General features: G+C 66.8%; 207 protein-coding genes, 4 tRNA genes and 5 pseudogenes (2 of these 216 cut by a window edge). 89 read left to right on the top strand and 127 right to left on the bottom strand.

The annotated features are described in order from the left end of the window. From thiB to ACTTAG_RS14950, 5 genes are all read left to right on the top strand, one after another. Positions 1 to 151: the 3' portion of a thiamine ABC transporter substrate binding subunit gene (thiB, locus tag ACTTAG_RS14930; protein WP_444463003.1), read on the top strand. Its footprint begins 839 nt before the window's first position; 151 of the gene's 990 nt are visible here — the last part of the coding sequence; its start codon lies beyond the left edge, outside the window; the stop codon is at positions 149 to 151. Continuing rightward, positions 127 to 1,671, top strand: a complete 1,545-nt coding sequence (locus tag ACTTAG_RS14935; protein WP_444463004.1) for a thiamine/thiamine pyrophosphate ABC transporter permease ThiP — start codon at positions 127 to 129, stop codon at positions 1,669 to 1,671. The genes thiB and ACTTAG_RS14935 overlap by 25 nt, the downstream gene beginning before the upstream one ends. Next, the gene (locus tag ACTTAG_RS14940) at positions 1,655 to 2,350 is read left to right on the top strand and encodes a thiamine ABC transporter ATP-binding protein (RefSeq protein ID WP_444463005.1); all 696 of its coding nucleotides are present in this window, start codon (positions 1,655 to 1,657) and stop codon (positions 2,348 to 2,350) included. Before ACTTAG_RS14935 ends, ACTTAG_RS14940 begins: the two co-directional genes overlap by 17 nt. Positions 2,351 to 2,456: 106 nt before the next feature. After that, complete coding sequence (locus tag ACTTAG_RS14945) at positions 2,457 to 2,798, top strand: hypothetical protein (protein ID WP_444463006.1); 342 nt, start codon at positions 2,457 to 2,459, stop codon at positions 2,796 to 2,798. A 4-nt stretch (positions 2,799 to 2,802) separates the two neighbouring features. Next, entirely contained in the window at positions 2,803 to 3,126 is a 324-nt protein-coding gene (locus ACTTAG_RS14950) for an I78 family peptidase inhibitor (protein ID WP_444463007.1), read from the top strand. Positions 3,127 to 3,164: 38 nt separating this feature from the next. Here the strand turns inward: ACTTAG_RS14950 and ACTTAG_RS14955 are convergent, their stop codons facing one another. After that, positions 3,165 to 3,620 carry a c-type cytochrome gene (locus ACTTAG_RS14955; RefSeq protein WP_444463008.1) on the bottom strand — a complete coding sequence of 152 codons (456 nt, stop codon included), beginning with the start codon at positions 3,618 to 3,620 and terminating at the stop codon, positions 3,165 to 3,167. A 340-nt stretch (positions 3,621 to 3,960) separates the two neighbouring features. Between ACTTAG_RS14955 and ACTTAG_RS14960 the strand changes: the two genes are divergently transcribed. Next, positions 3,961 to 4,308 (top strand): DUF2794 domain-containing protein, encoded by a 348-nt coding sequence (locus tag ACTTAG_RS14960; RefSeq protein ID WP_444463009.1) that lies wholly within the window; start codon positions 3,961 to 3,963, stop codon positions 4,306 to 4,308. 21 nt (positions 4,309 to 4,329) lie between these two features. On the opposite strand, the gene ACTTAG_RS14965 is transcribed toward ACTTAG_RS14960, so the two are convergent. The 3 genes from ACTTAG_RS14965 to ACTTAG_RS14975 all read right to left on the bottom strand — a co-directional run bounded on the left by ACTTAG_RS14965 (position 4,330) and on the right by ACTTAG_RS14975 (position 7,009). Continuing rightward, a complete protein-coding gene (locus ACTTAG_RS14965; protein ID WP_444463010.1) occupies positions 4,330 to 5,157 on the bottom strand; it encodes a C40 family peptidase in 828 nt (275 codons plus the stop codon). Next, positions 5,154 to 6,557, bottom strand: a complete 1,404-nt coding sequence (locus ACTTAG_RS14970) for a leucyl aminopeptidase family protein (RefSeq protein WP_444463011.1) — start codon at positions 6,555 to 6,557, stop codon at positions 5,154 to 5,156. The genes ACTTAG_RS14965 and ACTTAG_RS14970 overlap by 4 nt, the downstream gene beginning before the upstream one ends. Positions 6,558 to 6,628: 71 nt before the next feature. After that, positions 6,629 to 7,009, bottom strand: coding sequence for a hypothetical protein (locus ACTTAG_RS14975; RefSeq protein WP_444463012.1), 381 nt, complete (start codon positions 7,007 to 7,009; stop codon positions 6,629 to 6,631). Positions 7,010 to 7,158: 149 nt separating this feature from the next. Between ACTTAG_RS14975 and ACTTAG_RS14980 the strand changes: the two genes are divergently transcribed. Further along, the gene (locus tag ACTTAG_RS14980) at positions 7,159 to 7,809 is read left to right on the top strand and encodes a carbonic anhydrase (RefSeq protein WP_444463013.1); all 651 of its coding nucleotides are present in this window, start codon (positions 7,159 to 7,161) and stop codon (positions 7,807 to 7,809) included. Positions 7,810 to 7,863: 54 nt separating this feature from the next. Continuing rightward, the gene (locus ACTTAG_RS14985; RefSeq protein ID WP_444463014.1) at positions 7,864 to 8,310 is read left to right on the top strand and encodes a hypothetical protein; all 447 of its coding nucleotides are present in this window, start codon (positions 7,864 to 7,866) and stop codon (positions 8,308 to 8,310) included. 99 nt (positions 8,311 to 8,409) lie between these two features. Here the strand turns inward: ACTTAG_RS14985 and ACTTAG_RS14990 are convergent, their stop codons facing one another. The 10 genes from ACTTAG_RS14990 to ACTTAG_RS15035 all read right to left on the bottom strand — a co-directional run bounded on the left by ACTTAG_RS14990 (position 8,410) and on the right by ACTTAG_RS15035 (position 19,036). Next, the gene (locus tag ACTTAG_RS14990; protein ID WP_444463015.1) at positions 8,410 to 8,649 is read right to left on the bottom strand and encodes a hypothetical protein; all 240 of its coding nucleotides are present in this window, start codon (positions 8,647 to 8,649) and stop codon (positions 8,410 to 8,412) included. Between the two features lie 10 nt (positions 8,650 to 8,659). Beyond that, positions 8,660 to 10,258 (bottom strand): DUF4139 domain-containing protein, encoded by a 1,599-nt coding sequence (locus ACTTAG_RS14995; protein WP_444463016.1) that lies wholly within the window; start codon positions 10,256 to 10,258, stop codon positions 8,660 to 8,662. A 103-nt stretch (positions 10,259 to 10,361) separates the two neighbouring features. Beyond that, positions 10,362 to 11,384, bottom strand: coding sequence for an aspartate-semialdehyde dehydrogenase (locus tag ACTTAG_RS15000; RefSeq protein WP_444463017.1), 1,023 nt, complete (start codon positions 11,382 to 11,384; stop codon positions 10,362 to 10,364). A 105-nt stretch (positions 11,385 to 11,489) separates the two neighbouring features. After that, positions 11,490 to 12,668, bottom strand: coding sequence for an MFS transporter (locus tag ACTTAG_RS15005; protein ID WP_444463018.1), 1,179 nt, complete (start codon positions 12,666 to 12,668; stop codon positions 11,490 to 11,492). Positions 12,669 to 12,779: 111 nt separating this feature from the next. Beyond that, positions 12,780 to 13,265 carry an Hsp20 family protein gene (locus ACTTAG_RS15010; RefSeq protein WP_444463019.1) on the bottom strand — a complete coding sequence of 162 codons (486 nt, stop codon included), beginning with the start codon at positions 13,263 to 13,265 and terminating at the stop codon, positions 12,780 to 12,782. A 136-nt stretch (positions 13,266 to 13,401) separates the two neighbouring features. After that, on the bottom strand, positions 13,402 to 14,181 hold the full coding sequence (locus ACTTAG_RS15015) for a trypsin-like serine peptidase (RefSeq protein WP_444463020.1): 780 nt from the start codon (positions 14,179 to 14,181) through the stop codon (positions 13,402 to 13,404). A 49-nt stretch (positions 14,182 to 14,230) separates the two neighbouring features. Next, a complete protein-coding gene (gene glcF, locus ACTTAG_RS15020; RefSeq protein WP_444463021.1) occupies positions 14,231 to 15,514 on the bottom strand; it encodes a glycolate oxidase subunit GlcF in 1,284 nt (427 codons plus the stop codon). After that, positions 15,514 to 16,587: an FAD-binding protein gene (locus tag ACTTAG_RS15025; protein ID WP_444463022.1), complete on the bottom strand. Its 1,074-nt coding sequence runs from the start codon at positions 16,585 to 16,587 to the stop codon at positions 15,514 to 15,516. Before ACTTAG_RS15025 ends, glcF begins: the two co-directional genes overlap by 1 nt. A gap of 57 nt (positions 16,588 to 16,644) precedes the next feature. After that, entirely contained in the window at positions 16,645 to 18,075 is a 1,431-nt protein-coding gene (locus ACTTAG_RS15030; protein ID WP_444463023.1) for an FAD-linked oxidase C-terminal domain-containing protein, read from the bottom strand. A 148-nt stretch (positions 18,076 to 18,223) separates the two neighbouring features. Next, entirely contained in the window at positions 18,224 to 19,036 is an 813-nt protein-coding gene (locus ACTTAG_RS15035) for an SseB family protein (RefSeq protein ID WP_444463024.1), read from the bottom strand. 334 nt (positions 19,037 to 19,370) lie between these two features. Between ACTTAG_RS15035 and ACTTAG_RS15040 the strand changes: the two genes are divergently transcribed. From ACTTAG_RS15040 to kdsA, 3 genes are read left to right on the top strand one after another with little or no spacing between them, the layout of a single operon-like run. Beyond that, complete coding sequence (locus ACTTAG_RS15040) at positions 19,371 to 20,024, top strand: ABC transporter ATP-binding protein (RefSeq protein ID WP_444463025.1); 654 nt, start codon at positions 19,371 to 19,373, stop codon at positions 20,022 to 20,024. Further along, positions 20,008 to 21,873: a capsule biosynthesis protein gene (locus ACTTAG_RS15045; RefSeq protein WP_444463026.1), complete on the top strand. Its 1,866-nt coding sequence runs from the start codon at positions 20,008 to 20,010 to the stop codon at positions 21,871 to 21,873. Before ACTTAG_RS15040 ends, ACTTAG_RS15045 begins: the two co-directional genes overlap by 17 nt. Positions 21,874 to 21,887: 14 nt before the next feature. Beyond that, positions 21,888 to 22,721, top strand: coding sequence for a 3-deoxy-8-phosphooctulonate synthase (gene kdsA, locus ACTTAG_RS15050; RefSeq protein ID WP_444463027.1), 834 nt, complete (start codon positions 21,888 to 21,890; stop codon positions 22,719 to 22,721). A gap of 39 nt (positions 22,722 to 22,760) precedes the next feature. Here the strand turns inward: kdsA and ACTTAG_RS15055 are convergent, their stop codons facing one another. From ACTTAG_RS15055 to ACTTAG_RS15075, 5 genes are all read right to left on the bottom strand, one after another. Further along, positions 22,761 to 24,011 carry a PAS domain-containing protein gene (locus tag ACTTAG_RS15055; protein ID WP_444463028.1) on the bottom strand — a complete coding sequence of 417 codons (1,251 nt, stop codon included), beginning with the start codon at positions 24,009 to 24,011 and terminating at the stop codon, positions 22,761 to 22,763. A gap of 95 nt (positions 24,012 to 24,106) precedes the next feature. Continuing rightward, positions 24,107 to 24,766, bottom strand: coding sequence for a biliverdin-producing heme oxygenase (locus ACTTAG_RS15060; protein WP_444463029.1), 660 nt, complete (start codon positions 24,764 to 24,766; stop codon positions 24,107 to 24,109). After that, positions 24,759 to 27,194 carry a sensor domain-containing phosphodiesterase gene (locus ACTTAG_RS15065; RefSeq protein WP_444465261.1) on the bottom strand — a complete coding sequence of 812 codons (2,436 nt, stop codon included), beginning with the start codon at positions 27,192 to 27,194 and terminating at the stop codon, positions 24,759 to 24,761. The genes ACTTAG_RS15060 and ACTTAG_RS15065 overlap by 8 nt, the downstream gene beginning before the upstream one ends. Beyond that, entirely contained in the window at positions 27,139 to 27,651 is a 513-nt protein-coding gene (locus ACTTAG_RS15070) for a hypothetical protein (RefSeq protein WP_444463030.1), read from the bottom strand. Before ACTTAG_RS15070 ends, ACTTAG_RS15065 begins: the two co-directional genes overlap by 56 nt. 12 nt (positions 27,652 to 27,663) lie before the next feature. Further along, positions 27,664 to 30,537: a putative bifunctional diguanylate cyclase/phosphodiesterase gene (locus ACTTAG_RS15075; RefSeq protein WP_444463031.1), complete on the bottom strand. Its 2,874-nt coding sequence runs from the start codon at positions 30,535 to 30,537 to the stop codon at positions 27,664 to 27,666. Positions 30,538 to 30,763: 226 nt separating this feature from the next. Between ACTTAG_RS15075 and ACTTAG_RS15080 the strand changes: the two genes are divergently transcribed. Next, complete coding sequence (locus ACTTAG_RS15080; protein WP_444463032.1) at positions 30,764 to 37,606, top strand: hypothetical protein; 6,843 nt, start codon at positions 30,764 to 30,766, stop codon at positions 37,604 to 37,606. On the opposite strand, the gene ACTTAG_RS15085 is transcribed toward ACTTAG_RS15080, so the two are convergent. The 7 genes from ACTTAG_RS15085 to ACTTAG_RS15115 are packed head-to-tail and all read right to left on the bottom strand — an operon-like array spanning position 37,603 to position 43,405. Next, positions 37,603 to 38,340 (bottom strand): GNAT family N-acetyltransferase, encoded by a 738-nt coding sequence (locus ACTTAG_RS15085; RefSeq protein WP_444463033.1) that lies wholly within the window; start codon positions 38,338 to 38,340, stop codon positions 37,603 to 37,605. The genes ACTTAG_RS15080 and ACTTAG_RS15085 overlap by 4 nt on opposite strands. Further along, positions 38,337 to 39,464, bottom strand: a complete 1,128-nt coding sequence (gene menC, locus ACTTAG_RS15090) for an o-succinylbenzoate synthase (RefSeq protein ID WP_444463034.1) — start codon at positions 39,462 to 39,464, stop codon at positions 38,337 to 38,339. The genes ACTTAG_RS15085 and menC overlap by 4 nt, the downstream gene beginning before the upstream one ends. Next, positions 39,461 to 40,240, bottom strand: coding sequence for an ABC transporter ATP-binding protein (locus tag ACTTAG_RS15095; RefSeq protein WP_444463035.1), 780 nt, complete (start codon positions 40,238 to 40,240; stop codon positions 39,461 to 39,463). Before ACTTAG_RS15095 ends, menC begins: the two co-directional genes overlap by 4 nt. 3 nt (positions 40,241 to 40,243) lie before the next feature. Next, complete coding sequence (locus ACTTAG_RS15100) at positions 40,244 to 40,942, bottom strand: ABC transporter permease (protein ID WP_444463036.1); 699 nt, start codon at positions 40,940 to 40,942, stop codon at positions 40,244 to 40,246. A gap of 1 nt (position 40,943) precedes the next feature. Beyond that, positions 40,944 to 41,654, bottom strand: coding sequence for an ABC transporter permease (locus tag ACTTAG_RS15105; protein ID WP_444463037.1), 711 nt, complete (start codon positions 41,652 to 41,654; stop codon positions 40,944 to 40,946). A 24-nt stretch (positions 41,655 to 41,678) separates the two neighbouring features. Continuing rightward, positions 41,679 to 42,455 carry an ABC transporter substrate-binding protein gene (locus tag ACTTAG_RS15110; RefSeq protein WP_444463038.1) on the bottom strand — a complete coding sequence of 259 codons (777 nt, stop codon included), beginning with the start codon at positions 42,453 to 42,455 and terminating at the stop codon, positions 41,679 to 41,681. Positions 42,456 to 42,478: 23 nt separating this feature from the next. Then, positions 42,479 to 43,405 carry a MurR/RpiR family transcriptional regulator gene (locus ACTTAG_RS15115; RefSeq protein ID WP_444463039.1) on the bottom strand — a complete coding sequence of 309 codons (927 nt, stop codon included), beginning with the start codon at positions 43,403 to 43,405 and terminating at the stop codon, positions 42,479 to 42,481. Between the two features lie 346 nt (positions 43,406 to 43,751). On the opposite strand from ACTTAG_RS15115, the gene ACTTAG_RS15120 reads away from it, so the two are divergent. After that, positions 43,752 to 44,996, top strand: coding sequence for a molybdopterin molybdotransferase MoeA (locus tag ACTTAG_RS15120; protein ID WP_444463040.1), 1,245 nt, complete (start codon positions 43,752 to 43,754; stop codon positions 44,994 to 44,996). A 2-nt stretch (positions 44,997 to 44,998) separates the two neighbouring features. On the opposite strand, the gene ACTTAG_RS15125 is transcribed toward ACTTAG_RS15120, so the two are convergent. The 8 genes from ACTTAG_RS15125 to ACTTAG_RS15160 form a co-directional block, all read right to left on the bottom strand. Beyond that, positions 44,999 to 46,873: a CHASE4 domain-containing protein gene (locus ACTTAG_RS15125; RefSeq protein ID WP_444463041.1), complete on the bottom strand. Its 1,875-nt coding sequence runs from the start codon at positions 46,871 to 46,873 to the stop codon at positions 44,999 to 45,001. Positions 46,874 to 46,879: 6 nt separating this feature from the next. Continuing rightward, the gene (locus ACTTAG_RS15130) at positions 46,880 to 48,718 is read right to left on the bottom strand and encodes a putative bifunctional diguanylate cyclase/phosphodiesterase (protein WP_444463042.1); all 1,839 of its coding nucleotides are present in this window, start codon (positions 48,716 to 48,718) and stop codon (positions 46,880 to 46,882) included. 76 nt (positions 48,719 to 48,794) lie between these two features. Next, positions 48,795 to 49,913 (bottom strand): ABC transporter permease, encoded by a 1,119-nt coding sequence (locus ACTTAG_RS15135; protein WP_444463043.1) that lies wholly within the window; start codon positions 49,911 to 49,913, stop codon positions 48,795 to 48,797. Continuing rightward, positions 49,914 to 52,622, bottom strand: a complete 2,709-nt coding sequence (gene rbbA, locus ACTTAG_RS15140; protein ID WP_444463044.1) for a ribosome-associated ATPase/putative transporter RbbA — start codon at positions 52,620 to 52,622, stop codon at positions 49,914 to 49,916. A 4-nt stretch (positions 52,623 to 52,626) separates the two neighbouring features. Beyond that, positions 52,627 to 53,631: an HlyD family secretion protein gene (locus ACTTAG_RS15145; RefSeq protein ID WP_444463045.1), complete on the bottom strand. Its 1,005-nt coding sequence runs from the start codon at positions 53,629 to 53,631 to the stop codon at positions 52,627 to 52,629. 154 nt (positions 53,632 to 53,785) lie between these two features. Continuing rightward, entirely contained in the window at positions 53,786 to 56,911 is a 3,126-nt protein-coding gene (locus ACTTAG_RS15150; protein ID WP_444463046.1) for an efflux RND transporter permease subunit, read from the bottom strand. Between the two features lies 1 nt (position 56,912). Next, positions 56,913 to 58,013 carry an efflux RND transporter periplasmic adaptor subunit gene (locus ACTTAG_RS15155; RefSeq protein WP_444463047.1) on the bottom strand — a complete coding sequence of 367 codons (1,101 nt, stop codon included), beginning with the start codon at positions 58,011 to 58,013 and terminating at the stop codon, positions 56,913 to 56,915. Positions 58,014 to 58,039: 26 nt separating this feature from the next. Next, positions 58,040 to 59,392 (bottom strand): efflux transporter outer membrane subunit, encoded by a 1,353-nt coding sequence (locus tag ACTTAG_RS15160; RefSeq protein WP_444463048.1) that lies wholly within the window; start codon positions 59,390 to 59,392, stop codon positions 58,040 to 58,042. Between the two features lie 182 nt (positions 59,393 to 59,574). Here ACTTAG_RS15160 and ACTTAG_RS15165 point away from each other — a divergent pair, with 182 nt between their 5' ends. From ACTTAG_RS15165 to ACTTAG_RS15190, 6 genes are all read left to right on the top strand, one after another. Further along, a complete protein-coding gene (locus ACTTAG_RS15165; protein ID WP_444463049.1) occupies positions 59,575 to 60,204 on the top strand; it encodes a TetR family transcriptional regulator in 630 nt (209 codons plus the stop codon). A 72-nt stretch (positions 60,205 to 60,276) separates the two neighbouring features. Then, positions 60,277 to 60,639: a hypothetical protein gene (locus ACTTAG_RS15170; protein WP_444463050.1), complete on the top strand. Its 363-nt coding sequence runs from the start codon at positions 60,277 to 60,279 to the stop codon at positions 60,637 to 60,639. A 151-nt stretch (positions 60,640 to 60,790) separates the two neighbouring features. Then, a complete protein-coding gene (locus tag ACTTAG_RS15175; protein ID WP_444463051.1) occupies positions 60,791 to 61,897 on the top strand; it encodes an ABC transporter substrate-binding protein in 1,107 nt (368 codons plus the stop codon). Further along, the gene (locus ACTTAG_RS15180) at positions 61,894 to 62,946 is read left to right on the top strand and encodes a FecCD family ABC transporter permease (RefSeq protein ID WP_444463052.1); all 1,053 of its coding nucleotides are present in this window, start codon (positions 61,894 to 61,896) and stop codon (positions 62,944 to 62,946) included. Before ACTTAG_RS15175 ends, ACTTAG_RS15180 begins: the two co-directional genes overlap by 4 nt. 13 nt (positions 62,947 to 62,959) lie before the next feature. Further along, positions 62,960 to 63,706 carry an ABC transporter ATP-binding protein gene (locus ACTTAG_RS15185; RefSeq protein ID WP_444463053.1) on the top strand — a complete coding sequence of 249 codons (747 nt, stop codon included), beginning with the start codon at positions 62,960 to 62,962 and terminating at the stop codon, positions 63,704 to 63,706. A gap of 78 nt (positions 63,707 to 63,784) precedes the next feature. Beyond that, positions 63,785 to 64,231, top strand: coding sequence for a YaiI/YqxD family protein (locus ACTTAG_RS15190; protein ID WP_444463054.1), 447 nt, complete (start codon positions 63,785 to 63,787; stop codon positions 64,229 to 64,231). A gap of 3 nt (positions 64,232 to 64,234) precedes the next feature. Here ACTTAG_RS15190 and ACTTAG_RS15195 read toward each other — a convergent pair whose 3' ends face one another. The 10 genes from ACTTAG_RS15195 to ACTTAG_RS15240 form a co-directional block, all read right to left on the bottom strand. Beyond that, positions 64,235 to 64,411, bottom strand: coding sequence for a hypothetical protein (locus ACTTAG_RS15195; RefSeq protein ID WP_444463055.1), 177 nt, complete (start codon positions 64,409 to 64,411; stop codon positions 64,235 to 64,237). A 69-nt stretch (positions 64,412 to 64,480) separates the two neighbouring features. Then, positions 64,481 to 64,687: a hypothetical protein gene (locus tag ACTTAG_RS15200; RefSeq protein WP_444463056.1), complete on the bottom strand. Its 207-nt coding sequence runs from the start codon at positions 64,685 to 64,687 to the stop codon at positions 64,481 to 64,483. Between the two features lie 58 nt (positions 64,688 to 64,745). Beyond that, a complete protein-coding gene (locus ACTTAG_RS15205; RefSeq protein ID WP_444463057.1) occupies positions 64,746 to 64,946 on the bottom strand; it encodes a hypothetical protein in 201 nt (66 codons plus the stop codon). A gap of 35 nt (positions 64,947 to 64,981) precedes the next feature. Beyond that, positions 64,982 to 65,188, bottom strand: coding sequence for a cold-shock protein (locus ACTTAG_RS15210; RefSeq protein WP_013066351.1), 207 nt, complete (start codon positions 65,186 to 65,188; stop codon positions 64,982 to 64,984). A 179-nt stretch (positions 65,189 to 65,367) separates the two neighbouring features. Then, positions 65,368 to 65,742 carry a monovalent cation/H(+) antiporter subunit G gene (gene mnhG / locus ACTTAG_RS15215; protein WP_444463058.1) on the bottom strand — a complete coding sequence of 125 codons (375 nt, stop codon included), beginning with the start codon at positions 65,740 to 65,742 and terminating at the stop codon, positions 65,368 to 65,370. Further along, positions 65,739 to 66,017 carry a K+/H+ antiporter subunit F gene (locus ACTTAG_RS15220; protein WP_444463059.1) on the bottom strand — a complete coding sequence of 93 codons (279 nt, stop codon included), beginning with the start codon at positions 66,015 to 66,017 and terminating at the stop codon, positions 65,739 to 65,741. Before ACTTAG_RS15220 ends, mnhG begins: the two co-directional genes overlap by 4 nt. Beyond that, a complete protein-coding gene (locus tag ACTTAG_RS15225) occupies positions 66,014 to 66,502 on the bottom strand; it encodes a Na+/H+ antiporter subunit E (protein WP_444463060.1) in 489 nt (162 codons plus the stop codon). Before ACTTAG_RS15225 ends, ACTTAG_RS15220 begins: the two co-directional genes overlap by 4 nt. Next, positions 66,499 to 68,085, bottom strand: coding sequence for a monovalent cation/H+ antiporter subunit D (locus ACTTAG_RS15230; RefSeq protein ID WP_444463061.1), 1,587 nt, complete (start codon positions 68,083 to 68,085; stop codon positions 66,499 to 66,501). Before ACTTAG_RS15230 ends, ACTTAG_RS15225 begins: the two co-directional genes overlap by 4 nt. Continuing rightward, entirely contained in the window at positions 68,082 to 68,426 is a 345-nt protein-coding gene (locus tag ACTTAG_RS15235) for a Na+/H+ antiporter subunit C (protein ID WP_444463062.1), read from the bottom strand. Before ACTTAG_RS15235 ends, ACTTAG_RS15230 begins: the two co-directional genes overlap by 4 nt. After that, on the bottom strand, positions 68,426 to 71,314 hold the full coding sequence (locus tag ACTTAG_RS15240; RefSeq protein ID WP_444463063.1) for a monovalent cation/H+ antiporter subunit A: 2,889 nt from the start codon (positions 71,312 to 71,314) through the stop codon (positions 68,426 to 68,428). The genes ACTTAG_RS15235 and ACTTAG_RS15240 overlap by 1 nt, the downstream gene beginning before the upstream one ends. Positions 71,315 to 72,025: 711 nt before the next feature. Here ACTTAG_RS15240 and ACTTAG_RS15245 point away from each other — a divergent pair. The 14 genes from ACTTAG_RS15245 to ACTTAG_RS15310 all read left to right on the top strand — a co-directional run bounded on the left by ACTTAG_RS15245 (position 72,026) and on the right by ACTTAG_RS15310 (position 87,963). Then, positions 72,026 to 72,943, top strand: coding sequence for a dihydrodipicolinate synthase family protein (locus ACTTAG_RS15245; RefSeq protein WP_444463064.1), 918 nt, complete (start codon positions 72,026 to 72,028; stop codon positions 72,941 to 72,943). A 2-nt stretch (positions 72,944 to 72,945) separates the two neighbouring features. After that, positions 72,946 to 74,454: an aldehyde dehydrogenase gene (locus ACTTAG_RS15250; RefSeq protein ID WP_444463065.1), complete on the top strand. Its 1,509-nt coding sequence runs from the start codon at positions 72,946 to 72,948 to the stop codon at positions 74,452 to 74,454. Positions 74,455 to 74,462: 8 nt separating this feature from the next. Then, the gene (locus tag ACTTAG_RS15255) at positions 74,463 to 75,809 is read left to right on the top strand and encodes an NAD(P)/FAD-dependent oxidoreductase (protein ID WP_444463066.1); all 1,347 of its coding nucleotides are present in this window, start codon (positions 74,463 to 74,465) and stop codon (positions 75,807 to 75,809) included. A 17-nt stretch (positions 75,810 to 75,826) separates the two neighbouring features. Further along, the gene (locus tag ACTTAG_RS15260) at positions 75,827 to 76,765 is read left to right on the top strand and encodes a LysR substrate-binding domain-containing protein (protein WP_444463067.1); all 939 of its coding nucleotides are present in this window, start codon (positions 75,827 to 75,829) and stop codon (positions 76,763 to 76,765) included. A 224-nt stretch (positions 76,766 to 76,989) separates the two neighbouring features. After that, complete coding sequence (locus ACTTAG_RS15265; RefSeq protein WP_444463068.1) at positions 76,990 to 77,841, top strand: glycine betaine ABC transporter substrate-binding protein; 852 nt, start codon at positions 76,990 to 76,992, stop codon at positions 77,839 to 77,841. A 62-nt stretch (positions 77,842 to 77,903) separates the two neighbouring features. After that, positions 77,904 to 78,977, top strand: coding sequence for a quaternary amine ABC transporter ATP-binding protein (locus ACTTAG_RS15270; protein WP_444463069.1), 1,074 nt, complete (start codon positions 77,904 to 77,906; stop codon positions 78,975 to 78,977). A 1-nt stretch (position 78,978) separates the two neighbouring features. Beyond that, on the top strand, positions 78,979 to 79,836 hold the full coding sequence (locus ACTTAG_RS15275; RefSeq protein WP_444463070.1) for an ABC transporter permease: 858 nt from the start codon (positions 78,979 to 78,981) through the stop codon (positions 79,834 to 79,836). Continuing rightward, positions 79,833 to 80,654, top strand: a complete 822-nt coding sequence (locus ACTTAG_RS15280) for an ABC transporter permease (protein WP_444463071.1) — start codon at positions 79,833 to 79,835, stop codon at positions 80,652 to 80,654. Before ACTTAG_RS15275 ends, ACTTAG_RS15280 begins: the two co-directional genes overlap by 4 nt. A 15-nt stretch (positions 80,655 to 80,669) precedes the next feature. Then, entirely contained in the window at positions 80,670 to 81,716 is a 1,047-nt protein-coding gene (locus ACTTAG_RS15285) for a GlxA family transcriptional regulator (protein WP_444463072.1), read from the top strand. Positions 81,717 to 81,949: 233 nt separating this feature from the next. Beyond that, entirely contained in the window at positions 81,950 to 82,960 is a 1,011-nt protein-coding gene (locus ACTTAG_RS15290) for a TAXI family TRAP transporter solute-binding subunit (RefSeq protein WP_444463073.1), read from the top strand. Between the two features lie 83 nt (positions 82,961 to 83,043). Beyond that, positions 83,044 to 85,104: a TRAP transporter permease gene (locus tag ACTTAG_RS15295; RefSeq protein ID WP_444463074.1), complete on the top strand. Its 2,061-nt coding sequence runs from the start codon at positions 83,044 to 83,046 to the stop codon at positions 85,102 to 85,104. A 220-nt stretch (positions 85,105 to 85,324) separates the two neighbouring features. After that, positions 85,325 to 86,329, top strand: coding sequence for an ABC transporter substrate-binding protein (locus tag ACTTAG_RS15300; RefSeq protein ID WP_444463075.1), 1,005 nt, complete (start codon positions 85,325 to 85,327; stop codon positions 86,327 to 86,329). 81 nt (positions 86,330 to 86,410) lie between these two features. Beyond that, on the top strand, positions 86,411 to 87,199 hold the full coding sequence (locus ACTTAG_RS15305; protein WP_444463076.1) for an ABC transporter ATP-binding protein: 789 nt from the start codon (positions 86,411 to 86,413) through the stop codon (positions 87,197 to 87,199). After that, on the top strand, positions 87,199 to 87,963 hold the full coding sequence (locus ACTTAG_RS15310) for an ABC transporter permease (protein ID WP_444463077.1): 765 nt from the start codon (positions 87,199 to 87,201) through the stop codon (positions 87,961 to 87,963). The genes ACTTAG_RS15305 and ACTTAG_RS15310 overlap by 1 nt, the downstream gene beginning before the upstream one ends. 795 nt (positions 87,964 to 88,758) lie before the next feature. On the opposite strand, the gene ACTTAG_RS15315 is transcribed toward ACTTAG_RS15310, so the two are convergent. Next, positions 88,759 to 88,935 carry a hypothetical protein gene (locus tag ACTTAG_RS15315; protein WP_444465290.1) on the bottom strand — a complete coding sequence of 59 codons (177 nt, stop codon included), beginning with the start codon at positions 88,933 to 88,935 and terminating at the stop codon, positions 88,759 to 88,761. On the opposite strand from ACTTAG_RS15315, the gene ACTTAG_RS15320 reads away from it, so the two are divergent. Beyond that, on the top strand, positions 88,924 to 89,379 hold the full coding sequence (locus ACTTAG_RS15320) for an ATP-grasp domain-containing protein (RefSeq protein ID WP_444463078.1): 456 nt from the start codon (positions 88,924 to 88,926) through the stop codon (positions 89,377 to 89,379). The two genes, ACTTAG_RS15315 and ACTTAG_RS15320, sit on opposite strands and share 12 nt — an antisense overlap. Positions 89,380 to 89,485: 106 nt before the next feature. Further along, positions 89,486 to 89,944, top strand: coding sequence for a hypothetical protein (locus ACTTAG_RS15325; protein ID WP_444463079.1), 459 nt, complete (start codon positions 89,486 to 89,488; stop codon positions 89,942 to 89,944). Positions 89,945 to 90,024: 80 nt separating this feature from the next. Here the strand turns inward: ACTTAG_RS15325 and ACTTAG_RS15330 are convergent, their stop codons facing one another. Together ACTTAG_RS15330 and ACTTAG_RS15335 are read right to left on the bottom strand one after the other, a co-directional pair. Then, a complete protein-coding gene (locus ACTTAG_RS15330) occupies positions 90,025 to 90,651 on the bottom strand; it encodes an RNA ligase family protein (protein ID WP_444463080.1) in 627 nt (208 codons plus the stop codon). Between the two features lie 109 nt (positions 90,652 to 90,760). Continuing rightward, positions 90,761 to 91,132: a hypothetical protein gene (locus tag ACTTAG_RS15335; protein ID WP_444463081.1), complete on the bottom strand. Its 372-nt coding sequence runs from the start codon at positions 91,130 to 91,132 to the stop codon at positions 90,761 to 90,763. Between the two features lie 148 nt (positions 91,133 to 91,280). Between ACTTAG_RS15335 and ACTTAG_RS15340 the strand changes: the two genes are divergently transcribed. Continuing rightward, positions 91,281 to 91,490, top strand: coding sequence for a hypothetical protein (locus ACTTAG_RS15340; protein ID WP_444463082.1), 210 nt, complete (start codon positions 91,281 to 91,283; stop codon positions 91,488 to 91,490). Positions 91,491 to 91,501: 11 nt separating this feature from the next. On the opposite strand, the gene ACTTAG_RS15345 is transcribed toward ACTTAG_RS15340, so the two are convergent. From ACTTAG_RS15345 to ACTTAG_RS15405, 13 genes and pseudogenes are all read right to left on the bottom strand, one after another. Next, a complete protein-coding gene (locus ACTTAG_RS15345) occupies positions 91,502 to 91,885 on the bottom strand; it encodes a DUF6481 family protein (RefSeq protein ID WP_444463083.1) in 384 nt (127 codons plus the stop codon). Between the two features lie 50 nt (positions 91,886 to 91,935). Then, a complete protein-coding gene (locus ACTTAG_RS15350) occupies positions 91,936 to 92,148 on the bottom strand; it encodes a hypothetical protein (RefSeq protein ID WP_444463084.1) in 213 nt (70 codons plus the stop codon). Between the two features lie 129 nt (positions 92,149 to 92,277). Then, positions 92,278 to 92,517, bottom strand: coding sequence for a DUF982 domain-containing protein (locus tag ACTTAG_RS15355; RefSeq protein ID WP_444463085.1), 240 nt, complete (start codon positions 92,515 to 92,517; stop codon positions 92,278 to 92,280). 166 nt (positions 92,518 to 92,683) lie between these two features. Beyond that, on the bottom strand, positions 92,684 to 92,890 hold the full coding sequence (locus ACTTAG_RS15360) for a cold-shock protein (protein ID WP_444463086.1): 207 nt from the start codon (positions 92,888 to 92,890) through the stop codon (positions 92,684 to 92,686). A 309-nt stretch (positions 92,891 to 93,199) separates the two neighbouring features. After that, positions 93,200 to 93,523 (bottom strand): annotated as a pseudogene (locus ACTTAG_RS15365) (transposase); the annotation flags it as partial. Positions 93,524 to 93,695: 172 nt separating this feature from the next. Continuing rightward, a complete protein-coding gene (locus tag ACTTAG_RS15370) occupies positions 93,696 to 94,532 on the bottom strand; it encodes a DUF3883 domain-containing protein (protein WP_444463087.1) in 837 nt (278 codons plus the stop codon). Between the two features lie 34 nt (positions 94,533 to 94,566). Further along, the gene (locus ACTTAG_RS15375) at positions 94,567 to 94,692 is read right to left on the bottom strand and encodes a hypothetical protein (RefSeq protein ID WP_444463088.1); all 126 of its coding nucleotides are present in this window, start codon (positions 94,690 to 94,692) and stop codon (positions 94,567 to 94,569) included. A gap of 238 nt (positions 94,693 to 94,930) precedes the next feature. Further along, positions 94,931 to 95,020 (bottom strand) — tRNA-Ser (locus ACTTAG_RS15380). Positions 95,021 to 95,082: 62 nt separating this feature from the next. Continuing rightward, positions 95,083 to 97,563 (bottom strand): DUF3772 domain-containing protein, encoded by a 2,481-nt coding sequence (locus ACTTAG_RS15385; protein ID WP_444463089.1) that lies wholly within the window; start codon positions 97,561 to 97,563, stop codon positions 95,083 to 95,085. Next, positions 97,560 to 98,588, bottom strand: a complete 1,029-nt coding sequence (locus ACTTAG_RS15390; protein WP_444463090.1) for a cysteine synthase A — start codon at positions 98,586 to 98,588, stop codon at positions 97,560 to 97,562. Before ACTTAG_RS15390 ends, ACTTAG_RS15385 begins: the two co-directional genes overlap by 4 nt. Before the next feature lie 64 nt (positions 98,589 to 98,652). Then, positions 98,653 to 99,789, bottom strand: a complete 1,137-nt coding sequence (locus ACTTAG_RS15395) for an NUDIX domain-containing protein (RefSeq protein ID WP_444463091.1) — start codon at positions 99,787 to 99,789, stop codon at positions 98,653 to 98,655. 32 nt (positions 99,790 to 99,821) lie between these two features. After that, positions 99,822 to 100,298 carry a TrgA family protein gene (locus ACTTAG_RS15400; RefSeq protein WP_444463092.1) on the bottom strand — a complete coding sequence of 159 codons (477 nt, stop codon included), beginning with the start codon at positions 100,296 to 100,298 and terminating at the stop codon, positions 99,822 to 99,824. Between the two features lie 75 nt (positions 100,299 to 100,373). Further along, the gene (locus ACTTAG_RS15405; RefSeq protein WP_444463093.1) at positions 100,374 to 101,828 is read right to left on the bottom strand and encodes a cryptochrome/photolyase family protein; all 1,455 of its coding nucleotides are present in this window, start codon (positions 101,826 to 101,828) and stop codon (positions 100,374 to 100,376) included. Positions 101,829 to 101,962: 134 nt separating this feature from the next. Between ACTTAG_RS15405 and ACTTAG_RS15410 the strand changes: the two genes are divergently transcribed. The 4 genes from ACTTAG_RS15410 to ACTTAG_RS15425 all read left to right on the top strand — a co-directional run bounded on the left by ACTTAG_RS15410 (position 101,963) and on the right by ACTTAG_RS15425 (position 106,117). Then, positions 101,963 to 103,015, top strand: a complete 1,053-nt coding sequence (locus tag ACTTAG_RS15410; protein ID WP_444463094.1) for an extracellular solute-binding protein — start codon at positions 101,963 to 101,965, stop codon at positions 103,013 to 103,015. A 107-nt stretch (positions 103,016 to 103,122) separates the two neighbouring features. Beyond that, entirely contained in the window at positions 103,123 to 104,151 is a 1,029-nt protein-coding gene (locus tag ACTTAG_RS15415; RefSeq protein WP_444463095.1) for an N-acetylneuraminate synthase family protein, read from the top strand. Further along, positions 104,148 to 104,924, top strand: a complete 777-nt coding sequence (locus ACTTAG_RS15420; protein WP_444463096.1) for a glycosyltransferase family 25 protein — start codon at positions 104,148 to 104,150, stop codon at positions 104,922 to 104,924. The genes ACTTAG_RS15415 and ACTTAG_RS15420 overlap by 4 nt, the downstream gene beginning before the upstream one ends. A gap of 41 nt (positions 104,925 to 104,965) precedes the next feature. Then, positions 104,966 to 106,117: a rhamnan synthesis F family protein gene (locus tag ACTTAG_RS15425; protein WP_444463097.1), complete on the top strand. Its 1,152-nt coding sequence runs from the start codon at positions 104,966 to 104,968 to the stop codon at positions 106,115 to 106,117. 4 nt (positions 106,118 to 106,121) lie between these two features. On the opposite strand, the gene ACTTAG_RS15430 is transcribed toward ACTTAG_RS15425, so the two are convergent. Continuing rightward, positions 106,122 to 106,880, bottom strand: coding sequence for a hypothetical protein (locus ACTTAG_RS15430; protein WP_444463098.1), 759 nt, complete (start codon positions 106,878 to 106,880; stop codon positions 106,122 to 106,124). A 102-nt stretch (positions 106,881 to 106,982) separates the two neighbouring features. Here ACTTAG_RS15430 and neuC point away from each other — a divergent pair, with 102 nt between their 5' ends. After that, entirely contained in the window at positions 106,983 to 108,104 is a 1,122-nt protein-coding gene (gene neuC / locus ACTTAG_RS15435) for a UDP-N-acetylglucosamine 2-epimerase (protein ID WP_444463099.1), read from the top strand. A 2-nt stretch (positions 108,105 to 108,106) separates the two neighbouring features. Here neuC and ACTTAG_RS15440 read toward each other — a convergent pair whose 3' ends face one another. From ACTTAG_RS15440 to ACTTAG_RS15490, 11 genes are all read right to left on the bottom strand, one after another. Further along, positions 108,107 to 109,054 carry a Gfo/Idh/MocA family protein gene (locus tag ACTTAG_RS15440; protein ID WP_444463100.1) on the bottom strand — a complete coding sequence of 316 codons (948 nt, stop codon included), beginning with the start codon at positions 109,052 to 109,054 and terminating at the stop codon, positions 108,107 to 108,109. Continuing rightward, on the bottom strand, positions 109,048 to 109,839 hold the full coding sequence (locus ACTTAG_RS15445) for an SDR family NAD(P)-dependent oxidoreductase (protein WP_444463101.1): 792 nt from the start codon (positions 109,837 to 109,839) through the stop codon (positions 109,048 to 109,050). The genes ACTTAG_RS15440 and ACTTAG_RS15445 overlap by 7 nt, the downstream gene beginning before the upstream one ends. 1 nt (position 109,840) lies before the next feature. After that, the gene (locus ACTTAG_RS15450; protein ID WP_444463102.1) at positions 109,841 to 110,545 is read right to left on the bottom strand and encodes an acylneuraminate cytidylyltransferase family protein; all 705 of its coding nucleotides are present in this window, start codon (positions 110,543 to 110,545) and stop codon (positions 109,841 to 109,843) included. Next, the gene (locus ACTTAG_RS15455) at positions 110,542 to 111,441 is read right to left on the bottom strand and encodes a hypothetical protein (RefSeq protein WP_444463103.1); all 900 of its coding nucleotides are present in this window, start codon (positions 111,439 to 111,441) and stop codon (positions 110,542 to 110,544) included. The genes ACTTAG_RS15450 and ACTTAG_RS15455 overlap by 4 nt, the downstream gene beginning before the upstream one ends. A 74-nt stretch (positions 111,442 to 111,515) precedes the next feature. Continuing rightward, positions 111,516 to 111,866: an H-type lectin domain-containing protein gene (locus ACTTAG_RS15460; RefSeq protein ID WP_444463104.1), complete on the bottom strand. Its 351-nt coding sequence runs from the start codon at positions 111,864 to 111,866 to the stop codon at positions 111,516 to 111,518. Between the two features lie 126 nt (positions 111,867 to 111,992). After that, entirely contained in the window at positions 111,993 to 112,391 is a 399-nt protein-coding gene (locus ACTTAG_RS15465; protein ID WP_444463105.1) for a F0F1 ATP synthase subunit epsilon, read from the bottom strand. 9 nt (positions 112,392 to 112,400) lie between these two features. Continuing rightward, the gene (atpD, locus tag ACTTAG_RS15470) at positions 112,401 to 113,819 is read right to left on the bottom strand and encodes a F0F1 ATP synthase subunit beta (protein WP_444463106.1); all 1,419 of its coding nucleotides are present in this window, start codon (positions 113,817 to 113,819) and stop codon (positions 112,401 to 112,403) included. A 20-nt stretch (positions 113,820 to 113,839) separates the two neighbouring features. After that, positions 113,840 to 114,712, bottom strand: a complete 873-nt coding sequence (locus ACTTAG_RS15475) for a F0F1 ATP synthase subunit gamma (RefSeq protein WP_444463107.1) — start codon at positions 114,710 to 114,712, stop codon at positions 113,840 to 113,842. 20 nt (positions 114,713 to 114,732) lie between these two features. Continuing rightward, positions 114,733 to 116,262, bottom strand: coding sequence for a F0F1 ATP synthase subunit alpha (gene atpA, locus ACTTAG_RS15480; RefSeq protein ID WP_444463108.1), 1,530 nt, complete (start codon positions 116,260 to 116,262; stop codon positions 114,733 to 114,735). Continuing rightward, a complete protein-coding gene (locus ACTTAG_RS15485) occupies positions 116,263 to 116,823 on the bottom strand; it encodes a F0F1 ATP synthase subunit delta (protein WP_444465262.1) in 561 nt (186 codons plus the stop codon). A 322-nt stretch (positions 116,824 to 117,145) separates the two neighbouring features. Continuing rightward, positions 117,146 to 117,904, bottom strand: coding sequence for a methyltransferase domain-containing protein (locus tag ACTTAG_RS15490; protein ID WP_444463109.1), 759 nt, complete (start codon positions 117,902 to 117,904; stop codon positions 117,146 to 117,148). Positions 117,905 to 117,964: 60 nt separating this feature from the next. On the opposite strand from ACTTAG_RS15490, the gene gloB reads away from it, so the two are divergent. The 4 genes from gloB (at position 117,965) to rpsD (ending at position 123,221) form a co-directional block, all read left to right on the top strand. Next, positions 117,965 to 118,735: a hydroxyacylglutathione hydrolase gene (gene gloB / locus ACTTAG_RS15495; protein WP_444463110.1), complete on the top strand. Its 771-nt coding sequence runs from the start codon at positions 117,965 to 117,967 to the stop codon at positions 118,733 to 118,735. 175 nt (positions 118,736 to 118,910) lie between these two features. Further along, positions 118,911 to 121,232 carry an ATP-dependent Clp protease ATP-binding subunit ClpA gene (gene clpA, locus ACTTAG_RS15500; protein WP_444463111.1) on the top strand — a complete coding sequence of 774 codons (2,322 nt, stop codon included), beginning with the start codon at positions 118,911 to 118,913 and terminating at the stop codon, positions 121,230 to 121,232. Between the two features lie 176 nt (positions 121,233 to 121,408). Then, entirely contained in the window at positions 121,409 to 122,413 is a 1,005-nt protein-coding gene (locus tag ACTTAG_RS15505; RefSeq protein ID WP_444463112.1) for a M23 family metallopeptidase, read from the top strand. Positions 122,414 to 122,600: 187 nt separating this feature from the next. Beyond that, the gene (gene rpsD, locus ACTTAG_RS15510; RefSeq protein WP_444463113.1) at positions 122,601 to 123,221 is read left to right on the top strand and encodes a 30S ribosomal protein S4; all 621 of its coding nucleotides are present in this window, start codon (positions 122,601 to 122,603) and stop codon (positions 123,219 to 123,221) included. Between the two features lie 90 nt (positions 123,222 to 123,311). On the opposite strand, the gene ACTTAG_RS15515 is transcribed toward rpsD, so the two are convergent. Beyond that, complete coding sequence (locus ACTTAG_RS15515; protein ID WP_444463114.1) at positions 123,312 to 123,707, bottom strand: hypothetical protein; 396 nt, start codon at positions 123,705 to 123,707, stop codon at positions 123,312 to 123,314. A 230-nt stretch (positions 123,708 to 123,937) separates the two neighbouring features. On the opposite strand from ACTTAG_RS15515, the gene hisC reads away from it, so the two are divergent. The 3 genes from hisC (at position 123,938) to ACTTAG_RS15530 (ending at position 127,072) form a co-directional block, all read left to right on the top strand. Then, positions 123,938 to 125,029 carry a histidinol-phosphate transaminase gene (gene hisC, locus ACTTAG_RS15520; protein ID WP_444463115.1) on the top strand — a complete coding sequence of 364 codons (1,092 nt, stop codon included), beginning with the start codon at positions 123,938 to 123,940 and terminating at the stop codon, positions 125,027 to 125,029. Then, positions 125,026 to 125,955 (top strand): prephenate/arogenate dehydrogenase family protein, encoded by a 930-nt coding sequence (locus ACTTAG_RS15525; protein WP_444463116.1) that lies wholly within the window; start codon positions 125,026 to 125,028, stop codon positions 125,953 to 125,955. The genes hisC and ACTTAG_RS15525 overlap by 4 nt, the downstream gene beginning before the upstream one ends. Before the next feature lie 610 nt (positions 125,956 to 126,565). After that, the gene (locus ACTTAG_RS15530; protein WP_444463117.1) at positions 126,566 to 127,072 is read left to right on the top strand and encodes an extensin-like domain-containing protein; all 507 of its coding nucleotides are present in this window, start codon (positions 126,566 to 126,568) and stop codon (positions 127,070 to 127,072) included. Here ACTTAG_RS15530 and ACTTAG_RS15535 read toward each other — a convergent pair. Beyond that, positions 127,060 to 128,049 carry a DUF2125 domain-containing protein gene (locus ACTTAG_RS15535; RefSeq protein ID WP_444463118.1) on the bottom strand — a complete coding sequence of 330 codons (990 nt, stop codon included), beginning with the start codon at positions 128,047 to 128,049 and terminating at the stop codon, positions 127,060 to 127,062. The genes ACTTAG_RS15530 and ACTTAG_RS15535 overlap by 13 nt on opposite strands. A gap of 60 nt (positions 128,050 to 128,109) precedes the next feature. Between ACTTAG_RS15535 and ACTTAG_RS15540 the strand changes: the two genes are divergently transcribed. Genes ACTTAG_RS15540 through ACTTAG_RS15550 form a run of 3 tightly spaced genes read left to right on the top strand, consistent with a single transcriptional unit; the run spans position 128,110 to position 131,174 of the window. Beyond that, positions 128,110 to 128,643: a gamma-glutamylcyclotransferase gene (locus tag ACTTAG_RS15540; RefSeq protein WP_444463119.1), complete on the top strand. Its 534-nt coding sequence runs from the start codon at positions 128,110 to 128,112 to the stop codon at positions 128,641 to 128,643. Between the two features lie 58 nt (positions 128,644 to 128,701). Next, entirely contained in the window at positions 128,702 to 129,907 is a 1,206-nt protein-coding gene (locus ACTTAG_RS15545) for a biopolymer transporter ExbB (protein ID WP_444463120.1), read from the top strand. A gap of 1 nt (position 129,908) precedes the next feature. After that, on the top strand, positions 129,909 to 131,174 hold the full coding sequence (locus ACTTAG_RS15550) for a peptidoglycan -binding protein (RefSeq protein ID WP_444463121.1): 1,266 nt from the start codon (positions 129,909 to 129,911) through the stop codon (positions 131,172 to 131,174). Positions 131,175 to 131,181: 7 nt separating this feature from the next. Here ACTTAG_RS15550 and ACTTAG_RS15555 read toward each other — a convergent pair whose 3' ends face one another. The 3 genes from ACTTAG_RS15555 to ybaK form a co-directional block, all read right to left on the bottom strand. After that, positions 131,182 to 132,255: a Hint domain-containing protein gene (locus ACTTAG_RS15555; RefSeq protein WP_444463122.1), complete on the bottom strand. Its 1,074-nt coding sequence runs from the start codon at positions 132,253 to 132,255 to the stop codon at positions 131,182 to 131,184. Positions 132,256 to 132,387: 132 nt separating this feature from the next. Continuing rightward, a complete protein-coding gene (locus tag ACTTAG_RS15560) occupies positions 132,388 to 133,308 on the bottom strand; it encodes a lipid A-modifier LpxR family protein (RefSeq protein WP_444463123.1) in 921 nt (306 codons plus the stop codon). 111 nt (positions 133,309 to 133,419) lie between these two features. Beyond that, on the bottom strand, positions 133,420 to 133,899 hold the full coding sequence (ybaK, locus tag ACTTAG_RS15565; RefSeq protein WP_444463124.1) for a Cys-tRNA(Pro) deacylase: 480 nt from the start codon (positions 133,897 to 133,899) through the stop codon (positions 133,420 to 133,422). Between the two features lie 150 nt (positions 133,900 to 134,049). Between ybaK and ACTTAG_RS15570 the strand changes: the two genes are divergently transcribed. The 3 genes from ACTTAG_RS15570 to ilvD all read left to right on the top strand — a co-directional run bounded on the left by ACTTAG_RS15570 (position 134,050) and on the right by ilvD (position 138,179). Further along, positions 134,050 to 134,817 carry a 3-hydroxyacyl-CoA dehydrogenase gene (locus ACTTAG_RS15570; RefSeq protein WP_444463125.1) on the top strand — a complete coding sequence of 256 codons (768 nt, stop codon included), beginning with the start codon at positions 134,050 to 134,052 and terminating at the stop codon, positions 134,815 to 134,817. Between the two features lie 11 nt (positions 134,818 to 134,828). After that, positions 134,829 to 136,007 (top strand): acetyl-CoA C-acyltransferase, encoded by a 1,179-nt coding sequence (locus ACTTAG_RS15575; protein ID WP_444463126.1) that lies wholly within the window; start codon positions 134,829 to 134,831, stop codon positions 136,005 to 136,007. Between the two features lie 336 nt (positions 136,008 to 136,343). Beyond that, positions 136,344 to 138,179 carry a dihydroxy-acid dehydratase gene (ilvD, locus tag ACTTAG_RS15580; RefSeq protein WP_444463127.1) on the top strand — a complete coding sequence of 612 codons (1,836 nt, stop codon included), beginning with the start codon at positions 136,344 to 136,346 and terminating at the stop codon, positions 138,177 to 138,179. Between the two features lie 57 nt (positions 138,180 to 138,236). Here ilvD and ACTTAG_RS15585 read toward each other — a convergent pair whose 3' ends face one another. The 3 genes from ACTTAG_RS15585 to ACTTAG_RS15595 all read right to left on the bottom strand — a co-directional run bounded on the left by ACTTAG_RS15585 (position 138,237) and on the right by ACTTAG_RS15595 (position 140,813). After that, on the bottom strand, positions 138,237 to 139,520 hold the full coding sequence (locus ACTTAG_RS15585) for a hemolysin family protein (RefSeq protein ID WP_444463128.1): 1,284 nt from the start codon (positions 139,518 to 139,520) through the stop codon (positions 138,237 to 138,239). 5 nt (positions 139,521 to 139,525) lie between these two features. Then, positions 139,526 to 140,200, bottom strand: a complete 675-nt coding sequence (locus tag ACTTAG_RS15590; RefSeq protein WP_444463129.1) for an exopolysaccharide biosynthesis protein — start codon at positions 140,198 to 140,200, stop codon at positions 139,526 to 139,528. Positions 140,201 to 140,369: 169 nt separating this feature from the next. Continuing rightward, complete coding sequence (locus ACTTAG_RS15595; protein WP_444463130.1) at positions 140,370 to 140,813, bottom strand: GNAT family N-acetyltransferase; 444 nt, start codon at positions 140,811 to 140,813, stop codon at positions 140,370 to 140,372. A 113-nt stretch (positions 140,814 to 140,926) separates the two neighbouring features. Here ACTTAG_RS15595 and ACTTAG_RS15600 point away from each other — a divergent pair, with 113 nt between their 5' ends. Together ACTTAG_RS15600 and ACTTAG_RS15605 are read left to right on the top strand one after the other, a co-directional pair. Next, on the top strand, positions 140,927 to 141,115 hold the full coding sequence (locus ACTTAG_RS15600) for a DUF4169 family protein (protein WP_444463131.1): 189 nt from the start codon (positions 140,927 to 140,929) through the stop codon (positions 141,113 to 141,115). Further along, on the top strand, positions 141,112 to 141,330 hold the full coding sequence (locus tag ACTTAG_RS15605; protein ID WP_444463132.1) for a ribbon-helix-helix domain-containing protein: 219 nt from the start codon (positions 141,112 to 141,114) through the stop codon (positions 141,328 to 141,330). The genes ACTTAG_RS15600 and ACTTAG_RS15605 overlap by 4 nt, the downstream gene beginning before the upstream one ends. Here ACTTAG_RS15605 and ACTTAG_RS15610 read toward each other — a convergent pair. The 3 genes from ACTTAG_RS15610 to ACTTAG_RS15620 form a co-directional block, all read right to left on the bottom strand. Next, positions 141,315 to 142,145 carry a lysophospholipid acyltransferase family protein gene (locus ACTTAG_RS15610; protein ID WP_444463133.1) on the bottom strand — a complete coding sequence of 277 codons (831 nt, stop codon included), beginning with the start codon at positions 142,143 to 142,145 and terminating at the stop codon, positions 141,315 to 141,317. The two genes, ACTTAG_RS15605 and ACTTAG_RS15610, sit on opposite strands and share 16 nt — an antisense overlap. Beyond that, positions 142,142 to 142,921 carry a GNAT family N-acetyltransferase gene (locus tag ACTTAG_RS15615; RefSeq protein WP_444463134.1) on the bottom strand — a complete coding sequence of 260 codons (780 nt, stop codon included), beginning with the start codon at positions 142,919 to 142,921 and terminating at the stop codon, positions 142,142 to 142,144. The genes ACTTAG_RS15610 and ACTTAG_RS15615 overlap by 4 nt, the downstream gene beginning before the upstream one ends. Before the next feature lie 139 nt (positions 142,922 to 143,060). Next, positions 143,061 to 143,240: a DUF3553 domain-containing protein gene (locus tag ACTTAG_RS15620; RefSeq protein ID WP_444463135.1), complete on the bottom strand. Its 180-nt coding sequence runs from the start codon at positions 143,238 to 143,240 to the stop codon at positions 143,061 to 143,063. Between the two features lie 40 nt (positions 143,241 to 143,280). Between ACTTAG_RS15620 and ACTTAG_RS15625 the strand changes: the two genes are divergently transcribed. Further along, a complete protein-coding gene (locus ACTTAG_RS15625; protein ID WP_444463136.1) occupies positions 143,281 to 143,913 on the top strand; it encodes a histidine phosphotransferase family protein in 633 nt (210 codons plus the stop codon). 15 nt (positions 143,914 to 143,928) lie between these two features. Here the strand turns inward: ACTTAG_RS15625 and ACTTAG_RS15630 are convergent, their stop codons facing one another. The 6 genes from ACTTAG_RS15630 to lsrF form a co-directional block, all read right to left on the bottom strand. Further along, complete coding sequence (locus tag ACTTAG_RS15630) at positions 143,929 to 145,194, bottom strand: glutamate-5-semialdehyde dehydrogenase (protein ID WP_444463137.1); 1,266 nt, start codon at positions 145,192 to 145,194, stop codon at positions 143,929 to 143,931. Between the two features lie 64 nt (positions 145,195 to 145,258). Further along, positions 145,259 to 145,335, bottom strand: a tRNA-Asp gene (locus ACTTAG_RS15635). A gap of 183 nt (positions 145,336 to 145,518) precedes the next feature. Next, positions 145,519 to 145,595: transfer RNA gene (locus ACTTAG_RS15640), tRNA-Asp, on the bottom strand. An 84-nt stretch (positions 145,596 to 145,679) separates the two neighbouring features. Next, a complete protein-coding gene (locus ACTTAG_RS15645; protein ID WP_444463138.1) occupies positions 145,680 to 146,672 on the bottom strand; it encodes a sugar-binding transcriptional regulator in 993 nt (330 codons plus the stop codon). Next, positions 146,669 to 149,125 carry a putative bifunctional diguanylate cyclase/phosphodiesterase gene (locus tag ACTTAG_RS15650; RefSeq protein ID WP_444463139.1) on the bottom strand — a complete coding sequence of 819 codons (2,457 nt, stop codon included), beginning with the start codon at positions 149,123 to 149,125 and terminating at the stop codon, positions 146,669 to 146,671. The genes ACTTAG_RS15645 and ACTTAG_RS15650 overlap by 4 nt, the downstream gene beginning before the upstream one ends. A gap of 303 nt (positions 149,126 to 149,428) precedes the next feature. After that, positions 149,429 to 150,304 (bottom strand): 3-hydroxy-5-phosphonooxypentane-2,4-dione thiolase, encoded by an 876-nt coding sequence (gene lsrF, locus ACTTAG_RS15655; RefSeq protein WP_444463140.1) that lies wholly within the window; start codon positions 150,302 to 150,304, stop codon positions 149,429 to 149,431. 235 nt (positions 150,305 to 150,539) lie between these two features. Between lsrF and ACTTAG_RS15660 the strand changes: the two genes are divergently transcribed. From ACTTAG_RS15660 to draG, 4 genes are all read left to right on the top strand, one after another. Continuing rightward, on the top strand, positions 150,540 to 152,831 hold the full coding sequence (locus ACTTAG_RS15660) for a methyl-accepting chemotaxis protein (protein ID WP_444463141.1): 2,292 nt from the start codon (positions 150,540 to 150,542) through the stop codon (positions 152,829 to 152,831). Between the two features lie 185 nt (positions 152,832 to 153,016). After that, the gene (locus tag ACTTAG_RS15665; protein ID WP_444463142.1) at positions 153,017 to 154,789 is read left to right on the top strand and encodes a cation:proton antiporter domain-containing protein; all 1,773 of its coding nucleotides are present in this window, start codon (positions 153,017 to 153,019) and stop codon (positions 154,787 to 154,789) included. A gap of 80 nt (positions 154,790 to 154,869) precedes the next feature. Continuing rightward, positions 154,870 to 155,694 (top strand): NAD(+)--dinitrogen-reductase ADP-D-ribosyltransferase, encoded by an 825-nt coding sequence (locus tag ACTTAG_RS15670; protein ID WP_444463143.1) that lies wholly within the window; start codon positions 154,870 to 154,872, stop codon positions 155,692 to 155,694. 9 nt (positions 155,695 to 155,703) lie between these two features. Then, positions 155,704 to 156,588 carry an ADP-ribosyl-[dinitrogen reductase] hydrolase gene (draG, locus tag ACTTAG_RS15675; protein WP_444463144.1) on the top strand — a complete coding sequence of 295 codons (885 nt, stop codon included), beginning with the start codon at positions 155,704 to 155,706 and terminating at the stop codon, positions 156,586 to 156,588. On the opposite strand, the gene ACTTAG_RS15680 is transcribed toward draG, so the two are convergent. From ACTTAG_RS15680 to ACTTAG_RS15695, 4 genes are all read right to left on the bottom strand, one after another. Next, positions 156,543 to 157,799 (bottom strand): cyclin-dependent kinase inhibitor 3 family protein, encoded by a 1,257-nt coding sequence (locus ACTTAG_RS15680; RefSeq protein WP_444463145.1) that lies wholly within the window; start codon positions 157,797 to 157,799, stop codon positions 156,543 to 156,545. The two genes, draG and ACTTAG_RS15680, sit on opposite strands and share 46 nt — an antisense overlap. A gap of 98 nt (positions 157,800 to 157,897) precedes the next feature. Then, positions 157,898 to 159,220 (bottom strand): TRAP transporter large permease, encoded by a 1,323-nt coding sequence (locus ACTTAG_RS15685; protein ID WP_444463146.1) that lies wholly within the window; start codon positions 159,218 to 159,220, stop codon positions 157,898 to 157,900. Position 159,221: 1 nt separating this feature from the next. Beyond that, positions 159,222 to 159,905, bottom strand: a complete 684-nt coding sequence (locus ACTTAG_RS15690; protein ID WP_444463147.1) for a TRAP transporter small permease — start codon at positions 159,903 to 159,905, stop codon at positions 159,222 to 159,224. Between the two features lie 61 nt (positions 159,906 to 159,966). Next, positions 159,967 to 160,968, bottom strand: coding sequence for a TRAP transporter substrate-binding protein (locus ACTTAG_RS15695; RefSeq protein ID WP_444463148.1), 1,002 nt, complete (start codon positions 160,966 to 160,968; stop codon positions 159,967 to 159,969). A gap of 202 nt (positions 160,969 to 161,170) precedes the next feature. On the opposite strand from ACTTAG_RS15695, the gene ACTTAG_RS15700 reads away from it, so the two are divergent. Genes ACTTAG_RS15700 through ACTTAG_RS15715 form a run of 4 tightly spaced genes read left to right on the top strand, consistent with a single transcriptional unit; the run spans position 161,171 to position 165,770 of the window. Further along, complete coding sequence (locus tag ACTTAG_RS15700) at positions 161,171 to 163,081, top strand: sensor histidine kinase (protein WP_444463149.1); 1,911 nt, start codon at positions 161,171 to 161,173, stop codon at positions 163,079 to 163,081. After that, positions 163,078 to 163,671, top strand: a complete 594-nt coding sequence (locus ACTTAG_RS15705; protein WP_444463150.1) for a response regulator transcription factor — start codon at positions 163,078 to 163,080, stop codon at positions 163,669 to 163,671. Before ACTTAG_RS15700 ends, ACTTAG_RS15705 begins: the two co-directional genes overlap by 4 nt. Positions 163,672 to 163,707: 36 nt before the next feature. Further along, the gene (locus ACTTAG_RS15710) at positions 163,708 to 164,937 is read left to right on the top strand and encodes a putative DNA modification/repair radical SAM protein (protein WP_444463151.1); all 1,230 of its coding nucleotides are present in this window, start codon (positions 163,708 to 163,710) and stop codon (positions 164,935 to 164,937) included. Further along, entirely contained in the window at positions 164,937 to 165,770 is an 834-nt protein-coding gene (locus ACTTAG_RS15715; RefSeq protein ID WP_444463152.1) for a TIGR03915 family putative DNA repair protein, read from the top strand. Before ACTTAG_RS15710 ends, ACTTAG_RS15715 begins: the two co-directional genes overlap by 1 nt. Here the strand turns inward: ACTTAG_RS15715 and ACTTAG_RS15720 are convergent. From ACTTAG_RS15720 to ACTTAG_RS15730, 3 genes are read right to left on the bottom strand one after another with little or no spacing between them, the layout of a single operon-like run. After that, on the bottom strand, positions 165,767 to 166,744 hold the full coding sequence (locus ACTTAG_RS15720) for an Lnb N-terminal periplasmic domain-containing protein (RefSeq protein WP_444463153.1): 978 nt from the start codon (positions 166,742 to 166,744) through the stop codon (positions 165,767 to 165,769). The genes ACTTAG_RS15715 and ACTTAG_RS15720 overlap by 4 nt on opposite strands. Positions 166,745 to 166,786: 42 nt before the next feature. After that, positions 166,787 to 167,068, bottom strand: a complete 282-nt coding sequence (locus tag ACTTAG_RS15725; protein WP_444463154.1) for a YiaA/YiaB family inner membrane protein — start codon at positions 167,066 to 167,068, stop codon at positions 166,787 to 166,789. Between the two features lie 42 nt (positions 167,069 to 167,110). Further along, positions 167,111 to 167,788: a PspA/IM30 family protein gene (locus tag ACTTAG_RS15730; RefSeq protein WP_444463155.1), complete on the bottom strand. Its 678-nt coding sequence runs from the start codon at positions 167,786 to 167,788 to the stop codon at positions 167,111 to 167,113. A gap of 107 nt (positions 167,789 to 167,895) precedes the next feature. On the opposite strand from ACTTAG_RS15730, the gene ACTTAG_RS15735 reads away from it, so the two are divergent. Next, positions 167,896 to 168,504 carry a TetR/AcrR family transcriptional regulator gene (locus ACTTAG_RS15735; RefSeq protein WP_444463156.1) on the top strand — a complete coding sequence of 203 codons (609 nt, stop codon included), beginning with the start codon at positions 167,896 to 167,898 and terminating at the stop codon, positions 168,502 to 168,504. Here the strand turns inward: ACTTAG_RS15735 and ACTTAG_RS15740 are convergent. The 9 genes from ACTTAG_RS15740 to thyX form a co-directional block, all read right to left on the bottom strand. Then, entirely contained in the window at positions 168,494 to 168,709 is a 216-nt protein-coding gene (locus tag ACTTAG_RS15740) for a formate dehydrogenase subunit delta (protein ID WP_444463157.1), read from the bottom strand. The genes ACTTAG_RS15735 and ACTTAG_RS15740 overlap by 11 nt on opposite strands. After that, entirely contained in the window at positions 168,706 to 169,494 is a 789-nt protein-coding gene (locus ACTTAG_RS15745; protein WP_444463158.1) for a formate dehydrogenase accessory sulfurtransferase FdhD, read from the bottom strand. Before ACTTAG_RS15745 ends, ACTTAG_RS15740 begins: the two co-directional genes overlap by 4 nt. Continuing rightward, positions 169,491 to 172,367: a formate dehydrogenase subunit alpha gene (gene fdhF / locus ACTTAG_RS15750; RefSeq protein WP_444463159.1), complete on the bottom strand. Its 2,877-nt coding sequence runs from the start codon at positions 172,365 to 172,367 to the stop codon at positions 169,491 to 169,493. The genes ACTTAG_RS15745 and fdhF overlap by 4 nt, the downstream gene beginning before the upstream one ends. Then, positions 172,364 to 173,866: an NADH-ubiquinone oxidoreductase-F iron-sulfur binding region domain-containing protein gene (locus ACTTAG_RS15755; protein WP_444463160.1), complete on the bottom strand. Its 1,503-nt coding sequence runs from the start codon at positions 173,864 to 173,866 to the stop codon at positions 172,364 to 172,366. The genes fdhF and ACTTAG_RS15755 overlap by 4 nt, the downstream gene beginning before the upstream one ends. After that, the gene (locus ACTTAG_RS15760) at positions 173,863 to 174,315 is read right to left on the bottom strand and encodes a formate dehydrogenase subunit gamma (protein ID WP_444463161.1); all 453 of its coding nucleotides are present in this window, start codon (positions 174,313 to 174,315) and stop codon (positions 173,863 to 173,865) included. Before ACTTAG_RS15760 ends, ACTTAG_RS15755 begins: the two co-directional genes overlap by 4 nt. 83 nt (positions 174,316 to 174,398) lie before the next feature. Continuing rightward, positions 174,399 to 174,845 (bottom strand): molybdenum cofactor biosynthesis protein MoaE, encoded by a 447-nt coding sequence (locus ACTTAG_RS15765; protein WP_444463162.1) that lies wholly within the window; start codon positions 174,843 to 174,845, stop codon positions 174,399 to 174,401. Between the two features lies 1 nt (position 174,846). After that, a complete protein-coding gene (moaD, locus tag ACTTAG_RS15770) occupies positions 174,847 to 175,095 on the bottom strand; it encodes a molybdopterin converting factor subunit 1 (RefSeq protein ID WP_444463163.1) in 249 nt (82 codons plus the stop codon). A gap of 369 nt (positions 175,096 to 175,464) precedes the next feature. Further along, a complete protein-coding gene (locus ACTTAG_RS15775; RefSeq protein ID WP_444463164.1) occupies positions 175,465 to 176,082 on the bottom strand; it encodes a DUF3800 domain-containing protein in 618 nt (205 codons plus the stop codon). 53 nt (positions 176,083 to 176,135) lie between these two features. Further along, on the bottom strand, positions 176,136 to 177,050 hold the full coding sequence (gene thyX, locus ACTTAG_RS15780) for an FAD-dependent thymidylate synthase (RefSeq protein WP_444463165.1): 915 nt from the start codon (positions 177,048 to 177,050) through the stop codon (positions 176,136 to 176,138). Between the two features lie 205 nt (positions 177,051 to 177,255). Here thyX and ACTTAG_RS15785 point away from each other — a divergent pair, with 205 nt between their 5' ends. The 4 genes from ACTTAG_RS15785 (at position 177,256) to ACTTAG_RS15800 (ending at position 181,573) form a co-directional block, all read left to right on the top strand. Next, positions 177,256 to 178,188, top strand: a complete 933-nt coding sequence (locus ACTTAG_RS15785) for a thymidylate synthase (RefSeq protein ID WP_444463166.1) — start codon at positions 177,256 to 177,258, stop codon at positions 178,186 to 178,188. Next, positions 178,175 to 179,611: a hypothetical protein gene (locus tag ACTTAG_RS15790; RefSeq protein WP_444463167.1), complete on the top strand. Its 1,437-nt coding sequence runs from the start codon at positions 178,175 to 178,177 to the stop codon at positions 179,609 to 179,611. The genes ACTTAG_RS15785 and ACTTAG_RS15790 overlap by 14 nt, the downstream gene beginning before the upstream one ends. A gap of 57 nt (positions 179,612 to 179,668) precedes the next feature. After that, positions 179,669 to 180,097: a VOC family protein gene (locus tag ACTTAG_RS15795; RefSeq protein WP_444463168.1), complete on the top strand. Its 429-nt coding sequence runs from the start codon at positions 179,669 to 179,671 to the stop codon at positions 180,095 to 180,097. A gap of 99 nt (positions 180,098 to 180,196) precedes the next feature. Next, a complete protein-coding gene (locus tag ACTTAG_RS15800) occupies positions 180,197 to 181,573 on the top strand; it encodes a hypothetical protein (protein WP_444463169.1) in 1,377 nt (458 codons plus the stop codon). A 6-nt stretch (positions 181,574 to 181,579) separates the two neighbouring features. Here the strand turns inward: ACTTAG_RS15800 and ychF are convergent, their stop codons facing one another. Further along, positions 181,580 to 182,677: a redox-regulated ATPase YchF gene (gene ychF / locus ACTTAG_RS15805; RefSeq protein WP_444463170.1), complete on the bottom strand. Its 1,098-nt coding sequence runs from the start codon at positions 182,675 to 182,677 to the stop codon at positions 181,580 to 181,582. 127 nt (positions 182,678 to 182,804) lie between these two features. Between ychF and trpA the strand changes: the two are divergent. Both trpA and ACTTAG_RS15815 read left to right on the top strand, forming a co-directional pair. Then, positions 182,805 to 183,598: pseudogene (trpA, locus tag ACTTAG_RS15810) on the top strand (tryptophan synthase subunit alpha). 177 nt (positions 183,599 to 183,775) lie between these two features. Continuing rightward, positions 183,776 to 184,939: an alpha-hydroxy acid oxidase gene (locus tag ACTTAG_RS15815; RefSeq protein ID WP_444463171.1), complete on the top strand. Its 1,164-nt coding sequence runs from the start codon at positions 183,776 to 183,778 to the stop codon at positions 184,937 to 184,939. 30 nt (positions 184,940 to 184,969) lie between these two features. Here the strand turns inward: ACTTAG_RS15815 and ACTTAG_RS15820 are convergent, their stop codons facing one another. Further along, a complete protein-coding gene (locus ACTTAG_RS15820; protein WP_444463172.1) occupies positions 184,970 to 186,121 on the bottom strand; it encodes an MFS transporter in 1,152 nt (383 codons plus the stop codon). Positions 186,122 to 186,350: 229 nt separating this feature from the next. Between ACTTAG_RS15820 and ACTTAG_RS15825 the strand changes: the two genes are divergently transcribed. Next, positions 186,351 to 186,950, top strand: coding sequence for a 50S ribosomal protein L25/general stress protein Ctc (locus tag ACTTAG_RS15825; RefSeq protein WP_013068747.1), 600 nt, complete (start codon positions 186,351 to 186,353; stop codon positions 186,948 to 186,950). Between the two features lie 175 nt (positions 186,951 to 187,125). Continuing rightward, entirely contained in the window at positions 187,126 to 187,815 is a 690-nt protein-coding gene (gene pth, locus ACTTAG_RS15830; RefSeq protein ID WP_444463173.1) for an aminoacyl-tRNA hydrolase, read from the top strand. Between the two features lie 15 nt (positions 187,816 to 187,830). Here pth and ACTTAG_RS15835 read toward each other — a convergent pair whose 3' ends face one another. The 3 genes from ACTTAG_RS15835 to dnaG all read right to left on the bottom strand — a co-directional run bounded on the left by ACTTAG_RS15835 (position 187,831) and on the right by dnaG (position 192,929). Further along, on the bottom strand, positions 187,831 to 188,676 hold the full coding sequence (locus ACTTAG_RS15835) for a Hint domain-containing protein (protein WP_444463174.1): 846 nt from the start codon (positions 188,674 to 188,676) through the stop codon (positions 187,831 to 187,833). Between the two features lie 169 nt (positions 188,677 to 188,845). Continuing rightward, positions 188,846 to 190,870: an RNA polymerase sigma factor RpoD gene (gene rpoD, locus ACTTAG_RS15840; RefSeq protein ID WP_444463175.1), complete on the bottom strand. Its 2,025-nt coding sequence runs from the start codon at positions 190,868 to 190,870 to the stop codon at positions 188,846 to 188,848. Between the two features lie 124 nt (positions 190,871 to 190,994). Then, entirely contained in the window at positions 190,995 to 192,929 is a 1,935-nt protein-coding gene (gene dnaG / locus ACTTAG_RS15845) for a DNA primase (RefSeq protein ID WP_444463176.1), read from the bottom strand. 298 nt (positions 192,930 to 193,227) lie between these two features. Between dnaG and ACTTAG_RS15850 the strand changes: the two genes are divergently transcribed. The 3 genes from ACTTAG_RS15850 (at position 193,228) to ACTTAG_RS15860 (ending at position 196,445) form a co-directional block, all read left to right on the top strand. Next, a complete protein-coding gene (locus ACTTAG_RS15850; protein ID WP_444463177.1) occupies positions 193,228 to 195,174 on the top strand; it encodes a TadE/TadG family type IV pilus assembly protein in 1,947 nt (648 codons plus the stop codon). A gap of 8 nt (positions 195,175 to 195,182) precedes the next feature. Further along, positions 195,183 to 195,737, top strand: a complete 555-nt coding sequence (locus ACTTAG_RS15855; protein WP_444463178.1) for a TadE/TadG family type IV pilus assembly protein — start codon at positions 195,183 to 195,185, stop codon at positions 195,735 to 195,737. Positions 195,738 to 195,812: 75 nt separating this feature from the next. Further along, positions 195,813 to 196,445, top strand: coding sequence for a hypothetical protein (locus ACTTAG_RS15860; protein ID WP_444463179.1), 633 nt, complete (start codon positions 195,813 to 195,815; stop codon positions 196,443 to 196,445). 16 nt (positions 196,446 to 196,461) lie between these two features. On the opposite strand, the gene ACTTAG_RS15865 is transcribed toward ACTTAG_RS15860, so the two are convergent. Beyond that, a complete protein-coding gene (locus ACTTAG_RS15865) occupies positions 196,462 to 197,049 on the bottom strand; it encodes a TetR family transcriptional regulator (protein WP_444463180.1) in 588 nt (195 codons plus the stop codon). A gap of 96 nt (positions 197,050 to 197,145) precedes the next feature. On the opposite strand from ACTTAG_RS15865, the gene ACTTAG_RS15870 reads away from it, so the two are divergent. From ACTTAG_RS15870 to ACTTAG_RS15890, 5 genes and pseudogenes are all read left to right on the top strand, one after another. Beyond that, on the top strand, positions 197,146 to 197,343 hold the full coding sequence (locus ACTTAG_RS15870; protein ID WP_444463181.1) for a hypothetical protein: 198 nt from the start codon (positions 197,146 to 197,148) through the stop codon (positions 197,341 to 197,343). Positions 197,344 to 197,417: 74 nt separating this feature from the next. After that, the gene (locus ACTTAG_RS15875) at positions 197,418 to 198,716 is read left to right on the top strand and encodes a homoserine dehydrogenase (protein WP_444463182.1); all 1,299 of its coding nucleotides are present in this window, start codon (positions 197,418 to 197,420) and stop codon (positions 198,714 to 198,716) included. Between the two features lie 162 nt (positions 198,717 to 198,878). Continuing rightward, positions 198,879 to 199,844, top strand: a complete 966-nt coding sequence (glpX, locus tag ACTTAG_RS15880; RefSeq protein WP_444463183.1) for a class II fructose-bisphosphatase — start codon at positions 198,879 to 198,881, stop codon at positions 199,842 to 199,844. Positions 199,845 to 200,028: 184 nt separating this feature from the next. Beyond that, positions 200,029 to 201,772: pseudogene (gene recJ / locus ACTTAG_RS15885) on the top strand (single-stranded-DNA-specific exonuclease RecJ). A 159-nt stretch (positions 201,773 to 201,931) separates the two neighbouring features. Further along, positions 201,932 to 202,006, top strand: a tRNA-Glu gene (locus ACTTAG_RS15890). A gap of 56 nt (positions 202,007 to 202,062) precedes the next feature. Here ACTTAG_RS15890 and ACTTAG_RS15895 read toward each other — a convergent pair. Genes ACTTAG_RS15895 through ACTTAG_RS15905 form a run of 3 tightly spaced genes read right to left on the bottom strand, consistent with a single transcriptional unit; the run spans position 202,063 to position 203,544 of the window. Beyond that, complete coding sequence (locus tag ACTTAG_RS15895; protein WP_444463184.1) at positions 202,063 to 203,124, bottom strand: tyrosine-type recombinase/integrase; 1,062 nt, start codon at positions 203,122 to 203,124, stop codon at positions 202,063 to 202,065. Between the two features lies 1 nt (position 203,125). Then, positions 203,126 to 203,404: a hypothetical protein gene (locus ACTTAG_RS15900; RefSeq protein ID WP_444463185.1), complete on the bottom strand. Its 279-nt coding sequence runs from the start codon at positions 203,402 to 203,404 to the stop codon at positions 203,126 to 203,128. Further along, positions 203,404 to 203,544, bottom strand: a complete 141-nt coding sequence (locus ACTTAG_RS15905) for a FitA-like ribbon-helix-helix domain-containing protein (RefSeq protein WP_444463186.1) — start codon at positions 203,542 to 203,544, stop codon at positions 203,404 to 203,406. Before ACTTAG_RS15905 ends, ACTTAG_RS15900 begins: the two co-directional genes overlap by 1 nt. A 92-nt stretch (positions 203,545 to 203,636) precedes the next feature. Here ACTTAG_RS15905 and ACTTAG_RS15910 point away from each other — a divergent pair, with 92 nt between their 5' ends. Continuing rightward, positions 203,637 to 203,957 carry an Arc family DNA-binding protein gene (locus ACTTAG_RS15910; protein ID WP_444463187.1) on the top strand — a complete coding sequence of 107 codons (321 nt, stop codon included), beginning with the start codon at positions 203,637 to 203,639 and terminating at the stop codon, positions 203,955 to 203,957. A gap of 78 nt (positions 203,958 to 204,035) precedes the next feature. Here the strand turns inward: ACTTAG_RS15910 and ACTTAG_RS15915 are convergent, their stop codons facing one another. Next, positions 204,036 to 204,488, bottom strand: a complete 453-nt coding sequence (locus ACTTAG_RS15915; protein ID WP_444463188.1) for a hypothetical protein — start codon at positions 204,486 to 204,488, stop codon at positions 204,036 to 204,038. An 88-nt stretch (positions 204,489 to 204,576) separates the two neighbouring features. On the opposite strand from ACTTAG_RS15915, the gene ACTTAG_RS15920 reads away from it, so the two are divergent. Next, complete coding sequence (locus tag ACTTAG_RS15920) at positions 204,577 to 204,942, top strand: helix-turn-helix domain-containing protein (RefSeq protein WP_444463189.1); 366 nt, start codon at positions 204,577 to 204,579, stop codon at positions 204,940 to 204,942. Here ACTTAG_RS15920 and ACTTAG_RS15925 read toward each other — a convergent pair. Beyond that, the gene (locus tag ACTTAG_RS15925; RefSeq protein ID WP_444463190.1) at positions 204,939 to 205,142 is read right to left on the bottom strand and encodes a hypothetical protein; all 204 of its coding nucleotides are present in this window, start codon (positions 205,140 to 205,142) and stop codon (positions 204,939 to 204,941) included. The two genes, ACTTAG_RS15920 and ACTTAG_RS15925, sit on opposite strands and share 4 nt — an antisense overlap. Positions 205,143 to 205,178: 36 nt before the next feature. Here ACTTAG_RS15925 and ACTTAG_RS15930 point away from each other — a divergent pair, with 36 nt between their 5' ends. From ACTTAG_RS15930 to ACTTAG_RS15940, 3 genes are read left to right on the top strand one after another with little or no spacing between them, the layout of a single operon-like run. Continuing rightward, the gene (locus ACTTAG_RS15930; RefSeq protein WP_444463191.1) at positions 205,179 to 205,757 is read left to right on the top strand and encodes a hypothetical protein; all 579 of its coding nucleotides are present in this window, start codon (positions 205,179 to 205,181) and stop codon (positions 205,755 to 205,757) included. After that, a complete protein-coding gene (locus ACTTAG_RS15935) occupies positions 205,754 to 207,343 on the top strand; it encodes an Eco57I restriction-modification methylase domain-containing protein (protein WP_444463192.1) in 1,590 nt (529 codons plus the stop codon). The genes ACTTAG_RS15930 and ACTTAG_RS15935 overlap by 4 nt, the downstream gene beginning before the upstream one ends. Further along, a complete protein-coding gene (locus tag ACTTAG_RS15940; protein ID WP_444463193.1) occupies positions 207,343 to 209,880 on the top strand; it encodes a GIY-YIG nuclease family protein in 2,538 nt (845 codons plus the stop codon). Before ACTTAG_RS15935 ends, ACTTAG_RS15940 begins: the two co-directional genes overlap by 1 nt. Positions 209,881 to 209,935: 55 nt before the next feature. Here the strand turns inward: ACTTAG_RS15940 and ACTTAG_RS15945 are convergent, their stop codons facing one another. The 11 genes and pseudogenes from ACTTAG_RS15945 to ACTTAG_RS15995 form a co-directional block, all read right to left on the bottom strand. Continuing rightward, entirely contained in the window at positions 209,936 to 210,121 is a 186-nt protein-coding gene (locus tag ACTTAG_RS15945; RefSeq protein ID WP_444463194.1) for a hypothetical protein, read from the bottom strand. A 51-nt stretch (positions 210,122 to 210,172) separates the two neighbouring features. Further along, positions 210,173 to 211,718, bottom strand: a pseudogene (gene tnpC, locus ACTTAG_RS15950) (IS66 family transposase). A 132-nt stretch (positions 211,719 to 211,850) separates the two neighbouring features. After that, positions 211,851 to 213,517, bottom strand: a pseudogene (tnpC, locus tag ACTTAG_RS15955) (IS66 family transposase). A gap of 64 nt (positions 213,518 to 213,581) precedes the next feature. Next, the gene (gene tnpB / locus ACTTAG_RS15960; RefSeq protein WP_444462228.1) at positions 213,582 to 213,935 is read right to left on the bottom strand and encodes an IS66 family insertion sequence element accessory protein TnpB; all 354 of its coding nucleotides are present in this window, start codon (positions 213,933 to 213,935) and stop codon (positions 213,582 to 213,584) included. Further along, entirely contained in the window at positions 213,932 to 214,339 is a 408-nt protein-coding gene (gene tnpA, locus ACTTAG_RS15965; RefSeq protein WP_444462229.1) for an IS66-like element accessory protein TnpA, read from the bottom strand. The genes tnpB (ACTTAG_RS15960) and tnpA (ACTTAG_RS15965) overlap by 4 nt, the downstream gene beginning before the upstream one ends. A gap of 228 nt (positions 214,340 to 214,567) precedes the next feature. Next, positions 214,568 to 214,921 carry an IS66 family insertion sequence element accessory protein TnpB gene (gene tnpB, locus ACTTAG_RS15970; protein WP_444462574.1) on the bottom strand — a complete coding sequence of 118 codons (354 nt, stop codon included), beginning with the start codon at positions 214,919 to 214,921 and terminating at the stop codon, positions 214,568 to 214,570. Then, positions 214,918 to 215,379, bottom strand: a complete 462-nt coding sequence (gene tnpA / locus ACTTAG_RS15975) for an IS66-like element accessory protein TnpA (protein ID WP_444463195.1) — start codon at positions 215,377 to 215,379, stop codon at positions 214,918 to 214,920. Before tnpA (ACTTAG_RS15975) ends, tnpB (ACTTAG_RS15970) begins: the two co-directional genes overlap by 4 nt. A 6-nt stretch (positions 215,380 to 215,385) precedes the next feature. Beyond that, complete coding sequence (locus ACTTAG_RS15980) at positions 215,386 to 216,144, bottom strand: site-specific integrase (RefSeq protein WP_444463196.1); 759 nt, start codon at positions 216,142 to 216,144, stop codon at positions 215,386 to 215,388. 64 nt (positions 216,145 to 216,208) lie between these two features. Beyond that, on the bottom strand, positions 216,209 to 217,189 hold the full coding sequence (locus tag ACTTAG_RS15985) for a hypothetical protein (RefSeq protein WP_444463197.1): 981 nt from the start codon (positions 217,187 to 217,189) through the stop codon (positions 216,209 to 216,211). A 382-nt stretch (positions 217,190 to 217,571) separates the two neighbouring features. Next, entirely contained in the window at positions 217,572 to 218,519 is a 948-nt protein-coding gene (locus ACTTAG_RS15990; RefSeq protein WP_444463198.1) for a hypothetical protein, read from the bottom strand. Positions 218,520 to 218,813: 294 nt separating this feature from the next. Next, the gene (locus ACTTAG_RS15995; protein ID WP_444463199.1) at positions 218,814 to 219,713 is read right to left on the bottom strand and encodes a hypothetical protein; all 900 of its coding nucleotides are present in this window, start codon (positions 219,711 to 219,713) and stop codon (positions 218,814 to 218,816) included. Between the two features lie 475 nt (positions 219,714 to 220,188). On the opposite strand from ACTTAG_RS15995, the gene efeU reads away from it, so the two are divergent. Both efeU and ACTTAG_RS16005 read left to right on the top strand, forming a co-directional pair. Beyond that, positions 220,189 to 221,019, top strand: coding sequence for an iron uptake transporter permease EfeU (gene efeU, locus ACTTAG_RS16000; protein ID WP_444463200.1), 831 nt, complete (start codon positions 220,189 to 220,191; stop codon positions 221,017 to 221,019). 4 nt (positions 221,020 to 221,023) lie between these two features. Continuing rightward, positions 221,024 to 221,650, top strand: the 5' portion of a protein-coding gene (locus ACTTAG_RS16005) for a cupredoxin domain-containing protein (RefSeq protein ID WP_444463201.1). It continues 501 nt past the right edge of the window; 627 of the gene's 1,128 nt are visible here — the first part of the coding sequence; it begins with the start codon at positions 221,024 to 221,026; the stop codon falls past the right edge of the window.

The following is a 221,650-nucleotide window of genomic DNA, read 5'->3' on the forward strand; positions in this document are numbered from 1 at the left end:
GTCCTATCCGGTGATCGAGAAACCCGGCTTCCTGCCCGAGGGGTTCGCCACCCTGCCCCGCCCCGCCAAGACCTTCTTTTACACCGAAACCGAGGCCGAGGCCCTGCGCGGCCCGGCGCTGGAAGAATGGCGCGCGAATTTCGGCAAATGATCCCGGCGGCATCGGCGGCGGTCCTTGTGGCCGCGCTGGTGCTGGCCCCCCTCGGCGCGGTGATGATCCGCGCCGGGGGGCTTTCGGCGCTGAGCGCCGCCGATCTTGCGGCCCTGCGCTTCACGCTCTGGCAGGCGTCGCTCTCGGCCCTCTTCTCCTGCCTGCTGGCGATCCCCTTGGCCCGGGCGCTGCACCGGCGCCGCTTTCCGGGCCGCAGCCTGTTCATCGCCGCCCTTGGGGCGCCGTTCCTGTTGCCCACCCTTGTCGCGGTGATGGGCCTGCTGGCGATCTTCGGGCGCCGCGGGCTGCTCAATGGCGCGCTTGACGCCCTTGGCCTGCCCGAGGTCTCGATCTACGGCCCTTGGGGGGTGGTGATCGGGCATCTGTTCCTGAACCTGCCGCTGGCCACGCGGATGGTGCTGCAGGGCTGGCAGGCGATCCCGGCCGAGCGGGTCCGCCTTGCCCTCTCCCTTGGCCTTGGCCCGGCCGAAATCGTCCGGCATCTGGAGCTGCGGATGCTGCGCGCCGTCCTGCCCGGGGCGTTTCTGGCGATTTTCCTTGTCTGCCTGTCCTCCTTTGCCGTCGCGCTGACGCTGGGCGGTGGTCCCCGCGCCTCGACGCTCGAAGTGGCGATCTATCAGGCCTTCCGCTTTGACGCCGATCCGGGCCGGGCGGCGGCGCTCTCGATGCTGCAGGTGGCGCTGGCGCTCACCGCCCTTGCCATCGCATCGCGGCTGACCCTGCCGCCCGGCTTCGGCGCGGGGCTCGATCGGGCGCTGTCGGTGCCGCTGGCGCCAAGGCTGCGGCATCGGATCGGGGATGCGCTGATCCTGACCGGTGCCGCGGGCTTTCTGCTCGGCCCGCTGGCCGCCATCGCCCTGCGCGGCCTGCCCGCGCTGGCCGATCTGCCCGGACAGGTCTGGCAGGCGGCCTTCACCTCGGTCTGGCTGGCGCTTGGCGCCGCCGCTTTGACGATGGCGCTCGCCCTGCCGCTCGCGCTTACCGCGCCGCGCCGCCCTTGGGCCGAGCCCGCGGCGATGCTGCCGATGGCGGCTTCCTCCCTTGTCCTTGGCACCGGGCTGTTCCTGATCGCCCAGCCCTTCGTCGCGCCGACCGCCCTTGCCCTGCCGGTGACGCTTTTGACCAATGCCGCGCTGAGCCTGCCCTTCGCCGTCCGCCTGCTTTTGCCCGAGGTCCGCGCGCTGCAGGCCGATTACGACCGGCTGGCCGAAAGCCTGAACCTGCGCGGCCTTGCCCGGCTGCGGTTTCTGACCCTGCCGCGACTGGCCCGGCCGACGGGCTTTGCCGCGGGCATCGCGGCGGCCTTTTCCATGGGCGATCTGGGCGCCATCGCGCTGTTTTCCGATGGCCGCAGCCAGACCCTGCCGCTCGCCGTCTATCAGTTGATGGGCAGTTACCGGATGGATCAGGCCGCGGGCGCGGCTTGCCTTTTGATGGCGCTGACCTTTGTGCTTTATGCCAGCCTTGACCGGATCGGAGCCCATGCTGACCCTCGATAAGATCCTGATCCTTCAGGATGATTTCCGCCTGAGCGCCGATTTCACCATCCCCGAAGGGGAGCGGGTGGCGCTTCTGGGCCCCTCGGGCGCGGGGAAATCGACGCTGCTGTCGGTGCTGGCAGGCTTCCTTGCGCCCAGTTCCGGGCGGATCTTGTGGCGCGGCGATGACATCACGAAGCTTGCGCCGGGGGACCGGCCGCTGTCGATCCTGTTTCAGGACCAGAACCTGTTTCCGCATCTGAGCGTGACGCAAAACCTTGGCCTTGGCCTGTCGCCAAAGCTGCGGCTCTCCCGCGCCGATCACGCGCGGATCGCGGCGGCGCTCGACCGGGTGGGGCTTTCGGGTCTTGGCGATCGGCGGCCCGCGACGCTTTCGGGCGGGCAGCAAAGCCGGGTGGCGCTGGCGCGCTGTCTGTTGCGGGCGCGCCCGATCCTCGCGCTCGACGAGCCCTTTGCGGCGCTGGGTCCCGCGCTCAAATCCGACATGCTGGCGCTGGTGGCCGAGATCGCGGGCGAGCAGCGCGCCACCGTGCTGATGGTCAGCCACGATCCCGCCGATGCCCGTGCGCTTTGCCCGCAAACCGTGCTTGTGGCCGAGGGCGTCGCGCATCCCCCCGCCCCAACCGCGGCGCTTCTGGCCGCTCCGCCGCCCGCCCTTGCCGCCTATCTGGGCAGATGACGCAAAAACCCGTCAGATCACCGCAACCCGGGTTCTCAAGCGGCTTTTGCACCTGTATAGGAAGGGCGAAAGTTGCGGCCGCGCCGCCTTTGCCGGATGGACGATCATGATGACGAAATATGCCCTTCTTGCCCTTGCCGCGCTGACCCTGACCGCCTGCGGTCCCACGCCACAGGAGGAAGTCCCCGCCGAAGCCGTGCCGGTGCCGCATCTGACGCAGCCGGTGTTCCAGACCGGCGTGCTGGAAAACCGCTCGCCCGACACCTGCCACGCGGCGCAATATGCCTCGGCGCTGGGGCAGCCCGCCGCGATCATCCCGACGCTGGGCATCACCCGTCCGGTCAACGTGATCGAATGGCGGGGCATCGAGCCGCAGGAATACAATTCGCTGCGTGTCGTGTTCCGCCTTGATCCCAAGGGCAACATCTTCAACATCGACTGCGGCTGAGCCGGTGCGGACCGCCCCCCTTGCCCGACTTGCCGCCGGACTGGCGCTGATCGGCCTGACCTCGGGCTGTTTTCTGGTGGTGCCGGTGCCCCTTGGCCAGACCAAACTTCCGCCCGCAGCCCCGCAAGAGGCCACGCCCGACAGCTGCGGGGCGGCCGGTCTGCGGGGGCTTGTCGGCCAGCCGGAAAGCGCGCTTGCGGCGCTGCGACTGCCGCAGGCGACGCGGGTCATCCACCCGGGCCAGCCGGTGACGATGGATTACAGCGCCGCGCGGCTGAACATCCTGATCGACGGCAAGGGCCGGGTCGCCAGCCTGCATTGCGGCTGAGACCGAAGACCCAAAGGGGGCCGCGGCCCCCTTTCGCCTCACATCTTGAAGCGGCCGTGACAATCCTTGCAAGCCGCCAGCACCGGCGCCAGCGTCTCGGCCAGCGCCCCCGGCTCCGATCCGTCCAGCGCCGCCGCGGTCTTGACCAGCCGCGCGGCCTTTTGCCGGAATTCGGACGGCGCGGACCAGATCTCGGGCAGCGCCTGCGAGGCCGGATCGTCGGCCGCGGCGCGGAAAGCGGGGGCCACTTTGGCGGCCCCCTCCTGCAGCGCCACGATCGCCGCCGCGGTCCGTTCCGCCGCGAAGGGCTGCGCCCCCGAAGCGGTTTCGGACAAAAGTTTCGTCTGCGCCTTGAAGCCCTGCATCAGCTCGACCCGGGCCCTGACCTCCGGGTTGCTGATCGGCTCGGCGGCATAGACGATGCCCCCGACCAGAGCCAAGGCGACGGTGAGGCCAAGATGAATGGCCACATACAGTCGTCGTTTCAGTTGCATGAAGTTCTCCCTCTTCATGCGTCCACATGAGAGCGGGAGGGGGCACAAGGCAAGCGGCAAGACGATCACGAAAACGAAAGCCCCGCCCGTTGCGGGGCGGGGGGATCACTGGCGGAAGCCGCCCCGGCGGGCGAACTGGGTGGGGGCTGTTGACCGCCCTCCGGGGCTTCAGCGATTTCCGCCGTCGTTGACCTTGCGGGCCAATCGCGGCGCAATCGCGCTGGTCAGCAGGTATTTTCCGGGCCTTTTCGCGACAAATTCCGGGCAGGGTGAAGGGCGTGAAAGCCCAGTCAAACAAGGACGGATTGATTTTTTCCGGCGGCAATGTCACGCTTTCGACATGACGCTTCAGCCGCCCACGCCCTTTCCCGGTCCCGCCCCCGCGCCCGCGCAGGTCACCTTCGACCGGCGGGAACTTGGCGCCATTCTGGCGGTCTACGGACGCATGGTGGCGCTGGCCGAGGCACGGGATTACGCGCTCAGTTTCGGGCGCGAGGCGGCGGTCTTTGCGATCTTACGCCGCACCATGGAAAGCCCGCTCTACCGCCTGGAAAAGCGGCCGGCGCTGCGCAACCGGCAGGGGATCTATGCGCTGATCGGCGCCGAGGGGCAGGTTCTGAAACGCGGCCACGATCTGGCGCCACTGTTGCGGGTGATCGAACGCAAGCTGATCCGCGCGGTGAAGTAGGCGGCGAATCACCCGTAGCGGTCAGAGCGGACGCTTGCGGCCGAAGTAGCGGCCGCCCTCGGCGCTGGCGATGCGGGCCAGACAGGCACCGATCGGTTCGCGGCTGACCTGCATCGCATGGCCGTTGGCATGCAAAAGCGTGCTGTCATCCAGCGCGATCGCCACATGCCCGGCCCAGAAGAACAGATCCCCGCGTTCGGTCGGCGCGTCTTCGGGCAGGAAAGCGCCAAAGGCGGCGCGCTGCTGGTCGCTGTCGGCGGGACAGGCGCGGCCCGCAAGCGCGAAGGCCAGCTGCACAAGACCCGAACAGTCGATCCCCGCGCCGGAATTGCCGCCCCAAAGATAGGGCGTGCCGATCAGCCGTTCGGCCACCGCGACCGGATCGGGCTCGGGCTCGGTCAGCGGCCGCAGGTGGCTGGCGGGGATGAAGCCATCGGGCGTGCGGGCCAAAGCGCCGACGACCTCCAGCACCGCGACACGGGCACCAAGGCTGAGCGCGCCGATCTCGCCGCGCTTGATCGAGGCTTCGCAATACAGATGCGTGCCGCGGCTGGCGACGACATGGGTCGCGGGGACGGGCGCGGCCAGCGCAGTTTCCGGCACCCAGCCGCAGGCGCCATCCTGCACCGCCTGCGCAAAGGCAAAGCCGTCGCGCCGGTCGATCACCGTGACCTCGGCGCCATGCAGCCATTGCCGCTCGCGCGGGCCACCGGGGTCAAGCGCCAGATCCACCAGCATCGCGCCGATCCGCGCCGGTGCGCCCGCGGTGAAGGCGGGGGCGTCGATCTGACCGCGCAGGGTTTCATGCGCGACACGGCCCGAAAACGGCATCAGACGGCGGTCACTCACAGCCCCAGCACCTCGGAAAGCGCGCCCAGAACGGCCCGGCCGCCCTGCCCCAGCCCGCCCTTGGTCCGGCCCGGCGCGGCGGTGGGTTGCCAGGCGTAAAGGTCGAAATGCACGAAACGCTCGGTCTCGGTGACGAAGCGGCGCAGGAAGAGCGCGGCGGTGATCGAGCCCGCCATGCCACCCGCGGGCGCATTGTCGAGATCGGCGATCCCGGGCTCGATCTGCCCCTCATAGGGCGCCCAGAACGGCATTCGCCAAAGCGGATCGCCATTGCGGCTGCCAGAAGCGGTCAGCGCCGCGGCAAGATCGTCGTCATCGGTGTAAAAGGGCGGCAGATCGGCGCCCAGCGCCACCCGCGCCGCGCCGGTCAGCGTCGCCATGCACAGGATCAGATCGGGCGCTTCCTCGTCGGCCGCGGCCAAGGCATCGGCAAGGATCAGACGGCCCTCGGCATCGGTGTTGTTGATCTCGACCGTCAGCCCCTTGCGGCTGGTATAGATGTCGCCCGGCCGCATCGCATTGCCCGCCACCGCATTTTCCACCGCCGGAATGAGCAGCCGCAGCTTCAGCGGCAGTTTCAGCGCCATGATCATATGCGCCAGTGCAAGCTGGTTCGCGGCCCCGCCCATGTCCTTTTTCATCAAGGCCATCAAGGCGCCGGTCTTCAGATCCAGCCCGCCGGTGTCGAAACAGACGCCCTTGCCGACCAGCGCCAGATCGGGGCCCGTCTCGCCCCAGCGCAGCTCGATCAGCCGCGGCGCGCGCGGGCTGGCGCGACCGACGGCATGGATCAGCGGATAGCCCTGCGCCAGCAGATCGTCCCCCGTGACCACCGCAACCTCGGCCCCGTGCAGCGCGGCAATCTGCCGAACGGCGGCTTCCAGCTCGTCGGGGCCCAGATCATTGGCGGGGGTGTTGACCAGATCGCGGGCCAAAGCCTCGGCCTCGGCCATGATCTCAAGCCGCGCCGCATCCAGCCCCGTAGGCGCCACCAGCCGCGCCGCGGGCACGGATTGCGCGCCATAGCGGTCGTAGCGATAGCCTTCCAGCAGCCAGCCCAAGGCTTCGGTCTTTTGCACCTCTGCGGGCAGCGGGCTGGCCAGCGCCCAGGCCCCGGCCGGCAGTTTCGCGCAAGCGGCCGCCAGCTGGAACCGCGCCCGCGCCCGTGTCCGCGCCTCGCCATAGCCGAACAGCGCCGTGGCAATCGCCCCGGTCTCGTCGGGCAGCAGGCACAGGCTGCCCAGCGCCCCGGTAAACCCCTGCGCCGCCGCAAAGGCGCGCTGCGCCGGGGTCAGCGTCGCGGGCAGATCGGCCCCCGTCTCGACCAGATGCAGCGGCCGCGCCGCGGCATCGGGCGCGGCAAAGCGCATCTCGGGACGGAAACGGAAAAGATCGGACATGCTCGGGCCTCCTGCGACTGTCGCGCCAGCCTAGCGCCGCGATCAGCGCCCGCAAGCCCCGTTCGCCGGGCTCAGAGCTGCATGTCCTGATAATCCCAGACCGCGGTCAGCGAGCGTTCCGCCAGCCGCACCAGCCGCGCCAGAACCGCCGCCTGCCCGACGCGATCATCGCGCGCGACACAGGCCCGCAGATCCTGCGCCACCCGCGACACCGGGTCCATGCCCACCTGCCGCGCCAGCCGCGCAATCTCGGCCGCGCCGCGGTCAAGCAGTTCCGCCCGCTGTTCCCGCGCCGCCAGCTGCACCGCGACCAGATGCACGGCCAGATCCTCCATCGCGGCGGCAATCAGCCGTTCTGCCGCGAATTGCCCCAACTCGGCATACAGAACCACCAACCGGTCCGGATCAAGCCGCACCGGCTCGTCCATCCGCAAGTTCTCGATTGCGCTCACCCCAGCCTCCGTCTTCGTCTTTCCCAGCCCCCACGGCCTTCGCCACCATGACCTGCAAGTTTCAAGAAAAGGTTGAGGCGCGGCGAAAAAGCCCTCGCATTCAAGCGGCTTGATCCCTATCTGAGGGGAAACTTGCGACGGGGATGACAATGAAAGAGCACGTGCGGCCCTTGCCCTCCTATCTTGCCAACCGCTACCATGGCTGGCGCGCCACCACCTACACGGAAAACCGCCCTTGGTATCGCCGTCTGGCCGATGCGGGTCAGCATCCGCGGGCGATGGTGATTTCCTGCTGCGACAGCCGCGTGCATGTCACCTCGATCTTCGGCGCGGACGAGGGCGAATTCTTCATCCACCGCAACATCGCCAATCTGGTGCCGCCCTATAACCCGGACGGCGATCACCACGGCACCTCGGCCGCGATCGAATATGCGGTGCGCAATCTGAAGGTGGCGCATGTGATCGTGCTGGGCCATTCGCAATGCGGCGGCGTGGCGGGCTGTCATGCGATGTGTTCGGGTCATGCGCCGGAGCTGGACGAGAAGACCTCGTTCGTCGGCACCTGGCTGGATCTGCTGCGCCCCGGTTTCGAACGGGTCAAGGAGACGCCCGAGGCGGAGCGGATCACCGCGCTGGAACGCGAGGCCGTGGTGATCAGCCTGGAAAACCTGCTCACCTTCCCCTTCGTGCGCGCCGCGGTCGAGGCGGGCGACATGAGCCTGCACGGGCTTTGGAACGACATCGGCGAGGGGATGCTCTGGCAGTTCAATCCGGACAGCAAGATTTTCGAGCCGATCTGAATCAACCTTAATTCGATTTACCTCGTCTTAAGGTCGATCGGCGAATCTTGCTGCATGACCCAGCATCGACTCGTCACCCTTCGCCTTCCCACGGACCTCATCGCCAGGATCGAGGCCGCCGCCCGCCTGCAGGAGGAAACCCCTGCGGAGCTGATCCGCCGCTCGCTGACCGAAGCTTTGCGCGAAGCGCCGAGCGTGGTCGAGAAAGGCGAGATGGCGGTGATCACCGGCGCCTTCGACAAGGCGCAGGGCTGGCTGGACCTGCAAGCCCGCCTGCGCAAGGCCGGTTTCGTGCTGCGGCTTGAAGACGAACGGCTGGGGCTGCACGAATGGCCCTCGGACCGGTTCGTGCTGTGGATCGAGGAGATCGGCCATTCGCTGGCCGAACTCATGTTGCAATACCGCGCCCCCTTCCCCGGCGCGCTGTCCCGAAGGGCGGGTCTGACCCCGCGCGAGGGCGGCATGACCGTGCAGGGGCGACACTCGGGGCGGGCCGCCTGAAGGCGACCCCGCCGCACCGCCAGAACGGCGGCGTGATCCGGCCCCCTCGCATGCGGGGCCAAACCCTGACCGGCGGCAGAACGCCCCCGGTCAGGATTTTTATGTGCCCGTCTGATCTGGCGCGTTCTGATCTGGCGCGTTCTGATCTGGCGCGTTCTGGCCCGCAGACCGGGGCGGGGCCTGCTTCCGTCTTCGGTCGATCCGCCAGAACACCAGCCCCACCGCCGCGCCCCAAAGCGCGGCCAGCAGCGCCACCTCCGGATTTGAGGGCGCGCTGTCGGTCCATTGCAACGCGGCATAGACCCCGGTGCCGATCAGCAGCGCCTTCAGGATCTCCATCCGCCTGGGCTTACTGCAACACCTGATCGGCGGGCCAGCGCATCTTCGTGTCGAGCCGGATCGCCTGCGTCGCCCCCGCTGCCAGATCGAACTCCCAGGCCAGAACGCCGCGCTTGTCGTCGTAATCGACCGTCGTTGCGGGCGGGGTCGCAGCATGGGTGATCTGCAGATCTTCCTGGTCCGCATAGGGCACGCGGTCGATCACCCGCAGCGCCCAGGGCTTGCCGGTCAGGTTCTCCACTGTGATCTCGGCGGTCTCGGTGCGTTCGTTCGATTTCGTGATCAGCCCCCGGTCGCCCTCGTTCGCCTGCGGGATCACCCGCTTCAGCCGCAGCCCGTCAATCGCGCCAAAGCCCAGCCGCAAGCTGTCGCCCGCCGCCACCAGCGGCAGATCAACCGCCCCCACCACCGCGCCATCGAGCCAGAGCACCGCCGGGCCGGGCAGGATCGGCTCGGCCCCCGCGGTCTTGCCCTCGATGACCCGATAGGCGGTCTCGTCGAGCATCGGCACCGCCTCGGCCAGCACGGTGACCGGCGTCTCGACCCGGTCAAGCTTCAGGCGCAGATCTTCCACCCCGTCGCGGATATCGACCGCCGAAGGATAGGTGTAGGTCACGGTCTCGCCCTGCAGCTCCATCGTCATCCGGCTGGCGACGGGGGCCGCCTCCATCACCGGGGCGGCCGCATAGGCGTCCATCGCTTTCGGCGCCGCCATCCCCACCATCGGCGGCGCGGGCGGGCCGATGCGGCGCAGATCCGGCCAGATCTCGGACGGGTCGGTCCGCTCGGCGGGTCGCGCGGTGGACAGAACCAGCTTTACGCCGCGCCAATCCTCGCCCGAGGCCTGATGCACGGACACAAACCGGTCCAGCGCCAGCTTGCCCGCGGCGCTGTCCAGCCGGGCGTCGTAACTCGGCGCCCAACCCGCCGCCTCGACAAAGGTCGTAACCGTGACCACCCCCGCCCCGGAGACCGCCAACAAAAGGGAATCGCTCTCTTTTTCCGGGTTTTCCAGCGCGGCCAGCGCCTGCGTCGCGCGCTCCACCGCCTCTTGCGCCGGTTTCAGCTTCGCTTCCTCGGCCCGCACCTCGGCACGGGCGGCGATGCGCGCCTGTTCGGCGGCCAGCACCCCCTCGGCCACGGTCTGCGCCAGGGCCATGACCTTGTCGGGCGGGGTGTTGGTGGTGTCGAGCCCGCGCAGGAATTCGGCCTGCGCCTGCGCGGCGGTGACTTGGGCCTTCAGCGCCGCAACCTCGTCCCGCCGTTCAGCCAGGATCGCCGTTGCCGCCTCCAGATCGGCGCGGGCCTTCATCACCTCGGGCGAGGCCTCCCACAGCCTGGCCGGTTCCCGCTCCGCCATCAGCGTCACCGCGCCGATCTCCACCCCGTCGCCCGTCACCCGCAGGCTGGCCGGATCGGTGCCGTCGGGCAGGTTCGGCACCAGCACCTCGGTCACGCCCGCGGGCACGGTGATGGTGCGGGTCACCTGTGCGCCTTCGGGGAAAAGCACGACATTGGAAAGGCTTGCGGGGATCTCAGCGGGCGCGGCGAACAGCGCCGCAGGGGCGCAGGCAAGGCAAAGGCTGGCAAGAAGACGCAGACGGGGCATGGTTTCCTCCCGGGAAAAACTGCCCTCAGCGTCCCTTGGGTTGCCCACAAAAGCAAGAGGGCGCCCCGGGGGACGCCCTCACGTTTCAGGCAATGCGCCGTGATCAGCCTTTTTTCAGGCAGCGTTGGCCCAGCACTTCGGCGATCTGCACCGCGTTCAGCGCCGCGCCCTTGCGCAGGTTGTCCGAGACGCACCACAGGTTCAGCCCGTTCTCGATCGTGCTGTCTTGCCGGATGCGCGAGATGTAGGTGGCATATTCGCCGACGCATTCGACCGGCGTGATGTAGCCGCCCGCTTCGCGCTTGTCGACGACCAGCACGCCCGGGGCTTCGCGCAGGATCTCGGTCGCTTCTTCCCAGTCGAGGAATTCCTCGAACTCGATGTTCACGGCTTCCGAATGGCCGACAAAAACCGGCACGCGCACGCAGGTCGCCGTGACCTTGATCTTGGGATCCAGGATCTTCTTCGTCTCGGCCACCATCTTCCATTCTTCCTTGGTCTCGCCGGAATCCAGGAAAACGTCGATATGCGGGATCACGTTGAAGGCGATCTGCTTCGGATAAACCTTGGGCGCCACTTCCTGGCCGGGGACATACATGCCCTTGGTCTGGTTCCACAGCTCGTCCATGGCTTCCTTGCCGGTGCCCGACACGGATTGATAGGTCGAGACCACGACGCGCTTGATTTTCGCGCGGTCGTGCAGGGGCTTCAATGCCACCACCATCTGCGCGGTCGAGCAGTTCGGGTTCGCGATGATCATTTTGTTGGTGTAGCGCACGACATCATCGGCGTTCACCTCGGGCACGATCAGCGGAATGTCCGGGTCGTAGCGGTAGAGCGAGGAGTTGTCGATCACCACGCAGCCCTGCGAGGCGGCCTTGGGCGCATACACCTTGGTCGCGTCCGAGCCGATGGCGAACAGCGCGATGTCCCAGCCGGTGAAGTCGAACGTGTCCAGATCCTGGGTCTTCAAAGTTCGGTCGCCAAAGCTGACTTCGGTGCCAAGCGATTTGCGCGACGCCAGCGCCGCGATTTCGTCCACCGGAAACTCGCGCTCGGCGAGAATGTTCAGCATTTCCTTGCCAACGTTGCCCGTGGCACCGACGACGACGACCTTGTAGCCCATCCGGACCTCCTTCTCGAAAGAACGACCCCCGCTAGCGGAAACGGGGGGGTTTGGAAAGGGGTTCGGGAAGTTTTCGGGAAAGTGGTGCCGAAACACCCGCCCGGGTCACGCCGGGCGGGCGCGCGAGAACAGATAGACCGCCAGACCCGCCACCACCGGGACAAGGAAGAAGATGAAAAGCGCCCGGTAAGCCGCCACCGGATCGCCCGCGCTGGAGGCCGCGGCAAAGACCGGACGCGACAGGAAGAGCCCGATCCCCGCCCCGGCGATCGAGAACAGGTTCAAAAGCGTCACCCCCCGGCCCACCAGATGCGGCGGCAGGAAGGTCCGCCCATGCGCCATCAGAACCGGGAAGGAGGCGCCAAAGAACCCGACCGCGGCCAGAAGCGCCGTCACCTGCCACAGCCCCGCATCGGGCGCGAAGGCGAGCGCGGCAAGCGCGAGACACAGCACCGCATTGCCCGCAATCGCCACGCGCTTGTGACTGCCAAGGATGCGGTCGGCCGGGCCATAGGCGAAATTGCCCAGCACCATCGCCACCCCCATCGCCAGCGTCACCGTGCCGATCAGCGCCGCATCGGCGCCATGCAGCGCGCTGAGCCACGGCCCGGCCCAAAGGCCCCGGATCGCCGCAGCCGCGGTGTAATTCGCAAAGATCAAGGGCAGGATCAGCCAGAAACCGGGCAGGCGCAAGATATCGAAAACATTGCCTTTTTGGCCCTTTTGCACGATGCGCTCGGGGTCGCGGGTGAAGATCAGGATCGCCAGCGCCACGACCAGCGTCACCCCGGTCAGCCCCCAAAGCGTGCCCCGCCAGCCAAAGGCCGCAATCGCCGCGGCCAAGGGCGCCGCCCCCGCCAGATTGCCCAGACTGCCAACCCCGATCACCGCGGCGGCCAAAGTGCCGAAGATCGCGGGGGAAAAACTGCGCGCAAAGATGTAGTAAGATCCCATCAGCACGGGCGAGCAGCCGATGCCGATCAGCACCATCGCCAGATGGATGCCCCAGGGCCCGGTGGCCAGCGCGAAACTGGCCGCGCCCCCGCCCCCGCCCAAGGCCAGCAGCCAGCCCACCGTGCGGCGCGGGCCGATCCGGTCGAGCGCCTCGCCCACCGGGATCTGCATCAGCGCGAAGGCCAGATACCAAAGGCCAAGCGACACGGCCAGATCCTCGGCCGTGGCGCCCAGTTCCGTCTTCAGAACCGGCGTCAGCACCGCAAGGCAGGCACGATAGAACTGGCTGAGCACATAGCCCGCCACAAGAAACGCAATCGACAGTCGCATGATCCCTCCCCGGAACCGGGCCAAGCTGCCTTGCGCGGCGCGGCGATGCAAGAGGGCGCAACAGAAAAGGGGCGGCCGGAGCCGCCCCAGTCCTGGGAGGAAAGGTCTGGATCAGGCGTTCAGCGCCTCGGCGGCGGGGATGCTGTCGACCTGTTTCGCGGTCACCTGGCCCGGCGCGGCAATCTCGATCCGGCGGGGTTTCAGCGCCTCGGGCACTTCGCGCACCAGATCGACGTTCAGCATGCCATCGGCATGCAGCGCGCCGGTGACCTTCATGTGATCGGCCAGCGCAAAGCGGCGTTCAAAGGCGCGGGTGGCGATGCCGCGATGCAGCCAGGTGCGGCCGGTATCGGCCTCTTCGGCCTTGCGCCCCGTCACGATCAGCGCGCCCTCGCGCAGCTCGACCGTCAATTCATCCGAGGCGAAGCCCGCCACCGCAATGGTGATGCGATAGGCGTTTTCGTCGGTCTTTTCGATGTTGTAGGGCGGATAGGTCGGCTGGGCGACATCGGTGGCCAGAACCCGGTCCATCAGGTCGGCGACGCGGTCAAAGCCGATGGTGGCGCGATAAAGCGGCGAAAAATCAAAGGCACGCATGGTGTCATCCTCTCTTGAGCGATGTCGGTCTGCCCGCCCCGAACGGGGCCGGGCCTTCGGGGCCGGGGCCCGTCATGGCACCCCGGTGCGATCAAGGTGGGAAGCGATTTTGGCGCTTTCAAGGGGGTCCGCGCCCTCAGGGCCGGACGAATTTCGCCCCGCCGATGCGGCGCGTCTCGTTCACGGGGGCGGTGCTGTCGGGCAGGTTCAGTTCGGCCCGCACCGCCTCGACCCGCTCGACCAAAGTGCCCAGCGAGACCTTTTTGCCGCGCAGCTCCGCCTTGGCCGAGACGACCGAGACGATCTTCGGCTCGAAGCTGCGCATCGCAAAGACCGGCGCGCCCGAGGATCCGAAATCGGCGGCGCAATTCATCAAGACCACGTCGCTGTCGCGGGTCAGCACGTTGCACATGCTTTGCAGCGCCGGCGCCTCGGCGCGGTCATGGGCATAGGAGACGACGCCGACCGTATCCCCCTCGGCGGGCGAGGTATCGAGCGCGAAGGGCTGCACCTGCGGCAGCCGGATCGGCTGATCGAGCTGCACCAGCGCCAGATCGAAGCCAACCCGGTCGAACTGCCGCGGCCCAAGATATTGATAAGACGGATGGGCGACGGCGCGGCGGGCGTTGCGATAGGCGACGGCGCGGCCATTGCGCAGCCCGGCCTGAAACTCGATCGCGCTGGCCTCGATCATCTGCCGGGTCTTCGGATCATAAAGACAATGCGCCGCGGTCAGCACCAGATCGGCGGCAATCAGCGTGCCGGTGCAGAAACCGCCATGGCCGAGATCGAGCCGCCCGACCGCCTCCCAGCCGCGGCTGTCATTGCCGGTGGCCAGCAGCTTCAGCCCGCTCTCAAAAGCCACGGCGGGGGCGGCGCAAAGCGCGATCAGGGCAAGGGCAAGGCGCAGGCGCATGGGTCACTCCGGGTCGGGTCCCCCTGCTTAGCCTGCGCCTTGGGCAAGATTAAGGCAAGGCCGCCAGCCGCGGCGGTTTCGGCCCGCCGGTGGCCCAGTCGAGCAGCTCGACCGTATGCACGACGGGCAGCCCGGTGCCCGAGCCGATCTGCATCATGCAACCGATGTTGCCGGTGGCGATCAGCTGCGGCGCGGTGGCCTCGAGCGTCGCGACCTTGCGCCGTTTCAGCTCGCCCGAAATCTCGGGTTGCAGCAGGTTGTAGGTCCCCGCCGAGCCGCAGCACAGATGGCTGTCGGCCGGTTCGACCACCGTGAAACCCGCGGCTTTCAGCAGATCCTTGGGCGCGGTCTTGATCTGCTGGCCATGCTGCAGCGAACAGGCGGCGTGATAGGCGACGCGCAGCGGTTTCGGCGCGGGTCCGGGCAGGCCGATTTCCGCCAGAAATTCGGTGATGTCGCGGGCCAGACCGGCGATCTGCGCGGCGTCGTCCTGCAGCGGCGTGCCCGCAAAATAGCTGCCGTAATCCTTGACCGTGGTGCCGCAGCCCGAGGTGTTGATGATGATCGCATCCAGCCGCCCCGCCGCCAGATAGGCGCGGATATTGGCCGCGGCCTGCCCATGCGCCTCAGCCTCGCGGCCCATATGGTGGACAAGCGCGCCGCAACAGCCAAGGTTCTTCGGAATGACCACCTCGCAGCCCAGCCGCCGCAGAAGCCGGATCGTGGCGTCGTTGATGTCGGTATCCAGCGCCTTTTGCGCGCAGCCGGTCTGCAGCGCAACGCGAAAGCGCCGATGCCCCTGCGCCGGAAAGACCTGCGGTTTCACATTCGGGCTGGGCTTGGGCAGGCTTTCGGGCGCCATCGCCAGCATCGCGCGCAGCCGCGCGTCCGGGAAGGCCCGGGCAAAGGGCTTCGCCCAGCGCGCCGCCGTCATCGCAAGGCGGAACCGGGTCGGATGCGGCACGGTTTTCGCCAGCAGGAAGCGCAGCGCCCGATCCATCAGCGGGCGCTTGTAGGTGCGGTCCACATGCGCCCGGGCGTGATCGATCAGATGCATGTAATCGACGCCCGAGGGGCAGGTGGTCATGCAGGCCAGACAGCCCAGACAGCGGTCGATGTGCTTGGCCGTGCGGGCATCGGCGGGGCGGCCGGTCTCCAGCATCTCCTTGATCAGATAGATGCGCCCGCGCGGGCTGTCGAGCTCGTCGCCCAGCACCTGATAGCTGGGGCAGGTGGCGGTGCAAAAGCCGCAATGCACGCAGCTGCGCAGGATCTGGTTGGCGCGGGCAATTGCCGGATCGGCCAGCTGTTCGGGCGTGAAATTCGTCTGCATCAGCCCATCTTTCCGGGGTTGAAAAGGCCTTTCGGATCAAAGCGTTCCCGCAACCCGCGCGACAGCGCCGCAACCGGCGCGGCTTCGGGCTCGAAGGCGGCAAAAGCCCCGCGCAGACAGGTCGCATGGCCCGCATAGGGCGCCGCCAGCTGGCGCGCATCGGTGCCGGGGGGAACCAGCGCCCAGACCAGCCCGCCGCCCCAATCCAGCACCGCCCGCCCGCTAAGCCGCGCCGCGACCTGCGGCCCGTCGGAGGGCTTGACCGAAAACCGCCACAGATCGCCCGGCTGACCCTGCAGGGGCGCTCCCTCGGCCAGATCGCGCCAAAGCCCCGCCCCCTCTTCGCGCAAGACCTTCGGCGCCCAAGCCGCAAGGACTTCGGCAAGCCGCCCGGCCCGATAGGCCACCGATTGCTCCAGCCCCTCGATGCGGACAAGCGCCCCCAGCCCGGGCAACCAGCCCGCGCCGGAAACGTCGAATTGCGCCCCCAGCGCAGCCGCCAGCACCTTCGCGGCCTCGGAAAGCGGAACCTCCATCACCAGACTCGCCTGCGCGGGCGCGGCGGGCAAAAGCTTGAAGGCCACCTCGCTCAGCACGCCCAGAGTGCCCCAGGACCCGGCCATCAGCTTGACCAGATCATAGCCAGTGACATTCTTCATCACCCGGCCGCCGTTTTTCACCGCCGTGCCGGTGCCATCGACAAAACGCACCCCGATCAGACTGTCGCGGCAGGCCCCCGCCTGCACCCGCCGCGGCCCCGAGACATTGGCCGCCACCACCCCGCCGATCGTGCTTTCGCCCGCAGCCCTCAGCAGCGCCCCCCAGCGCGCGGGCTCGAAGGGCAGGCGCTGCCCCTCGGCCGCGACGGCGGCTTCGATCTCGGCCAAGGGCGTGCCCGCCCCGGCAATCAGCGTCAGCGCGCCGGGCTCGTAAAGCGAAATCCCCGAAATCGCCACCTGCAGCGGGTCGCCGACCAAAGCCCCAACGGGCCGCGTGCCACCGCCAACGATCCGCAGCGGCCCCTTCGCCCCGCGCACCGCCTCGACCAGCTGACTTTCGCTCTCTACTCTCATAAGCCCTGCTTTCACCTTGGCTCAAATATCCCGGGGTGCGGGGCAGAGCCCCGCGACTTACCCCCGCCGCGACGCGCTCACCGCAAGCGGAAACACCTTCGCGGCATTCAACAGCCACTTCGGATCAAACACATCCTTCACCCGCATCTGCGCCTCCAGATCCTCGGGGGCGAATTGCACCCCCATCAGATCGCGCTTTTCGATCCCCACCCCATGCTCGCCGGTCAGACAGCCGCCCGCCTCGACGCAAAGCTTCAGGATCTCCGCCCCCATCGCCTCGCACCGCTCCTGCTGGCCGGGTTCATTGGCGTTGTAGATGATCAAGGGGTGCATGTTGCCATCGCCCGCGTGAAAGACATTGCCGACCTCAAGCCCGAACTCGCGGGAAATCTCGCCGATCCGACGCAGCACGCTCGGCAGGGCGGAAACGGGAATGGTCCCGTCCAGACACATGTAATCGCCCTTCTGCCCCATCGCGCCAAAGGCCGATTTGCGGCCCAGCCAGATCCGCTTCGCCTCCTCGGGCGATTGCGCCTCGCGGAACTCGACCGGGTCGTGGGTCATCGCGATCTGCCGGATCAGGCCCAGCTGTTCGGCGATCTCGGCTTGCGACCCCTCGCATTCGACGATCAAAAGCGCCTCGCAATCGGGATAGCCCGCATGGCAAAAGGCCTCGGTCGCCTCGATGCAGGGGCGGTCCATGAATTCGATCGCCACCGGAAGGATGCCCGCGCGGATGATGTCGGCGACACAGGCGCCCGCGACCTCGTTCGACGCAAAGCCGATCAGCACCGGGCGCGCGCCTTCGGGCTGGCGCAGGATGCGCAGCGTGGCCTCGGTCACCACGCCAAGCTGCCCCTCCGAGCCGCAGATGACGCCGAGCAGATCAAGCCCGCCCGCGTCACACCAAGGCCCGCCGATCTCGACCACCTCGCCCTGCATGGTGACCAGCTTGACGCCCAGAAGGTTGTTCGTGGTGACCCCGTATTTGAGACAATGCGCCCCGCCCGAATTCATCCCGATATTGCCCGCGATGGCGCAGGCGAGCTGGCTTGACGGGTCGGGGGCGTAAAACCAGCCCTCGCCCTCGATCGCGCCGGTGACGGAGAGGTTCGTGCGCCCGGCCTCGACCCGGATGAAGCGATTGTCGTAATCGACCTCCAGCACCCGGTTCATCCGCGCGAGCCCCAGCACGACGGCATCGGCGGACGGCATCGAGCCCCCGGCAAGCGAGGTCCCCGCACCACGCGGCACCACCGGAACGCCCATCTCGTGGCAAAGCGTCAAGCAAGCCGCGACTTCCGCGGTGGTGCGCGGCAGCACCACCGCAAGGGGCGCGCAGCGATAGGCCGAGAGCGCATCGCATTCATAGGCCCGCGTCTCGGCCGGATCGTCGATCACCGAATCGCGCGGCAGGATCGCCCGCAAGCGTTTGACGATCAAAGCCTTTTCGGCCAGCACCCGGGCGCTGGGAAGGGGCATCTGCATGGCGTTCTCCTCCGCTCCGGTCAAAAGTTATGACCAATTATGCGGATTCGCGCAACCTAAACCGACAAAGGCTGTGGCACCCGGCGCAAAGGCCACTCTTGCGGGCGGGGAAAGGCGGTGCCCTTCCTGATCCGCCCGAAACCCCGCCTCAGCGCAGGATCGGCGGCTTGTCCGGGTCCATGCCGGGGGCGGTCAGCTTCAGCTCCTGCACCTCTTCCTCGACCCGCTCGGGCAGATGCAGCACCAGACCCTTGTCCAGCAGCGCCGCCGCCGCCGGGTCCGCGGCGTCAAGGAAGGTCACATCCAGTTCCCCGGCTTCAAGGCCCGAAAACAGCAGCGCCTCGCCCATCGCCTTGGCAATGCCGGGCCGGGCCACCTCGGGGGCGCCCAGAAAGGCCAGCACATGGCCGCGCCGCCCATCGTCATAGGTGACACCGCCCAGCACCGCATCGCTGGCAAGCCCCGCAAGCTGGTCGAATTTCGCCTGAAAGGCCGGAAGCAGCAGCGCCAGCACGCCCGGCGACAGCGAGGGCGCGGCAAAGTCCACCGGCCGCGCCGCTGTAGCCTCGGGCGCATGGGTCAGCGTGTGGGTCAGCCACTCGAGCGCCTCGGGCGGCAGCAGCATCGCGCTGTCGGCCACGCCAAGGTTCACCCCCAGCCCGACCCCCTCGCCCGCCAGAACCTGCGCGATCACCCGGCCGGGCAGCGCGGCATAGGGCACGGGCTCGTCGGAAAAGGAGGCCAGCCGCTCCTCGGTGTCGAAGGCCAGAACGAAATCGCCCTCCTCGGTTTCGAAGACCTGCGGAACGATGTCGCCGTCTTCGTCGGGCTCGCGTTCGAGCAGCACCAGCAGCTCGGCATCGGCCAGCCGGTCATAGACCGCCAGCCGCAGGGCTTCGTTGTCGGGGTCGGCCTCCATCGCGGCATGGGCGCGGTCGTAGGCGGTCGGATCGGATGTCATCGCAGCTTCTCCTTCACCCGGGGGCAGCGGGCGGGGGCATCTCCCCGGCGGACCCGGATTGCGTTTCAGCCACGCCCTAGTGCGCCCGGGCAAGGGGGGCAAGGGAAAGACGCGCGCCCCCCGGGTTTTTCGCCCCGCCGCCGCCCGCCTGCAAAGCCGCCCGCATCGTTTCGCGTTTCCCGCGCAATCCCCGGGGATTGTAGACGAAATGGCCGTTCGGACATATTCTCGCCCAAATGCGTGCTTACGCAAGGGGGGCCTTCGGGGGATCTTAACCCCGATCGGACAGGATGCAGCGACCGGGGCAAGGGGCGGCACGGCAGGCCGGGAAGCGATGCTCGAATTCGACAATGTCAGCAAGTCCTTCTGGACGGGCAAGCGGCGCAAGGTCATCCTGGACCGGGCGTCGTTCCGGGTCGAGCTGGGCAATTCGCTGGGCATTCTGGCGCCGAACGGAACCGGCAAGACGACGATCATCAACATGATGGCGGGGCTGGAAAAACCCGACGAGGGGGAGATCCGCAAGACCTGCCGGGTGTCGTTTCCGCTGGGCTTCATGGGCGGCGTCGTGTCGCGCCATTCCGGGCGCGAGAACACCCGCTTCATCGCCCGCCTTTACGGGCTTGACCCCGATTATGTCGAAGCCTTCTGCCGCTGGCTGTGCGGGTTGGAGGAATATTTCGACATGCCGGTGGGCACCTACAGCCAGGGCATGCGGGCGCGGCTGACATTCGCGTTGCTGCTGGCGCTGGAATTCGACATCTATCTGATCGACGAGGGGATGCCCTCGACCACCGACGTGGAATTCAACCGCAAGGCCGGGGCGATCCTGCGCGACCGGCTGAAAGAGGCGACGGTGATCGTCGTCTCGCATCAGGCCAGCACGCTGGAAAAATTCTGCCGCACGGCGGCGGTGCTGCGCGACGGCCAGCTTTACATGTTCGACACTCTGGAAGAAGCGAAACGGATGTATGACTACCATTCCTAAGGCGACCCGGTATCGCATCCGTCGCGAAAGCCCGATCCTGACCGGCGCGCCGGGCAAAGCGCCCGAACCGCACCCGGTCGAGGATCTGCTGCGCCGCCGCGCCGAACGGCTTGGCGCCGAGGCCGAGGCCGCGCCGCCGGTCTCTCCGCCCCCCGCCCCAACCGCCGACACCGCCGCTGCCAAAGCCCCGCTTTCGGGCGAGGGCGCCGATCTGTTCCAGCCGCAGGAGGATGGCTTCGGCGACGGCCCCTATCCGACCGCCGCGCCCCGGCCCGCCGCGTCGCCAAAGGGCGATCAGGTGCTGGCCCCTTCGGAGCTGACCACCGACGAGGAAATCGCCGCGATCCGCGGCGAGGGGCTGACCGGGCGGCAATTGCGCATGGCGCGCCGCACCGCGCAAAAACATGGCATCGAGGCCAGTTCGGATTTCGAGGCGGTGCTGCTGTTGCGCCGCCGCGGCATCGACCCGTTCGACCGCAACGCGCTGATGGCGCTGGAACGCGCCGATGCCGAGACCGCGGCACAGGCGGCGGCGGTCCCCGCGCCCGCTCTGGCCAAGGGCGGTTCGGCCACGACCCAGGCGCTGGCCCGGATCGACGGCGCGGGCGCCGATACCCGCGTGCAGCTGCCGCAGACGATCACGCCCAAGCAGGTGCCCGCCCCGCCGCCCGGTCCCTCCCCGCTGGACGAGGGCACCCGGGCGCGCGAAATCATCAAGATCCAGCGCGACATCGCGCGGCGGCGGCGGCGGCGGATCGGCCTGCTGATGGCGCGGCTGACCTTTTTCGTCTTCCTGCCGACGCTGGTTGCGGGCTGGTATTATTTCGTCGTCGCGACGCCGATGTATGCGACGAAGACCGAATTCGTGATCCAGAAAGCCGACAGCATGGGCGGCGGCGGCGCCGGGCTGGGCAGCCTGTTCTCGGGCACGCAGCTGGCGACGAACCAGGATTCGGTGACGGTGCAAAGCTTCCTGCAATCGCGCGATGCGATGATGCGGCTGGAGGCGGACAAGGGCTTCAAGGCGCATTTCGCCCAGCCCGGCATCGACCCGATCCAGCGGCTTGAACCCGATGCCACGAACGAGGCGGCCTACAAGCTTTTCAAGCGCAACGTGAAGATCGGCTACGACCCCTCGGAAGGCATCATCCGCATGGAGGTGATCGCCGCCGATCCGCTCGTCTCGAAGGATTTTTCCGAGGCGCTGATCTCCTATGCCGAGGAGCAGGTGGACAAGCTGACCGGGCGGCTGCGCGAAGACCAGATGCGCGGCGCCCGCGAAAGCTATGAAGATGCCGAGAAGAAGGTCTTTGCCGCCCAGGCCAAGGTTCTGGAATTGCAAGAAAAGGTGGGCGTGCTGGACCCGGCCGCGGAAGGCGCGGGCAAGATGAGCCAGGTCAACGGTTTCGAGACCGAGTTGCAGAAGAAGCGACTGGAACTCGGTCAGCTGCTTGACAACCCCAGCCCCTCGGCGGCGCGGGTGGCGGGGGTCCGGGGCGACATCGCGCGGCTGGAAAACCTGATCGCCGATCTGCGCCGTCAGCTGACGGAACGGACCGGCACCACCGAATCGCTGGCCTCGGTCACCGGGCAGCTGCGCATCGCCGAAGCGGAACTGGAGACCCGGCAGGGGCTGCTGGCGGCGGCGGCGCAGCAGATGGAAGTGGCGCGGATCGAGGCGAACAAGCAGGTGCGCTATCTGGAAATGGGGGTGCGGCCGGTGGCGCCGGACGAGCCCACCTACCCCCGCGCCTTCGAAGACACGCTGCTGGCTTTCCTCGTGTTTTCGGGTATCTACCTGATGCTGTCGCTGACGGCCTCGATCCTGCGCGAACAGGTCTCGAGCTGATCCCGGAGTGTGCCATGAAGAACGTGACGATCGGCCGCCTGACGGTGGCCAACGACCTGCCCCTGACGGTGATTGCCGGGCCCTGCCAGCTGGAAAGCCTGCCTCATGCGCTGATGATCGCCGAGGTGATGGCCGAGGCCTGCGCAACCGCGGGGGCGCAATTCGTCTTCAAGGGCAGTTACGACAAGGCCAACCGCACCAGCCTGACGGGCAAGCGCGGGGTCGGCCTGGATGCCGGTCTGGCGATCCTCGACACGGTGCGGGCGAAGCTGGGCTGTCCGGTCCTGACCGATATTCACGATGCCGAACAGGCGCAGATCGCGGCGCAGGTGGTCGATGTGATCCAGATCCCGGCGTTTCTGTGTCGCCAGACCGATCTTCTGATCGCGGCGGGGGAAACCGGCCGGGTGGTGAACATCAAGAAGGGGCAGTTCCTCGCGCCCTGGGACATGCCCAATGTGGCGGAAAAGGTCGCCTCGACCGGCAATGACAAGATCCTGCTGACGGAACGGGGGACGTCCTTTGGCTACAATGCGCTTGTGGCCGACATGCGCGGCCTGCCGGTGATGGCGAAGACCGGCTATCCGGTGATCATGGATGCGACCCATTCGGTGCAGCAGCCGGGCGGGCTTGGCGGCGCCTCGGGCGGGCAGCGCGAAATGGCGCCGGTGATGGCCCGCGCCGCCGTCAGCCTGGGCATCGCCGGGGTCTTCATCGAGACGCACGAGAGCCCCGATACTGCCCCCTCGGACGGGCCGAACATGATCCCGCTCGACCAGATGCCAAAGCTGATCGCATCGCTGATGGCCTTTGACCGGCTGGCCAAGGCCGATCCGATCCGGCTTTAGCGGCGCGCCCGGCCGGTCACGCCGGTCAGGGGCAGGGCATCACGGCTTCGCGGTGGCGCCGAATTCGTTGGTGGAGAACCGGCTCATCGTGCTGCCGATTTCTTCCGACAGGCGCAGGATCGTCTCCAGCCGGGTCTTGATCTCGACATGGAACAGGTCGAGCTGGTCGATCGTCGCCGCCAGCCCGCCTTCGTTGCCGCGCAGCCGCCCGCATTCCACCCGCCCCATCACCCGGATCGTGTCCAGACCCAGCATCAGCCGCCGGATCTCGGAGCTGGAGCGGGTCAGTTCCTCGGCATGCTCGACCGCGCTCTTGAGCGCTTCGCGGCTGTCCTTGCGTCCCTTGTCGCGCACCTGCGCCAGACGGGCGCCCTCCTCGCTCCAGTCGATCCCGGCGACCGGCTCGGCATGGCGGAAGGTGGCGATCATCTCGGCCATCACCCGGTCGGCGCCCAGCAGGAACAGCGCCCGCCCCGCCTGACGCGAGACCCGGTCGCACAGGTTTTCCCGCCCGGTGACGAAGCTGCGCAACCGCTCCGAGATCACCAGCGACGAGGCCCGGTAATTTTCCGAAATCGCCGAGACCGGCCCGCCCGAAGGTTCCAGCCGCGAGGCGACAAGGCGCATGTTGTTGGGAATGGATTGCAGCGATTCGAAGCTGCGCAAAAGCTTGCGCTGTTCCTGCGTCACCTGTTCCAGCGCGGTGTTGAGGTCGATCAGCCGCTGCGTGCGCGGATCGACCGGGCGGCGCATCCGGGTGTCGCGCGCCGCCAGTTCCTGTCCAAGCGCGCTGGCCATGAAGGTGGTGTAGCTGGTGAAGCCCGCCTCGGTGACGATGGTCCAGAGCAGCCGGGCGCTGACCTCCGGATCAAGGTTTTCCGCCCGTTCGCGGGCGCAAAGATCGGCGTAGATCGTCTTGACCCGCTCGAACAGCGCCGTCGAGGGTTTCAGACGGACCGACAGATACCCGTCCTCGATCGGCAAGAGCACGGCGAAAACCCAGTAATGATCGCCGTTGCGGGCGCGGTTCTTCACATAACCGCCCATCGGATGGCCATTGCCCAGCGCGTCCCACAGGATGCGGAACACCGCGCGCGGGGTGTCGGGGTGGCGGATGATCTTGTGCGGCGCCCCCAGAAGATCGCCCCAGCCATGGCCGCTGACGCGCTGGAACACGTCGTTGCCAGCGAGGATCACGCCTCGGCGATCGGTGCGCGAGAAAAACAATTCCTCGAAACCGAATTCTACCGCGCCCTCGGACTGACGCGACGGATCTTGCTGAATGGACACAGGCCTCTCCGGAAAAAACATGACGTGAGGTTAAGCCCAAGAAGGTTACTGCCGCCTTTATCCCGCCGCGGGAAAAGGTGATTTCCTCCAATTCTTCACATCGGGGCGGGGGCGGGCCGGAACGGGCAGAGGCCGCGGTCCGCGGGCATGCCCGGGGCGGGGCCCGCGGCCATGGTGCGGTGCAGTTCGGCAAAGGCCCGGCGGGCCCCGGCCTGCGCAAGGGCAAGCGCCTCGGCATCGGGCAGCAGGGCGGCGATCAGGCCGCCGGTCTCGCGCCAGCTGGCGGCGGTGGCCTTGCCATGGCGGGCGTGAAAGCGGGTCGCGGTGCCCAGCGATGCGCCAAGCCGGGCCCGCAGGCTGCGCAAGATCACCCGCCCGCCCAGCGAACTGCCCTCGTGGACGTAAAGCCAACCGGCCGCCTCGGCCAGGGTTTCGGGGCCCGGCTGCGCCATGACCGGCGGGATCGGCAGACCCAGATCCTGCAGATCAGCGCGCAGCGGGCCGGTGTTTTCGCGCCGCAGCAGCGCCGCCCGCGGCAGGCCCCGGCCCAGACAGGCGAACAGACCCGGCTCGAACCGCGCGAAATGGATGTAGAACCGCTGCAACACCGCGCCATGGTCGTGCAGCGTGACCCCCTCCGACATCAGGGCCGAAAGCGCCGGGACCGCCTCGATCTGCGCATGCGCCGCCGCGGTCGCCGCCTTCAGCGCCGCCAGACAGGCCGCGACCCGCGGTTCCCGCCCCCCCTCACGCACGCCGCGCCTCGTGGCCTAGGAGGAAGGCCTGCAGATCGGCCGCGGGCATCGGATGGGCGAAATGGAACCCCTGCAGCACCGTGCAGCCCAGCGCGCGCAGCACCTCGGCATGTTCCCGGGTCTCGACCCCCTCGGCGGTGATCCCGATGCCAAGCGAGGCGCCGATTTCCACGATCGACGCCACCAGCCGGCGCGCCAGATCCGACCGCACGACGGGTTCGATCAGCTGTCGGTCGATCTTCAGCCGGTCGGGGCGCAGCGAGACGAGACTGACGATCGAGGTGCGCCCGGTGCCGAAATCATCCACCTCGATGCGGATGTTCATGTCGCGCAAGCCGCGCAGATTGGCCTCCATCCCCGGGGCGATCTCGTCGAGATAGATCGATTCGAGCAGCTCGAAAGCGATGATCTTGCGCCGATCCCCCAGCGCGCGGACCGCTTCGAGAAAGGCCGGATCTTCCAGCCGCCGCGCCGAAATGTTGAGCGAGAGCTTCGGCACGGAACAGCCCGCCGCCTCCAGCATCGCAAGATCCGCCAGCGCCGCCTCCATCCCGATCTGATCGAGGGTGGCCACAAGGTCCAGATCCTCGGCCATGGTCAGAAATTCGCCCGGCGCCATGATGCCGCGCTGCGGATGGTTCCAGCGCAACAGCGCCTCCACCCCGCACAGCGCAAGGCTGGTGGCGTCAAACTGCGGCTGATACCAGATCTGGAAGCGGCCGGAGCGGATTCCGTCGCGAATATCCTCGCCCAGACGCTGCTTTTCCTCCTGCCGCCGCTGCAGCGCCGCGGTGAACAGGGTGACCCGGCCGCGCCCGTTGCGCTTGGATTCGTAAAGCGCCAGATCCGCCTGATAGAACAGCTCGTCCGCCCCGATGCCCGGGCCGTTGAGCGCGATGCCGACGCTGGCCCCGACCTGACAATCGCCGGTCTCAAGCGTGATCGGCCGCGACAGCGCCTGCACCAGCCGGTCACCCATCGCGTCAAGCTCCCAGGGATGGGTGTCGGGCGCCGCCAGGATCAGGAATTCATCGCCGCCGATCCGGGCCGGAAAATCGCCGCCGCGCAGCGCCCGCTTGATCCGCCGCGCCACCTCGACCAGAAGCGCATCGCCCGCGGAATGGCCCAGCGTGTCGTTCACCTGCTTGAACCCGTCAAGGTCGATATGGATCAGCGCCGAGGGCTGCGCCGCGCCGCTGCGGGCGGCCTCCTGCAGGCGGCGCTGCAAATAGCGGCGGTTCGGCAGGTCGGTCAGCGCATCATGCAGTGCATGATGTTCGGTTTCCGCGCGGGCGGCGGCCAGTTCGGCCTCGGATTCGTGCCATTCGAACAGCCAGTCGATCTCGTTCAGACCCATCGCCAGTTCCCGGGCCGCCATCGCGGCCTCGCGCGGCCAGGGCAGCGCGCGGTCGCGCACGGTTTCGGTCCACAGCGCAAAGGAGCGGCGCGGATGCAGCCTGTCGCCCTCGGGCCCGGGGCTGACGCGCTTGTAGGGATCGCCGCCCCAGGTCAGCTCGGTCTGGCGCGCGCCGCGCAGCAGCAGCAGTTCAAGGTCGCAGCCGCGCGGCTGGAACAGCAGCGCACCGGCCGCCTCGGCGGTGATGTCGGGGGCGAGATCGGGCCAGAACCCGGCCGTGTAATGGGTGCAGAACGTGTCAAGGCCGATCGCGGCCCGATGCGCCGACAGCCGCTTGCGCAGCTCGGACAGCAGCGGCGGCGCAGGCACACGGCCGAAGGGATAATCCCGGCCGCCCTGACGATAGACCATGCCGTCACAGTCCATCATCGTCAGCAGCGTCTGCGCCTGCTGGGCGAGGAACCTGTCGAAGCCCTCCTGTTTCGGCGCCTGCAGCAGCGCGGCGCGAAAGCCGCGCAAATGCTGACGGATCTGTTCGATCTTCCCGGCTTCGGTGCGTTCGACGATACGCGCCAGCGTCCCCGACACCGAATCGGCGAACAGCCGACAGGCCGAGGACCGCCCCGGCGTCAGGCGATAGGGGGCGCTGGCGTGATGGCAGGCCAGCAGCCCCCAAAGCGCCCCGCGCACGATCAGCGCCAGCGTCAGCGAGGCGCCAACCCCCATGTTGGCCATATATTCCAGATGCACTGGCGAGACGGCGCGGACCGAACATTCCGACAGATCGAAAGGCTTCCCGGTCTTCGGATGCAGCGGCGGCACCAGCGGCACCGCGGCCGCCCGCGCATCCACCACCGGCCGCACCCGGTTGCGCTTGAACAGCTGCCGGGCCTGGCGCGGAATGTCCGAGGAGGGAAAGCACAGCCCAAGGTAGGACGACCCCAGATGATCGGCACGGAATTCGCCGATCACCTCGCCGTTCCAGTCGCAGTCAAAGCGATACATCATCACGCGGTCATAGCCCGACAGGTCGCGAAACCGCCGCGTCACGACATCGGCCAGACGGCGCATGTCCGCCTCGGCCGTCGGTTGCAGGCGATCGGCCAGCGTCGAAATTTCGGTCAGCGCCTCGCCCACGCCAAGGCCGAAGCCGATGCTGTCGCGTTCCGCCCCCTCGTAGGTGTCGATCTCGACGCCAAGCAGGCCGTCGGTGCGAAACAGCGACACCCAATGGTCCTTGCCATTGCACAGGTCCAGATAGCGCCCGCTCGGATGCAGGTCGTCGGGTCCGATGGCGCGCAGGCTGGCGGCGGCTTGCGCGCCGAAGAAGCGCTCGACGGGGGGCGCCCAGCAGATCGGCGGCGGTGGCGCCGAAATAGGGCGCCAGATTGTCGCTTGCGGCGGCCAGCCGACCCGTCTGCGCGTCGAAGAGCAGCAGGACCGAGGCCGATTGAATCGCCCCCGGAGCATGGATCGGCTCCTGTTCGCACCGCACCAGATCAAGCGCGGTTTCCCTCAAATCACTCATGACCGTCCGTCCTCATGTCCGTCCCCACGCCCGGATGCACGGATCGGCCCCGGCGCAGCCGCGTCGTCGCTTTCGCGGGATAATCCCCCGAAGGTGCGAAGAAATCGTTAGGATCGGCCCTCCGGGCAGAGGAGCGGCGGCGGGGGGGGGGGTTACGGCCTTGCCCCGACCCTTGCGGGGGGCGCAGGCGCGGCCGGAAAGGCCTCGGGATCGACCCCCTTGCCGAACAGGAACCCCTGCCCCAGCCGACAGCCGTTGCGGATCAGCCAGGCGCGTTGCGCCGCGGTCTCGATCCCCCTCGGCCAGCACCTGCAGCCCCAGCGCCTGCCCCATCGCCAGGATCGCCCGCACGATCTCGTCCGAGGGGTCTTCGGCCTGCCCAAGGCGCTGGATGAAACTGCGGTCGATCTTGATCTCGCTCAGGCGCAGCCGGTGCAGATAGCTGAGCGAGGAATAGCCGGTGCCGAAATCATCGGCCGAAAGCTCGTAACCGCGGCCGTGCAGAAGATCGAGCGTGTCGCGGGCATGGCTGCTCAGATCGACCAGCGCCCCCTCGGTCAGTTCGAAACGCACCTGCGCGGCGCCAAGGCCCGCCCGGTCCAGACGGCTCAGCAGATCCTGGCCGAACCCCGCCTGCTGCAGGCTGTCGGGGGCCAGATTGATCGAGATGCGCAGATCGCAGCCCCGCCCGCGCAGCCGCGCCCGCGCCGCGCCGACCAGATCCACCACCAGCAGATCAAGCGCCCGCATCAGCCCCGCGCGTTCGGCCACCGGCAGAAAGACCGAAGGCCCGATCTCGCGCAGTTCCGGGTCGGTGCCGCGCAGCAGCGCCTCGGCGCCGATGATCCGGTCGCCCTCGTCCAGCGCCACCAGCGGCTGCAGCACGATGGCGAAGGCCCGGGCCTTGAGCGCGCGTTGCAGGATCTGCGCGATCCGCGCCTCTTCGGTCTGCCGCTGGCGCAGCCGGGGCGAAAAGCGCGCCGTCTGGTTGCGGCCGCGCCGCTTCGCCTCATACATCGCCAGATCCGCATTCTGCCACAATTCCTCGGCCGAGCCCGCATCCCCGGGCCAGAGGCTGACCCCCATGCTGACAGTGACATGCACGACCCGGTCGCCCAGATCGAAGGGCGCCTCGAAGGCCGAGGACAGCCGGGCCAGAACCGCATCGGTGTCGTCGCCCGGGGTGAACGGGTGCAGGAAGATGAATTCATCGCCCGCCACCCGCGCCAGAACCTCCGCCCCCTGCCGAAGCGCCTCAAGCCGCCCGGCCACCTCGCGGATCAGCCGATCGCCCGCATGATGGCCGAAGCGGTCGTTCACCTGCTTGAAATTGTCCAGATCAAGGAAGACATGCAAAGGCCCCCCGCCCCCCTGCCGGGCGCTGGCGAGGGCGGCGGCCAGATAATCCTCGCCAAGCTGCCGGTTCGGCAGCCCGGTCATCGGATCATGCAGCGCGGCATTCGTGGCATCGGCCGCGGCATCGCGCAGCAGCGCTTCGGCGCTCAGCTGGGCGGTGATGTCGGTGATGGTGGCCACGACCTGCATCCTGCCGTCGGGCATCCGCATCGGCGCGGCGGTGATCGAGAGCGACCGGGTCTGGCCATCATGCCGCCGGATCGACACCCGGCGGTCGCGCTGGGTGGCGTTCGTGGCCAGCACCTGCGAGGCGGGATAATCGGCCCGCGCCAACGGCCTGCCGTTCAGGTCGCACACCCGCCAGTAGTCGTTTTCCATCGACAGCCCGATCAGCGCCTCCGGCGTCAGCCCAAGGATCGTCGCCGCCTCCCTGTTGGCAAAACAGAACCGCCCGTCCTCGGTCAGCGCCACGATCCCCGAAACGCTGGTCTCGACCAGCCGCTTCAGGAAATCGCTTTCCAGCTGCAGCTTTTCCGCCAGCGCCTTGCGATCGGAAATGTCGACATGCACCCCCGACAGCACGCTTGGACGGCCCTGCGCGTCGAAATCCACCGGGCGGCAGCGGCTGAGCACCCAGACCCAATGGCCGTCCTTGTGGCGCATGCGGATCTCGTCGGAATAGACATAATCCCCGGTCTGCGCCCGCAACAGCTGGCTGGCGCGCAGGGCGGCCGCATCCTCGGGATGGACAAGGTCGTAGAACCGCGCCTCGGTCATCGGTTCCAGATCGGCGCGGGCATGGCCCAGCATCTCGGCATAGCGGTCGTTGATCCGGTTCTCGCCGGTGGCGACATCGAGCCGCCATGTCCCCAGCCCGGCGCCGAAGATCACCTCGGCCAGATCCTGGGCGATTTCCTGTTGCCGGGTCAGATCGAAAGCCACCCCGAGACGCGGATCCTCGGCCGTGCCCGTGCCGCCGCGGCTGTCGGGCACCAGCTTGATCCAGCGCAGGCCACCCTCGGGGGTGCGAAAGCGCAACAGGCTTTCGGCCACCGCCGGCGCCTCGGCGCCCGGGGGGCCGAAAGCGCGCAGGAACCCGGCCCGGTCCGCCGGATGCAGATGCGCCGCCAGCCCGGCAAGGTCGATCCAGAGCGACTCGGGCAGACCGAGCTGCCGGGCCAGCCCGCCCGAGACCCGCCATTGCACCCCGCCCCCGCCCGGCGCGGGACGGGCCTGCCAGATCAGCCCCCCGGCGGCGGTCAGCGCCAGACGCAGCCGGTCCTCCGCCTGGATCGCCACCTCGGCCGTCTGCGAGAGCCGCGCCCAGGCCCGGCGCAGCAGCAGCCAAAGCCCGATCGCGGTCAACAGGATGAAGCCCCAGCCCTTGGCCGTCTGCAGCCGCTGATACTGCGCATAATCGCCTGCCAGCCCGGCCATCAGGCTGTCGCTGAAAAGGATATAGGCGGCGCCGAACACCCCGTAGCCGAGCGCGAAGAAAAACGGGCTGGGTGTCAGTCTGCCTCTGGCCATCTGCGCTTCCGAGCTCGGACCGGTCGCGCCAGCCTAGCATAGTTCCGGCCCGATGACACCGGCAAGGACAGCCCCGGGCGGGCAGAGGCGGAACGGAAAAATGCCGCGGGCGCATCGGGCTTAGGGTTTCCTTTACGCTGCTGCCCGAAGATCGGCGCGCGGCTGGCCAGGATGGCGGGCCGGAACGCGATCCGGGCCCGGCGGGCCCCATGGGGTAGGTGGCAGAATGTCCCTTCTGAGCATGATGACGACGGCGGAAATCGCCGCGCTGTCCACATCGGTCATCGCCGGGCTGACCACGGGCGACATCGTCGGCATCGGCAGCGACCAGATGCAGGCGCTGGGCAGCGGGCAGATCCAGGCCTTTTCGACAAGCTTCGTGGCGGGGCTGACGCCGCTGCAGCTGCAGATGTTCACCACCGACCAGATCGCCGCGCTGCTGTTTCCGCAGATTGCCGCGCTGAACACCGTCGCCCTGCGCGGCTTTTCCCCCGAGGCGATCGCCGCGCTGACCACCGAACAGGCCGCCGCCTTCACCTCGGCGCAGCTGGCCGCCCTCTCGACGGCGCAGATCCGCGCCTTTGAAACCGCCGATCTGGCGATGCTTGGCCCCGATGCGGTGGCGGGGTTCACCTCGGCGCAGATCCGGGCGCTGTCGGGCGATCAGATCGCGGCGCTGACCGTCGATCAGGTCCATGCCCTGACCGCCACCGCCGCAACCGCCCTTGGCTCGGCGCAGCTGGCCGCCTTTGGCAGCGCGCAGATCGCCGCGCTGAGCGAGGCCGCCATCGCCGCGCTGGGCACGGCGGCGCTGAAGGGCCTTGCCACGGAAGATGTGGTGGCGCTGGGCGCCGATGCGGTCGCGGCGCTGACCTCTGCCCAGATCGCGGCGCTGTCCACCGACCAGATCGCCGCCTTTGAGACCGCCGATGTCGCGCATCTGACCACCGCGGCCCTGGCCGGGCTTGGTTCGGCGCAGATCCGCAGCCTGTCGAGCGACCAGATCGCGGCCCTTGCGACCGAACAGATGGCGGGGCTGCCCGGCGCGCTGATCCAGGGGATGGGCACCGACCAGATCGGCGCGCTGTCCACCGCGCAGATCCGCGCGATGTCGAGCCGCGCCGCCGCCGCGCTGAGTTCGGCTCAGCTTGCCGCGCTCTCCACCGACCAGCTGGCGGCCTTTTCCGCCGCGGCTTTCGCGGCCATCGGCACCGCCGCGCTGAAGGCGCTGACGACCGAAGACATGGCCAGCCTCAGCACGCTGGAAATCGGCGCCCTGACCGCGGCGCAGATCACCGCCCTGACGAGCAGCCAGATCGCGGCGCTGCAGGCGGGGCAGATCGCCGCCCTGACCGGCGCGGCCGCCGAGGCGCTGAATTCGGCGCAGATCGAGGCGCTGTCCAGCCTGCAGATCGCCGCGCTCTCCACCGAGGCCATTGCCGGGCTGGACACGGCGGCGCTGAAAGGGCTGACGACGGAAGACATGGTGGCGCTGGGCACGGCGCAGGTGGCGGCGCTGACCGATCTTCAGGTGGCCGCCCTCTCCACCGAGCAGATCGCGGCGCTGGAGAGCACGGATTTCGCCCATCTGACGGGCGCGGCGGCGGCGGGGCTTGGCTCGGCGCAGATCGCGGCGCTTGATGCGGCGCATCTGGCGGCGATGGGCACGCAGATCATCGCGGGGCTTGGCAGCGCGGCGCTGCCCGGCTTCGGCACGACACAGATCGCGGGCCTGACCACGGGCCAGATCGCGGCGATCACCGGCGCGGCGGCTGTGGGGCTCGGCTCGGCGCAGATCGCCGCGCTTGAAACCGAGCAGATCGCGGCTCTGGCCACGGCGGCGGTTGCGGGGCTGTCGACGGCGGGGCTGCGCGGGCTGTCAAACGAGGACATCGTGGCGCTGGGCACGGCCCAGGCGGCGGCGCTGAAATCGGCGCAGATCGCGGCGCTGTCGACGGCACAGATCGCCGCCTTCGAAACCGAGGATCTCGCACGGCTGAGCGCGGCGGCGCTGGCGGGGCTGACCTCGGCGCAGGCGCGGGCGCTGGGCACGGCGCAGCTTGCGGCGCTCTCAACGGCGCAAGTCGCAGGGCTGGGCAGCGCCGCGGTGTCGGGGCTGAGCACGGCCCAGATCGCCCGGCTGAGCACGGCCCAGATCGCCGCGCTCTCCAGCGCCGCGGCCGCCGGGCTCGGCTCGGCGCAGCTGGAGGCGCTCACGACCGCGCAGATCGCGGCGCTGGGCTCGGCCAGTTTTGCGGCGCTGGGCACGGCCGCGATCAAGGGTCTTGGCACCGATGACATCGTGGCGCTGAGCACGGCGCAGGCCGCGCGGCTGGGCTCGGGGCAGATCGGGGCGCTGTCCAGCACGCAACTGGCCGCCTTTGAGACCGCCGATCTGGCGCAGATCGGTTCGGCGGCGCTGGCGGGGCTGGGGTCTTCGGCGATCGCCGGGCTGGGCACGGCGCAGATCGCGATACTGTCGACGCGGCAGGTTGCCGGGCTGACCAGCACCGCGATTCCGGGGCTCGGCGCCACCCAGATCGGCAGTTTCGACACGGCGCAGATCAACGCGCTTTCCAGCAGCGCGCTGCGCGGCATGTCCTCCGCCCAGGTGGCGGCGCTTTCGACGGCGCAGGTGGCGGCACTGGCCAGCGGCAGCCTGAGCGGGCTGAGTTCGGCCGCGATCAAGGGCCTCGCCACCGACGATATCGTGGCGCTGACCACGGCGCAGGCGGCGGCGCTGGGCTCGGGGCAGCTGGCGGCACTGTCGAGCACGCAGGTCGGCGCCTTCGAGACCCGCGATCTGCTGCGGCTGGGCGCAGAGGCGCTGGCCGGGGTCGGATCGACCCAGATCCGGGGGCTGTCGACGCTGCAGATGGCGGCGTTGCGCGCCGATCAGATCGCCGCGCTGAGTTCCGAGGCGGTGACGGCGCTGGGCACGGCGCAGCTGGCGGCGCTCGGCACCGATCAGATCGCCGCGCTGACCAGCATGGCGGTGGCGGGGCTGGGATCGGCCCAGATCGCGGCGCTGGACACGGCGCAGATCGCGGCTTTGGCCACGGCCACGCTGGCGGCGCTGGGCACGGCGGCGCTGAAGGGGCTCTCGACCGCGGATATCGTCGCGCTGACCGGCGATCAGGTGGCCGCCTTCGGCTCGAAACAGGTGGCCGCGCTCAGCACCGCGCAATTGCAGGCGATCGAGGTCGAGGATCTGACCCGGCTTTCGACCGCGGCGCTGGCGGGCCTTGGCTCGGCGCAGATCCGCAGCCTCAGCGGGGCGCAGATCGGTGTTCTGGGCACGGATCTGATCGCCAGCCTGTCAAGCACCGCCATCGCCGGGCTGAGCACGGGGCAGATCGCGGGGCTGACCGCGGCGCAGATCGCCGCCCTGTCGGGCCCGGCCGCCGGAGCGCTGAGTTCGGCGCAGATCGCGGCGCTGGCGCCCGAGCAGATCGCGGCCTTCCGCACCGAGGCGCTGGCGGCGCTGGGCACGGCGGCGCTGAAGGGCTTCGGCACGGCGGCGATGACGGCGCTGACCGGCGATCAGGCCGCGGCACTGACGCAGACGCAGGTGGCGGCGCTGGGGTCAGTGCAGATCGCGGCGCTGGACCCCGATGATCTCGCGCGGCTGTCGACCGCGGCGATCCCCGGGCTTGGCTCGGCGCAGGTCCGGGGGCTGAGCCTTGCGCAAATGGCGGCGCTGGGCACCGAGCAGGCGGCCAGCCTGTCCAGCGCCGCGCTGGCGGGGCTCGGCACGGCGCAGGTGGCCGCGCTTTCGGAAGACCAGCTTGCCGCGCTGTCAACCGGGGCGGCGGGCCTCGGCTCGGCACAGATCGCGGCGCTGGGCACGGGGCAGATCGCGGCGCTGGGCACGGCGGCGATTTCGGTGCTGAGCACCGCCGCGCTGGCCGGGCTTTCCACAGCCGACATCGTCGCGCTGAGCGGCGAGGCGGCGGCGGCCCTCATCTCGCGCCAGATCGCGGCCCTCTCCACGCAGCAGATCGCGGCGTTCGAGACCGCCGATCTGGCCCAGATCACCGCCACGGCGCTGCGCGGCCTTGGCTCGGCGCAGGCGCGGGCGCTGTCGGCGGCGCAACTGGCCGCCCTGTCCGGCGATCAGGCCGCCGCCCTGTCCAGCGCCGCGCTGTTTGGCCTGACGACGGCGCAAGTCGCCAGCCTCTCCGACGACCAGCTGGGCGCGCTTTCCTCCGCGGGCGCGCGCGGCCTTGGTTCGGCGCAGATGGCCGCGCTGTCGACGGCGCAGATCGCCGCCCTTGCCACGGCGGCGGTGGCGGGTCTTGCCACCGCGGCGCTGGCCGGGCTGTCGACCGCCGCCATCGCCGCGCTGAGCGCCGAGGCGGTCGCGGCGCTGGGCTCGACACAGCTTGCCGCACTGGGCACGGCACAGATCGGCGCGCTGGAAACCGAGGATCTGGCGCAGCTGTCCACCGCCGCGCTGCAGGGGTTGGGGTCCAGCCAGATCAAGGGGTTGAGCACCGCTCAGATCGCAGCGCTGACGGCGGCGCAGGTGGCGAAACTGTCCACCTCGGCGATCCTCGGGCTGAGCAGCGGCCAGCTTGCCGCGCTTTCGACCGAGCAGGTCGCGGCGCTTTCGGCGACGGCGGCGCGCGTGCTGAATGCGGCGCAGCTGGCGGCATTCGACACCGACCAGATCGCGGCGCTGGGCGCGGCGACGATCGCGGCCCTGGGCACGGCGGCGCTGGCGGGTCTTGGAACGGAAGACATGGGGGCGCTGAGCCATGCGGCGGTGGCGGCGCTGGGCTCGAAACAGCTGGCGGCGCTGAGCGCGACGCAGCTTGCCGCCTTCGAGATCGAGGATTTCGGCCGCCTCTCCAGCGCGGCGGTGGCCGGGATCAGCGCGACGCAGGTGCAGGGCCTTGGCACGGCGCAGATCGTGGCGCTGGGGGCCACGCGGATCGCGCAGATGTCGACCGCGGCCATTGCCGCCTTTTCGACCGGGCAGATGGCGGCGCTGGCGACCGAACAGATGCGGGCGATTTCCGGCGCGGCGGCGCGGGGGCTTGGCTCGGCGCAGATCGCGGCGCTGTCGACGACGCAGATCGCGGCTTTGGGCACGGCGGCGGTGGCCGCTTTGGGCACGGCGGCGCTGCGCGGCCTTGCCACCGAGGATATCGTGGCGCTGACCACGGCGCAGGCCGCCCGGCTGAGTTCGGCACAGATCGGCGCGCTGAGCACGGCCCAGGTCGCCGCTTTCGAGATCGAGGATCTGGCGCAGATCGTTGCCTCGTCGCTGGCGGCGCTGGGCTCGGCGCAGGTTGCGGCGCTCACAAGCGATCAGGTGGCAGGGCTGAGCAGCGGGGCCATCGGCGCGCTGGGCACGGCGGCGCTGAAGGGGCTCGCGACCGAGGATATCGTCGCGCTGACCCCCGAGCAGGTGGCGCGGCTGAGTTCGACACAGCTGGCCGCGCTGGGCACGGCGCAGCTGGCCGCCTTTGAGCTGGTTGACATCGCGCAGATTTCGGCCGCGGCCATGGCCGGGCTTGGCGCCGCGCAGATGGCCGGGCTGGGCACGGCGCAGATCGCCGCGCTGGGCACGGCGCAGATCGCGCGGCTGTCGCGTGCGGCGATTTCGGGCCTTGCGACGCGGCAGATCGCGGCGCTGGGCACCGATCAGGTCGCGGCGCTTTCAACCGCGGCGATGGGTGCCCTTGGATCGGCGCAGCTGGCCGCTTTCGGCACGGCGCAGATCGCGGCGATCAGCAGCGCGGCGATCCCGGCCCTGAGCACGGCGGCGCTGCGCGGTCTGGAAACCGCCGCTGTGGCCGCGCTGACCGGGGCGCAGATCGCCCGGCTCGGCTCGGCGCAGATCCGGGCCCTGACGACCGCGCAGATCGCCGCGATTGAGGTCGAGGACATGGCGCAGCTGGCGGCGGCGGCGATGGCCGGGATCGGCTCGGCGCAGATGGCCGGTCTGGGCACCGCGCAGGTGGCCGCGCTGACCGAGACGCAGATGGCGCGGCTGTCTTCGACGGCGATTGCGGGGCTGCGCGCGGAACAGATCGCGGCGCTTTCGACGGCGCAGATCCGCGCCATCGCGGCCGCGGCGGCCAGCGCCTTCAGCTCGGCGCAGCTGGCGGCGCTGGATGCGGCGCAGGTGGCGGCGCTGGCCAATGCCGCAGTCGCGGCGCTGGGCACGGCGGCGCTGCGCGGCCTTTCGCCCGACCAGATCGCGGCGCTGACCACGGCGCAGGCGGCGCAGCTGGGCTCGGCGCAGATCGCGGCTCTGGGCAGCGCGCAGGTCGCGGCCTTCGAGGCCGAGGATCTGGCACGGATTTCGGCTTCGGCTTTCGTCGGGCTCGGGTCCGCGCAGCTGGCCAGCCTCGATGCGGCGCAGATCGGGGCGATCACCGCGGCGCAGATCAACAAGCTGACCGCCACGGCGATGACCGGGCTGACCACCGGCCAGGCGGCGGTTCTGTCCACCGAGCAGATCCGGGGGATTTCCCTGACCGCGATCCGCGCGCTGAGCTCGGCGCAGATCGCGGCATTCTCGACCGAGCAGGTGGCGGCGATCGGCACCGGCGTCATCGCGGCGCTGTCGACCGCGGCGCTGCGCGGGCTTTCGACGGCCGATGTGCGGGCGCTGACCACGGCGCAGGCGGGCAGCCTGACGCTGAGCCAGGTCGCCGCGCTGAGCACGGCGCAGGTGCGGGCGCTGGAGACGCAGGACATCGCCCGGATCACCGCTTCGGCGATCGTCGGGCTGGGCACGGCGCAGATCGGCGCGCTGGCCAGCGAGCAGGCGGGCGCATTGATGACGGCGCAGGTCGCCAGCCTGACGACGGCGCAGATCCGCGCGCTGGGCACCGGTTCGGTCGCGGCTCTGTCCACGGCGGCGGTGCGGGCGCTGCGTCCGACGCAGATGGGCGGCTGGACGACGGCGCAGATCGCGGCCTTCACCCTCGATCAGATCGCGGCGCTGGAAACCGCGGATATCAAGGCCCTGACCGGGGCGCAGGTGGCCGCCTTCACCGAGACGCAGCGCGATGCGATGAGTGCGGCGCAGATCGTGGCGCTGTCGCTCTAGCCCGGGGCGGCGGGGCTCTGCGCGAGGCGGTCGAGACAATAGCAGTGGCGCTGCCGGTCGAAACCGGTGATCGCGTAGCCCGCCGCGAAGGCCGCCTGCAGGCTGTCGCGCAGCCGCAGCCGCTCGGTCAGCGCCTGATCGGGATCGCTTTGCAGCAGCGCGTCGATATCGGCGGGAATGGCGGCTTCGCGGCGCGCAACCGGCCGCGGCAGGGGCTGACCGGCCGCCCGCGCCACCACCCGCGGCGCATCGAGCTGCCAGACCGCCATCACCCGGTCCGAGGGCAGGCCGGCATTGATCCCCGGCATCGGCCCGTAATAATCGGTCAGATAGTCCCGCGCCGTCGCCCCCAGCACCGCGATGTTCAGCCCGGCATTGATCGCGCGCAACGGATCATAGGTCCAGCGCACCAGCCGGATGCCACGCGCCAGACACCAGTCGCGCTGGAACCATTTCAGCCGCGCCCCGAGCCCCAGCCCGCGCGCCTTTTGCGACACCGCCAGCCGGTGCGAATGCTGCACCCCGGGCGTGGCGCTGGGAAAACCGAACAGGAACCCCAGCATCTCGCCCTCGGCAAAGGCCCCGGCGACGAGCGCGCCTTCGTGCTGCAAAGCCAGCATGATGTCGCTGTTGTCGGGCCGCTCGCCCTCGCCCCAGACCTCGACCTGAAAGCGCTCGGCCTGCTGCAGTTCCGCAACGCCCTCAAGCTCGCGCAGGATCACCGCCGCGCTCATGGGCGAAACTCCTCGGTCGAGCGGGTGACGCTGTTCAGGAACGGCCGATCCAGCGTCACCCCGATGCCCGCGCCGGTCCCCGGAACCGGCATCAACCCGTCCGTGGCCTCGAGCGGTTCGGCGATGATGTCGCGGTGAAAATAGCGGCTGGCCGAGGAGGTGTCGCCCGGTTTGGTGAAATTCGGCAGCGTCGCCAGATGGATGTTATGCGCCCGGCCGATCCCGCTTTCCAGCATGCCGCCGCACCAGACCGGGGCGCCGAAGGCCTCGGACACGTCATGGATCGCCTTCGCCGCTGTGTAGCCGCCGACCCGGCCGACCTTTATGTTGATCACCCGCGCCGCCCCGGCCGCCAGCGCCTTGCGGCAATCGGCGGGCGTGCGGATCGATTCATCCAGACAGATCGCGGTGGCGATTTCCCGTTGCACCAGCGCGTGATCGTGGATGTCATCGACGGCAAGCGGCTGCTCGATGTAATCCAGATCGAAACGGTCCATCGCCCGCAGCGTCGCCAGATCGGCCAGACCATAGGCCGTGTTCGCATCGACCGTCAGCTTGACGGCGGGAAAATCGCGCCGGACCGCTTCCAGAAGCTTCAGGTCATGGCCCTGCGCCACCTTCAGCTTGATGCGCTTGTAGCCCGCGGCCTCGGCCTCGGCGATGCGCGCAAGCGTGCGGTCGATCGGCGTGATGCCGAGCGACACCCCCACCGGCACGGCCTCGCGCACGCCGCCCAAAGCCGCGCAAAGCGGCAGGTTCAAGGCCTTCGTCCACAGATCCCAGAAGGCCAGTTCGACCAGCGCCTTGCTCATCTTGTGCCCGCGCCAGGGGGCGAGCAGCGCCGTCAGCTCGGCCGGATTGCCGATCCGCTTGCCGACGATCTGCGGCAGGATCAGCTCGCGCAGGAAGGCCAGCGCCCCGGGCAGGGTCTCCTCCAGATAATCGGGATAGGGGTCCATCACCCCCTCGCCATAACCCTCGACCCCGTCTGCCCGCAGCGTCAGCAGCGGAAAGGTCTTGTCGGTCAGGGTCTGGTTCGACACGGTGAAAGGGGTGATCAGGGGCAGGTTGACGACGCGCAGCTCGGCGCTGTCGATCGTCACCCCGGCAAAGGCTTGGGTCATGCGATGTCTCGGCGGGTTTTGGAGATGAAACGGGCGAACACCTCGGTTTCGGGGTGCTCGAAAAGCCGGTCGGGCGGGCCCTGTTCGGCGATCCGGCCTTCGTTGAGGAACACGACCTCGGTCGAGACGTCGCGGGCAAAGGCCATTTCATGGGTGACCACGATCATCGTGCGCCCCTCGGCGGCCAGATCCTGCATCACCTTGAGCACCTCGCCCACCAGTTCCGGGTCAAGCGCCGAGGTGGGCTCGTCAAACAGGATCACGTCGGGTTCCATCGCCAGCGCGCGCGCAATCGCCACGCGCTGCTGCTGCCCGCCCGAGAGCATCGCCGGGTAGTGGTGCATCCGGTCGGCCAGACCGACGCGGGCCAGCAGCGTTTCGGCCAGATCGCGGGCTTCCGCCTTGGCCATGCGCTTGACCTGCACCGGGCCTTCCATGACGTTTTCCAGCGCCGTGCGATGGGTCCAGAGGTTGAACTGCTGGAACACCATGCCCAGATGGCGGCGCAACCGCTCGATCTGGCGCTGATCGCCGATGCGGCCGTTACGAAAGACGATTTCCTCGCCATGCACGGCAACCGTGCCGCTGTTCGGAATTTCCAGACAGTTCAGGCAGCGCAGAAAGGTCGACTTGCCCGAGCCCGAGGTGCCCAGGATCGAGATCACGTCATGGTTGCGCGCGCCCAAAGTGATGCCTTTCAGCACCTCCTGCGCGCCGAAGCTCTTGTGAATGTCCTGCGCGCTCAGCACCAGATCGGTTGCGGTTTTCGGGGGCATGGCTCAGGTTCCTTGCGTGCGGCGCATCGGGCGGGTCAGGCGGCGTTCGATCTGCCGCCACAGGAAGACGAAGACGACAGTGATCAGCAGGTAAAGTGCCGCGGCTTCGAAATAGACGGAAAATTCGAAATTCCGCGAAAAGATCTGCCGTGTCCGCCCCATCAGGTCGAAGACGGTGACGATCGAGGCCAAGGCCGAGGCTTTCATCAGCAAGATCACCTCGTTACCAAGCGCGGGCCAGGCAATGCGATAGGCATGGGGAAAGGTCACGCGGGCCAGAACCTGCGCCCGGGTCATGCCGATGGCGCGGGCGGCCTCGATCTCGCCGGGCGGCACGGCCTGCAACCCGCCGCGCAGGATTTCGGTCTGATAGGCGCAGGAATTCAGCACGAAGACCAGCACCGCGCAGTTGAACGGATCGCGGAAGAACGACCACAGGCCCAGCGTGGTCAGCTCGGCGCGGAACTGCCCCGAGCCATAGAAGACCAGAAACAGCTGGGCCAGCAAGGGCGTGCCGCGCATGAAGGAGATGTAGACCCGCAACAGCGCCTTGGCCGGGGTGGGGCCGCCCAGACGGATCAGCGCGAGGCCGGGCGAAAAGACGGCGGCCAGCGCGGCGCCAAGGCCGGTCAGCAAAAGCGTCGTTTCCATGCCGTCCAGCAGTTTCGGCAGATTGGCGGAGAGGCTTTCGATCAGGCTCATCTCAGACCCTCCGCAGGCCGCGGTTTGCCCGCGCCTCAAGCCGCGCCAGCACCAGTTCCGAGCCAAGGCACAGCGCCCAGTAGATCAGGCAGGCGGCCAGATAAAAGGTGAAGGGCTGTTTCGTCACGCCGACCGCGACCTTGGTGGCCCGCATCAGATCATCGAGCGCGATGACCGAGACAAGTGCCGTATCTTTCAACAGGTTGAGCCAGAGATTGCCCATGCCCGGCAGCGCAAACCGCCACAATTGCGGCAGCTTGATGCGCCAGAAAACCTGTCGCCCCGTCATGCCGATGGCCAGGCCCGCCAGCACCTGCCCCTCGGGCACGGATTGAAAGGCGCCACGCAGCACCTCGGCGGCGAAGGCCGCAAAGACAAGGGCGAGCGCGATGACGCCCGCCGCGAAGGGCGGGAAATCGACCGCGCCAAGCTGCGGCGCGAACGCGTCCAGGAGCCGGTTCAGCCCCAGACCCAGCCCGTTGTAAACGATGAAGAGCGTCAGGATTTCCGGCATCCCGCGCATCACCGTGGTATAGCCCCAGCCCATCGCCCGCAGCACGGGGCGGCGCGAGAGCGAAAGCGCCGCCACGAAAAAGCCCAGCAAGAGCCCCAGCGGAAGGGTGGCCGCCGCCAGTTGCAGCGTCACGCCCACCCCCGCAAGGAGTTCGTCGCCCCAGCCCAGGGGGCCATATGAGAACAGCGTTTCCATCATCTGCCGCCTCGGCCGGGGCCGCGATCACTTCATCGAATAGATGTCGATCGAGAAGTATTTGTCGTTGATTTTCTTGTAGGTGCCGTCGGCGCGGATCTCGGCCAGGGCCTTGTTCAGCCGCTCGCGCAGATCATTGTCCGCCTGCCGCACGGCGATGCCCACGCCCTCGCCGACAAAAGCCGGATCGGTGATCGGCTCTCCGGCCAGCTTGCAGCATTTGCCATCTTCGGTCTTTTCGACGAAATCAAGCAGCGGCAGCATGTCGCCCACCATCACGTCAAGCCGCCCCGAGGCCATGTCGAGGCTTGCCTCGTCCTGCGTCGGGTAAAGCCGCACATCGGCATCCGGATACATCTTCACCGCATAATCCGCCTGCGTCGTGCCCGATTGCGCGCCCACGACCTTGCCCGACAGGGTCTCGTTCGAAAATTCGGTAATTTCCGAATCTTTCGGAACGACATGGGTCATCGCCGCCATGTAATAGGGGTCGGTGAAGGAGACCTGCTGCTTGCGTTCCTCGGTGATGAACATCGAGGCGATGATGAAATCGTATTTCTGCGCGATCAGGCCGGGGATGATGCCGTCCCAATCCTGCGCCACCACCTCGCAGTCGGCGCCGATGCGCTTGCACAGCTCCAGCCCGATATCGAGATCGAAGCCCGCAATCGTGCCGTCGGGCTGCACGAAGTTGAAGGGCGGATAGGCGCCCTCGGTGCCCAAACGCAGTTTCTCGGCCTGGGCCGCCCCGGTCATCGCCACAAGGGCAAGGGTGCAGGCCAGTAGTTTCGAACGCAGTGTCATGTGTCTTCCCCTGTTGGTGGTGGTTATTGCGCGACCGGTGTCAGCGGATTGCCGACATGGCCGCTGAACGCGCCGTAAAGCCGCGCGATTTCGTTCAGCCGGGTCTCGGCGCCCTCGCCCAGCGCCAGAAAGATGTCGTTGATCAAGAGGTTACCCAAAAGCGCCAGATGCGCCGTCGAATCCCAGAACTGGTTCACCTCGGTCGCCACGCTGAACACCTCGGCGGCGTGATCGGCGCCCCAGCTGCAATAGCGGTCGGTGAACAGCGTCACCGCAATGCCGCGCGCCTGCGCCTCGCGCGCCAGAACCAGCGCCTGACGGGCGTAGCGACGCGCCTCGAAGATGGCCAGACAGGTGTCGTCGGGCGCGGCGGGCTCGGCCAGCACTTCGGCAAAATTCCCGGCCGAAAGATCGACGCTCTGCACCCCGGGGCGCACATATTGCAGCTGGGCGGCGAAATACTGCGCCAGACCGCGTTCGGTCTGAAACCCGGCCACCAGCACCCGGCGCGCGCGGGCGAACCGGGCCGCGACCTGCTGCCATTCGGGCGTGCGCGCCAGCTCATAAACCCCCACCAGCGCCGCCATTTCCGCCTGCAACCCCTGCGACAGCCGGGCGTCGCGCTGGTCCGAGGCCCGGCGCAGCGCCTCCAGCCGGTCCTTGATCAGCCAGGGCTGATCGCCGATGTCGTCCTTCAGCTGGTCCTTCAGCTCCTTGAAATTCGCATAGCCGATGGCGCGGCAGAACCGGCCGATGCTGACTTCGCTGACCTGCACTTTCGCCGCCAGCGTCGCCGCCGTTTCGAAGGGCAGGTCGTGGAACTGCGCCAGCATCACATGCGCAATCGCCCGCATTGAAGGCGAGCCGGTCTCGGCCGCCTGGGCCAGGCGTTCGCGCAGCGGCAATCGAGGAGCATCTGGCGCGGTCAGGGGGGATCTCCGGCGAATCATTGTCAGCTTTCTGTCATATAGGGTCGGGCTGCAATTATCTTGCAAGCCTCAACCCGCCTTCGCGGCCGAAAATCGACCCGGCCCGATGCAACTGCCAAGGATGCGGGCAGTGACGCAAAAACAGGCGATCCCGGCGCGCGCCCGGCCCCTCGGCGGCCCGGCACCGAAAACGACGCGACAGGAACGGGTTGACCTTCCCCGACGGGGCCCCGATGGTCGGCGCGGGCCGCGGCGGGCAAGACCCCGTGCCGCTGCGACCGTGGCCCCGACCGGGGGTGGTTTCCACCCCGCACATTCCGGCCGGACGCCTGCGGCGACCGCCGGTCCGATACGAAAGGAAAGGCAGATGCCTGCACGCGATCACCCGGCCTCCGCGATGCTCGACCTTGACACCGCCCGGCGGCTGGCCTGCGGTCTGGTGGCGCCGATCGGCGCGGGCGAAAGCCTTGATCTGGCGCAGGCGACGGGGCGGACGGCGGCCGTCAGCCTGCGCGCCGAGATCGCCCTGCCGCGCAGCGCCCGGTCGGCGATGGACGGCTTTGCACTGTGCACCGCCGATCTGGCCAGCGGCCTGACCCTGCCCGTCGCGGGCACCGTGGCGGCCGGGATGGCCGCCCCCGACCTGCCCCGCGGCACGGCGTTGCGGATCTTCACCGGCGCGCAGATCCCCGCGGGCGCCGATGCCGTCGTGCCGGTCGAGGAGGTCACCGAGACGGGCGCAAGCGTGCAGCTGGCCAGCCCCCCCGAGGCCGGGGCGCATATCCGCGCCATCGGCTCGGAACAGCCCGAAGGCGGGTTGCTGCTGCGCCGCGGCACGCGGGTGCGGGCGCATCACATCGGGCTTCTGGCCGCGAACGGGGTGACGCAGATCGAGGTGGTGCGGCGTCCGCGACTGGCGATCCTGTCGACCGGGGACGAATTGCACCCTCCGGGGAAGGCAGGCGGGTCCGGGGACCGGTTGCCGGATGTGAACCGGCCGATGCTGATCGCACTGGCGCAGGGCGCCGGGGCCGAGGTCGACGATCACGGCATCCTGCCCGACGATCCCGAAGCGACGGCGGAAAAGCTGGCCGCGCTGCAGGGGCGCTATGATCTGATCGTGACCTCGGGGGCGGTGTCGATGGGCGGGCGCGACCATCTGCGCCCGGCGCTGCTCGCCGCCGGGGGCGAGATCGACGGCTGGCGCGTGGCGCTCAAGCCCGGCAAGCCGGTGATGTTCGGCCGACTTGGCACGACCGCGGTGACCGGGCTGCCGGGCAACCCGTTTTCGGCGCTGGTCGGCTTCACCCTGTTCGTCTCGGCGCAGATCGCCCGGCTGAAAGGGGCGGTTCCGGCACCGCTGTTTCACTGTGCCGGGCGCGCCGGCTTCGACTGGAGCCGCAAACCCGGCCGTGCCGAGATCTTCCCGATCCGGCTTGGCAACCGGGAAATCGACGGCCTGCCGGTGGTGCATCGGCTGGGAGAGGGCAGTTCCGCCACGCTCTTCCCGCTGGCCGAGGCCGACGGGCTTGGCTTCGTCTCGGCCGAAACGGCGCGGGTCGGGGTGGGAACCCCGATCGGCTGGCAAAGCTTCGAGGCCGGATCGCGCTGAGCTCAGCCTGCCCCGGAGAGCGGGGCGGGCCCCTCGAACAGCGGCAGATCCAGCCGGACCACTGCACCCAGCCCCTTGCCGGGACTGGTCAGGCTGACCGTGCCGCCCAGGGTGGTCAGCGTATTGGCGCACCAGTGCAGCCCAAGCCCGCCGCGCTTGTCGGTGCGGGTGGAAAAGCCGCGTTCGAAGAGCCGGGCGCCAGTGGCGGCATCGAACCCGTCGCCATCGTCGCGCAGCAACACGCTGCAGCGGCCGCTCTGCGGATCGGGCGTGACCTCGATCGCGATCCGGCCCCGGCCGCGGCCGGTGGCGCGGATCGCCTCGGTGGCGTTGACGACCAGGTTTTCCAGCACCTGCGCCAGCAGCACCCGGTTGCCGCGCAGCTGCAGCCCCGGCGGGCAATCGATCGACAGCGCGATCTCGGCACCGTCAACGAACCGCGCCGCAGTGGCCGCATGGGCCAGCGCGCGCCCCAGATCGCAAGCCTCGTCCCGGTTGACCTGTTCGGGGTCGCGCGGCATCCGCATCGCTTCGAGCGCCTCGGTCAGACAGCGCCCCGCCTCGCCCAGCAGTCCCGCCGCCTGGGCCGTCTGCGCCGCGCGCTCGGCCTCCAGCGCATCAAGATAAGCGACCAGCCGTCCCCGTCGCTCGGCCGGGGTTTGCGGATCGGCCAGTTCACGGCGTGCCCGCGCCGCCCCGGGGGGCAGAGCCGGGGCCAGATGACGTTCAAGATCGGCGAGGATCACCCGCACCGGGCTGAGGCTGTTGCGCAGATTGTGCAAAAGACCGGTCGCGCTTTGCTCGCGGCCAAGGGCAAAGGACTGCGCCGCATGGCTGAGCCGCAGCGCCTCCAGTTCGGCGGCCATGGCGTTGAAATCCCAATGCAGGGCGCCGATCTCGTCGGCCCGGGGCGGCCCCTCGATGGGCACCAGCTCGCCCGCGTTGCGGATCCGCCCGACATGCTGGCGAAAGGCGAGGATCGGCGCCAGCACATGGGTCGAGAGCCGTCGGCCCAGCAGCGCCATCAGCGCCGCCAGCAGCCCCAGCATCGCCAGAACCGTCAGATCGCGCAGCCGCTCGCCCGCCGCCAGCACCAGACGCGGCAGATCGAAGCGCAACATCGCCACCGGGGGCGCGGCCGCCGTCCGCACCGGCACCGAAACATCAAGCCGCGCCCCCGAGGCCGCGACCTGCGGGCTGTCGGAAAGGGGGGCGAAATCGAACCGGGCCTCGACCTGCAAGGCCTCGGACAGATCCGCCGCGTCAATCCGGTGCAGAAAGACCAGCCGACCTTCGGCCGTGCCCGATCCGTCGCTGCGCAGCACCGGGCTGCTGGCCACGGCAAAGACCTGCCCCTCCTGCTGCCAATAGCCGACCCGCGACGCCTTGCCATCGCCCGCAGGCTGCAAGCCCAGGGTGTCGATGCTGGTCGCGAAAGCCTGCGCCAGATCGGGATCGGCCTGCCCGCTGTCGTCCTCGAAGCAGAAGCTGCGCTGACCGCTCCCGTCCAGCCGCAGGAAGGCGGCACAGCTGATTTCGGCATTGAGGAACGAGCTGGCATTGACGTTGCGCCGTTCATAGCCGGGATCGAATCCCTGCAGGTAGAAATAGGTTTCGTCCCAAATCCCCCAGTCGAGCACATGCGCCTCGGTCGCGACAAGATCGGCCGCCAGCGCCGCGCGGGCGCGGTCGATGTCGCGGCCGACTTCAAGGGCTTCGAGCCCGCCGAAACTGGTCTGGATGATCAGGCTGAGCACCGCGGAAATCAGCGCCGCCGCACTGACCCCGATCACCGCAAGATCGAAGATCAGCGCCGCGCGCAGGCTTTGCGGCCGCAGGGCTGGCAGACGCAGCGTTGGCAGGCGGGGGGGGCGCAAGCCCGTCTACCTCGCCGCAGTGCGCAAGGGCTGCGGATCGCCCGCCGGACCGGCGACGACCTTGTCGATCGCCTGCCCCTGACCGAACAGGAACCCTTGCAGATGCGAACAGCCCAGCTGGCGCAGGGCATCGAGTTGGGCGGCGCGTTCCACCCCCTCGGCGACGATTTCAAGCCCGAGACCGGCGGCCAGATGCGCCAGCGCGGTGACGATGGCGGCCGAGGGGCGGTCGCTGTCCATGCCGTCGATGAAGCTGCGGTCGATCTTGATCGCATCGACGGCGAAATCCTTCAGATGCGCGATGCTTGACGCGCCGGTGCCGAAATCGTCGATCGCGACGCGAAAGCCCTGCCCCCGCAGGTCGTCGACGATCTTGCGGGTTTGCCGGACATGCGAGCGCAGCGCGGTTTCTGTCACCTCGATCTGGATCTGCGCGGGGGCGATGCCGTTCTGCCGGGCTTCGGCGGTCAGCCGGGAAACGAAATCCTGGCGCTGGAACTGCCGCGGCGAGAAGTTGATCGCGGTGAACTTGTCCGGCCAGCCGCGGGCATCGCGCAGCACCCGTTCCACCACCCAGTCACCCAGCAGCAGCGTCACCGGGCTTTCCTCGGCGATCGGGATGAAGACGCCGGGCGGCACGGTGCCGTAATCGCGGCTGTTCCAGCGCAAGAGCGCCTCGTAGCCCACCACCGCCAGCGTCTCCGAGGCGACGATGGGTTGATAATGCAGCGACAATTCCTCGCTGGCGAGCGCATAGAACAGCCCCGCCTCGATCCGCTGGCGGAATTGCTGGCTGGCATCCAGCTGCTTGTCGAAGATCCGCACCGTCTGCCCGCCATCCTGTTTCGCGGCGAACAGCGCCAGATCGGCGAAGCGCATCAGATCGGCGGCGTCGCCATCGGGATGGCAGGAGCAATCGACCAGCCCGCAGGAGGCGCCGACGAAAACGGTATTGCCGAAGACCGAGAAATCCCCCGAACAGGTGGCCAGAAGCTCCTGACAGGCGGCCACCGCCCGGTCGCGGCCCATGCCGTCAAGCAGGATGCCGAATTCGTCGCCGCCCAGCCGTGCGACCAGCGCCCCTTCGGGCGCCTTGGCGACAAAGGCGGCGCAGGCCATCTTGATCACCTCGTCCCCGGCGTCATGGCCGAAAGTGTCGTTCACATGCTTGAAATGATCGAGATCGAGGAAAGCCACGAACAGGTCGCTGGCCCCGGCATCGAGCCGCTCGATCAGGGCGTTCTGGAACGCCATCCGGTTCGCCGCCCCGGTCAGGAAATCGTGGTTGGCAATATGCTGGGCGCGAGCCTCGCTGGCGGCCAGTTCGGCGATCTTGGCGCGCAGAAAGGTCAGTTGCCGGGTGTCATTGTCCCATCTTTCGGTCAGCGCCCGGGCCATCTGGCGCACCTCGTCGGGCTCGAAGGGCTTGCAGATGTAAAAGATCTTGTCCGCCGGACCGGCGACGGCGGCGATGTCGGTGACCGAATGGTCGGACCAGGCCGAAACGATCACGATATGCAGATCGGGGTCAAGCGCGCGCAACCGGCGCGCGGTTTCCTTGCCGTCGATCCCCGGCGGCATCCGCACATCGACAAAGGCGACCTTGAAGGGCGTTCCCTCCTGCAGCGCCCGTGCCGTCAGCTCGACCCCCTCCAGCCCCTGGGCGGCAAAGGCCACCTCGAAGGCGGGCGGCGGCGCGCTTTGGCCCATGGGCGGGCATTGGCCGAAAAGCTCCTCGGCCAGCGCATCGGCGCGCGAGATCGGACGGGAACTTCCCGGATCGGCGAACAGCAGGCGATATGCCTCGCGGACGCTGGCTTCGTCATCAATGACGAGAATGGTCATGCGGCCCTCCCGAAGGGTTTGGGCCGAGACTAGCGACAAGTCGTTAAGGATCGGTTTGTCCCGTAAAGCCTGCGCGCTATCCCGCCAGCACCTTGCGAAACCGCGCCAGAACGATCGTCACCGCCACCGCCGCCATGCCCGCCATCACCGCCATTTCCGGCCAGACGAGCGAAAGCCCCGCGCCGCGATAGAGCACCGCCTGCGCGAAGATGACGAAATGCGTTGCCGGGGAAATCGCCCGCATCGTGCCCTGCAGCCAGCCCGGCATCGATTCCAGCGGCGTCATCCCCCCGGAAAGCAGGATCATCAGCACGATCACCGGAATGACCAGAAGCCCGAATTGCCCCATCGTCCGGGTGAAGGAGGCAAGCAACAGGCCAAGACTGGCCACCGCCACCACATAGATGGCCGCGCCGCTCGCATAAAGCGCCAAGGATCCCGCCACCGGAACGCCCATCGCCCCCTCGACCACCACGACCAGACTGAAGAGCGAGGCCGCCAGGATCACCGCCCCCGAGGCGAGGATCTTCGCCGCGACGATCTCGTGGGGGCGCACGGGCATCACCAGAACATGTTCGATCGTGCCATGTTCGCGCTCGCGGATCATCGACGCGCCCGACAGGATCAGCATCAGGATGGTGACATTGTTCATCAGCTGCATCACCGCGCTGAACCAGCTTGAGGTCAGGTTCGGGTTGAAGGCGTTGCGAAAGACCACGGTGACCGGATCGGCGCTGGCGGCGCCGGGCGTCAGCGCGGCGGACAGCTCCTGCGCCAGCGTCTGGCGCAGGAAACTGGCGCCATTGCCCGCCTGCGCCACCGCCGTCGCATCGACGAGGATCTGCAGCGTCGTCGCGCGGCCCGCATGCAGGTCGCGCTCGAAATCGGGCGGGATCGTCAGCACCAGGATCGCCTCGCCCGCGCGTTGGGCGGCGGCGGCCTCGGCCGCGGTCATCGGCACCGGCGCGGCGAAAAGCGGCGGGCGGATCGCATCGCTCAGCCGGGCGGACAGCAGACTGCGGTCCTCGTCCACGATGGCGGTGGCCAGATGATCGACCTCGGTGCTGGCGGCGTCGGACACCAGCCAGACCGCCAGCGTGAAGACATAGGCGATCAGCACCAGCATCACCCGGTCGCCCCGGATCGCCCGCAGCTCCTTGCCGGTCAGCCAGCCGATGTTGCGAAGACTGCGCATTCACCGCTCCTGCTTGGGAAGGGACAGGATCGCCAGCCCCAGATAGACCGCCGCGAAAAGGCCAAGGACGGCGGCGGCGGTCATCGCCCCGGGCCAGCCGAAGCCCTTGAGGAAGGCACCGACCGAGACCGGCTGAAACCACGCGCCCGGGAAGGCCAGACCGAAGATCCGCCCGCCTTCCGCCAGCGAGGACACCGGCACCACCAGCCCGGAAAAGTTCACCGTGGGGATGATCGCGACAACGGCCGTGGCAAAGACCGCCGCCACCTGCGTCCGGGTGAAGGCCGAGATCAGCTGGCCAAAGCCCGTCGTGGCGGTGACATAGACCAGCGCCGCAAAGGCCAGCGCCGGCAGGCTGCCCGAAAGCGGCACGCCAAAGACCGTCACCCCAAGCGTCACCAGCACCCAGAAACTGGCCCAGGCCAGCACCAGATAGGGCAGCTGCTTGCCGACCAGAAACTCGATCCGGCTGACCGGGGTGGACTGGAAATTCGCGATCGTGCCGGTTTCCTTTTCCCGCACGACACTGACCGCCGCCATAACCGCGGGGACCAGCATCAGGATCAGCATCAGGACCGAGGGGACCATGGCATTGGCGCTTTCAAACGCCTGATTGAAGAGATAGCGGGTCTCAAAGCCCACCTTGGCGGTGGTGCCGATCCCCTCCTCGGCGGCGATCTTTTCGCTGAAATCCTGCAGCACACCAAGGGCATAACCCTGCGCGGTCTGGGCGCGAAACGGCATCGCCCCGTCAAAGGTCAGGCCGATTTCCGGCACGGCGCCGCGATGCAGATCGCGCCCGAAGCCCTCGGGGATATCCAGCGCCAGCGTCAGCCCGCCCAGCCCCATCCGCCCCGGCAGCTCGGCGGGGCTCGCAAAGGGGGGGGCTTCGGCGAATTGCGGGATCGAGGTGAAACCCTCGGTCAGGCGGCGGCTTTCGGCGCTTTGATCCTGATCCAGCACCGCGAAGGACAGCCGGTCCACGTCAAAGGAAATCCCGAACCCCATCGCCAGCATCAGGATGACCGGGCCCAGAAGCGCAAAGAACAGCCGGATCGGATCGCGGGCCAGTTCCAGCGTCTCGCGCCAGGAATAGGCGTAAAGCCGGGTAAGGGCCGCCAGCCCCCTGCCCTTCGGCGCCGCGACGGGCGCGGGCATCCGGGTCTCGGGCGGGGCCTCGTCGGTCTCGGCCTCGGCCTCCAGCACGGAAATGAAGGCGGTTTCCAATGTGTCCGCCCCGCGCCGCGCGGCGATCTCGGCGGGCGTGCCCAGCTCCAGCACGCGCCCCGCATGCATGAGCGAGATCCGGTCGCAGCGCGCCGCCTCGTTCATGAAATGGGTCGAGATGAAGATCGTCACGCCCTTTTCGCGCGACAGCCGCATCAGCACCGCCCAGAACCCGTCGCGCGCCACCGGATCGACGCCCGAGGTGGGCTCGTCCAGAATCAGGATCGGCGGTTCATGGATCATCGCCACGGCCAGTTGCAGCCGCTGCCGCTGCCCCAGCGGCAGGCTTTCGGGCATCGCCTCGGCCACCGCGGCCAGATCGAACTCCGCCATCACCTCGGCCACCCGGGCCAAGCGCCGCTCTGGGGCCACGCCGTAAAGCCGCGCATGCAGGATCAGGTTTTGCCGCACCGTCAGCTCGCCATAAAGCGAAAACGCCTGCGACATGTAGCCGATGCCCAGCCGCGCCGTCATGTCCGCGCGCCCCAGTTCCCGGCCAAACAGCTTCGTCGTGCCTTCGGTCGGGTCCAGAAGCCCGGTCAGCATCTTCATCGTCGTCGTCTTGCCGCAGCCGTTCGAGCCCAGAAAGCCGAAAATCTCGCCCTCGGGGATCGAAAAGCCGACGTGATCGACCGCGGTAAAGGCGCCAAAGCGTTTCACCAGCCCCTCGGCCGCGATGGCGATGCGGCCCTGATTTGCCGGGCGCGGCAGCACCGGCACCGGCGCGTGCCGGGCGCGGATTTCCGCGGGCAAAAGCGCCACAAAGGCCTCTTCCAGACTTGCCGCCCCGGTCCGCGCGCGCAGATCGGCCGGGCTGCCGGTGGCGATGACCCGGCCCCCGTCCATCGCGGCGATCCAGTCGAAGCGGTCGGCCTCTTCCATATAGGCCGTCGCGGTCAGCACGCTCATGCCGGGACGGCTGGCACGGACGCGGGCGATCAGCTCCCAGAATTGCCGCCGCGACAGGGGATCGACGCCGGTCGTCGGCTCATCAAGGATCAGCAGATCCGGGTCATGGATCAGCGCGGCGCACAGGCCCAGCTTCTGCTTCATCCCGCCCGAGAGCTTGCCCGCCGGACGATCGGGAAAGGGCGCAAGGCCGGTCGCGTCCAGAAGCATCGCGATGCGGGCGTCGCGCTCGGCCGCGCCCTGTCCGAAAAGCCGCCCGAAGAACTGCAGGTTCTCGACCACGCTCAGCGTCGGATACAGGTTTCGCCCCAGCCCTTGCGGCATATAGGCGATGCGCGGGGCCACGGCGGCGCGGTGGGCGCGGTCCGCCATCGGCCCGCCCAGAACCTCGACCCTGCCCCCCTGCCCGCGCCGCACCCCGGCCACCAGCGCCATCAGCGTCGATTTGCCGACGCCGTCGGGCCCGATCAACCCGGCCATCACGCCGGCGGGGATATCCAGCGTCACCGCGTCAAGCGCGGTCACCGCGCCGTAGCGATGGGAAACGCCGCTCAGCCGGGCCACGGGCTGCATCGGCCTACTCGGGCAGCTTCACCGCCAGATCGGCGGGCCAGGGCGTGTCGGGGGTCGCGCGCACGAAGCCGATGCCGCGCACGCCGACCTTGACGCTGTCGGCAAAGCGCAGCAGCAGATCGCGCGGGATCGCCAGCTTGACGCGGAACACCAGATCGGCGCGCTCGGCGCTGGTTTCGACCGATTTCGGGGTGAATTGCGCCTGCGGGGCGACAAAACTGACCCGCGCGGGCACCACATATTGCGGCACCGGGTCCAGCACCAGCCGCGCCTCGTCATTCAGCGCCAAGGTCCCCACGACAGACGCGGGCAGATACAGCACCATGTAAACATCGGTCAGATCGAGCAGCGTCACCACGGGCGTGCCCGCCGCGATCACCTCGCCCGGCTCGTGCAGCCGGTAAAGCACCCGGCCGCGGATCGGCGCACGGATCACCAGATCTTCGAGCGCGATCTTCGCCTGTTCACGGCTGGCCTCGGCCGCGGCGATCAGCGCGGTGGCGTTTTGCACCTGCGCCCGCGCCGAGGCGAGCGCGGCCGCCGCCGCCGTCGCCCCGTTCACCGCATCATCCAAAGCCGCCTGCGCCGCGTGGCCTTCGGCATGCAGCGTGGTGACCCGGGTCCGGGTCGTCACCGCCACATCAAGCGCGCTTTGCGCCTGCATCACCGCCGCTTCGGCGCCCGCCTTCGCCGCCTCGGCCTGCAGCACCGCCGCCTCGGCCGCCAGCAGTTTCGCCCGCGCATCGCGGTCGTCAAGCCGCGCCAGCACCGCGCCCGCCTCGACCATCTGCCCCTCTGACGCCGTGACCTCGGTCAGCCGCCCGGCATATTTCCCGGCGACATCGACGCTTTGCGCCTCCAGCCGCCCGTTCGAACTGGTCACGCCGGTCTGCGCCCCGGCCCCCTCCAGCCGCGCCAGAAGCCCGGCAAAGGGCGATTGCGCCTGCGCGGGCAAGCCAAGGACCAAAAGCAGCGCAAGGGAGAGGCGGCAGGCGGCGGGCAGGGACATGGCTTCAGCTCCGAAACGACTCTGAACCGTATGGTTCACCTGTGGCGGGGCGGCGTCAAGCGCACAGTGCGCCCCGGACGGGCGGGGCAGGGCGTATTTGCGCCAAGAAGAAACGGCGGTGGCAGGGGCGCCGGAACGCCCCTGCCGGCCATGCTCAGGCGGCGGCCGGGCTCTTGCGCCGCGTGAACATCGCGTTTGTCAGCCGGAAGAAGAGCGGCACGAAGAAGATCGCCAGCCCCGTGCCGGTCAGCGTGCCGAAAAGCGTGGTGTAGCCGATCGCCTCGCGCGCCCCCGCCCCGGCACCGGTCGACAGGATCAGCGGCACGACGCCCAACGTGAAGGCCAGCGAGGTCATCAGGATCGGGCGGAAGCGCAGCCGGGCGGCCTCGACCGCGGCGGTCAGCGCGTCTTCGCCAAGGGTCCGCATCCGGTCGCGGGCGAATTCCACGATCATGATGCCGTTCTTGCCGGTCAGACCGACGACGGTCAGCAGCCCGACCTGGAAATAGACCCCGTTCGCCTGACCACCCAGCCACGCGCCCACCAGCGCCCCGATGATGCCCACCGGCATCGCCAGAATGACCGCCACCGGAATGACCCAGCTTTCATAAAGCGCGGCCAGACACAGGAAGACCGCCGCCAGCGACAGCGCATAAAGCGCCATCGCGCCGTTGCCCGCCTCTTTCTCCTCCAGCGACAGGCCCGACCATTGCAGCGCAAAGCCGGGCGGCAGTTGCGCGGCAAGCCGCTCCATTTCCGTCATCGCCGCCCCCGAGGACAGCCCCGGCACCGGCGAGCCCTGAATCTCCATCGCGGGCAACGCGTCATAGCGCAAGATCTGCTGCGGGCCATAGACCCATTTCTCGGTGGCAAAGGTCGAAAGCGAGACGAAATCGCCATTCGCATTCGGCACCCGCCAAAGCGCGAAATCGGCGGGGGTGGAGCGCGCCCAGGGCTCGCCCTGCACATAGACGCGCTTCACCCGGCCTTCATGCAGGAAGTCGTTCACATAGGCCGAAGACCAGATCGTGGTCAGGAAATCGCCCACATCCGCCGCGGTCAGACCCACCGCCCCCGCCTTGGCCCAGTCGATATCCAGACGGAACTGCGCCGCATCCTCGACCCCGTTCGGCCGCACGGCCATCAGCTTCGGGCTTTCCTTGGCCATGCCCAGAAGCTGGTTGCGGGCGGCCAGAAGCTCCTCGTGCGTCTGGCCCGAGCGCGCCTGCAGGAAAGCGGTGAAGCCGTTCGAGTTGCCCAGTTCCAAGACCGGCGGCGGCACGATCGGGATCACGATGGCTTCCTTGATGCCGCCCATCAGCGGCCCGAAAGCCCGGCCCGCAATCGCCTGCGCGCCGTTTTGCGGACCCGGCCGCGCGTTCCAGTCCTTCAGCTTGATGAACATCATCGCCATGTTCTGGCCCTGACCGGCGAAAGAGAACCCGACGACGGAAAAGAGCGCGTCGATATTCTCGGCCTCGGCCTTGCGCCAATAGCCCTCGACCTGTTCGACGACCTTTTTCGTCTCGGCCGCGGTGGTGCCCGAGGGGGTCTGAATGAGCGTCATCAACACGCCCTGATCCTCGTCGGGCAGGAAGGCGGTCGGCGTGCGCAGGTAAAGCGCCCCCATCGCGGCGACAAGGCAGGCATAGACGACGAGCCCCTTGACCGGGTTCGCCACGACCCAGCGCGTCAGCCCGCCATAACCATTCGTAAGCCGCCCGAAGCGGGTTTCGAAATGGCCGCCGAACCAGTTCGCGAAACCGCCCTTGGCCTCGGCATGGGGTTTGAGGATCGTGGCGCAAAGCGCCGGCGTGAAGACAAGCGCGACCAGAACCGAAAGCACCATGGCCGAAACGATGGTGACCGAGAATTGCTTGTAGATTTCCCCGGTCGAGCCGCCAAAGAAGGCCATCGGCACGAAGACGGCCGAGAGCACCAGCGCAATGCCGACCAGCGCGCCCGAGATCTCGCCCATCGACTTGCGCGTCGCCTCGCGCGGGGAGAGGTGTTCCTCGGCCATGATCCTTTCGACGTTTTCGACGACAACGATGGCGTCATCGACCAGAAGCCCGATCGCCAGCACCATGGCCAGCATCGTCAGCGTGTTGATCGAAAAGCCAAAGGCCGCCATCACCCCGAACGTGCCCAAAAGCACCACCGGCACCGCAAGCGTGGGGATCAGGGTCGCGCGCAGATTGTGCAGGAAGACGAGCATCACCAGCACGACCAGCACGATCGCCTCGAAAAGGGTCTTGATCACCTCTTCGATGGACAGCGTGACAAAGGGCGTCGTGTCATAGGGAATGACGTAATCCATCCCCTTGGGCAGGTAGGGCGCCAGTTCCGCCAGCCGCTCCTTGACCAGTTTCGCGGTATCAAGCGCATTCGCCCCCGAGGCCAGCTGAATCGCCATCCCCGCGGAAGGCGTGCCGTTGTAAAAGGCGTTGATGTCGTAGCTTTCCGCCCCCAGTTCGATCCGGGCGACATCGCGCAACAGCACCAGCCCGCCATCGGTATCGGCGCGCAAGACGATACGCTCGAAATCCGCGGGGGTCTTCAGCAGCGATTGCGCGGTGATCGTGGCGTTCAGCATCTGCCCCTCGGGCGCGGGCAGCGCGCCAAAGGACCCGGCCGAGATCTGCGCATTCTGCCCCCGCACCGCGGCAATCACCGCGGCGGGCGACATGTCATAGGCCTTGAGCTTGCGCGGATCGAGCCAGATCCGCATCGCATGTTCCGAGCCGAAGACCTGCACCGCGCCGACGCCCTTGAGCCGCGAGAAGCTCTCGACCATCGAGGCGTTCATGTAATCGGCCAGCTCGACCGAGGACCGCGACTTGTCGGGCGAAATCAGCGCCGCCACCATCAGGAAGCCGGTGGTCGATTTCTTCACCGTCACGCCTTGCCGGGTGACGGCTTCGGGCAGGCTCGCCTCGGCCTGCGCCAGCTTGTTTTGCACCTGCACCTGCGCGATGTCGGGATCGGTGCCCAGCGCGAAGGTCAGCGTGATCGTCGCCCGCCCGGTCGCGGTGGTGCCGGATTTGATGTAGCGCAGCCCGTCGAGGCCGGTCATCTGCTTTTCGATCACCTGCACCACGGTATCGGTGACGGTTTCGGCCGAAGCCCCCGGATAGGCGGCGGAAATGACGACGGCGGGCGAGGCGATCGAGGGATATTGCGACACCGGCAGGCGCAGGATCGAAAGCGCCCCAACCCCCATGATCACCAGCGCGATGACCCAGGCGAAGATCGGCCGGTCGATGAAGAAACGCGCCATCTTATTGCCCCTCGGCCGGAACGACGGTCACCGGCGCGCCGGGCCCGGTCTTCTGGAAGCCCGAGGAAATCACCTGATCGCCCTCGGCCAGCCCCTCGGTCACGATCCAGTCAGAGCCCCGCGCGGTCGCCACCGTGACCGGCTTTTGCGCCACCTTGCCGTCTTCGACGACCCAGACATAGGCCCCGCCCGAGGGCTCGCGCATCACCACATCCTGCGGCAGCGCAAAGGCGCCCTTGGCCAGCGCCTGCGGCAGGTCCACCTCGACATACATGCCCGGCAAAAGGATGTGATCGGGGTTCGGGAAGCTCATCCGCAGCGTGACCATGCCGGTCGTGGGTTCCACCCGCGGCTCGGCGGCCTCGAGCCTGCCCTTGATCGGATAGGCGGAGCCATCGGCCAGGATCAGCCCGGCTTCGCCCAGCGCCCGCATCGCCCGGCCCTCGGCGGTCGAGGTCAGGCGCAGGATGTCGGTCGCCGATTGCGTCACATCGACATGCACCGGGTCAAGCGCCCGGATCGTCGTCAAGGGGCTTGCCTGCTGCGCGGCCACCAGCGCGCCGGGCGTGGCCTGGGTCAGGCCGATCACCCCGGCGATGGGGGCGCGGATCGTGGTGCGATCGAGCTCGATCATGGCACTTTGCAACTGCGCCTCGGCCGCCTGCACCGCCGCATCGGCGGCGGCCCGCGTCGCCACCGCGCTATCGCGGTTCTGCGCCGATCCCGCCTTCGACGCAAAGAGGTCAAGCGCCCGTTTTTCTTCCAGCACCGCCAGATCGCGGGTGGCCTTGGCCTGCGCCACCGCGGCCCTGGCGGCGGCAACGGCGGCAAGATAGCTGTCATCCTCGATCTTGTAGAGCGGCTGACCCTCGGTCACGACCGAGCCTTCGTCGAACAGCCGCCCGCGCAGGATGCCCGAGACCTGCGGGCGCACCTCCGCCTCGGTCGAGGCCTTGATCCGGCCGGGCAGGCGGGCGTTCAGCGTCAGATCCTGCGCATGGGCGATGACGGTGGTGACGGGGGCCGGGCCCTGCGCCTGCTGCGCAAGGACCGGGGCGGGCAGCAGCAGAAGCACAAGCCCAAGGGATTTCGGAAACGACATGGCAAACCTGTCTGAAGGGGGAAGGGTCAGCGGATCCCGCCCGCGGCGGCGATGCTGAGGGTGATGAAATCGGCGGCGCGGCTCCATTCGGCGGCGGCGCGGCTTTGTTGCGCCGCCAGATAGCTGCGTTCGGCATCGAGGACGGTCATGAAATCGCCCTCGCCCAGACTGTAATTGGTGCGCGACAGCTCCAGCGTCTCGGCGCTGGTCTCGACCAGATGCGCCTGCGCCGCAACGTTGCGGCCATCGCGGTTATAGGCGGCCAAGGCGCTTTCGACCTCGTCGATCGCCGTCAGCACGGCCTTTTCCCAGGCCAGTTTCGCCTGCAGCGCCCGCGCCTCGGCGCCGCGCAGGTTCGCCTGATTGGCGCCGCCGGTGAAGATCGGCAGGTTGATCGCGGGCCCCACCGCCCAATAGCGGATCGACCCGGCGTCGCGCAGATGCGTCGGCGTGACCGAGCCCGAGAGCGTGACCGACGGATAGAAGGCCGCTTTCGCAACCCCCATGTCATAGACGGCGGCGGCATAGTTGCGTTCGGCCAGACGCACGTCGGGACGGGCGCGCAGCACATCGGCGGGCACGCCGACGCTGGCTTTGAAGCGCGGCCGCGGCTGGGCGGCGCCCCGGCTCAGCTGTGGACGCAGGTTTGAGACCGGCTGCGCGGTCAGCGTCGCCAGCCGCACCAGCGCCTGATCGAAGCCGGTTTCATAGCCCGGCAATTGCGCCTCGCCCTCGGCCACCAGCTGTTCGGCCTGCAGCAGCTCCAGCCGCCCCGCGGTGCCGCTTTCCACCTGCGCGCGCGTCAATTCCAGACTTTTGCGGCGGCTTTCCAAAGACTTGCGCGTCAGCGCGATGGAGGCCTGCTGATAGCGCAGCTCTGCATAGGCTTGGGCGATCGCGCCTTCCATCACCAGCCGCGCCACATCGGCCGAGGCATAGGCCGCATCAAGCCGCGCCGAGGCCGCCGCGCGGCCCGCCCGGTTCGCCCCGAACAGATCCGCCGTCCAGCCCACCGAAAGCCCGCCCGCGGTTGTTTCCCGCACCCCCGCGCCGGTGGTGTTGCCGCGCGTGCCGCTGGCCGTGCCGGTCAGCTGCGGCAGATCCGCGGCGCCGGTGGCCGAAACGCTTGCCCGCGCCGCCTCGATCGCCGCGACCGCCTGCAGCACATCCAGATTGCGCGCCCGCCCCGCCGCGATCAGCTGATCGAGCATGGGATCGCGGAAAGCCGACCACCACGGCCCCGCCGCCCCCCGCCCCGGCGCTTGCGCATCGAAGCTGGCCGGAACCTTGGCCGCGGGGGCCGCATAATCGACCTGCGCACAGCCCGCCAGCACCGCCGTCGCCCCCAGAAGAAATCCCCGTCGCCCGATCCGCCCCATGCCCTGTCCTTCGCCTTTTCGGGCCCGACCGACCGGACCGCTGCAAGCGGATTTACATACATGCGCGTTTGTTTGTAAAGAGGCGGAGGGAAGGCTTGACCGAAATCACACAAGTCGAAACAAGGCGGGTCGAAACAGGGCGGGCAGGAGCGGCGGGCCGGGCCCGCCGGGGAGGCAGCGGCATGCGGCGCAGCAAGGCGGATGCGGAACAGACGCGACTGAACATTCTGGACGCGGCGGAACGGTTGTTCTGCACGCGCGGCATCGCGCAGACCACGCTGGAGCAGATCGCCCGCGAGGCGGGCGCGACGCGCGGCGCTTTCTACTGGTATTTCAAGGACAAGTCGGATGTGCTGAGCGCGATCTATCAGCGCTACAAATCCCCCCAGCTGTGCCGGATCGAAACCGCGGCGGCGGGGGAGTTGCCCGATGATCCACTGGAGGTCCTGGCCGTGACCGGCGCCGAATATCTGGCCATGGTGGAATCCGATCCGGTGCAGCAGCGGCTGCATCTGATCCTGATCTCGGGTTCGCCGAACGACGATGCCACGGCCTGGCGCGAATCGAAGAATGCGGAAATCTACCGCTTGCTGCTGCGCCTGATGGAACGCGCCCGCGACGAGGGGCGGCTGTCGGACGACCTGACCCCGCAAGAGGCGGCGATCGCGCAGATGGTGTTCATGAACGGGCTGATCGGCGAATGGCACCGCTCGGGGCAGGCCTTTCCGCTGCATCAGACCGGCACGAAACTGCTGCGCCATCTGATCGACTCGCTGCGCCGCAAGGGCCCGCAGCCCCCCGCCGCGGGCTGACCGTCACCGCCGCGTCGAATCGACGCAATCGCCGTTGCGGCACGGTCACGTTTCTGTCATCTCTGGCGCATGATGCGCCGTTTCTCCGATCCCTTCCGCGGCTTCGTGATCGCCTGCCTGACGATCGCGCTTCTGGTCATCGGGTTCGCGCATCGGATGCCGACGATGGCCGAGGCCGCGCTGCAATCCTATGTCGCGGCGGGCGGCTCGGTCGCGGCGCTGTGCCATGACGGCGACGAAACCCCGCAGATACAGACGGCAAAGTGCCCGGTCTGCCATCTGACGGCGCAATGCCTGCTGCCCAAAGCCGGGATCGGCCTGCGCCCCGCCACCCGGATCCTGGCCTTCGACCCGCCCGCCCTCGTTGCGGAACGCCCGCCGGTGGCCCGGCGCGATCACGCCCACGCCAGCCGCGCCCCACCCGCCATCGCCTGATCCGCCGCGCCCCTGCCCCGCAGGCCGCGCCGCCCGATCCGGTTGCCAAGACCGGTCCCGTCCGATTGCCGAACCTCCGCCCGGGTCCGCAGGCCCGCCGCGGGCGTTCCCCTCAATCCGGCCGCCCCTGCGGCCTGCTTCGGAGACCCCGATGTCCCTTTTCCTGCGCGGCCTTGCCGCCGCCGCCCTGTCGCTTGCCGTCGCCCTGCCCGCACCGGCCCATGAGCACATCAAGCTCACCGATCTTGATGGCCGCAATGTCACCCTGCACGGCCTGCCCGAAAAGGTCGCGCTGGGCTTTTACTACGAGGATTATCTGGCCGTGGCCGGGGCCGAGGGGGCAGCAAAGCTGGTGTCGCTGTCGCGCGCGCCCTGGGCCGACTGGCGGCCCGGCCAATGGGCGGCCTATGGGGCGGTTTTCCCCGCCCTCGAAACGCTGCCCGATTTCGGCAATGCCGATGACAACAGCTTTTCGGTCGAAGCGCTGATCGCCTCGCAGCCCGATGTGGCGATCCTGGCCAGCTGGCAGACCGCGGCGATCGGAGAGGCCGGGGTGAACCAGATCAAGGACGCCGGGATCGCCGTCGTCGCCATCGACTACAACGCCCAGACGCTGGAGCGCCACCTGCTGTCGACCCGCATTCTGGGCGCGGTGACGGGCCAGCCCGAACGGGCCGAACACCTGGCCGCGCTTTACGAGGCGAAGACGAAAGACACGCTGGAGCGCATCGCCAAGGCCGGGCCCTCGGGCAAGAAGATCTATGTCGAACTGGCGCAAAAGGGCCCGGCCGAGGTCGGCAACACCTATGGCAAGGGCATGTGGGCGGGGGTGATCGACCTGGTCGGCGGGCAGAACATCGCCGCCGGGCAGATCGCGAACTGGGGGCCGCTTTCGCCCGAATACGTGATCGCGGCGCAGCCCGACGTGATCGTTCTGGCGGGCTCGGAATGGCGCAACAAACCCGAGGCGGTGCTCTTGGGCTTTGGCGAAACCGATGCCGCCGCGCAGCCGAAACTGGCCGCCTATGCGGCCCGGCCGGGCTGGGAGGCGCTGCCCGCCGTGCAAGCCCGCGCGGTCTACGGGATCTATCACGGCGGCAACCGCACGCTGTCGGATTTCGTCTATGCCCGCACCATCGCCAAGGCGCTTTACCCCGAGGCCTTTGCCGATGTCGATCCGGCGGCAGAGCTGCGCGCCTATTACCAGGACTGGCTGCCGGTTGTTCCGGACGGCACGTTCGTGACGAAACTGCAATGACCGCGCTTGCCGTTCCCGCCCTTGATCGGTGGCGGGCCCGGGCGGCACGGCGGCGCGTGGCGGTTCTGGCCGCCACGCTGGCGCTGGTCGTCCTTGCGCTGCTGGATCTGATGACCGGCCCCTCGGGGATGCGCCCCGGGGCGGTCTGGGCCGCGCTGGCCGCCGGACCCGAGGGCGCCGACCGCGCCGCCGCCACGATCCTGTGGCAGATCCGGCTGCCGCAACTGCTGATGGGGCTGATCGTCGGCGCCTCGCTGGGGGTGGCGGGGCTGTTGATGCAGACGATCCTTGCCAATCCGCTCGCCTCGCCGTTCACGCTGGGCTTTTCCGCCGCCGCGGGTTTTGGCGCGGCGGCGGCGCTTCTGGGGTCCTCGCTCGTGGTGGTGCCGCTGCCGGGATGGCTTCTGGCCCCGGCGGCGGCCTTTGCCGCCACGCTTTGCGCCACCGCGCTGGTCTGGCTGGTGGCGCGGATCAAGGGCAGCGCGCCCGAAATCCTGGTGCTGGCCGGGATCGCGGTGATGTTCTTCTTTCAATCGGCGCAATCGCTGCTGCAGTTCATGGCCGCGCCCGAGGTGCTGGCGCAGATCGTGTTCTGGCTGTTCGGCTCGCTGCTCAAGGCCAGCTGGGTTTCGGTCGCGGTCTCGGGCACGATCCTGCTGATCTGCCTGCCGCTGGTCGCCCGCGATCTCTGGGCGCTGACGGCGCTGCGGCTGGGCGAGGCCAATGCCGCCGCGCTTGGCCTTGACGTGGCGGCGCTGCGCCGCCGTGCCTTCCTGATCGCCGCCGCGCTGACGGCCGGGGCGGTCAGCTTCACCGGCACCATCGGCTTTGTCGGCCTGATCGCACCGCATCTGGCCCGGGCCCTGGTGGGCGAGGATCACCGCCTGTCCGTCCCGGTCGCGGCCCTGGCCGGGGGGGTGATCCTGATCGCCGCCTCGGTCGTGGGCAAGATGCTGTCGCAGGGCGCGGCGATCCCGGTGGGCATCGTCACCGCGGTCGCTGGCCTGCCGATGCTGATGGGGGTGATCTTGCACCACAAGGGCAATTGAAAGGAGCGATGCCATGCTGACGATCGACCTTCCCGCCCTGCATCGCGGCGGCCTGCGGGTGCTGGAGCCCGCGACGCTGCAGCTTGCCCCCGGCGCTGTGGTGGCGCTGGTCGGGCCGAATGGCGCGGGCAAGAGCACGCTCTTGCAGGCGATGGCGGGGCTGGCGCCGGAACGGGTGCGGCTGCGCCTTGGCCCGCGCGATCTGCCGCGCGCCGAAATCGGCTTTCTGCCGCAGGCCTTTGCCGTGCGCTCGGGGCTGAGCGTGCTCGACTGCATCTTGCTGGGTCGGCGCGAGGCGCTGGGGCTGCGTGTCGCCCCCCGGCTGATCGCCGAGGCCGAGGCGCTGCTGGCCCGGCTGGGCCTTGCCCCGCTGGCCGACCGGCCGATGCAGGCGCTTTCGGGCGGTCAGCAGCAGCGCGTGCTGATCGCGCAGCGGCTGTTCCGGCGGCCCGGGCTGTTGCTGCTGGACGAGCCGACCTCGGCGCTGGATCTGCACCATCAGCTGGAGGTGATGGCGCTGTTGCGCGCCCATGCGGCCCAGACGGGAACCCCGGTCGTGGCGGCCCTGCACGACCTTGGTCTGGCGCTGCGCTGGTGTGACCGGGTGCTGCTTCTGGCCGAGGGGCGCCTGCTGGCCGACGGCCCGCCACAGACGGTGCTGACCCCCGATCGCCTGACGCGGCACTGGCGCATTTCCCCCGAGATCCTGCAGGCGCGCGACGGCAAGCCGGTGATCGTGCCGCATCCGATCTGCACCTGAGCGCCGCCGGGTTGCCCCCTTGCGCCGCGCCGCCGCATCGGGCAGCCTTGCCCGGCCCAAGCCCCGAAAGGATGCCCGATGACGATCTATGTCGATGCCGACGCCTGCCCGGTCAAGGCCGAGATCGAACGCGTCGGCACCCGGCACCGCCACCCGATGGTGGTGGTCTCGAATGGCGGCATCCGCCCCTCGGCCAATCCGCTGGTGCAATCGGTGATCGTGGCGCAGGGCCCCGACGAGGCCGACAAATGGATCGCCGAACGCGCCGGGCCGGGCGATGTGGTGGTGACCGCCGACATCCCGCTGGCGGCGAAATGCGTGGCGGCCGGGGCGCAGGTGCTCAAGCCCGACGGGGCGGTGCTGAGCGCCGAAAACATCGGCAATGTGCTGGCCAGCCGCGATCTGATGGCCGATCTGCGCGCCGCCGATCCGTTCCTGCAGGGCCGCGGCGGCGGCTTCACCAAGGCGGACCGGTCGCGTTTTCTGGACGCGCTCGAACGCGCGCTGCGCCGCCTTGGACCCTGACGGTCAGGCGTTCTGCGGCTCGTCTGCCGGTTGCGGGCGCGGGGCAACGACGGCGGTGCTGCCGGTGGCCCGGGCGCCGGGCTTGCGGAAGGACAGGCCGCTGCGAAACTGCGGCCGTGTCGCCGGTTGTGCCAGAAATTCCTTCAGATCCAGTTGCTTCTTCGGGGTGGAATAGCCCATTTCGTGTCTCCTTGCGGGGCGGGGCGGAAACGGGGCGACGGCCGGGGCCGTCAGCCCGCCTCGACACCGTCAGCGGGTTTCGGATCGTGTGGCCTGCCCGTTGAAGGACCGGATCGGGTCCAGCGCCGGGCGGTCGTGGCGTCGCGGGCCTTGCGGCAGCGTGCCTTGACCGAGCCGTTCAAAGAAGTCCCGCCAGTCCAGACCGGTCTGGGCCGGACGGCGATGCGGGACGGAGGCCGGGGGCATGCGGCCCGCGGCGGTTTGGAAGGTCGTCATTCGGATCTTTCCGCCATGCCCGGGACTCCGGGGACGGCAAGGGCGATCATCGGCCCGCTCACGCCTCGGCGGCGGGCGGCATCGCGGCGTCGCGCGCCAGGCGTGCCGCCTTGAGCGTCGCGGTGCGATCGGCGCGCCGGGTGGCTTCGGTCTCGATGATCAGTTTTGCGGCCGCCGCCGTCTTGTCATGGGCGGTTTGCGGCGCAGGGGGGATCTCCCGGAACAGGCCGGGAGACGGAGTCTTGCGTGATGGCGACATCTGGTCCCCGCGATAATCGACTGGGGCGCGCCGGATCAGACCAGCGCCAGATCGCAGGCCGACTTGCGGCCATCGCGGCCGGATTCGATCTGGAAGGTCACCTTGGCGCCATCGACCAGGCGCGAGATGCCGGCGCGTTCGACGGCCGAGATGTGCACGAACACGTCCTGCGCGCCGCCTTCCGGCTCGATGAAGCCGAAACCTTTGTTCTGGTTGAAAAATTTCACGGTGCCATTGGCCATCGTGATCACTCCTTCATGGGATTGCTGCCCACGGAATGCGGCAGCCCGGCTTGGTCAGACGAGAAAGCAGACTGAAGCCGATGAAGGAGACAGGGTGCGGTCAGGAAAACTTCGCTGTTCTTGTCCTAGCGGATTTTGCAGGATTTGCAAGGATTCTTTCGAGGTTTTCAAAACAACCTTCAGGGGTGATCGCGGCCGGTTTCGCCCCCGGCTTTGCCGCCGGTATCGCCCTTGCCCTCATGGGCGCGGTCCCGGTGCAGGGCGGCGCGGCCCAGCAGCATCATCGTCACCGGCGCCGTCGCCATCACGCAAAGGCCGATCACCAGTTCATGGATGAAGACCCGATCCTGCAGCCAGGACCAGGACAGGAGCGACGCGATCAGGATCGCCGCCGTGCCCCAGCTGGTGCCCAGCGCGGGCGCATGCAGCCGCTCGTAGAAGCTTTTCAGCCGCACAAGGCCGATGGCCCCAAGCAGCGTCAGGGTCGACCCCAGCACCAGAAAGGCCGCGACCGGCAGCGCGATCCACCACGGCAGGGTTTCGGGCGTGCTCATTCGATCACCTCGCCACGCAACAGGAATTTCGCCGCCGAGATGGTGCTGACAAAGCCCGCCACCGCGATCACCAGCGCCGCCTCGAACAGGAAGGGCGTGCCCAGGCGCATGCCGGTGACGATGAACAGCAGCATCGTGGTGACGTAAAGCGCCTCGAGCGCCAGCACCCGATCCTGCGCCCGCGGGCCCAGCACGATGCGCAGCCCCGCCAGACAGGCCGCCAGCGCCAGCGCGATCTGGGCATAGGTCAGGGAAAGCCAAAGCAGGGTCGTCATCCGAAAGCCTCCAGCAGCGGTGCCTCGTAGCGGGTGCGGATCGCGGCGCGCAGGCCGTCTTCGTCCTGCAGGTCGAAGACATGCAGGAGCAGCACCCCCGTTTCGGGGTCATAGTCGATCCAGGCGGTGCCCGGCGTCGCCGCCACCACCAGCGCCAGAAGCGCCAGCCCGACCGGATCGCGCAGGCGCAGCCCGATCTCGACAAAGCCGGAACGACGCCCGCCCGGGCCGCCATCGCGCACCATCCGCCGCGCCACCGCCGCGTTCGACCACAGGATGTCGACCGAAACCCGGGCCGCCAGCACGACCAGCGGCCAGATCGCGCGCAACCGGAGCGGCTGCGGTTCCAGCCGGGCAAAGGCCTGTCCGGCCAGAACCGCGACCGCCGAGCCAAGCAGCAGATGGCCCAGCGAAAACCGGGTCAGCAGCAACCACATCAGCACCAGCGCCAGCGTCAGCAGCGGGTGGGGCAGCAGGCGGGTCATGGCGCGGCCTCCGCGGGGACGGTCAGGATCGCGCGGGCGGTGTCCTGCATGTAGCCCAGCACCGGCTCGGCCTTGAGCGCCAGCAGCACCAGAAGCCCGATCAGCACCACCACGGGGCCGATCTCCAGCGCCAGAACCCGGGGCGGCGGCGCATCGGCGGCCCAGAAGGTCTGCACACCGACCCGGACCAGACCGATCAGCGTGGCAAAGCCCGCGCCAAGCAGCAGCAGCGCAAAGGCCCAGGCCAGCGCATCGGTCGCCCCCGCGCCCGCCCAAAGCCCCTGCAACATCCCGACCTTGCCCAGAAAGCCCGCCAGCGGCGGCAGTCCGGCCAGCGCCAGCGCGCAGGCACCGAAAGCAAGGCCCAGCACCGTCAGCGTGCCCGGGATCGCCAGCCCCGCCCCGGGCGCGGTGTCGTCCTCGCGCTCGTCAAGGCCGTAGGCATCGGCGGTCAGCGCCAGCAGCCCGGCAATGCCCCCCTCCTCGCGGCTCATCGGCTCGATCAGCAGGAACAGCGCACTGGTCGCCAGTGTCGAATTGAGCAGGTAAAACAGCGCCGCCGCCAGAAGATCGCTGTCCGCCCCCGCCAGCACGAAGCCCGCCGCGGTCAGGATCGTGCCCGAAGACACCAGCACCAGATGCGCCGCGATCCGCCCCAGCCCCTGCGCCGCCAGAATGCCCATCACGCCAAAGATCACCGTCGCCATGCCCCCCGCGATCAGCACCGGCGCGCCGAACCCGGCCGAGGCCCCTGCCCCGGCGCCGAACAGCAGGAAGGACAGCCGCAAGATCACATAAAGACCGACCTTGGTCATCACCGCGAACATCGCCGCCACCGGCGCGGCCCCCGCCATATAGGCGGTGGGCAGCCAGAACGACAAAGGCCAGATCCCGGCCTTGATCAGGAAGGCGAGCCCCATGACCGCGGCGCCCGCATGCAACAGCGCCCGCTGCCCCTCGGGCAGGGTGGGCACCAGCGTCGCCAGATGCGCCATGTTCAGCGATCCGGTGGCGCCGTAGACAAGGCTCACCCCGATCAGGAACAGCGCCGATCCGGTCAGGTTGACGGCGATGTAATGCAGCCCCGCGCGCACCCGCAACTGCCCGCCGCCATGCAGCAAAAGCCCGTAGGAGGCAGCCAGAAGCAGTTCGAAGAAAACGAAGAGGTTGAACAGATCGCCGGTCAGGAAGGCGCCGTTCAGCCCCATCAGCAGGAACTGGAACAGGCTGTGGAAATGCGGCCCCTGCCGGTGCCAGCCCGCCGCGGCATAGACCAGCGCGGGCAGCGCCAGCGCCGCGGTCAGCACCAGCATCAGCGCCGAGAGCCGGTCGTTCACCAGAACGATGCCCCAGGGCGCGACCCAGTCGCCCAGCCGGTAAAGCCCCAGCTCGGCGCCGCCCGGCCCGTAATCCTTGGCGCGCGACAAAAGCTCGATCGCACAAATCAGCGTCGCCAGCGCCGAGGTCAGGCTGATCGCCAGCTTCGCGCGCCGCTGCCGGTCGTCATAGATCAGCATCAGCGCCGCCGCGAAGAACGGGATCAGGATCGGCGCGATGATCAGATGCTCGGGGCCGGGGATCATGCTTCGGGCTCCTTGCCGTCGACATGGTCATTGCCGGTCAGCCCCCGTGCCGCGATCAGCAGCACAAGAAACAGCGCCGTCGCGGCAAAGCCGATGACGATCGCCGTCAGGACCAGCGCCTGCGGCAGCGGATCGGCATAGGCGGTCGGGTCGATGAAGCCGCCGCGCGGCATGATCGGCGGCACGCCCACCATCAGCCGCCCCATCGCAAAGATGAACAGGTTGACCGCATAGGACAGAAGGCAGAGCCCGACGATCACCTGAAACGTGCGCGGGCGCAGCAGCAGCCAGACCCCCGAGGCGGCCAGAATCCCGATCGCGGCGGAAAGAACGATTTCCATCACGCGGCCTCCCTTTCCTTTTGCGCGGCACGGTCACGCTCGCGCAGGCGGGCGATGCGCAGCGACTGGTGCGCCAGCGCGATCAGCATCAGCACGGTGACGCCCAGCACCAGCGCAAAGACCCCGGCATCGAAGATCAGCGCCGTCGCCGCCGGAACCTCTCCGATCAGCGGCAGATCGACATAGCGCGCATGCGCGGTCAGGAACGGATGGCCGAAGACAAAGGCGCCCAGCCCCGTGCCCCCCGCGATCAACAGCCCCACCCCCATCCAGCGGATCGGCAGCACGGTCAGCCGCGCCTCGACCCAGCGCAGGTCATGGCCCAGATATTGCAGCAAGATCGCGATCGACACCGTCACCCCGGCGGAAAAGCCGCCGCCCGGCAGGTCGTGACCGCGAAAGAACAGGATCGCCGCCAGCACGATCAGCACCGGGAACATCCAGCGCATGATCACCGAGGGCACCAAAAGCGCATGCGCCAGCGTCGGATCGCGCAGACCGGCCTCGTCCTCGGTGCGAGTGGTGCTTTCGGGCGCCGGGCGGAAGCGGCGCAGCAGCGCGAAGACGGTGATGCCGACGATCGCCAGAACGGTGATTTCGCCAAAGGTGTCGAAGGCGCGGAAATCCACAAGGATCACGTTGACGACATTGGTGCCGCCGCCCTCGTGATAGGCGTTGCGCAGGAACCAGTCGCCGACATTGGGGATCAGCGGCCAGCTCATCATCACATAGGCGACGGCGGCAAGGCCCGCCCCGGCCGTGCCCGCAATGACGAAATCGCGCGCCCGGCGCAGCCGTGCGGGCATCAGCCGGTCGGCGGCGATTTCCTCGCGCCGTTTCGGCAGCCAGCGCAGGCCGAGCAGCAAGAGAACCGTGGTGACGATTTCGACCAGCAGTTGCGTCACCGCCAGATCGGGCGCCGACAGCCAGGCAAAGGTCAGGCAGGTCACCGCCCCGGCGCCGCCCATCAGCACGACGGCGGCGAAGCGGTGGTATTTCGCCAGCGCCGCCGCGCCCAGCGCACAGGCCGCCCCCACCGCCCACATCGCCGCAAAGGCGGGGTTGAGCGGCACCGACAGCGCCTGTGGCGAGGGCGCAAGCACCCCCCAAAGCGGCGCCGCCCCCGCCGCAAGCGCCAAAAGCACGATCAGCCGCAACTGCGGTTGCAGCCGGTCCGTCCCGAACAGCCGCAGCCCCAGCCGCGGCAGTTTCCAGGTCAACAGGAACATCGTCCGCTCGAACAGCTTTTGCGCCCGCAGCCGGTGCAGCAGCGGCGGCCCCTCGGGCCCGCGGGCGATACGGCCGCCCAAAGCCGCATAAAGCAGGACACCCACCGCCAGCGCGACGCAACTCATCGCCAGGGGCAGCGTCAGCCCATGCCAAAGCGCGATGTCGGTATAGGGCAGATCGGGCCCCAGCACCGAAACCGCCGCCTGATGCAGCACCGGACCCAGGGTCATCCCGGGCAGGATGCCGACAAGAAGGCAGACCAGCACCAGCGCCTCGACCGGGCGGCGCATCAGCGCGGGCGGCTCGTGCGGTTGACGCGGCAGGTCGGTGGCCACGGGGCCGAAGAAGACGGTGGCGATGAAGCGCAGCGAATAGGCGACGGCAAAGGCCCCGGCCAGCACCGCCCAATAGGGCAGCGCATTGTCAAGCCAGGTGCCATTGTGCCAATCCGCCGCCGCGGCGAAGAACATCTCCTTCGACAGGAAGCCATTGAGCAGCGGCACCCCCGCCATCGCGGCCGAGGCGACAATGGCCAGACTGGCCGTCACCGGCATCGCGTGGCGCAGCCCGCCCAGACGGCGCATGTCGCGGGTGCCGGTCTCGTGGTCGATGATCCCCGCCGCCATGAACAGCGAGGCCTTGAAGACGGCGTGATTGAGGATGTGAAAGATCGCGGCCAGAATCGCGCCCTTGCTGCCGATGCCCGCAAGCGCGGTGATCAGCCCCAGATGGCTGATCGTGGAATAGGCCAGCAAGCCCTTGAGGTCATGGCGGAACATCGCGAAGAACGCGCCGAGGACCAGGGTCGCCATGCCGGTTCCGGTCACCAGATGGAACCACAGATCGGTCTGCCCCAGCACCGGCGAGAAGCGCACGAGCAGGAACACCCCCGCCTTCACCATCGTCGCCGAATGCAGGAAGGCGGAAACCGGCGTCGGCGCCGCCATCGCGCCGGGCAGCCAGAAGTGAAACGGCATCTGCGCCGATTTGGTGAAACAGCCGATCAGGAACAGCCCCAGCACCAGCGGATAAAGCGGATGCGCCCGCACCAGATCGCCCGCCGCCAGCACCCGGTCAAGATCGTGGCTGCCGACGATCTGCCCCAGAAGGATCATCGCCAGCAGCAGGCACAGCCCCCCCGCCCCGGTGACGATCAAGGCCATTCGCGCCCCGTCCCGCGCCGCCTGTCCCTGATGCCAATAGCCGATCAGAAGAAAGGACAGGATCGAGGTCAGCTCCCAAAAGACAACCAGCATCAGGATGTTGCCCGACAGCAGCATGCCGACCATGGCGCCGGTGAAAGCCATCAGGAAGGCATGGAACCGCGGCACCGGATCGGCCTGCGACAGGTAGTAACGCGCATAGATCAGCACCAGAAGGCCGATCCCGAAAACCAGCGAGACGAACAGCCAGACGAAACTGTCCATTCGGAAGGTCAGGTCCAGCCCGAGCGAGGGCACCCACTCCAGCCGGCTGCGCACCACCTCTCCCGCGCGGATCGGCCCCTGCAGCAGCGCCAGGATGACCGCCCCGGCCGCCAGGAACAGCCCCGAAACCCATGTCGCCGCATCATGCGCCCTTGTGGGCATCGTGCTTGCGGCCAGCGCGGCGGCAAAGGGCAGCGCAACAAGGATCAGCAGCAGGTTTTCTTCGATCATGCGCCTGCAGATGTCCTTTCCGGGTCTGAAACAGAGGGGATGTCCGGGCTTTGCGCAGCCTCTCCACGAAGGACACCGTCAGCCGCCCCCCCCGCGACCGCATGCCGGATCCGTGGAAGATACTTGATATTTCATAAAGTCTTGATCGGCCCGGTTTCAAGGCGGTCCCGCTGACTTTTTGGCCCGGCATCGCCCCGATCCCCGGTTTCGCCTTTGGGCGGGGCCAAGGATAAGGACCCGCCCCGAAGGATCGCGATCTGTCGTCGCGGCGGACGATGATGTGGTGGACGGCCCTTCCACCCACCCGTCCCTCAGGCATTCTGGGGCTGTCGCGGCAAACGAGCGGAGGGCTTTGGCAGATGGACAAGGTTACAGCGATCGGCCAGAATCTGGCCAAGACGTATTTTCAGGTTCACGGCGGGTCGTGTCCGTCATGTGTGGATGCCCCCTGCGGGTCAAGGCGCGACAGTGCTGATGACAGCGGTCGAACGGTGCGGTCATCTGTCCGGCCTCGTGTTGCAGCATTTGTGCCGCGGGCCTTGATGGGAGGCGCGAATGTGACAACTCCTTTGAAAAAGGCCGCCCCAAGGCAATAGCTGCTCTAATGCGGCGATGATGAACATTCTCCTTTGCGACGCCCGCGGCCTTGCCCTTAGCTGAGCAAAAGCCGGATCGGGCCACAGGCGCCCGACGCCTTCAGGGAGACGAACCATGCCGCCACGGATGCGCCTTGAGGGCATCTATACCCCTGTCATCACGCCATTTTCGGCCGATGGGGAGATCGACTACACCGCGCTGGCCGAGCTGATCGAACGGCTGATCGGGGCCGGGGTGCATGGGCTCATCTCCGGGGGCTCTACCGGCGAGAACTATGCCGAAACCATCGAGGAACGCCTGGCCATCGCCCGTTTCGTGACCGACCGCGCCAAGGGGCAACTGCCCGTCATCGTCGGCACCGGCGCGATGCGCACGCCTGACTCGATCGCGCTGGCGATTGGCGCGCGCGAGATGGGGGCCGATGCGATCTTGCTTGGCTCGCCGCCCTATGCAGTGCCGACGGAACGTGAAAACGCGCTCAATGCGCTGGCCATCGACCGCGCCGCCGATCTGCCGATCGTGCTTTACAACTATCCGGGGCGGATGTGCGTCGAGATGGGGCGCGATTTCCTCGACCGGGTGGGGCGGTCGCGCAATGTCGTGGCGATCAAGGAAAGTTCGGGCGACATCAACCGTTTGCACCTTCTTGCGCGGGATTATCCGCATATCCAGATGTCTTGTGGCATGGATGATCAGGCGCTCGAATTCTTCGCCTGGGGGGCGCAAAGCTGGATTTGCGCGGGGTCGAATTTCCTGCCCGAAGAGCACATCGCGCTTTATGAAACCTGCGTCGTGCAAGGCGATTTCGCCAAGGGCCGCCGGATCATGTCGGCGATGCTGCCCCTGATGCGGGTGCTCGAACAGGGCGGCAAGTTCATCCAATGCGTCAAGCACGGGGTCGAGACCACGGGGCTGCGCGCGGGCCCGATGCGACCGCCGCTCAAGGGGCTGAACAAGGACGAGAAACGCGAGCTTGAACAGGTGATCCGCACGCTGAAAGTGGCGGTGGCCGCGATCATGGGAGGGAATTGAACATGGCCGATCTGCTGACCCGCGACGAATATCACGCGCTCGCCGAAAACCTTGATCTGCCGCAAAACGCCTTCATCGACGGCAGCTTCCGCCCGGCGCTCTCGGGCGAGACCTTCGAGACCACGAACCCTGCCACTGGCGCGGTGCTGGGCACGGTGGCGGCTTGCGGCACCGCGGATGTGGATTTCGCCGTGTCGAAAGCGCGGGAGGCGTTCGACGACGGGCGCTGGTCGAAGCTGCATCCGGCGGAACGCAAGGAGGCGCTGATCCGTCTGGCCAAGCTGATGACGCGCAATGCGCGTGAACTGGCCGTGATGGAAAGCCTCGACAGCGGCAAGACGATCTTTGATTGCGAAACTGTCGACGTGCCCGAGGCGATCCATGTGATCAAATGGCATGCCGAGCTGATCGACAAGATCTACGATCAGGTCGCGCCCGCCTCGGATGATCACATCGCGATGGTGGTACGCGAGCCGGTGGGGGTGGTCGGCCTTGTGCTGCCGTGGAATTTCCCGCTTTTGATGCTGGCCTGGAAGATCGGCCCCGCCTTGGCCGCGGGCTGTTCGGTGGTGGTCAAACCTGCCGCCGAAACCACGCTGACGGCGCTGCGCATCGCGGAACTCGCCCACGAAGCCGGTGTGCCGCGCGGGGTCTTCAACGTCGTCCCCGGGTCGGGCGCCGAGGTGGGCGAACCGCTTGGCCGTCACCCCGATGTGGACATGGTCTCCTTTACCGGCTCGACCGTCACCGGGCGGCGCTTCCTGCACTATTCCGCCGAAAGCAACCTCAAGGAAGTTGTGCTGGAACTGGGCGGCAAGAACCCCTGCATCGTGCTCGATGACGCCGAACATCTGGATGCCGTGGCCGCGCATGTGGTCAATGGCGCGTTCTGGAACATGGGCGAGAATTGCTCGGCGGCGTCGCGGCTGATCGTGCAGCGGGGGATCAAGGCGAAGCTTCTGGCGCGGGTGGCCGAGCATCTGCGCGCATGGGTCGTGGGCGATCCGCTCGACCCCGAGGTGCGGGTGGGGGCGCTGGTCTCGAAGGCGCATTTTGCCAAGGTTTCCAGCTATCTCGACGCTTGCAAGGCCGAGACGATCCATCTGGGCGGCAAGATCGTGGCCGAGGGCTTCGTTGAACCGACGGTGGTCGAGGTGTCCTCGCCTGCAAGCCCGCTTGCGGTCGAGGAAATCTTTGGCCCGGTGCTGACGGTGATCGAAGTCGCCAGTTTCGAGGAAGCCATCGCACTGGCCAATGCGACCGATTACGGGCTTTGCGCCTCGATCTTCACCGCGAACGGCAAGCGGGCCTTGCGCGGGGCGCGGATGCTGCGGGCGGGCACGGTGACGGTGAACAGCTTCGGCGAGGGCGACATCACCACGCCCTTTGGCGGCATGAAGCAATCGGGCTTCGGCGGGCGCGACAATTCCATCCATGCGCATGACCAATACACGCAGCTCAAGACGATCTGGCTGGATCTGACCGACCCGGCCGACAGTTCAGCCGATTGAGGGACGTGATGACCACGCATGAGGCGATCCGGCAACCGCGGTTTACCGGGCCTGCGGGCTGGGCGGCGATCCTGCCGCCCGGGCCGTCGCGGCCCGCTTTGGGCGGCGATCAGGGCTGCGACATTGCCATCATCGGCGCGGGCTATGCCGGGCTCTCGGCCGCGCGCCGGTTGTTGCAGATCGACCCGAAGCTGGCGGTTGCGGTGCTCGAGGCCGGGCATCTGGCCGAGGGCGGCACCGGGCGCAACTCGGGCTTCATGATCGACCTGCCGCATGAACTGACGGCCACGGACTATGCCGCGGGCGGCGAAAGCCGCGACCGGGTGCTGACCCGGCTGAACCGCTTTGCCATCGACTTCGCGGCCGCGGCAGTGGCAGACTATCACATCCCGGCGGGCTGGTTTCGCCACACCGGCAAGATCAACGGCGCCGCTTCAGATGTGGGGCTGGCGGCGAACCGCGCCTATGCCGGGCATCTGGCGGCGCTCGGTGAGGCGCATGAGATGCTCGACGCCAAGGCGATGCGGGCGCTGACCGGCACCGACTATTATCAGGGCGGGCTTTACACCCCCGGCGCGGCGATGCTGCAACCGGCGGGCTATGCGCTGGGTCTGGCCGCCGGGCTTGAACGCGCGGGGCTGCGGATCTTTGAGCGCTCGGGCGTGACCCGGATCGAGACCACCGCCACGGGCTGGAAGCTGACGACGGCGGGCGGGTCGATGACCGCCGCGCGCGTCATTCTGGCGACGAACGGGCATCTGGAAAGCTTCGGTTTCGCGCGCGGGCGGCTGATGCATGTGATGCTGAACGCCTGCATGAGTGCCGAGATGAGCCCGGCGCAGATCCGGGCCCTTGGCGGCGCGGAGGAATGGGGGCTGACCCCCGCCGATCCGATGGGGGCAACGGTGCGGCGCATCGGACCGGCGCAGGGCGGCAACCGGATCGTGATCCGGCAGGGCGCCTATTACCGCCCCGGCATGGAGACCTCGCAGGCCGATCTGGCGCGGCTGGTGCGGGCGATGCGGGCAAAGTTCGACGCCCGCTTCCCGATGCTGAAGGATCTGCCCTTCGAGCACGCCTGGTCGGGGCATCTGTGCCTGACGAAGAACGCGGTCACGATGATGCGCCGCCTTGAACCGGGGCTCTTTTCCGCCTGCGTGCAGAACGGCCTCGGCACGGCGCGCGGCACGCTGACGGGCATCGGCGCGGCGGAACTGGCGATGGGATTGCGCTCGGAGATCACCGATTATTTCGGCGCCGAACCGGAGCCCGCAAAACTTCCGCCACATCCATTCGACACGATCGGCGCAAACGCCTATCTTCGGTTCAAGGAATGGCAGGCCCGCCGCGAGTGACCTCCCGGGAAAGGAGCATGATGGCCCCCGTCAGACGTCGTCATCTGCCCTCTCTCGGTGCTTTCGCCACGTTTGAAGTGGCGGCCAAGCATCTGTCCTTCACGCTCGCCGCGAAGGAGCTGAACGTCACCCAGGGCGCGGTCAGCCAGCAGATCCGGCTTCTGGAAACCGCGCTCGAAACGGCCCTCTTCATCCGCAAGCACAATGCGCTGGACCTGACCGAGGAAGGCAAGGCGCTTTTCGCCAGTGTCACGGTGGGGCTGGATGCGATTGCCGATGCGGTGGCGGCGATCTCGGGCGGGACCGAGCCGCAGCAGGTCACCGTCTCGGCCACCGACGGCATGGCGCGGTTCTGGCTCAAGCCGCTGATCGACAGCTTCCGGCTGCTGCACCCCGAGGTCGGCTTCACCATCCTTGCCTCGGACGCCGATGACACGTTGCGCAACTATGCCCAGGTGGACATCGCGCTGATCTGCGGCAATGACCGCTGCGAAGTGGGCGAGCAGGTGCATTTCCTGTTTCCAGAACTGGCGCAGCCGGTCTGTTCGCCCGCCTATCTGGCCGCGCATGGGCCCCTGACCGAGGTCGAAAGCTTCAATCAGGTCAATCTGCTGCACCTGCACGACAGCCATTGGAACGCCGATGCGATCGGCTGGCAGCCCTTGGGCTGGACCGAGTGGTTTCGCGCCAATGGCGGGGTCTGGGCCAAAGCGCCGTCCAGCCTGATCACCAACAAGGTCGGGCTTTTGATCGAGGCGGCGCTGGCGGGCGAAGGCGTGATGCTGGGCTGGCACCAGATGGTGCGCCGCTTCATCGACTCGGGCGAACTGGTCTTTGCCCATCCCGGCACGATCGGCGCGGGGCGCGGCAATTTCCTCAACGTGCGGCAGACGGCGCTGCGCCGCCCCGCAGTGGCGCGTTTCGTCAGCCACCTTCTGGGCGCCCTCTCCCCCTGATCCGCATTAGGCTGGCTTATGCCGCGCCGGATGAAAAATTCGTTTGCGGGCGGGGGCGGCGCTGACCGATACTTTCCCAATTCCGGGCAACCGGAGCGCCGCAAGGGAGCCAAAATCCCCCGGCCAAGGGAGACGACATCCGGTGTTCGACGCGACCCCGACGCCGCTTTCGCGGCGCTGGCGGAGCCATGCGCGGGCCCCGAGCGAACCAACAGGAGAGACGAATGCGGAAGTTTCTGGGCGCGATCTGCGCGGCGGCCCTGGTGATCGGCGGGGCCGGTCTGGCCAGCGCCGAGGGCAAGGTGATCCATATGGGCACGATGTCCTGGGAAGACCTGACGCCGATCACCGGCATCACCAAGAAGGTGCTGGAAGACAAGGGCTTCACCGTCGAGGTGACCGAGTTTTCCGAATGGGGCATCGCCTTTGCCGCGATGACGCGGGGCGACATCGACGTGATGGCCTCGCAGACCGATTACGTCGCGCATGATTACTGGCTGAAGAACATGACCGCGCTGGAAAAGATCTCGCCGGTCTCGCACGGGCTCTATCAGGCCTTCGCCGTGCCCTCCTATGTGCCGATTTCGAGCATCGAGGAGTTCAACGCGAATGCCGACAAGTTCGGTGGCAAGATCATCGGCATCGAGCCCGGCTCGGGGCTGATGCGCGACGCGGCGAGCGCGGTGGAGGACTACGGCCTTGATCTGGAGCTGGTCGAGGGCTCGACCGGGGCGATGACGGCGGCGCTGAAATCGGCCGCCGACCGGCAGGACTGGATCGCCGTCACCGTCTGGACGCCGTCATGGATGATGATGAAATACGATCTGAAATTCCTTGCCGATCCGAAGGGGGTCTTCCCCGGGCCGCAAAGCTATTACTGGATCGGCGCCAAGGGCTTTTCCGCCGCCAATCCGGCCGCGCGCGAGGCGATGGCGAGCGTCTATGTGCCGCTTGACGACATCACCGCGATCAATGCGGCGGTGAATGACGGCAAGACGATGGATCAGGCCGTGGCCGACTGGCTCGCCGCCCATGCCGATCTGGTGTCGCGCTGGGAAGCCATCAAGGCCGAGTGACGCTCCGGCCCGGAGGCACCGCTTCCGGGCCGCCCCTTTTCCGCCTGCGAAAGACCACCGGCATGACCGAAGACACCCCCGAGGGCGAAATCCTCATCGACTGCCGAAACCTGTGGAAGGTGTTCGGCGAGCGCGCCGAAGAGGCGATCACCGCGATCCGCACCCGCGGCGCGGGCAAACGCGAGGTGCTTCGCGATTTCAACTGCGTGGTGGGGGTGGCCGAGGCCAGTTTCCAGATCCGCAAGGGCGAGATCTTCTGCATCATGGGGCTGTCGGGGTCGGGCAAGTCGACGCTGGTGCGGCTGCTGAACCGGCTGATCGAACCAAGTCTTGGGGATATCACCATCAGGGGCCGCAACATCTCGCAGATGAACCGCAAGGATCTGCGCGACCTGCGCGCCCATGAGATCGGCATGGTGTTTCAATCGGTGGCGCTGATCCCCGGCCGCAGCGTGCTCGACAATGCCGCCTTCGGGCTCGAGGTGCAGGGCGTGGCCAAGGCCGAGCGGCACCGGATCGCGATGGATGCGCTGACGCGGGTGGGGCTGGCGGATTGGGCGGGCCACCTGCCGCGCCAGTTGTCGGGCGGGATGCAGCAGCGGGTGGGGCTGGCGCGCGCCATCGCCTCGGACCCCGGCATCATCTTGATGGACGAACCCTTTTCCGCGCTTGACCCGCTGATCCGGCGGCAGTTGCAAGACGAGTTCCGGCAACTGACGAAGAGCTTGGGGAAATCCGCCGTCTTCATCACCCATGACCTGGATGAAGCGATGCGGATCGGCGACCGGATCGCCATCATGAAGGACGGGATGATGATCCAGATCGGCACCGCCGAAGAGATCGTCCTGCACCCGGCCGATGCCTATGTGGCGGAATTCGTGGCGGGAATTTCGCGCCTGCATCTGGTCAAGGCGCATTCGCTGATGGTGCCGCTGGCGGATTACCCCGGCGATGCGGCGGCGCTGGCGCGCGCCACCCCCGAGGCCGATGTGCAGGCGCTGATCGATCTCGTGCTGGCCGCGCCCGAGCAGGCGGTGGCGATTTCGACGGGCGAGGCGCTTGTCGGCGTGGTCACGGCGCGCGCGCTGTTGCAGGGCATCCGGGGCGAGGATGACGCACCCGGCGAGGGGGCGTGACATGGCCTGGCGCGACAGCATCAAGGCCTTCGACGCCGCCATCGACGCGGCGATGATCTGGGTTTCCAGCCACGGCAGCGCCGCCTTTTCGGCTCTGCGCGGCCTGCTCGAGGGCGGCTATGGCGCGATCCTCTGGCTGTTGTCGGAGCTGCCGTTCTGGGGGCTCGCGATCTTTGCGGGGCTGGCGGGCTGGCGCCTGATCGGCTGGAAATTCGGCACTTTCGCCAGCCTCGCGCTGACCCTTTGCGCGGCGCTCGGGCTTTGGACCGAGACGCTTGAAACCCTGGCGCTGGTGCTCTCGGCCACCACGATGGCGGTGCTGATCGGCGGCGGGCTCGGCATTCTGGCGGGGCTGAGCCCCGGTCTGTCGCGCGCGCTCGAGCCGCTCCTCGACCTGATCCAGACCCTGCCACCCTACCTTTATCTGCTGCCCGCCATCGCCTTTCTGGGCTACGGCCCCGCCACCGCGATCCTGGCCACCTTCATCGTCGCCGTGCCCCCCACGGTGAAGCTGACCGCGCTTGGCATCGCCCGCACGCCGACCGAATTTCTCGAACTCGGGCAGGCCTCGGGGGCGAGCGGCTGGCAGGTGTTCGCGAAGATCCGCCTGCCCTTCGCGCTCGCCTCGATCATGGCCGGGGTGAACCAGAGCCTGATGATGGCCTTCGGCATGGTCGTCATCGCCGGCATCGTCGGTTCGGGGGGCTTGGGGCAGACAATCTATGCCTCGGTGCGCACCCTCGACATCGCCCGCTCGGTCGATGCCGCCATCGCCATCGTGGCGCTGACGATCGTGCTGGACCGCCTCAGCCAAAGCGCCGCCCGCCCCGCGGGCACAGGACAGGACACCCGCAGATGAGCGATCCGCTGATCTCCCCCGGCACCGCGATCGCAGCCGCGATCGACTGGCTCAACACCCATGGCCACGGCCTTTTCGCGCTGATCGGCGGCGGCGCCGAAAGGCTGCTCGACGCGGCCGAGACGGCGTTGCGCCTGCCGCCCGCTTGGGCGCTGATCGGCGCGGTCACGGTGCCGTCCTGGCGCGCCTTCGGCTGGCGCATGGCGGCCTTGGCGCTGGTGTCGCTTGGGCTTTGCCTTGCCGCCGGGCTCTGGAAACAGGCGATGCAGACCATCGCCCTCGTCTCGGTCTCGGTCGCGACCTCGGTGGCGCTGGCCTTCCCTCTGGGCATTCTGGCCGCCCGCCGCGCCCGGATCGAGGCGGCGCTGCGCCCGGTGCTCGACATCATGCAGACGGTGCCGCCCTGGGTCTACCTGATCCCGGCGGTGATGATCTTCTCGCTTGGCAAGGTGCCCGCGCTGATCGCCACCGTCGTCTATGGCATCCCGCCGATGCTGCGCATCACCACGCTCGCCTTCAAGGAGGTGCCGCATGAGCTGGTGGAGCTGGGCCAGGCCTCGGGCGCGACGCCCTGGCAGGTGATGACCAAGCTCGAGATCCCCGCCGCGCGCAAGACCCTGCTCGTCGGCCTCAACCAGACCATCCTTTTGTCGCTGGCGATGGTGGTGCTGGCGGGGCTGGTCGGCGGCGGCGGGCTTGGCGCCGAGGTGACGCGCGGGCTGACGCGGATGGAGATGGGGCTCGGCCTGCGCGCGGGGCTGTCGATCGTCGCTGTTGCCATCTTCCTCGATCGCATGTCACGACGGGCGCTGCAATGAGCGCCCGGAGAGACGATGCCCGATTCTGACCTGCCCCATCGAGACGCCCATCCCGAGGCGCTGGTGCCGCAGGGCGCCGCCTTTTTCCCGGTCGAAAACCCCGGCCCGACCCGCGCCTATGCCTTCGTGCTGGTGCCGGGGTTCACGCTTCTGGCCTTTTCCTCGGCGGTCGAGCCCTTGCGCATCGCCAATCAACTCTCGCAGCAACCGCTTTACCAATGGCGGCTCTTGTCCGAGGGCGGCGCGACGGTCCCCTCGTCCTCGGGCATCACCCTTTGCACCGATGGCCCGCTTGCCCCGCAACACCGCGACACGCGGCTCTTTGTCTGCTCGGGCAACCCCGCCCGCGCCGCCGCCGCCGCCCCGGTGGTGGCGCTGATCCAGCGCCATGCGCGCTTTGGCGGCACCGTGGGGGGGATCTGCACCGGCGCCGTAGCCCTTGCCGCGGCGGGGCTTTTGCAAACCACCCCCTTCACCCTGCATTGGGAAAATCAGCCCGCCTTTTGCGAGGATTTTCCAGATCTTGCGCCCGCCGCCACGATGTTCGAAATCGCGCCGAAGGTGATGACCTGCGGCGGCGGGGCGGCCTCGACCGACATGATGATCGCACTGATCGAGCGCGACCACGGCGCGGAATTCGCCGCGATGGTGTCGGAGATGTGCCTGCGCAAGGTGATGGTGGGGGTCGATGCGGCGCAACGCTCGGCGCTGTCGGTGTTGATCCGCTCGCGCAATCCGGGGCTGATCGCGATGGTGGCGCGGATGAAGGCGCATCTGGAAGACCCGCTGCCGCTGGCGGAACTGGCCCGCGTCTCGGGCTATTCGCGCCGCCATGTCGAGCGGATGTTCCTCAATGTGCTGGGCGAGACACCGGGCGATTACTATCGCGGTCTGCGGCTCGATCATGGCCGCAACCTGCTGTCGACCACCGACATGGCGCTGCTCGAAGTGGCGCTGGCCTGCGGTTTTTCCTCGGTGGCGCATTTCTCGCGCGCCTTTCGCACCCGCTTCGGGCTGGCGCCGACCAAGTTCAACCGCAGGCTTGCGCGCGGGGCGGGCTGAACCGGGTCGCGCCACGACCGAGGCGGCGCCATGCGCGGTGGCATTGGGCCGGGTCAATCGGTGGCGTCATGCCGAAACCATGAAGCGGGGCGCCGTATTCCGAGGCCTGCCGTCTGCCGGAAAAGTCTTGCCTGGCCGTCGAAGCTGGACCTCCTGCGGATCATCCCTTACGATCGGGATGGTCTGCTCGCTCGCAGCGGCACTACCCCACCGACATTCTGGAGGATCTACGCATGCAGTTCGTTTCTTTCAAATCCCTTGCGGGAGCCGCGCTTGCCGTCGGCATGATGGCGCAGGGAGTTGTGGCGCAAGACCTGCAGTTTTTCAGGATCGGAACCGGAGGCACGGCCGGGACCTACTACCCGATCGGCGGTCTGATCGCGAACGCAATTTCCAATCCGCCGGGATCGCGCGCCTGCGAGGATGGCGGATCTTGCGGCGTACCCGGGCTGATCGCCACTGCCGTGGCCTCGAACGGGTCGGTCGGCAACGTGAACTCGATCAACGGCGGCACGCTTGAGGCAGGCTTCAGCCAGTCCGACGTCGCCTTCTGGGCGCAGACCGGAACCGGCATCTGGGAAGGTCAGCCGGCGGTCGAAAAGCTGCGGCTGATCGCGAACCTTTACCCCGAAAGCATCCATCTGGTCGCCAGCAGGGCGTCGGGCATTACCTCTGTTGCCGATCTCAAGGGCAAGCGGGTGTCGCTTGACGAGCCGGGATCGGGCACGCTGGTCGATGCCAAGATCATTCTGGGCGCCTTCGGCCTGACCGAAGCCGACATCACGCCGGAATATCTGAAACCCGATCAGGCCTCTGACCGGATGCGCGACGGGGCGATGGATGCGTTTTTCTTCGTGGGCGGCTATCCGGCCGGTGCGATCGCCGAACTGTCCAGCCAGCACGAGGTGGTGATGGTTCCGATCACTGGCCCCGAGGTCGATGCGCTGCGCGCCGAATACAAGTTCTTCGCCAATGACGTGCTTCCGGCGGGCACCTACAAGGGCCAGGAAGCCGAAGTGCCCACCCTGTCGGTCGGTGCGCAGATGGTGACCTCTGCCGATCTTTCCGAAGAGCTGGTCTACGGCATCACCAAGGCGATGTTCAACGAAACCACCCAGAAGCTGTTTGCCAACGGACATTCCAAGGGCAAGTTCATCACGCTGGAAAATGCGGTGCAGGGCGCTGGTATCCCGTACCATCCGGGTGCCGAAAAGTTCTACAGGGAAGTCGGCGCGATCAAGTGATCGGCCTGTTCTGAACCGACCGGGAACGCGATCGCAACAGCCGATCGCGTTCCTTTATATAAACGAGCCTTGAGGATACCCCGATGAGTGATGGCCAACGCGCGATGACCGCAGCGGAGCTTGCAGCGCTCGAAGAACAGTTCGATCCCGAAGCGCGTTTTCGTACCGTCACGCGGCCCGTGGCCACTCTGGCGGGGGGGATCCTCTTCGCGCTGGCCTGCTATCACTACTATACGTCCGGTTTCGGCATTCCGCGCGCCACCACCCATCGCGGCATCCACATGGGGGTGTCGCTGCTTCTGATCTTCCTCAGCTTTGCCGCACTGTCATCGCGGCGACACAGGACACATGGTTTTGCCGTGCTTGGCCTGCCGGTCACGGACTGGCTTTTCGGCCTCGGGGCCCTGGTCAGCGCGCTTTATGTGCCCTGGATCTATGATCAGCTTGCCTTCCGCATCGGCAATCCGCTGCAGATCGACGTGGTCATGGGGACGATCCTTCTGGTGACCCTGTTCGAGGCCGTGCGCCGGTCGATGGGCTGGCCCTTGCCCCTCATCGCGCTGATGTTCATCGGATATGCCTATTTCGGCCAGTCGATGCCGGGGATCTTCGTGCATCCCGGAGCGGACTGGTCGGGGATCGTCAACCACCTTTACCTTTCGTCACAGGGTGTCTACGGCACCGCACTGGGCGTCATCGCGACCTATGTGTTCCACTTCGTGCTGTTCGGGGCGATGGCGCAGCGTATCGGGCTGGGTCAGTTGTTCATTGATCTGGCGACGGCGCTGACCGGGCGCTTTTCCGGCGGTCCGGCGAAAGTGTCGGTGGTGTCCTCGGCGCTTCTGGGGTCGATCTCGGGCTCGTCCATCGCCAACACGGTGACCACCGGCGCGCTGACCATTCCCACGATGATCAAGATCGGATTCCGGCGTCATTTCGCGGCGGCGGTCGAGGCGGCCTCGTCCACCGGCGGTCAGATCACCCCGCCGGTGATGGGGGCGGTGGCGTTCCTGATGGTCGAGTATCTGGGCATCCCGCTGCGCACCATCCTGATTGCGGCCATCGTGCCCGCCTTCATGCACTTTTTCGGCGTTCTGGTTCAGGTGCATCTGGAGGCGAAGCGACTGGGCATTCGCGGCCTGCGCAAGGAAGAATTGCCGAACGCCATGCAGGTGCTGCGCAAAGGCTGGCTGTCATTGCTGCCGCTGATCCTGCTTGTTTACATGCTGATGTCCGGGCGCACGCCGTTTCTGGCCGCCTTCTGGGCGATCACCGCCTGTATCGTGATCTATGCCATTCAGCGGGTGATGGCGGCGGGGCTGGCCAAGGGCACCCGCGAGTTTGCGTCTGGCATCTACGACAGCTTCGTCTCGGGCTCCAAAGGCGCGCTTGCCGTGACGGCGGCGGCGGCCCTGGTGGGGGTTGTCATCGGGGTTGTCACGCTGACCGGCATCGGCTTCAAGATCGCGTTCATGCTGACCAGCGTGGCCCAGGGTTGGGCCGAAAGCACCCATGCTTTCCTTGCCTTCCTGCCGATCGAACTGTTCAGCATGCCCACGCTCGCGCTCTTGTTCACGCTGATGATGACGGCGGTGGTCTGCATCTTGATGGGCTGCGGGATTCCGACGACGGCAAACTATATCATCATGGTCGCCGTGGCTGCCCCGGTCCTCTCGATGATGAATGTCGAGCCGCTCGTGGCGCATTTCTTCGTGTTCTACTTTGGCGTGCTGGCGGATGTGACGCCCCCGGTGGCGATGGCCGCCTATGCCGCCGCGGGGATCGCCGGGGCCAATGCGTTCAAGGCCGGCAACACCGCGTTCCGCCTTTCGATGGGCAAGGCGCTGGTGCCGTTCATGTTCGTGTTCTCGCCGTCCTTGTTGCTGGTGACGGCAGATTTCACCTGGGGGTCGTTCGCGCTGGCGTTTTGCGGGGCAGTGCTCGGCATCATTGCGCTGTCGGCGGCAATCACCAACTGGCTGTTGCGCCCGTTGCTGCTGATCGAACGGGTGGCGCTGCCCATTGCGGCGCTGCTGATGATCGCGCCCGAGATGGTTTCCACCGCGATCGGGGCGGCCATCTTGATGGCGGTGACCCTGCGTCAATGGCTTGCGGGCCGCCCCCAATCTCCCGCCATCCCCTGACGGAACAGCCAGACAGAGGTGTGAGACGCGGACCGCCAAGACTTGACCGCGTTTTCCCTCAACCCGAATCCGCAACCGCCAACAAATCCGGCAGTTGCGGATTTTCCAGCCCAGTTGCTGCGCAAACCGCCCGCGTAGCGTGCCTTGCACGCGCACGGGAATTGCACCTTCCCCGGCAGGGCACAGGATGGGGCAAACGATAACCGACAGGGGATTGACGATGTTCCACCGCCTTGGCCTTTTTGCCGCGCTGACGCTGACCGCCACGCCGCTTTGCGCCGAAACCGCAATGCCGTTCGCGCTGGACTGGAAGTTCGAGGGCCCCGCCGCGCCCTATGTTCTGGCCGTCGACAAGGGCTATTACAGCGCCGAAGGCTTGGCCGTGGAGGTGACCGAGGGGGCAGGCTCGCTTGATGCCATTCCGAAAGTGGCGACCGGGGCGTTTCCGGTGGGCTTCACCGATATCAACAGCCTGATGAAATTCCTTGACCAGAACCCCGGTGCCCCGGTCAAGGCCGTGATGATGGTCTATGACAAGCCCCCCTTTGCGGTGGTCGGGCGCAAATCGCTGGGCGTGACCGGGCCGAAAGACCTGGAGGGCAAGGTTCTGGGGGCGCCGCCGCCCGATGGTGCTTGGGCGCAATTCCCGATCTTTGCCGCCGAGAACGGTCTCGACATGGCGAAAATCACCGTCGAGCCGGTGGGCTTTCCGGTGCGCGAACCGATGCTGGCCGAGGGCAAGGTGGCGGCGATCACCGGCTTTTCCTTTACCTCGACGCTCAATGCCGAACGTCTGGGCGTGCCTGCCGATGATCTGAGCGTGATCTTGATGGCCGATCACGGCGTGGCGCTTTACGGCAATGCGATCATCGTCAACACCGACTTTGCCAAAGACCATCCGGCCGAGGTGACCGGCTTCCTGCGCGCCACCGCCAGGGGCTGGAAAGATGCCATCGCCGCCCCCGAAGCCGCCGTGGCAGCGCTGGCCGCGAAAAACCCGGCCGCCGATGCGGGCCTTGAAACCAGGCGGCTCGAATTGTCGATTGCGGGCAATGTGCTGACCGATTGGGTCAAGGTCCATGGCATGGGCGGGGTTGACCCGGAGCGTTTCGCCAAGGCCATCGAGCAACTGGCCACCACCTATGCGTTCAAGACCAAGCCCGCCATGGCCGATGTCTTTGATGCCTCCTTCCTGCCCGCCGATGGCAGCCTGACGCTGCAATAACGGCCGCAAGCTGCGGCCAACACGGGGCGATGCGGACCCCTTCCTCCCGTTCGCGTCGCTCCGACGATTTTGGGGCATCCGATGACGAAATTCATAGATATCAAAGGCGTGCATCACGCCTATCGCACCCGCAACGGCCCCTTGCCGGTCTTGGCGGGGCTCGACATCGAGGTGCCCGAAGGCACGTTTTGCGCCGTTGTCGGCCCCTCGGGTTGCGGCAAGTCCACGCTGACGCGGCTGGTGTCGGGATTGATGCGGCCCGACAAGGGCGCGGTGGTGTTGGCGGGCGAGGAAGTCGCAAGCCCGCGCAAGACTGTGGGCATGGCGTTCCAGAACCCGGTGATGCTCGAATGGCGCACGATCTTGCAAAACGTCATGCTGCCCCTGGAAATCGTCACGCCGCGGATGCCGAAAGCGCAGGCAGAGGCCCGGGCGGCGCATCTGCTCGAGATGGTCGGCCTCAAGGGGTTCGAGGGCAAGCGCCCGTCGGAACTCTCGGGCGGGATGCGGCAACGCGCCAGCCTGTGCCGCGCGCTTGTGCATGCGCCGCAAGTGCTGATCATGGACGAACCCTTTGGCGCGCTTGACAATTTCACCCGCGAGGATCTGTGGCAAACGATGCGCGATCTGCGCGCCGCCGAGCCCTTCACCTGCATCCTGATCACCCATGATCTGCGCGAAAGCGTGTTTCTGGGCGATCAGGTGGTGGTCTTGTCGGGGCGACCTGCGCGCACGCAGCATGTGCTGGCGGTGGACCTTCCGCCCGACCGCACGATCGACATTCTGTATCAGCCAAAGGCGGTCGAGATGCTGCATCTGTTGCGCGATCAGATCCGGCTGGCACAGGGCCGCGAGGGAGGCACGCACTGATGGACCGGGCGCAAAAAATCTTCGTGCCGCTGCTGGCCATGGCGATCTTTCTGGCCTTGTGGGAGGCGCTGGTCACCCTCAACCATTGGCCCGATTACAAGATGGCCTCGCCCTCGGACCTGCCCGCCGCGTTCTGGAAATACCGGTCGCTGTTTTTGATCGACGCCTGGCAGACGCTGTGGCGAACCGTGGCGGGGCTGGTTCTGGCGGTGATTTTCGGCACCGGCCTTGGCATGGTGATGGGGTTTTCCAAAGTGGCGCGGGCGGGGCTTTATCCGCTTTTGGTGGGGTTCAACGCCATTCCAAAGGCCACGCTGGTGCCGGTGATCGCGCTGGTCTTCATCGGCCAGCATGACTTCAACACCGTCTTGATGGCGTTCCTGATTTCCTTCTTTCCGATCGCGGTCTCGGTGGGGATCGGCCTTTCGACGCTGGAACCGGAATACCGCGATATTCTGGCGGCGCTCGGGGCGTCGAAGCTGACGATCTTTCGCAAGATCGCCTTGCCGAAAACCCTGCCCGAGTTCTTTGGCGCGCTGAAAGTGTCGGTGACGCTGGCCTTCATCGGCACCAACCTTGTCGAAATCGTCAGCCCGCATGGCAAGGGGCTGGGGGCGCTGTTCCTGTCGGGGCAGACGAATTCGGATTACCCGTTGATGTTTGCGGTGCTGATCGCCTTGGCGCTCTTGGGCATCGTGCTTTACTACGCCGTGGTCGCGCTGGAGCGGATTTTCGCCGGCTGGGCCGAACGCGGCGAGGGGTGAGCGCGCCACCCGATGGCCAGCGGGCTGGCCGGAGTGGGGCTCCGTGGCGATGGACAGCGGTCTTCCTTCGCAGAGTTGCGTAACTCACGCCTGAGGCATGAGCCCCCCCCTTTCCCCTATGGCATCATGCGACGCGGACGATCTCGGCGCTGCCGAGGCCATTGACGCGATGGATGAGGGCAGCGCGGATCTGGATTTCTGCGGTTCGGCGGTCGGGGCCTCTGAGGTGGTCCCCATTTTCCGGTCAGATTTGCGGCGTTGCTAAGCTTGCCAGTTGATCATGCCGCCGCCTTCCCCGCCTGGGCGCGTCTTCCGATCTTTTCTGTCCTCGGGCCAGCGGGGGCTTTCGTATCGGGCGCACGCCGTTCGGAGCGCCTTGGCGGCGGCGCTGGCAGTCATTTCGCGATAGGGTACCTGCCGGGAAAGGTCGATCACCAGTCGGTCGCGTTCGGCGAGCTTGGCTGAGAAGGCCAGCGGGCGCCGCCCGTCCCGAGGACGAAGGCCCAAGCAGAAATCGAGGTGATCGTGCTGGCCCAAATCGCCTTCGAACCAGTGCCGCCACCTCCCTGACCTCGCGATCAGCGCCCAGGCCACCCCACTCGACCAGCCGAGCCAGCGCCGATCCGACAGCGACCGGCCCGGCGGCCAGCAGGGCCTCGCGGTCGTCAAGGTGCCATTCCGCCGATGTGGCCCACGCGGGCAACTCGGGCCGGGTGATCCATGCGGCGTCCATCGTCGGGGGCACGTCCGCGCCGTCGATCTCGAAACCCCTGCGCGCTTCCGGGTTCGGGCGGCTCATGCTGCCCCCCGCGCACGACGGCAGGCGGTCAGATCAAAAACGGTCGCGCTCGGTTTCGGCGGCGCGGGCGGGATCGGCTTTGCCGGAACCGGCCCCAGCGCCGCGCTGCCCCGGATGGCGATCAGTTCCAGCCACACCGCGGTCGAAAGGTCCTCGATGCAGTGTTTCCGCATCAGGTCAGGCGGGGCGAAGTTCTTCACTGTGCGCGAGATCGCGGAGGGGTTGGACGACGGGCACTGGGCGATGCGGGTCGGCTTTGGTGCCTCCGCCCTGTCGCGGATGGCAAGGAACAGGCGGGCAAGGTCCGCCCCGCGTCCGAGATTCTCGAGATTGCCCGCAAGGTGATGACGCTCGACCCCGAGGAGATCCCGCCGGACGCGCTACGCCCCGAGACGCGGATGATGCTGACGCCGCCGGTGCGCATTTTGAAGGAATGGCGGATCTGGGTCCTGCGGGATGAGGTCGTTACCTTTTCGCGTTACAGGGAAGGCGACCGGGTGACCTGTCGGCCCGAGATCGACGCGGAGGCCTTGGCCTTTGCCCAAGATCTTGCTCGGCGGACCCGGGCTATGCGACGGCCTATGTCATGGATATCTGCCGCATCGAGACCGGCTTGAAACTCCTGGAAACGAATTGCATCAATGCCGCCGGGTTCTATGGTGCCGATGTGAGGAAGCTGGCGGCGGTGATCGACGCGCCTGGCTGAGCCGCCCGGGGGGCAAGATGGGTTTTGTCTTTCGACATCTGCTGTTGTTCTTCCTGCCGATCGCGCTGGCGATTGGGCTTCACCTTGCCACGGCACCGCTGCGGAGGGAACTTCATCGGCAATCGGGCGTGTTTCTGCGCGATCTTTTCTCCGACGACCCGGACCTTGTTCGGACCACGCTGGAGAATGTGGGCCAGGGCGGCATCAGCCTGTCGGAGGGGCTCGACTGGGGCCTGCGCGCGGCCGTGGTGATCGCGTTCACGGGATTTTCGCTGCTGATCCCGAAATCGGCCTCGTCACAAAGCGCCGTCAATTTTCTGACCACGCTCTGCGTCGGCTTTGGCTTTGCGAAACTCAATGGCGGTTTTGCCGAGCTGGACTGGGCTGACCTGGGCCTGTGCCTGATCACCGGGCTCTGTCTTGCGATTGTGGGTCTGAACCGGCGGCTGACTTCGCTGGCCAAACCCGTCAGCTGAGCAAGCAGGGCGTCGGGCGGCAAACGGGCGTCACAACTGGATGTGGATGTGATCGTCATGCAGGGCGGCGCGTCCGAGGCTCATGCGCCCTTCAGCCCGTTCGGCACAAGGGGGGCGTGCATCCAGTGTGTTTCGCTTTGCACATGGCCCGCGCGGACATATTTGCCCATCCGGCGCGGCATCTCGGCCAGGGCGAAGGCTGCTGCCACGCGCGCGACGAAGCCCTCCTGCCGGTCGGGGTCGAGCCCCGCCGCGATGGTCTCGAACAGCCCCGGGCGGAACGCTCCGCGCCAGAGCACCGGCACCGGGGTGATGCCCAGCTCCTCGAACCGCAAGAGCGTCAGATCCCATGGCTGCACCTCGTCGCCCAATATCCAGGCAAAGCCCAGAAACCACGCGGGCAGCGCGTCGTAACCCACCGAATGGCGGGCATAAAGGTTCTCGCCGACGATCCGCTCGCCCTCGGCCAGCTGCGGCGTGATGCCCGCGGCAAAGGCCTTGAGCCAATCGCGCGAGGGGTGGCCCCGGCTGTCGGGGCTGCGGGCATGGCACCCGCCGCGGTGCAGCGTGGTGTTCTCGCCATCCATCTTCTCAGAAATCACCAGATCGTCGACGGCAAGCCCCTCGAGCGAGGTCATGATCTTGTCGTCGCTGCTGGCGCCGGGCGAGATCGGCAGATGAAAGGTGCGGGGATATTTCTTCGTCATGCGGCCAGACTATCCGGGCCCCGTGCGGGTGGAAAGAGGCGTCAGGGCAGCGCAAGCGTGGCCAGTAACCGGGTTCGGGCGTGCAAGGCGACAGGCGGCGCCGGGGCGGTCACAGCATCCGGAGCGCGGCAAAGGCGGTTGCGCCGCCCAGCGTCCAAAGATCAAAGGCAAACATCGGAGAGAGGGCGAAAATCGGCCAAGCCGGTCCGAAGCGAAGCGTGGCGCCCTCGGCGGCGATGAGGCGGCGGATGCGCCAACCGCACCAGAGCCCGACCGCCGCGGGCAGGAGGAGAAGCACCGGGCGATGGAACACCACGAAGGCGGCCATCGCCGGGAAGATCAGGAAGAGATGCGGGATCAGGCGCCGGAGATCCGCTTCGGATAGTTTGCCGAAGGGCCGGTAAAGGGGTGGAAATCCGCCCAGGAGCAGGAGGGAAAGGATCAGGACCATCATCCCGAACATCAGGGCCGTGACGAACATCGCGCAACTTCCTCTCGGCTGTGGCCCTTGAACCCTTCCACGCCCCGCGACAAGGTGCAATGCGATCGCGGCTGGGCTGGCGGCCAGACCCTGCGCAGGGTCGCGCCACCGGGACATGTTGCAAGCCATTGTGCAAAGGAACCGAGCGATGACAGCTTACGCCGAATGCCTGCAATCAACGCTGTTCGACCCCTATGGCTGGGTGTCTTTCCTGATCGGCCTGGCCCTGGGTGCCGGATTGGCAAGACGCGGCAGACGGCCCCTTGCGCTTGTCGCGGTTCTTTCCGGGGCCGTCATCGGGGCGTTATTTGGGGCGCTTTCTTACAATCTCAACTGCGTGGAACTGTATCCCGGTTAAAAGCCGTGGGATCAGGCGACCCGTTGCGCCGCCTTGCGCTTTGCATAGCGCAGGTCCCGGGCGGCCTTGCGGGCAGCGTCATCGGAGAGCACCAGCGCAATGCGGCGCGCCTGCGCCAATTTGCCCGCCTCGAGGGTTGCGGCTTTGGCGGCTTTGCGCTGCGCCTCTGCCTCGGCAATTGCGGCGGCTTCGGCGGCGGCACTCTCTTGCGCTTTCAACTTCTCCGCGTCGCGCGCGGCGTGCCGTGCGTTGCGCAGCCGTGCCACCTCGGCACGTGCTGCCAGCTTTTCGGCCAGATCAGGCGCGGTCGTCGCGCATTTGAATTTCGCCAGCAGCGCCGCTTTGGCAGAGATCGCGTCGCTTCTGCGATCCGCGTAGTCCTTGGGTCTCAACATTCGATGTCCTTTGGCGGGGGATGACGCCGATCCGGATCAGCCGGTCGGGGTCATGCGGTGTTTTTGGTGCGCAGAACGGCAATGGACTTTCCGGCCTGTTCTCGTTCGAGACGTTCCGTTCTCAGTCGCAGGGTTTTGGCGGCACGTTCGGAGATTTCCGTATCCTGTTCCTGCAGCGCGCGCGTGCGCTCCAGAAATTGCGATTGCGTCTTGTTGAAGGCGATTTCCGCAAGCTGCCGCGCCTTGCTCATTTGACCAGACATGAGGACCTCCGATGTCGAGAAAGCTTCAACCTGGCCCGGAAGGACGATTTCTCCCACCGGCACCACGAGATTTGGAAGCAGAAAACGACCCTGTGCGGCGCGGGATTTCTGGCCCGCTCGGCGCAAGGGTTACGCGCAGCCGACGGGGTGTTCGACCGCGCGCCGGGCAGTGTAGCCGACAAGGTCTTCCGGCACGAAACCGGCCGATCGCGCCGCAGCGGTAAAGGCACGCCGCGCCACCCCCACAGGAACCAGACAGTCCATGGCGGCTTCGACCTGCTTCAGGGCCGTCAACCGCGCCTCGTCGGCAATCGGCCATCTTTTCAGCAACCAGTATTTCACTTGTTCGATCGTGCTGAATTTCTGCACGTCCCCCTCCGGAGACATGACGAAGGACAGGGGTTTCCCCCAGGTAATTTCTATCAACCGTAGGTCTTTCTTGAACGGCAAACAGGAGATGCGGATCGCATCTCCAACGTTGCCAGGAAAGCGGGTCCAGCGTCTGGCCGATCCCGCTTTCGATCTTGCCTGAATGTCAGGCGAGGACGAGATTCGTGGCCGACTCGCGGCCATTGCGGTCCCGCTCGAGATCGAACGAGACAGCCTGGCCATCATTGAGGCCGCGGAGGCCCGCACGTTCCAGCGCGGTCACATGAACGAAAACGTCCTTCGTGCCGCTTGCCGGGGCGATAAAGCCGAAACCTTTGGTTGCGTTGAACCATTTCACGGTGCCATTGGCCATCGTGATCACTCCTTCAGGGGAATGCTGCCCGCAGAATGCGACAGCTCGGCTTGGTCAGACGAGAGAGCAGACTGAAGCCGATGAAGGAGACAGGGTGCGGTCGAGAAAAACTTCGCTGAAACCTGTATAGCTGGATTTGCAGATTTTGCAACGAGTCTTTCGGGGGTTTTCAAAACAATCCCTTTGCGAAGGGTCCGATCGGGGTGCAGCCGGAAGCTGCATCCCAATCAAGGGGAAAGGTCCAGTCGGTGGCGCCTGAGAGGTCAAGAAGACGCGGCCTCCACCAAATCTCCACAAACCCTGCGCAAATCATCGATGCAGGGCTGTCATGGGCTTGATCACTGCCAGTTTCCTCGCGACGGCGATCTTGGCCTTCTTCAGATTGCTGCGCTGTGCGATACGCACACCCCATGCCCTGATCGCCGTCCATTGCCGTGACCGGGTCAGCATCACGTGGGCGGCAGTGAAGAGCGCCGTTCGCGTGAATGCGTCGCCCGAACGGGATATGCGACCGCGTACATCCGTCTCTCCGGACTGGTACTGGCGGGGCGTCAGTCCAAGATGGGCACCGACGTCATTCGATCTTCGGAACCGGGCTGGATCATCAACCGTCACCGATCTGGCGAAAGCCGTCGGGCTGGCCGAACGCCATGTCAGCCGACAACTGCGGCTCGCCTATCTCGCGCCGGGGGTCCTCAAGCGCTTGGTCTACAAGCGCGAGGTGCCCGCCGTGACCCTGTTGAAACTGACCGATGTCGCGTCCCTGCCCTGGCACGAACAGCCGGAGCGGGTGTTCGACTGAGGCTCAGTGAAAGCTCGCCTGAAACGTGGTCGCAGTCAGCGAAACATGCGCGTCCAGCGGAGGATGCAGCTCGAACGCCTTCGGCTCGCGTGAGAAATTCCAGAGCCGGAACAGACGCCATTCCGACCTACGCTCGTCGGCGACGGCCAGTTCGTTGCGGGTAATGTGGAAGGGCGTGCGCTCCCATCCGTTCGTCGTCTTGACCTCGATCAGCCGTGCCCTGCCGTCCGGCCCGAAACTCGCGATGTCGTAGCCCGCGCCGTCGCCATCCTCCTCCGACACCCAGCGCACCTTGCGCGCCAGATCATCCCGTCCTGCCGAGCGCAGAAACGCCCGTTCATGCGCCAGCACACGTTCCTCGCCCGCGCGTCCGAGGGCCCGGTTGCGTTCGTCCCGGCCCGCCACGTCGAACTTACGGGCGATGTGCAGCATCTGCTCCAGCTCCTGCGGCGGCGGCTGGTTCGACAGCGTCGGCGGCGGCCCCACCCAGATCTGCGCCGCCTCGCGCAAACCGCCTGCGGGTTGCAGGCCAGGTTGGCGCCCGAGCCAGGCCGAGTTCAACGCCAGCCACCGCGCCACGGCATCCACCAAGGTCATCTGGAAGTTGAACGCGGGCTTGTACCCGGGGATCCAGTCCTCGCCGAGTCCCTTCAGCACCGCACTGATGTTCTGGTGCTTGAACTCGACGGACCCCTCGGACCGGTCGTTCAGGAGCGGGAGGAGTGCGCGGCGGTGTTCGGCCTTGCTGTAGCGGCGCGTAGAGATGTCGTCTGCCAGCATCGCGAAGTAATCCGCGACGATCAGGTCGTTCTCTTCATCCGTCCAGGGACCGTTCGACATTGCGCCAGGCTATTGGCGCGAAGTCTGTTTGTCATCAGAGACTTCCGGCAGGGATCTCGCTGCTGTCGCCGGCCCCATGCACCAGCGCCAAGGCCTGGTGATCGGCCGCCACGGAACCGTCCTTCTGACCGCCCTGCGCCTTCGTGTCAGTCTCCGCCACCGGATTATCTCGCGAACGGGACGACCCCATGAACGCGGCAACTCATTGGAAATGCGAAGATTTTTTACGCCGTCCCGTGGCCGTCGAGGGGCGCTCGAAGAGAGACGCAGACCATTCGGAGACCCATTCTCCGTCAACCGCTCAGTCTCTGCAGGGCGGATGACCTTGCCAACGCCCTTTGAAACAAAAAGAAAAAAGGCCCCAATCGGGGCCCTTGGACGGCTTCAGCATCTGAAAGTGGCGGACGGGATGGGATTCGAACCCACGAGACGGTTCCCCGCCTACACACTTTCCAGGCGTGCGCCTTCGACCACTCGGCCACCCGTCCGCGGCCGGGTTTAGCGGCAAATCTCCCCCCTCGCAAGGGGGGAGATCACTCTTGACACCGCCTCAGCGATCGTCGCCTTCCTCGGCGCCGTCGTTGTCCGAAAGCGTCACGATCCCCTCGCCGCGCTCGGGCGGCGCCGGGTGAACCACCGCAATCGTGCCGTGACCGACCTGCGTCGTCTCGGCCGGGGCCACATAATCCGCGCGCAGCGCCTCGGGGTTGCGAATCCACACGTCGCGCTGCGGGAAGGGAATTTCGATCCCCTCGCGCGCAAACCGCTCGGCGATCTGGTGGTTCATCTCGGAATGCACCCGCAGCTTGAAGTTCACATCCGACAGGATCGCGCGAATCTCGAAATTCAGACTGTCCGCCCCGAAGCCGGTGAAAACGGCAAAGGGCGGCGGCGTCATCATCACCAGCGGATGCGCCTGCGCGATTTCCGCCAGCATCGCCTCGATCCGGCGGGTGTCATTGCCATAAGCCACCCCCACCGGCACGATCAGCCGACCCGTCTTGTTGCCGCGCGTCCAGTTCGTCACCGCCCCCGAAATCAGATCGGCATTCGGCACGATCACATCGGTGCGGTCGAAGGTCTCGATGATCGTCGCGCGCACCGAGATGTTCTTCACGATGCCCTGGCGGCCGCCGACCTCGATCCAGTCGCCTTCGGAAATCGGCCGTTCAACCAGAAGGATGATGCCCGAAACGAAGTTCTGCACGATGGTCTGCAGACCGAAACCGATGCCGACCGAGAGCGCCCCGGCGACGATGGCGAGCGACGACAGGTCGATCCCCGCGGTCGAAATCGCGATCAGCGCGGCCAGCAGGATGCCGACATAGCCCAGCCCCGAGACGATGGCGTTCTGGCCGCCCTTGTCGATCGTCGTGCGCGGCAGGATCGAGGCCTTGAGCGCGCCCTGAAAGATCCGCGTCAGCGTGTAGCCGATGGTGAAGACGATGGCGAAGGTGATGAAGGAGGTCGGCGAAATCCGCACGCCGCCCACCGCGATCCCGGCCTGGAACGAGGTCCAGAGTTCCACCAGATCCTCGACCCGCGCACCCCAGATCAGCGCCAGAACCGGCATCGAGGCCAGCGACAGCAGGAAGCCGCCCAGCACCGGCAACAGCGCGTCGCGGCGGGATTCGGGGCCGGAAACGGTCACATAAAGCTCGGCCAGGAAGCTTTGCAGCGTGATCACCAGCGCAAAAAGCCCCAGCGTCAGCACGGCCGGCCAGATCAGCGCATTGGCGGCACTGACATAGCCGATCACCCCCAGCGCCGGCCCGGCCACCGCGATCAGCAAAAGCGCATTGCCCAGCCAGCGCAAAAGGCCCAGCCGGAAGGCGCCGTCCTCTTCCTCGGCCAGGGTCGCGCCACTGCCCTGACGGCGCAAAAGCTGCCCCATGCGGAACAAGGCCAGCGCCGCAAAGACCTGCAGCGGCACCTGCAGCACCGAGAGCGCCGCATCGGCCCGCGCCGCCACATCGGCCGCGCGTTCCGAGCCAAGCTCGCCCGCGCCGCCCAGAAAATCCTCGGCCCGGGGCTCGATCCACATTTCGATCAGTCGGAACGCCATGAAGGCCAGGCCGAGCATCAGCGCATAGGCCCGCCCCTCGGCGCCGGGCGTGATCACCCCCTCGCCCGCTTGCGGCGGAAAGACCCGCGTGCCCAGCCAGCGCGCCGACAGCACGACGAACAGCATCCCCGGCGCGAGCATATAGAGCGAGGACAGGATCGGCCCGAACAGCGCCGTCTTCTCCAGCGCCGTCGTCGCCATCACCGCCCCCGCGGTGGGCAAAAGCACCTGTCCGAAGCTGACGATGCCGGAAATCAGATTGCGCCCGCGCATCGCGGTTTTCGTCAAAAGCCAGCGCGTCAGCCGCGCCATCCAGGCCCCGCCCCGCGCAATCAGCAAAAGCGCGCCAAGGATCAGGCCGATGATCAGGGGCGCATTGTCACGCGCCGTCTCGTAATTCACCGGCTGGGTGAAACGCCAATGGGTTTCCTCATAGATCCATTCGCCCATCCAGCGCAGAAGCGAGGCCCCCGCAGGCCAGTTCACCGGATTGGCCACCGAGGGCGACAGCCGCAACAGCTTGTCCGCCTGCCGTTCGCGGATCAGCTTGTCGATGGCCCGGATGATCGCATCCGACCGGCTTGCGGCCTCGGTCGCCGAAATCCCCGGCGCCTGCAGTTTCGACAGCTTGGCGGTCAGATCCTCGCGTCGGGAGGCGATCAGCGGATCTTCCGGCGTGCCCTCGGCGGGGGGCGGGCCCAGCGCCGCGATCTGGCTTTTCAGCGTCTCGATCTGGCTCGCGTTCGTGCCCTGCGCCTCGGTGAAGGTGGTGCGCCATTTCACCATTTCGGCGCGCATGTCCGAAAGCCGGGCGTCGGAAATCTCGCCCTTGGCGACGGCCTCCTCGACCTGCGAGGAGGCCTTGGTGAAGGCCTTGTAATTCGGTTCGTTATCGCCTTGCGCCGCGACGGGCAGCGCAAGGACCAGCGTCAGCACCAGGACGCGCAGCAACAGGCGGGCGATCATCCCTCGAACACCTCCGGCACGGTCTGGCCGCGGCCATCCAGCCAGACCGGCACCGGCAGGCCCTTGGCATGCAGGAATTCGGGGTTGAACAGCTTCGACATGTAGCGGGTGCCATAATCGCACAGCACGGTGACGATGGTATGGCCCGGCCCCATCGCGCGGGCCATGCGGATCGCCCCCGCGACATTGACGCCCGAGGACCCGCCGACGCAGATCCCCTCTTCGCTCAGCAGGTCGAAGACCACCGGCAGCGCCTCGGCGTCCGAAATGTTGAAGCTCATGTCCGGGGTGAAGCCCTCAAGGTTCGCGGTGATCCGCCCCTGCCCGATGCCCTCGGTGATCGAGCTGCCCTCGGATTTCAGAACGCCGGTGGTGTAGAAACTGTGCAGCGCCGCGCCGTCCGGGTCGGCGAGCGCGATCTTCACACCCTTCGGTTGCAGCGCAAGGCCCACCCCCGCCAGCGTGCCGCCCGAGCCCACGGCGCAGACAAAGCCATCGACCTTGCCGCCGGTCTGGTCCCAGATTTCCGGGCCGGTGGTTTCCAGATGCGCCTGCCGGTTGGCGGTATTGTCGAACTGATTGGCCCAGACGACACCATTCGGCTCGGTCTCGGCCAGCGCCTCGGCCAGACGGCCCGAATAGCGGACATAATTGTTCGGGTTGGAATAGGGCGCCGCGGGCACCTGCACCAATTCGGCCCCGGCCAGCCGGAGCATGTCCTTTTTCTCCTGGCTTTGCGTCTCGGGGATCACGATGACGGTGCGAAAGCCCATAGCCGCACCAACCAGCGCCAGACCGATGCCGGTATTGCCCGCCGTGCCCTCGACGATGGTGCCGCCCGGTTTCAGCGCGCCGCGCGCGATCGCGTCGCGGATGATGTAAAGCGCGGCCCGGTCCTTGACCGACTGGCCCGGGTTCATGAATTCGGCCTTGGCGAGGATCTCGCAGCCGGTCAGTTCGGACGCCTTCTTCAGGCGGAGCAGCGGCGTGTTGCCGATGGCGGCGGCCAGGTCCTTGCAGATCATGTCTCTCCCTCGTCCCGGGGCGATGGGCCCGGTCGGGCAAGACTAAAGGGCAAGCCGGGGCGCCTCAAGCCCCGAGGGCGGTTTTGCGCAGCTCCTCGCGCAGTCGTGCCAGCCAGAGCGCGATCACGATCAAGGGCCCGTTCTCGATCTCGCCGCTGTCGATGAGATCCATCATCTGCGCAAAGGGAATGCGGTGGCTGCGGATGTCCTCGCCTTCGGCCTCCAGACCGCCAAGGCCGGGGCCGGTCTCGGGCAGGTCGCACAGGCCGATATAGCAATAAAGATATTCGCTTTTCGCCCCCGGCGAGGGGTAATGCGCCGGCGCCGCGATCAGACGGCCCAAGGTCACGCCCGCCTCTTCCTCGGCCTCGCGGCGGGCGGCGTCTTCGGGGGTTTCGCCCGCATCGACGCGCCCGGCAACGGTTTCCAGCGACCAGGGGTTGGCATCGCCGCGCGCAAGCGGCCCGGGGCGGAACTGCTCGACCAGCAAAACGGTGTCGCGCCGCGGATCATAGGGCAGCACCACCGTCGCATCGCCCGAAACAAAGGCGGCGCGGTCCAGCACCGCGCTCATCCCCCCGTCGAAGCGGCGATGCCGCAGCCGGTAATCCTCGACCGCGAAGAATTTCGCGTAAGGCGTGGTCAGGCGCTCGATCACCACATCGCCCTCGGCCGCGGTCCGCCGCAAGCTGGCCGGGCGCGGCAGGGCGGCGCGCAGCCGCGAGGCGGCCCGGACGCGGATCATCGGATAGCGGGCAATCGCCGCCTCGGCCGAGACCTGCCCGCGCAGGGCCATCACCTCAGCCACGGCCAGCGTCGCCAGATCGCCCTTTTCGGCCGCCCAGTCCTCAAGCCGCCACAGCCGCCCCGGCGTCCAGCGCCGATCCTCGGGCAGATAGGCCAAGGCCGCAACCGCCTGCCCCGCCGCATCGGTGACCGTCAGCACCTCCTTGCGATAGCCGATTTCATACCAGTCGAGCACCTCCTCCTCGGCCGCGCTCACCTCGGCGAGCACCCCCGCAACCCCGGCGGGGCCCGGCACGAGCAGCGGATAGCCCAGCTCGGTTCCGGCATCGTCGCAGGCATGCCGGATCTCATGGCCCTCGACGCGGGCGGGCGCCAGTTCCGGGGACCGGCCCAACACCGCGGCCAGCAGCGGCGGATGCCCCAAGGTGCCGTAAAAGAAATAAAGTTTGCGCAATGACCCTGCCCCGTTTTCGGTTCGGGCGCGGCCTAGTGCCAGCGTTTCCACGCCCATTCGGCCAGCATAGCGGAAAGCACCGACCCGCAAAAGAGCATGCCCAGCACATCCGGCTGCAGCGCCTCGGCGCCCAGCCGCATGCCCTGTGCCAGCACGTCCAGCAGCGCCTCGCTCGGGCTGTCGTAGCGCCCGCGGATCATGTCGCGCAGCATCTGCAGCGCGCCCAGAAACAGCGTCGTCCAAAGCAGCAGGTAAAGCCCCGCATGCAGCCCGCGTTCCGCCGCCTTGATCAGGCCCTGGCCCGGGTTGCGCCCGATCACCCGCCAGCCCAGCGCCAACCCGAAAGAGGTCGCCATCAGCGCCAGCCCGTGCAGGCTCGCCCCCGGATGCAGCTTGCCGGGGATCAGCTCCGCGGCGATGAACCCCGTGGCTGCAAGCCCAAGCCCCCCGAACAGCTTCGCCGTCGTGGGAAGGGCCATCTGGGTGTCACGAACGACGACTTTCTGCATCTCGCACCTCCGACCGACACACGCCATCACAGCATGAAAGCGTTGTATCGCCCAGAAATATGGCGCAAATCGGGATCAATCGTGGCGGGGCCGGACCGGTGCGCCCGCTGTCGGCTCCGGTTTCGGCCGCGCCGCATAGGCGGCCAGCGCCCGGTCCCGCCCGACCCCCAGATCAATCAGCGGCGGCGGCAAGGCAGCCCCCGGCACCAGCCCCCAGGATTTCGGCACGGCGGCAAAGAAATCATGCGCCGTCTGCGGCGCATGGCGGTTGCCCTCGGCCAGCCACCGGCGGCGATAGGCGCCCGCGGGGTCGAATTTCTCGGCCTGGCTGGCCGGGTTGAAGATGCGGAAATAGGGCGCGGCATCGGGGCCGCAGCCCGCCACCCATTGCCAGCCCATCGCATTGGCCGCCGGATCGTGGTCGATCAGGCAGTCTTCGAACCACTTCAGCCCGATGCGCCAGTCGGTCAGCAGATGCTTGGTCAGATACGAGGCGACGATCATCCGCGCCCGGTTGTGCATCCGCCCGGTCACATACATTTCCCGCATCGCGGCATCGACGACGGGCTCGCCAGTCTGGCCGCGCCGCCAGCGCTCGGCCGCGGCACTGTCGCCCGCCCAAGGAAAGCTGTCCCAATCCGGCCGCCAATTCGCCGTGGCGAGCGTCGGATAATGAAACATCAGATGCCAGGCAAATTCGCGCCAGACCAGTTCCTTCAGGAAAGTCTCGGCCCCCGCCCGCCCCTCCTCCAGCGCGCGGGCCCCGGCATGCCAGATCACCCGGGGCGAGATCTCGCCCCAGGCGAGGTTTTCCGACAGCTCAGAGGTGGCGTTCTCGGCCAGAAAATCCCGCCGCGCCTGATAGGTCTCGATGCCCTCGCGCAAGAACGCCGCCAGCCGCGCCCGGGCAGCCGCTTCGCCCACCCGGGCGTATTTCGCCACGACCGCGCCCCCGCGTCGCATCGCAAACCCAAGTCCCAGCGCCGCAAGGCTTTCGCCGCGCAAAACCGGCCCGGGACGCAGCGCGGTGACGGGCGGCAGCGGAGCCGCCACCGGCAGCCCCCGCACCGCCTTCCAGTAGGGCGTGTAGACGCGATAGGGACCGCCCTGCCCGGTCTTCACCGCCCAGGGCGCAAAGAGCAGCTGCCCGTCGAAAGAGCGCACCTCCAGCCCCTCGGCCCGCAGCGCGGCCTTGACCTCGGTGTCGCGGGCAATCGCCGCCGGGTCCAGATCGCGGCTCCACCAGACCGCCCCCGCCCCGCTTTCCGCCAGAACCTCCCGCAGCACCGACAGCGCCGGGCCGCGACGCAGCACAAGCGGCACGCCACAGGCTTCCAGCGCAGGGGCAAAGGCCGCAAGCGCCTGTTCCAGCCGCCATTTCGGCGCCGCGCCATAGGCCTCGGCCAGCGGATCAAGGATGAAAAGCGCCAGCACCGGCCGCCCCGAGGCAGAGGCGGCCGCAAGCATCGGATGGTCACTCAGCCGGAAATCGCGGCGCAACCAGAGCAGGATCGGGGGGTCATCACGCATGCCCCCCAACTGGGGCGGCCAAGGCCTTTCGGCAAGGGGGCGCCGTGCCGCGCAGGCGGCAAAAGTTTCACTTGTTCAGAGCCGGGTCGCGGTCTAGCGTTTCGGCAAATCCAATCTCAACGGGGAACGCCACCATGAAGAAATCATCGCTTCTGCTTGCCTCTGCCGCGGCTGCGCTGGCCTTGTCGCTGCCCGCAAAGGCGGGCGAGTCCGGCCTTCTGGTCTTTGACTGGGCCGGTTTCGAGGTCGAGGGCCTCTATCAGGCCTACAAGGACAAGCACGGCGACGCGCCGACCTATTCCTTCTATGGCGATGACGACGAGGCCTATCAGAAGGTCGCTTCGGGCTTCAAGGCGGACGTCGCCCACCCCTGTTCGCAGATGGTGTCGAAATATCGCGACGCCGGGCTGATCGAACCCTGGGACCCGGCGAAGATCCCGGCTCTGGCCGATATCGACCCGAAATACCTCGATTCGCCGATCTTCAAGGATGACAAGGGCGTCTGGTTCATCCCGACCGACTGGGGTGCCGCCGCCATCGCCTACAACCCCGAAGAGGTCCCGGCCGAAGACGTCGCCTCGCTGCAGGTCTTCGTGAACCCGAAATATCAGGGCCGGATCTCGCTGCCGAATTCGTCCGATGACGTCTGGTCGCTGGCCTATCTGGCCACCGGCGTCACCGACTGGACCAAGGTCACGGATGAGCAATTCGCCGCCGCCGCCGCCTGGCTGCGCGAGGCGCACAAGAACGTGCTCAGCTACTGGGCCGACCCGGCCGAACAGGCGCAGACCATGGCCTCGGGCGAGGTGCTGATCTCCTGGTCTTGGAACGACGGCGTCACCGCGCTGCGCAACGAAAACTATCCGGTCGCCTTCCAGCGCGAGGCCAAGGAAGGCTCGGCCACCTTCTTCTGCGGCTATGTGAACCTGAAGGACGGCCCCGGCGACGAGGCCCGCGCCTATGATTTCATCAACTCCTGGCTGCGCCCCGAAGCCGCCCGCGCGCTTCTGGACAATATCGGCTACGGCCATTCCAGCCTGAAGGCGATGGAAACGATCCCGATGGAAGAACAGGTGACCGCGGGCATCGGCCCGGTCAATGCGCCGATCCTGCCGCAGGTGCCGAACGATCCGCAGCAGCGCGAAAAGCAGCTGGCCGAGTTCGAAAAGATCAAGGCCGGGTTCTGAGACGAAATAGGGGCGCCTGCGGGCGCCCCTTGCTTTGGCCCCGCGGCTTGACGGGTGGGCCCCGGGGTTCTATCGCCTTCGGGCGACATCAGCGAAGGGGACAGGCCATGCAGATCGGAACGCGCAAGATCGGACCGGAGCATCCGCCGCTGGTGATTGCGGAGATTGGCATCAACCACGGCGGATCGCTGGCCGTGGCGAAGGAAATGGTGCGTCTGGCCGCGGCCTCGGGCTGCGAATGCGTCAAGCATCAGACCCACATTCTTGAAGACGAGATGACCGACGAGGCGAAGCAGATCTTTCCGCCCAATGCCGATGTTTCGATCTGGGAGGTGATGGCGCGCTGTGCCCTGTCGCAAGACGACGAGATCGAGCTGAAGCGCTACACCGAAAGCCTGGGGATGATTTATCTCTCGACGCCGTTTTCGCGCGCGGCGGCGGAGTTTCTGGAAAGCATCGGCGTCTTGGCCTACAAGATCGGCTCGGGCGAGGCGGACAACCTGCCGCTCATTCGTCACATCGCGCGGCTGGGCAAGCCGGTGATCCTGTCGACGGGGATGCAGACGATCGAGACGATCCGGGCGAGTGTGGAGATCCTGCAGGCCGCGGGCGTCGAATACGCGCTTTTGGAATGCACCAACCTTTACCCGAGCCCGCCCGAAATCGTGTCGCTGCGCGGGGTGAAGGATCTGCAGGATGCCTTCCCGGGCGTGCCGGTGGGCTTTTCCGATCACTCGATCGGGCCGGAAATGGCACTGGCCTCGGTCGCCTTGGGCGCCTGCATTCTGGAACGGCACTACACCGACACGCGCTATCGGGTCGGCCCAGACATCATCAATTCGATGGACCCGTCGGAGCTGCGCCATCTGATTGATCGGTCAAAGGAAATCTGGATCGCAAGCCGCAACCCCAAGGAACGCACCGCGGCCGAGGAGCCGGTCTATCGCTTCGCCCGGGCCTCGGTCGTGGCGGATCGCGACCTGCCCGCGGGCCATCTGATCACCGAGGCCGACATCTGGGCCCGCCGCCCCGGCTCGGGCGAGATCGCGGGTTATGACTTTGACAAGGTGGTGGGCAAGCGCACCACCCGCGCCCTGCCCCGCAACACCCAGCTGAAATGGAGCGATCTGGCGTGACCGCCCCCCTGCCCGATCTGCCGGTTCAGGTGATCTCGCTCGCCCGCGCGACGGCGCGGCAGGCGCAGGTGGCGCAGGAATTCGCCCGGATCGGGATGCGCTACACGCTCTTCAAGGGCATCGACGGTGCCGCCCGCGAAACAGAGCTGCTGGGCCGCACCGATCTGGCCGCCTGGCATCGCAACATGGGGGCGCCGATTTCGGCCGGGCACATGGGCTGCTATGCCTCGCATGTCGAGCTTTGGCGCCAGATCGGCGCCGAGGGCCCCGAGATCGTGCTGATCTGCGAAGATGACGTCACCTTCACCGCCGATTTCCCGCAGGCTCTGGCGGCGGGGCTGGCGATGGCCGCGCGCTGGGACATCCTGCGGTTTTCCTGCATCCGCGCCAAGGGGCGGCTGCCGCAGGCGCAGCTTGGCCCCTTCACGCTGATGGCCTATTGGGGGCCCTTCACCGGCAACGGCTGCTATCTGATCAAACGCGCGGTGGCCGCCCGGCTGGCCGAGCGGTTCTATCCGATCCGCCGCGCCCATGACCACGAGCTGAACCGCTTTTTCGACCATGACATAAGGCTGATGGGGCTTGAGCCCTTCACCGCGCCGCCGCGCGACCGGGGCGAAAGCTTCATCACCGGCACCGCCATGGCCGGGGCGAAGAAATTCCCGAAATACAAGCGCCTGCCGCATTATCGGCAGAAGCTGGCGAATTACGCCCGGCGGCTGATCTGGCTGGCGCGGCACCGCTTGCTTTCCTTCCGCGCCGCAGGAGGGTAAACCGGGCCAGTTCCAGTCCGTTTTTCGAAGGAGTTTTCAGCATGGTCCCCGCCTGGAAAATCAAGCGTGAGCTGAACCGCATCAAGGATCAGATCCTGCAACTCCCGAATACCCTTGCCTCGCTGCCCGGGCGCCTGCGCGAGCCCGCGCGCCGTGACGCCTATCTGCGCGATTTCGACCGCGTGACGAAACGCCATGCGGGGCGGTTGCCTGCAGGCGAGCGGATCGCGATTTTCCTGATCTATCAACCGGATGGCATTTCCCCTTCGGCGATTGCGACCTGCAACTGGCTGATCTCCGAGGGCTATGCGCCCTTCCTTGTGCTCAACTGCCCGGTGTCCGACACCGACCGGGAACGCCTGCTCGATCTGTGCTGGAGCCTGCTGGAGCGGCCGAATTTCGGCTATGATTTCGGCGGTTATCAGGATGCGATCCGGCTTTTGAACCGCGACGGCGTCCGCCCCGAGCGGCTGATCGTGATGAACGACAGCATCTGGGCGCCGATGCGGACCGATCTCTTGACGCAGATCGAGACGCATTTTGCCGCGGCCGACATCTGCGGGCTGCTGCATGACGAAAAGGTGATCCATGATACCAACGGCGGCAGGCCGAGCACGCGCAGCCATGTGGAAAGCTATTTCTACCTGATCCGCCGCAGCGCCTGGGATCATCCGGCCTTTCAGGCGTTCTGGCGCGATTACAAGATGACCGATTACAAGCCGCATACGATCAAATTCGGCGAGATCGGCTTTTCGCGGCGGATGGCGGCGGCGGGGCTGAAGCTCGATGCCTATTCGCGCCGCGAAGCCTTCCTGCAGCGGCTGCGCGAAAAGGACGATGCCTTTCTGCGCCAGACCCTGAGCTATGCCGCCTATGCCGATGCCGACCGGATCAAGGCGGCCCGGCGCATCGCGGCACTGAACCCGGCCAGCCCCGGTTGGCGCGAAGAGGTGCTGGAACACATCCGCCGCACGGTGAACCGCAAGCGCTTCAACGCCTGCTTCCCCTTTGCCAATGACCATATTTTCGGCACCGCCTTCATGAAGAAAAGCAGCGAGCCGATTTTTACGAACATGCGCGCTGCCTATCTGCGCGCGCTGGAAGATGGGGTGGTGGCCGCCCCCCCGGCCGAAATCCGCGCCGAGATCGCGGCGATGGTCGCAAGGGCCGAAGGGCCGGGCAAGCGGCGCTGAAGGCTCAGTTTCCGCCGTAGCGCAGCCAGTAATCCCGCATCCAGCCCACCGGACCGCGGCCGATATTGGGCAGCTCGCCCCACCAGCCCTTGCGGATCAGATCGAGCGGCCGCGGCCGACCGTGGAAGGCCAGCACCTTGGCGCTGGCGGGCGGGCGCCGCACCGGCAGCACCGCCCCCAGAAGCGCCGGCGGGCGCAGGTGGCGCTTGAAGCTGATCACCCAGTCGGCAGGCCAGCAGGTGATGGAATTCGCGAAAGCCGCAACGCAATTCTGTTCCAGCCCGAAACGATGGGCGTTGCCGTTGCGATCCTCGTTGAAACGCTCATAGATCTGCGGCTCGGCGCCCAGGGTAAAGGCGAACAGGCAGGTGCCCGGCTCCTCGGGGCCCTTGCCCGCCCGCGGCTTCCAGTTCGCGCCCATGTCGGTGGCGATGAACGGGGCGGGATGCTCGAAGAAGGGCGTCAGATCCGACAGGATCATCATGTCGAGATCAATGAACAGCGCCCGCCCGCGCAGCCCGTAAAGATCGCGCTGAAACACCCCGATCTTCGGCCAGCCGCCGATCATCCACAGATCGGGGCGCAGACCGAAGTCCGGCACCGGGAAGCATTCGACCCCCGGGTCGATCCCGGTCGCATCATCGGTCAGGCAGACGAAGCGGAACGGCCCGGGCAGATGCGCCCGCACGGCGTTGTAAAGCACGTTCACATAATCGGGGCCGTAAAGCGTCCCCCATTTCATGCACAGAACGACGCGATCCATCCTGCTCTCCCCTCTGCCGAGCCTCTGCCGCATTATAACCCTTCCGCCGGGGGCACAAGCAATGTAATGGCGACCCGAACAGCGCAGGAGAGACAGCCCGGCATGACCCGCGACATCCTCTTCGTCACCGGCACCCGTGCCGATTTCGGAAAGATCGAACCGCTGGCGCTGGCCGCCCGCGATCGGGGCTTCAAGGTGTCGTTTCTGGTCACCGGCATGCATATGCTGGACCGCTACGGCCTGACCAAGATCGAGGTGCACCGCGTGCAGGGCGCCACCGTGCATGAATTCCTCAACCAGCGCGAGGGCGACCCGCAGGACACGATCCTGGCCAAGTCGATCATCGGCTTTTCCGACATCTTCGCCGAATTGCGCCCCGATCTGGTGGTGTTTCACGGCGACCGGATCGAGGCGCTCGCCTGCGCCTTGGTCTGCGCCACGAATTACATCCGCTCGGCCCATATCGAGGGCGGCGAGGTCTCGGGCACGATCGACGAGGTGTTCCGCCATTGCAACACCAAGCTGGCCGCCTGTCATTTCGTCTCCTCCGAGGCGGCGGCGAAGCGGGTGATGACGCTGGGCGAGCCTGCCGAAAAGATCCATGTGATCGGCTCGCCAGAGCTTGATTTCCACGCCCGGCCCTCGGGGGTGACCCTGCCCGAGGTGCTGAAGCGGTATGACATTCCGTTTGACGATTACGGGGTGACCTTGTTCCACCCGGTCACGTCCGAAGCCGCGACGATGGGGCGGCAGGCGGCGGATCTGTTCGGGGCGCTGGTGGCCTCGGGGCGGAATTTCGTCGTCATCGCGCCGAACAACGATCCGGGCTCGCGCGAGATCTTTGCGGTGCTGGAAAAGCTGCCGCGGGAGCGGTTCCGGCTGATCCCCTCGATGCGGTTTGCGCATTTTTCCGAGTTGATGAAACACGCCGCCTGTCTGGTCGGCAATTCGAGCGCCGGAGTGCGGGAGGCGCCGTTTCTGGGCATCCCCTCGCTCGACATCGGCACGCGGCAGACGAACCGGGCCGAGGCGCCGTCGCTGTTTTCGGCGGACGCTGCCGAGCGCGGCAAGATCGGTGCGTTTCTGGCGGCCGAATGGGGCAAGCGCTATCCGCCCCACACCGCCTTTGGCGAGGGCCGGGCGGCAGAGCGGTTCATCGAGGTGCTGGCCGACGAAGGCTTCTGGCAGGGCGGGCTGCAGAAGACCTTCGCCGATCACGGCTGAATTCAGCCCATCTCCATATCCACCTGTCCGGTGAAATGTCGGGCGGACCAAGCGGCGGCCACCATCTCGTTCACCGGGCGCATGGTGGTGAAGCGCGGCGCCAGCGGGGGTAGATCGGCCCCCGGGCCTTCGGCGATCAGCCGCAGGAAGTCGCGCATCGCGCCCATGAACATGTCGTTGCGTTCAAAGATGTAGGACTGGCTGGTGCGGCGGCCGGGCGTCTGGAACGTGATCTCGGGCGTCAGGAAATCGACCTCGATCAGGCGTTTCAATCCCACAAGCCGGGCGCGGCGGATGAAGACGGGCGAGAGGTAATCCATCGCGACGGTGCCGACCGGCCCGTCTGCAGCCGCCAGCATCAAGGTGGTGGCGAAATCGACGCCGGGGAAGTCGGCATGGCCCAGGCTTTCCGCCCGGCCCAGCGTCAAGCCGGGGAAGAGGGTCATCGCCAGATCGACCTCATGCGAGAGGTCGAGCAGCACCCCGCCGCCCTGGGCCCGCGCGGCGTAGCTGTCAGCGAACCGCCAGTTCGCCCGCCATTGCCGCACGTCATGGCCGATCTCGAAGGAGAAACGGTAGATGTCGGAGAGGTCTTCGGCGGCGAGCGCCTGCAGCGCCGGATTGTAGCGCATCATGAAGCCGATCAGGCTGCGATCGGCGACCGGGGCGGCGGCGGTGTAGATCGCCGCCACCTGCTCGGGCGTGTAAGCGAGCGGTTTTTCGACATAAAAGGGCAGGCCCATCCGGGCGCAGATCTCGATCAGTTCGAGCCGGATCTGGGTTTCGGTGGCAATCACCACCCCGTCCAGATCGCGCCGCGCGGCAAAGGCCGCCGCGTCGAAGCTGCGCCAGGGCAGATGCGAGACGGTGCAGCCCAGCGCGGTCAGGTTCGCGGCATGCCGCCGCCCGATCGAACCCGCGCCGATGACGGCGATGCGTGCGCTTACCACGCCGAGAACCCGCCATCGACATTGACCAGCTGCCCGGTCATGTAGCCCGCCCCCGCCGAACACAGGAACAGCATCGCATCGGCGATCTCGTCCGGTTTCGCCATGCGGTTCAGCATGATCAGCTCGCCCACGCGGCGCTGGAATTCCTCGGAATGGTTGTTGAAGACCGCACCCGGGGCGATGGTGTTGACGGTCGCCCCGCGCGGCGCCCAGTAGCCCGCCAGCCAGACCGTCAGCCCGTGGATGCCCGCCTTGGTCACGCCATAAGCCGAGAAATTCTTGAACGGCATGCCGTCATAGATCGGGTGATGGGCCCCGTTCAAAGCATACATCGAGGCGACGTTGATCAGCGCTGCCGGCCAGCGGCCGACGATGTCGCGATCCATCTGCCGAGCCACCATGAAGGCGCCGGTGAGGTTCGTGCGCAGGGTGCGTTCGAAATCGGCGACCGAAGTATCGGCGAAATCCGGGAAGGGCTTGCCCGCGCCCATCAGCATCTCGCCGGTGATCGCGGCGTTGTTCAGAACCACGTTCGGCTCCCAGCCATCGGCCAGAACGCGTTTGAAGATCTCGGTCACTTGCGCCTCGTCGCCCACGTCCAGATCGTAGAAGCGGAACGCCGCGTTACCCGCATGCGCCGCCTGCAGCGCCTCGGCCCGGTGCCCCGGCAGGTCGGTCGCGACGACGCGGGCGCCCTGCTCCAGCATCCGGCGCACATAGGTCGAGCCCAGCACGCCGCCCGAGCCGGTGATGAAGATGGTGCGGCCCGCAAGTTGCCCGGTCATGTCAGTTTTCCTCCGTCAGACGCTCGTTCATCAGCATTTCGACCAGCCGGAAATCGAACGGCGTGTCGATGTCAAGGCAGCGCTCGGGCGGCATCTCGAAGGGGATCACCCGGCCTTCGTAGATCGTCTTCGCCCGGCGCAGATAGTCGGCCGACAGCACATAGGTCGAGGCCGCATGTTCCCAGACCTTCGGCGCCGACTGCCGCGACCAGACCCCGCCCGGCAGCGGTTTCGAGACATGCAGCGCCCCGGTCTCATCGGCCTCGACCAGATTGAAATAGGGGTTCTTGCGCGCCTCGCAAACGCTCATCACCATGTCGGGATGTTCGCGGGCGTAAAGATCAAGGGCGCCCTCAAGATCCTCGGGCAGGCGCAAGGGCGAGGTGCAATCCAGATCGACAAAGGTGGTGACGGGGGCCCCCAAGGCCGCCTGCCCGGCCTCCAGCGCATGTTGCCAGACGCCCCATTTCGGCGCGGCATCGGTGGCCAGATGGTCGGGCCGCAGCCCGATATCCAGCGCGCCTTTCGCCACCGCATGGGCGTAGATGCGTTCATCATCGGTCGAGACGACGACGGCATCAATGCGCGGATTGGCGAAAAGCTGGTCCAGCGACCAGTCGATCAGCGGCTTGCCCGCGATCGGACGGAAGTTCTTGCCGGGCACGCCTTTCGAGCCCTTGCGTGCGCCGATATGGCCCAGAATCATGGTTGTTCCCCTTGCCGCAGACGGGCGTTCAGGTCGGTGTAATAGGCGATGATGCGGGCGCGGACCGGCCCCAGGGCGCGGTCCGACCAGATCAGGCGGCGGCCCTTGCGGTCGGCGATCTCGGCGCCTTCGGGAAGGGTCGAGAGTTCGGGGCCCTTGACCTCATTGCCCGGCAGGGTGATCGCGACAAGCCCGGCCCAGCGGCGCCGCAACCAGGGCAGACGCGCCCGCAGATGGATCAGCCAGCGCCAGGGCCACATGAATTCGGTCGGGAATTTCACCGCCAGCCGCTTCGGGATCGCCCGCAGCTGCGCCTGGGCGGACCAGGAAATGAAGCGCTCATCCGCGATCATCGGGCGCAGGCCGTTGTAGCCATGCGCCGCATGCAGCCGTTCATAGCTCGTGGCGATATGGGCGCAATGGGCCGGGTGAAAGACGACGATCGAGGAATTGCCGCGCGCGTAATGCCGCCCGCCGCTGAGCCGGTGCAGCGCCCGTCCCACAGGCCCGAAAGGCAGCACGACGCTTTGCAGCATCGCCATGCGGTCGGGCCGGTCAAGGAGGTCCAGAAACCGGGTGACATCGCCCAGAACCAGCGTGTCGATATCAAGATAGATCGCGGGCAGATCATCGGGCACGACGCCCGGGGCGAACATCGCCAGCTTCGCCTGACAGCCGCCCGCCAGCATCGGCGGCGACAGGTAAAATTCGGGGAAGCGCCGCAACAACACCTGCGGCAGCAGGCCGGGCCGGTCGCGGTCGGAAATCAGCACGACGCGCGGCGGGGTGGAGGCCCGGGCCAGCACGGTCTCGATCAGGGCGTTGAGTTCGGCAACCGGATATTTCGTCCCCCACAGGATCACCACGAGCTGCCAGCGGGGGGCATCTTGTTGCACGGGCGGGCCTCATTGGATGGGGAAGTCGCGCGCACCATCGGCGCGGGGGGGCGGAAAGTCAAGCCGGGGGCGGCTCAGACCACGTCCCAGTCGTCCTCGTTGCCGCAGCCGCCGATCGCCAGCCAGTCGGCGCGGACGCGGGCGACGCGGGTGTCGCCCAAGGTGCGAAAGACGATAATGAAGCCCTCGGCGGTCACCATGTCGGCGGAAATGTCCATGCGCGGATTGTGCTTCTGGTCGATGTCCCACATCGACAGCGACACCTGCACCGCGGGCACCTCGCGGAAGGGCTCGTCGAAGCGCACCACGCGGCGCAATTCGCGCGGGCCCTCGCCCGTCCACATCACCCCGCCATCCTGATAATCCGAAAACAGCACCAGCGAACCCTGCGCCACGCCGATGCGGCTCGAGGAATACTTCTTCATCCGTCCTTACCGCTCACTTCGGCCCCAGGTGGCGCTCAGGCTAATATGAGGCGGCAAAGGAAAAAAGCGAAAAGCAAAGGCCCCGGCACGATGACCGGGGCCTGAACTGAACCAAGGGATGCCCCCTCAGAGATTGATATGCGTGCCAAGCGCTTCCATGTCGGCCAGCATCTTCGCGGCGGCGTCCGCCACCGTCGGATGCGCCGCTTCCGCGACTTTCTTGGCCTCGGCCAGCATCTCGGCATGAACCGCGGCGGTCAGTTCCGCCTTGGTCAGACCGCGCTCGGCCAGAACGGTCACCTTCTCGCCCGAAACCTCGGCGAAGCCGCCGGTCACGGCATATTCGGCCGTGCCCGCGGCGCTGACCACGGTCAGGATGCCGGGACGCAGCGAGAGGATGACGGGCGCATGGCCCGGCATCGCCGTCAGATCGCCTTCCACGCCGGGAAGACGGACCTCGCTCGCGGCAACGGAGGCAAGCCTCCGTTCCGGGCTGACGAGGTCGAACTGCATGGTATCGGCCATGGTTCCCCCTTACGCCGCAGCGGCGAGGCGCTGGGCTTTCGCGATCACGTCTTCGATGCCGCCGACCATGTAGAAGGCCGCTTCCGGCAGGTGGTCGTATTCACCGTTCACCACCGCCTTGAACGACTTGATCGTGTCTTCCAGCGGCACCTGAACGCCGTCCGAGCCGGTGAAGACTTTCGCCACGTCGAAGGGCTGCGACAGGAAGCGCTGGATCTTCCGGGCGCGGGTCACCGTCAGTTTGTCTTCTTCCGACAGTTCGTCCATGCCGAGGATGGCGATGATGTCCTGCAGCGACTTGTAGCGCTGAAGGATGCCCTGCACGGCGCGGGCGGTTTCGTAGTGCTCCTGCCCCACGACTTGCGGGTCAAGAATCCGCGAGGTCGAGTCGAGCGGGTCCACCGCCGGATAGATCCCGAGTTCCGAGATCGCCCGCGACAGAACGGTCGTGGCGTCGAGGTGGGCAAACGAGGTGGCCGGGGCCGGGTCGGTGAGGTCGTCGGCCGGAACGTAGATCGCCTGCACCGAGGTGATGGACCCGGCTTTGGTCGAGGTGATGCGTTCTTGCAGCGCGCCCATGTCGGTCGCCAGCGTCGGCTGATAGCCCACGGCCGAGGGGATACGGCCAAGGAGCGCCGACACTTCCGAACCCGCTTGGGTGAAGCGGAAGATGTTATCGACGAAGAACAGCACGTCGGTGCCCGACTGGTCACGGAACTGTTCCGCAAGGGTCAGACCGGTCAGCGCCACGCGGGCACGGGCCCCCGGGGGTTCGTTCATCTGGCCGTAAACCAGCGCCACTTTCGACTCTTCGAGCTTGTCGAGGTTGATAACGCCCGATTCGATCATCTCGTGGTAAAGGTCGTTGCCTTCACGGGTCCGTTCGCCAACGCCCGCGAACACCGAGAAACCCGAGTGCACTTTCGCGATGTTGTTGATCAGTTCCATGATCAGAACGGTCTTGCCCACGCCCGCACCGCCGAAGAGACCGATCTTGCCGCCCTTCGAGTAGGGGGCGAGCAGGTCAATCACCTTGATGCCGGTGACGAGGATCTGGCTTTCCGTCGACTGCGCCGCGAATTCCGGCGCGGGCTGGTGGATCGCCCGGGCTTCGACCTTCGAGACTTCGCCGCGTTCGTCCACCGGCTCGCCGATGACGTTCAGGATGCGGCCCAGCGTGGCGTTGCCGACCGGAACGGTGATCGGGCCGCCGGTGTCGGACACGGCTGCGCCGCGCACCAGACCTTCGGTGGCGTCCATCGCGATGGTGCGGACGGTGTTTTCGCCAAGGTGCTGCGCCACTTCAAGAACGAGGCGCTTGCCGTTGTTGGTGGTTTCAAGGGCGTTCAGAATCGCCGGGAGACCGTCTTCGAACTGAACGTCGACGACGGCGCCGATGACCTGGGTCACTTTGCCTTTGCTTGCCATTGTGTCTATCTCCGGTTCCGTCAGAGCGCCTCGGCGCCCGAGATGATTTCGATGAGCTCTTTGGTGATGGCGGCCTGACGCGAGCGGTTGAACTCGATGGTCAGACGGTCGATCATGTCGCCCGCGTTGCGGGTGGCATTGTCCATGGCCGACATCTGCGCCCCGTTGAAGGACGCATTGTTTTCCAGCAGCGCGGCAAAGATCGCCGTGGCCACCGCACGCGGCAGAAGCGCGGTCAGGATTTCCTGATCGCCCGGTTCGTAGTCATAGACCGCCGAGGCCGAGGCCGCATCGGTGTCGAACTGCGCCGGGATCACCTGCTTGGCGGTCGGCACCTGGCTGATCACGCTCTCGAAGGTCGAGAAGAAGATCGTCGCGACATCGTATTCGCCCGCCGCAAAGCGGTCGAGGATGTTTTGCGCGATCTTCTGTGCCACCGGGTAGCTCAGCTTCTTCACGTCGCTCAGGTCGATGTGGTCGATGTAATACTGACCCAGATCGCGGCGCAGCGCGTCGCGACCCTTCTTGCCGACGGTGAGGATCTTCACCGTCTTGCCCTGGGCCAGCAGTTCATTCGCCTTCGCCTTCGCGAGCTTCGCGATATTGGCGTTGAAGCCACCGCAAAGCCCACGCTCGCCCGTCATGACGACGAGAAGATGGACCTTGTCGGAGCCCGTGCCCGCAAGCAGGCGCGGCGCGCCGTCGGTCGAGCCCACCGCAGAGGCAAGGCTCGACATCACGGCGTTCATCCGCTCGGCATAGGGCCGGGCAGCTTCGGCGCTTTCCTGGGCGCGGCGAAGTTTCGCCGCCGCGACCATCTGCATCGCTTTCGTGATCTTGCGAGTGTTCTTGACACTCACGATCCGGTTCTTGAGGTCCTTAAGGCTGGGCATCTCCCTGTCCTTTCAGGCCGTCAAGCGAAGGTCTTGGCGAACTCGGCGATCGCGTCTTTGAGCTTCTTCTCGGCGTCGCCCTTGATCTTGGGGTCTTCCTTGGTGAGCCACTCAAGCACGTCCTTGCGGGTCGAGCGCAGATAGGCCAGCAGGCCTTTCTCGAACCGGCCGACATCTTTCACTGGCACGGCATCGAGGAAGCCGTTGGTGCCCGCGAAGATCACCGCCACGATTTCGGCGTTGGTCAGCGGCGAGTATTGCGGCTGCTTCATCAGCTCGGTCAGACGGGCACCGCGGTTCAGCAGCTTTTGCGTCGCGGCATCAAGGTCCGAACCGAACTGCGCAAAGGCGGCCATTTCGCGATACTGCGCGAGTTCCAGTTTCACCGGACCGGCCACCGATTTCATCGAGTTGGTCTGAGCCGACGAACCGACGCGCGAAACAGAAAGACCGGTGTTCACGGCCGGGCGGATGCCCTGGTAGAACAGTTCGGTTTCAAGGAAGATCTGGCCGTCGGTGATCGAGATCACGTTGGTCGGGATGAAGGCCGACACGTCGCCGCCTTGCGTTTCGATGACCGGCAGAGCGGTCAGCGACCCGGCGCCGAAGTCTTCGTTCAGTTTCGCCGAACGTTCCAGCAGGCGCGAGTGGAGATAGAACACGTCGCCCGGATAGGCTTCACGCCCCGGCGGGCGGCGCAGCAGCAGCGACATCTGGCGATAGGCCACGGCTTGCTTCGACAGGTCATCATAGATGATCAGCGCGTGCATGCCGTTGTCGCGGAAGTATTCCGCCATCGCGGTCGCCGAATAGGGGGCGAGGAACTGCATCGGCGCCGGGTCCGAAGCGGTCGCGGCGACGACGGTGGTATATTCCATCGCGCCGGCTTCTTCGAGCTTCTTCACCAGCTGGGCAACGGTCGAACGCTTTTGCCCGATGGCGACATAGAAGCAGTGCAGCTTGTTGCCCGGGTTGGCGTCGTTGTACGACTTCTGGTTCAGGATCGTGTCGAGCGCGATCGCGGTCTTGCCGGTCTGACGGTCGCCGATGATCAGCTCGCGCTGGCCGCGGCCGATCGGGATCATCGCGTCCACCGACTTGAGGCCGGTCGCCATCGGCTCATGCACCGATTTCCGCGGAATGATGCCCGGGGCTTTGACGTCGGCGATGCGACGCTCTTTCGCCACGATCGGGCCTTTGCCGTCGATCGGGTTGCCAAGGCCGTCCACGACGCGGCCGAGCAGGCCTTCGCCCGCCGGAACGTCCACGATGGCGTTGGTGCGCTTTACGGTGTCGCCTTCCTTGATGTCGCGGTCCGACCCGAAGATAACGATCCCGACGTTGTCGACTTCAAGGTTCAGCGCCATCCCGCGGATGCCGCCGGGGAATTCGACCATCTCGCCCGCCTGGACGTTGTCGAGCCCGTGCACGCGCGCGATACCGTCGCCGACCGAGAGCACGCGGCCCACTTCGGCGACCTGGGCATCCTGCCCGAAGTTCTTGATCTGCTCCTTGAGGATCGCAGAAATCTCAGCTGCTTGGATGCCCATTTATCCGACCTCTTTCATGGCGTTCTGAAGGGAAGCGAGTTTGGCTTTGACCGTGGTGTCGATCATGCGCGAACCCAGCTTGACGATCATGCCACCGATGAGGCTTTCATCGACGGCGACGTTCAGTTTGACGGTCTTGCCCGTCTGTTTCGCCAGCGTCGCCGCCAGCTTCTCGGCCTGCGCCGCGCTCAGCGCGGTGGCCGAGGTGACATCCGCGGTCATCTCGCCCTTGGCGTCGGCGATCGCGGCGGCCAGGCCCTTGAGCAGCTGCGGCAGCGCGAACAGACGGCGCTTCGTCGCCATCAGTTTCAGACCGTTGGCGAGCGGCGCCGACAGGCCCATCTTCACAGCCACCGCGGCGATCGCGGCGCCCTGCTCGTCGCGGGTATAGACCGGCGAGGAAATCAGGTCACGCAGCTCGGCCGAACCGGCCAGAGCGGCCGTCAGCGCGTCCACGTCGGCCGAGAGCGCGTCGATGCCCTTGGCCTCCTGCGCGAGGTCGAAGATGGCCGTGGCATAGCGCCCGGCAATGGCTGCGGAAATCGAAGCTGGTTCGGACACGTCCACCCTTCCGATGCTTTTGCCTCCGCACGCGGACGACCGGAACCAAACGTTCCGTCACCGATTCAGAGGCCCCCCTCGGCGCCCAAAATGATCTCGCGCGCCGCATTCGGGGTTGCGTCTAGCAGAGCAATGTGACCCTCGCAACCGTCTTGGCGGCATGAATCTACATCAGGCTGGCACATTTTCTGCACAGGTGCCGGGTGTTAGCGCAAAGGGTCGGAAACGCCTCCGCTGCGTCCCCCCACCGCAGGGCGAAGTGCCGCGGAAACCGGCTTTCCGGGGCGGGCGATTCTCGGCGCGGGTCCCGGCTGGCGGGCGGTCAGATCCGCCCCACCACGGGCTTCGGCGCGCCCTCAAGGATCGAGAGCGGCTTGCGCACCGCTGCGCCAAGCCCCGAGCGGCGCGGCGAATGCACCTGCTTGATCACCTCAAGCATCACCACCCCCGCCGCCAGATAGCCCGCCGCCCGTGTGCCGAGCCGTTCCCAGACCTCCGAGGAGCGCAGCCAGAACCGCCGCTGCGAGGGCGGAATGTACAGCGCCGCCGCCTGACGTTCCGGCGCAAACCCTACCCGTCGTGCCTGCGCCTCCAGCTGGCCCATCGTATAGGGGCGGCCAAAGCCGAAAGGCGTGGTTTCGCGCGGCGCCCAAAGCCCGACCCGGTTCGGCACGATGAAAAGCGCCCGCCCCCCGGGGCCAAGCGCGCGCCAGCATTCTTCCATCAGCGCATCGGGGTCGTCGGACACCTCAAGCCCGTGCAGCACCACCAGCCGGTCGATCATTCCGGTCTCGACCGGCCAGCCGGTTTCGGCGCACAGAACCGAGACATTGGGTTCGCCCGCGGGCCAGGGCATCACGCCCTGTTGCGCGGGCATCAGCCCGATCACCCGGCGCGCGGGGCCAAGATAGGGCCGCAAAAGCGGCACGGCGAAGCCATAGCCCGCCACCGTCAGCCCGGCCATCTCGGCGGGGGTGTCGGGCCAGAGTTCCACCACCTTGTCGCGGATCGCCTTTTGCGCCGTGCGCCCCAGCTGGGTGCGATAGTAGAAATCACGCAGGTCGAGCACGTCGAGATGCATTGCAGGTTGGCCTTCCTTGGGCGAAGCTGGGTCAGGATAGCGAAAGATGCGCAAAAGGCCATGACCCTCGAACTGACCCCGATCCCCTGTCTTGCCGACAATTACGCCTGGCTCTGGCATGATACCGCCACCGATACGGTGGTGGTGGTCGATGTCCCCGAGGCGGCGCCGGTGCTGAAGGTGCTGACCGAACGGGACTGGCAGCTGCACCACATCCTGATCACCCATCACCACGCCGATCACATCGCGGGCGTCGAGGCGCTGGCGCAGGCGACCGGGGCGAAGGTGGCGGGGGCCGCGGCCGATGCGCACCGGCTGCCGCCGCTCGACCATCCGGTGGCGCCGGGCGACGTGCTGGCGCTGGGGATGGAAACCGCGCAGGTGCTTGCCGCCGATGGCCATACGCTCGGCCATATCGCCTGGTATCTGCCCGGCGCCGGGCTGCTTTTTTCCGGCGACAGCCTGATGAGCTGGGGCTGCGGGCGGCTTTTCGAGGGCACGCCCGCGCAGATGTTTGACACGCTCACCCGTCTGGCGGCGCTGCCGCCCGAAACGCGGGTCTGTTCGGGGCATGAATACACCGTTTCGAACGGGCGTTTCGCGCTTGCTCTGGAGCCGGGCAACGGCCGTCTGCACGACCGGATGGACCGGGTGACGGCCTTGCGGCTGGCCGGGGAGCCAAGTTTGCCGGTGACCCTGGGCGAGGAACGGGCAACGAATCCCTTCCTGCGCAGTCATGACGCTGCGTTGCGCGCAGCTCTCGGCCTGCCCGAGGGGGCCGACCCGCTGGCCGTCTTCACCGAGGCGCGGGCCCGCAAGGACCGGTTCTGAAAGCACTTTCGCGCGCTGCCTGCGGATCGCGCGAAAGCCGCCCGCGCTGGTCACTTTTGCAACAGAGCGGCGAGAGGTGGAAAAAACACGCGCCCGGCCCTTGAAGCGCGGCGAAATCCACCGAAACTTAACCCTATGAGGCCAGTATCGGGAGACCCGAGGAAAGGAGCGCCGCATGCCTTCGTTTTCGACCACGCTCGAACAAGCAATTCACGCCGCACTGGCGCTGGCCAACACGCGCAAGCATGAGCTGGCGACGCTCGAACATCTGTTGCTCGCGTTGATCGACGAGCCCGACGCCAGCCGCGTGATGCGCGCCTGCGGCGTCGATCTTGACGAGTTGCGCACGACGCTGACCGAATTCATCGACGATGATCTGTCGACGCTCATCACCGAGGTCGAGGGGTCCGAGGCCGTTCCGACCGCCGCCTTCCAGCGGGTGATCCAGCGCGCCGCGATCCATGTGCAAAGCTCAGGCCGGACCGAGGTGACGGGGGCCAATGTCCTCGTCGCGATCTTCGCGGAACGGGAATCGAACGCGGCCTTCTTCCTGCAGGAACAGGACATGACCCGTTACGACGCGGTCAATTTCATCGCCCATGGCGTGGCCAAGGATCCGGCCTTCGGCGAAAGCCGTCCGGTCATCGGCGCCGAGGAAGAGACCGCCAAGGCCGAGGCCGCGCAACCGGGCGAGGCGAAGGAATCCGCGCTTGGCAAATACTGCGTGAACCTGAACCAGAAATCGCAGAAGGGCGACATCGACCCGCTGATCGGCCGCGCCGAAGAGGTCGAGCGCTGCATTCAGGTGCTCTGCCGCCGTCGCAAGAACAACCCGCTGCTGGTGGGCGATCCGGGCGTCGGCAAGACCGCCATCGCCGAGGGCCTCGCGCTGAAGATCACCCGTGGCGAGACGCCCGACATTCTGGCGCGCTCGACGATCTATTCGCTCGACATGGGGGCGCTGCTTGCTGGCACCCGCTATCGCGGCGATTTTGAGGAACGGCTGAAAGCGGTGATGAAGGAGCTCGAGGACCATCCCGATGCGATCCTCTTCATCGACGAGATCCATACGGTGATCGGCGCCGGGGCCACCTCGGGGGGCGCGATGGACGCCTCGAACCTGCTCAAACCCGCGCTGCAGGGTGGCAAGCTGCGCTGCATGGGCTCGACCACCTACAAGGAATTCCGCCAGCACTTCGAAAAGGACCGCGCCCTGAGCCGCCGGTTCCAGAAGATCGACGTGAACGAACCCTCGGTCGGCGACAGCATCAAGATCCTGATGGGGCTGAAACCCTATTTCGAGGAACATCACGACGTGCGCTACACCAATGACGCGATCAAGTCGGCGGTGGAACTGGCGGCGCGTTACATCCATGACCGCAAGCTGCCCGACAAGGCGATCGACGTGATCGACGAGGCGGGGGCGGCGCAGCATCTGCTGCCCGACAGCAAGAAGCGCAAGACTTTGGGCGCCAAGGAGATCGAAGCCGTCGTGGCGAAGATCGCCCGCATCCCGCCGAAAAGCGTGTCGAAAGACGATGCCGCGATCCTGCGCGATCTGGAAAAGACGCTCAAGCGCGTGGTCTTCGGTCAGGACAAGGCGATCGAGACGCTGGCCTCGGCGATCAAGCTGGCCCGGGCTGGTCTGCGCGAGCCGGAAAAGCCGATCGGCAACTATCTGTTCGCGGGTCCGACCGGCGTCGGCAAGACCGAGGTGGCGAAACAGCTGGCGAATACGCTGGGTGTGGAACTGCTGCGCTTCGACATGTCGGAATACATGGAGAAACACGCGGTCTCGCGGCTGATCGGCGCCCCTCCGGGCTATGTCGGCTTCGATCAGGGCGGGCTTCTGACCGATGGCGTCGATCAGCATCCGCATTGCGTGCTGCTGCTGGACGAGATCGAAAAGGCGCATTCGGATGTGTTCAACATCCTGCTGCAGGTGATGGACCACGGCAAGCTGACCGATCACAACGGTCGTCAGGTCGATTTCCGCAACGTGATCCTGATCATGACCTCGAACGCGGGGGCGGCCGAACAGGCGAAATCGGCGATCGGCTTTGGCCGCGAACGCCGCGAAGGCGAGGATACGGCGGCGATCGAACGCACCTTCACGCCGGAATTCCGCAACCGTCTGGATGCGGTGGTCAGCTTCGCGCCGCTGCCGCGCGACACGATCCTGCAGGTGGTGGACAAGTTCGTGCTGCAACTTGAAGCGCAGCTGATCGACCGCAACGTCCATATCGAGCTGACCCCCGAAGCCGCCGAATGGCTGGCGGTCAAGGGCTACGACGACAAGATGGGCGCGCGTCCGCTGGGCCGGGTCATTCAGGAGCACATCAAGAAGCCTCTGGCGGAAGAACTGCTCTTTGGCCGCCTGATCAAGGGCGGGGTGGTCCGGGTGACGGTGCGCGACGATGCGATCGCGCTCGATGTCGAAGAGCCGGGCAAACCGCGTCTTGCCGGCGCGAAGCCGCGGCTGCTGCCCGCGGGCTGAGCTTTGGCCGCGGGCTGAGCTTTGGCCGCGGGCTGAGCTTCGGCCGCGGCGGATCGGCGCTACCGCTCACATGCGGGGAAGCGCGCCCAAGGACGCGTGACCGGGTCAACATCGCTGTGCTACGCTTTTCAGGCGCTCCCTCGGGGGCGCCTGTTCTTCTTCGCGGAGAAATTGCGATGCCTCTCGTCTCTCTTCGCCAGTCCGACCGCCGCGCCGTCTTTCTGGCGCTCGCCCTTGGCCTCGCCACCCTGCCCGGCGCCGTCCGGGCGCAGGATATCGTGCTGAAACAGCCGATCGCCTGCACCCTGGGCGAGACCTGTTACATCCAGCATTACCTCGATCACGACCCCGGTCCGGCGCTGCGCGATTTCGGCTGCGGCACCGCGACCTATCAGGGCCATGACGGCACCGATTTCGCCTTGCCGACCTTGGCCGCAATGGCGGCGGGCGTCGAGGTGCTGGCCGCCGCGCCGGGCCGTGTCCGGGCCGTCCGCGACGGCGAGACGGATGGCGCCTTTGCCGCCGGGGCCAGCGTCCAGGACAAGGAATGCGGCAATGGCGTGCTGATCGACCATGGCGGCGGCTGGCAGACGCAATATTGCCATCTGAAACAGGGCTCGGTTGCGGTGCAGCCGGGCACGAAGGTCGCCGCAGGCACGAGGCTTGGCCAGGTCGGCATGTCGGGCAAGGCGGAATTCCCGCATCTGCATCTGGCCCTGCGCCACGACGGCGTCGACATCGACCCGTTCCAGCCCGACCCCGCGGCCGCCTGCGGTCCCGCGCCCGGCCGCACGCTCTGGCAGGACCCGCCCGGCTATGTCGGCGGCGGCCTGTTGCAGGCGGCGCTGACCGATACCCCGCCCGCTTTCGATGCGGTGAAGGCCGGTCTGGCCCCGCAAGACACCCTGCCCGCCACGGCCGGGGCGCTTGTGCTTTGGCTTTACGGCTATGACAGCCGCGCGGGCGACGTGGTGAGACTGACCATCACCGGCCCCGGGGGCTTTGCCTTTTCGCATGACGAGACGCTTGAAAAACCGCAGGCGCTGTTCTTCCGCTACGCGGGCAAGCGCGCCCCCGCGGGTGGCTTCGCCCCCGGCCGCTACGAGGCCAGTGTCACCCACAGCCGCGACGGCGCCGAGATCGGCCGCAAGACGGTCTCCGTCACCCTTGCCGCGCCTTGACCCACGAAAGCGGCGCCGGGGGCGTTGACTCTGGCCGCGGCCTCTGTATAAGCCCCCCATCCCGGCAGCGGCGACGCTTGCCGGGGCTTTCATTGGTGTTGGTGGACCCCGCAAGGGGAAGCCTGTCGCCCAAACCGCAAGGGGAGGGAAAGGACAACGCCCTTCACAGTCAAGAAGGAGATCAGCGATGACCAAACGCACCGCTGCCAAGTACAAGATCGACCGCCGCATGGGCGAAAACATCTGGGGCCGCGCCAAGTCGCCGCTGAACAAGCGTGACTACGGTCCGGGCCAGCACGGCCAGCGCCGCAAGAACAAGCTGTCGGATTTCGGCACCCAGCTGCGCGCCAAGCAGAAGCTCAAGGGCTACTACGGCGATCTGACCGAAAAGCAATTCCGCAAGATCTACACCGAGGCCGAACGGGTCAAGGGCGACACCGGCGAAAACCTGATCGGCCTGCTCGAGCGCCGTCTGGACGCCATCGTCTACCGCGCCAAATTCGTGCCGACGATCTTCGCCGCGCGTCAATTCGTGAACCACGGCCACGTCACCGTGAACGGCGCCCGCGTCAACATCGCCTCCTACCGCGTCAAGGAAGGCGACGTGATCGCCGTCCGTGACCGTTCGAAGCAACTGGCGATCGTCCTCGAAGCCGCCCAGTCGGGCGAGCGCGACGTGCCGGATTACCTCGAAGTCGACCATTCGAAAATGACCGCGACCTTCGTGCGCACCCCGGGCCTCAGCGACGTGCCCTATCCGGTGCACATGGAACCGAACCTGGTCGTCGAATTCTACGCGAAGAACTGATCCGGTTCTTCATGCCCCAAACGAATGGCCGCCCTTCGGGGCGGCCTTTTGCTGTCCGGATCAGTGGTCGGGCCGGTTTGGCCCCTCGGCTCAACCGCCAAGGTTCACGCCGCGCAGGACCGCGCTGCCGCCCGAGAAATCCCCGCGCCGCAGATAGGTGCCATAGGCGCCGTCCGCCAGTTTCTCCAGATAGTGCCGCATCGCCCCGGGGCTGGTCAGCCGCGGATGCACCCGGTCCCCGGAATTCAGCGCGATCGTCTCGACCGAGCGCAGCACCGCCCGTTCGGTCGCCGCACTCCAGCGGCCATCGGGATCGGCCAGATAGAGATCGACCTCGGCCAGTTCGGCCTGCACGGCGACGCGGGTCTCTTCGGGCAGGGTGTGAAAGGCGGCGCGCAGATCGCCCGCCGCGGCGGATCCCGCCGAAAGCAGACCCAGACCGCAGATGACAGCCGCAAACATGCCGTTGCGAAGTTGACTATTCATGTCGGACCTTCTCATATTAACTGACCGCTCATCTTTGAGGCCCCGAATGTGGCACCAAACGGCGGAGGAGAGGGCAATATCGCGCGTATCCGCTAAAATTTTCCTAAAATCCGCATCGGCGCTGCGGTCTGAGGGCATCACTCGCGGTCACAGGCGGGTTTGGCGCCGAAACAGCGCTTCCCATGCGGCTTTCGCGCCGCTATTGAGGCATCCAGGACAAGGACCTCAGCATGACAGACCCGATCCGCCCCCAGCCCGGCATCCTCGACATCGCCCTTTACGAGGGCGGCGCCTCGCATGTGGCCGGCATCACCGATGCGATCAAGCTCAGCTCGAACGAGAACCCGCATGGCGCCTCGGACCGCGCCAAGGAGGCGTTTTCGCGCACCGTGCACAAGCTGCACCGCTACCCTTCCACCGACCATGCCGCTTTGCGTCAGGCGATTGGCGACGTGCACGGGCTTGACCCTGCGCGGATCATCTGCGGCGTCGGCTCGGATGAAATCATCCGCATGATCGTCAATGCCTATGCCGGGCCGAAGGACGAGGTGGTGCACAGCGAACACGGCTTCCTGATGTATCGCATCGCGGCTTTGGGCGCGGGGGCGACGCCGGTTTCGGTGCCCGAACGCGAACGCACGCTGGATGTGGATGCGATCCTGAAGGCCTGCGGGAAGAAGACGAAGCTTGTCTTCATCGCCAATCCGAACAACCCGACCGGCACGATGGTCGGTCTGGCGGAACTGGAACGGCTGGCGGCGGGGATTCCGAAACAGGCGATGCTGATCATCGACAGCGCCTATGCGGAATATGTCGAGGGCTATGACGGCGGCGCCGATCTTGCCACCCGTCTGCCCAACGTGATGATGACGCGCACCTTTTCCAAGATCTACGGGTTGGGTGGGCTGCGCATCGGCTGGGGCTATGGCCCGAAAGACATCATCGACGTGCTCAACCGCATCCGCGATCCGTTCAACCTCTCGACCTCGCAGCTGGAAACGGCCGAGGCGGCGGTGCGCGATCAGGACTGGGTCGCCCAGTCGCGGTCGGAAAACGCACGTCTGCGGCATTGGCTGTCCGAGGCTCTGGCCGAACGCGGGGTGCCCAACGACACCTCGATGGCGAATTTCGTGCTGGCGCGGTTCGGTTCGGAAGCCGAGGCCGAGGCCTGCGACGAATTCCTGAAAAAGGACGGGCTGATCGTGCGGCGCGTGGCGAGTTACGGCCTGCCGCATTGCCTGCGCATCACGGTGGGCGACGAGCCCTCGTGCCGGCGCGTGGCGCATATGATCGGTCTGTTCAAGGCGGGCGCTTCCGCATGACACACTACAAGCGCGTCGCCCTGATCGGGCTGGGGCTGATTGCCTCCTCGATGGCGCATGCGATGCGTGAAAAGGGTCTGGCGGGCGAGATCGTCGGCCATGCGAAATCCGCCGAGACCCGGGCGACGGCGCTGGACATCGGCCTGTGCGACCGGGTCTTCGACACTGCCGCCGAAGCGGTCAAGGGCGCCGATCTGGTGGTGCTTTGCGTGCCGGTGGGGGCGATGGCGGCGATTGCCGCCGAGATCGCGCCCCATCTGGCGCCCGGCGCCACCGTGACCGATGTCGGCTCGGTCAAGCAGGCGGTAATCGAAGCCGTGGCCCCGCACATGCCCGAACATGTGCAGTTCATCCCCGGTCACCCTTTGGCGGGGACCGAACATTCCGGGCCGCGGTCCGGTTTTGCGACGCTTTTCGTCAACCGCTGGTGGCTGCTGACGCCGCTTGAGGGCAACGACCCGGCCGCCGTGACCCGGCTGAAGGGGTTCCTGACTGCAATGGGCGCCAATGTCGACGAGATGGAGGTGGCCCGGCACGATCTGGTTCTGGCCGTCGTCTCGCATACGCCGCACCTGATCGCCTATACGATGGTGGGCGTCGCCGACCATCTGCGCCGGGTGACGCAGGAAGAGGTGATCAAATACTCCGCCTCGGGCTTTCGCGATTTCACCCGCATCGCGGCGTCCGACCCGACGATGTGGCGCGACGTGTTCCTGACCAACAAGGAAGCGACGCTCGACATTCTGGGCCGCTTCACCGAGGAACTGTTCATGCTGCAACGCGCCATCCGCATGGGGGATGGGCAGATGCTGTTCGACTATTTCACCGAGACCCGGGCGATCCGCCGCGGCATCATCGAAGCCGGTCAGGACACCGCCGCCCCCGATTTCGGCCGCGTGCCGCCGCCGAAGGCGGAGACGCGCTGATGCGCCGCCATCGGAGCCTTGCGCTGGCGCTGATCCTGGCGCTGGCGTGCGGTCCCGTTGCGGCCGAAACCCTGAAGACCTCGCCCCGGCCCCTGCCCCGCCCGTCGGCCCCGGCGGCCGAGACCGAGACCGCGTCGGCCCCCCGCCCCGACCCCGCGGCCCAGACCCGAGGCGACCCCGGGCGGGGTGGTGCTGCCTTCCGCGGGCGCTGCGGCCGCCCCCCTGCCCCCAACCGCCCCCTTGCCCGAAGCCGCCCCCCTGCCCCCGGCCGATCCGCGCCTTGCCGGGGTCCGCCCGAAACCGCGCCCAGAGGGGCTGGTCGGGTTTCCCCCGCCCGGGATGGCGACCGAGACCGATGCCGCCATCTCTGCCGATCCGCGCCTGGCCGAAATCCGTCCGCTCCCCCGTCCCGAGGGGCTGGGGGCCACCCCGCCCCCCGCCGTTGCGGCCCCCGCAGAGGCCCCCGTTGCCGCAGCCGCGCCGAAACCGCCGCCGGGCGGGGTGCTGTCGCGGCTTTTCGGCGCCCCGCGCAAACGCAACGCCCCCGAAGACAAGACACCGGCCCCCCGCGCCGCAACCGGAGCAGAGCCAGCGCGGCGCGGTCTGCGGCGTGCCCGGGCTGATCGGGCAGAAGGTGGCGCCGATCGGCAATGGCGGGCGCGGTTCGGGCTGCGGCATCGCCGAGCCGGTCCGGATCACCTCGGTTTCCGGCATCAGGCTGTCGCAGCCGATGACCGTCGATTGCGAGACCGCCACCGCCTTCAAGCGCTGGGTCGATCGCGGCATCGTTCCCGCGGTGGGCGGCAAGGGCGGTGGCATCGCGAAACTGGATGTGGGCCCGGGCTATGTCTGCCGTCCGCGCAACAACCAGCGCGGTGCGAAACTGTCGGAACACGGCCGCGGCAAGGCGATCGACCTGATGGGGCTGGTGCTGAAGAACGGCCAGAGCCTTGATGTGAAGACGGGCTGGAAAAGTCAGCCGCGCATCCTCAAGGCGATCCATGCCGCGGCCTGCGGTCCCTTCGGCACGGTGCTGGGGCCCAAGGCCGACCGCTACCATCAGGACCACATCCATGTGGACACGAAGCGCTACCGCTCGGGCAGTTACTGCCGCTGAAGGCGCGGCGCGGGGCCAAGCGGGATCGCGGCAAGGCTCATCCGGCCGTTGGCGAAGGACAGCGGCAGCCGCACCGATCCGTCCGGGCTTTGCTGCGCCAGATAATCGCCCATGGCTTCCAGCATCGCCCCGCGTTCGGCCGGGATCAGCCCCGCCGCAAGGCCCAGATCGAGCCAGACCGGAAAATCGGACAGCGCAATCGTCAGCGTGCCCTCGGGCCAGCCCGCGGGGGTGACGGCCAGACGGCCGGAGAGGCCGATCCGGTGGCCGCCCCAGAGCAAGTCGGCCCGGCGCAGATCCAGCGCCGTCAGCGCGGCGGGCGCGGTGGCAAGCAGCGCCAGCGGTTGCGCGTATTCCACCCCGGCCTCCAGCGCCAACGCGTCAAGCCGGTCGGGCAAGGGACGGGCAAGCCCCGCCTGACGGCTGAGCGCGGCGGCAAGGCCGGGCGGCAGCGCCGGGGCGGCGATCTTGCCGCTCAGCCGATAGGCGCGCGGATCGGCCGTCGGCAGCAGCGACAGCACCACGCTTTCGGCGGCGAGCGAGGGGGCCTTGGCCGCCTCGATCCGCAGCGCCGGGCTGTCCATCCGCAGCGCGACCCCGGCCAGCGGCAGATCGCGGCCGGGGCTGAGATCGAGCTGCAGCGCCGCCGTCTTTCCCGTCATCTCGAAGGGCAGGCCCTGCCAGCGGATCCGTTGCGGCAGCGGCAGATCAAGCCGCCAGGACAGCGGGTTCCAGACCGGCGCCGTCACCTGCGCCTGATCCAGCGCAACGCCCGGCAGGCCCGCCGGGTCCCAGCGCGGCGCCTCGATCCGCACACCGATCCGGGCGGGAAAGCCCGTGGCTTCGATCGCCGCGGCCCCGACCGTTTCAGAGCCCGCAACCGCCCCGCGCAGCCAGGCCGCCATCCCCTGCCCCGCGCCCCAATCGGCCAGCGCCAGCCCGCCCGCCAGAACCGCGCCCCAAACCCAAAACCGCATCGCAACCCCTTCCCAACCATCGACCTTCCTTTTATCCCCGGTCGGAAAGGAGGGCCAGCCATGCCCGAGGCGCTTTGGATTTTCGGCTACGGATCGCTGATCTGGGACCCCGGTTTTACCCCGGCCGAGGCGGTTCCGGCCCGGCTGGAGGGCTGGCATCGCAGCTTTTGCATGTATTCGATCCATTTCCGCGGCACGCCCGCGGCGCCGGGTCTGGTGCTGGCGCTGGATGCGGCCGCGGGCGCCCATTGTCTGGGCCTGGCGCTGCGGGTGGCCACGGCCGAGGCGGAGCGGGTGCTGGCCGAGATCCGCGCCCGCGAGCTGATTTCCGACGCCTATCTGGAACGCGCGCTGCCGGTGACGCTCTCCGACGGGCGGCAGGTCACGGCGATCACCTATGTGATCGACCGGGCCGGGCCGCAATATTGCACCCTTGATCCCGAGGCGCAGGCACAGACCATCGCCCGGGCCCATGGCGCGCGCGGTCCGAACCGCGAATACCTGTTCAACACTGCCGCGCATCTGGCCAGCCTCGGCCTTGCCGATCCGGATCTGGAGGCGCTGGCCGCACGGGTGCGTGTGCTTCCGGCTTGAGGCTTGGCAGGGGGGTCAACGCGGCCTATCCTCGCAGCAACGAGCAAAGAGGCAGAACATGCGCGCACCGGCCCGGGTCCAGCCCCCGCAGTTTTCGCAACCCGTCCGACAGATCGTCTCGATGCTGGCGGTGCTGGTCCTTGTCGGCACGGGCGGGTTCTTCGCTTATGCCCGCATCTATCCGATCTTTCAAAGCAATCCCTGGCTGAACGGGCTGATCGGCGGGGTCTTCGTGCTGGGCGTGCTGGGCTGCTTCTGGCAGGTGGCGCAGCTGGTGAAAGCCGTCAGCTGGATCGAAAGCTTCACCGCCGACCGCCCCGGCCGGCCGCTCTATCGCCCGCCGCAAATGCTGGTGCCCTTGGCCGCGCTTCTGGGCCGGGGCGGCGCCAGCCGGACCATCGCCACCACCGCCGCCCGTTCGATCCTCGAATCGGTCGCCGCGCGCATCGACGAGGCCCGCGACATCACCCGCTACCTGTCGAACCTGCTGATTTTTCTGGGTCTTCTGGGCACGTTCTACGGCCTTGCCACCACCGTTCCGGGCGTCGTCGACACCATCCGCGCGCTGGCCCCGCAAGAGGGAGAGCCCGCCACAGCGGTCTTTTCGCGGCTGATGACCGGGCTCGAAGGCCAGCTGGGTGGCATGGGCACGGCCTTTTCCTCGTCGCTGCTGGGGCTTGCGGGGTCGCTGGTCGTGGGCTTGCTGGAACTCTTCGTGACGCATGGGCAGAACCGTTTTTACGGCGAGCTGGAGGATTGGATTTCCTCGATCACCCGGCTGAGCTTCGCCACCGCCGAGACCGAAGGCGCGGGCGAGGCTTCGGCCGTGGCGGGGGTGCTTGACCACATGGCCGAGCAGATGGACGCGCTGCAGACGCTGTTCATTCGCGCCGAACAGGCCCGCAGCCAGACCGAGACGCGGCTTGCGCAGCTGACGCAGGGCTTTGCCGATCTGGCGCAAAGGCTGGGGGCCGAGGTCGAGAGCCGCGCCGGACAGGCCGAGGCCCTGGCGCAGATGGCCGAGGGGCAGGAGCGGCTGATCGCGGCGCTGGACCGGCTGGCCGAACAAAGCGCCGCCGACCGCCATGCCGAGATGGATGTCGATGCGGAAATGCGGATGCGGCTGCGCTCGATCGACCTGCAGATGTCGCGGATGCTGGAGGAAGTCTCTGCCGGGCGGCAGGAGAGCATGGCCGATATCCGCAATGATTTCGCGGCCTTGACGCGGGCGCTTCTGGCCCGCGCCCGCGGCGGGGAGGGCTGAGATGGCGCTGTCCAGCCGTCGCGGGCAACGCTTTTCCAGCACGGTCTGGCCCGGCTTCGTCGATGCGATGGGCGCGCTGCTGATGGTGCTGATCTTCGTGCTGTCGATCTTCATGATCGTGCAATCCATGTTGCGCGACACGATCACCACGAAGGATCACGAGCTGGACGCGCTGTCCGCGCAGGTCGCGGGGCTGGCGCAGGCGCTTTCCTTGGAACAGGCGCAGACCGAGGCGCTGACCGGGCGGCTGCAGGCGGCGGGGGCGCGGATCACCGCCTTCGAGGCGCAAGTGGCGGGGCTTTTGGCCGACAAGACGGCGCAGGAAGCGGTGATCGCGGGCCTGCAGGGTGATCTGAAAACCTCGGACACGGCTTTGGCGGCGGCGCGGTTGCAGCTTGATGCGGCCCGCCAAAAGGCCGAAGAAACGCTGACGCTGCTGGCCGCGGCCGAGGCGGCGCAAAAGGATCTGCAGGGCAAGCTGGATCAGCAGCTGAGCGCGGCGGAGAAACAGGCGGCGCTGCAGGCCGTGGCGGAAAAGACGCTGGCCGAGACGCGGGCGGAAAGCGATCGCAAGGCGGAACAGGTCGCGCTGCTCAATCAGCAGGTGGCGGCTTTGCGCGGACAGCTGGCGGATCTGCAGGCGGTTCTGGACGCGGCCAAGGCCCGGGATACGGAAGCCAAGGTGCAGGTCGAGGCGCTGGGAAGCCAGCTCAACACGGCGCTTGCGCAGGTGGCGGCAGAGCAGAAACGCCGCGCCGCGCTGGAGGAGGAGGCGCGCAAGAAGGCCGAAGCCGAGGCGCAGGATCTGGCGCGCTATCGCTCGGAATTCTTCGGCCGGATGTCGCAACTGCTGGAGGGGCGCGCAGGCGTGCGGGTGGTGGGCGACCGCTTCGTGTTTTCATCCGAGGTGCTGTTTCAACCCGGCTCGGCCGATCTGTCGCCCGAGGGGCAGGCGCAGATTTCCCGTGTGGCCGAGACCTTCCGCGAATTGGCATCCGAGATCCCGCCAGAAATCGACTGGGTGCTGGAGGTGGACGGCTTCACCGATGACACGCCGCTGTCGGGTCAGGGCGCGTTCAAGGACAACTGGGAGCTGTCGCAGGCGCGCGCGCTTTCGGTGGTGAAATATCTGATCGAGGCGCAGGGCTTTGCGCCGAAGCGGCTGGCCGCGGCGGGTTTTGGCGAATTCCGCCCGGTGGCGGCGGGCACAAGCCCCGAGGCCCGGGCGCAGAACCGCCGCATCGAGCTGAAGCTGACGGAACGGTGACCTTGCGTCAAGCCGCCAGATCGTGGCACAGGATCGCCGCTTCCGAGGCGCTCAGCAGCCGCCGCGCAAAGGGGCCATAGCGCATCGGATCGGCCTCAAGGCCCGGGAAAACCCGCGCCAGCGCCCGCCGCTGATCTTCGGCGAGGCTCCCGATCTCGGTCGCGGCGGGGTGGAAGCTTTCGGTCTCGACCCCGTTCGCCCGGATCACCTGATGACGCGCGAACAAAAGATGCAGATAGGTCACCTCGGGCAGGCGGGTCTCGACCCGCACCGCGCCATGGCCCACCAGATCCATCGCCTGCACCAGCACCTCGGGCTCGTTGAACAGCGCCCGCGCCGCGGGGCCGCGGATCAACAGCCGGTGCTGCGGCGACACCAGCAGATCCGCCCCGGGGCGGATCAGGCCAAGCGCCCCCGCCCCGAACCGAACCGGGCGCAGATGCGGCAGCGCGTAAAGCCGGGCGCCGCTCATCCGCCGCGATCCGATCCACAAAAGCTCCTGCGGGCCGTCATCGCGGGTCAGCACCTTCTCGCCGGGCCGCAGCATCTCGACCGGGCGCGGACCGGCGGGCGTGTCGATCAGGGTTCCGGGGGTGAAACAGATCACCCCGGGCTCCGGCAGATGGCGCTGGCTGTCCGGGCGCGGATCGACGCGGCTTTCGACCAGCCACAGATCGGTGTCGCGCGGCGGCATCCGGCCCGCAAACATCAAAAGACGCGCGCGGGCCTCGGGCAGTTCGACCAGCGTGATGGTATAGGCCCGGATGCCGTCGGTCACGACAAAGCTTTGATCGGGAAGGTCGGGCAGATCGGCACTGGCGCGAAAGGCGGCGCTGTCGCCGCCCTTGATCGCGACGCCCAGCAATCGGCGCACCACCCGGGCAGCGCGTTGGCGCAGCGCCTCGCTGCCCTCGGCGCCGGTCAGCACCAGCACGTCGGCCGGGCCATCGACCCGCAAGGCCTCGCCGTGCCAGCGCCAGCACGCCCCGGTCGCAAGGCTGTCGACCGGGGCCGCAAATGCGCCGTCGATCTCGGTCTGGTCCCACGATATCACGAAGGTGCCCAGATAGCCCGGCTTCATTGCCTGTATGTCCTGCCTCGATGCATGGATCTTCTGATCCTTGATTAAGGCAAAACTAACATGGGTGATTCGGCTTGTGAATCCCCCTTTTTGACACAGATCAAGGAAACCGGAATCAGGGGCCTTTTCGACTCAGAATCGCAGCCGCAACCGCAGGGAGCCCACCATCTGCCCTTCGGACTGGCCGATGAATTCGGGCGAGAGCCAGGTGAGGCCGTAAAACAGCCCGACCCGGCCAAGCCGTGTCGAAACCCCGGCGCGCAGGCGGGTGCGGGTCGGCTCCGGTGCGGCGCCCCAGTCGGCGGGCAGATAAACGCTGTCGAAGACATGCGCGACATCGGCCCCGATCACGAAGGCGGTGCCGTCGCCGCCCGTGCCGCCGATGCCGACATAGCGCTGCCCGGTGATCTCGTCGCGCCGCCACAGCGCGCCGCTTTCGCGCTGCCCGAAGGCCAGATCGGCGCCCAGACGCACAAGCTTTTCATCGCCCGCCCGCGCTTCGACAAAGGGGCGCAACTCGGCCCGCCCCAGCGCCATCGGCCGGGCGATTTCGGCGCTGACCATCGGATAGATGTGATTGGGCAGTTGCGTCTGGGCGGCGCGCGGCCGGGGCTCGCCCAGCAGGTCATGCAGCGCCCGCTGCAGATCCGAAATCCCGTTCGCGGGGCCGGTCCAGACCAGACCGAAGCCCAGATCGGCCTCGGTGCCGGCGCCAAGGGCAAAGGGGGTGTGGATCGACAGCGACGATTTGCCGACATAGCGCCGGTCGCCGCGCAGGCTTTGCAGCCGCGAAGGGGCGATCACCGCGCCGCTCAGCCGGTATTCAAGGATCTCGAAGGGCTGGCGGGGCAGGCTGCCCGACCAGCCCGGCCCGCGCAGCCAGGACATCGTATAGGACCCGCTCTGCCAGCGGTCCCGGCCATCGCCCAGCGCGTCATTGTTCAGAAAATGGCCAAAACCCAGCGCCTTGCGGGCCGGGGTGTCGGCCTGCGCCATCGGGGCAAGGGCCAGAAGGCCGATCAGGGCAAGGGCAAGGGGGATCAGGCGCGGCATGTCTTTCCTGGCGGTCCGAAGCTTCAACACTGTTTACCACCTTTTCAGCCAAATCCGGCGAAACTGCGACGCGGCCGGGGTTTTCCGCGGCGGCGGCGGGCGGCGGGACGCCTAGCCCTCGGCCACCAGCCCCTGCGCCACGCCGCCCGACACCGCCAGCGCATCGGCAGGCGCCAGCCGCACCATCAGCCCGCGCTTGCCGCCATTGACCACGATCCGCGCCGCGCCCAGCGCCGCGGCCTCGAAGGCCACCGGCACCCGCTTCTTTTGCCCGAAAGGCGAAATCCCGCCGGTGTGAAAGCCGGTCAGCCGCTCGGCCTTCTCAGGCGGCATCATCGCCGCCGCCTTGGCGCCGAAAGCCGCCGCCACCTTCTTCATCGACAGCGTGCAATCCGACGGGATCACCGCGCAGGCGGGCTTGCCATTGACCTCGACCATCAGCGTCTTCAGCACCTCGGCGGGGTCCGCACCAATCGCCGCGGCGGCATGCAGGCCGATCTTGTCCTGCCCGGCGACGTAATCGTATTCGATCCGCTCGAAGGCCACCTTGGCGGCCTCAAGCGCGCGGGTGGCGGGGGTGGCTGTGCTCATCGGGCTCTCCTTTCCCCTGTCTTGCCAAGCCCCCTGCCCCCCGTCAACGCCGCAAATTCCGTTGCGTCGCAACCGCAGGATGTTCCGCCTTTGCCGTTGCCAGAGCCCCCCCGGCCGATAGGATTTGACGTCAGGGAAAGGGAGGCGAGGATGCAGATTTCAGACAGGGTCTTTCTGGTCACCGGCGGCGGCTCGGGGCTGGGGGCGGCGGTCGCGCGGATGGTCGTGGACGCGGGCGGCAAGGTGGTGATCGTCGATCTGAACGCCGAAGCGGGCATGGCGATGGTCTCGGATCTGGGCGCCGCGGCGCGGTTTTGCCGGGCCGATGTGGCGCAGGAGGAGGACGGCAGGGCCGCCATCGACCTCGCGGTCTCGGTCTTCGGGCGGCTCGATGCGCTGGTGAATTGCGCGGGCATCGCGCCGGGCGAAAAGATCCTCGGCCGCGAGGGGCCGCACCGGCTGGACAGTTTCGCCCGGGCGGTGACGGTGAACCTTGTGGGCACGTTCAACATGCTGCGTCTGGCGGCCGAGGCGATGGCGGGCAATGCCCCCGGCCCGGGCGGCGAGCGGGGGGTGATCGTCAACACCGCCTCGATCGCGGCCTTCGACGGGCAGATCGGACAGGCGGCCTATGCGGCGTCCAAAGGCGGCGTCGCGGCGCTGACCCTGCCTGCGGCGCGGGAACTCGCCCGGCACGGCATCCGCGTGGTGACGGTGGCGCCCGGCATTTTCCGCACGCCGATGATGGCGGGGCTGCCGCAGGAGGTGCAGGACAGTCTGGGCGCCTCGGTCCCCTTCCCGAACCGGCTGGGGGACCCCGCGGAATATGCGGCGCTGGTGCGCCATATCTGCGAAAACCAGATGCTGAACGGCGAAGTGCTGCGGCTGGATGGCGCTTTGCGAATGGCCGCGAAATGAGGGGGGAGAGAATGGATCCGGTGGTGATCGTGGGGATGGCCCGCACGCCGATGGGGGGCTTTCAGGGCGCGTTTTCGGACCTGAGCGCCGCCGATCTCGGCGCGGTGGCGCTTGGCGAGGCGCTTTGGCGCGCGGGTGTGCCCGCCGAGGAGGTGGACGAGGTACTGATGGGCTGCGTCCTGCCCGCCGGTCAAGGCCAGGCCCCGGCCCGGCAGGCGGCGCTGAAGGCCGGGCTACCGCTTGCGGCAGGGGCGACAACGATCAACAAGATGTGCGGTTCGGGCATGAAGGCGGCGATGCTTGGCCATGACCTTCTGCTGGCCGGGTCCGCGCGGGTGGTGCTGGCGGGCGGGATGGAGAGCATGACGAATGCCCCCTATCTGTTGCCCAAAGCCCGCGGCGGGCTGCGGCTGGGCCATGGGCAGGTGCTTGATCACATGTTCCTTGACGGGCTGGAAGATGCCTATGACCGCGGCCGGTTGATGGGCACCTTTGCCGAGGATTGCGCCGAGACGATGGGGTTCAGCCGCGACGCGCAGGATGCCTATGCGATTGCCTCGCTGACCCGGGCGCAGGCGGCGATTGCGGCGGGGCATTTCACCGCGGAAATCGCGCCGGTGGTGATTTCGGGCAAGACCGAGGTCCGGGTCGATACCGACGAGCAGCCCAGCAAGGCGCGGATGGACAAGATCGCGACGTTGAAACCCGCTTTCCGGCCGGGGGGCACGGTGACGGCGGCGAATTCGTCGTCGATCTCGGACGGGGCGGCGGCCCTGGTGCTGATGCGCGCGTCGGAAGCCGAAGCCCGCGGGCTGACGCCCTTGGCCCGGGTTTTGGGCCATGCGACCCATGCCGATGCGCCGAACCTGTTCCCGACAGCCCCCATCGGCGCGCTGACGAAACTGTCGGAAAAGCTCGATCTGGATCTGCGGGCGGTCGATCTCTTCGAGGTGAACGAGGCCTTTGCGGTGGTGGCGATGGCGGCGATGGCGGCACTGAACCTGCCGCATGAGCGGGTGAACCTGCATGGCGGCGCCTGCGCGCTGGGGCATCCGATCGGCGCTTCGGGGGCGCGGGTGCTGGTGACGCTGCTTTCGGCGCTGCGGACGCACGGGCTGAAAACCGGGGTTGCGACGCTGTGCATCGGCGGCGGCGAGGCGACGGCGATGGCGGTGGAGCTGATGTCGTAAGGGCGGGTTCGGGCGGAGAAGGAAAGGCACCGCCTTTCCCCGCCCGACAGCGCCCGGCTGCGACCAGACCACCAGCCCCAAGCACGACAGAGGCCGGCGCCCGACCCGGCGGGCGAGAAGCGCCCGCCGAGGGCGGGGCGGGCGCTGGCCGGCGGCCTTTGGGCCGCGGCCGGATACGGGGACAGGAACCGCATGGCCTCGGCGATGGCCGAGGCCAAATCGTCCCGGCAAGGGACGCCCCCCCGGAACTTGCCCCGCACCGCAAGGCTTCGGGTTGGCATATCCCCCCTGCCTGCGCTAGAAGGGCGCAAGCCAAAGCCAGCCCGGAGACGCCAGATGCCGCATTATCGTTCCCGCAAATCGACCCATGGCCGCAACATGGCGGGGGCGCGTGGCCTCTGGCGCGCGACCGGCATGACGGATGGCGACTTCGGCAAGCCGATCATCGCCGTCGTCAACTCCTTCACCCAGTTCGTGCCGGGGCACGTTCACCTGAAGGACCTTGGCCAGATGGTCGCCCGCGAAATCGAGGCCGCAGGCGGTGTCGCCAAGGAATTCAACACCATCGCCATCGACGACGGCATCGCCATGGGCCATGATGGGATGCTCTATTCCCTCCCCTCGCGCGAGGTGATCGCCGACAGCGTCGAATACATGGTCAACGGCCATTGCGCCGATGCGATGGTCTGCATCTCGAACTGCGACAAGATCACGCCGGGCATGATGATGGCGGCGATGCGGCTCAATATCCCGGTGATCTTCGTCTCGGGCGGGCCGATGGAGGCGGGCAAGATCAGCCCCGACGTGATCGACCATGACCTTGACCTTGTCGATGCGATGGTGGTCGCGGCCGACGACAGCTACACCGATGAACAGGTGGAGGCGATCGAGAAAGCCGCCTGCCCGACCTGCGGCTCTTGCTCGGGGATGTTCACCGCGAATTCGATGAACTGTCTGGCCGAGGCGCTGGGTCTGGCGCTGCCGGGCAACGGCTCGATGCTGGCGACCCATGCCGACCGCAAGGCGCTGTTCCTGGAGGCCGGGCGGCGCATCGTCGATATCACCAAGCGCCATTACGAGGGCAACGAACCGGGCCTTCTGCCACGTGACATCGCCACCCGTCAGGCGTTCGAAAACGCCATGAGCCTGGATATCGCCATGGGCGGCTCGACCAATACGGTGCTGCACCTGCTGGCCATCGCCTACGAAGGCGAGGTGAATTTCACCATGGACGACATCGACCGGCTCAGCCGCAAGGTTCCGGTGCTGTGCAAGGTCGCCCCCGCCAAGCAGGATGTGCACATGGAAGACGTGCACCGCGCCGGGGGCATCATGGGCATTCTGGGCGAGATGGGCCGGGCGGGTCTTCTGCATCTGAACGCCCGCACCGTGCATGCGGCCTCGATGGGCGAGGCGATCGCGACATGGGACGTGATGACGGCGAATGATCCGGCCGTTGACACTTTCTACCGCGCCGCGCCCGGCGGCGTGCGCACGACCGAGGCGTTCTCGACCGGGAACCGCTACAAGGAAGTGGACCGCGACCGCACCGCAGGGGTGATCCGCTCGGCCGAACATGCGTTTTCAAAGGATGGCGGTCTGGCGGTGCTTTTCGGCAATATCGCGGAAAACGGCTGCATCGTGAAGACCGCGGGGGTGGACGACTCGATCCTCAAATTCACCGGCACGGCGAAAGTCTTTGAATCGCAAGATGATGCGGTCTCGGGCATCCTGACCGGCAAGGTCACCGAGGGCGAGGTGGTGGTGATCCGCTTCGAAGGCCCGCGCGGCGGCCCGGGCATGCAGGAGATGCTTTACCCGACGAGCTATCTGAAATCGAAAGGGCTGGGCAAGAAATGCGCCCTGCTGACCGATGGCCGCTTCTCGGGCGGGACCTCGGGGCTCTCGATCGGCCATGTCAGCCCCGAGGCCGAGGAAGGCGGGCTGATCGGTCTGGTCGAAACCGGCGACGTGATCGAGATCGACATTCCGAACCGCACCATCCATCTGGCGGTGGCCGAGGATGTTCTGGAAGCGCGGCGTGCCGCCAAGGGGCCGCTGCCCTGGGCCCCCGCCGCGGCCCGTCCGCGTCATGTCTCGACCGCGCTGAGGGCCTATGCGATGTTCGCGTCTTCCGCGGCAAAGGGCGGCGTGCGCATCCTGCCGAAGTGATCGGCCCGCGAAGAATACCCCAAAAAACAAAGGCCCCCGACCGGGGGCCTTTTGCTGTCAGGCACCGGCGCGGCTGACCAGAAGTTTGTCGATGCGCCGCCCGTCAAGGTCCACGACCTCGATCCGCCAGCCCTGCAGCATCAGCACCGCGCCCACCTCGGGCAGGCGGCCCATCTCGTCCAGCACCAGACCCGCCACCGTTTCGTAGCCGCGCCCCTCGCGCAGGGTCAGCCCCAGATGATCGGCGAATTCGTCGGCCGGCATCCAGCCCGCCACCAGAAGCGAGCCATCGGCGCGGGTCACCACCTTCGGCTCCTCGGGCGTGCCCGCCTCGTGGAAATCGCCGGTGATCGCCTCCAGCAGGTCCATCGGCGTCACGATGCCTTCGAAATGGCCGTATTCGTCAAAGACCAGAACCACATGCGCCGGGGCGCTGCGCAGGGTTTCCACCAGATCCAGCGCCGACATGCCGTCGCGCACGACCGGCGCGGGCAGGATCAGGGCGCGCAGATCCACCGCCTCGCCGCGCGGGCGGGTTTCCAGAAAATCGCGCGCATGCAGCACGCCCACGATGTCATCGGGGCCGCCGTCGCGCACCGGAAGCCGGGAATGCCGGGTCTCGCGGAAGCGCTTGACGATCGCGGCAGGACTGTCGGTCACATCGACCAGCTCGACCTCGTGGCGCGGCGTCATCAGCCCCCGCGCGGTGCGGTCGGCGATCCGCATCACCCCGGCGATCATCTCGGTCTCGGCTTCCTCCATCACGCCTGCGGTCTGCGCCTCGGCCAGAACCAGCTTCACCTCCTCGTCGGTGACGCCGCTTTCGGCCACGCCCGACTGGCCCAGCACGAACAGAACCAGCCGCCCCGACACATCCAGCAGCCAGACCACCGGCGCCGCGATCAGCGCAATCGCCTGCAAAAGCGGCGCGATGCGCACCGCCACCGCCTCGGGGCGGCGCAGCGCGATCTGTTTCGGCACCAATTCGCCAAAGACGAGCGAGGCATAGGTGATCGCCACCACCACCCCCCCCACGCCCAGGGTGTCGGCCAGACCGGGCGCCAGCCCCTGCCCCGCAAGCCAGGTCGACAGCCGCAGCCCCAGCGTCGCGCCGGAAAAGGCGCCCGAGAGCACCCCCACCGCGGTGATGCCGATCTGCACCGAGGACAGGAACCGCCCCGGTTCCTCGGCCAGACGCATGGCGATGCGGGCGCCGCGGCTGCCGCGATCGGCCAGAACCCGCAGTCGCGCCGTGCGCGAGGAGACGATGGCCAGTTCCGACATCGCCAGAACGCCATTCACCAGGGTCAGCAGCAGCACGATGGCAATTTCAAGGAACATCTTTTTCAGGACCAGGTTTCAAGAACATGCATCGCGGCCATGACCATCGCCCATATCACCCCATGCACCACCGCCAGCGCGACAAGGCCCGCGGCCACCCCCGCCAGAACCCAGACGCCGTCGCGCTCGAACAGGCCCAGACCGATCAGCGCCAGCGCGAAGGCTGGGCCGATATTGCCCAGCGGGATCGGCAGCGTCAGGATGATCGCCAGCACCAGCGCCAGCAGCCCCAACCCCTGTTCCGCCCATTTCGAGGACAGAAAGCCCAGACGCGGCTTCAGCAACCGCTCGGCGCGGGACAGGCGCGGCACCAGCACGGCGGTCAGGCGCGCGAAATCCGCCCGCGCCAGCGAGCGTTTCGCCACAAAGGCGGGAAACCACGGCGGGCCGCCCACAAGCATCTGAAAGGTCAGAAAGATCAGCGGCAGGCCCAGCACGGCCGAGGTGCCGGGCGGCGTCGGCAGCACATTGGGCAGCGAAAAGATCACCAGAAGCGGGCCGAAGGCGCGGACGCGCAGTCGGTCCAGCAGGTCCGAGAGCGCGATGCGTTCGCGGCTTTTGTCTTCGGACAGCTCCGTCAGCAGCTCCGACAGCCGCTCGGGCCGGGGATTGCGCGCCAGACGCTGGCGCAACCGGGCGGCAACGGCCCTCGCCCGGGCGCGCGCGGCGGGGCCGGACATGCGGCTCATCTCCGGCGGCCCGCGAAAACGGGGACCGGCAGGGGTCGACAACGGGCAGCACGGCACGGCATGACGGACCTTCGGGCAAGGAATCGCAAGGGGTTGGCTCGCAGATAATCGGCCCCCGGCCCCTTCGCAAGTGCGGTGCGACCCTTTGATCGGACCGGGCTCAGGGGACGACGGCGTAAAGGATGAACCCCGAGGCCGGGGCGTAGCTGTCATAAAGCGCCCGCGCCGGGGCATTGTTTTCGGCGGTCAGCCAGCGCAGCGAACTGCAGCCGCGGTCCCGGGCGAAGGCGCGGACATGGTCGATCAGCGCCCGGCCGACCCCTTTGCCGCGCGCCTGCGGCACGGTGAAAAGGTCGCTCAGATAGACAACCATCCCCCCCGAGAGCGAGCGATGCATCAGTGAATATTGCACAAGGCCCAGCGCCGTGCCATCCGCGTCGCGGGCAAGATCGGCCCAGTAGGGCTCGGTGTCGGACTGGATCCAGTCCCAGACCCGGGCCTCGGCGCCGGTGGCGTCGGTCCGGTAAAAGGCGGCATAGGCGCGAAACAGCGCCTCCCAATCGGGACGGTCGGCTGGGGTGACGGGGGCAATGGTCAGGGTCATGGCGGCGCTCCTCCTTGGCACAGCCAAGCGCAAGTGGATGGCGGTGGCAAGCGGGCAAAGCGGGCGATCGCTGCCCGGATTGCACGCGGCGCGCGGCCATGCGATGCTGGGCCATGGCCGAGATCGTCAATCTGAACCGTTTCCGCAAAGCCGCCGCCCGCGCCGAAGCCAAGGCCGCGGCCGATGCCAATGCGGCCAAATTCGGCCGCACCAAGGCGCAGAAAAAGCGGGAAGAGGCCGAGGCCGCCAAGGCCCGCGCCGCGCTTGACGCCCATCGCCGCGACGGCGAGGAGAAGGCGTGAGCGAGGCCCCGCGCAAACATTCGCTGACGCTGGGCGGGCACCGCACCTCGGTCTCGCTGGAAGATGATTTCTGGTCGGGGTTCAAGGACTTGGCCGCCGCCCGCGGGCTGGGCATCAACGAGGCCGCGCGCGAGATCGACGCCGCCCGCGCGCCCGGCACCGGGCTGGCCACGGCGATCCGGCTGGCGGTCTTGCGCCATTACCGCGACCGCTGATCCATCCCGCGGCGCACCGCCGCCTCGCAGGCCGCCGCCAGATCCTTGCGCGAGGGGAAATCCGACACGTCAAGCGGCGCATGGAACACCACCTCGACCGCGCCCTGCCGCGGCGCCGAGAGCACCTTGGCCAGATGCGTGGCAAAGGCCATGTCGCGCCACCAGCCGTAAAACCGCGGATCTTCGCCCTTTGGGGCGGTATAGATCACCGTGACGGGCTGGATCTGCATCACCTTGTCAAGCCCGTGGGTGTAGAAGGCGGCGAAAAGCGTCGTCTTGAAGGGCAGCACCTGCAGCCCGTCGGTCGAGGTGCCCTCGGGGAAGAACAGCAGGTGATGGCCGTTGCGGATGCGGTCTTCGAAGATCGCCTGCTGCGCCTTTGCCTCGCGCGGGTCGCGGCGGATGAAGACGGTGCCCGTCGCGCGGGCGAGCCAGCCGACAAAGGGCCAGCGCGCCACCTCGTCCTTGGAGACGAAGTAAAGCTGCTGACAGGCGTTCAGGGTGAAGATGTCCAGCCAGCCGGTGTGATTGGCGACGACGGCGCCGATATGCTGCATCGGCCGGCCGCGGACGCTGTAGCGCAGGCCGAGGATGACGACGCAGAGGCGGCAGACGACGGTGGTGATCGCCGGGGTCCAGGGCCGATGCGTGCCATGCAGCGGCCGCTCGACCAGCCGCACCGCCAGATGCACGATCAGCCCCGCCAGCAGCAAAAGCGCCATCGGCCCGCCGCGCAGGATCATCCGCCCCCGCCCCGCCAGCGTCGGGGGGCTGTCGGGGGGCGGCTCGTCGCCCATCCAGATCGGTCGTGTCATCCGCGCCCCTCCGCCCGTCGCGTGTAGAATTCCCGGTGCTTCTCCGACATCGCCTGCGTATCCATCAGCAACATGACATCGGTGGTGTTGAAGGGCCGGTCGACAAAGGCGCCCTCGCCGACAAAACCGCCCAGACGCAGGTAGGCCTTGATCAGATTGGGCATCGCCTCCATCGCGCTGCGACGATCCAGCGCATCTTCGGGCACCAGATCCATGCGCTGAAAATGCTTCGCGCGCGGGCGCAGCCCCTCGGGGGCGAGGTGGTGGTGGTGCAGCCAGGACAGCGGCTGTTGCAGCGCCGCGACATCGGTGCCGTGAAACGAGGCGACGCCGAACAGGATCTCGATCTCATGCGCCAGGACGTAATCGGCCAGCGCATTCCACAGCATCAGCATCGCCGCCCCGCCGCGGTGATCGGGATGCACGCAGGACCGCCCCAGTTCCAAAAGCCGCCGCCCCGAGGCGCGCAGCGGCGTCAGGTCATATTCCGCATCGCAGTAAAAGCGCCCGATCTCGGCCGCCCGGTCGGACCGCAACAGCCGGTAAGCCCCCACCACCCGGTCCAGATCCTCTTCGGGTTTCGCCGCGTCGATCAGCACCAGATGGTCGTAAAGCGGGTCGAATTCATCCGCCTCCAGCCGGTTTTCGTGGTCGATCAACGGCCCGGCGCCGCCCAGTTCCTCGACGAAAACGGCATAGCGCAACCGCTGCGAGGCCCGAATGTCCTGTGCATCCCGCGCCAATCTGATTTCGTAGGAAAGCGGTGCTGCCGCCATGCTCAAAGCCTTCTGATTCTTCCGATGTAGGCATCCGCGCGTTCCGGTGCAATGACGGCGGAGATGTGCAACCCTACCGCGATCCGCGGTCACAATTGAATGACAGGTGTTAACCAGTTCTAAAGCTGTTAACCTTTTATCAACCTTGGTCGGGAATAACGAGGGCTAGCTGCACCCGTCGCCCGTCGATCACCTGTTTGCCGACATGTTCGAAATTGACCGTCACCTTGTCGCCCACGCGCGACTGCACCTGCCCAAGACCCCACTCGGGGGCCTGGGGGTTTTTCACCAGCATCCCCGGTTCCAGAAACTCGTTCATCCTGCCCTCGCTTCGGCGCCCCCCGAAAGGGAGACCTTCCATGCCCCATGACGCTTTTGCCCCCGCGCCCCTGTCCGAAACCGCGCCCTCCGAGGCCGATCTGGTGGCGCTTGTCGGCTCGCGACTCTGCCACGACCTTATCAGCCCTTTGGGGGCGATCGGCAACGGGGTCGAACTGCTGGCCATGTCGGGGCTTGCCGACAGCCCCGAGGTGCAGCTGATTTCGGAAAGCGTCGCGGCGGCGAATGCGCGGATCAAGTTCTTCCGCATCGCCTTTGGCCAGGCCTCGGCCGATCAGCGCATCGGCACGCCGGAAATCCTTGGCGTGCTTGAGGAAATCTCGCGCGGGGGGCGGGTGAAATACCACTGGCTCGGCGCGGGCGACCAGTCGCGGCGGGTGGTGAAGCTGATCTTCCTGGCGATCCTGTGCCTGGAACCGGCGCTGCCCTGGGGCGGCGAGGTGGTGATTTCCGAAGAAAACGGCGAATGGCGTCTGGCGGCCCAGGCCAAACGCACCAAGCCCGACCCGGAGCTGTGGTCGCGGCTTTCGGGCAGCCTTGGCACGGTCAGCCCGGCACAGGTGCAATTCCTGCTGTTGCCGCGCGAGGCCGGGCATCAGGGCCGCCGCGTCCTTTGGGAGCTGACCGAGACCAGCGTCGAGATCCGGTTCTGAGCCTCAGGCCCGGCCCTAGGTGCGGATCGTCCCGTCGCCGCGCACGATATATTTGAACGAGGTCAGCTGCTCGGCCCCCACCGGGCCGCGCGCATGCAGCTTGCCCGTCGCGATGCCGATTTCCGCGCCCATGCCGAATTCGCCCCCGTCCGCGAACTGGGTGGAGGCATTGCGCATCAGGATCGCCGAATCGAGCCGTTCAAAGAACCGCGCCGCGGTGGCGTCATTCTCGGTCAGGATCGATTCGGTGTGGCTCGACCCATAGCGGCGAATATGGGCAATCGCGCCATCGACCCCGTCAACGAGCTTCGCCGCGCAGATCATGTCGAGGAATTCACGGCCGAAATCCTCCTCTGCCGCGGGAACGGTGCCGGGAATATGCGCCAGATCGGCCGAAACCCGCATCTCGACGCCCTTGGCGATCAGATCCTCGATCAGCACCGCGCCGTGTTTGGCGTAAAACGCCCGGTCGATCAGCAGACATTCCATCGCGCCGCAAATGCCCGTCCGCCGGGTCTTGGCGTTCACCACCACACGGCGGGCTTTCTCCAGATCCGCCTCGGCATCGGCGTAGATGTGGCAGATGCCCTCAAGATGCGCGAAGACCGGCACCCGGGCTTCGGCCTGCACAAGGCCCACCAGCCCCTTGCCGCCGCGCGGCACGATCACGTCGATATGGGCCACGGCGCGCAGCATCTCGGCCACCGCGGCACGGTCGCGGGTGGGGACAAGCTGGATCGCCGCTTCGGGCAGGTTCGCCGCCTTCAGACCCGCGACCATGCAGGCGTGAATGGCGCGCGAGGAATGGAAGCTTTCCGAGCCGCCGCGCAGGATCACCGCATTGCCCGCCTTCAGGCACAGCGCCCCGGCATCGGCCGTCACGTTCGGGCGCGATTCGTAGATCACGCCGATGACGCCCAAAGGCGTGCGGATGCGCTGGATGTGCAGCCCCGTCGGCCGGTCCCATTCGGCGATCACCTCGCCCACCGGATCGCGCTGTTCGGCCACGGCGCGCAGACCATCGACGATGCCGCGAAGACGGGATTCGTCCAGCATCAGCCGGTCCATCATCGCGGGCGAAAGCCCCTTGTCGCGGCCATAGGCCAAGTCTTCGGCATTGGCGGCAAGGATCGCCTCCTTGCGGGCAGCGACCTCATGGGCCGCCGCGATCAGCGCGGCATGTTTGCGCTCGGCGCTGGCATAGGCCAGCTCGGCCGCGGCCGCGCGGGCGGCAACGCCCATGGTGTCGATCAGGGTTTTCGCATCCAGCTCGTCGCGCATCACAGATCCTCCGTTGGGCGCGTGATACGCCACGAAGGGGGAAGCGTCCAGAGGGAGGGAAAAGTGGCGCGGTTGACGGGGCTCGAACCCGCGACCCCCGGCGTGACAGGCCGGTACTCTAACCAACTGAGCTACAACCGCGCGATGGGCGGGGTGTAACGAAGCCGCGCGAGGGCGTCAAGCAGGAAAGCGCAGTTGTTTGGCGGGGGAGATCCTGGGCAGCGGAGGGCCTGGGGCAAGCAGGCCCCGCGACCGCGCCGGGCGGCCGCCCTGCGGCGGGCCCGAAAAGCAAAAGCCCCCGCTGGCGCGAGGGCTTTTTGAAAGTGGCGCGGTTGACGGGGCTCGAACCCGCGACCCCCGGCGTGACAGGCCGGTACTCTAACCAACTGAGCTACAACCGCGCATTTCTCCCGGGCCGTAACCTCGGGCGTGGGAGGCTTCTACGCATCCCCGCCCCCCCCGTCAAGCGGTCAAACGCGAAAAATTCACCCCAGAAGCAGGGCGAATTCCGCCTGCTCCTCTTCTTCGAGCAAGGCCACCGCGGTGCGGCTGTCGGTGATCAGCTCCTGCAGCAGCCCGCCCGAGAGCGCCGCATGCACCGCCGCGACCTTGTCGGCCCCGCCCGCCAGGCCGATCACCCGCCGCCCGGCGAAATCCCCGGCCAGCGGCGCCAGCGTGCGGGCCGCCAGCGCACTGGGCAGTTCCCGGCCCGCATCGTCGAAGAACCGGCCCAGAATCTCGCAGGCGGCACCCTGAGAGACGATCTCGGACAGGTCCTCGGCGCCGATCATGCCCGATTGGTGCAGCTGGTTTTCCGGCGCGCCGCGGCCGATGCCCACCACCCAGACCTCGGCCTGCCGCGCCATCTCGGCCACCTTGCGCACCACCGGCTGGCGCCGCAGATCCTCTGCCTCCTCGGCGGAGGCGGCGTAAAGCGCGGTCGGATAGGGAAAGGCCTGCGCCCCCAGCCGCTGCGCGATCTGGTGCATCACCACATGCGGATAGGCGGTGTGCGAAAAGGTCAACTCGCCCAAGAGCGACACGAAGCGCAGGCTGGTCAGCCGCATTTCGGGCAGTTGCCCCACCATCGCGGCGATGGTGCGCCCATGCGAGAGGCCGACGATACCCGGCGTGCTGCGCGCCTGCACAAGCCGCACCAGATGCCGGGCGGCCGCGGCGGCGACCACCGGGATCGGGTCCTCCTCCCCCGGCACCATCGGCGCGACGCAGACCGCGCCCAGATCGAAACGCGCGCGCAGGCGGCGGCTCAGGCGGCGGATCAGCCGCGCCCCCTCGGCGGCATCGGCGGGCGGCACGGCCTCGCTTGCGCCCTGATCGAGCAGCGCCTGCACCCGCTCGGGCGGCAGGCCCAGCCGCCAGCCGATCTCCTCGACCGCAAGGCCGCCGATGTCATGCAGCCAGCGCGCCCGCGATTCGGGCGTGTCGGGATGGGGAAGCCGATGCGGCGGTGCGGTCATGCGCCTGATCCTCCGACGCCGGCGGCCACCGCGACCTGCGGCCGCGACATGGCGGCAAGATAGCGCGCCTCGAAGCTGCGCAGCGCCAGCGGCCGGCCCAGCAAAAAGCCCTGCATCGCGGGACAGCCCTCGTCTTGCAGGATGGAAAACTGCGCCTCGGTCTCCACCCCCTCGGCGATCGCCCGCAGCCCAAGCGCCCCGGCCATCGCCAGGATCGCCCGCACCAGCGCCCGGGCACGGCCCGGTTCGGGCCCGTCAAGGCCACGCACGAAAGAGCGGTCGATCTTGATTTCCGCCACCGGCAGGCTTTGCAGCACCCCCAGCGCCGATTGCCCGGTGCCGAAATCGTCGATGGCGATCTTGTAGCCCGCGTCGCGCAGCCGTTCGAGATTGCGCTGCTGGCGCATCCCCGGCGCCGAAAACCCGGTTTCGGTCAGCTCCACCGTCACCAGCGCGGGGTCGAGACCGACCCGCAACAGCCGCTCGGCCAGATCGGCATGGCCCGGCTCGTCGAGCGTGGTGGCATTGAGGTTGACCGCCAGCGGCAAGGCGATCCCCCGCGCCGCCCAGCCCGTCATCAGCGCCCCGGCCAGCCGCATCACTTCAAGGTCGATCGCCGAGACCAGCCCGTCGATCTCGGCCACCGGGATGAATTCGGCGGGCGAGATCGGGCCCAGCTCGGCATCGGTCAGGCGCAACAGGGCCTCGGCGCCGATCAGCCGGATCCCGTCCGAGGTCGCGAATTTCGGCTGCAGATGCAGCTCGAAACTGCCCTCCTCCAGCGCCCGGTGCAGCGCCTGCGCCACCGCGGTGCGGCGTTCGAACTGCGCGCCGATCTCGGGCGAGAACAGCGTCACCGTGTTGCGGCCGCGCGCTTTCGACTTATGCATCGCCATGTCGGCATTGCGCAGCAAGGCCTCGGCCGAGCCGCCCGGCCCGGCCTGCAACGCGATGCCGATCGAGACGGTCATGAAGCACTGGCGCCGCTGCAGCCGCATCGGCCGGGCAAAGGCGCGCACGATTTCCCAGCTGCGCGATTCGGCGGCCAGCGCATCCGCCCCCGGCAGCAGCACGACGAAATCGCCCTCGCCGGTGCGCGCCAGAAGCGCCCCTTCGGGCAGGCCCTGCTCCAGCCGCTTCGCCGCCGACTTGATCAGCTGATCCGCCGTCTCGTGGCCCAGCGTGTCGTTGATCAGGCGGAAATTGTCGAAGTCGATGCACAGCACCGCCATCGGCCGCGCCTCGCTGTCGAGGTGCGTCAGGCGCTCGCCCAGCAGCCGCATCATCAGATAGCGGTCGGGCAGGCCGGTCATCAGATCATGGGTGGCGATGAAGCGGGCATTTTCGATCGAATGTTCCAGCTGCTGGCGCAGCTCGTGAAGGGTGGTGATGTCGGTCAGCGACAGCAGCAGCCGCCCCACCCCGGCATCGGGCGGCAGCACCACCAGATCGACCTGCAGCATCCGCAGCCGCCCGCCGCGCCGCAGCCGGATCCGCACCGGTTCGTTGCCCTCGGGGTCCTCGATCGCGGCAAACAGATCTGCCCGCCCGTCCTCGATCGTCAGCAGTTCCGCCAGCAGCCGCCCGCCCAGATCGACCGGACCGCCGCCGATCAGCGCACAGGCCGCGGGATTGCAGAACACCACCCGGTCCTGCGCATCCAGCACGATCTTGCCGCCGGGAAGCGCGTCAAGGATCGTCGTCAGCCGGTCGCGTTCCCGCGCCAGCTCCCCCTCCAGCGTCGAGACCGCCGTCATGTCGAGATCGCAGCCGATCAGATAGCTCATCTCGCCCATGGCATCCCAGCGCACCGCCCGGCAAAACGACAGAAAGGTGACCCAATGCCCCAGCCGATGCCGCGAGCGTGACAGATATTGCACCATCTCGCCACGATCGAGCCGGGCCCGCATCTCGGGGGCTTCGAAGCCCGCGACATCCTCGGGGTGGCTCATCCGCGCCCAGTCGTCATGGCTGAAGGGCTCCAGCTCCTCGGGCGCATAGCCAAGCCGCGCCTTCCACGAGGGGGCCACGTCAAGCGCCCCGCTGCGCAGATCGACAGACCAGCAGGAGGTGGGGGTGATGCCGGCGCATTCCAGGGTGTGCCGGGCCACATGCAGCGCCGCATCAAGCCGGAACAGCCGCCCCGCCACTGCGCCCTGCGGCGGCCCGGCTGCACTGGCCGCGCTGGCGGCCGGTTCCAGATTGGTCAGCACGAAGGCCTCGTCCTCGGCGCCCCAGCGCATGCGCAAAAGCACCGCCCCCCCGGGGGCATCGGCCAGATCGAGACCAAGCCGCCCGGGCCGCGGAGCGGCGGTCAGGAACCGGCACAGATCCGCGCGATCCTCGGGGTGGAACCGCGCGGCAAAAGCCTCCAGCGCCAGCGTGACCGCCCCGGAGCCGCGGCCAAGCACCACCTCCGGCCCCAGCGGACCGGTCTGGACGTGCCATGGCATCTCTGCGGCGCAAGCTGACGCCCAAACGCCCGATGCCGGCTCGAAACGAGGCTTGCGCACGGCCAATCCTGTCTCCGGGTTCTCCCTATTGGCTGGAATGCTAACATGACTTCACGCATGGGGCGAGTGCAAAGGCGCCCCGGACCCCTGGACCAAAGGACCGGATGGCGGGGGTTTTGCGCCATGACGCTGCGTCACGATGCCCCGGGGGGTTGGGCGCCGCATCGGAAAACGGGAAAGCCCCGGTCCTGCGACCGGGGCTTTCGCGGATATCCGGGCCCCTTCCGGGGCTTGGCCTGGCTCTCAGCCCTTGAGATCCAGGAAGAACTGATAGGCTTCCTTGGCGGTGTAATTCTCGTGCACCACCTTCGAGACCGCCTGGATCATCGCCACCGGGGCTTCCGACTGGAAGATGTTGCGGCCCATGTCGACCCCCGCCGCGCCCTGGTCGATGGCTTTATACGCCATGTCCAGCGCCTCGAGTTCCGGCAGCTTCTTGCCGCCCGCGATGACGAGCGGCACCGGGCAGCCCGCCGCGACCTTTTCGAAGCCCTCTTCGACGAAATAGGTCTTGACGTAATGCGCCCCCAGCTCGGCGGCGATCCGCGTCGCCAGACCGAAGTAGCGGGCGTCCCGCGCCATGTCCTTGCCGACCCCGGTCACGGCGAGCGTCGGAATGCCGTAGCGCGTCCCGGTGTCGATCAGCTTCAGCACGTTGGTGATCGACTTGTGTTCATATTCCGAGCCGATATAGACCTGCGCCGCCATCGCGCAGACACCCAGCCGGATCGCATCCTCGATCTCCACCGCGACGGTTTCATTCGAGAGTTCCGTCAGGATCGAATTGCCCCCCGAGCAGCGCAGCGCGACGGGCTTCGTATTCGTCGGCGGCACGGTCGAGCGCAGCGCGCCCCGCGTGCACATCAGCACATCGGCATGATCGCACAGAGGCAGGATGTTCAGATCCATCCGTTCGAGCCCGGTGGCGGGGCCCTGGAAATAGCCGTGATCAAAGGCCAGCATCACCGTGCGGCCGGTCTTCGGGTTGAAGATGCGGCTCAGCCGATTCTTCATCCCCCAGTCGTAATGGGCCGCGCCCTTGAGGAAGAAGCCCTGCAGATCGGCCGGTCGGTCGAGCCCGAAATCCTTGCCTTCCTTGATGTCGTCGAGATCGGCCATGGTCGTTCCTTTCACAGTCAGGCCGGGGCCGAAACCGGTCCCCGGGGTCAGGCGGGCAGCCCGCCTGCGATCGGCGGCAAGATATCGCCGCCGGGGCGGAGTTCCTAGCGCAGCCGCAGTCGCAGCGCCGACATATTGCCGCATGGCGGGCGCCCGCCCCGGCACCGGGGCGCCGTTTACGCAATGTTTCCGCTTCGGGCCTAGGATCGGCGCGACTCCGAAGGGGAAAATACCGATGAAAAACCCGTTGAAATCTGTCTCGGGCAAGCTGGGCCTCGTGGCAGGCCTCGCCATTTCGCTGATCGTGCTGGGATATACCGCCTACAGCGGCTGGAAGACCTCGGTCCGGGTCGAGGCGCAGGTGATGGCAGAGGCCACCGGCAAGGCGCAATTCGCCTCGGGCGAGGTGGCGCGGCAGATGACCGAGGCGGTGGCCGCGGCAGAGGCGCTCAATGGCATGGTCACCGGCCTGATGCAGACCGGCAAGGCCGACACGTCCCAGATCATCGCGATGCTGCAAAACGTGCCGATGCGCTACGACAACCTGTTTTCCTCCTGGATGTCGGCGATCCCCGGCGGGGTCACCGACAGCTACCTGACCGGCGCTGAGGGGCGCAATGCCGCGGGCGAGTTTTCGCCCTATTGGACCAAGGACGGTCAGGGCGGGCTGACCTTCCAGACCTTCCCGATCGACCCGAAGGAAATGTGGTTCGATATCCCCACGAAAACCGGCAAGAGCCTGACAACAGAGCCTTATCTGACCCAGCAAGGCTATATTGTCACCTCGATCTCGGTGCCGATGCAGATCGAGGGCAAGACCGTCGGCCTGATCGGCGTCGACATCACGCTGGCCGAGATGACCAAGATGATGGCGGCGATGGAAACCTTCGAGGGCGGGCAGATGATGCTGGTCGACGCGGCGGGCAAGTGGATCGCCACCCCCGATCCGGCGCTGTTCACCAAACCCTATGAAGGGGTCGGCGCGGATCTGCTGACGGCGGCGCTGGCCGATGGCCAGCCGCGGGTGATCGAGGGCTTCGAGGATGGCCGCCGCCGGCTGATCTATCCGTTCTCGGCCAAGGGCATGAATGCGACCTGGGCCACCGTGCTCGACGTTCCGGGCGCGGTCTTCTCGGCGCCGGTCCGTCATGAGGTGCTTTCGACCACGCTGGGCGGGATCGCGATGCTGGTGATGACGCTGGGGGCAATCTATCTTGCCGCCTCGGCGCTGGTGCAACGGCCGCTGGGCCGGATGCTGACGGCGGTGAACGGGCTGGCCGCGGGGATCTATGACAAGGCCGTGCCGGGGGTGGAGCGGCGCGACGAAATCGGCACCATGGCCGCTTCGGTCGAAACGCTGCGGCATGTTCTGGCCGACAAGAGCCGTCTGGAAGCCGAACAGGATCGCCTGCGCGCCGAGGCCGAGACCGAACGGCGTCAGCGCGAGGCCGAGGCGGCCCGCATGGCCGAGGAACGCGAGGCCGCCCGGCTGGCCGAAATGGACCGCGAACGGCGCGAGGCGGCGGCCGCGGAAGAGCTGCGCCGGTCGGAAGAGGCGCAACGCCAGGCCCGGGCGGTGGAGCAATCGACGGTGGTGGACAGCCTCGCCTCGGGTCTGCGCGACCTGGCCCGCGGCCATCTCGACGTCGAGATCGCAACCCGCTTCCCGGAGGCTTACGAACAGCTGCGCACCGATTTCAACGAGACCGCCAGCCGGCTTGCCGAGGTGATGGGGTCGATCGACGCCGCGACGCGTTCGATCACCGGCGGGGTCGAGGAAATCACCGGCGCGACCACCGATCTGTCGCGGCAGGCCGAAACCTCTGCGGCGACGCTTGAGGAGACGGCGGCGGCGCTGAACGAATTGACCGCCTCGGTGCAGTCGGCGGCGCAAAGCGCGCGTCGGGTCGACAGCCTGGTGCGCGGCGCGACGGAAAAGGCCCGGACCACGACCCAGGTGGTCGAGGATACCGTAACCGCGATGGGAGCGATCCAGACCTCGTCCGAACAGATCTCGAAGATCATCACCGTGATCGACGATATCGCCTTCCAGACCAACCTGCTGGCGCTGAACGCCGGGGTGGAGGCCGCACGGGCGGGCGAAGCCGGGCGCGGCTTTGCCGTCGTCGCCTCGGAGGTGCGGGCGCTGGCGCAGCGCGCCTCGGAGGCCGCGCGGGAGATCGGCGCGCTGATCTCGAGTTCGGGCGAACAGGTGACCAATGGCGTCACCCTGGTCGGCCGGGCGGGCGAGGCACTCAGCGCCATCGTCGAATCGGTCGAGACGATCGCGACCCATGTCGGGGAAATCGCCTCCTCGGCCAATGAACAGGCGGCCGGGATCGGCGAGATCAGCTCGGCGATGAACCAGCTCGACCGGACGCAGCAACACAATGCCGCCGCCTACGAGGAAACCGCCGCCGCCTGCATGACGCTGAGCGGACAGACCCGCGGCCTGCGAGAGCTTGTCAGCCAGTTCCGCATCGCCGCCGCGGCGCAGGGCGGCGCGCCCCGGGCCGACGCCGCCTGAGCCCTGCCTGAGCCCCGCCCGGGGCCCGGTTTCGGCCGGGCATCGGACGCAGGGGCGGGGTCCGGCGACCCCGCCTCTGACCGCCTCCGCCGAAGCCGGCGGAACGTCTCTGCATTTTTCGGACCGACTGCCGCAGGCGCCATCTGACCACTGGCACATGACCGCGCAGCGTGTTTCAACGGATCATGTCCATTGCATCAGAAATCGGCCTCTACCGCGAGGCCCTGGTTTTCCTCGGCACCGCCGGGGTGATCATCCCGTTGATGACGCGCTTCCGCGTCAGCCCGGTCGTCGGCTTTCTTGTCGCCGGCCTGCTGCTGGGGCCGAATGCGATCGGCCGCTTTGCCGAAGCCTTTCCGCCGCTGGGCTGGATCACCATCCGCTCGCAGGAAGCCGTCGATCAGCTGGCGGAACTGGGCGTGGCCTTCCTTCTGTTCACCATCGGGCTGGAACTCTCGCTGGACCGGCTCTGGACGATGCGCCGCACGGTCTTCGGGCTGGGCATGGCGCAGGTCGCCCTGACCACGGCGGCCATCGCCATCACCGCCTTTGCCTTCGGCAACCCGATCGACGCCAGCCTGGTGATCGGCGCCTGTCTGGCGCTCTCCTCGACCGCGATCGTGGTGCAGCTTCTGGCCGAACAGCACCGGCTGACCTCGGTCGCGGGCCGCAACATCTTCGGTGTTCTTCTGGCGCAGGACCTGGCGGTGGTGCCGATCCTGTTCCTGATCGTCGTCTTCGGCGAGGCGGGCAAGGGCGGTGCCGAAACGCTGACCCTGCAGACCGTGCTCTCGGGCCTTGGCATCGCGGTCCTGCAGGCGGTCGCCGCGATCAGCCTGATCGTCGGCGTCGGACGGGTGATCTTGCGGCGCCTGTTCCGCTCGGTCGCGCGCACCCACAACCGCGAGCTGTTCATGGCGGCGATCCTCTTCGTCGTCGTCGGCACCTCGCTGATCACGCAATTCGCGGGCCTCTCGATGGCGCTGGGCGCTTTCCTGGCCGGGCTGCTTCTGGCCGAGACCGAGTTCCGCCGTCAGGTCGAGGTCGACATCGAGCCCTTCAAGGGCCTGCTTCTGGGGCTTTTCTTCATCTCGGTGGGGATGCGCATCGACCCTGCGGCGGTGGCGCAACACCCGTTCATGCTGGCGATATCGGTGATCGGCATGACCGGGCTCAAGGCGGCGGTGATCGCGGTTCTGGCGCGGCTCTTCGGGCTGAGCTGGCCGGTCGCGCTTGAAGCCAGCCTGCTCTTGGCGGGCGGGGGCGAATTCGCCTTTCTGGTGCTCAGCCTGGCCGGGTCCAGCGGCCTGACGACGCCCGAGGTGGAACAATTCATGCTGCTTGTCGCCTCCGGCACGATGCTGGCGACGCCGGTTCTGGCGCGGATGGGGCGCAGCCTGGGCCAGCGCAGCACCCGGGCCACCGCGCTGACCGACCTGCCGCCGGACAGCGGCGAAACCTTGGCCGGGCGGCCGCTGGTGATCGGCGCGGGCCGGGTCGGTCGGCTGGTCTGCGACGTGATTGCGGGCGAGGGACATGTGCCGCTGGTCATCGACCGCGATGCCGAGCTGGTGGCGCGGGGCCGCAACGAGGGCCGCGACGTGATCTTTGGCGATGCCCAGCGCCCGGGCATCTTGCGCAAATGCGGCATCGAGACCGCGCCGGTGGCGGTGGTCACGCTGCATGATGCGACGGCGACCGAACAGGTGGTGACGATGCTGCACCGGCTGCGCCCCGACCTGCCGGTGATCGCGCGGGCCCGCGATGCCGAACATGCGGTGCGGCTCTTTTCGATGGGGGCGGCGCAGGTCATTCCCGAGGCCTTCGAGACCGGGCTGGATCTGGCGGGCGACACCCTGCGCCGTCTGGGCACGACGCCCGAGCGCGCCGCGGCGCTGCTCGAATCGCGGCGCGAGGCGATGATGCGGCTTTTGCGCAGCGAACCCGGCACGCGCTGAGCGGGCAGGAAACGGGCCAGCCCGGGCCTGCGCGCAAACGCGCCCTTTGCAGGGCGGGGGCAAGGCCGCATCATCCGGGCATGGATGACAGCTCTTCCCCCCCTCGGCGCGGCCCGGGCCATTCGACCAATCTGGTCGGACGGCCCTCGGCCTTCATGGCGAGCCCCGGCTTCAACGATGCGCCCGTTGCGCTGCATATCTGGGGCGTGCGGGAAATGAACCCGGCCCTGTTCACCATGCTGGATCAGGCCGAGACCCTGCCCGAGGCGGGCGAGGCCTTTCTTTCCTATATGGTCGCGATGTTCGGCATCGACCCCGAGCAGCGCGAGGCGGCGCCGGGCAGCCGCAAGCGGTTCCGGTCTTCCTTCCTGCGGCTCATTCAGGGCTGGGGCTTCGACAGCAACGGCCCCGAGGGCGCGGTGCTGAAAGGCTGGGTCGAAAGCCGGTTCGGCATCCTGCCCAGCTTTCACAAGGAGATCATCGCCGATCTGCAGGGCCCGGTCTGGCAGGCCTATGTGGCCGAACGGATGCAGAGCCGCTTTCACGACAATGCCATTCTTGTGCAGCTCGATCTTCTGTTCGAATTCTGCCAATGGGCGATTGCGCGCTTCGCCTATCCGGGGCAAAGCCACATCACGCTCTATCGCGGCATCAATGCGGTGGACCGGCATGGCATTCTGGAGCAACCCAGCCGACGCGAAGCGGTGATCCGGCTCAACAATCTGGTCTCGTTTTCCTCGGATCGCGAGGTGGCCGACTGTTTTGGCGACCGCATCCTCACGACGCGGGTGCCGCTGGCCAAGGTGCTGTTCTTTCCGGGCCTGCTGCCCTCGCATCTGTTGCGGGGCGAGCGCGAATTTCTGGTGCTGGGCGGCGCGTTCCGGGTCAGTATCGAGGATATCTAGGGGGATGCGATGAGCGATATGCAGGATCGGGCGCTGGCGGCCTTTCTCGGCTTTGCGCTGGGCGATGCGCTGGGGGCGACGGTCGAATTCCTGACGCCGCGCGAGATCGCCGCGCGGCACGGCCAGCACCGCGAGATCATCGGCGGCGGCTGGCTGAAGCTGAAGCCCGGCGCGGTGACCGACGACACGCAGATGGCGCTGGTTCTGGGGCGCTCGCTGATCGCGCGGCGGGGCTTTGACGCAAGGGATGTCTGCGCCGGTTTTGCGACCTGGCTGAAATCGGGTCCGGCCGATGTCGGCAACACCTGTCGGCGCGGCATCCGGCGGTTTCTGGAGCAGGGCACGGTCGAGGGCCCCTATGCCGAGGATGACGCGGGCAATGGCGCGGCGATGCGGGTGCTGCCGGTGGCGCTGGCGACGCTGGGCCACCCCGAACGCGCCGCCGCCTGGACCGTGGCACAGGCGCATGCGACGCATAACCACCCGCTGTCGGATGCCGCCTGTGTCGCGCTGGTGCGGATGGTGCAGGGGCTGGTGCGGGGCGAAGGCGGCGCGGTCATCGCGCAGGAGGCCGCGGCGCTGATCGCGCAACATCGCGATTTCCGTTTCACCCCCTATCGCGGCCGGTCCTCGGCCTTCGTGGTCGAGACGCTGCAGACGGTGCTGCATTACACGCTGTCGTCGGACAGTTTCGAGGAGGTGCTGATCGGCACCGTCAATCAGGGCGGCGATGCCGATACGACGGGCGCGCTGGCGGGGATGCTGGCCGGGGCGCGCGGCGGGATGGCGGCGCTGCCGTCGCGCTGGCTGGACGCGCTTGACCTCGCGGTGACGGCCGAGATCCGCGCTCAGGTGCCGCAACTGCTGGCGCTTTCGGGGATCTCCGAGAGCTGACGCGCCAGATCGGCCTTGCGGGCCAGAAGCTTCTCGGCCAGCGCCTCGCGGCCATGATGGCGGGCGACGACCTTGCGGATCGCGGCTTCGGGCAGGCCGACCACCACGGTCAGCGCGGCGCGCAGGGCCGCGGGCGGCATCGGGCCGAACAGCTGCAGGGCAAAGGGGTTGTCGGGGTCGTCGCGCAGGCGCGTGACCTCGGGGACGGAGGGGCCGAAGGCGCGGCCCTTGGGGTCGCCCTGCGCGCGAAAGTCGAGTGCGCCGCCAACGTCAAGCGTCGTCACCACGCCGCCGATCACGCCCTGATTGTCGCCCTGAAACCCGGCGGCGTCCCAATTGGCCAGCCAGGCATGCACGCCGAACCAGTGCCAGGCCTGCACGCGCTCGGCCGGGTCCAGCTGCGACAGGCGGGATTTTTCCAGATCGACGAAGACCGTCGCCACCTGATCGGGGGCCGCGCAAGGAAGGTAGGAGAGCACCGGTGCCCCGGCCAGACGGTAAAGCGCCGCCGCCAGATATTCGTTCCGGGCATGGGCGGGGCTTTCCAGCTCCTTGACGTAGCACCGTCCGCCCGCCGCATCGGCCCAGATCCCGCCGGGGTTTGAACCCAGCCGCCCGCCGACGCGCGTCATCTGAGCCGGATCGACCCGCGGCGGTTCGGCCAGCGGCCCCGTCGCGCGGACAAGGGCCAGTTGCGCGGGCGTCTCGATCGCGCCGGGCCGGGCTGTCCGCACGGCTTTCACCGCCGCTTTCGGATCGGCGCCCAGTTCCACCAGCAGCCGCGCCGCGATCATCCCCGCCCGGCCAAGACCCCCCTTGCAATGCACGACGATATCGGCGCCCGCGCGCAGGGCTGCGCGGATCACCCGCCCCTCGGCCTGCCAGCGCGCTTCAAAGGCCGGGGTCGGCACGGAATAATCGGCAATCGGCAGGTGATGCCAGTCGATCCCGCGCGCGCGGACCTGCGTGCCCAGATCGGGGACCTTGAGCATGCCCAGTTCCTGCGGCTCGACCAGCGTCACGACATGGGTGGCGCCCCAGTCGGCAATCGCATCGAGATCAAGGCCCAGATCGCGCGCCCAGGCGCCCGACATCGCGGCGCGGTCGTGCTTGCCGGGGCAAAAGGTGATGCCGATGCGGCCCATGCCGGGCCCGGCCGGAACTTCGGCGATCTGCAGCGGATGGGTAAGGCTGGTGCGGGCGGTGGCCATGATCCCCTCTCGGTCCGGGGGGCAGGATAGGCGGGCGACACGGGGCGCCCAAGGCCCGCAAAGTCGCAGGGCCGGGAAACCCCGGCCCTGCGCGAAACTTACATGCCAAGCATCTGTGGCAAGGCAAGGCTGATCGCCGGGACATAGGTCACGAGCACGAGGAAAACGAGCATGGTCAGCAGCCAGGGCCAGACCGCCACGGTCAGTTCGGTGATCCCCATCTTGGTGATCCCCGAGGCGACGTAAAGGTTCAGACCGACCGGCGGGTGACACATGCCGACTTCCATGTTCACCACGATCATGATCCCGAAATGCACCGGGTCGATGCCCAGCCGCACCGCGACCGGAAACAGGATCGGCGCCATGATCAGCACGATGGACGAGGGCTCCATGAAGTTGCCCGCGGCGAGCAGCAGCACGTTGACGATGATCAGGAACATCCACCACGAGAGGCCCGCGTTCACCATCCATTCGCCCAGCGCCTGCGGGATGCCCTCATGCGCCATCAGGAAGCTGAACAGCACCGCATTGGTGATGATGTAAAGCAGCATCGCCGACATGTTGGCCGAGGACAAAAGCACCCGGGGCACGTCGCGGAGCGTCAGATCCTTGTAGACGAAGACCGAGATGACAAAGGCATAGACGGCGCTCATCGCGGCGGCTTCGGTGGGGGTGAAGATGCCCGCATAGATCCCGCCGATGACGACGATGATCAGCATCAGCCCCCAGGCGGCCTCGCGGAAGGCGGTCCAGCGTTCGCGCAAGCTGGCCTTGGCCAGCCGCGGATAGTTGAACTTGCGCGCCCGGTTCCAGGTGGTGAAGGCGAGGAACCCCGCCAGCATCAGACCGGGAACGACCCCCGCCATGAAAAGCTCGCCCACCGAGGCGGCATCGACGCGCTCGCCGTTCGGCCCCTCGACGATCATCCCCGAGGTGGCGACAGCATACATGACCATCACGATCGAGGGCGGAATGAGGATGCCCAGCGCGCCCGAGGTGGTGATGACGCCTGCGCCGAACTGTTTCGGGAAGCCCTGGCTCACCATCGCGGGCAGGATGACCGAACCGATGGCAACGACGGTGGCGGGCGAGGAGCCCGAGACGGCAGCGAAGAGCGCGCAGGCGATCACGCCCGCAAGGCCAAGCCCGCCGTGCCAATGGCCGACCATCGCGGTGGCGAAGTTGATCATCCGCTTCGCCACGCCGCCATGGGTCAGGAAGTTGCCCGCCAGGATGAAGAACGGGATCGCCATGATCTCGAATTTCTCGATGCCGGTGAAGAGCTTCAGCGCCACCGTGTCGATCGGCACCTCGGTCATGGTGAAGAGGAAGGTCAGCACCGTCAGGCCGAGCGAGATCGAAATCGGCATGCCGGTCAGCATCAGGGCAATGAGCAGCCCGAAGATGATAAGGGCGCTCATGTCAGTTGTCCTTCGGTTTTTCGACAAGGTCGCGCGGCGTCAGCGGCGAATGCAGGAAGACATCTCCCAAGGTGTCGATGCCTTCGTCCTCGGCATCGACACCATCGACATGGCCGTGATCGTGATGCGGCAACTCGCCGGTGCGGGCAAAGGAAAACGCCACCTGCAGGAAGCGGAAGCACATCAGCGAAGAGCCCATCGGGATCGCCAGATAGACGAGCCACATCGGCAATTCGAGATCGGGCGAGGTCGAGGAGGCGTTGTACATGTGATGCACGAAATTGCCGCCCAGCACCGCGATGATGCCGGTGAACAGCGCCCCGGCGCCCAGCCCCAGAAGGATGAAGAAGCGCCGTTTCGGGGCGTCAAGCCGGTTGATCAGCACGTCGATGCCAACGTGAATCCCGGTGCGCACGCCGTAAGCCGCGCCGAATTTTGCCATCCAGACGAACAGGATGATGCACAGCTCCTGCGCCCAGACGAGGTTGATGCCGCGCAGCGTCGTGTAAAGGCTTTTCGCGGCGGCGGCGGCACCGGTCATGCCGTGGCCGCGGAAGAAGCCGACGAAATCGGCCACGAAGCCAAGGGTGAAACGATGGGTGACCGAGACGAAGATCAGCACCGTCGCCGTCGCGATGAGCGCGGCGATCAGCACCTCTTCGGCCCGGTCGAGGATGCGCAGCATGGCGGCCCCCGTCTGGCAGGAAAAGGAGAAAGGGCGGCCCGGTCAGGGCCGCCCGAGGGTCTTACTCGGCGGTGGCGGCTTTCACCGCGGCGATGGTCTCGGCGCCAATCCGGTCGGCCATCTCGTCATGCACCGGGGTCAGCGCGTCGACCCAGGCGGCGCGTTCTTCCTCGGTCATCTCGTGGAATTCGGTCGTGCCGGCGTCTTTCATCGCCTGCAGCGCCGCTTCGTTTTCCGCCTTGGCGATGCCGTTCGCGTATTCGGTCGCTTCCGCCATCGCCTTTTCAAGCCCCGTGCGGACATCGGCGGGCAGCCCGTCCCAGAAGGTCTTGTTCACGATCACCGCATAGCCCAGATAGCCATGGTTCGAGATCGTGGCGTGTTTCTGCACCTCGTTCATCTTTTGCGTGAACATGTTCGAGGGCGGGTTTTCGGTGCCATCGACAACGCCCGTCTGCAGCGCCTGATAGACTTCGCTGAAGGCCATGACCTGCGGCACCGCGCCCAGCGCGTTCATCTCGGCTTCCAGCACCTTCGAGGACTGGATGCGCATCTTCAGGCCCAGAAAATCATCGGGCGTCTTCAGCGGGCTGTTCGCCGACATGATCTTGAAGCCGTTGTCCCAGAAGGCGAGGCCCGTGATGCCCTTGGCTTCCAGCTTCGCCAGCAGCATCTTGCCCGCCTCGCCCTGGGTCACCTTGTGCAGCGCGTCATAATCCGCAAAGATGTAGGGCAGATCGAAGACCTCGAAATCCTGCACGCCAAGGGGCCCGAATTTCGCCAGCGACGGCGCCAGCATCTGCACGGCGCCCAGCTGCAGGGCCTCGAGCTCTTCCTTGTCCTTGTAAAGCTGGCTGTTGGGGTAGACTTCCACGTCCACCGCGCCGTTGGTATAGGCTTCGGCCAGTTCCTCGAATTTCGCGGCGCCCTTGCCCTTGGGCGTGTCGGGGGCGACGACATGGCTGAACTTGATCACGATCGGTTCGGCAAGCGCCGGGACCGAGAGTGCAAGGCTCAGCGCGGTGGCGCCGACAAGGGCGCCCAGAATGCGACGGGTCAACATGTGATTCTCCTCCGGTTCCCGCTCTCCACGGCGGGCCGCGCCTTTGATGCGCAAGAATCTTGCGCAACGCTATTGCGGCTTTCCGCAATCGGAAGACATGTTATGACCAAACGAACAGGAGGAATGTGCCATTTCAAAGCCCCCGCAAGCCGGTTCCGCCCCCGCCGGGGCCGAGGTCTGGACCGTTCCGGGCCTTTTGGGCGTGCGCAAGCTCGACCTTCTGGCGCTGATCCCGCTGGTGGCGATCGTGGCGCTGGTGGCGCTGGTGGGGGCGCTGCTGTTCGTTGTCGGGCAATCCGATGCCACCCGCGCCCGGGCGAAACTGGCCACCGATGCGCTTTGGGTCGAACAGACGCTGCGCTTTCAGATGGCGGTGGACGAGGATGTGCTGGTGCGTCTGGCGCTCGATGCCAGCGCGGGCACGCCGCAAGAGGTGCTGTTGACCCGCGCCCGGCTGCATGTGGCGGCCAATCCGGAGACGCTGGGGCTGCGCTGGTTCGATGCCGCGGGGCGGCTCGTCGCGGCGCTGCCCGAAGGCCCCGGCGCCGAGGAAGAGGCGCTGGCGCAGCAACTGCTTGCCTCGGGGGCGCTGCCGCCGCGGCCGGTCTATGGGCCGGTGCGGAATGGCCGGGTCACGCTGGCCGAACGGGTCTCGGCCTCGGGGGGGGTGGTGGTGGCGACGGTGTCGCTGCCGATGATGCTGGAACGCCATCTGCCCTGGTGGATCGCCGAACAATACGGGGTGCGGATTTCCGACAGCTCGGGGGTGCTCGCGGAACGCGCCCGCCGCCCGATTGCCGCAGAAGCCCCGCGGCACGGCATCAGTTTCGATCCGCCGCTGGCGGGCACGACGCTGGAAATCATGGCCTATGACGCCCCCGATGCCTTTGGCAATGCCGCCCTTTTGGCGGCAATCGGGGCGCTTTCGGTCTTTGCGGTGCTGGCGATGGTGGTGCTGCACCGAAACGCCCTGCGCCGCCGCATGGCCGAGGATCGGCTGCGCGCCGAAATGGCTTTTCGCCGGGCGATGGAGGAAAGCCTGACCGTGGGGATGCGCGCCAAGGATCTGTCGGGGCGCATCCTTTATGTGAACGGCGCCTTTTGCAAGCTGGTGGGCCTGAGTGCCGAGGAGCTGGTCGGCCGTGCCCAGCCGATGCCCTATTGGGCGCCCGACATTCTGGAGGAAACGCTCGCCCGGCAGCGGCAATTGATCGAAGGCCAGCCGGTGCCGCAGGCCTTTGAAACGCGGTTTCGCCGCTCGGACGGCTCGGAGATCGAGGTGCAGGTTTTCGAGGCGCCCCTGATCGACGCGGGCGGCAAGCATCGCGGCTGGATGGGCTCGGTGATCGACATCACCCAGGCGAAACAGGCGGCGCGTCTGGCCCGGGCGCAGGACGAAAGCCTGGCCCGCACCGGGCGGCTGGTGACTTTGGGCGAGATGGCCTCGACCCTTGCGCATGAGCTGAACCAGCCGCTGGCCGCCATTGCCTCTTATGCCGCCGGGGGGCTGAACCTGTTCGACCAGCCCGAGCCGAACCTGACGATGCTGCGGCAAGCCTTTGAAAAGATGGGGGCGCAGGCGCGGCGTGCCGGGCTGGTGATCCGCCGGGTGCAGGATTTCGTGAAAAAGCGCACGCCGCAGCTGGCGGCCCTCGATCTCTCCGACGTGCTGGCCGAGGCGCTGTCGATCACCGCCCCCGCCGCGCGCGAGCATCGGGTGAAGCTCGCCTCGTTGATCGAGGGGCGCATCCCCGAGGTGCAGGCCGACCGCATCCTGATCGAACAGGTTCTGGTCAATCTGATCCGCAACGGCGTCGAGGCGATGGCCGAGGGGCCCCGCACCGGCGACGATCTGACCGTGCGGCTGGCCCGGGCGGGCGCCGCCGTCGCCATCGAGGTGATGGACCGCGGCCCGGGCATTTCCGACGCCGTCGCGGCAAGCCTGTTCGACCCCTTCACCTCGACCAAATCCGAGGGCATGGGGATGGGGTTGAACATCTGCCGCTCGATCATCGAGATGCATCACGGCAGCCTGTCGCACGGCCCCCGCGCGGGCGGCGGCACCACCTTCACCGTCACCCTGCCCGTCCCGCAGGAGGGAGCCCCGGCATGAATTTCACCGTTCATATCGTCGATGACGAGGAAAGCCTGCGCGACAGCCTGGGGTTTCTGTTCGCCTCGCGCGGGATTGCGACCCGGACCTGGGCCTCGGGCGAGGATCTGCTGGCCGCTTGGCCGCTTGCCGATTGCGGCTGTCTGATTCTGGACGTGCGGATGGAGGGGATGTCGGGGCCGCAGCTTCTGGATGCGCTGCAGGCAAGGCCCGAGGGGCTGGTGCCGCCGGTGATCTTTCTGACCGGTCATGCCGATGTGCCGTTGGCGGTGCAGTCGCTGAAGGCGGGCGCCTTTGATTTCGTCGAAAAACCTTTCAACGACAACCACATCGTCGATATCGCGCTGGCCGCGATGGCGGCCCACGAGGGCCGTCTGGCCGAGGCCATCGCGCGCGAGGCGGTGGCCACGCGGCGGGCAAGCCTGTCCGTGCGCGAGGCCGAGGTGATGGCGCTGATGCTGGAAGGGCTGATGAACAAGCAGATCGCCGAGCGGCTGGGCATCGCCATGCGCACGGTCGAGGTGCATCGCTCGCGCGTGCTGGCGAAGATGGGGGCGCGCAACATCGCGGATCTGGCCCGGATGACCTGACTTGATTTCGGGCGGGCGCGAACATAATGTGAACACATGGTTCAGCGCACCCTGCCCGAGAAACTGTCGATTCTGGCAGACGCCGCGAAATATGACGCCTCCTGCGCGTCGTCGGGCGGCGAACGGCGCGGCTCGCGCGATGGCAAGGGGATCGGCTCCACCACCGGCGCGGGCATCTGCCACGCCTGGGCGCCCGATGGCCGCTGCATCTCGCTGCTGAAAGTGCTGCTGACGAATTTCTGTATCTACGACTGCGCTTACTGCATCAACCGGGTGTCCAGCCGGGTCGAACGGGCGCGGTTCAGCGTCGAGGAAGTGGTCAGCCTGACGCTGGAATTTTACCGCCGCAATTATATCGAGGGGCTGTTTCTGTCCTCGGGCATCATCCGCTCGCCCGACGAGACGATGGCCGAGATGGTCCGCGTCGCCCGCACCCTGCGCGAGCGCGAGCATTTCCGCGGCTACATCCATCTGAAAACCATCCCCGATGCCGCGCCCGAACTGATCGCCGAGGCGGGAAAATGGGCGGACCGGCTGTCGATCAATGTGGAACTGCCGACCGAGGCCGCGCTGACGCAGCTGGCGCCGGAGAAATCGGTGCAAACGATCCACGGCGCGATGGCCGAGGTGAAGGCCCGCGGCGAGGCCGCGAAGGATCGCAGCGCCCGCGGCACAAGGGCGCCGCGCTTTGCCCCCGCCGGGCAATCGACGCAGATGATCGTCGGCGCCGATGCCGCAACCGATGGCGAAATCCTGCGCAGATCCTCGAGCCTTTACAACCGCTTCGCGCTGCGCCGGGTCTATTACTCGGCCTTCTCGCCGATCCCCGATGCGTCAAAGATGCTGCCCTTGATCCAGCCGCCTCTGGTGCGCGAACACCGGCTCTATCAGGCCGATTGGCTGATGCGGAACTACGGCTTTGACGCCACCGAGATTGCCCCGCCCACCGGCATGCTCGATCTGCAGATCGACCCGAAACTGGCCTGGGCGCTGGAACATCGGGCGCTGTTTCCGGTCGATGTGAACCGCGCCCCCCGCGAGATGCTGTTGCGCATCCCCGGCATCGGTCCGCGCAGTGTCGAGCGCATCGTGAAAGCCCGTCGTCACCGGACCCTGCGGTATGAGGACCTGCTCGCCATCGGCTGCGTCTTGAAACATGCCGAGCCCTTCATCACCCTGCCCGGCTGGTCGCCCCGCGCGCTGCCCGATGATGCGAACCTGCGCGCGCGGTTTGCCCCCGCGCCGGAACAGCTGAGCCTGTTTTGATGCAGATCACCCTGCCCCGCATCGGCACCGTCGCCGCCTGGCGGCAGGAGGTGCGCCGTCTGGCCGCCGCGGGCATCGATCCGGCGGCGGTGGTCTGGTCGGTGGGCGAAACCTCTGCCGATCTTTTTGCCGCCGCGCCCCCGCGGCCCGCGACGCCGACGCAGCTCATGCTCTCGCGCGAGGCGGTGGAGGGGATCGAACTGGCGCTTCTGCACCGTGACCCCGAGCGGTTTTCCCGCGCCCATGCGCTGGTGCTGCGGCTGTCGCGGCGGGAGCTGCGCTGGGGGGATCGGTCCGACCCGGCCTTGCGGCGGCTGCTTGATCAGCAAAAGGCGGTCGGGCGCGAGATCCACAAGATGCACGGCTTCGTGCGCTTTCGCGAGGTGACGCCGCCCGGGGCGAACCGGCGTGCCTTTGCCGCCTGGTTCGAACCCGATCACCCTATTCTGGAGGCCGCCGCGCCGTTCTTTGCCCGCCGTTTTGGCGACATGGACTGGCTGATTGCGACGCCGACCCTGACCGCGCGTTGCGAGGCGGGCGCACTGCAGATCGAGGAAACCACGGCCCGGCAACCGCCGCCCCAGGACGCGACCGAGGAGCTGTGGCGGGTCTATTTCGCCGCGATCTTCAACCCGGCGCGGCTGATGGTGAGCGCGATGAAATCGCACATGCCGCAGAAATACTGGAAGAACCTGCCCGAGGCCGATCTGATCCCCGGGCTGATCCGGGCGGCGGAAACCCGGGTGCGGGCGATGCACGACCCCGGCGCCGCCCCGCCCGCCACTTTGCCCGGTCCCCGGCTGCGCCGCAAAGCGCCTGCGGGCAGGGGCTAGCGGCCCCGGATCAGATCCGAAAAGGGTTTCGTGCCGTCGAACCGCTGCCCAAGCGGGGTGATCAGCGCCGCCGCATCGCGTTCGGCGGCCGGGGCGGCGGCGATCACGCCCAGATCGGTCAGGTAATCGGGCAGACGACCGGACAGCACCAGACGCCGGTCGATCGGCAGATCGGGTTTCAGCCTGCGCGCCAGCTGCCAGACCGCGGTGGTGCAATTCGAGGTCAAGGTGTTGTAAAACCTGGGTTCCTTTTCCAAGTCCTGCGCCAGATCGAGATAGGACAGGAACATGTCCCGGATCTGCGCGGGCGTCAGATCGACCGGATAAAGCCGCACCTGTTCCTTGCGGTAATTGGTGCGCAGCTTGACGATGTCGTCCTCGGTCGCGCCGATCAGCACCTGTTCGAACTGCCGGAAGAAGCCGCCGATCTCGTTGAATTTTTCGCCCCTCTCGCGGCGGATCTCGACCGAGAAGACCACATGCTGACCGGTCGAAAAGCCGAAGCTGACCAGCAGATGCGCGATATCGGGACGCGACCAGACCGAGGTGAACATGTCGAGACGGTCCAGCTTCGACAGGTCATAGTCTTGCGAGATCCAGCGCGGCGTGGCCTCGGTCTCCGAGGTCCAGTCGAAATCGCGCAGGTTCGACAGTGTCACCCGCTCGCCCTCGATCCGCGCGGTGACGCCGCGGGCGACGTCGATTTCCCAGTCGCGGTCCTGGCGCGGCGTGATCGTCTGATACCAGAGGCCCACCGTGACCGCCGCCAGCGCAACCACCGCCAGGGCAAGCCCGCGCTGATCGAAAAGCCAGAGCCCAAGGGCGGCCAGCGCCGTCAGCCCCAGAAGCGTCAGCGCGATCAGGCGCACAAGGCCCGACAGCTGCAGCCAGATCGCGGTGGCCGCCCAAGCCGTTCCCGCCAGGATCACCGCCACGACAAGGACATGGCCCAGAATGTGCACGAAACGGATCATCGCCGCTCTCCCTTGGGGCGGGGTCGCCCCCGCCCGGTTCCGTTACAGGCTCGTCTTGCCCGAGGCTTCGGCCAGCAGACGCTCTGTCCGGGCGTCTTCGAGCTTGTTGTAGATCCGGTCCGCTTCCTCCTTGTCACGCAGCGCTTTCGACAGCGCGGCCGTCGTATAGACAAGCATCAGCGCAGACATCGCATAATATCCCTTGGCGGAAAAGCTGGCTTCCAGCGACCAGATCCCGCCCGCCATCATCACCGCGGCGATGGTGAACATGGCATAGGTGAAGATGTTCCAGGCATTCGAGACTTTCGGGGCATAGCTGGTCATGGTCTTGGTCCTTGGTTGAAATTCAATGGTCGGGGTCAGGGCTCAGAGCGTCTTTTCGCGCAGCCGGGCCAGCACTTGCGCCGCCTCGGGGCGCAGGGCCGCGCCACAGCCCGCCGCGGCAAGCCGGGTCACGGTCGCCTCGGCCGAGGTGCCGATGGCAAGGTCGGTCATCGCGATCTCGACCGCCTCGGCGTGATCTTGCCGCGATTGCAGCCGCGTCAGCGTCGCTTCGGCTTCCGCCAGCGAGGCCGCGACGCCATCGGGCAGCGTGCCGCGCAGCTTTTGCGTGCGGCTGGCAGCGTCGGCAATCAGCTTGCCGCGTTGCAGCGCCTTCAGCCGCTGTTCGGCCAGAGCCACCGTCTCGCGCAGCCGCCGCGTCTCGGTGTCGTAATGCGCGATGGCGCGGGCGGTGGCTTCGGCCTCGGCCTGCAAATCGGCAATCGCCGACGCCGCCTCGGTCGCCAGATCCTCGCGGCCCTTGCCCAGCGCGGCGACGGCGCGGGTTTCCAGATCGGTGATCTGGCCCGCAATCCGCGCGGCCGCCGTTCTTTCGCGCCCGGCGTAAGCCATGACAATGGCCACGGCACGTTTCGCCCCCTCCAGCCCCTCGGCCGCGTCGCGCAGCTGCTGGCGCAGGATCGTCAGCGCATGGGCATCGGTGAAGGCCTCCTCCGCATCGGCGGCTCGGGCCCGGATCAGGGTGGTGATCATCTTGAACATCTTCGCGCTCCTCGCTATGAACGTTGTTCATGAAGACTGTATGCCAGAGTCGTGAACGTCGTTCAAGATAATTTTGAACGACGTTCACAGAAAAGATCGGGTGCCGAATGGGAAACAATCGCGACGAGAAGAAAGCCGATCTGAAGGCCCGGCTGATTGCGGCCGCCGAGGCCGAGATTGCCGAACATGGTCTTGCGGGGCTGAAGGCGCGGGCGGTGACGGCGCGGGCGGGCTGCGCATTGGGGGCGCTTTATACCGCGGTCGAAGATCTCGACATGCTGGTGGTATGGGTCAATTCGCGCACGCTGACACGGCTTGGGGCCACGCTGACCGAAGCGGTGGCGGGGGCAGGCAGCCCACAGGCGGCGTTGCTGGCGCTGGCGGCGCGTTACACCGACTTTGCGGTCGAAAACCGGGCGCTCTGGCTGTCGCTGTTCGAACATCGGCTGCCCGAGGGGCGCGATTTCCCCGATTGGCACCGGCAGGAACACGCGGTCTTGCTGACCGTGATCGCCCCGCATCTGGCGGCGCTGCGCCCCGATCTTGACCCGGAGGCGCTGGTGCTGCGCGCCCGCACCACCTTTGCCGCGGTGCATGGGGTCGTGCATCTGGCGTTGCAGGGCCGGTTCGTCGGCGTGCCGATGGCCAGCCTGCAGAGCGAGGTGGCCGCACTTGTGGAAACGATGACCGCCGGGGCGGCCGCGCTTACGCGCTGACCGGCCTTATCTTCGGCGCGGCTTCAACCACCAGCGGGTCAAGGCCGGGGCTGTTTTCCGCGACATGCGCAAGCAGCGCCGCGCGCATCGGCGGCGACCAGTTTTCCGAGATATGGGCGGCAATCGGCCCCGCCCGGTCGCCCGGTTGCACCGCGAAGAAGGCGGCGATCTGGTTCGCCATCCGGATGATCCTGTCTTCGCTCATCGCGCCTCCGTGTCGGTAAAATGCACCAGTCCGGCCGGGCCGCGGGCAATCAGGGAAAGCCCCGCCGCCTGCGCCTCGGCCACAGCAAGCGCCGTGGGGGCCGAGGGTGCGATCAGCCCCCGCGCCCCGATCATCGCCGCCTTCTGCACCAGATCGACCGAGAGCCGGGAGGTCAGCACCAAGACCCCCGCCGCAGGATCAAGCCCCCGCGTCGCCAAGGCCCCCGCCAGCTTGTCCAGCGCATTGTGCCGCCCGACATCCTCGCGCACAAGCGCAAGGCGCGTTCCGGTCCAGAATCCGGCCGCATGCACCGCCCGCACAGCATCCTGCAGCGGCTGCGCCCGCCGCAACGATTGCAGCGCCTGTTCCGCACCTTCGAGGGCCAGCGGATCGCGCGGCACGGCGGCTTCGCTGCGCAGCATTTTCGGCAGCGGACGCAGCGCGGCAGCAAGGCTTTCAAGCCCGCAAAGACCGCAGCCGACGGGCCCCGCCATCGCCCGGCGCCGTTCGGAAAAGCGTTTCGATGCAACAGGATCAAGCCAGCCTCGCAGCTCGATGCCGCGGTCTTGCTGCACCCTTTCGCTGCGCAGCAATTGACCGGGTTGCGTGATCATCCCCTCGGTCAGGGCAAAGCCCAGCAGGAAGTCCTCCAGATCCATGGGCGAGGCCATCATCACCGCCTGCGTCACGCCCTCGAAGACCAGCGCCACCGGCACTTCCTCGGCCAGCACCGCCCGGGCCCCACTGGGCAGGGGAACCGTGACCGCACCGGCGGGAAGGCTCATTCGGCCGCCTCGATCCGCCGCGCCGCGGCCGCCTGCGCCGCATAATCGCGCTGCCAGTCCGAAGGCCCGTTCGAGGGCGCCACCTGCACCGCCGTCACCTTGTATTCCGGGCAGTTCGTGGCCCAGTCGGAATTGTCGGTGGTCACCACATTCGCCTGCGTATCGGGGTGGTGGAAGGTGGTGTAGACAACGCCGGGGCTGACCCGATCCGTCACCGTCGCCCGCAGCGTCGTTTCCCCGGCGCGCGAGGCAAGCCGGACCCAATCGCCGTCACGGATGCCGCGGGTTTCGGCATCGGTCGGGTGGATCTCCAGCCGATCCTCGCCATGCCAGACCACATTTTCCGTCCGCCGCGTCTGCGCCCCGACATTGTATTGGCTGAGAATCCGCCCCGTCGTCAGCAACAGCGGGAAGCGCGGCCCGGTCTTTTCGTCGGTCGGCAAATAGGCGGTGCGGATGAACCGGCCCCTGCCGCGCACGAAGCCATCGACATGCATGATCGGCGAGCCTTTGGGCGCCTGATCGTTGCAGGGCCATTGCACAGAGCCGCGGGCGTCCAGCATCTCATAGGTGACAGAGGCAAAACCCGGCGTCGTCGCGGCGATTTCCGCCATGATTTCCGATGGATGGGTGTAATGCCAGCCCGCCCCCAGCGCATTGGCCAGAAGCTGCGTCACCTCCCAATCGGCAAAGCCCGCCTTCGGCGCCATCACCCGACGCACCCGGTTGATACGGCGTTCCGCATTGGTGAAGGTGCCGTCCTTTTCCAGAAAGGTCGAGCCGGGCAGGAAGACATGGGCGTAATTCGCGGTCTCGTTCAAGAAAAGATCATGCACGATCACCAGATCCATCGCCGCAAGCCCGGCCGAGACATGCGCCGTGTTCGGGTCCGATTGCAGGATATCCTCGCCCTGAACGTAAAGCGCCTTGAAGCGCCCCTCGACCGCGGCATCGAGCATGTTCGGAATGCGCAGCCCGGGTTCGGACGAGAGCCGCACCCCCCAGGTCCGTTCAAAGAGGCCCCGCGTCGCATCGTCGGACACATGCCGATAGCCGGGGAATTCATGCGGGAAGCTGCCCATGTCGCAGCTGCCCTGCACGTTGTTCTGCCCCCGCAGCGGGTTCACGCCGACACCGGGCCGCCCGATATTGCCGGTCATCATCGCGAGGTTCGCAATCGCGATCACGGTGGTGGAGCCCTGCGAATGTTCGGTCACGCCCAGACCATAGTAGATCGCGGCATTCGGCGCCGCCGCATAGGCCCGGGCCGCCGCGCGCAGGGTTTCGGCCGGAACGCCGGTCAGGCTTTCAACCGCCTCGGGGGCATACTCCGGGTTCGCGACGAATTCGGCATAATCCGCCCATTCATCCCAGTCGCAGCGCCCTTCGATGAAGCGTTTGTCGTAAAGCTGCTCGGTCACGATCACATGCGCCATCGCCGTCATCACCGCGACATTGGTGCCGGGCCGCAGCTGCAGATGCCAGGCCTCGCCCCGGTGCGGGGTGTCGAGCAGGTCGATCCGGCGCGGATCGACGACGATCAGCTTCGCCCCCGCCCGAAGCCGCTTGCGCAGGCGGCTTGCGAAGACCGGGTGGCCATCGGTCGGGTTCGCGCCAATGACCAGCGCCAGATCGGTTTCCTCGACCGAGTCGAAATCCTGCGTCCCGGCCGAGGTGCCGAAGGTCTGTTTCAGCCCGTAGCCGGTCGGCGAATGGCAAACCCGCGCGCAGGTGTCGGTGTTGTTGGTGCCGAAAACCGCGCGCGCAAGCTTTTGCACGAGGTAGGTTTCCTCGTTCGTGCAGCGCGAGGAGGTGATGACACCGAGCGCATCGGCGCCGTGGCGGTCGCGGATCGCCCGCAACCGGGTGGCGGTGAAATCCAGCGCCTCGGTCCAGTTCACTTCGCGCCAGGGGTCGGTGATCGTCTCGCGGATCATCGGCTTCAGGATGCGGTCCTTGTGCGTGGCGTAGCCGTAAGCGAAGCGGCCCTTGACGCAACTGTGGCCCCGGTTCGCCGCACCGCCCTTCCACGGCACCATGCGGACGAGCTGATCGCCCAACATATGCGCCTCGAAGCTGCACCCCACCCCGCAATAGGCGCAGGTGGTGACGACTTTCCGTTCCGGCGTGCCGATCTTTTCGACCGATTTTTCAACGAGCGTCGCGGTCGGGCAGGCCTGCACGCAGGCGCCGCAGGAGACGCAATCCGAAGACAGAAAGTCGGGCGCCGCGGGCGAAATCCGGGCATCGAAACCGCGCCCCATCACCGTCAGCGCGAAGGTGCCCTGCACCTCCTCGCAGGCCCGCACGCAGCGCATGCAGACGATGCATTTCGCCGGATCATAGCTGAAATAGGGGTTCGAAACGTCTTTCGGAATATAGCGCGGGTTCGGCCCCGTCGCATCACGCCGCGCGAAATGGGTGTCCTTCGCCTGATAGCGGACCTCGCGCAGACCAACGGCGCCCGCCATGTCCTGCAACTCGCAATCGCCATTCGCCGCGCAGGTCAGGCAATCCAGCGGATGGTCCGAGATATAAAGCTCCATCACACCACGGCGCAGTTTCTGCAGCTGCGGCGTCTGCGTATGCACCCGCATGCCGGGCGCAACCGGGGTGGTGCAGGAGGTCGGCGTGCACTTCATCCCCTCGATTTCCACCATGCACAGACGGCAGGAACCGACCGGTTCCACGCTGTCGGTGGCGCAAAGCTTGGGAATGGAAATCCCGGCTTCCGCTGCCGCGCGCATCACGGACGTGCCCGCCGGCACGGTGATCTCGACCCCGTCGATGGTCAAGTGCACCGGCGCGCCGTCGCGTTTCGGCGTGCCCATGTCCTTCGTCCAGTCGAGCGGGGGAATGATCAGGTCCTTCATTCGGCGGCCTCGCGTGAGCAGGGGAAGTCGGCAGGGAAATGGCGGATCGCGCTTTGCACCGGATAGGGGGTGAAGCCCCCCAAGGCGCAAAGCGAGCCCAGTTTCATCGTCTGGCACAGGTCCTCGAGCAGCGGCATCGCCGAAGCGTCGCCCGCGGCGATACGGTCGATCACCTCGACTCCGCGGACGGCGCCGATGCGGCAGGGGGTGCAGGTGCCGCAGCTTTCGATGGCGCAGAATTCCATCGCGAAGCGCGCCAGTTTCAGCATGTCGGCCGTGTCGTCATGCACCACAAGCCCCGCATGGCCGACCAGCCCGCCCTGCCCCGCGAATTGCTCGTAGCAGAAGGGCAGATGGTAGTCGGAAACCGGATGATAGGCGCCCAAGGGCCCGCCCACCTGCACCGCCTTGACCGGACGCCCGGTGGCGGTGCCGCCGCAGATGTCTTCGACGAGTTCGCCCAAAGTGATGCCAAAGCCGGTCTCGAAGAGCCCGCCGCGTTTCACATTGCCGCCGATCTGCAACGGGATCGTGCCGCGGGACCGGTCCATCCCGAAGCTTTCGTAAGCCTTCGCCCCATGCGCCAGAATCCACGGCACGGCGGCCAAGGACAGCAGGTTGTTCACCACCGTCGGCTTGCCGAACAGCCCCTTCAGCGCGGGCAGCGGCGGTTTCGTGCGCACCGTGCCGCGCTTGCCTTCAAGCGAATTCAGAAGCGCGGTTTCCTCGCCGCAGACATAGGCGCCCGCGCCGACACGGACCTCCATCTCGAACCCGGCCTCGGCCAGGAAAGGCTTCGCCATCGCGATCGCCGCGCGCATCACCGCGATCGCGTCGGGATATTCCGAGCGGATGTAGACATAGCCGCGCGTCGCGCCGACCGCGTGACCGGCAATCGCCATGCCTTCGACCAGACAGAAGGGGTCGCCCTCGATCAGCATCCGGTCGGCGAACGAGCCGCTGTCGCCCTCGTCGACGTTGCAGACGATGTATTTCTGATCCGCCTGCGCCGCGGCGACGGTGCGCCATTTGATGCCCGTGGGAAAGCCCGCGCCGCCGCGCCCGCGCAGGCCCGAGGCGAAGACTTCCTCGACCACCTCGGACTGCGTCATCTTCAGCGCCTTGCGCAGACCGGCCCAACCCTCGGTCGCGGCGAATTGCGCCAGCGACAGCGGCTCGATCCTTCCGCAGCGGGCAAAGGTGAGCCGCGTCTGGCGCTTGAAGAAGGGGATCTCCTCGACCAGACCCACGGCTTTCGGGTGGCTTTCGGGTGCCTCGAAAACGCCCGCCACATCGGCGGGCGTCATCGGGCCAAAGCCGATCCGGCCCGCGGGCGTTTCCAGCTCCAGCAGCGGCTCCAGCCAGATCATCCCGCGCGAGCCATTGCGGGCGATCTCCAGCGTCACACAGCGCTGTTCGGCCTCATGGCGCAGCGCGGCCAGAACCGCCTCGGCGCCACAGGCCTTGGCGGCGGCATCAGAGGGCAGCCAGATCTTCATGCGCCCAGCTCCGCCACGATGCCCGCGACCGCGGCCGCATCCAGACGCCCGACCAGCCGATCATTCACCATCGCCGCGGGGGCACAGGCGCACAGGCCCAGACAATAGACCGCCTCCAGCGTCACCGCTTCCGAGCTTTGCCCAAGCCGCAGCCCCAGCGCCGACTCGAGCCGCGCCTGCACCGCGTCAGAGCCCATCGCCTGACAGGCCTCGGCCCGGCAGAGCTTGATCACATGCCGCCCCGCGGGCGCCTTGCGGAAATCGTGGTAGAAGCCGACCACCCCCGCCACCTCGGCCCGGGTCAGCCCCAGATCGGCGGCGATGGGCGCATAGGTGTCGTCGGGAATGAACCCAAAGGCCGCCTGCACATCCTGCAGGATCGGCAAAAGCGCCCCTTCCCGGCCACGATGGGCCGCAAGAATGGCGCGCAGGCGCGCGGTATCGGTCATGTCGTCCTCCCGCCTCAAGCCTGCGACGAAGGGACACACAAGGCAATGCGGTTTCCGACAGGTGATGGCGGTTTTGCGAAGGATCAGCCCTGCCAGCGGGCCAGCGCGTCTTCGTCGGCGTCCTTGGCGGCAACCCAACTGGCCCCGTCGCGACTGACTTCCTTCTTCCAGAACGGCGCGCGGGATTTCAGATAATCCATCAGGAATTCCGCCGCCTCAAACGCCGCAACCCGATGCCGCGCGGCGGTGGCCACCATCATGATCGGCGCGCCGACCGCCAGCCGCCCGTGCCGATGGATCACCAGCGCATCGGCCAGATCCCAACGCCCCCGCGCCTGTTCGAGCATCGCCGCAATCGCGCTGTCGCACATGCCGGGGTAATGCTCGATCTCCAGCGCCTCAAGATTGCCGGTATCGTCGCGCACAAGGCCCAGGAAACCGACCACCGCGCCGATGTTTTCGCGGCTTTCGGAAAAGGCGGAAAGTTCCGAACCGAAGTCGAAAGCGGCCTCCTGCACCTGAACGCGCATCTCAGCCCCCGGTCATCGGCGGGAAAAAGGCGACCTCGCGCACACCCGCCAGCGGCGCATCGAACCCGGCCAATTGCTGATCGAGCGCCACCCGCAGCGCCGAGGTATCGGCAAAGGCCGCCTCATAGCGCGGCTCGCGGGCGCGCAGTTCGGCCACGAGGTCAAGGACGGTGGTGGCCGAGGTCTCGACCCGCTCGCGCGGCAGGCCGATGCGCTCGCGCACCCAGGCGAAATAGACGATGTCGAGCATGTGTCCCCCGGTGGTGGTTCGGGTGTGAGCCTAGCGAGGCCGGGGGGCAGAGGCAACGGGGAGGCGAATCTCTCACCGTGCAGCAAAATGTGATTTGACAGAATCGACAAAAATCCACACATGCAGGATAATCATTACAGAGTAATGATTATCCTGCTACAGGACGCCTGCGACATAAGCACAAAGTGCTTATGTCGCAGGCGTCCTGCATGTTATGTCAATTGAATTTTTACTCATAGTCACTTATATTGTTCTTCGCGGGGGCTCCTCGGAGTTCCGGCTGTGTCTTCATCGAGCCGCGCGTTTGTGAAGCACAGGTGGTGACCCAGAAGCGTAGAGCTCTGGTTGATAGCCACCAGCCCCCGCCCATCATATGACTTTTATTCCGAACTCAGATGATAGCAGTTTGGCCTTGAAGTCGCCACGCTCGACAAGCCTTCTACAGTAGGCGACGCCATCGGCGATTTGAAGCAACCTTGACGCCGCAGAGTCCAGTTGAATCGTTCGCTTGACACCTTTGAACATTCCATCTTCGCGGGAAGCCTTCCCGACGATCTCATCAAACGTCTTTCCAAGATTTTGGCTATTTGCGTCGACTATCACCTCGACATTGTTCAAGCCTCGCGCTCGCGGCAAGAGCACGGAACGAACATGCTTCGAAGTCGTTTTGACGCCCTCGATCAGCGTATTCGCATAGATGGTCTGCCTGCAGCCAACGTGAGAGATTGGCGATTTGTAGGCAAAGCGCAAACATGGTTGTGCCAGCGGGCTCGCGGCGAAGCCTGCAAGAATGGCCCGAATGAACTCGGCATCAAGCTTATGGCAATGAAATTCGCCAAAACCCGCGGGCAGAAGGTCCGAAAACACCTTGTCAGCTTTGCTCGCATCGCGGGCAAACACCCACAAGAAGCCGAGGGCAAAGTCTGCATTCCCTGCCGTGCCGGTCTCATCGACAAAACAGAGGATTTTGCTGTTGAGCTTCGCCACTCGTCGTCACCTACCTTGCAACCTCAACTTCCGTCCGCGGCACCTGCCGCGCCTCACCCCCACTCCTGCACGAACTCCCGCCACTCGCCCTTGCTCATGCCGGAGGTCTCCGCCGTCACCACTTCGCCCGCCAGACGACGTTTCAACACCTCTTTCGCCTTCGCGGACACACTCACCGCGCCCAGTCGGTAATCCTCGAAGGCCTCGTAGGCCTGCGGCACCCAGTCCTTCACGATGTCGCACATGATCTGCGCATAGACCCGGATTTCATATTGCGCATGCACATCCGCCCGCAGCCGCAGGAAGTGGAACAGATTGTGCAGGTCGATCTTCCAATACCATTGCGTATAAACGTTCGCGGGCAGGTTCATCCGCGCCAGTTCCCGCGCCAGACCCAGCTTGCCCGTATCGGCATCGGGCGTCAGCATGTCCTCGTAATGGTCATAGGCGCGCATCGCATCTTCGCGCAGAAGATCCAGCACCCGGGCCGCCTCGGCGCCTTCCAGAACCTGACCGCGGCCCTGATTGTTCACCGTCGATTGCGCCGCCAGATGCTCGGGCGCGGGGATGTAGAATTCGCGGTCCATCACCGAATAGCGCGCGGAATATTCGTTCACATTCGCGGTGCGGTGGCGGATCCACTGCCGGGCGACAAAGATCGGCAGTTTGACGTGGAACTTGACCTCGCACATCTCGAACGGGGTCGAGTGCCAGTGCCGCATCAGATAGCGGATCAGGCCGCGGTCATCCGACACCGCCTTGGTGCCGCGACCATAGCTGACCCGTGCCGCCTGACAGATCGCGGCATCGTCGCCCATGTAGTCGATGACCCGGATCAGCCCGTGATCCAGCACCGGATGGGCCTGGTAAAGCCGCGCCTCCATCCCCGCCGAGGTGGCGCGCAGCGTGGGCTGGCTGCTGGCCCGCTGGGCGGCGATCTCGGCAAGCTGGTCTGGGGTAAGCGACATGGGGGCCTCCGGGCAAAAGAATCGCCACGACTATATCTGGCAAAGACCCCCGCCGAAACCGCGAGATACGGTGCGATGCCGGAAAGCACTGTCGCAGCCCGGGCACGCTTGGCCGGGGCGCGGGCGGCGGGTCCGTTGCAAATTGACTTTTTGGCGATTTTTCGTCAGCCTTGCCGCAACGAGCAGTCAACGAAAGACGAACATAATGATCAAACGGGTTCTGCCGCTTGCGGCACTCCTTGCGGTTGCCGCATGCGGCGGCGCCGCGATCGTCGGCCCCGCGGATGATGATGACGATGGCGGCGGCGGCGGCGAGACGACCGGGATCCCGGCGGAGCTGAGCAACAACCTGAAAGCCGTGAGCTTCGACGGCACGACGATGAAGGTCACCATCGACCTGCTCGATTCCACCCCGGCCGAGGTGACCTACAACCGCGATGCCCGGCTGGATCTGCCGGGCTACACCGCCTACCGCATGCAGGAGGATTCGCTGGACCGGCTGTTCGTGGCGCTGGGGGCGATTTCGGCCGATGGCGCGGTGCAGGCGGTGACGGTGGGCGATGGCGGGCAGTTCAACCGCTATTTCGCCGGCGGCAGCTATGACCGCGCGGGCGGCTTCGACCGGCCCGAGATCGGCACCGGGCCGGGGGCGGGACAGGTGTCCTATGCGGGCCGCTATGCCGCGGTGACGAATGTCGATGCGCCGCGCGACGGCGGTCCGGATGATGTGGCGCTGCCGGTCACCGGAACGGTCGATCCCGTCAACCTTCCCGCGCAGCCCGGCCGGGTCAGCGGAGACATCTTCCTCAACGCGAACTTCAACGACAATACGGTGAACGGCGCGATCTCGAACCGGGTGCTGGTCGATACGAATTATGCGCTGGCCGATGTGATCCTTGTTCCGGGCACGATCGCCACGGATGGCACCTTCGCCGGCACTGCCGAATATTCGGACCTGACCGCGATCGGCACCTATGGCGGCATCTTTGGCGGCACCGATGCGAATTCGGTGGCGGGGCTCGTGCATCTGACCGAGTTCGAAAGGAACTGGGACGGCGAGCAGGAACATGGCGTCTTCGTGCTGACGCAATGCGGCCCGAACAACACGTTGCCGATCTGCGACAATGTCGCCCCCTGAGCCGGGCAGGTCGCGCCGTCTTCTGGCGGCGCTGGCGCTGGGCCTGGCGCTGGCCGGGCCGGCCATGGCCGAGGCGCCCCGCACGATCCCGATGGCCGAGGCCAGCGCCGAACAGCTGGGCGCGGCGGCGGTGCGGGCGCTGGCCAGCGGGCAAAACCCCGAGGCGGCGGCGCTGGCCGCGGAACTGCTGCGCCGCGATCCGAAGACTCCGCTCGGCCATTACATCTTCGCCCGGCTGGCGCTGGCCGAGGGCAACACCGCCACCGCCCGCAAGGCGGCCCGACGCAGCTTTTTCGCCGCGCAATCGCCGCGCCAGCATTACGAGGCCGCCCGGATCGCCGGTCAGGCCGCCCTGGCCGAGCGCCGCTTCAGCGCCGCCGCCTTCTGGGCCCGGCAGACCGTTCAATATGCCCCCGACGCCTCGGCCCGCGCGGTGGGCGTGCAGGATTTCCGCCGTCTGGCCGCGCTCAACCCGCTGGCCTTCAGCCTGAAACTGGGCCTGCGCCCCTCGAACAATGTCAATGGCGGCGCCGATGACCGGCTCAATGTGATCGACGGCTTCGATACGGTGGGCGTGCTCAGCGACGATGCGATGGCCCTGGGCGGGGTGGTCGGCACCGCCGATGTCACAGCCAGCCTGCGGATCACCCAGGATGCACGCTCGCAGACCCGGCTCGGCCTGAGCGGCTATTCCCGGCTGGTCGATTTCTACGGCCGCCCCACGGCGACGCCGCTTTCCTGGGGCAGCGGCCCGCCCCCGGCCCCGGTCGAGATCCGCAATGCCGATTATTCGACGGCCTCGCTGTCGACCCATCTGCAGCACAGCCGCAGCTTCGGCCCGGGCTTTGTGGGCATGGCACAGATCGAGGCCGGGCGGCTGTGGCAAGGCGGCCAGCCCGCCTATGACTGGCAGGGGCTCGAACTCTCGGGCAGCAAGAGCTTGACCCCCAAACTGCAGCTGAGCTTCGGCGCCGCCCAGGAGCGCCGCGACTGGGTCGAACGCGCCCGGATCGACCGGCGGCAGCAACTGGATTTCGGCCTGCGCGGCGCGGCGGCCAAGGGCAGCTGGGGCCTTGGCCTTTCGGCCAGCGCGCTGGACAGCCCGTCCGCGCAGGCGCGTTACTGGTCGGTTCTGGCCAGCGCCAGCTTTCAGCCCAAGGCGCAGCTGGGCCCGGTGGCGCTCAGCCTTGCGGCCGGGGCTTCGACCACGGTCTACCCGGATTACATGGTCTTCTTCATGCAGCCCGAGGGCGGTCGGCAGGATGACGCCGTTTTTGCCGAACTGGGGCTGACGGTGCCGAAGCTGGGCATCGCCGCCTTTGCGCCGGAACTGAAGCTGCAGGCGGTGACGGTGGACAGCAATGTCTCGCGCTTCAGCCGGACCGAATTCTCGGTGGCGGTGGGCTGGCGCTCGACCTTCTGAGGCGCTTGTGCCCGCCGATGATTGCGCTATCGTTCGCCGCGGAAACGGAGACCTCCCATGCAGATACGCTATCTTCACACCATGCTGCGCGTGCTGGACCTGCAGCGCACGATGGATTTCTTTGCGCTTCTGGGCCTGCGCGAAACGCGGCGGATCGAGAATGAACAGGGCCGCTTCACGCTGGTTTTCATGGCCGCGCCGGGGCAGGAAGACACCCCGGTCGAGCTGACATACAACTGGGACGGCGATCCCGCCCTGCCGTCCGACAGCCGCCATTTCGGCCATCTCGCCTATGGGGTCGAGAATATCTATGACATCTGTGCGCATCTGCAGGCCAATGGCGTGACGATCAACCGCCCGCCGCGCGATGGCCGGATGGCCTTCATCCGCAGCCCCGACAATGCCTCGGTGGAACTGCTGCAGATCGGCGAAGCCCTGCCGCCCGCCGAGCCGTGGCTGTCCATGCCCAACATCGGGCATTGGTAGACCTGCGCGATTATCACCCAGCCGCGGGGCGTTTCGCTCTGCGGCAACTTCGGCTAGATCGGGGCGGCGGGGCCGGACCCGCGCAAGACCGAGGACGCCATGCCCGCCAAAGAGCTTTTCGCCGCCGATCTGATCCGCCGTCTGGACGCGCCCGACGCCCCCGCGCCGCTCGTGCAGGCGCTGGCGCAGGATTTCGCAGGCGGGCGGTTTCCTGACCCCGAACTGGCGCTGAACGGGCTGCGCGCGGCTTTGGCGGCGGCGGCGGAAACCGCCGCTCTGGCGGGTGAAAACGAAACCCTGCAACAGGTTGCCGCGCTGAACGCTGCCGGGGACCGTGCCGCCGCGGCGGCGCTGCTCGAGGACGCGACGGAGGAGCCGCTGCTCTCGGCCGCCTTCCGGCAGGACCGGCTCTGCAACGCCCCCGAACGGGCGGCGGCGCGGCAGATCGCGCGGCTCAAGGCTGCCGCCCCCGCGGGCGGGGTGTTCCGGGCGACCGTCGATCTGCTTTATGAAAAGCTGGAAGCCGGGGAAAAAGCGGGCGATCCTTTCGACATGCTTTTGGCGCTGGAACTCGCCAAGGCGCTTTACAAGCGCGCCAAGGGCGGGGAACTCGGTCAGGCGCAGACGAGCCTTGGCAATTGCCATCAGATCATCGGCCAGTTCCGCCCCGGGCGCAAACATCTGGATCTTGCGGCCGAGCTGTTCACCGCCGCCGCCAAGGCCGTGGCACGGACGAAACAGCCGGAAAACTGGGCCTTTTCGCAGCACAATCTGGGCGGCATCCACGAGCTGATCGGCCTGCGCCACCGCGACGAGGCGATGCTGAAAAAGGCGATCAAGGCCTATTCCGCGGTGCTCGAGGTGTTCAATTCCCAAGGCTCCCCGATGGAATGGGCGAACAGCACGGCGGCGCGGGCGAATGTGCGGGCGGCTTTGGGCCGGATGACGGGCGATGCCGCGCTGATCGAAACCGCGATGGCCGACCTTGATGCGGTGCTTGAGGTTCTGAAACAGGAAGACCATCCGGCCGAATGGGCCTCGGCACAGGCGACGCGGGCACTGGCGCGGCGGCATCTGGCCGAGGTGACGGGCGATGCGACGCCCCTGCCCGCGGCAATCGCGGAATTCGAGGCCGCGGATGCGGTTCTGGCCGGGCTTGACGTTCCGGCCGAGCGGGCGCGGTTGCAGCACAATCTGGGCCTGACGGCGCTGGCCCTGGCCCGGGCGCTGCCCGCAAGCGACGGCGCCGCCCGGGCGCACCAGGCCTTCGCGGCGGCGCTGGCGCTTGGCCGTCGCGATCACGCCGATTACCGCTGGGCGGAAAGCCTGACCGGGCTGGGCGAGGTGGCGCTGCTGCGCGGCGACAAGGCAGCGGCGCAGGCGCATCTGACCGAGGCACAGGCGGTTCTGGCCCTAGATCCGGCGAGCGCCGCGCTGGAGCATTGCGCGGCGCTGCTGGAAAAGATCGAGGCCTGAGGCGGATTACGCGTTGAACAGGAAGTGCAGGACGTCGCCGTCCTGCACTTCATAGGTCTTGCCCTCGACGCGGAACTTGCCCGCCTCTTTCGCGCCGCTTTCGCCGCGGTATTGCACATAGTCATCATAGGCGACGGTCTCGGCGCGGATGAAGCCGCGTTCGAAATCGCCATGGATCACCCCCGCGGCGGCCGGCGCCAGCGTGCCCTTGCGGATCGTCCAGGCGCGCGCCTCTTTCGGGCCGACGGTGAAATAGGTCTGCAGGCCCAGAAGGTCATGGCCCGCGCGGATCAGCCGATCAAGGCCCGCTTCATGCAGGCCCAGTTCCTCAAGGAACATCGTCGCCTCGTCCGGGGCGAGCTGGGAAATCTCTTCCTCGATCTTCGCGGAAATCACCACAGTCGCCGCGCCGCTGGCCCGCGCCATCTCGGCCACGCGTTCGGATTGCGCATTGCCCTTGGCGGCGTTCTCTTCCTCGACGTTGCAGACGTAAAGCACCGGTTTCGCGGTCAGCAGCTGCAGCATCCCCCAGGCCTTGCGGTCATCCTCGGCCACCTTGACCGTGCGCGCCGGGCGGCCCGCCTCAAGCGCCTCTTTCGCGGCCAGCATCAGCCGCGCATCTTCCTTGGCCTGCTTGTCGCCCGCATTGATCTTGCGCGCGATGTTGTTCAGCCGCTTTTCCAGGCTTTCCAGATCGGCAATCATCAACTCGGTCTCGATCGTCTCGGCGTCCGCCAAGGGATCGACGCGACCCTCGACATGGGTCACGTCGCCGTCTTCGAAACAGCGCAGCACATGGGCGATGGCGTCGGTCTCGCGGATGTTGGCCAGGAACTGGTTCCCCAGCCCCTCGCCCTTCGAGGCGCCCTTCACCAGACCCGCGATATCGACAAAGGTCATCCGCGTCGGGATGATCTGCTTCGAGCCCGCAATCTCGGCCAGGGTGTCAAGGCGCGGATCGGGCACGGCCACCTCGCCGACATTCGGCTCGATCGTGCAAAAGGGGAAGTTCGCCGCCTGCGCCGCGGCGGTTTTCGTCAGCGCGTTGAACAGCGTCGATTTGCCGACGTTCGGCAAGCCCACGATCCCCATGCGAAAGCCCATGTCACTCTCCTTGATGATTGCGCGCCTCTTACGCGGGGATGGGTCGCAAAGCAAGCCGCGGCCCTTTCGCCATTGATTTTCCGCGCCGCTTCCCGCAAACCCGCACGGACATTCGAAGGGGACCGCCATGACTCGCATCGACGCCAAATTCGCCGCCCTGAAGGCCGAGGGCAAGAAAGCCTTCGTCGCCTATATCATGGCCGGGGACCCGGATCTGGCGACCTCGGCCGAGATCCTGCAGGGATTGCCCGCGGCGGGGGTGGATGTGATCGAGCTGGGCCTGCCCTTCACCGATCCGATGGCCGATGGCACGACGATCCAGCTCGCCGGGCAACGCGCGCTGGAAGGCGGGCAGACGCTGCAACGGACGCTCGAGATGGTGGCGGCCTTTCGCAAGACCGATGACACGACGCCGATCGTGCTGATGGGCTATTACAATCCGATCTACAATCGCGGCGTTCCGAAGTTTCTGAAAGATGCGAAAGAGGCGGGAATTGATGGGCTTATCGTCGTCGATCTGCCGCCCGAAGAGGATTCTGAACTGTGTATCCCGGCGAAAGAGGCCGGGATCAACTTCATCCGTCTGGCGACGCCCACCACCGATGACAAGCGCCTGCCGAAGGTGCTGCAGAACACCTCTGGCTTTGTCTATTACGTCTCGGTGACCGGCATCACCGGCTCGCAGGCAGCGCAGGTGGCCGATGTCGCGCCGGAAGTGGCGCGGATCAAGGCGGCGACCGATCTGCCGCTGATCGTCGGTTTCGGCATTTCGACCCCCGAGAGGCGGCGCGGACGATTGCCGCCGTGGCCGATGGCTGCGTCGTGGGCTCGGCCATCGTCAAGGAGATCGGCGCGGGGAAAAGCCCGGCCGAGGTTCTGGCCACCGTCGCGGCGCTGGCCGCCGGTGCGCATTCGGCCTGAGCGCCCGTTCTGTAGGTGCGGAAGGGGGCGCTGCCCCCCGTCCTTCGGACTCCCCCCCCCGGGATATTTGAGCCAAGGTGAAAGCAGGCCGCTTTTCACCCGGCTTTCGCTTGACCAGTTGCTTGCAATCTTCCGGATAATTGGTAAGTTCAATTGACCACTTGGAGGAGGGACCCCGTGACCGTCATCACCTGCATTGACGATTTGAAGGCATTGCACCGCGCGCGCACGCCGAAGATGTTCTATGATTACTGCGAAAGCGGCTCTTACACCGAGCAGACCTTCCGCGAGAACACCACGGATTTCGCGCAGATCCGGTTGCGGCAGAAGGTGGCGGTGGACATGTCGGGCCGCTCGGTCGCGACCACGATGGCGGGGCAGAAGGTCGCGATGCCGGTGGCTTTGGCGCCGGTCGGGCTGTTGGGGATGCAGCGGGCGGATGGCGAGATCAAGGCAGCGCGGGCGGCGGCGGCCTTTGGCGTGCCCTTTACCCTGTCGACCATGTCGATCTGTTCGATCGAGGATGTGGCGGCCCATTCCCCCGACCCGTTCTGGTTCCAGCTTTACGTGATGCGCGACGAGGATTTCGTCGATGCGATTATCGAGCGGGCGAAGAAGGCGCGCTGTTCGGCGCTGGTTCTGACGCTGGATCTGCAAATTCTGGGCCAGCGCCACAAGGATCTGAAGAACGGCCTGACCGCACCGCCGAAGCTGACGCCGGCGAACCTGATCGACATGGCGACGAAGCTGACCTGGGGGCGCGAGATGCTGGCGACGCCGCGGCGCTTCTTTGGCAATATCGTCGGCCATGCCAAGGGGGTGGGCGATGCGGCCTCCTTGATGAGCTGGACCTCGGAGCAGTTCGACCCTTGTCTGGATTGGAAAAAGATCGCCCGGATCCGTGATCAATGGGGCGGCAAGTTCATTCTGAAAGGCATTCTGGATGCCGACGACGCCCGCGCCGCCGCCGATTTCGGCGCCGATGCGATCATCGTCTCCAATCACGGCGGGCGGCAGCTGGATGGCGCGCTCAGCTCCATCCGCATGCTGCCCGAGATCGTCGCGGCGGTGGGCGACAAGACGGAAGTCTGGCTGGATAGCGGCATCCGCTCGGGGCAGGACATCCTGAAGGCGCTGGCGCTTGGGGCCCGGGGCACGATGGTCGGCCGCGCCTATGTGCACGGGCTGGGCGCGATGGGCGAAGCGGGGGTGACCCGGGCGCTTGAGGTGATGCGCAAGGAGCTGGACATCTCGATGGCGCTCTGCGGCGAGAAGCGGGTGCAGGATCTCGGCCGCGACAACCTGCTGGTGCCCGAGGGGTTCTTCACCACCTATCGCTGACCCTGCGCGGCCCGGGTTTGGCCCGGGCCCTCAGGCCCGCTGGACCCGCCGCAGCGCCCAAAGCCCGGGCAGGATCGCGGCCAGGATCAGCGCCACCGCGACAAAGGCCGCGCGCAGACCGAAGGCCTGCGCCAGCGCCCCCATCACCACCGGGCCGACAAAAAACCCGGTGAAGCCGATCATCCAGGACCGCGAGATCGCCAGCGCCCGTTCCGAGGGTGCAACCCGTTGCCCCAAAAGCGAATTGGCCGAGGGCACGACCACGGCGACGCCCATGCCGATCAGGCCGATGCCGAAAACCGCGACCGCCTGCACCGGGGCGACCGCGGTCACCAGCGCGCCAAGGCAGCCCAGAACGGCGGACAGCGCCACCAGACGCGCCTCACCCAGCCGCGCGGCCAGCAGTTGACCGCCGAACCGCCCCGCCGCCATCGTCAGGCCGAGCATCGCCGGGCCAAAGGCGCCCTCGCCCGGGGCGCCGCCCAGATTGCGCTCGATATGCAGCGCCGACCAGGTCTCGGTGGCGTTTTCCGCAACGAAAGCCGCAAACAGGATCGCCGCCGCCGCCAGAGCCGCCGCCCAGGGCGTGCGGGCAGCGGCCTTCGCCTCGGCCTCCTCGGCACTGGCGGGCGCCCGCCGCGCCTCGATCATCGCCGCGGCCATGCCGACAAGCGCCAGCGCCAGCACCGGCTGCACCGCCTCGGGCGCAAGCCCCGTCCGCCGGGCCATCCCGGCGAGAAGCGCCGAGACCGCAAAACCCGCCGAAAACAGCGCATGGTTCCAGTTCATCAGCGGCAAGCCGGTCTCATGCTCCAGCTCGGAAATCCGCACATTCGCGGCCAGATCGAGGCTCGACATCGCCACGCCCATCACAACCAGCGCCAGCGCCAGCGTCAGACCGGACTGGATGACAAGCGGCATCAACGCCGCAAGGGCCAGAAACGCCCCGGTCAAGGGCAGGATGCGCCCCCCAAGCCAGCGCCCGATCTGCGGTGCGAAGGCCATCGCCGTCATGCCCCCCAGCGCCGAGCCCAGCAGGAGCACACCAAAGAGCCCATCCTCGACCCCGGCCCGGGCCTTGAATTCCGGCATCTGCGCCGCGAAAGCCCCCCAGAACACCCCAAGGGCACAAAGCCCGATCCCCGTCGCGCGGCTGACCCGCGCCACCCTCAGCAATGCCATGCCTGCCCCCTCAAACCGCTTTGAAACCGGCTAACACAGGCTGCGGCCCGCGCCCACTCCCCCGCGGCCCGGCATCGGCACGGTTTCGCCGGGGCTGTTACCAAAGCGTGATGAAACCCTGCAAAACAAGGCGCGAATCTGCTGGACAAGCGGGGGCATCCCCTCTATCTCCCCCCGTTCATGGGCCCCACCCTTGGAGGGGGCCCCATTTTGCATTGGAGATACGCAAATGGCGAAAGAGATCGAAACTCTCGTAGCCGAGGTGCGCACGGGGACGGGCAAGGGGGCCGCTCGCGCAGCACGTCGTGAGGGCAAGGTTCCCGGGATCGTTTATGGCGACGGCAAGGAGCCGCTGGCCATCAACCTCGACTACAACAAGCTGCTGACCCGCCTGCGCAAGGGCCGGTTCCTGTCGACGCTGTTCAACCTGCACATCGAAGGTCAGGACGACGTGCGCGTGATCTGCCGCGGCGTGCAGAAAGACGTGGTGAAGGATCTGCCGACCCACATCGACTTCATGCGCACCCACCGCGCCTCGCGCATCAACCTGTTCATCCACGTGAACTTCGACAACGCCGAAGCCAGCCCTGGCCTGAAGCGTGGCGGCACCCTGACCATCGTGCGGCCGGAAGTCGAACTGGAAGTGCTGGCCGGGGACATTCCGGATCACATCACCGTCGACCTGACCGGCCGCAACATCGGCGATGTCATCCACATCAACGACATCCCGCTGCCGGAAGGTTGCAAGCCCACGATCGACCGCAACTTCGTCGTTGCCAATATCGCGGCGCCCTCGGGTCTTGTCTCGGCCGATCACGCCGAAGAGTGATCCTTTCCGCAAGGAAACGGGAAACGCCGGGCATCTGCCCGGCGTTTCACTTTAAGCCTCCGGCGGGGATATTTGTGGCAAGATGAAACACCCCTTCATCTTGCCACAAATATCCCGGGGTTGCGGGGGCTGGCCCCCGCCCGTTCGGGCAAGGACGCGCGACAGGAGCGATGCGATGCAACTTTGGGTCGGCCTTGGCAATCCGGGGGCGAAATATGCCGCCAACCGGCACAACATCGGCTTCATGGCGGTGGATCGCATCGCCGCCGATCACGGCTTCGCGCCCTGGAAGAAAGCGTTCCAAGGGTTTGTCAGCGAAGGCCGCTTCGGCTCGACCCGGGTGATCCTTCTGAAGCCCGAGACTTTCATGAACCTCTCGGGGCAATCGGTGCGGGCGGCGGCGGATTTCTACAAGATCCCGGTCGAGGGCATCACCGTCTTTCACGATGAACTTGATCTTGCCCCCGGCAAATGCCGCCTGAAACAGGGCGGCGGCCATGCGGGGCACAACGGGCTGCGCTCGATCCATCAGCATCTGGGCGAGGCCTATGCGCGGGTGCGTCTTGGCATCGGCCATCCGGGCGACAAGGACCGGGTGGCGGGCTATGTGCTGTCGGATTTCGCCAAGGCCGAGGCGGTCTGGCTGGACGATCTGATGCGGGGCATTTCCGACGGCGCTCCGGCGCTGGCATCGGCGGACGGGGCGAGGTTCCTCAATGCGGTGGCGCTGCGGATGGCACCGCCGCGCCCCTCGACCGGGACCCGACCGGATGCCCCCCCTGCCCCGGCAACGAAGACCGCACCCGCCGCCGAGACGGATACGCGCTCGCCGCTCGAAAAGCTGGCAGATCGTTTCAAGCGCTAAGCACGGCGGACCGGTTCAGGCGGAAAGCCGTGCGGTGTCACCTGCGCGCCGCCCCGAACGCAGCGCCCCCCCGGCCGGGATCGCACCGATCTGCGGGGCCTCAGGGCCCGGCGGTTGCGCCTGCGGCTGGTCCTGCGCGCCCATCGTCTTGCGGATCGCCTCCATCCGCGCCAGATGCTTGGCGAAATGCGCCTCCAGCCCGCCATCCAGCGCGATTTCCCGCCGGATCAGATCGACCGCCGCATCGAAAGGCAGCGCCGCGACATCGGGCAGATGCGCCAGCGTGTCATGCGGGTCCAGATCGGCCCAATCGTCGAACATCGAGCCGATATCGCAGAGCATCACCGCGCCGCGATCCGTCACCACAAGCTCGGGACGCTCGAACAGGAAGCGATAGAGAACCGCCTTCTGCCCCGGGTTCACCGGGCTCACTTGCGGCAGCAGGCCCATCACCTTGGCAGGCACCAGCAGCAGCGGCTTGCCCAGTTCCCGCGCCGCCAGATCGCTTTGCAAAAGCAGGCATTGCTCGGGCGCGACAAAGCGGCTGCGCGTGTTGCCGAACAGACCCGCCGGCAGGCTGAGCGGCCAGAACCGATGCGGCATCGGATGGCGCAGCCGCGCCAGCGGGAAGCGCTCGACCGTCAGCACCGGGGCCAGGCCGCCGGTGAAAGTCCGCAACGTCTCTCCCTCGAGGATCGAGGAGACCCGGCGCAAGCCGCGCGCGGTCTGCAGCACGGTCTCGCCATAGAACCCCTGCGCCAGATCAAGGAATTCATCCGTCCGCCGCAGATGCTGGCCCGTCGCCGCCATGCGATCGTCGAAATGGAACACATCGGCGAACGTATCCCGAAACATGGTCATCTTGCGCCCTCCATCTCTTCCCACCGAAGGAAGTGTAGGGCCGAGAGTCTTAAGGCGCGGTTGACGGAAAACCGAAAAACAACTTCGAAATGCACCTTTTCAACCAAGACTTGCGCAAAAAGATGCGCCCGAAAGGGCGCATCGGAAAGCCGGGTGACGGGCGGCTGGCTTACTGGTCGAGGAAGCTGCGCAGCTTGCGCGACCGGCTCGGGTGTTTCAGCTTGCGCAGGGCCTTCGCCTCGATCTGCCGGATCCGTTCGCGGGTCACGCTGAACTGCTGGCCGACCTCTTCGAGCGTATGATCGGTGTTCATGCCGATGCCGAAGCGCATCCGCAGCACCCGTTCCTCGCGCGGGGTCAGGCTGGCCAGAACCCGCGTCGTCGTTTCCTTGAGGTTTTCCTGAATCGCCGAATCCAGCGGCAGGATCGCGTTCTTGTCCTCGATGAAATCGCCCAGCTGGCTGTCTTCCTCGTCGCCGATCGGCGTTTCGAGACTGATCGGCTCCTTGGCGATCTTCATCACCTTGCGGACCTTTTCCAGCGGCATCTGCAGCTTTTCGGCCAGCTCTTCCGGCGTCGGCTCGCGGCCGATTTCATGCAGCATCTGCCGCCCGGTCCGCACCAGCTTGTTGATCGTCTCGATCATATGCACCGGAATGCGGATCGTGCGGGCCTGATCGGCGATCGAGCGGGTGATCGCCTGCCGGATCCACCAGGTCGCATAGGTCGAGAACTTGTAGCCGCGGCGGTATTCGAACTTGTCGACCGCCTTCATCAGACCGATGTTGCCTTCCTGAATGAGATCGAGGAATTGCAAGCCGCGGTTGGTGTATTTCTTGGCGATCGAGATCACGAGACGCAGGTTCGCCTCGACCATTTCCTTCTTCGCCTGCCGGGCTTCTTTCTCGCCCTTCTGCACCTGGTTCACGATGCGGCGGAATTCGGAAATGTCGACGCCGACATACTGACCCACCTGCGCCATGTCGGCGCGCAGGTCTTCCAGCTTGTCGCGGCTCTTTTCCATCAGCGTCGCCCAGGCCCGGCCGGATTTCGCCGCCATCCGGTCCATCCAGGTCGGGTCAAGCTCATAGCCGCGGTATTCGTCGATGAACTCGCGCCGGTTGATCCGCGCCGCATCGGCCAGTTTCACCATGCCGCTGTCGATCGACATGATCTTGCGGTTGATCCCGTAAAGCTGGTCGATCAGCGCCTCGATCCGGTTGTTGTGCAGATGCAGCTCGTTCACCAGCAAAACGATTTCCGAGCGCAGCTTCTGATAGGCGGCCTCTTCGGCGACGGTGAAGGTGCCGTCCTCGTTCAGCGTCGCCGACATCCGCAGATCCTGCATCTCGGCCAGTTTCGCATAGTCGCGCGCGATCAGATCAAGCGTTTCCAGCACCTTCGGCTTGAGCGCGGCCTCCATCGCGGCCAGGCTCATGTTCGAGCTGTCGTCGTCGTCCTCTTCCTCGTCCATGCGCGAGATCGGATTGCCGTCGGCGTCATATTCGGGCTCGTCCGAGGCCGGGCGGCGGGGCGCCGGGGCAGCCCCTTCGGCGCTTTCCAGATCCAGCCCTTCGACGACCGGGCCTTCGATCCCGTCCATGCCCTCGATCCCCTCGTCGCCATCGAGCGACCGGCCGAAGGTGGCTTCAAGGTCGATCACGTCGCGCAAAAGGATTTCTTCGGACAGAAGTTCGTCGCGCCAGATCGTGATCGCCTGGAAGGTCAGCGGGCTTTCGCACAGCCCCGCAATCATCGTGTTGCGGCCCGCCTCGATGCGCTTGGCGATGGCGATCTCGCCCTCGCGCGAGAGCAGCTCGACCGAGCCCATCTCGCGCAGATACATCCGCACCGGGTCGTCGGTGCGATCGAGCGTCTCGCCCGCCGCGCCCGCCACCGCGATCTCGCGCGAGCCGGAGCCGGTCTCGACCACCTCGCCGCCTTCGCTTTCCTCGACTTCCTCGCCCTCGACGACGTTGATGCCCATTTCCGAGAGCATCGACATCACATCCTCGATCTGCTCGCCCGAGACCGTTTCGGGCGGCATCACCGCGTTGAGCTGGTCGATGGTGATGTAGCCGCGTTCCTTCGCCTCGCCGATCATCCGCTTGACGGCGGCCTGGCTCATGTCGAAAGACGCATCCTCATCGGCGGCGGTATCGGGCTTGGTGTCGTCGATGTCCTTGGCGGCCATGGGCGCTCCTCGTCGGGCTGCATCGGGGCTGCGCACGGGCCGGCGCGCAGCGGGTCGAATCGGTTCTGGTGGTTTTATCGAATCACGGCGGCGAATCACAGGGGCGAATCAACAGCGGAAAGTCTCATCCGCCGCGATGCTTGTCGAGCAGGGACTGCAGGAAATCCGACATCGCGGCCCGGTCCTCGCCAAGGTCGCCTGTGTCTTCGAGTTTCGACTTTCCGGCACGGTGCAGAGCTTTCGTCGCTTGGCTGATCCGCCAGGTCACCCCCTCGTCGGCCAGGCCTTCAAGAGCTTCGGCGGCTTCTTCGGTTTCCGCCCGCACGGCACGCGCCGCCTGCAGCTTGGCCAGTTCCTCGGCCAGACACATGCGGGCAAAGTCACTGTCGTCGCGGCGCAGCACGGGTGGGGCCGAGCGGACATGGGGATGCGACATCAGGGTTTCAAGAACCCCCGGATTTTCCCGCGCCAGGGCCTCGGCCAGACCCTCGGGCGGCTGGTGCGCCTGCATCAGCATCGTGTCGCGCAGCGCGGCAAGGCCGGGGGTGGAAAGCCGCAGCCGCTCGATCTGGCTTTCGAATTCGGCCACCAGCGCCGGATGCGCGCAAAGGATCGCCATGATCATCGTTTCGCGCAGCTGTTCGGCCACCGCCTCGCTGCCCGCCGAGGCCAGAAGCGAGGCCCTTGTGGCCGAAAGCGGCAGCGCCGGAGCTTTGCCCCCCCGTCCCCCCGGCCCGAAGCTGCGCGGCATGGTCCAGCGCGGCGCGGAGGCGCCACGGCCGAACAGCGCTTCGCGCAACCGCTTGATATCCTCGCCGTAATGCGCCCGGATCGAGGGATCGGCGATCTTCAGCAACAGCGCCCGCAAACTCTTGTCCAGCGCGGCCTTGCGTTCGGGGCTGTCGAAGACCCGGCCCTCGGTTTCGCGTTGCCAGAGCAGATCGACCATCGGCTTTGCGCCCGCCAGCACCCGCTCCATCGCCTCGCGGCCCTCGGCCTTGATCAGATCGTCCGGGTCCTGCCCGCCGGGCAGGATGGCAAAGCGCAAAGCCTTGCCCGCTTCCAGCAGCGGCAACGCCAGATCGACGAGCCGCAGCCCGGCGCGCAGCCCGGCCGCATCGCCATCGAGCGCAATCACCGGCTCGTCGGCAATGCGCCACATCAGTTTCAGCTGGTCTTCGGTAATCGCCGTGCCCAGGGGCGCGACGGCGCCGGTGAAGCCCGCCTCGACCAGCGCAATCACATCGACATAGCCTTCGGCCACGATCAGCGGCTTGCCCTTGCCACAGGCTTCCCGCGCGGGGCCAAGGTTGTAAAGATTGCGGCCCTTGTCGAACAACTCGGTCTCGGGCCCGTTGAGGTATTTCGCCCGGGCATTCGGGTCCATCGACCGCCCGCCCAGGCTGATCGCCCGGCCGCGCGCGTCGCGAATGGGAAAGATGATCCGGCCGCGGAACCGGTCATAGGGGGCGCCGCCGTCGTCGGGGCGGATGCACAGCCCCGCATCGACGATCAGGTCGGGGGCGATGCCCTTGGCCGTAAGCGCCTGAAACAGCCCCTGCCGACTGTCCGGGGCAAAGCCGATCTCGAAGCGTTCCAGCGCCGAGGCCCCAAGCCGCCGCCGCGCCAGATAGTCCCGCGCGCCCGCCCCCGCCTGGGTGTTCAGCTGCAGGCGGAAATACTTCACCGCCTCTTCCATCACCCGCACCAGTTCGGTGCGCCGGTCCGCCTTTTCGGCGGCCTTCGGATCGCGGGCGGGCATCACCATACCCGCTTCGCGCGCCAGGATCTCCACCGCCTCGATGAAACCGACATTCTCGGTTTCCTTGACGAAGCTCACCGCGTCGCCCTTGGCGTGACAGCCGAAGCAGTAATAAAAGCCCTTGCGATCATCGACATGGAACGAGGCCGATTTTTCGGTGTGGAACGGACAGGGCGCCCAGAAATCGCCCTTGGCGCGGTTCGATTTGCGCGGATCCCAGATCACCTTGCGCCCGACCACCTGCGACAGCGGCAGGCGGTTGCGCAACTCGTCAAGGAATCCGGGGGGCAGGGACATGGCGACAGTATCGGGTTTCGGCGCGCCCGTGTCGAGGGCCCAAGGGCGAATCGTATCACCACAGGGATTAACATCCCTCTAATGCCGCCCGGCCGACGACAGACCATGTCGCCATTGTGGCGCGGGCGGAAACCACCCGGCGGCCGCGCCCGCACCGTTGCGCCAGATCCCACAATCACCGGCCCCGCGCCATGTCCGCGCCTCATTTACGCCCCGATCCGGCGCGATAAGGACGATGGAACATTGTGTGCCGGCGCGCGGATCAGGGGTGGGTCGGACGCCGGATCGGAGAGATGCGATGACATCGAGCAGTGCAAACGGGAAGGCGCGGCGCGGCGGGATCCTGCGTCGTCTGGTGCGCAACGAGGATGGGGCCCTGATCATCCTCTCGCTGCAGATCTTCCTGTTCATGCTGATCACCACCGGGATCGCGATTGATCTGGTCCGGGTCGAGGAACGCCGCACGCTGATCCAGAACACCATCGACCGCGCCGTGCTGGCCGCCGCCTCGCTGAGCCAGAAACGCGACCCCACGCTGGTGGTGAAGGATTACCTGACCAAGGCCGGGCTGGGCTACATTGCCAGCGATTCCTCCTTCAAGCCGACGGTCGAGGGCAGCATCGCACAGGGATGGCGGCGCGTCAGCGTCGAGGTGGACGATGACATGCCCACGATCTTCGGGCCGCTTCTGGGCGTCTCCAGCCTTGCCGCCACCGGCGACACCACGGCGATGCAGGCCGTCGGCAACGTCGAAATCTCGCTCGTGCTCGACATTTCCGGGTCGATGAACGATCTCGTCAAGGACGACCCGAACTGCTCCAAATATTGCACCTCATCGAAAACCCGGTTCGAACACCTGCAGGTCGCGGCGAAAAGCTTCGTCAACACGGTCTTCGCCTCGGCAAACAGCGGCGTCGCCGCCGGGCGTACCAGTGTCAGCGTCATCCCCTATTCCACCAACGTCTATCTGGGTCCGGAAATGCAGGAAGGCTACGCCCTGTCGACTGATTTCAGCGTCACCGGATCGGACTATGGGATGCCGCAATGCGCCGATTTCGTGGCCGCAGACTATGACACGATGGTCATCGACGGCACCGGGCCGCTGACCCGGACGATGTACGGAACCGCCTTCAAATACGGCGACAGCCTGGACACGCTCGTCACCAACAACTCGACCGCGAACAATCCTTCCAACGAGGTATATCTCAACTGCATGGACCGGCCGGAAAACCGCGTGATTCCGTTCTCCAACGACCCGACATTCCTCGCCGCCGACATCTCGGGCCTCATCGACAAGCTGACCCCCGGCGGCTCCACCTCGATCGACATCGGCACGAAATGGGGTGTGGCGCTGCTCGACCCTTCGGCGCGCGACGAAGTGGCCAAGATGACCTCGGTCAGCAGCGCGTTCCGGGAAACCAAGCCGCGCCCGATCGATTACGACGGCGACACGATGAAGGTGCTGGTGCTGATGACCGACGGCGAGAACCAGTACAACTACTCCACCCTGCCCGCCTATCGCACCGGACCTTCGGGGCTGGTGTCGATCTACGCGGTCAATGGCGCCGTCAACCTCGGCAGCTTCGGCCCCTCGAGCACGGGCCGGAAGGCCAGCGGCGTCTATTATTACGACGCCTCGCGTGGCAGCACGCCCTATTACAAATACGAGACCGGCACCTGGGTGTCCCGCAGCGCGATCACCCAGATCACCCAGCAGCAGCAGGTCGAGACCGCGACCTGCACGCAATACAAGAACTCCCGCGGGCAGTGGAAATGGAACAGCTGTTCCGTCGGGACCAGCGATTGCACGATGATCGGCTCCACCTCGTCCCTGCGCACCTACACCTGCCGGAAGACCGTCATGGTCGATATCGTCAGCGAAGCGCCGCTCTATGACGTGCCCTACGAATATCTCTACCAGACGAAAAACTGGAACCTGAACACCGTGGCGGGGCTTTTCGCCATCCCCTACGGCCGCACGCTCACCGCGCAATATGACCTGATGGCGAATTCCGCGCTTGAGCGCAGCATCAAGGACGCGCGGACGAAGAAGCTTTGCAAGGCGGCGAAAGACAAGGGGATCTACATTTTCGCTGTCGCCGCCGATGCCACGCCCGCGGGCAAGTCGCTGCTCGAATACTGCTCCAGCGGCACCAGCTATTATTACGAGGTGCAGGGCAGCAATCTCTCGACCGCCTTCGCCTCGATCGCGGCCTCGATCTCCTCCTTGCGGCTGACGAACTGAGGCCTGCGATGAACCGGCTGCGCGCCCCCCTTCGCCCCCTCCTGCATCTCGGCCGCCTGCTGCGCTCCGAAGAGGGGGCAGCCTCGATCCCGGCGGTGTTCTGGATGCCGTTCTTCGTGATGATGATGGTGGCCTCGGTCGAGCTGTGCCTTCTGGGCGTCAAGCAGACCCTGCTGGATCGCGGCGTCGACCTGACCACGCGCATCCTGCGGCTGGGCGTGGCCACGATGCCCAGCCACGAACAGATCAAGCGCTCGATCTGCGGCAACATCGCCTTCCTGCCCGATTGCATGACCGATCTGGCCGTCGAGGTGTTCCAGGTCGACCGGGCCACCTGGTCGTCGGACGTCAACGGCCGGGGCGTCCTGTGCTCCGATGCGATCACCGAAACCGACAAGCCGGTCATTCAGCCCGGCGTTTCGGGGCAGCTGATGATCCTGCGCGCCTGCCTGCGCGTCTCGCCGATGGAGAAGCTCAACCCGCTCTCGCAAGCCCTCGCCCACGAAAGCGGCGACAAATACGTGCTGATCACGACCACCGCCTTCGTCAATGAACCGGAGTAGCGCCACCATGACCGCAAGCAGCGCAGGGCGCCGGTCGGGGCGCATCGGGGGGCGGGACGCCGCGAGGGCCCGGCCATGCTGATGCGCCGCATGCGCCGGATCTTGCGCGACGAGCGCGGCTCGATCCCGATCGAGGGCATGCTGGGCGCGCTGCTCATCCTTGGCTGGTATGTCATCGCCTTTCAATTCTACGACGCTTTCCGCGCCAAGGCACAGGCGATGAAGGCCAGCTACACCATCGCCGACATGATCTCGCGCGAGGAAACGCCGATCGGCCCGGCCTATATGACGGGCGCCAAGCGCCTGTTCGACTTCATGATGAACGCCGATGCCAGCCGCAGCTGGATGCGGGTCACCATCATCTATTGCCCCAGCGATGGCAACGCCAGCACCACGATTGATTGCGACGGCAGCACGCACAAATTCGCGCTGGACAAATCCTGGGCCACCGGCGCGATCGCGCTGCACACGACAACGACGGTCAACGCCGAGAAAAACCGCATCCCGCTGATGTCCGAGGGGGATTACGCGGTGATTCTGGAAACCTCGCTCAGCTACAACCCGATCTTCGACATCGGCCGGAAATCCATGACGCTGGATGGCGGCACCAGCTGGACAAGTCAGGGCCTGTCCGAGCAGCTCCGGTTTTCGAATTTCATCATCACCCGCTCGCGCGGGGTGCGCAACACCTGGAGCGATGCCAGCTGATCCGGGGCCCCGGCGCTCAGGCGCCAACCGCCTTGCGCACCATGTCCCAATAGATCGTCTCGACGGTTTCCCGGCTCAGCCGCCCGCCCTCGCGATACCAGGTGTTCACCCCGGTCAGCATCGCGATGATCGCAAGGCTCGCCAGTTTCGTATCGGGCAGGGCAAAGACCCCCTCGGCCTGACCGGCCTGCAAGATCGTCTCCAGCTCGGTCTCGTAGGCCTTGCGCAGCGCCTCGATCGTGGCGAAATTCGCCGCCGACAGGTTGCGCAATTCCATGTAGCTCAGAAACACCGCCTCGGCGCGGGGCAGGTTGTGGCGGATGTGAAAGCGCACGAAACCTTCCAGCGCCGCCAGCGCGCCCGCCCCGCGCGGCACCTCGGCCCAGGCCGCCAGAAGCTCGTCCATATGCGTCTTCAGCAGATCGAAAAGCAGAGCTTCCTTGTCGGGGGTGTAAAGATATAGCGCCCCCGCCTGCACCCCCACCGCCGCCGCGATCTGCCGCATCGAGACCGCGGCAAAGCCGTGCCGGGCAAAAAGGCGGCTCGCCTCGGCGCGGATGCGCGGGCCGGTGATTTCGGAATGGGAACCTGTCTTGCGTGCCATGGGCCCAGATTATCTGAACACGCGTTCAGATTCAAACCGGCTCTGGCGGGGCAGGCCGCGGCTGCCTATGCTGGCGCGACACCACCCGGAGCCCCCATGCTGCGCCCTGCCCTGCTTCTGCCCCTTGCCCTTGCCGCCTGTTCGGCCGCCCCCGGCGCCGATTTCCCGAAGCTGGCGCCGACCGAGACGCTTTTGCTCGAAGAACCGCTCTCGCCCTCGCCCGCCCCGGGGCTCGAGGCCCGGGCCGAGGCCCTGCGCGCCCGCGCCGCAGCCCTGCGCACCGCCACGCCCTGAGGACAAGCCGCGTTGCTTTGCGCGCCGCGAAAGGCTAACAGGGCGCATCTGATCGCCAAAACCATGAGGTTCCCATGACCGCCGCCGCCGCTCAACCGCTTCGCCTTGGCATCGCGGGGCTTGGCACCGTCGGCATTGGCGTGGTGAAGATCGTGCAGCGTCACGCCGATCTGCTGGCCGCCCGCACCGGCCGCCCGGTGGTGATCACCGCCGTCTCGGCGCGCGACCGCACGAAGAACCGCGATGCGGATCTGTCGGGCTATGCCTGGGAAACCGACCCGGTGGCGCTGGCCCTGCGCGAGGATGTCGATGTGCTCGTCGAGGTGATGGGCGGCCACGAAGGTCCGGCCAAGGACGCGACCGAGGCCGCGCTGAAGGCGGGCAAGGATGTCGTCACCGCGAACAAGGCGCTGCTGGCCCATCACGGGCAGGCCTTGGCCGAACTGGCCGAAGGGCTGGGCCGGGTGATCCGCTTCGAGGCCGCCGTGGCTGGGGGCATTCCGGTGATCAAGGCCCTGACCGAGGGGCTGGCGGGCAACCAGATCCGCCGGGTGATGGGGGTGATGAACGGCACCTGCAACTACATCCTGACCCGGATGGAAACCGCGGGCCTGCCCTATGAAACGGTGTTCGAGGAAGCCCGGCAACTGGGTTATCTGGAAGCCGATCCGAACCTTGACGTGGGGGGCATCGACGCGGGCCACAAGCTCTCGATCCTCGCCGCCATCGCCTTTGGTACCAAGGTCAGCTTTGCCAATGTGATGCTGGAAGGCATCGGCTGCATCTCGATCGACGATATCCGCCGCGCCGGGGACATGGGCTACAAGATCAAGCTTCTGGGCGTGGCACAGATGACCGGTCGGGGCCTCGAACAGCGGATGATGCCCTGCCTTGTGCCCGCGGCCTCGCCGCTGGGCCAGTTGCAGGGCGGCACCAACATGGTGGTGATCGAGGGCGACTCGGTCGGCCAGATCGTCTTGCGCGGCGCGGGGGCGGGCGAAGGCCCGACCGCTTCGGCGGTGATGGGCGACGTGCTGGATCTTGCGCGCGGGCTGCGCCTGCCGACCTTCGGGCAACCGGCGACGATGCTGGCCGATCCGATCCCGGCCGCGGTCTCGGCGCCCGCGCCCTATTACCTGCGCCTTGAGCTGATGGACAAACCGGGCGCGCTGGCCAAGGTCGCCACCGTGCTGGGCGAGGCGGGCGTCTCGATTTCCCGCATGCGCCAATATGGCCACGAAGACACCTCGGCCCCGGTGCTGATCGTGACCCACAAGACCACCCGCGACGCGATCGACGTGGCGATTGCGGCCCTGCCCGCCACCGGCGTCGTGCTGGGCGCCCCGGTGGCGCTTCGGATCGAAGAAGTCTGACCGGACCTGCCCCGCTCCGGTGCATCTGCGCACCGGACCGGGCGGGGATCCGCCGCCGCTCTCGACAGATTGAACGCAGTTTCAGATCGTTAGCGCTGTCAGACTTGTCAAGACGGCGCGTCTCTGGCCTAGCTGTGCCAACCCAAAAGCACAGGACATGCCATGACCACCCCCACCGATTTCAATGATCGCCTGCTGTCGCTCGGCCTTGCGCGCGTGTCGGAAGCCGCCGCCCATGCTTCGGCCCGGCTGATCGGCCACGGCGACGAAAAGGCCGCCGACCAGGCCGCCGTGAACGCGATGCGCGAGCAGCTCAACATCCTCGACATCCGCGGCGTCGTGGTGATCGGCGAGGGCGAACGCGACGAGGCCCCGATGCTTTACATCGGCGAGGAAGTCGGCACCGGCGAAGGCCCGGCGGTGGATATCGCGCTTGACCCGCTCGAAGGCACGACGCTGACGGCGAAAGACATGCCGAACGCGCTCACCGTGATCGCGATGGCGCCGCGCGGCACGCTTCTGCACGCGCCCGATGTCTACATGGAAAAACTGGCGATCGGGCCGGGGTTCGAAAAGGACGTGGTCAGCCTCGACATGACGCCGTCCGAGCGCATCCATGCGCTGGCCAAGGCCAAGGGCTGCGCGGCGCATGACATCACCTGCTGCATCCTCGAACGTCCGCGCCACGAAGACCTGATCGCCGAGGTCCGCGCCACCGGCGCCTCGATCCGGCTGATCACCGATGGCGACGTGGCGGGGGTGATCCACTGCGCCGAACCCGACGTGACCGGCATCGACATCTACATGGGCTCGGGCGGCGCGCCGGAGGGCGTTCTGGCGGCCTCGGCGCTCAAATGCATGGGCGGGCAGATGTGGGGCAAGCTTCTGTTCCGCAACGATGACGAACGCGGGCGCGCGAAAAAGGCCGGGATCACCGATCTCGACAAGATCTATGCCCGCGACGACATGGTCCGCGCCGACGTGATCTTTGCGGCGACCGGGGTGACGAATGGCTCGATCCTGCACGGGGTGAAGCGCAACCCGAAATTCATCGAGACCGAAACGATCCTGATGCGCTCGAAAACCGGCTCGGTGCGCCGGGTGATCTATCGCAACCCGATCCGCTGACCCCCGCGGCCGTGGGGGGCTGTCTGCCCCCCACACCCCCCGAGGATATTTGCACCAAGGTGAAAGCAGATCCGTTTCACCTTGGCGGAAATATCCCGGGGGTGAATTTCCGAAGGAAAGAGGGGGCCGCGCCCCCTTCCGCCCGCCACTGGCGGGCGTTGCCTTTTTTCGCTAGAGCTGCGCCATGAGCAGTTTTCTCGATGTCGATGCCTCCCCTGACCGGGCGGCGCTGGGTCGGCCCCAGCCTTGAAGCCGATCGTCTAGCCGAAGCGATGGCGCAAGCCACCCGCCTGCCCCTGCCCTTGGCCCGGGTTCTGGTCGCCCGAGGCGTGACGCCCGAGGCGGCGGCGGGGTTTCTGGAACCGACCCTGCGCGATCTTCTGCCCGACCCGCACCGTCTGAAAGACATGGAAAAGGCCGCGGCGCGGTTTCTGCGGGCGGTGAAAACCCGCGAAAAGATCGCGATCTTTGCCGATTACGATGTCGATGGCGGCTCTTCGGCCGCGCTCCTCATCTGCTGGCTGCGCGCCTTCGGCGTCACCCCCACGCTCTACATCCCCGACCGCATCGACGAGGGCTATGGCCCCAATGTCCCCGCGATGCAGGCCCTTGGCCGCGAGCACGGGCTGATCGTCTGCGTCGATTGCGGCACGCTCAGCCACGAGCCGGTCGCCGCCGCCGCGCCGACCGATGTCGTCATCCTGGACCACCATCTGGGCGGCGAGACCCTGCCCCCCGCAGCAGCCTGCGTGAACCCGAACCGGCAGGACGAGCCGGGCGATCTGGGCCATCTTTGTGCCGCTTCGGTGGTCTTCCTGATGCTGGTCGAGGCGAACCGTCAGCTGCGCGCCGAGGGAGTCACGGGCCCCGATCTGATGGCGATGCTCGATCTTGTCGCGCTGGCGACGGTGGCCGATGTGGCGCCGCTGCTGGGCGTCAACCGGGCGCTGGTGCGGCAGGGGCTCAAGGTCATGGCCCGGCGCGAGCGGCCGGGGCTGGTGGCGCTTTCTGACGTCGCGCGGCTCGACAAGGCGCCGACGGCCTATCATCTGGGCTTTCTTCTGGGGCCGCGTGTCAATGCCGGGGGCCGGATCGGCGCCGCCGATCTGGGGGCGCGGCTTTTGGCCACCGACAGCGCCACCGAGGCTGCCGCGCTCGCCGAACGACTCGACCGGCTGAACACCGAACGGCGCGAGATCGAGAACCGCGTCCGCGATGCCGCGCTGGCGCAAGCCGAGGCGCGGGGGCTCGACGGCCCTCTCGTCTGGGCCGCGGGCGAGGGCTGGCATCCGGGCGTCGTCGGCATTGTCGCCGCCCGGCTGAAGGAAGCGACGAACCGCCCCGCCGTGGTGATCGGGCTGGAAGGCGGGATCGGCAAGGGCTCGGCGCGGTCGGTGGCGGGCGTTGATCTCGGCGCCGCGGTGCAGCGGGTGGCGGCCGAGGGGCTGCTGATCAAGGGCGGCGGGCACCGGATGGCGGCGGGTCTGACCGTGGCCGAGGCGCAGCTTGAACCCGCGATGGCGCGGCTTGCCGAGCTTCTGGCGCGGCAGGGCGCCGGGGCGGGCGGCCCGGCCGATCTGCGGCTGGACGGTCTCCTGATGCCCGGCGCCGCGACGCCCGCGCTGATCGAGGATCTTGACCGCGCCGGCCCCTATGGCCAGGCGGCGCCCTCGCCGCGCTTCGCCTTTGCCTCGATGGCGATTCTGAACGCCCGGCGGATCGGCGAAAGCCACCTGCGGCTCAGCTTCGGCGACGGGCTGGGCGCAAAGCTCGACGCGATTGCCTTTGGCGCCTTCGACGGCCCGCTGGGCCCGGCCCTTTCGGCGGGTGGCGCGGGGCGGTTCCATCTGGCGGGCAAGCTGGAGCTGGACAGCTGGGGCGGCCGGTCCAAGGTGCAGCTGCGCCTTGACGATGCCGCGCGGGCCTAGGCGGCCCGTGCCAACCGCCTGTTATCTTGACGTTTTCCACCTTTCGAGATGGCCAATGAAGAAAGTTTGGAAAAACTGCAAAATCCCTCTTGCGAGTCACCTGCGCCTGGCCTAAACACCCCCTCACGCCGCGCAGCCAAGCGCAAACGCGGCAACGGTGGCCCGTTCGTCTATCGGTTAGGACACCAGGTTTTCAACCTGGGAAGAGGGGTTCGACTCCCCTACGGGCTGCCACTTCCTCCGCTAAGATATTGGAACGCATGGGGTTTTTCCTCGTGTTTGCTAACCTCTCAGAGGGGGTTAGCAGGTTTCGGGTTGTTGGCGGTGTCTTGCAACTTCTCGAACGCGCTGTGCGCGAGCAGAACTTGATCGGCTTTCGCCGTGTAGCGACGGACTTCTGCGTCGGTCTTGTGGCCAGTGATCGCCTTGATTTCGTGATGGGTGCAGCCCGCCTCGGCCAGACGCCGGGCACAAGCCTTGCGCAGACCATGCGATGAGCAATTGGAAAGCCCTGCCTCGTTGCAACGATCCCGCATCCAGTTTCCGAAGCCTGCCACCGAGTAGGGGCGACCATATTCCGTCAGCAAGAATGTGGGGGCGTCCTTTGGCAAGTTGGCCAACGCCGCTTCCAGTGCCGGGAGGATGGGGATCATCAACGGGGTGCCGGTCTTTTGCTGACGGACCCGGATCATCCCGTTGACAACATCGCCCCACCCCATCCGGACGGCATCCGACCGCCGTTGCCCCGTGCTGAGCATCAGCATCAAGGCCAGATGCGCCTTGGTTCCGGGCGGGTGGCGCGCAATGAACTGCGCGATCTCCTCCTCGGTCCAGTCGTGATAGCCCTCCCCATCGGACTTGTAGCCCTTCATCCCCGCCATCGGGTTCGAGGGGATCATGCCGATGTCCACGGCAAAGTTCAGAAGGAGGCGCAGCCGCTTCATCAACGTGTTGGCCGCTTCCGGCGTATCGCTGAGCTTGGCCAGAATGGCGGAGGCGTGCTTGCGCGAGAACTGCGACACGGGCCAGTTTCCGTATTTCTCGCAGAACTTTTCGAGGATGACACGGTAGTTGCGCTTCGAGCTCGGGCTAAGCGTCGAGTAGAGGGCAGACCCGAGGTAGAGGCGCAGCAAGTCCCGGAAGGTGTCCTTCACCGTCGGCGTCTTGGCTTTGGCCCGCTCCAGTTTTACCCCCTCCACGGCCTTTGCATAGCCCAGCAGGAACTCGGGGCTTCCAACCGGCAGCGGCAGGGCTATGCCTTTTCCGCCCTGCGGCTTGTAATAGGCGCGGGTCTTGCCGTGCCGATCATTGTAAACGTGCAGATGCACGAATGAGACTTCACGCTTGCCCATGTCAAAGCACCGCGTCCCAAGGGTTTTCTGTAGGTGCCGCAGCGGGCTTGCCCACCTGCACCAATTCGATGGCAAAGCTGCCATCCGGAGCGACCTTGAACGCGGCAGGTTCCTTTCCCTGCCCCGTCACCAATAGCATCGCCCGCTTCGCGGCAGTGACAGAGAAGCCTTTGGGCTTCTTCGCCTCGCTGATCAGCTTCTTTGCCCATGTGAAGCTGGCTTTCTGGGATTTGGCAACCGATGACGCCTGCGGAGCAGAATTCGTCTTTTCCTCTGTCATCACCGCACCCCGTGCCCAGATGCCATGCTGGTCTTCAACAACTGCCGAAGTTCGGCGTTCATGGACCTGCCGTTCTCGGCAGCCCTGCGTTCGAGCCAACCCTTCTCGTCTTCTGTTAGTCGCAGCCTCAAGGTTTTCATGTCGCACTCTCCATTTTGCCCCACCGTGGGGCATCTGTGAGGCTATATGGATTTTGCTTGATGTCAACCCCACAGTGGGGCAATGGTGGGTCATGACGCGAGATGACCCCCCTGTTCGCATCCGACTTGGCCAAGAGTTGAAAGACCTCGTCCAAGAGGCGGCGAAGAACAATCGCCGTTCGATGAACGCTGAAATCAACGCACGTCTGGAGGAGAGCTTCGGGATCGTGCCCCAAGACGCTGCTCTTCCGCGCAGCGCCTCAGGTCAGGGCTGGATCAAGGCCGCGAAGCGAGCGGCAGCCAATGGATCACCAGACGAACGGCTGTCTGCGCTGGAAGCCGAGGTGCAGGAACTGAGGTTGGGGCTGCTGGAACTGCGACAGGCGCGTCAGAACGGCCCAGAAACGGCTTGATCGGTATTCGGAGGTGAAGGGATACCGTGACCGCAGGCCCGCTCTGCGAACCTTTGCCGTCGCGCTGTAGTTCGCGGGCTAGGTCCGGACCTGTCGCGCCTGCTCGATCTTCTCGGCCAAGACCTCGGCATCGGTGACACGCAGCAGCAGGGTATTCAGGATCGAACCCGTGCGCACCGTCACGAGACCCGGCGCGACGGTCACTTGGCTGATCTGCTCCAGCGGGATCGCCCGCACCGTCTTGCTCAATCCCGCAATAAACAGAACGTTGCGCGTCGTCACCACCGCCAGCCGCTTCTGCCATGACAGATAGGCCAAGGTGTAGGTGATCGCGGCTAGCACGCCGAAGACGATCCCGACGCCTAGAACCTCCCCGCCCTTTGCGATCAGCAGCAGGGATAGCCCAGCGAGGGGCAGAGCAAGGAGCAGGACTTGCGCGACCACGCCACCTTTGGACCATGGCGAGACATGGACAACTTCCTCACCCAGGGCGAGGGTCAAATGGGCAGGGATGGAAGGGTCTGAGGTCATGGATACACCGAATGAGAACATTTCGTTCTGTATCGTATGCCCATAACATTCATGGCGATAACGGTTTTTCCGGAACAGAACGTTCCGGATGGATATTTTTGCAAAACGACTGAAGGAGCGGGCCGCTGACCTAGGCATTTCCAACGCGCAGGCCGCCCGGCTGTGCGAGTTGGACGAGCGCCGCTATGCCAACTACGCTAACGATCAGCGCGAGCCGGACCTCATGACGCTGGCCAAGATCGCCCGCGTTCTGAACACCTCCGCCGATCACCTGCTCGGGCTGACAGACCCGCCGCCTCAGACCGCGCGGGCGCGGCTTTTGGATCGCCTGAACGTCGCCGCTGCCTCGCTGACGGACGAGGAATTGCGAACCATCGTCACACAGACCGAGGCACTTGCCATTCCGCGCCCGAAGAAAACCGGCAAGAAAATTCCGCCAATTTCAGGCGTCTAGGCGCTCCGTTCCGAAGGCCAAACCGTCACCGCGCCGAAATTCATGGAATGCTTGGCGAAGCCGTTGGCCGGAACATTGCCACCGATCAGGCACGCGACGAACCACGGGCTAAAGCCTTGTAACATCTTGGCTATCAGCAAAAAGTTTGCAATCATGCCGGAATGACGCTCATCCGGTCCAAACAACGTGTCGCCGATCACGGCGAGGTCTTCACCCCTGCGTGGATGGTGGAGGCCATGCTTGACCTTGTGAAGGGCGAAACGGAACGCATCGACGCCCGGTTTCTGGAACCTGCTTGCGGCAGCGGCAACTTCCTTGTGCCTGTTCTGAAACGCAAACTTGCGGCGGTGCAGGTGAAATTCGGGCGGTCCGACTTTGACAGGCGGCAGTATGCGCTTCTCGCGCTGATGTGTAGCTACGGGATCGAGCTGCTTGAGGACAACATCACCGAGTGCCGCGCCAACCTGCTGGAGGTGCTGGCCGACTACCTGTCGCTGACCCCCGCCGACGATCTGTATCGCGCAGCCTTTCATGTGCTGTCCGCAAACCTTGTGCATGGTGATGCCTTGACGATGAAAACGGCGGCGGGCGAACCGATCACGTTTGCGGAATGGGGCTATATCGGCAAAGGCAAATTCCAGCGGCGCGATTTCCGGCTGGATGTGCTGACCGGCGCATCATCTTTCAGCGCCGAGGGATCGCTGTTCGCGGGTCTGGGCAATCACGAGATTTTCCGGCCCACCAAGACCTACCCCCCGATGACGATCCCCGACCTTGCCAAGCTATCCGGCCCCGCGCCCGAGGTTGCTGCATGAGCGTGGCCGCCTTTACCCTGCGCGGTCGCAACCCTGATGTGCTGTCGTGCATCGCCAATCTGTCCAACGACGAAGTGTTCACCCCGCCCGAATTTGCCAACCGGATGCTGGACACGCTGGCGCAGGCTTGGGCGGCGGATCATGGCGGGGCCAGTATCTGGGCCAACCCTGATGTGACTTTTCTGGACCCCTGCACCAAGTCGGGCGTGTTCCTGCGCGAGATCGCGAAGCGGCTGATCGACGGGCTGGCGGGGCACATCCCCGACAGGCAGGCGCGGGTCGATCATATCCTGACGCGGCAGGTGTTCGGCATCAGCATCACGGAATTGACGGCCATGCTGGCACGGCGGTCGCTCTATTGCTCAAAATTCGCGAACGGCCAGCACTCGATCACACGCCAGTTCAATTCCGAGGCCGGGAACATCTGGTTTGAGAGGATCGAGCACACTTGGAAGAACGGAAAATGCACCTTCTGCGGAGCAAGCAAAGAGGCGCTGGATCGTGGAGATGACCGCGAAAGCCATGCCTATGCATTCATCCACACAGACAATATTCAGGCGCGTGTTTCTGCGCTGTTCGGAGGCAACATGCAGTTCGACGTGATCATCGGCAATCCGCCATATCAGCTTGATGACGGTGGCCACGGACAGAGCGCAGCACCGATCTATCAGCTTTTCGTTGAGAACGCCCTTAATCTGGAACCGCATTATGCCGTTTTTGTAACGCCTTCACGCTGGATGGCGGGTGGCAAAGGGTTGAACAGCTATCGTGAAAAGATGCTGGCTGACCGTCGCCTAAGGAGCATTGTCGACTACCCCAAGCTTTACGAGGGCTTTCCGGGCGTTAAAATTCGCGGCGGTATTTCATACTTCTTGTGGGACCGACAACATTCTGGACCCTGCAGCATACAAACCATCTGGGATGGAGAACCAACTGGGCCTGCCGTTTCAAGATACCTTGACGCATTCGATGTCTTGGTTCGTCGGAACGAAGCGGTCCCCATTTTGGAAAAGGTGCTTGCCAGGAATGAGCCAAAGCTTTCTCAACGAGTGTCGACTGGAAAGCCCTTTGGCTTCCGGACATTCTTCCATGGAAAATCAAACCAGAAGGGTTTGCAGAACCCTGTGAAACTTTTCGGGTCTCAGAAGATTAGTTGGGTTGCAAGGGAAGCCATTGAAGTAAATTCTCATTGGATTGATCGGTGGAAAGTGCTCATGACCGCTGTTCAGGGCACCAGCGCGGCGGTTGAAACCAAGTTTCTCAGCAAACCGATCATCGCAGAACCTGGCACCGCTTGCACCGAGACATATCTGGTGGCTGGCCATTTCGACACGAAGCAGGAAGCAAAGAACTACGCCCGGTATCTTTCAACACGGTTCGTTCGGTTTCTCGTTTCGTTGCGGAAGGCGACCCAACACGCCACCCGCGATGTCTATAGCTTCGTGCCGGACTTGCCGCTGGACAAGGCTTGGACCGATACGAAACTCTATGCGCGATATGGTCTAAGTGCCGAAGAGATTGCGTTTGTCGAGGAACAGGTAGCGGCGCAAGAAACCGACCTTTTCGACACTGCGGCGGATGATTGATGCCCAAGACCATCGACGACATTCTTGAGGTCAAGCCCAAGGCCCGCCCCCGCATCTATGCCTACAGCATCGACGATGCCGCCCATGCGGGCCTGCTCAAGGTTGGCCAGACCACCCGCGACGTGCGGGCACGGGTGAACGAACAGCTTGGCACGGCGGCGATTGCCAATTTCAAGATCGTTCTCGATGACCCCGCCGAACGCGACGATGGCAGCACCATCACCGATCACGAGGTGCGGGCGCGGTTGCGGGTCAAGGGCTTTGACAACCCCGAAAAGGAATGGATGCGCTGCAACCTTGCCGATGTGCAGACCGTCCTGACCGAGTTGCGCACGGGTCAAAAGCTGACCGGCACCCACCATCAGACCTTTCCCATGCGCCGCGAACAGCGCGAGGCCGTGGACCAGACCCACGCCTATTTCCAATCCCGCTGGGACGAGGACGAAAAGGCTGTGCCGCGTTTCCTGTGGAACGCCAAGATGCGCTACGGCAAGACCTTCACCACCTATCAGTTGGCGCGTCGGATGGGCGCGAAGCGGGTTCTGGTGCTGACCTTCAAGCCCGCCGTCGAGGATGCTTGGCGCACCGATCTGGAAAGCCATGCGGATTTCGACGGATGGCAATATCTGTCGCGAAGTTCGGGGGTGGACCGCAGCCAGATCGACGAAAGCAGGCCCGTGGTCTTCTTCGGGTCGTTTCAAGATATGCTGGGCAAGGACAAGCTGGGCAACGTCAAGGCCCGGAACGAGTGGGTTCACGCCTATAACTGGGATTTGGTGGTGTTCGACGAATACCATTTCGGCGCGTGGCGTGAGAGCGCCAAAGAGCTTTTCGAGGGCGAGGAAGAAAGCATCGAGCGCGAGGAAAGCCTTCTGGACGACCCCAAGCGCCTGACCGACCGGGTTGCCGACCTGCAAGAGCCGCTGGAGCCAGAGACCGAATTTCTGCCCATCACCACGCGGGCCTATCTCTATCTGTCGGGCACCCCGTTCAAGGCATTGAACACGGGCGAGTTCATCGAAGAGCAGATTTTCAACTGGACCTATACCGACGAACAGCGCGCCAAGGCCGAGTTTGTCGAAAAGAACCCAGGTCAGTGGAACCCCTACGGATCGCTGCCCCAAATGCGGCTTCTGACCTATCAGATGCCCGACGAATTGCTGGCCATCGCCAGCGCGGGGGAATTCTACGAGTTCGATCTGAACGAGTTCTTCGCCGCAACCGGGACTGGCGACGACGCAGAGTTCAAGCACAAGGCCCAAGTGCAGACGTGGCTAGACATCATCCGTGGCCAGCACGCGGCCCAGACGCTCGATAGCCTGAAAACCGGATCGCGCCCCCCCTTCCCCTATTCCGATGTGCGCCTGCTGCCGTATCTCCAACACTCATTCTGGTTCTTGCCCAGCGTCGCGGCCTGTCATGCCATGGCCAAGCTGCTGGCCGAGCGGCAGAATGTATTCTGGCATGACTACAAGGTGATCGTGGCGGCAGGGGCATCTGCCGGGATGGGCCTTGAGGCATTGCGCCCGGTTCGTGCGGCCATCGGCAGCGGCTATGACACCAAATCCATCACCCTGTCATGCGGCAAGCTGACAACAGGCGTGACGGTCAAGCAGTGGTCGTCGATCCTGATGCTGCGCAACCTGAAATCGCCCGAGACCTACTTTCAGGCGGCTTTCCGGGTTCAATCGCCGTGGTCGATCAAGAACCCCAACGGCGACGACCCGAACGCAGAAGACGTGCTCAAGCCCGTTTGCTTCGTCTTTGACTTCGCGCCGACCCGTGCCCTGCGACAGTTGTCAGAATACGGGATCGGCCTTTCGCCCAACAGTTCCAACCCCGAACATGCTGTCCGTGACCTCGTGTCGTTCCTGCCGGTGCTGGCCTATGACGGGGCGATCATGACGCCGCTCGATGCCGGGCAGGTTCTCGATTACGCTATGTCGGGCACCGCAGCGACGCTACTCGCCCGAAAATGGGAAAGCGCACTGCTGGTGAACGTCGACAACGACACGCTGCGCCGGATCATGGAAAATCCAGAAGCGATGGCAGCTGTCGAACGGATCGAAGGCTGGCGGGCGCTTGGCGACAACGTAATCGAGACGATCATCAACAAAAGCGAGAAGGTCAAAGAGCTTAAGGGCAAGGCGAAGTCTGGCGATCTGTCGGCCAAGGAGCAAAAAGAGCTTTCCGCCGAAGAGAAGGAATTCAAGTCCAAGCGGAAACTAGTGCAGGAAAAACTCGTCAAATTCGCGACCCGCATCCCCGCGTTCATGTATTTGACCGATTTCCGGGAAAACACGCTGCAAGACGTGATCACCAAACTAGAGCCTGATCTGTTCCTGAGCGTGACCGGCTTGACTGTGGCCGATTTTCATTTGCTGGTGCGATTTAAGGTCTTCAACACGGAACACATGAACCAAGCCGTCTTCGCCTTCCGCCGCTACGAGGATGCTTCCCTGTCCTACAGCGGGATCGACAGCCACCCCGGCCTGACGCGCTATGGCCTCTACGATACGGTTGTCGAAGTCGTCTGAGGCATTTGCCGCGCCCCTTACAACAGCACCCCCCGCCGCGTTGCCGGTGAACAGTTCACCCTCGCGGATGTAGCGGGCCACCATGGCGTCGGTGGCGTGGCCGGTCATCGCCCGGATTTTCAGGGTGGAGACCCCCCGCCTGTGCCGCCGAGGTGGCAAAGCCCGCCCGCAGGCTGTGGCCGGAGTAGCCCTCGGGGTCGATCCCCGCCGCTGCCAGCCGTTCGCGCAGAAGGACCGACACTGCGTCCCCGGTCGTAAGCGCCCGCTCATCGCCCTTTGCCTTGCGGCTTGACTATTCTCGGAAGTTCCAGGGCATGAGCGCGGCGATATCGCTTTGCATGTGCTGGTCGAGGATCTTGCGGAGCGTGGCGGCGATATAGGCCTTCGGGGTTTATGCCATTGAGGCGGCAGGTGCCGATCAGTGAGGCGATGCGGGCCCCAGGTTTTCGCCCCGTCGTCGGAGCCCGCGAAGAGCGCGTTTTTCCTCGTCAGCGGAATCGGACGGATCGCGTTTTCGACGCCGTTGGTGTCCATTTCGAGCCGACCGTCCGCAAGGAACCGGGTCAGCCCCGCCCAACGTTTGAGCCCGTATCGGATGTGCCGCGCGAGTTCGTTCGTCGAGGAGAGCTGCTGCAGGCAGCCCTCGAGCCAGGGCCGCAGGGCCTCGACGATCGGCCTGGAGAACCTCTGCCGGATTTTCACGCGCGTGGCCGGGTCACGGCCGCGGATTTCCTTTCGATGGCGTAAAGCTGCGCAATGCGCTCGACCATCTCGTCGCAGATTTCCGACGGCGTATCCTTGGCGAACTTGACGAAGCGGCGCCGCCAATGCGTCCAGCAATAGGCGATGTCCCATGGCTTTGCGGTCTTTTTCGGATCGGCCAGCTGGTCATAGCCGCCGTGGCCATCGACCAGCAGCGTGCCGCCGGAGAACCCCTTGAGGATCTCTTGCGCGACCTTGCCTGCGCGACTGCGCGCGTGATGAAAGACCACGATCGGGGGATCGCCGCCACCCCAGCCACGCTGATCGCGCAGCACCACCCAGAGCCAGTCGGTGCGCACCTCCCGGTGCCCGGCGCCAGCACCGGCACGGTGGTCTCATCCATCTGCAACCGGTCGCTGCGGCGCAACTCTGTCATCATCGCGTCGATCACCGGCGCCAGAAGCTGTGCCGCCCGCCCGGACCATTCCGCCAGCATCGTGCGGTCAAGATCGAGCCCCTGGCGGCGATAGATGTCGGCCTGACGGTAAAACGGCAGGTAATCGCCGAATTTGGCGACCATGCAATGCGCCACCAGCGCCCGGTCGGCAGGCCGCGCGGCACCAGCCATTCCGGCGCCGGAGCCTGGGCATGCTGCGCGCCCGCGCAGGTCCGGCAGACATATTTCGGGCGCACCGTCACCAGCACGCGGAATTGCGCCGGGATCACATCGAGCCGCTCCGTCCGGCTTTCGCCAACCCTTTGCATCGCGCCGCAGCCGCAGGGGCAAAGGATGCTCTCCGGTTCGATGACCTGCTCGATCCGGGGCAGATGCGCGGAAGATTGCCCTTGTTACGCTGCGGCGGAGCAGCTGGCGCCTTCCGGGGGCCGATCACCTTCTCGGCCGCTTCGCTGGCCGCCGCCAGCATCCCGGCCGCAGCCTCGACATCTTCGAATGGCAGGTGATGCTGGTCCGGATCGCCCTTCTCGGACTTCGCGCCGAAAGCATCGCGGCGCATCTGCGAGAGCAGGCGTTCCAGCCGCGCGCGCGCCTCCTCGACTGCGGCAAGACGTGTTTCCGCCTCGATCCGCGCGGTCTCGGCGGCAGCCCGCGCGGCTTCGGCGTATGCGGCGGCCACGGCCCATTGATATTTTTCTTGCGGGTGTCGGAGGAGCGAGCGGACGGGTGCGCGTTGCGGCTTTGTATCGCCCTCAAATGATCTCACTGGGGAATCCCCTGATGAGTTCATTTCACGAGATCTGAGGGGGCCTCATTTTCCGCCCCCCCGGGCATAGGCCCATGGCATCAGCGCGTCGATGTTGCTGGCCAGGTGGCCATTGGCGAGGCGGGTGAAGAGATCGCGCAGATAGGCGTAAGGCTCGACACCGTTCATCTTGCAGGTGCCGATCAGGCTGGCGAAGCGGGCCCAGTTGCGGCCGCCCTCGTCGTGACCGGCGAAGAGCGCATTGCGGCGGTTCATCGCCGGGCTGCGGATGGCGTTCTCGACCAGGTTCGAGTCCATGTCGACCCGGCCATCGTCGAGGAAACGCCGGAAACCATCCTCGCGCTTGAGCATGTAGATCATCGCCTTGCCGAGGTCGGTTTTGCTCGAGACCCGCTTGGCCTGGGCCGCGAGCCAGAGGAAGAACGCGTCCACCAACGGGCGGGAGAGGTCCTGCCGCATCGCCCGGCGTCGGTCGGGCGCGGCGCCGCGGATGGCATCCTCGATCTTGTAAAGCGCGGCGATGCGCAAAAGCGCCTCGTCGACGATGGGCGAGCCTGTCTTTGGCTTGGCCTTGATCAACTGGCGTCGGCCGTGCGCCCAGCAGAACGCCAGCTGCAAAGGCTTGCCGCCCGCGCGTTTCGGCGTGGCCAGATGGGTATAGGCGCCATAGGCATCGACCTGGATCGTGCCCTCGAAGCCCGCGAGGATTTCGTCGGCATATGTGCCCTTCCGGCCGGGGCGATAGTGGAACACCACCCCCGGAGGCGCCGTCCCGTCCCAGCCGCGATCATCGCGCAGCACCGCCCAGAGATAGCCGGTCTTGGTTTTGCCTTTCCCGGATCCAGCACCGGGGCCGTCGTTTCATCAACGTAAAGACGGGTGCTTTCCGCAATCAGGCGCTTGGCCATGTGCTCGACCACGGGGGCGATCAGCGCGCCGGTGCGGCCCATCCAGTCGGCCAGAACCGAGCGGTCGATCGGCACGCCATGCCGCGCCATCACCACCGCCTGGCGGTTCAGCGGCATGTGCTCGGAATGTTTGGAGACGGCGATTTGCGCCAGCAGCGCCTCGGTCGGCCAACTCCCCTCGAGCAGATGCGCGGGAGCTTTGGCTTGCACCACACCTGTGCGGCCCTTCGGGCAGGCATATCGGGGGCGGATCGTGGCGATCACCTGATAGCGCGCCGGGATGTAATCGAGCCGCTCGGTCTTGTCTTCGCCGATCCGGACCATGTCGCCACAGCCGCAGGGACAGATGATGCTTTCGGGCTCGATCACCCGCTCGACCCGCGGCAGGCTCTCGGGCAGAGCCCGGGCCTTGCGCGGGGGGCGCGGCGTTTGTTTCTCGGGATCCGGTTCGTTGGCGGCGATCCGGTCTTCGACGGCGGCAATATGGGCCTGCGTTTCGGCAATCGCCGTTTCCAGATCTTCCAGCGCCAATTCCAGCTGCGCCGGATCGAGCTTTTCCGACTTCGGCCCGAACTTCGTGCGCCGGTAATCCTGAACCTGACCTTCCAGCTTGGCGAGCAGCGCCTTCAGCTCGGCGATGAAGGCGTCCTTCTCGGCCCCAACCGACTGCTCATGCTCCCGTGCGGCGCGCTCCACCGAGGCTTCGAACCGGGCCGCTTCCAACGCCGCCTGTTGGGCCGCAAAGGCCTGCACCACCTCGGGCGGCAGGTCCGGAAACTGGCTGAGATCGAAAGGCTGCGACATGCGCCTTTCTACCCGATCCGGGAGGGAAAGCCCAATAAAACAAGCCCAAAATCTGCCCGCCGAGTCATCCCGCCGCAGTCGGCGCCTGCACCCGCTGTGCCAGAACCCGGCGCCAGTCGAGGCCCTCGAACAAGGCCTCGAACTGCGCCCGCGAAAGTCGCATCACCCCGTCCTGCACCTTCGGCCAGGCGAAGCTGCCCTGTTCCAAAACCTTGTAGACCAGCACCATCCCGGTTCCGTCCCACACCAGGATCTTCAGCCGGTCGCCGCGCTTCGAACGGAACACCACCGTCACCCCGGAATGCGGGTCGAGCTTCAGCTCGCTCTGCACCATCAGCGCGAGCGCCTGATGCCCGCAGCGGAAGTCCACAGGCTTCGTCGCGATCAGGACAGGCAGACGCTGGCCCGCGACGATCATGCCAGATCCCGCAGGGCTTTGACCAGTTCGGCCACCCGGGCGCCCGGAATGCCGTCGGGAACCCGCAACACGACGCCCTTGCCGATCTCGATGCTCACGCCGTCGGTCGCGGCCGCCGCGTCGCCGTCAACCGCCGGTTCCACCGACAGCGGCACGAAAGCAGCGGCGAAGTCCGCCACCGCCTCCTCCGGCAAGGCCAGACGCCCCGCCCGCGCCTGACGGCGCCAATCCGACAGCTGGTGCGGCAGAACCCCATGACGACGCGCGACATCGCCGACCCGTGCGCCGAGCTGAAAACTCTCCGCCACGATCCGCGCCTTAACTTCATCCGGCCAACGCCGATAACCCCGTGTCCGCGAAATCACATCGATCCGGCCACCAAAACCTTCGCCTCCATCCGCCATCACGGCCTCCTTCTGAAACTTCAGAAGGAAAATCGCCGTTCACGCGACCGGCTGGAACCGACGATTTCAATGGGTCAGAGACGGCGCATACGCTTCGGCCTCGGCCAGACGCCGTTCAAGATCTGCCACCCGGGCCGTGCTGGTGCTGCGTGATGCCATGGCCCGAGACTACCCCACAACACCCCGCAAGGACGCCATAAAACACGGCCCGAGTCACCCTGTCGCGGCTCACCCTGCCAGCCGCGGCCTCTGCCTGCGCTCGGCCCGGACAGCCCGCCAATCGACGCCCTCGAACAGAGCGGCGAATTGCGCCGGGGACAGCCTAATGACCCCATCCGCCGGCTTCGGCCAGGCAAAGGCACCGCCCTCGAGCTTCTTGTAGATCAGGATCAGACCGGTCTGGTCCCAGACCAGGCACTTCAGCTGATCGCCGCGCTTCGAGCGGAACAGATACACCGCGCCATTGTAGGGATCGTGGCCGAGCACGTTCTGCACGACCAGCGCGAGCCCCGCGTGACCTTTGCGGAAGTCCACCGGCCGCGTCGCCAGATAGGCGCGAGTGATCCCGCCCGGCAGGATCACGACGATGTCTCCCGCAATGCCGCAACCACCCGCCCAAGATGCGCCGCGTCGAAGCCGGTCGGCACGAGGATCCGCACCCCGACGATCTCCAGCTGAAGGCTGGTCCCGGGTTGATCGCCCGGCACGGCGCCCCCGCTCACCATGATCGGCACGAGCCCGAGGGCATCATCCTCCGGCATCGGCAAAAGCCCCTCGCGCGCGGCCCGACGCCAGGCATGCAATTGCGGCGCCGAAACCCCATGACGCCGGGCCACGTCGGCCACCGTCACCCCGTCCCGAAACGTCTCGAGCACCATTGCCGCCTTCACATGCTCGGGCCAGCGACGGCGACCGGTCGGCCCCGTCACGATGTCGATACGACCAGCGTATCCAGGATCATCACTGTGAGAACTTACGTAAGTTTGTATGTCGCTATCCATCGACGCCTCCGTTGTTACGGGCGTCATCTCGGATGACATCGCCCCTCAAACAACGAGGGCGATGGCCGGGCGCTTACCCCCGGTCAGCGGGTTCGCCGCAACATGGCCGTGCCGGGTGATCGGGCGGAACAGTGGGCCGGTGTCGATTGCCGATGCGGACAGCCACGCCTCAACCGCAGCGACGGGGCAATGGCGGGTGCGACCGTGGGGAATGCCGATGCGGCGACCTGCCCCCTCCTGATCGGTCTTGCTGCGCTTGATCGTCACGATCAGACCTTGGCGGACAGTTTCGATGTCGGCCCGGTCCAGCGCCACCAATTCAGAGCGGCGGAAGCCCCCGGCGAAGCCCAGAAGCAACAAAGCCCGGTCGCGCTGGTCGCGCAGGGTTTCCCCCAGGCTGTCCAGAACCAGAAGCAGGTCATCGCGCATCAAAGGCTTGGCCTGTCGCTGGGCGGTGCCATGTTTGCGGCGCAGGCCGCGCAGCGTGGCTTTCACGATCTCGGAGCGGACGGGGTTCGGCAGTCCCGCCATTTCGTGCGCCTTGGAAATCGAGGCCACCCGGCGCTGGATGGTCGCCACAGCATGGTGCCCCGCATGATCGCCGATATAGGCGCAGACCGTGGCCGGGGTTGCGGGCAGCGACCCGCCCCAATCTTGGAAGTGGGCCAGATCACCGCGCAAGGCCCGTTCGGTGGCCGGGGCGAGGCTGTGCCGCAGCAGATCGGTTGCCTCGTCGGTCAGGGCTTCCCGCGCCGCAGGTAGGAACGTATCGACGTTGCAATTAACTGCAAAACGTTCGACCATTTGCCCCTCCTGATCGTCCCTGTTGACCCGTGATAATGGGTGAGTATCCGAGGTTAAAACCACGTCACGCATCCCGCGCCTCCTTCATCACACTCGCCCGAATGCGGTTCAGCAGCGGCAGATCGTGCCGCATCAGGTCGAGAGCCTGCACCGCAGCCTCTGGGTCCACGCCCAGAGTTTCGAACATCAACTGCGCGTGGAGGCGGTCGGAGAGGTCGCCCCCGACACGGCGGGTCAGCAAACCGCCCTCGACCCGGAACAGCACCTGACCGAGGAACCCGACACGCTGGCCGGGGGACAGCATTGCGCGGGCGAACTCCGCCACGCCTGCTTGCGTCGCGGCCAGTCGGGACAGGGCCAGCTTGCCCTCGCGGGTGAACATGTCGAGCGCCCAGCCGGGAACACCGCCGATCATCACCTCGGGCGGCAGGGGGTCATCAGTCGTGCCTGCCCGCAGGCCGTTTTCCAATGCCAAAAGGGCCAGCAAAGGCGGCAAGGCCTCGCCCGTCTTGCGGTAGCCTTCGCGGCAGATCGCCAGCGTCGTGGGCGCGGTGCCGAGTTCATCCAGCAGGTCGAAGGCCAAGGCGACCTCGCCGCGTCGGACCGGCAGCTTGCCACCGGGCCGGTCGGTGCCCGAGAGGAAGACGGTGGCAAGGGCACGGCTGTGCAGGTTGGGCGTGGTCAGCGCGATCAGCCGAAGGCGGGGGTTGGTCTCGGCGGCTAGGGCGCGGCGGGTATCGGCAAGGCCGGGCAGCGTTTCCAGCGCCATGAAAAGGTCATCGGTCGCCCGGCTTTTCGGGGCTTCGGCCAGAGCCTTGACCACGACCGACGCCACGGCCCAATCGCCCCCGATGGCGGCCCGGAACCGCTTGCCGGTCAGTGCCGCGACTGTCAGGCCCACGGTCGGCAGGCTTCCCAGCCCGACATCCTCGAAGGCGATGCCGCCCAGCCTGCGCCAGAGGCGGTCGGGGGCATCCCGCAGCAAGGTGGCGGCGGCGTTCAGGGCCAGATCGGCACGGCCCCGGCGAAGGGCCTTCTGCAACATGCTCATGGCCAGCCAAGGCGAAATCGGCAGGGGCTGTCCCTGTGGGACACGCTCTTGCGCGGCGATCCGTTGGATCAGGTCAGTTCGAAAACGAGAAATCAGGTCGGGGTCAGTCATCCATCGCACCTTCGATTTTGGAAGGGGGATCAATGACTTGCGACCCTCATTAAGCGTATGAGATTGGCCACCTAAGGAAAGGAAAGAACACCTGGGGATGCCGATTTCCGCGCCGCAACCGGGTTGGCGGAGGGGGGTTGGCAGCGACACACGGAATGTCGCCGCCGGGAAGGTTCCCTTATCTTTCCACCACACCCGCCGCCGAAACCGCGCAGGATCAGCGGGTTACAGCGCGTCTGACAGTTCCGATTTCTGTCCCTCACCGTCAGATGGTGGGGTGGGCGATGGCCTTCTTCTTGGCGGCGGCAGCCTCCAACGCTGCATCATCGTCATCGGACCAGTTGGACCAATCGGCAGCGCCCTGTGTCTTTGCCGATCCGGCGAATGATCCAGCCTTCTGGGCGTCGTAGAAATTCTGGACGTAGGTCCGATACCGTTGATACAGGCGCAGCTTCAGTTCGAGGGAAAAGCCAAACCAACGCGGGCCGTAGAGATCGGCGGGATACTTGACCTTGACCTCATGCTTCCCCGTCAATCTCGGAAACTTGGCCTCATAGAGCTTTGCCTTCTTTTCCAGCCATTGAGCTTGTTCGAGTTCAAACGCAGCATCTTCATCAAGATCGTCGATCTTTGCCGTATTCTTCCCCGCAATCAGTTCATTGACATCGTCCCCGGCCTTCCCCTTTCCCTTCGGGTGCGGATGCACCTTCTTCGTTGAAGTGGTTTTCATGGCTTCCGTGGGAGAGGACGGAAGGGAAGTGTAATCGGTTGGCTCAGCGACTGGCGCGTCAACGGGTGCGGTGAAAGGCTCAGCTATCGGCATGGCCACTGGCGCTTCCATCGGCGCGTCTGTCGGCCCCAACCTCGCACGGTCGGACGCCTTGCCTGCATGTTCCAGCGCGAGCATGGTCGGCTGCAAGTAGGTGCGCACGGTCGAACCCTGAAACCTGCCCCGCACCCGTCGCAGCAGCCCGTCCGTTTCCAGCCGATGCAACTCGCGCTTCACCTGCGGAACCGACAGGCCCGACCACTCAGCCCAGCGTTCGCGGGGGTAAACCGACCACGGCCCCAGATAGCCCCGCTTCTTGATGTTCGACGCCCGCCAGCGAAAGATGATCTCGCGGAGCAGCGCGAAGGCTTTCGGATGATCCAGCGCCCAAGCACGGAAGTCGGAGTTGTCCGTGATGGGGTATGGCAGAAGTGTCCCGCTCATCGCCAATCCCCCGATTTCAGGCCCAGAAGGCGGTTAGCAGGGGCGGGCAAATTGACTTTGTTGCCCAAGGGGTGGCTTTCACCAGTTAGCAAGCCTAAGCGATTGAAACGGTGTGTGAAAAAGTGAACCCTACGGGCTGCCACTTCACTCATGCAAGTTTTTGATTTTGATCAGTAATCTGCAAGGTGGAAAATCTCTACCCACAATCTACCCATGACAAAAAGACCCTAGAAAGCGGCCCTTCGGGCGCTTCGGCAGGCTGGAAGCGATCACGTATTCGTGAACTCAACCTCATCATGGATGATTGTCCCAAGAACATTCCGCACACTGTTCGAAGTATGCGCCGTCCGGTTCAATGCTGCGATCATAGAACGTTCGAATGTTTCGCGACGCACATCTAGGGCAAGTTTCGATGCGATCTGCACGTTCCCGGCTCAATATTCCAACATAATGCTTAATGATTGCTTCAACCGCATCGGCGGAAACCTGCGCTGAACTTCTGCTAGCGTTTCGATGATGAGTTAGCCAATTTACCAGCGGCCAAGCTTTCTCAACAAGTGCTTTCAGATATGCTCGAAGTTCGGCATTTCTTTCACCCGGAAGCACATGATGCGCGAACAACCTATTCCACTCAACTACCGCTGCATCCTTCGGACGTTCCCCAAAGTCAACATCGGCAAAATGTCGTCTGACCGTCCCGACCAGAGTAACCAGACATTCGCGAAGCTGCATCCCTACAGCCTGATAATCAACGGCTTCAACGGCCCTTTCCAGAAGGTCGCAAGCTTGTTGGTGCCGCCTAAACACTTCATCAAACGGGGTTTCGGCAACTTCGTCGGCGTCACGCGACGAACTCATAACTCGCATCATAAGACCAACATGAAACGAAAGCGTGTAATCAAGACTTGGAAAGTGCCGCTGCGAATATAGGTTCGTCGGATTGGTAATGACCCACCAACGGTTTTTGTCGGTCACAACGTCCCACATTTCGTAAGGCGTTCCTAAAACATACTCCGTTTTAATTCGCTCAACGTTCTGAACATCTTCGTCGGATGCCTGACCCAAGATATAGTTTGCAATGTCTTGTTCAGCATAGAAATCGCGAACGGGGCTGTATCGGCCAAGTTGATCTGCGGGCAAAGGATGGTCCGGCGGCAACGTGCAGTCGTCGGCTTCGTCTTTTTCGTTCGTCATGACACCTTACCATTTTTGCGCTTCGGAACCGTAACCCGGAACAAACACAAAAAAAAGCCGCCCCCGAAGGGACGGCAGTTGCTTCCTATTGGCCTTGAGGAAGATCAGAAAGCTTCGGCGGGGATGCCCACAAGGGGCACGTCGGGGTCGATACCCGCAGCGGTGCAGGCTTGGCGCATGGTGGCCCCGCTGGCGACCCGCAGCACGGCAACAAGCGGGAAATCTGGCCGTCCTGCTCTTGCCAGCCAAGCGACGTGTTGCGCCCTGTCTGCCAGCCATTCCTGCCCCTCAGGCCTGCCTATGGTCTTCGCGTGTGAGACGGCAATTCCACTGTGCCTGCCGTTCCCGCCCAAGACGGCACAATCCCCCCCGACGACCGTCTTGCAAGCCCCCCCCTCGCGGGCGGGTAAACATATATCTTGACTATTTTTATCAGCGCCCATATCCGACAATTTAAATAAGATAAGGACCTGCCATGCTTGCCCCGCTTCTGATCATGCTGCGCGAAGGGCTGGAAGCCGCGCTCGTCATCGTCATCATCGCCAGCTATCTGCAACGCACCGGCCGCGGGGCCTGGATCGGCGCGATCTGGGTCGGGGTCCTGTTCGCGGTCGCGCTCTCGCTTTTCGTCGGCGCCGCGCTGCAATTCCTGCAGGCAGGCTTCCCGCAAAAGACCCAGGAGGGGTTCGAGGCCGCAGTGGCTCTGATCGCCGTGGCCGTGCTGGTCTGGATGGTGTTCTGGATGCGCGCCGCCGCCCGCTCGATCCGCGCCACGCTGGAACAGGGGATCGACAGCGCCTTCGACACCGCACCGGGTCGGGGCACGGTCTGGGCGCTGGTCGCCATGTCCTTCCTCGCCGTCGCGCGCGAGGGGCTGGAATCGGTCTTCTTCCTGCTGGCCATCTTCCAGCAAAGCCCGGGCCCCGCCGCCCCCCTTTCGGCGCTGGCGGGCATCGCACTTTCGGTCTTGCTGGGCCTTGGCCTGTATTCGGGCAGCCTGCGCCTTGATCTGCGGCGGTTCTTCCGGCTCTCGGGGCTGTTCATCCTGTTCGTCGCGGCGGGGCTTCTGTCGGGGGCGCTGCGCAGCCTGCACGAGGCCGGGCTGTGGAATGCGCTACAGACACCGGCCTGGGATCTGAGCCAGACCCTGCCGACGGCCTCGGTCCTTGGCACCATCCTCTCGGCGCTGCTTGGCTATCATGACAGCCCGACGCTGGGTGAGGTCGGCCTTTGGGCGGCTTTCCTGGCCGTGACCTTGCCGCTGTTCCTGCGCCCCGCCCGCGCCCCTCATCCGCAAAAGGCCTGATCCGATGACCTCTTCCGCACAAGCGCCGTCCGGGCGCCTCCTCCCGCTGCTTCTGGGCACCGGCGGCCTGCTGGTTCTGGGCGGCGTCGCGCTGTTCTGGTTTGCCTCGGCGCAGAACCGGCCCGAAACCGCGGGCGCGGTCGAGGTCACCGTCACCGCCACCGCCTGCGAGCCGATGGCGCTGGAAGTGCCCGCCGGAACGGCCCGGTTCCTGATCCGCAACGCCTCGGACCGTCCGGTGGAATGGGAAATCCTCAACGGCGTCATGGTGGTGGCCGAACGCGAAAACATCGCCCCCGGTTTTTCCTCGGTGCTGAGCGAGCGGCTGAAACCCGGCGTCTATGACATCACCTGCGGGCTTCTGTCCAATCCGCGCGGCAAGCTGACGGTGCGGGCCACGGCCGAAAGCGCCGCCGAGACCGCCGCGCCGCCGCTGCGCGACTTTCTGGGCCCGCTTTCCGAACGCAAGGTGCAGCTGATGAAATCGGCGGGCAGGTTCGTGGGCGCGACGCAGGCGCTGGAGCGGGCGATCACGGCAAGCGATCTGGCAGCGGCAAAGACCGCCTGGGCCGAGGCCGCCGCGCACTGGGCCAGCCTGGGCATGGTGGCGCCCCGGGCGGCGGATCTGCAA

This window comes from Rhodobacter capsulatus (genome assembly GCF_052363185.1).
GTDB classification, from domain to species: domain Bacteria; phylum Pseudomonadota; class Alphaproteobacteria; order Rhodobacterales; family Rhodobacteraceae; genus Rhodobacter; species Rhodobacter capsulatus_E.

Excerpts from the sequence above, each read along its gene's own strand:
- ACTTAG_RS14935 (WP_444463004.1), top strand. The coding sequence starts at position 127 with ATGGCGCGCGAATTTCGGCAAATGATCCCGGCGGCATCGGCGGCGGTC.
- ACTTAG_RS14940 (WP_444463005.1), top strand. The coding sequence starts at position 1,655 with ATGCTGACCCTCGATAAGATCCTGATCCTTCAGGATGATTTCCGCCTG.
- ACTTAG_RS14945 (WP_444463006.1), top strand. The coding sequence starts at position 2,457 with ATGATGACGAAATATGCCCTTCTTGCCCTTGCCGCGCTGACCCTGACC.
- ACTTAG_RS14955 (WP_444463008.1), bottom strand. The coding sequence starts at position 3,620 with ATGCAACTGAAACGACGACTGTATGTGGCCATTCATCTTGGCCTCACC.
- ACTTAG_RS14960 (WP_444463009.1), top strand. The coding sequence starts at position 3,961 with ATGACGCTTCAGCCGCCCACGCCCTTTCCCGGTCCCGCCCCCGCGCCC.
- ACTTAG_RS14970 (WP_444463011.1), bottom strand. The coding sequence starts at position 6,557 with ATGTCCGATCTTTTCCGTTTCCGTCCCGAGATGCGCTTTGCCGCGCCC.
- ACTTAG_RS14980 (WP_444463013.1), top strand. The coding sequence starts at position 7,159 with ATGAAAGAGCACGTGCGGCCCTTGCCCTCCTATCTTGCCAACCGCTAC.
- ACTTAG_RS14985 (WP_444463014.1), top strand. The coding sequence starts at position 7,864 with ATGACCCAGCATCGACTCGTCACCCTTCGCCTTCCCACGGACCTCATC.
- ACTTAG_RS14990 (WP_444463015.1), bottom strand. The coding sequence starts at position 8,649 with ATGGAGATCCTGAAGGCGCTGCTGATCGGCACCGGGGTCTATGCCGCG.
- ACTTAG_RS14995 (WP_444463016.1), bottom strand. The coding sequence starts at position 10,258 with ATGCCCCGTCTGCGTCTTCTTGCCAGCCTTTGCCTTGCCTGCGCCCCT.
- ACTTAG_RS15000 (WP_444463017.1), bottom strand. The coding sequence starts at position 11,384 with ATGGGCTACAAGGTCGTCGTCGTCGGTGCCACGGGCAACGTTGGCAAG.
- ACTTAG_RS15005 (WP_444463018.1), bottom strand. The coding sequence starts at position 12,668 with ATGCGACTGTCGATTGCGTTTCTTGTGGCGGGCTATGTGCTCAGCCAG.
- ACTTAG_RS15010 (WP_444463019.1), bottom strand. The coding sequence starts at position 13,265 with ATGCGTGCCTTTGATTTTTCGCCGCTTTATCGCGCCACCATCGGCTTT.
- ACTTAG_RS15015 (WP_444463020.1), bottom strand. The coding sequence starts at position 14,181 with ATGCGCCTGCGCCTTGCCCTTGCCCTGATCGCGCTTTGCGCCGCCCCC.
- glcF (WP_444463021.1), bottom strand. The coding sequence starts at position 15,514 with ATGCAGACGAATTTCACGCCCGAACAGCTGGCCGATCCGGCAATTGCC.
- ACTTAG_RS15025 (WP_444463022.1), bottom strand. The coding sequence starts at position 16,587 with ATGAGAGTAGAGAGCGAAAGTCAGCTGGTCGAGGCGGTGCGCGGGGCG.
- ACTTAG_RS15030 (WP_444463023.1), bottom strand. The coding sequence starts at position 18,075 with ATGCAGATGCCCCTTCCCAGCGCCCGGGTGCTGGCCGAAAAGGCTTTG.
- ACTTAG_RS15035 (WP_444463024.1), bottom strand. The coding sequence starts at position 19,036 with ATGACATCCGATCCGACCGCCTACGACCGCGCCCATGCCGCGATGGAG.
- ACTTAG_RS15040 (WP_444463025.1), top strand. The coding sequence starts at position 19,371 with ATGCTCGAATTCGACAATGTCAGCAAGTCCTTCTGGACGGGCAAGCGG.
- ACTTAG_RS15045 (WP_444463026.1), top strand. The coding sequence starts at position 20,008 with ATGACTACCATTCCTAAGGCGACCCGGTATCGCATCCGTCGCGAAAGC.
- kdsA (WP_444463027.1), top strand. The coding sequence starts at position 21,888 with ATGAAGAACGTGACGATCGGCCGCCTGACGGTGGCCAACGACCTGCCC.
- ACTTAG_RS15065 (WP_444465261.1), bottom strand. The coding sequence starts at position 27,194 with ATGCGCCGTCTGGCCGATGTCGTGACGCGGCGGTTTCGCGACCTGTCG.
- ACTTAG_RS15070 (WP_444463030.1), bottom strand. The coding sequence starts at position 27,651 with ATGAGTGATTTGAGGGAAACCGCGCTTGATCTGGTGCGGTGCGAACAG.
- ACTTAG_RS15075 (WP_444463031.1), bottom strand. The coding sequence starts at position 30,537 with ATGGCCAGAGGCAGACTGACACCCAGCCCGTTTTTCTTCGCGCTCGGC.
- ACTTAG_RS15080 (WP_444463032.1), top strand. The coding sequence starts at position 30,764 with ATGTCCCTTCTGAGCATGATGACGACGGCGGAAATCGCCGCGCTGTCC.
- ACTTAG_RS15085 (WP_444463033.1), bottom strand. The coding sequence starts at position 38,340 with ATGAGCGCGGCGGTGATCCTGCGCGAGCTTGAGGGCGTTGCGGAACTG.
- menC (WP_444463034.1), bottom strand. The coding sequence starts at position 39,464 with ATGACCCAAGCCTTTGCCGGGGTGACGATCGACAGCGCCGAGCTGCGC.
- ACTTAG_RS15095 (WP_444463035.1), bottom strand. The coding sequence starts at position 40,240 with ATGCCCCCGAAAACCGCAACCGATCTGGTGCTGAGCGCGCAGGACATT.
- ACTTAG_RS15100 (WP_444463036.1), bottom strand. The coding sequence starts at position 40,942 with ATGAGCCTGATCGAAAGCCTCTCCGCCAATCTGCCGAAACTGCTGGAC.
- ACTTAG_RS15105 (WP_444463037.1), bottom strand. The coding sequence starts at position 41,654 with ATGATGGAAACGCTGTTCTCATATGGCCCCCTGGGCTGGGGCGACGAA.
- ACTTAG_RS15110 (WP_444463038.1), bottom strand. The coding sequence starts at position 42,455 with ATGACACTGCGTTCGAAACTACTGGCCTGCACCCTTGCCCTTGTGGCG.
- ACTTAG_RS15115 (WP_444463039.1), bottom strand. The coding sequence starts at position 43,405 with ATGATTCGCCGGAGATCCCCCCTGACCGCGCCAGATGCTCCTCGATTG.
- ACTTAG_RS15120 (WP_444463040.1), top strand. The coding sequence starts at position 43,752 with ATGCCTGCACGCGATCACCCGGCCTCCGCGATGCTCGACCTTGACACC.
- ACTTAG_RS15130 (WP_444463042.1), bottom strand. The coding sequence starts at position 48,718 with ATGACCATTCTCGTCATTGATGACGAAGCCAGCGTCCGCGAGGCATAT.
- ACTTAG_RS15135 (WP_444463043.1), bottom strand. The coding sequence starts at position 49,913 with ATGCGCAGTCTTCGCAACATCGGCTGGCTGACCGGCAAGGAGCTGCGG.
- rbbA (WP_444463044.1), bottom strand. The coding sequence starts at position 52,622 with ATGCAGCCCGTGGCCCGGCTGAGCGGCGTTTCCCATCGCTACGGCGCG.
- ACTTAG_RS15145 (WP_444463045.1), bottom strand. The coding sequence starts at position 53,631 with ATGTCCCTGCCCGCCGCCTGCCGCCTCTCCCTTGCGCTGCTTTTGGTC.
- ACTTAG_RS15150 (WP_444463046.1), bottom strand. The coding sequence starts at position 56,911 with ATGGCGCGTTTCTTCATCGACCGGCCGATCTTCGCCTGGGTCATCGCG.
- ACTTAG_RS15155 (WP_444463047.1), bottom strand. The coding sequence starts at position 58,013 with ATGTCGTTTCCGAAATCCCTTGGGCTTGTGCTTCTGCTGCTGCCCGCC.
- ACTTAG_RS15160 (WP_444463048.1), bottom strand. The coding sequence starts at position 59,392 with ATGGGGCGGATCGGGCGACGGGGATTTCTTCTGGGGGCGACGGCGGTG.
- ACTTAG_RS15165 (WP_444463049.1), top strand. The coding sequence starts at position 59,575 with ATGCGGCGCAGCAAGGCGGATGCGGAACAGACGCGACTGAACATTCTG.
- ACTTAG_RS15170 (WP_444463050.1), top strand. The coding sequence starts at position 60,277 with ATGCGCCGTTTCTCCGATCCCTTCCGCGGCTTCGTGATCGCCTGCCTG.
- ACTTAG_RS15175 (WP_444463051.1), top strand. The coding sequence starts at position 60,791 with ATGTCCCTTTTCCTGCGCGGCCTTGCCGCCGCCGCCCTGTCGCTTGCC.
- ACTTAG_RS15180 (WP_444463052.1), top strand. The coding sequence starts at position 61,894 with ATGACCGCGCTTGCCGTTCCCGCCCTTGATCGGTGGCGGGCCCGGGCG.
- ACTTAG_RS15185 (WP_444463053.1), top strand. The coding sequence starts at position 62,960 with ATGCTGACGATCGACCTTCCCGCCCTGCATCGCGGCGGCCTGCGGGTG.
- ACTTAG_RS15190 (WP_444463054.1), top strand. The coding sequence starts at position 63,785 with ATGACGATCTATGTCGATGCCGACGCCTGCCCGGTCAAGGCCGAGATC.
- ACTTAG_RS15195 (WP_444463055.1), bottom strand. The coding sequence starts at position 64,411 with ATGGGCTATTCCACCCCGAAGAAGCAACTGGATCTGAAGGAATTTCTG.
- ACTTAG_RS15200 (WP_444463056.1), bottom strand. The coding sequence starts at position 64,687 with ATGACGACCTTCCAAACCGCCGCGGGCCGCATGCCCCCGGCCTCCGTC.
- ACTTAG_RS15205 (WP_444463057.1), bottom strand. The coding sequence starts at position 64,946 with ATGTCGCCATCACGCAAGACTCCGTCTCCCGGCCTGTTCCGGGAGATC.
- ACTTAG_RS15210 (WP_013066351.1), bottom strand. The coding sequence starts at position 65,188 with ATGGCCAATGGCACCGTGAAATTTTTCAACCAGAACAAAGGTTTCGGC.
- mnhG (WP_444463058.1), bottom strand. The coding sequence starts at position 65,742 with ATGAGCACGCCCGAAACCCTGCCGTGGTGGATCGCGCTGCCGGTCGCG.
- ACTTAG_RS15220 (WP_444463059.1), bottom strand. The coding sequence starts at position 66,017 with ATGACGACCCTGCTTTGGCTTTCCCTGACCTATGCCCAGATCGCGCTG.
- ACTTAG_RS15225 (WP_444463060.1), bottom strand. The coding sequence starts at position 66,502 with ATGACCCGCCTGCTGCCCCACCCGCTGCTGACGCTGGCGCTGGTGCTG.
- ACTTAG_RS15230 (WP_444463061.1), bottom strand. The coding sequence starts at position 68,085 with ATGATCCCCGGCCCCGAGCATCTGATCATCGCGCCGATCCTGATCCCG.
- ACTTAG_RS15235 (WP_444463062.1), bottom strand. The coding sequence starts at position 68,426 with ATGGAAATCGTTCTTTCCGCCGCGATCGGGATTCTGGCCGCCTCGGGG.
- ACTTAG_RS15240 (WP_444463063.1), bottom strand. The coding sequence starts at position 71,314 with ATGATCGAAGAAAACCTGCTGCTGATCCTTGTTGCGCTGCCCTTTGCC.
- ACTTAG_RS15245 (WP_444463064.1), top strand. The coding sequence starts at position 72,026 with ATGCCGCCACGGATGCGCCTTGAGGGCATCTATACCCCTGTCATCACG.
- ACTTAG_RS15250 (WP_444463065.1), top strand. The coding sequence starts at position 72,946 with ATGGCCGATCTGCTGACCCGCGACGAATATCACGCGCTCGCCGAAAAC.
- ACTTAG_RS15255 (WP_444463066.1), top strand. The coding sequence starts at position 74,463 with ATGACCACGCATGAGGCGATCCGGCAACCGCGGTTTACCGGGCCTGCG.
- ACTTAG_RS15260 (WP_444463067.1), top strand. The coding sequence starts at position 75,827 with ATGATGGCCCCCGTCAGACGTCGTCATCTGCCCTCTCTCGGTGCTTTC.
- ACTTAG_RS15265 (WP_444463068.1), top strand. The coding sequence starts at position 76,990 with ATGCGGAAGTTTCTGGGCGCGATCTGCGCGGCGGCCCTGGTGATCGGC.
- ACTTAG_RS15270 (WP_444463069.1), top strand. The coding sequence starts at position 77,904 with ATGACCGAAGACACCCCCGAGGGCGAAATCCTCATCGACTGCCGAAAC.
- ACTTAG_RS15275 (WP_444463070.1), top strand. The coding sequence starts at position 78,979 with ATGGCCTGGCGCGACAGCATCAAGGCCTTCGACGCCGCCATCGACGCG.
- ACTTAG_RS15280 (WP_444463071.1), top strand. The coding sequence starts at position 79,833 with ATGAGCGATCCGCTGATCTCCCCCGGCACCGCGATCGCAGCCGCGATC.
- ACTTAG_RS15285 (WP_444463072.1), top strand. The coding sequence starts at position 80,670 with ATGCCCGATTCTGACCTGCCCCATCGAGACGCCCATCCCGAGGCGCTG.
- ACTTAG_RS15290 (WP_444463073.1), top strand. The coding sequence starts at position 81,950 with ATGCAGTTCGTTTCTTTCAAATCCCTTGCGGGAGCCGCGCTTGCCGTC.
- ACTTAG_RS15295 (WP_444463074.1), top strand. The coding sequence starts at position 83,044 with ATGAGTGATGGCCAACGCGCGATGACCGCAGCGGAGCTTGCAGCGCTC.
- ACTTAG_RS15300 (WP_444463075.1), top strand. The coding sequence starts at position 85,325 with ATGTTCCACCGCCTTGGCCTTTTTGCCGCGCTGACGCTGACCGCCACG.
- ACTTAG_RS15305 (WP_444463076.1), top strand. The coding sequence starts at position 86,411 with ATGACGAAATTCATAGATATCAAAGGCGTGCATCACGCCTATCGCACC.
- ACTTAG_RS15310 (WP_444463077.1), top strand. The coding sequence starts at position 87,199 with ATGGACCGGGCGCAAAAAATCTTCGTGCCGCTGCTGGCCATGGCGATC.
- ACTTAG_RS15315 (WP_444465290.1), bottom strand. The coding sequence starts at position 88,935 with ATGCGGAAACACTGCATCGAGGACCTTTCGACCGCGGTGTGGCTGGAA.
- ACTTAG_RS15325 (WP_444463079.1), top strand. The coding sequence starts at position 89,486 with ATGGGTTTTGTCTTTCGACATCTGCTGTTGTTCTTCCTGCCGATCGCG.
- ACTTAG_RS15330 (WP_444463080.1), bottom strand. The coding sequence starts at position 90,651 with ATGACGAAGAAATATCCCCGCACCTTTCATCTGCCGATCTCGCCCGGC.
- ACTTAG_RS15335 (WP_444463081.1), bottom strand. The coding sequence starts at position 91,132 with ATGTTCGTCACGGCCCTGATGTTCGGGATGATGGTCCTGATCCTTTCC.
- ACTTAG_RS15340 (WP_444463082.1), top strand. The coding sequence starts at position 91,281 with ATGACAGCTTACGCCGAATGCCTGCAATCAACGCTGTTCGACCCCTAT.
- ACTTAG_RS15345 (WP_444463083.1), bottom strand. The coding sequence starts at position 91,885 with ATGTTGAGACCCAAGGACTACGCGGATCGCAGAAGCGACGCGATCTCT.
- ACTTAG_RS15350 (WP_444463084.1), bottom strand. The coding sequence starts at position 92,148 with ATGTCTGGTCAAATGAGCAAGGCGCGGCAGCTTGCGGAAATCGCCTTC.
- ACTTAG_RS15360 (WP_444463086.1), bottom strand. The coding sequence starts at position 92,890 with ATGGCCAATGGCACCGTGAAATGGTTCAACGCAACCAAAGGTTTCGGC.
- ACTTAG_RS15370 (WP_444463087.1), bottom strand. The coding sequence starts at position 94,532 with ATGTCGAACGGTCCCTGGACGGATGAAGAGAACGACCTGATCGTCGCG.
- ACTTAG_RS15385 (WP_444463089.1), bottom strand. The coding sequence starts at position 97,563 with ATGATCGCCCGCCTGTTGCTGCGCGTCCTGGTGCTGACGCTGGTCCTT.
- ACTTAG_RS15390 (WP_444463090.1), bottom strand. The coding sequence starts at position 98,588 with ATGATCTGCAAGGACCTGGCCGCCGCCATCGGCAACACGCCGCTGCTC.
- ACTTAG_RS15400 (WP_444463092.1), bottom strand. The coding sequence starts at position 100,298 with ATGCAGAAAGTCGTCGTTCGTGACACCCAGATGGCCCTTCCCACGACG.
- ACTTAG_RS15405 (WP_444463093.1), bottom strand. The coding sequence starts at position 101,828 with ATGCGTGATGACCCCCCGATCCTGCTCTGGTTGCGCCGCGATTTCCGG.
- ACTTAG_RS15410 (WP_444463094.1), top strand. The coding sequence starts at position 101,963 with ATGAAGAAATCATCGCTTCTGCTTGCCTCTGCCGCGGCTGCGCTGGCC.
- ACTTAG_RS15415 (WP_444463095.1), top strand. The coding sequence starts at position 103,123 with ATGCAGATCGGAACGCGCAAGATCGGACCGGAGCATCCGCCGCTGGTG.
- ACTTAG_RS15425 (WP_444463097.1), top strand. The coding sequence starts at position 104,966 with ATGGTCCCCGCCTGGAAAATCAAGCGTGAGCTGAACCGCATCAAGGAT.
- ACTTAG_RS15430 (WP_444463098.1), bottom strand. The coding sequence starts at position 106,880 with ATGGATCGCGTCGTTCTGTGCATGAAATGGGGGACGCTTTACGGCCCC.
- neuC (WP_444463099.1), top strand. The coding sequence starts at position 106,983 with ATGACCCGCGACATCCTCTTCGTCACCGGCACCCGTGCCGATTTCGGA.
- ACTTAG_RS15445 (WP_444463101.1), bottom strand. The coding sequence starts at position 109,839 with ATGACCGGGCAACTTGCGGGCCGCACCATCTTCATCACCGGCTCGGGC.
- ACTTAG_RS15450 (WP_444463102.1), bottom strand. The coding sequence starts at position 110,545 with ATGATTCTGGGCCATATCGGCGCACGCAAGGGCTCGAAAGGCGTGCCC.
- ACTTAG_RS15460 (WP_444463104.1), bottom strand. The coding sequence starts at position 111,866 with ATGAAGAAGTATTCCTCGAGCCGCATCGGCGTGGCGCAGGGTTCGCTG.
- ACTTAG_RS15465 (WP_444463105.1), bottom strand. The coding sequence starts at position 112,391 with ATGGCCGATACCATGCAGTTCGACCTCGTCAGCCCGGAACGGAGGCTT.
- atpD (WP_444463106.1), bottom strand. The coding sequence starts at position 113,819 with ATGGCAAGCAAAGGCAAAGTGACCCAGGTCATCGGCGCCGTCGTCGAC.
- ACTTAG_RS15475 (WP_444463107.1), bottom strand. The coding sequence starts at position 114,712 with ATGCCCAGCCTTAAGGACCTCAAGAACCGGATCGTGAGTGTCAAGAAC.
- atpA (WP_444463108.1), bottom strand. The coding sequence starts at position 116,262 with ATGGGCATCCAAGCAGCTGAGATTTCTGCGATCCTCAAGGAGCAGATC.
- ACTTAG_RS15490 (WP_444463109.1), bottom strand. The coding sequence starts at position 117,904 with ATGCATCTCGACGTGCTCGACCTGCGTGATTTCTACTATCGCACCCAG.
- gloB (WP_444463110.1), top strand. The coding sequence starts at position 117,965 with ATGACCCTCGAACTGACCCCGATCCCCTGTCTTGCCGACAATTACGCC.
- clpA (WP_444463111.1), top strand. The coding sequence starts at position 118,911 with ATGCCTTCGTTTTCGACCACGCTCGAACAAGCAATTCACGCCGCACTG.
- ACTTAG_RS15505 (WP_444463112.1), top strand. The coding sequence starts at position 121,409 with ATGCCTCTCGTCTCTCTTCGCCAGTCCGACCGCCGCGCCGTCTTTCTG.
- rpsD (WP_444463113.1), top strand. The coding sequence starts at position 122,601 with ATGACCAAACGCACCGCTGCCAAGTACAAGATCGACCGCCGCATGGGC.
- ACTTAG_RS15515 (WP_444463114.1), bottom strand. The coding sequence starts at position 123,707 with ATGAATAGTCAACTTCGCAACGGCATGTTTGCGGCTGTCATCTGCGGT.
- hisC (WP_444463115.1), top strand. The coding sequence starts at position 123,938 with ATGACAGACCCGATCCGCCCCCAGCCCGGCATCCTCGACATCGCCCTT.
- ACTTAG_RS15525 (WP_444463116.1), top strand. The coding sequence starts at position 125,026 with ATGACACACTACAAGCGCGTCGCCCTGATCGGGCTGGGGCTGATTGCC.
- ACTTAG_RS15535 (WP_444463118.1), bottom strand. The coding sequence starts at position 128,049 with ATGCGGTTTTGGGTTTGGGGCGCGGTTCTGGCGGGCGGGCTGGCGCTG.
- ACTTAG_RS15540 (WP_444463119.1), top strand. The coding sequence starts at position 128,110 with ATGCCCGAGGCGCTTTGGATTTTCGGCTACGGATCGCTGATCTGGGAC.
- ACTTAG_RS15545 (WP_444463120.1), top strand. The coding sequence starts at position 128,702 with ATGCGCGCACCGGCCCGGGTCCAGCCCCCGCAGTTTTCGCAACCCGTC.
- ACTTAG_RS15550 (WP_444463121.1), top strand. The coding sequence starts at position 129,909 with ATGGCGCTGTCCAGCCGTCGCGGGCAACGCTTTTCCAGCACGGTCTGG.
- ACTTAG_RS15555 (WP_444463122.1), bottom strand. The coding sequence starts at position 132,255 with ATGAAGCCGGGCTATCTGGGCACCTTCGTGATATCGTGGGACCAGACC.
- ACTTAG_RS15560 (WP_444463123.1), bottom strand. The coding sequence starts at position 133,308 with ATGCCGCGCCTGATCCCCCTTGCCCTTGCCCTGATCGGCCTTCTGGCC.
- ybaK (WP_444463124.1), bottom strand. The coding sequence starts at position 133,899 with ATGAGCACAGCCACCCCCGCCACCCGCGCGCTTGAGGCCGCCAAGGTG.
- ACTTAG_RS15570 (WP_444463125.1), top strand. The coding sequence starts at position 134,050 with ATGCAGATTTCAGACAGGGTCTTTCTGGTCACCGGCGGCGGCTCGGGG.
- ACTTAG_RS15575 (WP_444463126.1), top strand. The coding sequence starts at position 134,829 with ATGGATCCGGTGGTGATCGTGGGGATGGCCCGCACGCCGATGGGGGGC.
- ilvD (WP_444463127.1), top strand. The coding sequence starts at position 136,344 with ATGCCGCATTATCGTTCCCGCAAATCGACCCATGGCCGCAACATGGCG.
- ACTTAG_RS15585 (WP_444463128.1), bottom strand. The coding sequence starts at position 139,520 with ATGTTCCTTGAAATTGCCATCGTGCTGCTGCTGACCCTGGTGAATGGC.
- ACTTAG_RS15590 (WP_444463129.1), bottom strand. The coding sequence starts at position 140,200 with ATGTCCGGCCCCGCCGCGCGCGCCCGGGCGAGGGCCGTTGCCGCCCGG.
- ACTTAG_RS15595 (WP_444463130.1), bottom strand. The coding sequence starts at position 140,813 with ATGACCCTGACCATTGCCCCCGTCACCCCAGCCGACCGTCCCGATTGG.
- ACTTAG_RS15600 (WP_444463131.1), top strand. The coding sequence starts at position 140,927 with ATGGCCGAGATCGTCAATCTGAACCGTTTCCGCAAAGCCGCCGCCCGC.
- ACTTAG_RS15610 (WP_444463133.1), bottom strand. The coding sequence starts at position 142,145 with ATGACACGACCGATCTGGATGGGCGACGAGCCGCCCCCCGACAGCCCC.
- ACTTAG_RS15615 (WP_444463134.1), bottom strand. The coding sequence starts at position 142,921 with ATGGCGGCAGCACCGCTTTCCTACGAAATCAGATTGGCGCGGGATGCA.
- ACTTAG_RS15620 (WP_444463135.1), bottom strand. The coding sequence starts at position 143,240 with ATGAACGAGTTTCTGGAACCGGGGATGCTGGTGAAAAACCCCCAGGCC.
- ACTTAG_RS15625 (WP_444463136.1), top strand. The coding sequence starts at position 143,281 with ATGCCCCATGACGCTTTTGCCCCCGCGCCCCTGTCCGAAACCGCGCCC.
- ACTTAG_RS15630 (WP_444463137.1), bottom strand. The coding sequence starts at position 145,194 with ATGCGCGACGAGCTGGATGCGAAAACCCTGATCGACACCATGGGCGTT.
- ACTTAG_RS15645 (WP_444463138.1), bottom strand. The coding sequence starts at position 146,672 with ATGACCGCACCGCCGCATCGGCTTCCCCATCCCGACACGCCCGAATCG.
- ACTTAG_RS15650 (WP_444463139.1), bottom strand. The coding sequence starts at position 149,125 with ATGCCATGGCACGTCCAGACCGGTCCGCTGGGGCCGGAGGTGGTGCTT.
- lsrF (WP_444463140.1), bottom strand. The coding sequence starts at position 150,304 with ATGGCCGATCTCGACGACATCAAGGAAGGCAAGGATTTCGGGCTCGAC.
- ACTTAG_RS15660 (WP_444463141.1), top strand. The coding sequence starts at position 150,540 with ATGAAAAACCCGTTGAAATCTGTCTCGGGCAAGCTGGGCCTCGTGGCA.
- ACTTAG_RS15665 (WP_444463142.1), top strand. The coding sequence starts at position 153,017 with ATGTCCATTGCATCAGAAATCGGCCTCTACCGCGAGGCCCTGGTTTTC.
- ACTTAG_RS15670 (WP_444463143.1), top strand. The coding sequence starts at position 154,870 with ATGGATGACAGCTCTTCCCCCCCTCGGCGCGGCCCGGGCCATTCGACC.
- draG (WP_444463144.1), top strand. The coding sequence starts at position 155,704 with ATGAGCGATATGCAGGATCGGGCGCTGGCGGCCTTTCTCGGCTTTGCG.
- ACTTAG_RS15680 (WP_444463145.1), bottom strand. The coding sequence starts at position 157,799 with ATGGCCACCGCCCGCACCAGCCTTACCCATCCGCTGCAGATCGCCGAA.
- ACTTAG_RS15685 (WP_444463146.1), bottom strand. The coding sequence starts at position 159,220 with ATGAGCGCCCTTATCATCTTCGGGCTGCTCATTGCCCTGATGCTGACC.
- ACTTAG_RS15690 (WP_444463147.1), bottom strand. The coding sequence starts at position 159,905 with ATGCTGCGCATCCTCGACCGGGCCGAAGAGGTGCTGATCGCCGCGCTC.
- ACTTAG_RS15695 (WP_444463148.1), bottom strand. The coding sequence starts at position 160,968 with ATGTTGACCCGTCGCATTCTGGGCGCCCTTGTCGGCGCCACCGCGCTG.
- ACTTAG_RS15705 (WP_444463150.1), top strand. The coding sequence starts at position 163,078 with ATGAATTTCACCGTTCATATCGTCGATGACGAGGAAAGCCTGCGCGAC.
- ACTTAG_RS15710 (WP_444463151.1), top strand. The coding sequence starts at position 163,708 with ATGGTTCAGCGCACCCTGCCCGAGAAACTGTCGATTCTGGCAGACGCC.
- ACTTAG_RS15715 (WP_444463152.1), top strand. The coding sequence starts at position 164,937 with ATGCAGATCACCCTGCCCCGCATCGGCACCGTCGCCGCCTGGCGGCAG.
- ACTTAG_RS15720 (WP_444463153.1), bottom strand. The coding sequence starts at position 166,744 with ATGATCCGTTTCGTGCACATTCTGGGCCATGTCCTTGTCGTGGCGGTG.
- ACTTAG_RS15725 (WP_444463154.1), bottom strand. The coding sequence starts at position 167,068 with ATGACCAGCTATGCCCCGAAAGTCTCGAATGCCTGGAACATCTTCACC.
- ACTTAG_RS15730 (WP_444463155.1), bottom strand. The coding sequence starts at position 167,788 with ATGTTCAAGATGATCACCACCCTGATCCGGGCCCGAGCCGCCGATGCG.
- ACTTAG_RS15735 (WP_444463156.1), top strand. The coding sequence starts at position 167,896 with ATGGGAAACAATCGCGACGAGAAGAAAGCCGATCTGAAGGCCCGGCTG.
- ACTTAG_RS15740 (WP_444463157.1), bottom strand. The coding sequence starts at position 168,709 with ATGAGCGAAGACAGGATCATCCGGATGGCGAACCAGATCGCCGCCTTC.
- ACTTAG_RS15745 (WP_444463158.1), bottom strand. The coding sequence starts at position 169,494 with ATGAGCCTTCCCGCCGGTGCGGTCACGGTTCCCCTGCCCAGTGGGGCC.
- fdhF (WP_444463159.1), bottom strand. The coding sequence starts at position 172,367 with ATGAAGGACCTGATCATTCCCCCGCTCGACTGGACGAAGGACATGGGC.
- ACTTAG_RS15755 (WP_444463160.1), bottom strand. The coding sequence starts at position 173,866 with ATGAAGATCTGGCTGCCCTCTGATGCCGCCGCCAAGGCCTGTGGCGCC.
- ACTTAG_RS15760 (WP_444463161.1), bottom strand. The coding sequence starts at position 174,315 with ATGACCGATACCGCGCGCCTGCGCGCCATTCTTGCGGCCCATCGTGGC.
- ACTTAG_RS15765 (WP_444463162.1), bottom strand. The coding sequence starts at position 174,845 with ATGCGCGTTCAGGTGCAGGAGGCCGCTTTCGACTTCGGTTCGGAACTT.
- moaD (WP_444463163.1), bottom strand. The coding sequence starts at position 175,095 with ATGCTCGACATCGTCTATTTCGCCTGGGTGCGCGAGCGCATCGGCCTG.
- thyX (WP_444463165.1), bottom strand. The coding sequence starts at position 177,050 with ATGTCGCTTACCCCAGACCAGCTTGCCGAGATCGCCGCCCAGCGGGCC.
- ACTTAG_RS15785 (WP_444463166.1), top strand. The coding sequence starts at position 177,256 with ATGATCAAACGGGTTCTGCCGCTTGCGGCACTCCTTGCGGTTGCCGCA.
- ACTTAG_RS15790 (WP_444463167.1), top strand. The coding sequence starts at position 178,175 with ATGTCGCCCCCTGAGCCGGGCAGGTCGCGCCGTCTTCTGGCGGCGCTG.
- ACTTAG_RS15795 (WP_444463168.1), top strand. The coding sequence starts at position 179,669 with ATGCAGATACGCTATCTTCACACCATGCTGCGCGTGCTGGACCTGCAG.
- ACTTAG_RS15800 (WP_444463169.1), top strand. The coding sequence starts at position 180,197 with ATGCCCGCCAAAGAGCTTTTCGCCGCCGATCTGATCCGCCGTCTGGAC.
- ychF (WP_444463170.1), bottom strand. The coding sequence starts at position 182,677 with ATGGGCTTTCGCATGGGGATCGTGGGCTTGCCGAACGTCGGCAAATCG.
- ACTTAG_RS15820 (WP_444463172.1), bottom strand. The coding sequence starts at position 186,121 with ATGGCATTGCTGAGGGTGGCGCGGGTCAGCCGCGCGACGGGGATCGGG.
- ACTTAG_RS15825 (WP_013068747.1), top strand. The coding sequence starts at position 186,351 with ATGGCGAAAGAGATCGAAACTCTCGTAGCCGAGGTGCGCACGGGGACG.
- pth (WP_444463173.1), top strand. The coding sequence starts at position 187,126 with ATGCAACTTTGGGTCGGCCTTGGCAATCCGGGGGCGAAATATGCCGCC.
- ACTTAG_RS15835 (WP_444463174.1), bottom strand. The coding sequence starts at position 188,676 with ATGACCATGTTTCGGGATACGTTCGCCGATGTGTTCCATTTCGACGAT.
- rpoD (WP_444463175.1), bottom strand. The coding sequence starts at position 190,870 with ATGGCCGCCAAGGACATCGACGACACCAAGCCCGATACCGCCGCCGAT.
- dnaG (WP_444463176.1), bottom strand. The coding sequence starts at position 192,929 with ATGTCCCTGCCCCCCGGATTCCTTGACGAGTTGCGCAACCGCCTGCCG.
- ACTTAG_RS15850 (WP_444463177.1), top strand. The coding sequence starts at position 193,228 with ATGACATCGAGCAGTGCAAACGGGAAGGCGCGGCGCGGCGGGATCCTG.
- ACTTAG_RS15855 (WP_444463178.1), top strand. The coding sequence starts at position 195,183 with ATGAACCGGCTGCGCGCCCCCCTTCGCCCCCTCCTGCATCTCGGCCGC.
- ACTTAG_RS15860 (WP_444463179.1), top strand. The coding sequence starts at position 195,813 with ATGCTGATGCGCCGCATGCGCCGGATCTTGCGCGACGAGCGCGGCTCG.
- ACTTAG_RS15865 (WP_444463180.1), bottom strand. The coding sequence starts at position 197,049 with ATGGCACGCAAGACAGGTTCCCATTCCGAAATCACCGGCCCGCGCATC.
- ACTTAG_RS15870 (WP_444463181.1), top strand. The coding sequence starts at position 197,146 with ATGCTGCGCCCTGCCCTGCTTCTGCCCCTTGCCCTTGCCGCCTGTTCG.
- ACTTAG_RS15875 (WP_444463182.1), top strand. The coding sequence starts at position 197,418 with ATGACCGCCGCCGCCGCTCAACCGCTTCGCCTTGGCATCGCGGGGCTT.
- glpX (WP_444463183.1), top strand. The coding sequence starts at position 198,879 with ATGACCACCCCCACCGATTTCAATGATCGCCTGCTGTCGCTCGGCCTT.
- ACTTAG_RS15895 (WP_444463184.1), bottom strand. The coding sequence starts at position 203,124 with ATGGGCAAGCGTGAAGTCTCATTCGTGCATCTGCACGTTTACAATGAT.
- ACTTAG_RS15900 (WP_444463185.1), bottom strand. The coding sequence starts at position 203,404 with ATGACAGAGGAAAAGACGAATTCTGCTCCGCAGGCGTCATCGGTTGCC.
- ACTTAG_RS15905 (WP_444463186.1), bottom strand. The coding sequence starts at position 203,544 with ATGAAAACCTTGAGGCTGCGACTAACAGAAGACGAGAAGGGTTGGCTC.
- ACTTAG_RS15910 (WP_444463187.1), top strand. The coding sequence starts at position 203,637 with ATGACGCGAGATGACCCCCCTGTTCGCATCCGACTTGGCCAAGAGTTG.
- ACTTAG_RS15915 (WP_444463188.1), bottom strand. The coding sequence starts at position 204,488 with ATGACCTCAGACCCTTCCATCCCTGCCCATTTGACCCTCGCCCTGGGT.
- ACTTAG_RS15920 (WP_444463189.1), top strand. The coding sequence starts at position 204,577 with ATGGATATTTTTGCAAAACGACTGAAGGAGCGGGCCGCTGACCTAGGC.
- ACTTAG_RS15930 (WP_444463191.1), top strand. The coding sequence starts at position 205,179 with ATGCTTGACCTTGTGAAGGGCGAAACGGAACGCATCGACGCCCGGTTT.
- ACTTAG_RS15935 (WP_444463192.1), top strand. The coding sequence starts at position 205,754 with ATGAGCGTGGCCGCCTTTACCCTGCGCGGTCGCAACCCTGATGTGCTG.
- ACTTAG_RS15940 (WP_444463193.1), top strand. The coding sequence starts at position 207,343 with ATGCCCAAGACCATCGACGACATTCTTGAGGTCAAGCCCAAGGCCCGC.
- tnpB (WP_444462228.1), bottom strand. The coding sequence starts at position 213,935 with ATGATCGTCGCGGGCCAGCGTCTGCCTGTCCTGATCGCGACGAAGCCT.
- tnpA (WP_444462229.1), bottom strand. The coding sequence starts at position 214,339 with ATGGCGGATGGAGGCGAAGGTTTTGGTGGCCGGATCGATGTGATTTCG.
- tnpA (WP_444463195.1), bottom strand. The coding sequence starts at position 215,379 with ATGTCATCCGAGATGACGCCCGTAACAACGGAGGCGTCGATGGATAGC.
- ACTTAG_RS15980 (WP_444463196.1), bottom strand. The coding sequence starts at position 216,144 with ATGGTCGAACGTTTTGCAGTTAATTGCAACGTCGATACGTTCCTACCT.
- ACTTAG_RS15985 (WP_444463197.1), bottom strand. The coding sequence starts at position 217,189 with ATGTTGCAGAAGGCCCTTCGCCGGGGCCGTGCCGATCTGGCCCTGAAC.
- ACTTAG_RS15990 (WP_444463198.1), bottom strand. The coding sequence starts at position 218,519 with ATGAGCGGGACACTTCTGCCATACCCCATCACGGACAACTCCGACTTC.
- ACTTAG_RS15995 (WP_444463199.1), bottom strand. The coding sequence starts at position 219,713 with ATGACGAACGAAAAAGACGAAGCCGACGACTGCACGTTGCCGCCGGAC.
- efeU (WP_444463200.1), top strand. The coding sequence starts at position 220,189 with ATGCTTGCCCCGCTTCTGATCATGCTGCGCGAAGGGCTGGAAGCCGCG.